The following is a 167,296-nucleotide window of genomic DNA, read 5'->3' on the forward strand; positions in this document are numbered from 1 at the left end:
CTTCACTATAATCATTTTTAAAACTATACATCAGCTTAATGCTCCTTTCATTATGTAACTATTTATTTCTCCATTTTTTTAATTATTTTAATCTATGTAGCTTACCATTTTATTATACAACTTTTAATTATTAAACAGCATAAAAAATACTATTCTATCAACAGAATAGTATTTTTCACTTCAGGATTTTATTTAATAGTTCCTATTTTATTAAAGGGAAAAACTCTAAATACTGCTTTACCTTCAATTTGATTATAATTGATTACCCCAAATTCTCTGCTATCTTTACTAACAGGTCTGTTATCACCCAATACAAATAATTTATTTACAGGCACCTTAATTGGGAAATTAAGTTCAGCACTAAAAGTTTCACCTTTTACATATGGTTCATTAAGTTTTTCACCATTTACAAAAACATATCCATCTTTTATGTTGACTTCATCCCCAGGAATGCCAATTACTCTTTTTACCAATCTTTTATCATTGTCAGTATTTGTAAATATCGACTTTATATTATTTACAAATATTACAGTATCATCAATAATAGTTCCTCTCTGCCCATTTTCAAGAAATATAATGATATCTCCTCTATTAGGCCTCACAAAGTTATAACTGAGCTTATCTACTATTAATTGCTGACTGCTATATAATGTATTTTCCATAGAGTTTTGTTGTACTTGAACCTTTGCAAAAACTTTACTATTAATAAGTGAGGCTATAAGAAATGCTCCTAAAATAGGGAAAATCCAGTTTCTAATTTCTTTTATTATTTTTTTCTTTTTAATCATATTTATCCCTCCAACTTTCAAAATTTAATTAAAGACTATTTGTTATTCATTAATTGCGCAAATCTATTAATGTTATCTTCATGTATATTTAAAACATCTTTATTAATATTTACTTTAACAGCATTCTTCTCTTTTTTAGATACCATCTTAATTATAAATTTTTCAAAAAAATTCATTTTACTAAATGTGAAGCCTCCTCCAAAATGTTCTTTAGCTATAGCCCTAGACATTAATTCATTTGGCATACTATCATTCAACTGCGATATTGCTTTTTCCCCTTCACTCATACAACATACAAAAACGCCTATTTTTTTATTTTCTAAAGTATTAGCATTTTTGAAACAAAATTCTCTTATTTCCTTTTGAATTCTTCCTGCATAGATTGAGCCACCAATAACAATGTTATCAAATGAATTCAAATCAGGAATTATGTCCTTTTTTATATTTGCAATAACAACTTCCCCATGGAGCTTATTTTTTAAAGCTTTACTACAACTCTCAGTAGCACCATGTTTAGAAGCATAAACAATAAGTGTTTTCATAAATTTTCACTCCTTTTATATAATAATACACAGATCATGTACAATAACATTTTTTAATATGCTTATATTTCCAAATACTATTGTCTATTATATTCTTTATTATTAGCAAAAAGTCCTGCTAAGTTATACAATGAATTTTCAATTTTGTTGATTCTAATATGATATTAATATTAAGCAAAAGAAAACTACCTTGCTTTTTTAGCAGGATAGTCTTCTTTTTTTAATGTATGCAATTATATATAACCTTTAAGCAACAACATTCTCTTCTTTTACATTTCCATTTTTTTGTTCAAAAAGCTTATGCCCTGTTATTTTATTTATTAATATTGCAATGGCTCCATCACCAGTTATGTTACAAGCAGTACCAAAACTATCTTGAGCTAAGTATAGAGCAATCATAAGGGATGTTAATTGCTCATTAAACCCAAGCATACTTTGAAGTAGTCCAAGTGCTGCCATAACAGCTCCACCAGGAACCCCAGGCGCAGCTACCATTGTAACGCCTAAGGCTAGGATAAATCCAAAGAAAGTTCCGAAACTATAATTCATGCCATTTAACATCATTATTGCAAGGGAGCAACTAACTAGTGTTATTGTACTACCGGAAAGATGTATAGTTGCACAAAGTGGTACTACAAAGTCTGCTACTCCATCATTTACTCCATTTTTTTTAGCTTGAGCGAGAGTAACTGGAATAGTTGCTGCAGATGATTGAGTTCCTATAGCTGTTAAATATGCAGGAATCATTGTCTTAATTAATTTAAATGGATTAGCACCAGCTATCATTCCAGCAATTAAATATTGAAGTACAATTACTGTAAAGTGAATTATAAGCACTAAAATAAATACTTTTGAGAATACTTTTAATATAGAAGCAACTTGACCAGCATAAGTCATGTTTGCAAAAGTACCCATAATGTATATAGGAAGTAATGGAATTACTATGCCAGTAATTAGTTTAGTTATAATATCTTGGAATTCCTTCATAACACTCTTTATGGCAGTAGATTTTATTACAGCAATTCCTATACCTAGTGTAAAGGCCATAACTAACGCCGTCATTACATCCATTAGAGGTGGTATTTTAATATTAATAAATGCTTTAGCTAACTCGCCTTTACCAAAACCTGCTCCTAGTGATCCAGGTTTTAAAAATATTGGAAGAATAGTAACGTTTGCAAAATATGCCAATGATCCAGCAATTACAGTAGAACCATAAGCTAATCCTGCTGTTATAGCTAGAATTTTACCAGCTCCAGTGCCAAGATCACCTATACCCGGTGCTACGAACCCTATAATTATAAGGGGTATAGCGAACCCTAAAAATTGACCAAATAATCCATTGAATGTTGCGAAAAGCCTTATCCCTGTTTCTGGAAGTATATTTCCTAAAAAGATACCTAAGATTATAGCTATAATAAGTCTAGGAAGTAATCCTATTTTTTTCATTTGTACTCCTCCTTATATAATTTAGTTATAAATATAAAAAAAGCAATGTCTTTTAGATGGTATGAATACGTTTTCTTTCAGGCATTTAACGTACAATATAATGTAATTATAAATGTCTATATAAAAATAACGTTACCAAAGGTTATGCAACCTGTAATAACATTATATAACCCCGAGAAGGTTTTATCAATGTTTGTAAACACAATATTCGCTTATTATGGTGGGATATCTTTAGTATTCTCCATATATTTCATGGTTGCGTACCCTTTTACAATATACTATAATAGTTGAAGAGGTGATTCAAAATGCAGGAATTTAATGTACGTATACGCCTAACTGAGGATGAGTTAAAATTGTTAGAACATATAAAAAAAACAAAGGGCTATATGGGCATAGGCCAATACTTAACTGATATTATTAGAAATGAAATTAAAAATATTAGTGATGATGAAAAAAACATAATATTAAAAGATAATCTTACTGAAGATGATATATTGAATTTAATTAGGGTGAACATAAATACCATTAGTGGTAAGTTCCAATTTGCAGACCTCTTAACGGACTTTTGGAGTAATGTCTCCTTATCTCAAAGGAAGAAGATTGGTAAGCTTTTTAGACGTATGGTAGATGATAATGAATTCCTAGGCGTCACCTTTTTAGGTCCAAATTCTTCAGGCATTGCCATATACAAGAAGTAAGTACCACCCAGATGACAATTGGCACGATGTTGTGCCTTGTCCACCTGTCGCTGCAGTATTAAAAAGCAAGTAGATATACTCCACTTGCTTTTTAACTTTACTCTAATTTTATGTTTATGCATGTACACTTTCCCCTAAATAAGCCTTCTTTACATCTTCATTACACAATAACTCTTTTCCAGTTCCTTTAATGATAATTCTCCCAGTTTCTATAACATATCCGGTGTCTGCTATATGCAAAGCGGCATTGGCATTTTGTTCGATTAAAAGTATTGTCACACCTTGCTTATTAATCTCTTTAATAATATTAAAAACATCTTTAATAATTAAAGGTGCCAGCCCTAATGAAGGTTCATCCATCATGAGTAACTTTGGCCTGGACATTAACGCTCTTCCAATTGCTAGCATTTGCTGCTCTCCACCAGATAATGTTCCTGCTTGTTGCCAGGTTCTTTCTTTAAGGCGTGGAAAAAGAGTATATACTCGGTCCATGTCTTCCTTAATTCCCTTTTCATCTTTTCTTGAAAATGCACCTAATTTTAGGTTTTCAAGCACCGTAAGGTCTGCAAAAACCCTTCTGCCCTCTGGAACCAAAGTGATTCCATGCCGAACTATATTTTGAGGTTTAATCAGCATTAAATCTTTATATTCATATTGAATTGTCCCACTTTTAGGTTTCACAAGTCCTACAATAGACCGAAGCATGGTACTTTTTCCAGCGCCATTGGCACCAACTAAGGTAACAATTTTACCTTCATCAACCTGTATACTTGCTCCTCTTAAAGCTTCAATTCCACCATAAGAAACTACTAAATTATCAATTTTAAGCATTTTCTTCACTCACCCCCAAATATGCTTGTATTACTCTTTCATTATTTTGAATATCATAAGGGGTTCCTTCTGCTATAGTAACTCCATAGTCAAGAACGTAGATTCTATCCGATATTCCCATTACAACCTGCATATGGTGTTCTATCATAAATATGGTTAAATCAAACTCCTCCCTAATTTGTTTAATAAATAGTGTTAAATCTTCTGACTCCTTTGTATTCATTCCTGCTGCTGGCTCATCTAAAAGCAAAACTTTGGGGCTCGTAGCCAGGGCTCTAGCTATTTCCAAGCGTCGCTGCTTTCCGTAAGGCAGTGAATGTGCCTTTTCGTCTTTTAAGTCTAATAATCCTACTTTTTTAAGCAAGCTCAGAGACTTTTCCATCATTCCATTTTCTTCTTTTCTATACCACGGAAGTCTAAAAATAGCATCCATGAAATTCGATCTAATATTCAAATGATTTCCAATTAGAACATTATCCAGCACCGATAGATCCTTAAACAATCTTATATTTTGAAAGGTTCTTGCAATCCCCGTTTTAGTAATTAAATCTGGTCTTACTCCTGTAATATCCTTATTATTAAAATAAATTTTTCCTGAGGTTGGTTTGTACACACCAGTAACCATATTAAAGGCTGTAGTTTTTCCAGCACCATTGGGTCCGATTAATGCCACAATTTCACCACTATTTAAGCAAAGATTAAAGTCCTTTACTGCAGTAAGTCCTCCAAACTGCATCACTACATTTTCTATTCTTAATACTGTAGTTACTTTTGACATGTTTCATCGCCTCCTTTTGCAGGCGTTTTTTTGCTAAACTTATTAAATATTTTGTCAAAGCTAAACTCATTTGTGCCCATAAGACCATTCCTAAAAAAAATCACCACCATTATTAATAATGCTGAAAATACTACCATCCTAAGGCCATGTATCCCCTGAAAAGATATAAATCCGAAATCCATCTTTTCATCAAGAAACCGAAGAGCCTCTCCTGCAATTGTTACAAGGAAAGCAGAAATAATGCTTCCTGTAATACTGCCCATACCTCCAAGTACTATAATAAGAAGTATATTAAAAGTTAAGATAAACCTAAACATATTTGGATCTATTGTTCCGAGCAAATTCCCTAAAAGTCCTCCACCTATGCCAGCAAAAAATGCTCCAATTGTAAAGGCCAATACCTTATGTTTAAATAAATTGATTCCCATACTTTCTGCTGCTACCTCATCTTCTCGTATTGCTTTTAAAGCTCTTCCATAGGAGCTATTTATAAGAAGCGTAATTATTGCAACCGTAACCGCAGCCGTTCCAAAAGTCCACCATATATTTGTGGTATCTGGAATTCCTTTTAAGCCTAAGGCTCCATTTGTCAATGTTTGTGTATTTGTAAAGACAACTCTTATAATTTCTGCAAAACCTAAAGTAGCTATTGCCAAATAATCCCCTTTTAATCTAAGCACCGGGGTTGCAATTAAATATCCCACAAAAGCTGAAACAAGTCCTGCTATAATCAGTGCTGGGAAAAATGGCAAGGTTAAGTTTGCTAAAGGTTTAATGATAGGTGCCAAGAAAAAATTTTGAGCTTTCATATCTGCAGACATTGTTAAGATTGCTGTAACGTATGCCCCTACAGCCATAAACCCAGCATGTCCAAGGGAAAATAATCCTGTAAAACCATTCACCAAATTCATACTTAGTGCAAGGATTACATAAATAGCACATAAATTTAATATCCTTGTGTTATATGCATCTAAATTCCTATCTATAAAAAATAATACTATTATTAAAATTATTATAGAAATTATTGTTAAAATTAAATTTCTCTTTTTCACATCCTACACCTTCTCCGATATTTTTTCGCCCATTATACCTGTTGGTTTAAGTAAGAGTATAAGAATAAGCAATATGAACGCAAATGCATCTCTATATCCTGATAAATTCCCGAAAAATGCAACCAGCATAATTTCACCAATGCCTAAAATAAAACCTCCAATAACAGCACCTTTAATATTTCCTATTCCTCCTATAACCGCCGCTATAAAGCATTTTAAGCCTGGCATGACACCCATAAGTGGTAAAATCGACGGAAACTTTAAAGCCCATAGTAATGCCCCAATTGCTGCAAGCATAGATCCTATTCCAAAGGTAAAAGAAATTGTTTTATTTACATCTATACCCATAAGTCCCGCTGTTTCATAATCCTTGGAAACAGCTCTCATTGCCATTCCATTCTTTGTATGATTAATTAAATACAATAGTAAAAATAAAAGAATAAGTGTAACTACAGGAATGACAAAAGTCAATCTCTGTACAGATACATTACCAATTTGAACCATTTTATCGAAAATTTCTGGAGTTGGAAAGGGTTTTGGGATTCCTCCAAACAATACAACTGCTACATTTTCCAAAAGAAAAGAGGCACCAATAGCAGAAATCATGATTGAAATTTTGGGTGCACCACGAAGAGGTCTATATGCAGTTTTTTCAATTAACATTCCTAGTGTTCCCGTCAAAATTATTGCTATTAAAAAAGAAAAATACCAAGGTAACATGAAGCTAGTTACTCCATAAAAAGCAAAGTATGTTGCCATCATAAAAATATCACCATGCGCAAAGTTAATCAGTCTTAATATTCCATAAACCATTGTATATCCAATTGCAATAAGTGCATACAAACTCCCAAGAGAAATCCCGTTAGTAAGATGTTGCAAAAAAGTATCTAAGTTCATAGGTCATCCCCCTTATTACTCATTATTAAAAGCAATACGCTTCCCACCATGGTCTGGAAGCGTATAATTTTGCTACTATTTAGGTTCTATTACTTCTTTAAATGTAAATTTTCCATCTTTAACCTCTTTAATTACAGCACTCTTTACTGCATCTCTATTTTCATCAAAATTAATAACTCCAGCTGCACCTTGGAAGTCTTTACTCCTTGCAAGTTCATCTCTTAATTTAACTGAGTCAGCAGAACCTGCTCTCTTAATCCCATCTAAAAGTATGATATAGGCATCATAACCAAGTGCTGTTACTGCTGCCGGTTCTTTTCCACCATATTCTTTTCTATACTCTGTTAGGAATTTTTCTGACTCTTTTGTAATTGGTTTTTCGGTAGCAAAGAATGTTGAGAATGTTGCTCCTTCTACAGCTTCTTTTCCTATTGTTAAAAATGCAGGTGTTTCCCAAGTATCTCCTCCGATAAATGGTGCTGTTATTCCTAATTGCTTTGCTTGTTTTATTACTAATGCAGATTCAGTAAAGTTACCTGGTGCAAAAATAACATCAGGATTCTTAGCTTTTAAGTTTGTAAGTTGTGCTGTGAAATCTTGATCTCCAGTATTGTAGTTTGTTACCGCAACAATGGAATCTGGATCTCCTGTTAATTTCTTGAAGGAATCTGTAAAATATTTTGCAAGTCCAATTGCATAATCATTGGATACTTCTTGAACAATTGCAACCTTTTTCGCTTTTAATGTGCTATAAGCATAATTTGCCATAACAGTTCCTTGGAAAGGATCTATAAAACACACTCTAAAATAGTAATCGTTACCCTTTGTAACAAGTGGATTAGTACAAGAAGTTCCCATGGTTGGAATCTGTGCTTTTTTAATTATATCTCCAGCTGCCATGGAAAGTGAACTTCCCCAACTTCCAATTATTGCTGTAACCTTCTCTTTTGTAACCAATCTTGAAGCTGCATTGGCTGCTTCCACTTTATCTGACTTATTATCTACAATTACAAGTTCAACTTTCTTTCCTAGTACCTCTGGATATAGCTTATTTGCTAGCTTTATTCCTTCAATTTCTAGTGCTCCACCACCTGCATTGGCTCCAGTTAGTGGTTCAAAAACTCCAATTTTAATTACATCACTATCCGTTGCAACCTTATCTATTGTTTTTTTTCCACAACCACTTAACCCCATTGAGGCTATCATAAGAGTCATAAGCATAATTGATATTTTCTTCTTCACTTTTTACCCCCTTACTTTTTATTGATAGTGTTAACACTTCCTTTTCAAGAGTATCCCACTTTTATTTTCTTGGCTGTATAACTAGGTTACTTATTTTCTCAATTCTATTAATATAAATTTTATGCATTGATATGCAATTATATGCCTGTATTGTTAATTAATATAATAATATATCTTTATACTTTCTTCATATAATAGTGTTAAAGTAAATTTATATATAATGGTTATATATAAATTTACTTTAATGGAGGTTCTAATGAAGTCTTTAAAGCAATGGTTCGATAAATTTATTAAAGACATGGGAAAAGCCAACGAAGAAAGTTTTGGTGATAAAAAATTAGGTTGCTGTGGATTAAACTCTAACAATCAAAAAAAATCTAATAAACAAAAAAACTAAAACCCCATTGCAGGGTTTTAGTTTTTTGACATATTACTCAATATTATTTTTGATACACTCTATTTAGAATATTTCGGATAAAATATAACCCATAGTATGCAGCATACTAAAAATGTTTTAAACAAATACCCAAATGGAATGCTTGTAACTCTTATCATAATAGATGCCACCCACATGGCGAGTGGCATCTATGTTGTATATTATCCGCATTTTTGCAAAATAATATTGGTGATAATATTTCTAGGATATCTTGCTGATAATAATATTACTTATTTGTTACCTAGTTTTGATAACTACGTATTGCGTCTTTAATAATTATGTGGTATATTGTTAATATACATTAAATGAATTATACAAAAAAATTACTAGTCTTAATATTGAATTTTATGGAGGCAAATTATGAAAATAAAAGATAGTTATACTCTTATAGCATTTGGTGATTCTATTACCAAGGGAATTATTTACGACGAAGAAAGATCTAAATATGCAACTTTAAAAGAAAACTTTACAAACATCATTGGAAATAAAATAAAAGGGCAAGTATACAATGCAGGTAAATTTGGAAGCACCATTATGAGGGGTGTTAGTAAGATGTATAATGATGTCATAAAAAAATCACCTGATATAGTTTTAATAGAGTTTGGTGGTAATGATTGTGACTATAATTGGGCTGATATTGCTAAAAACCCTGAGGAGGAATACAAACCAAATACTGATATTTCAACTTATCGTGAAACACTATGTGCAATGATAGATACATTAAAAGTTAATCACATATTACCTGTACTTATGACACTACCACCACTAGATCCTCTAAAATACTTCAAATGGATTACAAAAGAAGATTCTCTTGCTGAGCAAAACATCTTACAATGGCTAGGTACAAAGGATAGACTATTCAACTGGCATAGTTCATATAATAAAATCATTACAGAGGTAGCTAATGAAACTAATACTATGCTTATAGATATAAGAACAGAGTTTTTAAAATACAGCAATTACAGTCAGTTTTTATGTAAAGATGGTATACATCCAAATATTGATGGTCAATCATTAATAGCAAATGTTATATTAAAATTTATAAGTGATAACTATAATTTTTTATTACAAACATAATTAAATAAGGCTATGTTACCATTAAAATAATGATAACATAGCCTTATTTAAAATTATATTTTACTTATACTACTTCATTATCTAAGTTTGCACCAGCAAACTGGCTATTGTAAAGATCTTCATAAAAACCCTTTTGAGCAAGAAGTTCATTATGACTGCCCATCTCAATAATGCTTCCTTTATTCATAACTAGTATTAACTCTGCATCTCTAATTGTAGAAAGTCTATGAGCAATTACAAAACTTGTTCTGTTTTCCATAAGCGCTGTCATTGCTCTTTGTATATAAACTTCTGTTCTTGAGTCAACGCTACTTGTAGCTTCATCAAGTATCATAATAGTTGGATTTGCAAGTATTGCTCTAGCTATAGTAAGAAGTTGTTTTTGACCCTGTGATATATTTGAAGCTTCTTCATTTAATATTGTATTATATCCATCAGGAAGAGTCTTAATAAAGTGATGTGCATGGGCTGCTCTTGCTGCCTGCATAACTTCGTCTTTTGTTGCTCCCTCTCTACCATAAGCAATGTTTTCCATTATAGTACCATTGAATAGCCAAGTATCTTGAAGTACCATACCAAACATATTACGTAGTTCTCCACGTTTTATGTCTCTAATATCCACTCCATCAACTTTAATTGAACCCCCATCTATCTCGTAGAATCGCATAAGCAGATTAACAAGTGTAGTTTTACCAGCACCTGTTGGCCCAACAATTGCAATTGTATGACCTTGTTTTACATCAATATTCATGTTCCTAATAAGAGATTCTCCTTCTTTATAGCTGAAGTCAACATTTTCAAACACAACTTCTCCCTTAGGTAATTCTATGAGTTTAGCAGATGCAGCATCAGGTAACTCTTCAATTTCATCTAAAAGCTCAAAAACACGTTCAGCAGATGCAACTGTTGATTGAATTATATTAGCAATGTTTGCAGTTTGAACTATTGGCTGAGTAAATTGGCTAGAATATTGAATAAAGGCTTGAATATCACCAATAGTGATTCTTCCTTGTGTTGCTAAATAACCACCAACAACACAAACTATTACATATCCTATATTACTAACAAATCTCATCATAGGCATTATTATTCCAGATATGAACTGTGCTTTCCAACCTGAATTGTATAGTCTATCATTAATATTCTTAAACTTTTCTATGGAATCCTTCTCATGTCCAAAGGCCTTAACAATTTTATGCCCAGTATACATTTCTTCAACATGACCATTAAGCGCTCCAATTTCTTTCTGTTGAGCTGCAAAATATTTTTGAGACCGTTTTGCAACAAAAGCCGTTACCACAACATAAAGTGGCAATGTTAAAATAACCACAAGTGTAAGTAGTGGGCTTATTGTGAGCATCATAATTATAACACCAATGATGGTAACAATAGATGTAATAAGTTGAGTAAGACTTTGTTGAAGCGTAGTTGAGATATTATCAATATCATTTGTTACACGACTTAATATCTCACCATGAGTTCTTGCATCAAAGAACTTAAGAGGTAACCGTGAAAGCTTCTCATCAACATCCTTCCGCAAATTATAAACAGTTTTCTGAGCAACTCCAGCCATAATATATTGTTGAAGAAATCCAAAAAGTGTGCTTATTAAATATAGTGCAAGTAATAATAAAATAATACGTTCTATATAATGAAAATCTATCTTGCCACCATTTAAATCCATTATCTTAGCTATTCCAGTTTTAATTTGAGTAAGGCCCTCAACTATTTTGGGACTCTTTGAAGCTTCAGGATTAGCCTTTATTACAGCTACTATTTTATCTTGCTGCATATTCAACTGAAGTAACCCAATTTTACTCATTATTCCTTCGAATAGTTTAGTTATAGCTTTTCCAGAAATTTTAGGTCCTACTATTGAAAAAATAGTACTAATGATTGCAAATATAAATACTAGTATAAACTTAACTCTTTGTGGCTTTAAATAACTTAAAAGCCTTTTTAATGTTCCTTTAAAGTCTTTAGCTTTTACTATAGGGCCGGCAAAGGATCCCATTGGACCACCACCCATGCCTCCACCTGATCTACTTCCTTTTTTGTTTTCACTCATGATAATTCCTCCTCTGAAAGCTGTGAAGATACAATTTCATGGTATACCTTACAACTAGTTAAAAGTTCATTGTGATTTCCCATGCCTACAATTTTACCTTCATCTAAAACTATGATTCTATCTGCGTCCATAACGGTTGCAACTCTTTGAGCAATAATAAGTACCGTAGCTTTTGCTGTTTCCTTTTTAAGTGCTGCCCGAAGTCTTGCATCAGTTTTAAAATCAAGAGCTGAAAAACTATCGTCAAAAATATATATTTCAGGCTTTCTAACTAGAGCACGTGCTATAGATAGACGTTGCTTTTGTCCACCAGAAACATTTGTTCCTCCTTGGGCAATAAAATGCTCATAACCTTCTTCCATTCCATTAACAAAGTCTGTAGCTTGTGCAACAGTGGCTGCATGCTGAATTTCTTCAAATGTGGCATCATTCTTACCATATTTAATATTCTCAGCAATAGTTCCAGAAAAGAGTACAGTGTTTTGAGGAACAAAGCCTATTTTAACGCGAAGGGCTTCCTGACTCATTTCACGTACATCCACACCATCAACTAATACTGTGCCACTATCTGCGTTATAAAAACGTGGTATTAAGTTTACTAAGGTAGATTTACCGGAACCTGTACCACCAATAATAGCTGTTGTTTCTCCGGGGCTTGCACTAAAGGTTATATTACTGATAGCTGATTGCTCTGCGCCTGGGTAGCTAAAGCTAACATCCGCAAATTCAACATATCCACTTTGTTTATCAGCAAGTACTTCCTTCTTTGGATCTACTATTCCCGGTTCCATGTCTAATACTTCATTTATTCTTATTGCAGAAGCTTGAGCTCTTGGTATCATTATAAATACCATAGCAAGCATTAAGAAGCCAAATAAAATTTGCATTCCATATTGAATAAATGCAAGCAATGAACCGACTTGCATACTTCCAGCGTCTATTCTTTTGCCACCAAACCAAATAATAGCAACTGTTGTAACATTCATAATTAACATCATTATTGGCATTAAAAACGCCATAATTTTATTTACTTTTACAGCATTGTCCATAAGGTCTGCATTAGCATCATCAAATCTAATCTTTTCTGTATCTATACGGTTAAATGCGCGTACAACCCTAATACCAGTAAGTGATTCACGTAATACAAGATTCAATTTATCTATCTTTACTTGCATTGCTTTAAATAATGGCATAGCGTATGCAAGCGTTGCTCCAATAATAATTCCAAGTAATGGAACTACAACAGCAAAAATCCAGGTTAGTGATGCATCCTCTTTTAACGCCATAACAATACCCCCTAGGGCAGTTAAAGGTGCAAAAAGCATAATAGAAAAAATCATTACAGTTACTGTTTGAACTTGAGTAACGTCATTTGTAGTTCTTGTTATAAGAGTGGCAGTACCCACCTTATCAAACTCATGCAGCGAAAATCCTTCAACCTTAGCAAACAATTTATTTCGAATAATTCTACCAAAACCTACAGCAGTTTTTGAAGATAGAAATGAAGCCATAACTGAGCATATTACACCACCCAGTGATATTAAAAGCATAATTCCACCTAGTCTAAGAATATAATCTACACCTCTATAGGAGCCTCTAAATCCTAAAAATGAAATAGTTTGAAGTACATCCTTTTGCACTATTCCCTTGTCAACTATATCTGCCGTTAGTGTTGGCAAATATAGGTTTGCAAGTACTTGAATAAAAATCAATACAACTATTGCCACTATTTGCAATGTGTATTGTTTTAAAAATCTGAATAATTTAATCATTTAATATCATCTCCATTCATTGTTATTGTCTATTTTCTTGGTCGCTTAAAAGTTTCTTAAGTGTACTTAGCCCTTCAAAAATTTTATGAAGTTCCTCTTCGCTTCCTCTACTCATTGTATTTTGAATGTTTTTTTCAAACTGCTTTTTAAAAGTTTCATGCATGTCATTAAATTTTGGTGATATGCTTACATAAACTACCCTCTTATCACTTTCACTTCTTTCTCGTGCTACCATTTCCTGCTTCTCCAGCCTATCCACAATTCCTGATACAGTACTATTGGATAAACAAAGCTCATGGCTAAGTTCTGTTATCTTCATCTTCTTTTTTTTACTTAAAAGTCCGAGTACCATGCCTTGAGGTGCAGAAATACCTGTCTCACAAAGGATTTTACTGGTGTTATGTCTAAATAGCTGCATAACCTCTTGAAACAGTTTTGCAACTTCTATACTCTCATTTAATGTTTTCACTCCAACATCTCCTTAAAATATATTTCGCATACGTATATTTCGCTTACGAAGTATATTATATTCCCATAAAATTCTTATGTCAATACATATTCAAAAAACATAAAGAGACAGACTAAAATGTCTGTCCCTTTGAAACTGTAACAAATTCTATTTAAATTCATAGTTACATTTTTATCACTATCTTCCCTAAAATATGGTGTATAATAATTATTATGTCATTTTAATTAATCCTCATTCTCACTTTTTTTCTCATTGTAATCATCTTCTAGTGCATGCTCTATTGCGACACCAACATCACCTATGGATTTCTCACCCACCTTTTTCAAAGTCTCTTTAATTTCAGCTCTATTAATATTTATATCTTCAACTATATTTACACTTTCATCAATATCCTTATCTATATCTCCAGCATTATCTTCTAGATTGTCAGTAATAACATTTTTTATTTCTCTACAATGATTTTTAGTAAATAAAACTACAACAGCACCTCCAATTACAACACCTAATCCTGCTAAAGCCCAAAAACTTTTATGACTGCTAAACTTTTGTTTTTTTCCATTAAACTCAATGGTTTTTGCTAATTTGTCTAAATAGTTCATAATCTATCTCCTTATATAATTTTTTTGCTTACTATACTATATTATTACCTTATTATTATAAAAAATTCTATTTCAGTAGATACAGTATATGATAATCAATATATATTTCTATCAATGTTGTAATTTTGTTTGGACTAAAAACAGAAAAAAAATTTATAATATAGTATAATAATGTTTATATACTATATTATAATTTTTATTTTTTGGAGGTATTACCATGAAAATCGCTATAATAGACGCACAAGGTGCAGGGCTTGGGCAAACAATCATCAAAAAAATTCGTAAAGAAATTGACCTTGATGTTTACATTATTGCCCTTGGTACAAATACATTTGCTGCTTCAAATATGGTAAAAGCTGGTGCAAATGTTAGCATAAGTGGAGAGAGTTCAATTTGCTCATTTTGTAGGACAAATAAAGTTGATAGTATCATCGGTCCAATTGGGATAATATGTAGTGGTGGTATAAACGGAGAAATTACTCCCATGATTTCTAGCTCCATATTTAATATGGATTGTACTAAATATATACTTCCACTACAAAAACATGGCATTTATATACCAGGCACAAGAAATCTGCAAATCAAAGATATAATTGAAGAAATTGTACTTGATATAAAAAATAACATTAAGGATATAACTTTTTAGATCCACATCTTGGATAGTTTTGAATTTTTAAGCTCCACAAGAAAATTTAACTAGAGTATTGCTTAAACATTTGGTAACATGTTTATATAAATATTTTTAAACGGGTTACTTCAAAAATAATAAACATTCTTAGTTTCCCGTGCTAACAACGAAAGGAGAAATTATAAATGGCTGATCAAAGACTTAACAAACTTGCAAAACTACTTGTAAATTATTCTACCCAGGTAAAACCAGGTGATTTTGTATTCATATCCTGTGATGAAGTTGCGACGCCTTGGATGGTAGAAGTAGTAAAGGAAGCTGTGAAGGCAGGTGCTCGTGTAGAAACCCTACTTTCTTCACAGGAAGTATCAGAAGTAAAGCTTAAATACAGTAGTGAAGAGCAGCTTCTTGCGGAAAATATACTTTTTAAAACTATGCTTGAAAAAGCTGATGTGTGGCTTTCTGCCTGGGGTAATAGAAACACAAAGACAAATTCAAGAATCGATGCAGATAAACTTAAACTCTCCTCCAAAGGAGCAGCTAGTTGGAGAAAAATATATTCCGAAAAAATGGGCAATGGCTCCTTGAGGTGGTGTGGTACACAATTCCCTACCTATGCAGATGCACAAGAAGCCAACATGAGCCTTAGCGATTACGAAGATTTTGTTTACGGCGCAGGACTACTCCATGCGCAGGATCCTGTAGCCGAATGGAAAAGAGTAAGTGCAGAGCAAGAAAGATGGGTTAAATACCTGGATACTAAAAAAGGCCTACAGTTTATTTCTGAGGGAACCGATATCAAAGTAAATGTCTCAGGAAGGAAATGGATAAACTGTGATGGCAGAGTAAACTTCCCAGACGGAGAGATATTTACCTCCCCTGTTGAAGATGGAGTTGATGGTGTAATCACCTTTAGCTTCCCAGGAATATATATGGGCAAAGAAATTGAAGGAATAGTTCTCGAGGTTAAAAGTGGAAAAGTGGTTAAGGCAACAGCCGCAAAAGGCGAAGACTTGCTTAAATCACTTCTTGAAACTGATGAAGGAGCCTGCAGATTTGGAGAGGTAGCTATAGGGACTAACTATGGTATTAAAAATTTCACAAAAAACATGCTCTTTGATGAAAAAATAGGCGGAACTGTGCATTTGGCAATTGGAGACTCAATGCCTGCAGCAGGTGGATTAAACAGATCCATTCTACATTGGGATATGCTTTGTGATATGAGAAATGGTGGAAAGATTTATGCTGACGGTGAATTATTCTATGAGAATGGAAGCTTTATTGAAGGTATATTAGAAAAATACAACCTATAATTTACTGTTAAATTATATTTTTACATTTTTTATAATGATTTAAAGGAGGCATTTTTACGGATAAAAAAATTTATACTAAAAAAAGTAAAGAAGAACTAAAAAAGACGCTATCTCCTACTCAATTTGAAGTAAGCCAGGAAAATAGCACAGAAAAATCTTTTGATAATGAATATTGGAATAAAAGTGAAGAAGGAATTTATGTAGATATCAATAGTGGAGAGCCATTATTTACCTCTCTAGATAAATTTGATTCAGGTTGCGGTTGGCCTAGTTTTACAAAGCCAGTAGTGGAAGAACATGTGAAAGAAAATAAGGATGTAACCCATGGAATGATAAGAACAGAAGTAAGAAGCAAATATGGTGATAGCCATTTAGGACATTTATTCACCGATGGTCCAAGTGAAAAAGGTGGATTAAGATATTGCATAAATAGTGCTGCATTGAAGTTTATACCTACTAATAAACTTGAAGAAGAAGGGTATGGAGAGTATTTAAAACTATTTTAAAAATAAGTTGTATAACATTCTAAGTAATATTAAAAACCCATCTGGTGCAGATGGGTTTTTCTTTTGGTCCAAATTTAAAACTATTCACCGTAAAAAACTTTACATATACCTACCTAATCATCGCCATTTATATCCAAATTAAAATCAGGATTAATTAAATTGTTATAATAAGATTCTACTGGCGTATAATCACTGATTTGATTATTGTCTAAGTAAAGTGTATCTAACTTAGTTAGGCCTTTAAGTGCATCTATATTTTTAATTTGGTTATCCCTTAAATAAAGAGCCTGTAAATTTGTTAGACCTTCTAATGTACTTATATCACTAATTTTATTAAACTCTAGTGAAAGTATTGTTAGATTAGTCAAATCTTTTAATGCACTTATATCATTAGTTTGAATATTATCCAAATCAAGCGAATCTAAATTAATCATACTTTTTAAAGTACTTATATCCGTAATTGGATTATCTGATAAATAAACCTGCTTTAAATTGATTAAGCTCTTTAATGTGTTTATATCAGTAATTTGATTACCCTGTAAAAAAAGTTCGCTCAATTTTGTCATGTTTTTTAATGGACTTATATCCTTCACATTATTATCAATTAGATAAAGTGATTGTAAATTAATCAAATCTCTCAATGGAGTTATATCACTAGTTTCATTGAATTCTAAATTTAGACTCTCTAGCTTAGTTAAATTTCCTAATGGAGTTATATCTTTTACATTATTCTGATATAAAAAAATATCTTTCAATTTAATTAAATTTTTCAATGGGGATATATCAGTGATAAAATTGCAGGCTAAATCAAGAGATTGTAAATTAGTTAAATATTGAAGTCCACTAATATCTTTTATCTCTTTAGATTCTCCACTTATTTCAGTTATTTTCTCAACATCACTTTTGTAAATGTTTCCTGTAGGTTTATTTATTATTTCTCTTATTACTTGTTCTAAATTAGTATCTGGAAATGTAATAACTGTATCGTAAACAATGTCTTCTTTATTTGAATAATTAAAATAATCATCCCTACTCATAAATCTGCTACTTAAATAAGTAAATACGCCACTACCTAAATCAAATTTTTGAGATGCCATATAGTAACCAAATTCCTCGCCACCTAAAATTGAATTGTTATAAATAGATGTTTCGAAGACATTGTTTTCTAGTTGATTAAAGAAAGTGGGTAGAGAATTAGTAATAACAGAGGTATGATTTTCACCACTAAAGTTTGCCAATTTAAGTATTCCATCCTTTATATAATAGATCTTTATATCTGAATAATTATTATAAACTGTGCTTGGTGTACCAATTAATAGAAAATCTGGTTGACCCTCTTGTATATTTTTATGAACTCTAATTAGTTTACTATTTTTATTTAAATTTAATACTAGTTTTTCATTGTTACTAACATCATATATTTTCGGATCAGTTTCACCATCTTTTGATACCGCTATTTTATAATGACCTATGCTTAATTGGTCTCCTTCATTTGCACCGGGCCAAAAACCGATTTCATCTATAATAGGGTCAATTGATGCTTTTACTATCTGGTTATCATCACTAAATATATTTACTGAATAATTTAATCCAGTATTATCTTTCATATTAAAATTGTAAATACTTTTATCTTTTATTATATCCAACTCCGTTGTTGTTTCATTTAAGTCTTCGCCAGGAATAACACTTGCTTGTACAATTTTACCTGTATTATTATCTATCCAATTTCCTGAAAAATCTTTAACATAAATTGCTCCACCTTGAACTATTGCATTGGTGATTTCTGTGCGATTTGCGATGTCATTAGCATAAGCTAAGTCGAAGAATTTGTTTCCAATTACAACAGTACCATTAGACATTGTAGCAAAAACTGAAAATGATGATGTTCCTGCTATCACTAAAGCAACAACAACTGAACATATAATTTTGTTTTTCAAATTAAATCCCCCCCTATTGTTTAAAATAATTCATATATAAATTCCATGTTTAATATTTACACTCATCATCCATATTATCGAGGTTATTAAAAAAAACTTAACATAAAATAACTTTAAGGAAATATTATTTTATGGAAAATATTTAAATTTAATCAATATTAATTAATTTAATCATATATTTTACATGTACAATAGTGTAAAATGTATATATACCAAAAACTAAAATAATATCTTGATTTTCTAACGAAATTCAAGATATTAAATGAACCATAGGGGGATTTTATATGAATATTTTACTAAAAGAAGTAAATTCTGATAACTGGATGGATTGTGTGGATTTAAAGGTATCAGAAGCTCAGAAACATTTTGTAGCATCTAATTCATTTTCTTTAGCACAATCAAAATATGAAGCTGACTGCATACCTATGTGTATTTATGATGATGAAACTATGATTGGATTTGTTATGTTTGGAATAGATGAGGATGAGGACAAAAAGCTGGAGGATGAATTTTGGATTTGCAGGTTTATGATTGATGAAAAGTTCCAAGGAAAAGGGTATGGCAAGAAGTCAATGTCCAAAATCATTGAACATATTAGGGATAATTACAATTATAATGAGGTGTATCTTAGCGAAGTACCTGAAAATGCACGAGCTAAAGGTTTATATAAGAGTCTTGGCTTTGAATTTACAGGTGAAGTTGAGGATGAAGAAGAGGTTATGGTTTTAAAACTTAAATAAATATAATTTAAGTGAATTGTTGATATTACCAATTAAATAAACTTGTAAAATAGGACTGTTTTAAAAGTATATTCCATCACAAAACACTTTCAAAACAATCCTATGTTTATGACTTTTAGTCATTAGAGATTTAAATAAAGTTTAAAATTTCAATTGCATCCTTTATTGTCTTCTCCATAGCCTCTTTGCCATAGTCATCAACTAATTTCCTATCTTTAGGATTGTGGGTTAAGCAGGCAGCACCTCCTATGCAACCATCGTTGCAGGCCATGCCTTCAATAAAGTTTTCCTTCAAAACCCCTTTACTAGCTTTTAAAAGGGCCATTTTGCATTCTTCAATACCACTACAAGAAATAGGCAAGGCTTTAAAATCTGTTACTCCTTGTTCTTTTAAGGCTTCTGCTACCGCATCTGACAGACCACCACTTCTTGCAAAAATTCTTCCAAAGTATGATGCATTATCTAGCACATCATTTGCTAAACTTGAAAGATTAATATCTCTACTATCGAATAGTGCTTGAAGTTCTTCAAAGGTTAAGACCACATCTACATATTGTTTAACGCTTTCCTTTTTAACTTCAGCTTTCTTTGCAGTGCAAGGTCCAATAAATATCACCTTACTACCCGGTTGAACTCTTTTAATATATTTTGCTATTTCAGCCATTGGCGATAGATTGTGAGAGATATGCTCCTTTAAATCAGGAAAATTTTTCTCAATGTAGGATACAAAGGCAGGACAACAAGAACTAGTTAAGAATCCTTTTTCTACAAGTTCTTTAGCTTCTTTGTGGGCTACCATGTCCGCACCAAGGGCTGCCTCTACAACATTGTAAAAGCCTAACTGTTTAAGTCCAGAAACTACTTGACCTATCTTAGCATTTTTAAATTGTCCTGTAATAGAGGGGGCAATAACAGCATAAACTTTATTCTCACCATTGTTTTCACGGAGAAGCTTTATGGCATCTAGTATATAGGATTTATCAGTAACAGCACCAAAGGGGCATTGATATACACAAGCACCACAGGCAATACATTTGGACTCATCAATATGAGCTTTTTTATGTTCATCCATAGAAATAGCATGGGATGTGCAGGCATTTTCACAGGGGCGAACATTCTTTATAATTGCACTATATTGGCAAGCATTTAAACATTTTCCACAACTAACACATTTTTTTTGATCTATAACTGCCTTATGAAGGGCGAAGGAAATAGCACCTCTTGGGCAAGCATTTTCGCATCTATGAGCAATACAGCCTCTGCAAGCAGGTCCAACAGAAAATTGAGTAACTGGACACTCATCACAAGCAATATCTAAAACCTCTATTACATTGGGGTTATTTTTATTTCCACCCATAGCAATCTTTACACGTTCATTTAAAATAGCACGTTCTTTATAAATACAGCAACGCATAGTAGCCTCTGGGCCAGGCACAATTTTCTCAGGTATATCTAGTATTCCATATTGTAAATTATCCTCAAAAGCAAGTTTTGCAACCTCCTTTAATACCTCATATTTAAGTTCTTGAACATTAGTATCAAATAATCTCATGGTTTTACCTCCTAACATAAACTCAATTTAACTTTTTTATCCATTTCAATTAAAATGCTCTCAATTTCTCTTATAAAACTCATTTTAATTGATGCGTTAATCTTCATTCCATCTATTTCATGACCAGGATTAATTGCTTTACCAATAAAGAAATTTACATCTGTAGCTTCCTCAAAAAGTAACTTTGCAAGTTGGGAAGCACCATCAGTCTTATTCTCTAAATCTAAGGATATTTTACTATTTTCTAAGTACTTTCTACCTAGCTCTACTACTCGGCCAAGGGTAATAACTCCTTCAGTAACTAAATCCACACCCTCTATACTTGAAGTGGCAGGTATTTCTTCATCCAGAGAACTGTTAGCTACCTTTATAGGTTTGTTTAAATAGTTACTAACCATTTTTGAGGTACTTCCACCGCAAACTATCTTTTTACCAGCTTTAGAAAAGAAGAGCTTTAATATTATGTTATCCTCCTCTTTTTTCTCAGGAGGACCTATGATAAGGTTTACTACCTGTCTTTTTCTTATCTTAAATACTGCAACCGTTGAATCATCCTGAGGAGTGCCAAGAGATAAATCCAGGCAGGCATCAGCGATAGTAGAGGCCATTCTCTGAGGTGACATATTCGGGGTATACCATAGCTCTATAAATTTAATAATTTCATCTCGCGGCCAACCATTTGTAGTAACTCGTCCAAGTCCAGCACTGGTAATGCCATCTGTAAGTAAAATAACCATATCGGAAGATTGAAGTTTTATGTTGCTTTCATAGATTTCTTTTTCACCTATGATCTTACAGGTGGAGCAGTAGGGATAATTTTTACCTTCCCTTATTAAAATTACACTGGGATTATCAAATTGAGCTAAATAAGCATTATTACCATAATGAATTAATTGAAATATTGTAAAAGTTGAATAAGCAAGATTTCTGACCTTACATACAGGTAGCGACTTTGCTACAGTATACACACTATCTTCAATGGACATATTTCCAGCCATCATAGTGCTTAGAATTTTCGAAGTTAGTGTAGCTAAAATGTTTGCTTTAATCCCGCTGCCAAGACCATCAGAAAGCACCACAGTAGTGGTATCCTCTTTTTTTACCATGGTATAATAATCTCCACAAATCTTTTCACCATGTTTATTGTGGCTTACAAATCCACACTCCATAAATATGTTTTTCACTAATATCCATCCTCCTCAAACATGGTGTTTTTAAGTTCATTTAGGGCTACTTGTGTTTCTGCTGTAGTTTCACCAAGTAAGGAAGCGATTTCGTGAACAATGCTTATTTGCTTTTCTAATATTTTGTCAGCAATATTTTTTGCATTATTTCTTGAAGCTAGGAGTTTCTCTCGCTTTAACTGATTGTTAGTTATATCTTTCATTATGCAAATTACTACATGGCTATTTTTATCATAGACTAGCAACTCTTCTATGTATTTTTCATACTCTGCTAGATAAACCTTTTTACTTATTTTACCTTCCTCATTAGAAATTACATTAACAAAGTCAAACTCGTCCATAACTCTTGACACAGGTACACCTATAACATCTTCACTATTAGAAATCCCAAAAATATTACAGGCAGCTCTATTAATATGTTGAATTCGGAGATCCATATCTACAGCTAAAATTGCATTGGGAGTTGCACTTATGATTTTATCTGAGAAGGACTCTGCTTTGCTCCTCATATAAGGAAGACACATGGTTATTTCGGCTTTACCAAAGTACACAGCAATAGCTTTTTCTCTACAGGTATTATAGCCACAGGTACCACAATTAAGTTCATCACTGAGATTATTTCTACCCATTTTTTTTAGTATATCTGCAATCTCACTTTTGCTAGGTGGAAAACAAACAATCTCTTCACTTTTAATTTCCTTATAAAGATTCATATCTGTGTTTAAATCATAATCACAGGGAGTTTCCTTATTAAGAGCAAGCTCCTCCACTTTTATTTGTGCATTTATAAAATTTAATTTATTTTTACCCCTTGTAGGACCATTAACACAGCTGCCCGTGCAGGCACTCATTTCGATGAAGCAATTTTCAAAGTTACCTTCTTCTATTTCAGTCAGTGCATCAATGCAGTTATCAATGCCGTCTATAGCAATGTATTTATAATCTGTATTTATGTTCATAGTTTTAATTATTCCACCAGCTACAGGGAAGAATCTAGATAAGTATTTTAAGGAAGAGGTATCCTCCATATTAGTTATGTTAATCTGCTCATCTTCAAGCCACTGATTGAGCTCGTCAAAGGTTAAAACCACATCTACTACTCCTGGATAGTTTTCAATCTCATCTTTTTTAGAAATACAAGGCCCGATAAATACCACCTGTACACTGGGATTTTTAGCTTTAATCAGCTTCCCATGAGCTTGCATAGGGGATAAAACAGGAGCTAAATTTTCAAGACAACTCGGATGATGCTTTTGAATTAATTTAACTACTGTGGGACAACAGGATGAGATTATTGTTTTTCCAGTGTTTTCAGCTATGAGTTTCTCATATTCACTCTTTACTAAAAATGCACCTTGTGCTGTCTCATAGGCATCTGAAAAACCTAATTTTTTAAGTATATCTTTAAATGTTTCAAAGGTTGAAACATCATAATTTGCAATAAAAGAAGGGGCAACACTAGCAATGATATCGGTGCCTCCTCTAACTAAATTTTTAACAATTTCTAAATCGTTTCTAACTTCTTTAGCGTCTTGTGGACAGATTAAAATACAATTTCCACAAAGTATACAGTCTCTTTCAAGAATTTGTGCCTGATGATCCTTAACTTCAATAGATTTTACAGGACAATTTCTTATACACTTATAGCAATTTTTACAATTTGCTTTCTTTAATTTTAAAATACTCATATTTTAACCAACCTTCTTTAAAACATATTTATCAAAAACCTCTGTTAAATTCTCTTTTGTTACTCCAGTTATAAGCTGCTCATCCACTTTTATGGTTACGCCTTCCCTGCAATAACCAAGACAAAAGGCAGGATTAACATGAACCCCACTATCTAAATGTTTTTCAGTTATCATTGCCTTTAACTCATTCATTATTGAATAAGATCCTCTAACGTGGCAACTACTTCCTATGCATACTAAAATATCCATTTTATGCTCTCCTTTAAAAATGTTTATTTATGACTTCGATTAAGAATTATTTGTAAAAATTGATAAAATATTAACAATATTTCCATTGTAACATTGAACTTTGGGAAGAGGTAATGTATAATTTATATATTACATATGTTTAATAATGAATGGGTGAGGGCTATGAATCTATTACACTTAAAATACATTGTTGAAGTTGAAAAAACTAATTCTATTACAAAAGCTGCACAAAATCTATTTATGGGACAACCTAATTTAAGTAGAGCTATTAAGGATTTAGAAAAGAAGATTGGAATTATTATTTTCAAGCGTACTGCTAAAGGGGTTGAACCAACTAGAAAAGGTGCTGAATTTTTATCCTATACAAAGGCGATTCTATCTCAAGTTAATGAGTTAGAGTCTTTGTACAAGCCTTGCGAATCGGATGTCATAAAGTTTAATATATCTGTTCCTAGAGCAACTTATGTTTCTGTGGCATTTTCTGAGTTTGTTAACTCTCTAAATAAGGAAAGAGAAATAAATATTTTTTTTAAAGAAACAAATTCTATGGGGGCAATAAATGATGTGCATAACGGAGATTCTAATTTAGGAATTATTCGTTATCAAAAACTATATGAAGACTATTTTCTATCCTTTTTAAAGGATTCGGATTTGGAATATGAACCACTTTGGGAATTTGACTTGTGTCTGCTTATGTCAAAGCACCATCCTCTTGCTCATATGGATGATATTCCATATTATGACCTATGCGATTATACAGAAATTGTCCATGGTGATTTTCAGGTGCCTTCTCGGTCGCCTAGTGAAATTAAAAAGAATGCTAACGCCCCGCTAAATTCAAAGCGAATTTATGTATATGACAGGGGAAGTCAATTTGACTTACTACAAAGGGTTAATGGTTCCTTTATGTGGGTATCGAAAGTTCCACAGGATGTTTTAGACCATCAGAATATGATACTCAGAAAATCTTCTGCTAGTTCATTGGTTAATAAAGATATCATAATTTATAAGCAGAATCATGTCTTTACAGCCTGTGAAAAGATGTTTATTGATATGGTTAAGAATTTTACAAAAAAATGAAAGGACACACACTTATATAAGTGTGTGTCCCATACTATAATTAAATTGATTATGTACATTTAAAGTTGGCGTAAGCCCCGAAGAATTTTGGACCTTATTAACTTTTCACTTCTCTATCTCCTGAGCATATATCATCATTTCTTTTCGAAGGTCCTCTTCCCCTATTTCCCTAAGCCTTTTAATATAATATTCCATATCTAAGGATAGCATTATATCTTTTCTTTTAAAACTTGAATCTATATTTAAAAGAAGCTCTTTTCTAAAATCGCCTAATATATTTACAAATATACTATAGCTATCATCAAATTGAAGATCTAACTTCTTTCTAAGTAATTTGCTATAAAAGGGACATTTACCATTAGTAGATACTGTTATTGTTAGATCTCCCCTTTTAACTTTTGCAGGAACTATAAACCTACTACTTTCTAAATCATCTACTACATTTACAAGAATATCTTTTTTCTCGCAATCCTTAGCTATTTTAGAATTAATACCCCTATCATTAGTAGCTGCAATAACTATAAAAACCTCTTTAATATATTCGCTTTTATAACTATCTTCAATATATATAATGCTTTTATTATCAACTAATGAATTTATGTTTTCATTAATTCCCATGGAAACTAGCGTTACTTTAGCTCCATATTCAATAAGCTCATTAACTTTCCTATAGGCAACATTTCCACCTCCAACAACTAAACATTTTTTATTTTTAATATCAATCATCATTGGATAGTATTTAGTCATAGTAGCATTCCCCCAGAAGATTTATGTGTTTAATGCTCACTAGTCAGTATTTTTATATTGACCAGTGAGCATTATAACTATATTTCCATCTTAAAAATTAATCTTCCTTAAGCCATCTGCAAGCATCTATTGCATAATAAGTAATTATAATATGCGCACCCGCTCTTTTTATTGATGTTAACATTTCCATTGCAATATTTTTCTCATTAATAAGTCCCTTTTCAGCTGCAGCCTTAACCATTGCAAATTCACCACTTACACTATAAGCTGCTATTGGCACATCAAATCTATCTCTTGCCCATCTTATTACATCAAGATATGAAAGAGCTGGCTTTATCATAACAATATCAGCACCCTCTTTTATATCATCCTCAATCTCGCACATTGCCTCACGTATATTTGCTGGGTCCATTTGATAGGTTTTTCTATCTCCAGATTGTGGCGCTGAGTGAGCAGCTTCTCTAAATGGGCCATAAAATGCAGATGAATACTTTGCACTATAAGACATTATTGATACATTTTTAAAATTATTTTCATCCAAGATATTTCTAATAGCCAGAACCCTTCCGTCCATCATATCAGATGGTGCTACCATATCCGCTCCAGCTTTTGCATGGGAAAGCGCTATTTTTTCTAAATAATGAAGTGTTGCATCATTATCAATTACGCATCCGTCCATTATGCCACAATGTCCATGGCTTGTAAACTGACACATGCATATATCTGTAATTACTAAAAGTTCACTATTAAGCTCCTTTATTTTTCTTACACCCCTTTGAACTATTCCATCATCTGTCCAAGCGGAAGTTCCAACCTCATCCTTTGTGCCAGGAAGTCCAAACAAAATAATCCCCCTAATTCCAGCCTTTTGTACCTCATTTATTATTTCATAAAGTCTATCCACTGAATAATGATAATTTCCTGGCATTGATGAAATTTCTTCTTTTATATTTTCACCCTCTACAACGAATATTGGTAATATAAAGTCCTTAGGTGTTAATATTGTCTCTCTTACTAAATCCCTTATTGCTGTACTTGCTCTTAGTCTTCTTCTTCTATTAATCATTTTTTTCTCCTTTTAATTGCAATAAATTTTTGATTATTCCATCACTAGAATATTCATCGCATACACTATATTTAATATCATTTTTACTGAGTTCACTGCCCGTTATAGGACCAATTGCTATACATTCTTTTTCCCTTATTCTATTTATTCCTAGCATTGATATCATATTTTTAACCGTTGAAGGACTTGTGAAAATAACAATATCCACATTATCAAATGCAGGCTCATTTTGAAGTGTGCCCTCCACAGTTTCATAAATAGGAACCTCATCCACAGCGCAATTAAGTTTTCTAAGTTCATCTCCTAGATATGCTCTAGAATTTTTGGACCCAGGAATTAATATTTTATCACCAGGTTTTGCATGTTTTTTAATCTCTAATAGAAGAGATTCAGAAACAAATTGCTCTGCAATAATTAAGGGGTTTATTCCCATGCTTCTTATTGCCTGAGCTGTAGCAGGACCTATTGCACAAAATTCCCCAGCTATCTTTCTAATATCAAATGCACTAGCCTTTAAATATTTGAAAAATAAATTAACAGCATTTACACTTGTAAAAACTAGATAATCATACAAATTTAGTTTTTCAATATAATTCACTAAATTTTCTGTGGTATCCACTATTTTAATTGAATTTATGGCAGTTACTTGTGCTCCTAAATCAAGCAGTTTTTCACTAATCTCTTCACTTTGCTGCTTTGAACGTGTTATACATATATTTTTCCCAAATAGAGGTTTTCTTTCATACCAATTAAGTTTCTCACTTAAATCAACAACTCCTCCAACCACAATTATGCAGGGAGATGCAAGTCCCGATACTGCTACCTTACTGCATATATTGCTAAGGGTTCCTACAACTTTTTTCTGCTTTGAAGTAGTTCCCCTCATAATAACAGCGCAAGGGCACTCTGCATCCTTGTTATTATCTAGTAGAGAATTTGTTATAATCTCTATATTTTTAAGTCCCATTAAAAATATCAATGTTCCACTTAACCCAGCTACACTTTTCCAGTTTATATCTAATTTCTCTGCACTTTGTCCAGTAAATACGTGGAAACTCTGCGATACTCCCCTTTGAGTTACAGGAATTCCTGCATAATTTAAAACAGCTATAGCTGAGGTAATTCCTGGAATTACTTCAAATTCAATTTTCTCATCTTGGAGTCTTAGGGCCTCCTCACCGCCCCTACCGAATATATATGGGTCACCTCCCTTTATTCTTCCAACGGTTTTTCCATCTCGTGCTAGGTTTACAAGCATATCATTTATTTCTTCTTGGGTTTTGTAATGGCATCCAGGTTCCTTACCGCAGTAATATATTACGCATTCTTCATTTAAATATTTTAAAAGACTATCATTTGCAAGCCTATCATATAAAACTGCATCACACTTCCCAAGAACTCTCTTACCCTTAAGTGTTAAAAGTTCTTCATCTCCAGGGCCTGCTCCAATCAAATATACTTTTGACATAAAAAGCACCACCTTCCCTTAATCATTTATTATCTTTTCACCAAGCAATTCTCCAAGCCTTATATAATCATATTTGCTTCCCAATATATCTTTTTTAATAAATTTTCCATTTATTTCAAATACGCCCATTATATACATGTCCTCATTTTGTATTCTAGCATATGCTCCAATTGGAGAATGACAGCCTCCATTTAATCGTCTCATAAAACTTCTCTCCGCATCCACGCATATCCTAGTTTCCAGGTGTTCTATGCTTTTTAATATATCAATATAGGAGCTTGTCTTTAATGCTTCAATTCCAAGTGCCCCTTGACCAATTGCAGGCACAAACTCATCTACATCAAGATACTGAGTTATAATGCACTCCATGCCACACCTTTTTAGTCCAGCTGCTGCCAGTATAATGCCATCCAAGTTTTCCTTTTCTATTTTTTCTACCCTAGTTTGAATATTTCCCCTTATGGGTACCATTAAAGCATCCGGTCTTAGTTTCATAATCTGAGCAGAACGCCTTTGACTACTTGTTCCAATTCTTGCACCCTTTGGTAAATCCTCAAGAGGAATACCATTCATAGATACATAAACATCCCGAGCATCCTCACGAATAGGCATTGAAACTATTTGAAAACCTTCTGGCATGGCGTATGGCACATCCTTCATGCTATGAACAGCGGCTTCTGCACGTCCCTCTAGCATTGCAATTTCAATTTCCTTTACAAAGACGCCCTTGCCACCTATCTTATCCAAGCTTACATCAAGTATTCTATCTCCCTTTGTATCCATTAAAAGCTTTTTGCAAATTAGTTTATGTTTGTTGTATATCATACCCATAACAATATCAGTTTGAATCTGTGCTAGTTTACTTTTTCTTGAAGCTATTATTATTCCCAAATCATGACCCAACCTCTCGAAATATATATTTTATATTAATCCAATCATAAAATCAAGGCTAGCAATTTATCCATATCATCTATTCCATCCTCAAATCCACGTCCAATTACTATAGGGGTAATCCCACATTTAAAACAAGCCTCTATTTTCTCTGGTGTTCCCCCAACGCTTCCACTGTCCTTCATAACAACATAATCCGCATTATATTCCTTAAATAAACTCATATTAAGATCTTCAGAAAAGGGTCCTAGCATCCCAATTATGTCCTTCATTTTAATATTGTTATTAACACACTCCTGAATGCTAAATATAGTTGGAAGTATCCTATATATAAATCTTTGCTTATCTTTTACCTTCTCAAAATCTTTTATATTCTTAATCCCAGTTGTAAATAGAACATGTCCCTGAACTCCTTTTAAAAATTCAATACATTCTGATATGGTGTTAACATAAACAACATTTTCAAATTCAGTTTTTTTACGTACAAATCTTAAGTACTTAATTTTAGCCTTCTCACAGGCAAGTCGTGCATTTTCACTGACTTCAATTGCGTAAGGATGTGACATATCTATTACAGTTTCAATGTGTTTTGTTTTTACAAATTCTAGCATTTCTTCATAATTCATTCTCGAAACCACAACATTCTCATGTTCATCCTCTATTACCTCACTGCCACTATAGGTTGCAACAGATATAATATACTTAAGTAACCCCTTTATTTTAGATATTAAAATAGTGCTTTCTGTGGTTCCTCCAATAATCCATATCAAAGGTTGTACCCCCTTGGAGTTATCATTTTACCGTCTTTTATATAGGTTTTGCTATTGCCAATAAGTACAACTGTCATCATATCTATAAATTCAAAATCTACAGTGTCAAGAGTTACTATTTTCCTATCATTGCCCTCTCTACCTGCATTTTTAACAAGCCCTACTGGAATATCTCCCTTCTGATGGCTTCTTATTATTTCAATTGCTCTTTCTATTTGGGTTTTCCGGCCTCTGCTCTTTGGGTTATATATTGCTATTACGAAATCAGCATTTGCCGCCGCCTCAAGCCTTTTTTCTATAACTTCCCAAGGCGTAAGTAAATCACTAAGGCTTATTGTGCAAAAATCATGCATAATAGGTGCTCCCAGCTCTGATGCAGCGCAAAAAGCAGCGCTAACTCCCGGAATCACCTCAACTTCTACATCATAAGCTAGCTCAAGTATTAACCCAGCCATACCATAAAGCCCTGGATCTCCAGTGCTTATAATACAGGTGTCAATTCCATTTCTAACCTCCTGCAAAGCCAATTTGCATCTTTCTATTTCGCCCTTCATACCAGTTGAAATAATTTTTTTACCTACTATTATCTCTTTTACAAGTTCTATGTAAAATTTATATCCAACCACCACTTCACATTTTTTTATTACATTTGCCGCCTTATATGTAAGATTATCAAGACCACCAGGGCCAATACCAACTACGTAAAGTTTAGCCATTATTTTCCTCCTTTAGAAATAGCAATAGTAATCCCATTTATTGCAGTTCTAGGGACTATTATTTCTCCACCAGCAATAAATGCGCAGGGCTCACATACGGAAGATACACCAATTGTCTGCTCCACAAATGCGCTTTTATTAAATTTACCCTGAACTACTTTAATAGCTTCTCTTGAAATTACCACCATTTCACATTTTAAATACTGACAAGCGTCTATTATGCCTTTTTCATCCTGCTTTACATCAACGGTTGCAATTTGTTTTATACTATTTATACTTAAATTATTATCAATAAATACTGTCCTTAGTGCATTAATTATCTCGTCCATAGTTTTTCCACGTCTGCAACCTAGTCCTACTGTTATATTTTTAGGTCTTAAAATACAACTAGGTTTATCATAATTAATATGGAGTTTTGAACAAACAAATATTGCTCCTGCTTCATGATACTCTACAATACTTCCATATCCTATTTTAGCTTCAATTTCAGATTGAAGCTTTATATCTTCTCCAGAAAGCATCATAGAGGTTATTTTTTTTGCATCGCCAAAACTCTCAATAAAAAGATTATTTCTTTTTGCAAACATGTCAACGGCCTCTATTCCTCTGCCATCTGAGGCGGTTGTAATTATGGCTTGGCATTTAAGACAATCTGCTATGCGCTCTGCAAGCTCATTTGCTCCACCAATATGCCCTGACAAAAGGCTTATTGAGTACCTTCCCAGGTCATCCACCACAACTATGGCAGGATCAACACTCTTATTTTTTATAAAGGGTGCTGATATTCTAATTGCAATTCCCGTGGAAGAAATAAAAACAATTCCATCATAATCTTCAAAAATACTGTTTAGATTAATTTTGTAATTTTCCTTAGAATATATATGTACTTCATAATCTGAGGAGTTTTTTATTCTCTCTGCAATAGCTTCTCCACTCCTTGTAAAGTAAAGACAGGCAATTTTCATTTTACTCCCTTTCGGAAGGCATGAGTAAATCCAGGATGGTATAATAATGAACGTTCATATTCTCCATCTATAAAATATCCCACTAAAATTTGAGAAAAATTCCCTATCCCCTCAGCTTTTACTTTTTCAGCTATATTACAAAGTTTCCCCATTACAATTTTTTGCTCTGGCCAGGTGGCTTTATAAACAACAGCTACTGGAACATCTGAGCTTCCATAACCCTTAATAAGTTTGGATACTACATTTTCAATATCTTGAACTGATAGGAATATAGCCATAGAACATTTATGCGAAGCAAGCTTTTCTAAATCCTCCTCAGGTGGCACTGGTGTTCTTCCTTCCATTCTAGTAATTATTACAGTTTGACTTACATTTGGAAGAGTAAATTCTTTTTTAATTGCCGCAGCACTGGCAGTAAATGAACTCACTCCAGGAATTACACTATACTGCATATGGTGTTTATCAAGTTCATCCATTTGCTCCCTGATTGCTCCATAAATTGATGGATCTCCAGTATGTAGTCTTACAACTATTTTATCACTGTTTTGCTGGCTTACCATTACTGAAATAACCTCTTCAAGAGTCATTGAAGCACTATTGTATTTTTCAAACCCACTTTTGCAAAATTTCAAATGTTCTTCCCATACAAGAGAGCCTGCATATATAACTACGTCTGCAGCTTCTAAAATTCTTCTTCCCTTAACTGTTATTAAATCAACATCCCCTGGTCCTGCACCTACAAAATAGATCAATATTATTTCCTCCTTGCATATATCAAAGACATATAATCGTTATCTTCAAGTATTTCTGATTTTCCATATATTAATGTTTCGTTTTCTTGTGTACATCTTTTCACACAAACATATTCAAACCCATGTTTTGTTAGTTTGTCCATTATATCTAATTTATTTTTTATTATCTTAAGCACACAAACTGTATCAACCCTCTTAAGTATTTCCTCGTCTAGAGTCCCATCTGCAAGGTAAAAGCTTTCATCTCTTAGCGTTAGAGGCAATGAAAGTCTTGATGCTGCTGCATTAAATGAAGTTATCCCTGGAATGGTTTCCACAATGAGATCCATTTTTTTAAGCTGAAACATCAAATATAAATAAGTACTGTAGGTCATTGGATCACCAAGGGTTAGGAATACTCCAACTTGGTTCTCACCCAGTATTTTATTTATTTTAATAGCTGCATTTATATATCTTTCTTCATTGTCTTCACCCATAGGGAACTCAATTTCAATAACCTTCTTGTCCACAATATAATCACTAACTATTTTTCCTGCAAGACTATTTCCCTTGCTGCATGGCAAAAACACATAATCACAACTACGAATTAGATTATAACCCTTAAGTGTAATTAGCTCTTTGTCCCCTGGCCCTACTCCTATTCCATAAATCTTCCTCATATTTTTCTCCCCTTAACTATATATACAGGGTTTTGACCCTTCATAAGTCCCAGTCTATCCATAACTGCACATTGAATAAGTCTAACCTCAATATCTTCATAGCTTAACTGCTTTAACAAATTTTTAAATTGAATCATGTTATCAGGGATAATAAAATTCCCGCAAATAAGTCCACCCCTTTGTTGCTTTCCACTTACAGCGCAAACAATATCATGAAGTTTCCCACCACTTCCACCAATAAAACATTTATTAAAATCTTCAATATTACAAAGTACCTCTGGCGCATTTCCACCTATGACATCTACGCTTGCATTAAACTTTTTAGCATTTTTAAAAATAAGTTCTAACCCTTCAGTCTCTCTCTCAACTGCAAATACCTTTGCACCTTGAAGCGCTGCTTGAATAGATATTGAACCACTTCCTGCACCAATATCTAAAAATACATCATCAGCTGATATATCAAGCATTGCAAGGGTAAGAACTCTAACCTCAAATTTAGTCATAGGAATCTTTCCACGTATAAACTCCTCATCCCTAAGCCATTTCATTTTCTATCACCACCACTGATATATTCCCTGCTATTTCTATTTCGCCACCTATATCATTAATTAATATAACTTCCTCATCATAAGAGAGATTATACCCAGTATATATTTTTCCAACTACCCCCAGTTCATATAATCTTTTCGATATGAAATCAGGGTTATTTTTGCTATCCGTAAGTATTACTGATAGCCTACTTTTAATAACTTTTGAGAGGTTTTCTTCTCTTCCATGAAGACTTATAAGTAAGGCATCCTGCCAGCTCTTTTTTAATTTTGACATCATATATTGGAAGGAAGAAATTCCTGGTATTACCTCTCCAACTACAATACCCTTCTTTATTAGGTAATCTATAATACCGAAAAAACAAGGATCCCCTGAGGCAAGTATTGCTGTATTTACATTATCATCTAAGTTTTCTATTATCCCATCAACCCTATTTACTTCAATAACATCATTTACTAGAATTTTTGCGGTGCTAGCTATTCTGCCAAATGCAATAACCCTATCTGCGGATTTTACTGCATTTATTGCTTCCATTGTAATATATTTTATATTTCCTGGACCCATTCCAACAACTTTAATCATAGCTTCCTCCCAAGTATTCCATAATCCATTGAATACATAATTACATGGATGCTAAATTCATCATCCTTAAGATATCTTTTTATTCTATCAATAGAGCCAGCTATCATATTATTTATCACAACAGTATAATTGCTATCTATTATAAGCTTAAGTGCCTCTTCTGAAGTTTTACATTCATTAACAGAATTTATTAGTGTAAGGGGTGCACTATTTAATGCAAGATAATAAACAAAAGCTTCGATCCTAACATCACAAATCTTACTATGTGTATTAAAGGCTCCAATAGATAGCTTGCATAACTTTCCAATATGACCCACAAGGGTTATTTTATTAAAGCCCTTATTTTTAGAGTAAAGTAGCATATCGCCTATAAAGTTTGATATTTTTATTTTAGCTCCCTGAAGATTTAAATCAGAAACAACCTTTTCACCATAATTTCCGAGGAACAACACTATTTCCCTTGTTCCCTTGTCATAGGCATCATCAATTTCTATATAAATACTTTTTTTAAGCGCATCTTCAGACATGGGCTCAACTATTCCCTTTGTTCCAATTATGGATATACCATCAATTATTCCAAGATTTGAATTAAAGGTTTTCTTAGCTATTTCCCTTCCCTTCGGTGCGTAAATCAATACGTTAAACCCACAATTTGACACCTTTAATAATTCATCTGCAATCATTTTCCTTGGAACAGGATTTATTGCCGCTGTGCCACTCTTTCCCCAAAAACCACTTCTTGTAATTCGGCCTATGCCCTCTCCTCCATCAATGAGGATCTGAGAATCCTCTCGTTTAGACACTCTTGCGTATATCTCTATTTTGTCCGTAGAATCAGGATCATCTCCTGCATCTTTAACAATGCAACAATAAGCATAACCTTCTTCTATATGAATATCTCCAGGCTTCAAAGTAAGCAGGATTCCAGCAGGTGTATCTATGCATATATTTTCTAACTTTTCGCCACTTAGTAACATTTTAGCCGCAGCCTTTGCCGCCGCTGCCGCGCAGCTTCCAGTTGTATATCCACATCTAAGGCTTTTCCCATATTTTATTACATAGTGGTCATTCATCTCGATTGCCATCTAGCGCCATATATATTAATGCATTTACTATGGATGCCGCCACATTACTTCCGCCCTTTGTACCTATTGTTGTTATTGAAGTCACATCAAATCCCCTAATATATTCCTTAGATTCTGCGGCCCCAACAAATCCAACAGGAACCCCAATAATAAGCTTTGGTGTCACCTTATTTTCATTTATAAGCTCACCAATTCTATATAAGGCAGTGGGAGCATTACCTATTACAAAAATATCAACTTGGCTTCTTGCTGCATAATCCATAGATGCCATGGATCTTGTTATGCCCTTTAACTTTGCATTCTTAAATATTTCCTCATGTCCAATAAAACATTCCACAGTGCAGTTTAGCTTTTCAAGTGCTCTTTTATTTATTCCAGAAAGCCCCATAGTTGTATCAGTTACAATTCTGCATCCACCCTTTATTGCCTTAATGCCTTCCTCTATTGCTCCTAATTTTATGTTAACTATGTTTTTGTAATCAAAATCTCCAGTGGTATGTATTGTCCTTTCTACAACCTTAAGCGCCATGGGGCTAAGTCCATGTTCCCCAAGCTGTGCCTCAATTATATCCATGCTTTTATACTCTATTTCCATAGGTTTTTTTAAATACATGTTAATTCGCCCTCTGCATTTTCTTTGAGGATATCTGCAATTATATTATTGTATCCAATTGGTTTTGCCACTGATATTTTAAGGTCTTCATACTTGGCTTTAACTTCTTTTAAAATTCCAGGAATATCTTCCTTAATATGAATTCCTGAGAAAAGAAAATATGGAACTACTACTAGGTCGCGAGTACCATTTTTATACATAATGTCAATTGTATCCGGTATGTTTGGCGCACATAACTCCATAAAACATCCCTCCACATTCCCCTCTACTTTCAACTTAAAATTATCTAGCATCCTATTAAAAACCTCTAATGCCTCTTTTGATCTACTTCCATGTCCAACAACTAATATACTCTTCATCTATTTACTCCTCTCAACTTTATTTTAACTTTAAAATCACTATGACCAAAAAAATAAAAATACTCGACCTACAAAAGGTCGAGTAAAAGATTTTACAAAAAATAAAATGCCTTCACATCCCATGTGAAAGCAATATAATGCAAAAAGCATATATAATTGCCATCCCGTCCCTCCGTAGGATAAAGCTGTATATCATCTAGGCAGGTCTCCTGGCTTACGGGTCACTCTCCTCCAACCTTCCCAGCGCTTGCCAGTGGTATAGATTTGTCTCCGTGTACAGTAGCGGGGGCTGCAGTGGATTTAGACCACTTTCCCTATTAAACCTTTAAAAGGTACCTTAGATAACTATTTATTAAGTTATTATTGTTATTATAGACTATATTTACATTTACTGCAACACCTGTGTAAGAATATAGCATATATAAGTCTCTATGCATTATATATGCTAAAGTTTCATAGTTAATTTCAAACTCACTTATCAATACATCTATTACGGCCTTAACTCGTTCATCTTCATACACTCAATTAGGAATTACAAATAAAATACACCTATTTAATGGATGGGACTATTACTCCTAATATAAATAGGTTGAATACTGATATTGCCAGTAGAATAAATAATCCCGTTGAACCTTTACTCAATTCAGTATTATTAATATTAATTGAAATCATTAGGAATAGCATTCCACATATTATACCCTGTATTCCCAGTATTTTAGATGTCTTGTCATGATTCTTAGCTATTGCTCCTCTTATACTGGAATTACAAAATGTCCTTAATTTCATTGAGGATTTAACTAATATTTTAGATGTATTTGTTAATAAATTTATACTGTCCAATAGTATCACTACCGAAACTACTATAAGTACTACTTGTCCTATATTCACCACAAACCTCCTATTATATGTTTTATTTTCTTTTATTTATACAGATAACCATTATTACTATTCAATTGCTGCGCACTTTTTTTTACAATTGTGACAAAATTTAAGAAAAATATTACTCACATCCTAATAGGAATAATACTCATATTCCGAAATGAATTAAAAATTTATTGTTCTCCATTGCTTCATATAACATGTCAATCAATAATCCAAGTTGTTGCGATTTATAGTGCCTATTCGCTCTTATAACTATGTCACTAAATTGTTGAAGAGACTCTGGTGGGATAAGAGTTATTCCATCATAATTAAGACCCCATACTGGGTAACTTGTGGTGTGTGCATAAACTTTCATTTTTTTAAAATCTTCGAAATAATTGTGAAGCATTTCCTCAATAAAATCATCATTAACGGAAATACAATTATATTCTTCAGGGTCATAAAAGTCATACCGTACGTTATACATAATTTCATCCATTATTCCAAATTCATGTTTAGTCAAATTATCCCCCCAATAATACAAAGTTATGTCAGACTGAAATACAATTACGAAGTATATATATTTATTAATTAAAGATTTATAATTAATTACTGAACTTAATTTTACCTAATCATCTTCCTTATCTGTTCACAAATATCTTGCTGTGTATATTCATAATAATGTCCATCCTCATCTGGTTCAAGTTCTTCACCAAACTTCTCAAGTATAATCTTCTCTTAATTCTTGTATATATTTTAACCTTTTTAAAATATTTGAAAGTTACACAATGTACTTGTGTAACTTCACTAACCTTATTTACTAACAATTTTTTGTATTTTGATATAGAATATCAATTTGAATGTTACTTAATACTAATATTTGATATTGTTATGTAATATATTACTTTTAAGTACACAGGGATGTAGGGACAAACCATGAGTAGGTACCGTACCCCTTATTAGTATAACTAACTATTTTTTAAAATCTTTATAGGATTTATAAGTAAGATAAAACCCTAATACTATACAGCCTAAATATGTAATTATTGTACTATAAGCTTTTTTATATAAAATAAAAAAAACGAATAAAGTTATACAAAGAATTAGATACAATATTGCAATTATAAGCTTAATTAATAATAGGTTTTTTTTCATAAATTTCACACCTCTTCTTTACTGTTATAAACAATGACTTAATTACTGAATCTAACATAAAATCACACCCCCCTCCATTAATATTTATTATAGAAATATTTATTATAGAAATATTTATTATAGAAATAATTGTTTTTTCATAACGTTTTGCTTTACACCGCAATATCTTACTGATACGTTACAATATTTGAAAAACATGCATTAACTCAACTGCACATTATGCTCATTTTGTTCAGTAAGACAAATTAAAATTTAACAACTATCAACCATGATTATATTGGATACGTTCCGCACCTAAAAACATAGGCATTTCATTTTTAATCATTTTTCCAATATTGTAATTTAAGGCATTAGGCAATAGACGAATTTCATCTAAATGTTCTATGTCAACCCATTCACTGCTAACTTGCATTTCATCAATTTCTGTTGGATTTTTTGCAACATCCCCAACTAATTCACATAGAAAAATGTGATACATCTTATGAATATATTCTGGGGATAACTCTCTCGTTTTAGGATTTTCACATATTTCTTCACATAATGCTATAAATGTCTTTGGAATAACACAATATCCAGTTTCTTCAAGACATTCCCTAATCACCGCTTCATGCAATGTTTCGTATGTATGTTGCCCACCACCAGGCAATGAGTAATAATCACCGTTATACTCATCAAAACATTTGTTCAATAACACCTTATTTTTATTAACAATAATTGCTTTTGCTGTACTTCTAATACTCATTTTAAACTCCTCTACATTAGTCTATGTCACTGTTCTAATAAATTATTATTTGCGTTTGAATTAGTCACGGTAGACACACTAGTTACTTAGTTCGCCTACTTTCATTATACTACAATTTTTAACACTATATCTTTATTTTACCTATAATGTTTTTTTATTTTTAACCATTATTTAACTTAAAGCCTTCCCTCTCAATCACTAACTTAACAAAAAAAGATATCAAAACTTAATTACAAAGTTTTAATATCTTTTTAAATTATCACACCTCTACATTTTTCTTTTTAGTAGCAAGAAGCATTTCACATATTCTGTATATTCAAACATATTCCCTTTAAGGAATACCTCCACCTCAACCTACTATTTATACAACCTCCTATATACACCCCTAATATCCTCCAAGCTCATTTCTACATAATTATTTTGAAGCAGTCTCCCCTGAGTTTCTATAACCCCTTGGCTAAATATTTCTATTTCCTCTTCCTTCATGCCATACTCATTTAGATTCTTCCTTACTATTAGATTATTTAGTAGCTCTTCTAATGCCTCATATGCTTTTTCTTCTGGCACATTAAGAATATCAGCTATAAATTGATTAACCCTCTTGATTTTTCCATTTGGATTACTTCTATTATAGAATTTGAATATTTCTATAAAGAATGCATAATTTGCTTCGCCATGAGGCACATGATATTTTCCTCCTAAGGGATAGGATAGTGCATGTACAGCTCCAACTCCTGCATTTCCAAAGGCTATGCCAGCATAGTTACTCCCTATAAGAAAGTCTTCTATTATCTCTTTTCTATAATCCACACCTTTTTCTTTTATAGCCTTATAACCATTTATTATTATCTTAATAGCCTCAAAGCTAAACATTTCGGTGTAAGCATTTGCTTTTGGGGATACTAATGACTCTATAGCATGTATAAGCGCATCTATTGAACTATATACAAAGAATTCATAAGGAAGTTCGCGCACAAGTTCTGGTATTAAAACTGCATAATTAGCATATAGCTCGTCTGCAGCAAGACCCATTTTTGTACCTTTTGATTTTATTTCTGTAATTGATATATTTGTAACTTCACTTCCTGTTCCACAGGTTGTAGGAACTATTATAAGCGTCTTTTCCTTTACTATAGGTATCTTTTTTTCAAAAAGCTCTTTAGTTGTTGTTACATCCTTTAATATTAATATTTTAGCAATATCTATTATAGAACCGCCACCTATTGCAACAACTCTATCTATTTTCTTATACTTTATTTCTCCTATTATTTTATCTATTATATCATCTGAAGGCTCTTTTAAATTGTAGTCTTCTTGAAATATATAGTTACAATTTGTATTTAAAGTTTTAAGGAATCTTTCATATAAAAATTTGTTAGTGAATATTAAATCCTTTTCCCCTAGTTTAAATTCATTAGCGAACTCTAAACAATTATCAAATTTACATATCTGTGGTCTTAATTCTAAAAGTTTCATTATTACCCTCCCATATTCCTAATATCCGAAAACAGCTGACAATTGTCAACTGTTTTATCGTTTAGCCTAATTCCAAATTTCTTCATCTGTTAATACTTTTGCATTTTCATTATATAAACCTATTCTTGAAATATTTATAAGATGCTTGTAATCTAAGTTTTCTGAAATACTGTTATTTCCCCAGGAACCACATCCAAGTGTAGTTGTTGGAGCAAATCCATTTTTCGCTCCACCACCTGCACAAGTTGCTGATGGTTGATTAACTACTACTCTACTTACTGTTAATTTATCACCAGCTAATTTTATATTTTCCATACTATTTGAATGTATAGCGCAAGAGTGACCCTTTCCTTCTACTTCTAAATTACTTTGAGCTATGTGAATTGCATCTTCAAATTTATCATATTCAAAGGCAACCATAACAGGGCACATTTTCTCTTTACATAATAGATCCTTGTCCCCATATCCCCTAGCCTTTAAAACTATAACCTTAGTTCCCTTAGGAATATTAACTCCAGCCATATTAGCTATAAATTCAACACTTTGACCAACTATTTTTCCATTTATAGTCCCTTCAGGAAATATTACCTTTGCAAATTTTTCGATTATTTCTTCATCTTCTACGTAATAAGCTCCATTTTTCTTAAACAGGCTCATTATATCACTAAACTTCTCTTTTGGTGCTATTATAGATTGCTCCCCTGAGCATATTATTCCATTGTCAAAAGTTCTTCCTTCTATAATCTTAAGCACAGTCTCCTCTATATCTACATCTCTATCAATTATACATTGAACGTTTCCAGCACCAACGCCATAAGCTGGCTTTCCACTACTATATGCAGCCTTAACCATTCCCATTCCACCAGTTGCAACAACTGCATCTACCTTCTTCATAAGATCATTTGTAAGCTCTATAGATGGTTCTTCTATAACCTGAATTAAGTGTTCTGGAGCCCCTAATTTCTTAAGTTCCTCATTGAATAAACCTACTACATATTTGGCACATTTTTTAGCTCTTGGATGAGGAGCTATTACTATTGCATTTCTCCCTTTTAATGCAAACATCGAATTACACATAGGTGTTACTATTGGATTAGTACATGGAGTTACAGCTCCAATTATGCCCATAGGCTTAGCCACTTTTATAATTGCATTTTCAATATCTTCTTCTATTATTCCAACTGACTTCTTATCCTTTAAACTTTTCCATATCATTTTTGACTTTCCTTTATTTTTTGCTACCTTATCATTGTAAACGCCCATTCTAGTTTCATCTACAGCCATTTTTGCTAATTCTTCTGCTCTATCATATACTACTTTTCCAATAGCCTTTACTACTTCATCTACTTGACCTTGAGAAAATTTTTCAAATTCCTTTTGAGCCCTTCTTCCCTTTTCCATTAATAAATCTACATAACTTTTTGTTTCCATGTTTAGTTCCCCCTATCAATCTTTGTAATTTTAAATTTATTGTTACGCTAAAGCTTCAACCATAGATATCCCTTTATTAAAAGCTACCATATTTTTATCCAAAGTGGCCCTTGGCACATTTTCACTTATAGCTTTCTTTAAACTTTCATAATTAACTAATTTTGTTACTGCTGCCAAGGCTCCTAAACATAACATATTTATGCTTTGAGGATTCTTAAGCTGCACTTCTGATGCCTCTATTAAAGGTAGTTTAATGCAATTACTATCTCCTTCGATATCTACAGTTTCATCTACAATTACAACAGCACCTTCTGCTGAATTGTTTTTAAACTTGTCATACCCACTTTGACTTAAGGCTAAAATTATATCTGCATTGTCTACCCTTGGATAAGATATATCCTTATCCCAAATTATTACATCTGCCCTGCAGCATCCACCTCTAGATTCCGGTCCATAGTTTTGAGTTTGAACAACATGCATTCCTTCCAGTACCGCAGCTTCTGCCAGTATTATTCCTGCTTTAACTATTCCTTGTCCTCCAAGTCCCGTGAAAATTATTTCTCTTTTATCCATGATTAAGCTTCCTCCTTAAATTATCACCTGGGTGCTAATATATTTTAAGTACTGCTCTACATATTCATCTTCATTTTCATCCTTGAAAACTCCTATTTTAAGTTTTTCATTTTCTGCTCCACCATTTTTAAGAACATTTATCATATCTGAAGGCTTCTTTAATTTATTTCTTCTTCCATATTGAACGGGGCAAGTAGTTAGTGCTTCCACCACTGAAAATCCTTTTCTTAAAATGGCAGCTTCTATAGATTTTACTAAGTGATTGTAATGCGCTACTGTACTTCTAGCTATATAAGTTGCTCCTGCTGCATCACATAACTTGCATATGTCAAAATCTCTACAAAGATTTCCACCTTCAGATGTAGTTGTTCTTGCATCCTTTGGCGTTGTAGGTGAACATTGCCCTCCTGTCATTCCATATATATTGTTATTGAAAACAATTACAGTCAAATCTATATTTCTTCTACAAGCATGTATTAAATGATTTCCACCTATAGCGGTTGCATCACCATCACCAGATATTACTATAACTTTCATTTTAGGATTTGCTAGTTTTATTCCTGTAGCATAAGGTATAGCTCTCCCATGTAATGTGTGTATTGTATCAAAATTCATATATTGAGCTGCTCTCGATGAGCAGCCTATACCCCCTACAATACATATATCCTCTTTATTTATATTTGAAGCATCTATAGCCTCAACTAATGCTTTTAATATTATTCCATTACCACATCCACTACACCATATATGTGGCAATTTATCTTTCCTTAAATACTTATCTATTAGCCCTTGATTCATCTGTGCTCTCCCCTTATGGCATTTACAATTTCACTTGGCTCAAATATTTCACCACAATACTTATTTATTCCAACTACTTTGCACCTGCCTTTTGATATTCTATCTATTTCATTTATAAGCTGTCCTGCATTTAGTTCCGGTACAAATATATTCTCTATATTATTTTCCTCTATGATTTTTTCTAATTCCTTGTCTGGAAATGGGCATATAGTATAAGGTATAAATAATCCTGTGTCTTCAAGGTTTTCACCTTCTACTAATTCCTTGCATACTCTTGCTACAGAACCAAATGAAACTATTAGATTTTTGCAACCCTTTGTTTTAATATCTTCATATCTAACTATGCTACCCCTATTATTTTTGATTTTACATAAAAGTCTAGTTATAAGATCTCCAGCTACCTCATTTGAATTTGATGGATATCCATATTCATCATGGCTAAGTCCTGTAACGTGAAAATTAAAACCCTCACCTATATTTGCCATGGCCGGTACCATATCTTTTGTAATCTCATAGGCTTTGAATCCATTTTTATTACAATAATCCGGTTTTTTCCTATGGACTATTTCAGCCTCATAATCCTCTAAAGATATACTTTCTCTCATATGAGCAATAACTTCATCTAATAGCAGTATTACTGGGACTCTATACTGTTCTGCATAGTTAAATGCTTCTATAGTTAATTTATAAATACTTGATACACTTATAGGTGTTATTACAATAACTGGGTGATCTCCATGAGTTCCCCACATGCTTTGCATTACATCACCTTGTGATACTGATGTTGGAAGTCCTGTACTTGGACCTCCTCTCATAACATCTACTATTACGCAGGGTATCTCCGCCATTGAAGCGTATCCTATAACCTCTTGCTTTAATGAAAATCCCGGTCCACTTGTAGCTGTCATTGATTTTAAGCCTGCTAGTGAAGCTCCAACTACTGCTGCCATACCTGCTATCTCATCCTCCATCTGGATAAACTTGCCACCTACCTTAGGCAATTCTACCGATGCTATTTCAGCAATTTCACTAGCAGGACTTATTGGATAACCTGCATAGAACTTCATTCCAGCTTTTATTGCACCCGCAACGCAGGCTTCATTTCCTTGCATTAATACCATATTACTCATTTTTGTCCCCTCCTATTGTTATAGCAAAATCAGGACAAATTCTCTCACATATACCACAGCTTATGCATAAGTCTCCCTTTTCAACTGTTGCTTTTCCAAGGCTCATAACTAAAACCTTTTTAGGACAAAAATCTATGCAAAGCTGACATCCTTTACAATACTCTTCTTTTATATAAACCATCTTTTTATCATCCTTTACTTATGAATCTTATAATATATAAAATAATCAAATTTACTATCAAATCTTCTTTCCCACTCTTTAATTAGCTCTCCCCTAAATTTAGGATGAGCTATATTTATTAAAGCTCTGCCTCTTTCTTTTAATGTCTTTCCTCTTAGTTCTGCTATACCATACTCCGTAACTACATAATGAACATCTGCTCTTGATGTTGTTACTGTAGCTCCATTATCTAAAAATGGGACTATTCTAGAAACTGTGCCTTTAGAAGCTGTTGATGGAACTGCTATTATTGCTTTACCACCTTTAGATCTATTTGCACCTCTAATAAAATCTACCTGTCCTCCCACTCCACTAAATTGCTTAAGTCCTATAGACTCTGATGCTATTTGTCCCATCAAATCTATTTGTATACATGAATTTATTGATACCATGTTATCATTTTGACTTATAACATATGGATCATTTACATAATCAACAGAGAACATATCTATCATTGGGTTATTATCTGCAAAATTATATAGTTTTTTTGTTCCCATTAAAAATGTAGCTACTATCTTATTTTTATGAATTGTCTTTTTCCTATTATTTATAACTCCAGCTTCTACAAGGTCTACTACTCCATCTGATATCATCTCTGAATGTATACCCAAATCCTTTTTATCTTTCAAATTTAAAAGTACAGCGTCTGGCACGGCACCTATTCCCAGTTGTAATGTAGATCCATCCTCTATAATAAAGGAGCAGTTTCTTCCTATTTCATTTTCTACTTCTCCTATTTCGCCTTTTTTAAGTTCCATAATTTCATAGTCGGCCTCTACTATGTAATCTATATCTTTAAGATGTATAAAATTATCGCCAAGTATTCTTGGCATCTTCTTATTAACTTCGGCTATAACTATGTCTGCACACTCTGCAGCTACTTTAGTGTAATCATTTGAAACTCCAAAGCTACAAAAACTATGTTCATCAGGCTCTGAAACTTGAATTATAGCCACATTTACCTTTAAATACTCTTCTCTAAATAATCTTGGGATTTCTGAAAAAAAGCAAGGTGTGAATTCTCCTCTAGCACTATTTATAGCTTCTCTTGTAGATGCTCCAGCAAATAAGGAATTATGCTTAAAGTGATGAGCCATTTCTTCTCTTGCATATTTTCCTTTTCCCATTCCCACCATGTGAACTATTTCTACATCTCCATAACTTTCCTTATTTTCAATCATTGCATCTATAACTAGTTTAGGTTCTCCAACTGCATGACCAATAACTACCCGATCTCCAGAGTTTATTTTTTGCGAAGCTTCACTAGCCGTAACTATTTTTTCTTTATATACCTCTTTCCACTCCATAAGAATTTCACTCCTTAATTTTTGCTATAACTTTAGCTAATTTTTTCTTTTTGTCTAAATTACCTTGTCTCCATATCATTATTCTTTGAGCTTGTGGTGAACCAGCACCATGCATTGACTCAGTTCTATAACCTACGGCAGCACTTCCTAGCGTTAAATTTTCTATAAGTCTTAGTATTCTTAATCTATTTTCAGTTGGTACACTAGCTACGCCCTTTAAATATTTTTCTATATATGGTCCTATTTTAGGGTCCTTTAGGTCTTTCTCTGATGGCATTGTCACCATTAACCCTCCTGCTATATCCTCTGCAAGTCTTGCTATCTCATAAGGGAATCTTGTTATATTTTGTTTACAAACATTTGCTAGTAACAAATCTATTTGATAGTTTCCAGACTTTGTAGCAGAGCCTTCACAGGAACAGGCAATACCACAGCTGTATAGGGTTTCATTTAAGTGAATCATCTCTATAAGCTTATCTTTTATGTGAGATGCCTTATTTGCTCCATTATAATCAGCAGCCACAGCAGATGCTCCTATAAGTACATCTCCAACTCCAACTTTACATCCACCATAGCTTTGTCTATGATATCCTGCAAATCTTTCTACCAGCATTCCTGAAAACTCTACTTCTCCGTTTAAAAATATTCTTTCATTTGGAACAAATACATCTTCAAATATAGTTAGGGTTTCATGTCCTCCAAAAGTACTGTTTCCTAAATCTATCTCTGCACCCTCTTCTAACTTTCTTGTATCACAAGATTGTCTTCCATATATACTAAAGATACCTTCTGCATCAACTGGCACAGCAAATGCGATAGCAAAGTCCTTATCATCTGGCCCCATTGCTATTGTTGGCATAACTAATATTTCATGAGAATTAACCATTCCTGTTTGGTGAGCCTTTGCTCCTCTAACAACAATTCCATCTTCTCTTCTCTCTACAACTCTTAAAAATAAATCTAAATCCTTTTGTTTACTTGGAGCCAGTGATCTGTCTCCCTTAGGGTCTGTCATTGCTCCATCCACAACTAAATCCTTTTCTTGAACGTACTCCATGTATTTCTTGAATTTTTTATGATAATCAGTTCCATGAGCTTCATCAATCTCAAAAGTAGTACTATATACAGCATTAAAAGCATCCATACCAACACATCTTTGAAAACATGCTCCTGTATTTTGACCGCATAATCTCTGCATTTTAACTTTGTTTATTAAATCATCATTGCTTTTATGAATATGACAAAATCTATTTACCACTTTCCCTGTTAAACTTGATGTAGTTGTCATTAAACCTTCATATTCATTTTTCTGCGCAAGTTCATAAGTCATAGCTACTGAATTTAATGATGGTCTTATCATTGGATGATCCACAGGATTTTCTATAAGCTCTCCAAATAAATAAACTTTTTGTTTTAATTTTCTTAAACTATCAATATATTCTTCCCTTGTCATTAATGGCATAATATATCCCCCCAATTTCTCTTGATGTATATATACTAAGCAATAGCCGTGCCAACTATATAATTTATTATTCTTTAATAGCTTGCCCCTTAAAACGCCTATGTTAAAATCTTATTTATAAAATTTTCATAGTTTTACTTACCTTATAATCATTTTACTGAATTGCAACTCTTTTTTTAATTATTGAATCAAATCCTTCAAATTAGCCATATCCAAAAATGCATACAGTGCAACTTTGCATACTTTAAGGACATTTCAGAAGGAAAGTCTCCTTCTGAAGTCGTTAATTACAGCTCCGAAAGAGATGATTTTAGTCATAAAAAGAAAACTCTCTAAACTTTTATTGAAGTTTAGAGAGTTTTCTTTTAGTTTTCTTTATTGTATTTTTGCCTTTTTCTAACTAATGTAGAGGGGTTAACCCCTAAAGCTTTTGCTGTCATTCTTATATTTCCATAACGTCTCATAGCATCCTCGATTATTTCTTCTTCTATAGTCTGAATTATATCCTTCAAATTACATCCTTTTATACTTAAATTGCTTATACTAAATTCTAGTTCATTTCCTTTGTAGCTATCACTTATATATTCTGGCAAATCTTTTCCATATATAATTTTGTTATCACTCATAACCACAGACCTTTCTACTATATTTTTAAGTTCTCTTATATTTCCTGGCCAAGAGTAATACTTTAAGCAATCTAATGCCTCATCACTAAAATAACTTTTGAGTCCATACATCTCATTAATTTCTTCCATAAAGAACTTGATAAGTGGTACAATATCTCCTTTTCTTTCTCTTAGAGGTGGTATTTTTATAGGAAAAACACTAAGTCTATAGTATAAATCCTCTCTAAATAAATTTTCCACTATCATTTCCTTTAAATCTCTATTTGTTGCTGCTATTATCCTAACATCCACCTTTACTGGCTTTAATCCACCTACTCTTCCTATCTCATGTTCTTGTAGTACCCTTAAAAGTTCAACTTGAACCTCTTGTGATAACTCCCCAACTTCATCTAAAAATATAGTTCCTTTATCTGCAAGCTCAAATAGCCCTATTTTACCCTGCTTATTTGCTCCTGTAAAAGCTCCTGCTTCATAGCCAAAGAGCACGGATTCTATTAAGTTTTTAGGTATAGCTCCACAATTTATGGCAACGAAAGCTTCCTCTTTTCTTAAACTATTATAATGTATATACTTCGCAATCCCTTCTTTTCCAACTCCTGTTTCTCCTTGCACAAGTACTGTGGTATTTACCCTAGAAACCCTGCTTGCCATCTTTAGTACTTGTATCATATTATCATCTTCTATTATCATTTTACTTATATTAAAAATATCACTTTTTATTTTTTCTTCATTACTCTCTTCTATATTCTCTAAAATCTCACTCATAATATATAATCCCCTTTAAGGAAACTCCCTCTATTACTTACCTAAAATTCCTATTTAGCCTGATTTTTTAATGTGTTAACGACTTAAATCCATCTCCAAAGGCTTCATATATATTATTTACTGTTATAAAGGCATCCTTATCAACAGAGTTTATAAATTTTTTAAGTGTTATAAACTCCCTTCTTCCTAAGATAACAACAACAACTTCTTTGTTTTCATTTGAAAAATCCCCTACCCCATTATATACAGTAGATGTTTTATCTAGTTCTTCTCTTATATATTTCCTTATCTTATCGCTGTTTTTACTTATAATTGTAACTTCTTTGCACAAGTTTATTCCATCTATAATATTATCTATAACATAACCATTAATTATAACTCCAAGCATTGCATATAATGATAGCTTAATTCCAAAAGCAAAAGCTGCCATTATAGTTATAATTAAATCGCACATTAAAACGCCTTTTCCTAAATTTATATGAAAATATTTATTTAATATTTTAGCTAAGATATCTGTGCCTCCAGTTGAAGCATTTTGATTAAATACTATAGCCATACCTATCCCTGATATTAATATTCCAAATATAAGTTCTAGGAAAATATCTCCTGTAAGTGAATTATTAATAGGTATAAACTTTTGAAATACGATTATAATACCCGATACACCAAAGCTTGCATATACACTTTTCCCACCAAAACTCTTTCCTATAATAATAAATGCTATTGCAAACAAAAAAAGATTTATTATTATCATAATCCAACCTACGGATAATCCCCCTGTGAATTTATTTATAACTATTACTAGTCCATTAGCTCCACCTGTTGCCAAATTATTTGGCATTAAAAAGAAATACATACCTGCTGATACCATAATCATTCCTATATTTATAAGCACAAATTCTTTTATCTTTGTTTTCATAATATTCCTCCTTCAAATTCTAAACATTATTTAACCCTAATTTTAGAATTTGAGGTGGCTCTGGAAAACATCCATATGCATTTGCTCTTTTTAAATTTAAATACGTAGCATTAAATAAATCATTCAATGAGAATTTTATTAACTTATTTATTTTACCCATATTTATGGCACCTCCCAGATTGAAATATTTACAATTACTTCAATATACAATATATTATAAAGTAAAACTTTATATGTCATACATATTTTACTACCCCAAGTTCAGGTTATACTTTTTTATTTTATATTGCAGATTTTGTCTTGAAATACTAAGTTCTCTTGAAGTTTTGCTAACATTATTATGGTTTTTTTTCAGTGTTTTTTCAATGATCTCCTTTTCAATATTAGCCATATAAGTGCCCAGCTCGAATTTTCCATCTGAAGTTATCACCATATATTATAAACACCTCCCTATTTAACATAGAGTTTACTTATATAGTTGTATAGAATTATTCTGACTCCTTGTTTTTAAATGGTAATTTACGGTGTAAAAAAGCGGCAAAAAAAACCACACCCCAAAGATATAGAATAATGTAATTAACTTTCCCTTTTAACCCTTAGTTCAGGGCACCTAAAGCTGATATTTAATTTTGTGAGATATAAATCATATTGGCAGTATCTAATACTGCCAATATGATTTATATATTGAGTCCCATTATTTAATTTTCTTCTCCTGATTTTCTTTTTTAGTTCTCTCTACAAATCTTCCGAGGAAAAAGAAAAGAACACCGACTCCAATACCTGTCTGTAGACAAAAGAGTAAGCTCTCTATTTCGCCTGGTAATTCTCCACCAATCCAAGTTTCCATAACAGGTGTAGCCCAAGGCTTATAATCGGTACCTGTAATCTCTGAAACAACTTTGCTTCCTGCATCATCGGAGCCACCGAATTCAGCACCCTTTAACGCAAATAATGGTATAATGGCAATCAATGCAGCAATAATTAATAAAATGACAACTTTTTTTTTCGTCTTTACCATTAATTTTCACCCCCATTTAAAAATCCAAGATCTGTAAGTTCAGATTTTGCATATGTTTCAAGACCCATAATGATGACAACAGTCAGAATACCTTCGATAATTGCCAGTGGAAGTTGTGTCGGTGCAAATACTGCAAGGAATTTACCAGCAGATGCTAGGATACCACCGCTTGCAGAAGGATAGGCAAATGCAAGTTCAAAACTCGTTACACAATAAGTAAATAAGTCGCCTAATGATGCTGCCAGAAAAATGCCTAGATATTTATTTACTTTCAGCTTCTGGCATAATTTGTAGATTACATAAGTAATAAGCGGTCCTGCAATAGCCATAGAAAACGTATTAGCACCAAGAGTTGTCAGTCCGCCATGAGCAAGCAAAATTGACTGGAAAAGTAGTACAATGACCCCCAAGATGCTGACCGCCATTGGTCCGAATAAGATTGCACCAAGACCAGTACCAGTCATATGTGAGCAACTTCCGGTTACTGACGGAATCTTTAAAGATGAAAGCACGAAAATAAATGCGCCTGCCATAGCAAGAATAGTGATGGATTTACGATTATTTGACAATGTTTTATTAATTGATAAATAACCTGCTACTAAGAATGGGACGCAGATAACACCCCATATTACACAAAATTTTAGTGGAAGATATCCTTCCATAATGTGCATTGCGTTTGCTACGGTATTTACTCCGAAAGTTAATGCAAAAGCTATTGCAATAGAGACAATTCTTCTTTCTTTTTGATTCATTTTTTTCCTCCTTTATTGTTTTTAATTTATATTAATCTAAGCTAAAACACCTAGAAAAACTAACTATTTTTCAAACATTCCCTTGAACTCTTGGGTACTTTTCGGATAGGCTTTAGTATCTTCCAGTAGATGTTTTTCTACAAGCAATTCATAGACCGCAAGCATGGTTGGCTGTTTTAAATTTGCCTGTTTTAAAATTTCAGCCTTTCGGAAAATTTCTAGCGGCGTTCCATCTGCGATAATTTTCCCCTGGCAGAATACAAGAACTCGCTTAGCCCATCTATATGCAAAATCTACATCATGGGTGGAAATCAGCATTGTCTTACCCTCCAAAGCAAGCTTGTCCAAAACTTCTTCTAACATCAGTGTATTTAAAGGGTCAAGTGATGCAGTGGGTTCATCAAAGATAATTATTTCCGATTTCATAGCAATGATACCCGCAATGGTGACACGCTTCTTTTCACCACCACTCAAATAGTGTGGCGGACGATCTTTAAAATCTGAAATGTTCATATATGCCAGTGATTCCTCAACCCGCTTTAGTACTTCCTCTTTAGGAAGCTTTAGATTCATCGGTCCAAATCCAACTTCTGCCCTAACTGTAGATGCAATTATTTGATTGTCCGCATCCTGAAATACGATTCCGATTTTTTTTCGAAGCTCCTTTAAATTCTTTTTATTGACCACTGTACCCCTGTAAATGATTTTTCCCTGTTCTGGTGTAAATACACCGTTTATGTTCAAGAAAAACGTGGATTTTCCGGATCCATTGGACCCAATGACCGCGATTTTCTCACCTTCATAGATATCCACGCTTACGCCGCCCAATGCAGACTTTCCATTTCCGTAGACGTAGTATAGATCTTCTACACTTAATATTGGTTTTTCCATAGTATCCCCTTTCTATCTTGTAAAGCCCCAAATTAGAATCAAAAAAATTATGAATACTACTGCAGAGACAATCTGTATTGTCTCTACCTTTTTATCTTCCTCCAAAAATATAAGATCTCCATCATAGCATCTGGCCTCCATGGCATCATAATAAGCATTTGCCTTTTTAAGTGAAATAACCAGCATATTGCTTACAATGCTTCCAAATGTATAACAGGAAGTTTTAAAATCACAGTAGCCTAGGCGTGATTCTGCAGAGTTTTTCATTTTAGCATAGACATCCATTAAAATGAAAATGTAACGGTAAATCAGGTTCATCAGTTCTACAATAAGCTTTGGCACATGTGCGGCTCGAAGCACATAAATAATCTCAGAAGATGGAGTCGACAGTGTCATCATCTGTAGGGCACTTATAGCTGCAAACACCTTCAGAATCAAAAATACTACTTGCTTAAGCTTTGCCTGAGATGTAAACACATAGCAGAAACCAAGATACAGGTTATACTGCCCCATGGGCTGCTTTGAAAAATCAATGGCAATGGTAAAAGTGCCAAGGAGAATAAAGACGATTGGAATCGTCAGTATTGACAAATATTCATTTACTGGAAGCTCTCCTTTTACAATGGTCAAATAGGCCATTGCAATAATGACCACAACAGATACATAAGGATTTTCCAATGCAATACAAAGAATCAGTATAGCAGCAGAAAGAGATACTTTAAAAGTAGCATTCCAGTGTCTGATTTTAGAAGTGTGAGCATAAAAATCAATTGAAAACCCTTCGCCCTGTTTATGCCCGCTTTTATGGTAATGATGATGTTTCCCATCTCCATGTTTCCATTTGAAGAAAAAGGCAGCCATCACAAACATGACACATAAAATAATGATAATTTTTTCCATGTCACAACTCCTTTGAATTTTTACCTCATGTCAGCATTCTTGAAAATTTTAGAACCACAAAAATGAAGGAAACATTGTGAACAACGGAACCGATAATTGGGTTAAAAAAAACAAAAATCCTTTTAACTAAAGTGTTAAAAGGAAACGCTTGAAAAATATGCTTATTCATATAAAATAAACAAATTCTCATTATAATGCCCTCTCTATCACTCGTAGAGTTTGTGGTGCAAAAATATAGGCAGGTGTTCTGACTCAAGAATCATTATTTAAGTACGCCTTCCCCGTTTCCAAGTGACATAATATACCTAAATTCATCTATTACAGCTACGAGATAGTTCAGGATTTTAACCTGATTCCCTTTTAATTAATTTTAATTAAACCTATATTTTATTATTTAGTTTTTAGTTCTTTGCAAATGCTCTTACTATAAAATAAGTCAATCAGTTTAGCTTTTAAAGCACTATGATCAAAAAAAAATACTCAACCTACAAAAGGTCGAGTAAAAGATTTTATAAAAAATAAAATGCCTTCACATCCCATGTGAAAGCAATATAATGCAAAAAAAAGCATATATAATTGCAATCCCTTCCCTCCGTAGGATAAAGCTGTATATCATCTAGGCAGGTCTCCTGGCTTGCGGGTCACTCTCCTCCAACCTTCCCAGCGTTTGCCAGTGGTATAGATTTGTCTCCGTGTACAGTAGCGGGGGCTGCAGTGGATTTAGACCACTTTCCCTATTAAACCTTTAAAAGGTACCTTAGATAACTATTTATTAAGTTATTATTGCTATTATATACTATATTTCCCTTTATTGCAACGCCTAAAATTCTATGCCCTCTCTAGATGGCACTCCATCATTAAAATAATGCTTTATGTCCTTCATCTCAGTTACAAGGTTTGCTTTATCTATTATAGCTTTAGGTACATCTCTTCCTGTTAAAATTAATTCTATATTGTAAGGTTTACTATCTATTAATTCTAGTATTTGTTCTTCACTTATTAGTCCATTGTTCAGCGCTCCCATTACCTCGTCCATAATAAGTATATCGCATTTTTCTTCTTTTAATGCTTCTTTGCAAAATTCATATCCTTTTTGCACTTCTTCTTTTAATTCAATTTTTTCCTCAGCATTTAATGTCCAAAAAAATCCTCTTTTTTTCTCAAACCTAAATATATTAAAAAAGGGAGCCAATTTTTTGGCACTTTCAATTTCCCCGGTTTTACTTCCTTTTAAAAACTGTACCATAAATACATTGTATCCGTTTCCCGCTGCTCTCACGGCTAGTCCTACAGCTGCAGTTGTTTTGCCCTTTCCATTTCCTGTATAAATTTGCACATATCCATTTTTTAATTTCCCCATTATAATCATCTCTCCTTGTTTAAAATATGTAATTTCCTCTTATTAAACCTTATTTTATCACATATATTTCAAATAAACATGCTAGCTTCTATAACTTAAATATATATTTCTACCAATCTCCCCCTCCTTTTTGTAGGCACATAAGATACCGAAACAACAATAAGTTCATTCTTTATCATTTGATTATTTCACCATAAATTTTAGTTTGAAGTTCCTTTAATCCCAATAAATATCTCATGGTTGCATTTGAAATTAACTTTTCATCCATAATAATGATATTATTATCTTTTATTGCTTTAATTTGAGAATAGCCTGGTCTTTTTTTGATTTCATCAAGGGATACAGATTTATTCATAGCACCCTTTTGCGCAACATAAAATTCAATCAAATTTGCCTTTGAAAGTAATAATTCTTCGCCATACTCAACTACAGTTGAAGATCCTTTAGCTTTAACATCCTTAGCGATATTTTCCAGTCCAATAATTGTTAATGCCCTTCCAGCAAAGGAATTCGGTGTTACAGTTCTAATTTTATTACCCGTGCTTTCAAAATATGCAACTTTTTTATTTTTTATCTTTTTAGCATTCTGTTGAACTTGCGCGATTTCTGTATTAAATTGCGTTATTAAAGCTTTTGCTTCTGAGTCTTTTCCTACTAGCATACCCAGTCTTGTTAAATAATCTCCAAACTTATCAAATTCACTACAGTAAAGATTCACAACTATAATCCCTGCATCTTTAATTGCTTTAAAGTAATCAGGATTGGATTTTAAGTTTGTGGTACGAACCAAAACAACATCCGGTTTTGCTGCAATCACAAGCTCTGGATCATCCTTTAAGCTATATTGAGTCTTTGTAAGCACTGCCTTTGGATATGTATCACTGGTTCCAACACCCATAATTTCACTATCTAATCCCAGTGAGTATAAATTCTCAGTATGAACAGAATAAAGAGAAATTATTTTTTTAGCGGGTTTATTTAACACAATTTTATTACCACTATCGTCCACAAAATCAATTTTTGAATTTGTCACACCCTCTTGTTTTATTTTAGTATTATCCTTTTGCTCATTAGTTCCATTATTTACTGCACACCCTGTTAAAAATAAAAATACTATCATCATTAAAGCCAAAATTCTTTTCATAATTACCCCCACTTATTTATTCTGAAATTAATATATGATTGATAAAGTCCCCTTGAACTTTAAAAACCTCTTTAAGAGTAGTTCTATTTAGAACTTCTTCACTCTTTCCAAAAGCATAAACTCCTTGTTTATCTAAAACAACCAATTCATCACAAAATTTTCTAGCGAAAAAAAGATCATGAATCACAATTATAACAAGCTTCCCTTTATTAACTTCCTTTCTCAGCTGTTCAAAAAACTTCACTTTATAGAAAATATCAGCGTTTGAAAGGCCTTCGTCCACTAAAATCACATCACTCTCCTGAGCGAGAATTTTTGCAAAGACTGCACGTTGAACCTCTCCACCACTCAATGTTGTAAGCGGTTGATCTGCAAAGTCTTCCAAATCATTTTCTCGTATCTTTTCATAAATAATCTGATGTTTTTTCATATGAGTTTCCGTATCATGACAATAACGTCCCATGGCTACCAACTCCTTAACTGTATATGGAAATTTAATAGATGTATTCTGCCGCATATACGAAAGTTTCCTCGCCATTTCCTTATTGGAATACTTATAAACAGGCTGTCCACTTAGATATATACCCCCTGAATCCATTTTTAAATCTCTTGAAACCATATTTAAGAGAGTAGATTTTCCAGCACCATTTGGTCCAACAATTCCATATAACACTCCAGAAGCAAATTCCAGATTAATATCTTTTAAAATTACGCGTTTACCATAACTCACATTTATGTGTTTAAGCTTTAACAAAAAAATCACCTCTTTTTTGCAATGAAAATATAAATAAAAAATGGTCCACCTACCATTGTGGTAAGTACCCCTACGGGAATTTCATGTTTAAGAATCGTTCGTGTTAAAGTATCTGCAAGCAATAAAAACAGTGCACCTAGTAATGCACTCATAGGCAATACTTTTCGATTGTCTGCTCCGATGAAAATACGGCACAAATGTGGCACTACTAAACCAACGAATCCTATAATACCACATAGTGAAACTGAAAACGCAGTTAAAGTCACTGCGATTAGCATCAATAAGCGATATAAAAAATTATATGAAATGCCAACTGAATTTGCTTCACGACGGCCTAATGTGATGATGTTAAGCTCTCCCATAAAAGCATATGCGATTACAAAACCTATTAACATCACAACTCCTATAACCATGACTTTATGGAGTGGCTTAGATGACAAATTTCCCATGAGCCAATACACCATAGTTGCTACATCCTCATCCGCCAAGCTTTTTAGAAGACTTAGTCCTGCTGAAAAAATACTACCTACAATTATCCCTGCTATAATTACATTTGTGGATTCCAAGTCTCCTTTGACCTTCGATAGCCACAATACAATCCCAATAACAATAAAACTGAATAGTATTGCAAAAATTTGTATGGGCATATTTATTCCAAACCTAATATTTACATAAATTGCAAGACAAGCTCCAAAAGCACCCCCAGAAGCAATACCCAAAGTGTAAGCATCCGCAAGAGGATTTTGCAATAACCCCTGCAGAATAACCCCGCTTGTTGCCAGCGCACTACCAACAAATATTGCCACTAAAACACGTGGTAATCGAATCTTATAAAAAATTGTATGGGCAATCTCTCCATCTAAATTTATCAAATTAACCTTACCCGCTTGGATAGCAAATACAGCAAGTCCAACAATACAAATCAAAAGCATTATGTTTATTATTTTATATTTCATAGATCACTTTTCTCACCTAACTTTCTAATTCAAATGATAAATACCCCTGTAATGCTTGCGTAAAGCCTTACAGCAATAACCTTCAACATCGATTTTGTTTCTCTAATCTATCCCCGAAAACAAAAATACTCCACCTACAAAAGGTGGAGTAAAAGATTTCATAAAAAATAAAATGCCTTCACATCCCATGTGAAAGCAATACAATGCAAAAAAGCATATATAATTGCCATCCCGTCCCTCCGTAGGATAAAGCTGTATATCATTTAGGCAGGTCTCCTGGCTTGCGGGTCACTCTCCTCCAACCTTCCCAGCGGTTAGCCAGTGGTATGGATTTGTCTCCGTGTACAGTAGCGGGGGCTGCAGTGGATTTAGACCACTTTCCCTATTAAACCTTTAAAAGGTACCTTAAATAATTTTTTATTAAGTTATAACAATAGTATAGAATATTTTTTCTTTTTTTGCAATGCCAAAAGAGAGATTTTTGGAAAGCTATCTCTTTGCTAATTATTTTGTTTTTAATGAATTCGGGATATTTTTCATTAACTAATTTTCCTATTCTATCTAATATTTTATATTCTGTTTCTTTTTATAACACATGGTTTTTGCTAAAGATTCCGATAAATAATAGCTTAATATAACAAATAAGATGTAAGAAAAGGCAATAAACATCCATAACAGAACTGCTCCCGGAGCTCCAATAGTTTCAGCAAGAAAACTTAAGTTACTAAATTCTGGACCTGGGCTAATCATTGATGTGATTCCATGTAGGCTAAAATCGAGAATAACACAAAAAGTAACTATAGCAATATATTTTATTTTCTTAATATTTTTCATGAAAAACTCTCCTTTACTAATTTTTATTTTCTCATTACTTAATTAGTAATTTATATAAGTGTTTAAGGTTTGATAAGATCTTTATTTTTGTTTCATCCTTACTGTTTGTAGCTCTTCGATTATTAATCCATTTACACAATTCACCATGTAAATAACCGTGTAATATATCTCCAATAAAATTTGCCTTTTCTTTTGAAATTTTATTGTTACTTATAACTTTATTTGTAAATGGAATATCTGTCCCTTTGATACATATTTGCATTACTAAAAATTGGCATAAAAATACCGTAACTAGCAATCTTTTATATTTGACTGCTAGCTACGGGTATAAAAAAACTACCTTCTTTATTTCACACTTTACTTTTATTGCAACTTTAATTATGCCCTTAACCCCTAATAATTTAATTGCCCTAATAGTATTTTGAGCTAAATCCAGGACTGTATCTTTTAATATCTTTGTACAAGTATTATCACCTTTTTCATACATTTTTAATATTACAGGAACTAATGCCGCAATCTCTCCCTTATTTGAATTTTAAATGACCCCATCCGCAAACTCCATGCTCATGCGAAAATAAGGCTACTAAATTATATTTTTTATGCAAAATATCAATTGTTGATACTAACTTTTTATTAACACCAGTGGGACCTGTAATTAGTCCTAATCTCTTTCCCTCAAAAATACTTGTATATTCTTCCAAGTTATCTGTTCCGCCAGCTGTAAGCTCCATAATCATTAAATCATCTTCTGAAATGTGGTTAAAGCATACCCTCATAAATACCAGGTATAGAACCCTCTATTACTTCTGCCCCAATAGCTTTTTCATAAAATTCTATAGGTCCTGCACCACCTATTATTGCATAGCCATATCCCATTTCTTTCATAGCTTCCAAGCATTTGATAAGGAGAGATTTTCCTATTCCTTGTGCTCTAAACTCATTATCCACACCAGTAGGTCCAAAGAAATCCCTGCAAGTTGCTTCATAGCAGGCAAACCCAATTATTTCTTTATCTTTTATAGCTATATAACAGGTCACAGGTTTATTTGAATAGGCTACTTCACATTCACTAGCCCAATGTTCAGAAAACTTATCTTTAACCCATGAAATAACACAATGTTTCTCAGGAGGTAAAGCCCTTCTTATAGTGACTCCTTTACTACAAAGTTCTTTTAAATTATTATCAGGTTTTAAATTATATAATTTAACTAGCATATCTGCCATAATTTCTCTCCTTTATATATTATTATTTTTAAATATTATTAGTTAGAATAATATTAACCTTTTACTGCACCTACTGTTACACCCTCTAAGAAATACTTCTGAAGTCTAAAGGCATGGGGTTCTTAGGTACTAAATAACTTTCTTCAATATCACTAATAATATTAACACTAATTATTTTCCCTAACAATTTCACTACCAAGCAATCCATTGACCACATTTGCGGTAGTATAACGCCCGTTTCAAGACGTTTTTTTAAATCTAAATCCCTATACTACTCAAATTATCTAATCCTTGCAATCTTTCAATTTCTTTATTATGAAGTTCTAAAAACTTATTAAAACCCTTATTACAATTATCAAGATGTATACTACACAAGTCATCATTTACATTTTTAATTAAGTATGCCGAATATATATCCCTATGGACCTTAAGTTGTTGTCCATTATACTCAAAATAATTCCACCTTTGAGATAACTTCTTTTTATTATATTGTTGATTTAGGTGGTTGTACTGCGAAGCTTTCACTTTTTTTGTATTAATTTCAGTGTATTTCCCACCTTTAGCTCTTAACTTATTCTCTAATATTTCCAAAAACTTACTAGGTGCTTTATTTGCTAATGATTTACCAAATCTTTTTTTCTTATTGGTTTTCCCAGTTTTCTCATTGATAGTTGTGTTTTTAGCACGTTTTTGAAGACCTTTAAAATTCATTTCTTCAACATAGACTACACTACAATTTAACACCTTTTTTAATCATTCCATTTCCATCAAAATTATTAGGACTAGTGGTTCGTTTACTTCTATCCATAAATCTTAGAATTCTACGTTTTTCATTTTCAATGTTTTGTACATGTGGAGCCAATTCGTATAGCTTAACATCATAATAAGAAAAAAAAGCAACTGTTTGCGTACCTATGTCAATTCCACAAGTTCCACTTCCTATATCATTTTTAATTTCTCCTATCTCCTTGTTAAACTTAACAGTAGCTACTCCATCTAAAACTATTTGAAGCATATATTTATATCGCCCGCGTACAAATTTCCTTTTAATTCTACAGAAACTTATTTTATTCCTCAACGCATCTATCTCATATTGATTATTTATATTAAGCATTGTTTCAAGATTTAAACCTATCCATTTAAAAGTATTCATTTCAATATCATATCTTATTCCAGTTTTATTAGACTTACCTTCTAATGAATTTAGCGGGTTATTTCTGCCTTTAAAACGAACCTCCGCGCCTTTACCAAATATATTAGTTTCTAAAGCTTCCCATACTCTTGATGCAATCTTCTGAGAAGTGGAACTGTCTATATTTTCTTTGAATGTATGTTGAACTAATTTTACATCTTTATGGAGTGAATATTCAGTTAACCTATATTCTTTAAGCATTTCATTTTTAATATGAAAATATGGAGCGCAAAGCTTATTCAATTCTTTCTTATTGCATTTGCTTTTATAAATATTTAACAATTCAGATTGATTGTTTCTCCATTTTCTACTCTTAATCATTTCATTGTTCCGCTTTTTTAGCCAGTTCACTCTTATTGTAGCAGGTTATCGCTATAACGGATGCACCAGAATCCTCCTAATTAATCATTTAAATTTGTTGGTTATTTATAATTCATAATTTAGAGTGTTCTTTTAATTAAAAATCTTTACATCCTCTTTTTCTTATTATAACTCTCATAAAACAATATTTTAATGTTTTTTTTTAAAAAATTATATTTTGGAATAAAATTTTAATTACTATTCGTCTTTCCTATATATAGAATGTATAAGATATATTGACAATTCATGAAAATATAAATATGATTAATTTATACTATACCTATGTTTCATTATAAACAGGGTGTTTTTAAGCACTCATGGCAATATACGGTATGAAATAATTGAGAAAGGAGTGCGTCAATGGGTAAAAATATATTAAAAACAACAGATGAAAAATTCAATGGTGATATCAAGAAGATTTTCATGCTTTCATGGCCTATTATGATTGGCATGATACTTCAAAGTCTTTTAGGAACAGTTGATACATATTTCATATCAAACCTTGGTACAAATGAATCCGCAGCTGCTGCACTATCTAATTCAGCTTCGAGTGTAATATTTGTAATATCAACTCTTGTTTCAGCCGGAACTATAGCTCTTGTTTCAAGAAGCTATGGCGAGGGGGATATGGAAGCAGTTAGAGCTTTTAGTGGACAATCATTTACTCTATCACTTATTTTCGGACTAATATTGAGTATAATATGTTTCTTAAATGCAGAAAGCATAATCAAATTAATTTTTAATCCGAAACCCAATGTAGCCATTCTAACAGAAAAATATTTATCTGTTATCTTTATTGGAACAATATTTGTATTTTTAAATTCAGTATTAAGGACAATACTACAATCATTAGGTGATACATTAACTCCACTTATAATTTTTGGAATATCTAATATAATAAATGCAATACTTGATCCCCTTTTTATGTTCACATTTCATTTTGGAATAAAAGGTGCTGCTATTGCAACAGTTATATCTATGGTTTTTTCCTGCATTGCAATTACCATTGTTCTTATTAGGAAAATATACGAATCTAGTATAAATAAATTTATATGGAGTATGAAGCTGCAACTAAATAACAGTATGAGAATATTAAAGATAGGAGGCTGGGCATGTTTGCAGCAGGTTGCAAGACCTATTACCGGAATGTTTATGTTCAGCCTTGTGTATACAGTTGGGGGTGGTGAGGCTACCGCAGCTTTTGGAATAGGTGGACAGCTTTTTAACTATACCTTTATATTCCTTGTTGGTCTTTCAACTGCCATTTCAATAATGGTGGGACAAAGCCTTGGGCGAGGTGATATAAATGGATGTGATAAAATTATAAAAGAAGGATTAAAACTGGCAGCCTTTAATATGGTTTTATTTTCAATACCCTATTTGATTTTTCCTGCAGAGATAATGAGTTTTTTTATTAATGATCTCTTAGTAATAAAAACTGGAGCACAGTACCTAAGAATAGTATATGTAGGTCTTGTTTTTGTAATATACACAACCATTTATGGAGGAGTTTTCCAAGGGTCTGGAGATACATTTCCACCTATGATTTCCTCAATAGTTGCAAATGTAGTTTTAAAGCTTCCTATTGCGTACCTACTTGCAAGAACATTTAATATGGGAACAAATGGCGTATGGGCTGCCGTAGCTTTATCCGTTGTAATTGAGGCAGTTATTATAATAATATATTTTAAAACCAATAGATGGAAGGAGAAAATTATATGATAGTAAAAACTAAAGCATCAGACGCAATTATGGAATACTTAAAGCAAAATAAGATTGTGAATTTAAATATAATAGGCATAATAGAAAATGAGCCAGAGGCAGAAATATATGTAGATAATAAAGATTTATCAAGGGGGATTCTTGTAAGATATGAATATTTTAACTACATATATACAGAGGATGATGAGTTTTTAGATGAAGTACTTGATACACTGTTTAAAGACAATTATTATGGATTTTCAGGTTTAAACAGGCCACTTGCTGAGAAAATAAGAAAAAGATATATACTCACATGGGAAAGTAGATGTGCATTGTATTACCTTCCAAAAGACAATTTAGATTTAAGTCTTATAAAAAACCCTGTAAGATCTATTGATATAAAAGATGCAGAATTAGTTGATAAATTTTACACCTATAGAAATCCAGAAAGCCTTAAAACCATTGAAAAAGATATATCTCATAGACCATCTTCCGCCATATATGTTAATGGAGATATTGCCTCATGGGTACTTGTACACAATGATAATTCCATGGGTATAATGTTTACAAAGGAGGAGTACAGAAAAAATAATTATGCAGTTGATACTTCAATAGACCTTTCATCAAAGATTATGAAGCTAGGAAAAGTACCTTTTCTTCAAATAAATGAAATAAATAATATGTCACCAGGTCTTGCAGCAAAGTGTGGCTTTGTAAAATACGGTTATTCAGATTGGTTCGGAATAATTAAAGGAACACCAACGGAGCTCATAGACGCAAACAATCAAAGCAGAAACAATCATATTAAAGCCATTGAAAATTTTAGGTATATAGAAGATAAAGAGCTTAATTGTATGTACCTTCCACCCTACATTTTAAATAGTGAATATGAAAAAATAGAAGGATTTACTATTGAAAAAGCTACAAATAGTGAAATGATAGATACATGGTGTGGAACTTTTATAGCTGCTCTTGAAATTAAAGAAATTAAAAAGAACACTTTTAAAAATATAGTTTATAATGCTGTTACAAACATTGAAAATGGCTATACTCTTTATAACGGGATTTTAAATGGGGAAGTAGTTTCTACAACTGCATTTAGTAAATTAGATACCGATGTCTTAGGATTATATTTTTGGGCCGTTAACCCTTCATTAAGAGGAAGAGGAATTGGACGAGCTACAGTGATTAAAACAATAAAAGATGTAACAACAAATGATGATATAGAGTTTATATTACTTCAAAGTCCTGATAAATATGTTGATATGTTAGAAAAAATAGGATTTGTTCACAGTCATTATATAAATAATGATATGGATATATAGCAATAATTTATAAATTCAAACGGTTGTACTTTGCATAAGTTTAGCAAGGCCTAATGAGAAGGCTATCACTGTTGATATAAAAAAGCAGCACTAATCAAATTATTTTTGTTAGTACTGCTCTATTTTGCGTTTTTCTTATGATATCTCATTAATTAATGATGGAAACTAACTTTGTTACAAATACAAGTATTTAATACTGATTTATCCTTTAAAATCTCCAATTCTTTTTTTAAATCACGAAGAAGTAAAAATATCATATCACGACTAACTCCGTGACGAATTAAAATACGTTGTACAATTAGATTCTCGCGATTGCTTGGGAGTGGATAGGAGGCGATTTGCCAACCATGCATTCTTAAACGGTCGGAAAGATCATAAAGTGTGAATCCAGTTGCAATTTCATCCTTTAGTTTATAGCAAACTGCAGGTATTGCACCATGACCATCATATAGTATTTCAAATAAATCTATTTTTCCAAGTTCTTCTCCTAAAAATTGGGCAGTATCGGCACATGCACTCTGAATTGCAGTGTAGCCCTCATGACCCAATTGCAACAGCTTGTAATACTGAGCAATAATTTGACCAGCTGGCCGTGAAAAATTCAATGCAAAGGTTGGCATTTGGCCTCCTAAATAATCCACATTAAAAATTAAATCCTCAGGCAAATCATCTAAAGTCCTCCAAACTATCCAACCAACACCAAGTGGTGCCATACCAAATTTATGACCTGAGGCGTTAATAGATTTAACCCTAGGAATGCAAAAATCCCACTTAATATTTTTCTGTATAAATGGTGCAATAAATGCTCCGCTAGCTCCATCCACGTGAATGGGAATATCATAGCCTGTTTCTTCCTCAATCACATCTAAGGCTTTAGCCAGTTCCTGCACCGGTTCATATATGCAGGTAAATGTGCTACCCAAAGTTGCCACTACTCCAATTGTGTTCTCATCACAATAATCCACTAGTTGTTCTGGCTTCATACCTAGCTCATCTGGTAGTAGAGGAATTTCTCTTATTTCCACATCAAAATAACGTGCAAATTTATGCCAACATATTTGTACAGGTCCGCATACTATGTTAGGATTATTCGTAGATTTGCCCTGAGCGGCGCGACGTTTGCGCCACTTCCATTTAAGTGCCAAACCACCAAGCATTGCAGCTTCGCTAGATCCAATTGTTGAACACCCGATGGTGTCTAATTTTCCAGGTGAATGCCAAAGATTTGCCAATATGTTCACACATCGATGTTCAATTTCAGCAGTTTGGGGGTACTCATCCTTATCTATCATATTTTTATTAATTGATAAATCCATTAAATCACGAACTTCATCTTCAATGTATGTAGTACAAAAAGTTACTAAGTTTTGACGAGCGTTTCCATCCATAAATAGCTCATCGTATATCAATTGCCTAATCACTCCAGGATCGGAAATTTTATCAGGTAACTCGTCTTTCGGAAGCTGATTCTGGGCTATTGAATTTGTATAAAGGTTTTTAACCCCTTCATCATCCCTGTTTATATTATTAAACAATGTCATATTTTATTCACCTCTCTTATCCATAATAATTAAAATCAATATCTCTTTAGCTTTTTTCATTTGATCTCAATTTATGTCACTGGCTCCCCATAAATTGGGACTACTCTTGTCCAACCTTTCATTTTTCCATACTTCAAATATTTATCGTAATACTCTAACTCTTCATTAAGGAGCCCGCTCCATAACTTACGCAATGAATCGTTCCTAATTGTCTCTATGATTGCTCTAACATGAGTATCTAAGGATGCTAATTCCAAGTTTAAAATAATTCGATACATAAATTTATCCGTAATTGTTTCAGGATCGATGGGAGACGTTACTGGTAGTGGCGGTCTATTAGGCAGCGGTACATTAAGCTTTAGTGCTAACCGTTCAAGCTTTTTAACCTGCTTATCATAAATATATAACCCATGTTGAAGTATTACTTTAAACTCAGTATCATGTGCAAAACTCGCGAATATACCTATGAGTTCAATTTGTTCATATCTCATAGTAATATGATCCCAAATATGAAACGCTTCAGAAGTAGACAGCTGTTCTTCTAACTGATTAATAGAAGTCTTGTAAACAGGATACGTCTCTTCCCAGCCTTTCACTTTACCAAACTTATAAAGGGTATCAAAATCCTCAAAATGAATTGTTAAATCTTGTATGATAGTATTTCTTAAATTATCATTCGTACTGGTTGAACGAACTGCATGTATAAGAGACATCAGCTGCGCTATTAGATCATGGTATATCTTTTTATATATGTAATCATCTGTTATATCATTAACACGAGTTGCAAACTTGACGTCCACCGGAGGTCTGTTTGGCATGATGATACGAAATTTTTCGCCTAATTCCTCTAAATTTTTTATTTGCTTTTCAAAATGCACCTGAAATTCATCTAGAATTATTTCCCAATCTACATCATGAACAAAGTTTTTAAATAATTGAACAGTTTGAGTGCTAACATATCTTGCTCTTAGAAGACTATATATATTAAATGCCTCCTGGATATCTAGACTGTCTTCTCTCTTCGCAACTTTTTTTATTAATGAAATTAGATCCAATATCTTCACCCCTCAATTATAAACATTGTTATTAGTATGTGTAGAATAACTTTTACATATACCTTAAGGGATGAAATACTTATATCTTACTATGCTTAGGCTCTAAGGTTGCAGCGACTTCCTTATGCCCTTGTTGTACTTCAACACGTAGCCTATCATTTACCAGTAAAAGCTCGCCCTCTTGCTCTTTAATGCGTTGTTCCAAAATCAAGTTTGATTTGCTAAGCTCCGCCTCCAACTCTTTAGATTTAGTGATATTTACAAAAGTGATGACCACACCATCCTTTTTGCCCTCTAACGTATGGTAAGGCAGAATGCACGCGTTAAACCAATTCCCATTGCGAGACATAACCTGTTTTTCAACAGTAATCATCCTGCGTTGTACATCCATAACATCCTCTGTCAGTTCAGGATAAATAAGATCTGACGCAATATCAGTTATAGGCCTTCCCACGTCACTGGAAATCAACCTAGAGACTACAGTCATTTGATTGGTGAAGTGCTTGACCAGCATCCTACTATCTAAAAATAAGGTAGCAATCTTCGTGCTATTCATTAGATTATTCATATCGCTTGTGACTAGTGACAGGTCGTCTAACTTGGCCTGTAGCTGGAAATTGATTGTCTTTAGCTCTTCATTTGAGGACTGTACTTCTTCTTTGGTTGTGGTCAGTTCTTCATTTGTCGATTGGAGTTCTTCGTTGCATGACTGCAATTCCTCATTACTGGATTTGAATTCTTCTTGTGATATCTGCATTTCCGCACCGGCTACTTGCCACATTTGGCGAGTTTGTAGTAGTTCTCGCTCCAGTTCCTCCTCACGCTTATTACTGGCAGGAATTTGTCCGATTGTGTTTATTGTTTCACATGCAATAGGTATAGTCACATCAGTAAAAATAATCATTAGCATTCCTCGCAGCGCTTCCGGCTCTTTGAGCGGATTGACTGAGATATCAACCAGCAGCTGTCCCCCTTCGTTTATCACAATGGCATTCTTGGTAGTAACCGCCTTTTTTCGCCGAACAGCCTTGTAAAAGGTGTCACTCAGTTTATAGTTTAACCCTTCACGGGCCATGGCAAAAATATTCCAATTAACCTTACCGGAAGCCGGTTCCAGGTACTTACCCGTTCGCCCGGTAATGTAGAGGATATCACCTTTACCGTTGACCAGCACTGTGGCCGGTGAATAATATTGCAAAATCAATTTATCCGCCAGCGACTGCATATTTTGAACCTCATCCGACGGCTGATTCACTTCTGGTTGATATGGTGCAAAGGAGTTGGGGAATTCTATAGGTTCCCTCTGAATTAAGGGCCTAAGCCTCTGATAGATTCGCGATTTGAGATCAAGTGGTTTAAAAAGATCAGTAAAGTTCCCCACTAACTCCGCACTTCCTAAAAACAAAAATCCGCCACTATTGAGACTGTAGTGAAAAAGAGGAATGAGCTTTTTCTGAATTTCTGGTGTCAGGTAGATAAGTAGGTTCCGGCAAATCATTATATCCACCTTTGTAAATGGCGGATCCTTAATCATATTTTGCTGAGCAAAGATGACCATATCCCGAATGCTCGAGGCAACCTGATAGCCCCTATGCCCCTTGATGAAATACTTATTCAGGCGCTCAGAGGACATATCTTTTTCTATATTAAGATCGAAAACTCCCTCTCGTGCTTTATCAATAGCTTCACAGTCCAGATCAGTAGCAAAAATCTGAACAGAAAAATCTTTGAAAGGCTTTAACTTATCCATCACGTCTTTAAAGACAATGGCTAAGGAATAAGCCTCTTCGCCAGTGGAACAGCCAGATATCCACACTCGAACCGTATCGGTGGGCGACCTCTGAGCTAAGAGTGCCGGTATAACTTTATCACTTAGCAAATCCCACTCCACGGATTCGCGAAAGAAACTGGTAACCCCAATTAAGAATTCCTTAAATAACAAATTCAATTCCTGAGGATTATCCTTCAAAAAACGGACGTAGGTGGCTATATCGTCAATTTGATGCATACCCATACACCGCTCAATTCTACGTTGTATAGTGTTTTTTTTATATGAAGAAAAATCATGCCCTGTATGTGATCGTAACATACCTATAATATTATCGAAGTAACTCGTGAGTTTATCTGAATGGTCTTTGTCAGCCATAACCATACACGACTTGTGCTCAAGATAAGATATAATCTTTGAAGGCATTTTCTCTACGATGGATATATCGTCTGCTAAACTGGCATCAATGGCGCTGCGAGGCATGCTATCAAATTTGGCAGAGGACGGTTCCTGAACAAAGACACCTCCTCCTTTTTCCTTGATTTCTCTAAGTCCCACTGTACCATCCATACCCATTCCTGAAAGTATGACACCAATACTCCTCGCCTGCTTATCATTCGCCAGGGAGCAAAAAAAGAAATCTATTGGTAGCATCAGATTGTGGGGATCAGTATAATCAAAAATGTGTATCACATTATGCTTAATAGACATATTCTTATTTGGCGGAATTACATAGACGCAGTCTGGATGAACAAATATATTCTCATAAGCCTGTACAACTTTCATACTAGTATGACTCTGAAGTAACTCCACCAAAATACCCTTACTATTCTTCTCCATGTGCTGAACTATAACAAAGCCCAATCCGCTATTTTCAGGCACATTACAAAGGAAAGCTGACAAAGCCTCTAGTCCTCCTGCGGAGGCACCTATACCAACTATTGAAAAGTCTGTTTTTGCAGTATCCATTTTGAGAGAACCGCCCCCAGAATTTTTAATTTTTACGTTTGTGTCGATGTTCTTATTCCCTTTCATCCTATCCCTCCATTCACAAATTGATGCACACATCATTTTATCTTCTTATTATAACAAATTATTTATAAGGGAGTATAATAGTTTTTAAATTTCTATATTATTTTTCAGCAATCTACTTTAAGGAGTAAATATCAGAAAACTCAACATGTATTCTCTCAATTCTTTCTTGTGATTCAGCTTCAAATACTTCATATATGCCGTTTTCTTTAGGCAGTACTATTACTGGAAACACAATGATGAACTCTGTCCCTTTGCCGTATTCACTAAATACAGAAATTGTGCCTTTATGTAACTCCACAATGGATTTCACTATGGAAAGTCCAATACCACTGCCTTCCTGATTTCGTGTAAGTGACCTATCTACCTGTCTAAATCTATCAAAAATAATACCTAACTTATCATTTGGAATGCCTATGCCTGTATCTTTTACTGATATTATAATATTTTCTCCTTTATCATACATATTTACTGTTATATTTCCACCTGGTTTTGTGAACTTTATTGAATTAGCAAGTAAATTTAGTATCACTCTTTCAATCTTTTCTGGATCGCAAGATATTATACACTCCTCTATATCAGTATCAAAAATTAATTCAATGGATTTAGATTTGATATACTCGGCTACAGACAGAGTAACACTCTCAACAACATTCACCATATTACAATTCTGGAGCGTTAACTCAAAAAAACCTGCATCAAGTTTTGTAATATCAAGCATATTATTAACCAGGCGTAATTGTCTGTAACAATTCTGTTTCATTATATAACTATACTTTTTGAATTTTTTTTCTTTATCATTAACATCACTGCTACTTGCATAGGTATCCAAAAGCTGTAATGCAGATAAAATTACATTTAGGGGTGTTCTCAGTTCATGAGAAAGGTTACTGAAAAACTCCGTCTTTAAAGTTTCTGATAAAATTGTTTCATCTAATAATTTCTTGTTTCTATACATCTCTATTTCAGCATTCTTACTTCTGGTTATATCCACAAGAGATAAGACTACTCCTTTAATCGGATTCTCAAATGTACAATATGGTGCGCATTTCAATAAATACCAGCTTCCATTTTTACTTTGAATTTCCTTCTCATACAACCTACGACTGCATAATACTTGGCTTGCACCCATATATAAATCATCATTGATAAAATTGTTGGATATGTGATGAATGGGACGCCCAATATCCTGTGCCTTAAGGTTTATCTCTCTAGTAATACTCGGTGTAAACTTTCTTATACAAAGATTTTCATCAAGAAAAACAGTTCCAATATCTGTACTGTTTAAATAGTTTGTCATATCATTATATAGATCATCCAATTCTTGATTCTTATATTTATACTGGGTGTTGATTTTTAGTAATTCATCATTGGCTGCTTGAAATTCTTCGTTTGTACTCAGTAGTTCTTCATTGTAAACAAGATGTTCCTCATTTGATATTTGCAGGCATTCCTTGGTATACTGCAATTCCTCTTCAAGTTGTCTAATTCTTTCATTCAACTTTTTTTCTAAATCATGTTTCACTGTATATTCATTTTTATCAACATTATCATTTTTATAATGCAATCTTATACTTGGCATTGCATTTTTCATAATGCATATCTCCTTCTGTTTAATTATTTAAATAGTGACTTTAATCATATTATTAATTATTGCATTACTCTATCTAATATTCAACACAGTTATATTTCTACAAATATCCATAACTCACCTTTAATTGCAATGTGTTTAACAATATAATTCATTCGCAAAATTCGTCAAACACTGCATATAGAAAAACAGGAGATTTCAACTAGGAACTCTTTCCTCTCAATTACTTCCCTAACAAAAAAAGACAGAAAAACTTATTACAATTTTTTTGCTGTCTTTTTAATTATTGCACCTCTATTTTTTTCTTGTTAGTAGCGAACACTACTCCACATGAATTGATACATTGAGCTAAAGTTATAGATGTTTTCTCATTCATAAATATCTGAGAACTCTACATTCATCTTTTCAATAAATTTGTCTTTATCCTCAATTTCATTGGCTTTATATAATATGCATTCCTCATTTGTATTGCGTTTAACTGGAAGTTCAATAATAAATTCGCAGCCTTTTCCATATTCACTTTTTACGCTAATATTTCCACCATGCATTTCAACAAGAGATTTTGTTAAAGATAACCCAATACCACTGCCTTCATTCTCTCGTGTAAATAGTTTTGAAACTTGCTTATATCTCTCAAATATTATATCCTGATTTTCTTTTTCAATTCCAATCCCATTATCTTTAACTGAAATAACAACAGTGTCCACTCCCTTGTAAATATTTATAAGGGCAGAATCCGCAGTAAATTTTATAGCATTTGAGATAATGTTTAGCATTATCCTCTCAATCATACCCACATCACATATTATTGACATTTCTTCAATATCTGTATGGAATAGCAGGTTGATATCCTTTTGTTTTGCATAATCTGATACTGACAATGCAATTCTGTTAATAAGACTTACAATATCTTGATTACTAAAATGTGGTTCGTAAAATCCAGCATCAATTTTAGTTGTATCAATTAGGTTGTTAACCAACCTTAATAGACGCATACAATTTCGTTTCATAGCTTTTAAGTGTTTTGAGCTTTTTTCTTTATCTAAATAAGAGTCATTTTTAAGATATAGCTCAAAGAGCTGAACACCTGCAAGGGTTACGTTAATAGGAGTTCTAAGTTCATGTGACATATTAGCAATAAATTCACTTTTGTTAATACTAGCTTTTTCAGCAGTTTCTTTTGCTTTTTTCAGCTCTTCTTTAGCATTTTTTTGGAAAGTAATATCTTGAAAAACTCCGTACCGAAATGATGGTTGTAACAATTTCCCCTTTATTGATGTGAATCTGTCAAGAAACCAGCGGTACTTACCATTTTTGCATAAAAAACGGTATTCTATTGCATCTGTTCCAGAGTCCTTTTCGGATATTTCCTTTATACGTTGAACCACATCCTGAAAATCATCCGGATGAATCTTTCCAAAAACAGTATCCTCGTTCATTACTAGCATTTCTTCAAGAGTATAACCTGTTAATCTTTCAATAACTGGACTCATATAATCATATTTATCAGTTACAGCATTTCTTCTATAAGATGCATCCTGAGAATACTCAAGAACATTAGAAAACCGTTCCTTGGATTCTCTTAACTCCTGTTCCATTAGCTTACGAGAATTAATATCAGAATGTGTACCTGTTACTCTTAAAGGCTTACCATCTGTAGTCCAGCTTATAATTTTACCCTTACTAAGTATCCATTTATAAGATTCATCCCTTGCACGAAGTCTATACTCACTCTCGTACGCCGGAATTAATCCTTCTAAATACATATTTAACTTTAGATAAGCAGATTCCTTATCATCAGGGTGAAGCAACTTGTCCCATTCGCTAAATAAATTTTGAATCTCATCCTCTTCATAACCAAGCATGCTCTTCCATCCTTTTGAATAAATCATTTCATTGGTTCTTGCATTCCAATCCCAAACACCATCTCCGCTACCCTCAAGCGCAAAGGTTAGCCGTTCCTCATTTGCTTTTAGCTTCTCCATAGTTCTCTTTCCTTCAGCTATCTCTTTCTCAAGAATAGCGTTAACTTGCTCTAATTTCTTCATATTAACTTTAAGCTCTTCTTCCAGTTCATTACTTGTTTTATATTGAACTTGATCCTTAATTCTAAAATTTTCTTTTTCTATAGACTTGTATCTATTCATAGCTTTGCCCCCATAATCTAATAACAATATTTTGAAATATCTGTATTTGTTATTACCCCAATTGCACATTAGCAAGTTCTACTTTAATTCTAGTTTTATACATATATTTTAATTATATTAATATCCTATATTTATTCAACATAAATTTTAAAATTTATAATATATTTTAGCATAAATTCAACATATTCCAAGAACATCATATAAATTTGTCATAGTATTTGTATAAAATCCTATAGAACTGACAATTATTCTTTTTCATAATTCACAAAAAATTAATAAAACCGCCTTTTATATGCCACAGATAAAACTTAAAATAAAAATATCGAATTATAAAAGGAGGAGAAAACTTTTGGATTTATTTTTAAATTTTGGACTTGCATGGATTTCGGTATTATTAACAGTTGCTTTATGTATTATTTATATATTAAGAAAAGTGATTGTAAAATCAAAAGGTAAAAATATTTCTTTAGTATTAATAAATAGAAAACTAGAAAAACATCATAAGATGCTAGGAATACTATTAGTCATTACAGGCCTACTCCATGGTTACTTTTCTTCTGAACCCCTTCTTAGCTTAAACCTCGGAACAATTGCATGGGTTGTATCTATCTTACTAGGCTTAAACTGGATGGCAAGAAAAATATTATCAAAATATAAAGGCTTCCTTTATTACCATAGAATTTTAACAGTGGTATTTATATTAACAATTATTTTTCATGTAATTCAAGTTGGTGGTATACAAATTCATAAGCTCTTACTTGATAACGGAATCTCTTCGGTTCAAAAGGTTCCTGTTAATGAACTTAATAAATCTATACAAGGAGCAACTTTTAAAGATGGTATTTATACAGGAGAAGCAGATGGATACAGGCCGGGGATTAAAGTATCCCTTAAAATCGCGAATAATATAATTACTTCCATTGAAATTATTGAACATAATGAAGTTAACTCAAGGTTCTATCAAAAAGCTTTTGACAGCATTCCACAAGCTATACTCCAGAATCAAAGCACTGATGTAGACACTACCTCTGGAGCAACCTTTAGCTCTATAGGTATAATGAATGCAACAAATAACGCTCTATCACAAGCTTTGATAGATGGAACATTGCCAGGCTCTCAACCCTTGCCAGAAAATCGTGGACATGATAAGGGTGGTAGAAGTAGCGAGCATTAAATTAAATCAACTAAAACATTACAAAACCCTGGATATTTGGTACAATGTTTGTACAGCTTAAATATTATAGTATATAAATGCAAACTTGTTTTTTAAAATGTAGGGGGTATGTATTATTAATAAAATAATCAAAATTATTTATGTATTAGTTGGTTTTATATCACTGGGATTAGGTATTATAGGAATAATTTTACCAGTACTACCTACCACCCCTTTCTTACTTTTAGCCTCCGTATGCTTTATGAGAGGATCTGAAAAATTAAATAACTGGTTTAAAAGCACTAAAATTTATAAGAAACATCTAGAAAGCTTTATTAAAGATAGAGCCTTAACTTTAAAACAAAAGATATTAATATTATTTTTGGCCGATTTCATGATAGCTTTCCCCCTAATAATTGCAAATAACATATTAATGAAAACTGTATTAATATTCATTATATTATGTAAATATTATTATTTTATTTTCAAAATTAAAACTAGAAAAATATTAAAAGTAGATTATGAAACAGAAGAAAATTGATATGATGTAAAAAAGCCAGCTAAGGTTATTAATATTCACCTTAGCTGGCTTTTCTCTATATTTTTTATTGATTTTTCGCTTCCTTAGTAAGTGCCTTGTAATTAGGTGAATCCTCACCAACTATTTTATTCAATTTCCAGTTATATCCTTTAGCTTCATCATAAACAAGGAAATATAATGCTACAAAGGAACCGGAACCGCTTTTATTCTTTTTATCCTCCTTATAAGTAATACTTCCATAAACATATTTTATATTTTCAAAACCCTTCTTGAATAATATTTCACTAGTTTTAAAGGTCTTCGCTTCCTCAGGTGTTATTTTATGATTATTAGACCACCAGAAAAACAAATTACTTCCTTCAATTTCAGCATTAGTAATAGTTGATATTATTAAAGGACTAGCCATATTATTTATTGTCCCACTATTAACAGTAGTTTTTGCTTTATCTGTTAACGCTATTTTACTTAAAGATATTGAGAAAGTATAACCAGTTGTTAATACTGATTTTATTTCCCCCGCTGTATTTTCCCTCTTAGCATTAACATATAGTACTCCCTTTTCTGAATCATATCTTTTGCCGGCTACATTAATACTCTTAGTAAAACTATCCTTTACAGTAAATCCTTTACCTCCAAAAAAGTTGGAATAAGTTACTGTTTCTTCTAATCCCTTTTCCCTTATAGCTTCAATAACTTTTTCATCAGAAAAAGTTGGCGATATTACTAATGTAAAGTCCTCAGTGCTATTTTTAGCAATAGTAGCAATGCTCCATGCCTCATTTTCAAAAACAAGCTTGCACTTTATTTTCCCTGTAGTAGCCAGAAGTCCGCTATCTATAGAGGTTTTCACTACAATTTCTTCTTTCCCATTTTCCAAATCTGGTGTTCTTAAAGTTATACCAAGACTTTTAACATCTTGTCCACCTAATGCTACTTTTGTTTCTGCAATGGTTATACTTAATTTATTCACGGCCTCAAAAAGCTTCTTTTCATCCATACCCACCACCGGTTTTATTGCAGTAACTTTATCCAGTATAACTGAGTCACTTATTTTCCATTGATTTTTACCTTGGTATGTATATGCTACTGATACCAAAGCCTTTGCCTCAATAGCACCGTTGTTCAAAGTTAACGCTATTTTCATCTCATCTTTGCTCTTGTCTGTATTTCTAGTATTTATACTGAAGCTTTTCATGTTATCCTTGCTCATTTTTATGATTGTTCCTTTAGGAAGAGTTATTGCTTTTCCTATCAAGTCTCCCTTTATTCTCACTTCATCTACGGGTTTAACAATAAGATGCGTGTATGCAAACACCCCTCCTCCAATTACAACTAATAAAGCTATTATAGGTATAATTACTTTCATACTCACAAATGTTTTCTTTAAAGAAGCAAAAAGCTTTTCTCTTTTATACTTCTTTATATCTTCTTCTGTTATTACAGGCATAGGCAGTGTGTCCTCATGTTTTTTCTCATTTTTATCCCCTGCAGGTGTATTCTCTTTTTTTATATTACTATTTTTTTTAGCATTCTTCTTTACTTTCGAATTAGTGCATTCTCCTATTTTTCCTCCACAATATGGGCAAAATTTCAATCCATTAATATTAGTAAATTCATTCTTACAATTGTTACAAATCATTTATTCCCTCCAAACATTCATGTAAATATATTAAATAAACAATATTTTGTATTCAGTATATTATATCCTGTTTACACACTATATTCAAACATATTCACCAGTTTTAGCACCCTTAGTTAAAATTGCAAATAAATTTAACGTACATTTTGATTTCTTAAACGAACCTTATTTCTGCCTTCATTTTTAACTTTATAAAGTTCTTCATCAGCAATTATATACATATCCTGTGAACTATTAAAATCTGCTCTAGAGCCATATACCCCGCCTATACTTATGGTTACTGGATAGCACAGATTATTCCAAAGGTAATTAATATCGAGCTTTTCAATGGAACTACGAAGTAGCTCTGCAAATTCTAATACGCCCTTGTACTCAATGTCCTTAATAAAACATAGGAATTCTTCTCCACCAACTCTTCCAAGTATTCCATATTTATTTCCAAAAACACTCTTTAGGCAATCTGCAATTTTTTTAAGACAAATATCACCTTTAATATGTCCATAATAATCATTATAACGTTTAAAATAATCAATATCTATCATTAAAAGTGCTAAATTAATGGACTTTATTTCACTTTCATTCCACACCTCCGAGATATAACTCTTTACCCCTCTCCTATTAGATATATTGGTAAGTTCATCAAATACTGCCTCTATGCTTAAATTTCTATTTGCTTTTTCCATTATATCAAGTCGAAGGTTTTGATTCCCAATATCCATCTCCAATTGTTTGTTTAATTTTGTAATCTTTTCAACTTCCTCTCCATTAAATAATTTATTAAGCTCAATTTTTATTATTTCAAGCTTATGTGAGATTACTGTAGTTTCCATTTCTTGCTCCATTATATGATATTTTTTATAAAATTCCAGCGATAATTCAAAATCCCCTTTTCTCTCATAAAATTCAGTTATAATCTTATATATTTGGCTTAATTTTTTTCTAGCATTTATTTCTTCTCCGTATTTAATGGCTTTATTGAGATAGAATAAAAAAAGCCCTTCGTTTTCAATGATTTCAAGTTCTGCAAGATTTATAAGTACATCAATTGAAAAAAACTTATTTTCTATCCCCTTTAATTGATCAAGAGCATTATTATAACATTCTCTTGCCTTATCATATTCCTTCTGGATAAAATGTATTTTCCCTATTTTATTTTCAACTTCTGAAAGAGCAGTAATATTATTATTTTCAATTAAAATATCATAACTCTTTTTATAACATTCAAAGCTGTAAGCGTAATCTTTCTTTATAAAATATATTTCGCCCAAATTTTCTAATATAACTGCTATGTAGGTCTTATAATTATATTTTTCACATAAAATCATTGCACTGTTATAAGATACTAGTGCCTGGCTAACATTTCCCACTTCTTTATACACTTCACCTATATTGTTTAATATTCTGCTCATTGTAAGCGAATCTTCTGTCTCTTCTAACATATGTAATGCTCTTAAAAAATTTTCAAGTGCTGTCTCGTACATAGCATTATAAAAATATACAACCCCTATAAGGTTTAATGCCCCTGCTAATTCCACAGGTTTATTATAAATCTCAAATAGCTTAGAAGCATCAAAAGCATAATTAAAACAGTCATTAAGTTTTGTCATTGACCTACAAGCCAGTGCCATAGCAAACAATGCGTAAGCCTCTTCCAGCTTTAACTTATTCGCCTTTGCAATATCATAAGCCTCCTTACTCATGTCAAAAGCAAGGCTTGGTTGCTTAAACGAAATCACTTTTGCCTCTTTAATTTTATTCATAACTACTGTTGAAACGTTCATTATAAAAATTTCCCCCTAAAATATAAAATTAGTTGTACTTGTTTATTTATACATTAACTATTCTACACATTCCACTTTTTTCCTTTATCTTTCAAGCAATTCATCAAGCAAAGAAATATTTTATTATATTGTGGGTGAATTTGTTATATATTATCATGAATTTGCTACTTAAAAAAGAAACCCCTTACTTAATACATTATTATTAAGTAAGGGGTTTCTTTATTTATAATACACATCTAAACTCTGCCATATGAGTAATTACATACTCCATACATCCCATACCCATTGCAAAGAATGAAACAATTATTATTAGGATTATTGCTTTGAAATCGTATTTCATTATCTCTTCCTTGTTTATTACATAGGCCACAATAATTTCAATTCCTAGTAGAACTAAAACTAGGGGCCACAGCGATGCTACTCGTAAATAATTAATGCTTGGATTTATTAAACGTAGTAAAAACATTATTCCAAACATAACTAAAACTATTCCGGTGGTAAATGTGCCCACTCTACGTCCCTTAATCATTCATATCACACTCTCTTTTCTTACCAATAATAAGTTTTGCACCCACAACAATTATTGCAACCCCTATTATTATTTGAGGAGCCACACGTGTTATATTATTGATAACTCTATATACTCCGTCTGGCATATAACTAGCTAAGCTATTTATAATATTATTCCATATTAAGTAGGCACCAAACAGTAATAGTAGTATTCCTGACCACAAGCTGTGTTTTTTTAATATACCTTTATCTATTTTTGCAAATTCATCAAGAGAAAACAAATAATTATCCTCTAAAAGTAAGAATTCTTCCTCTGTTGAATAACGTTTGTTCATACAATCGAAAAATGAATAAAACCAGATTAATGGTAAAAAAAAGAGCAGTGTGCCTATAGAAAGTGAACTAGAAAGAAATATTAAAAAGAAAAATGCTGCCATAAGTGATAGTCCCATCTTCATAAAGCCCAAATACATGTGACCTGCTCCAGGTAAAAGCGAAAAACAAAAGGTTAAAAATTTACTTCTTTCCTTTTTCATTATTAAAAACCTCCAAATTAATTATTTTTTGCGAGAAATTATTAAGACTTTTATTAATTGTGTTAATAGTACTTAAACTCATTGGGTTTACATCCAATGTTTTGGTTTTAGTATTGGCCAGAAAATTTAATCCATTTGAAAAAACAAACATCAATGCTATACTTGCTGCCATTGCCACCCTAAGAGAATAAAACACAAACTGAGTATTTTTTTCTTTTCTCTTTTTTATTTTGCACATTATTTCCTGCTGGAATCCCAAAGGAGCCTCTACAAGTTCATTATCATTAAAACTACTGGCTAGAACATCCGCACAACCTTCACAATTGGAAATATGTTCCGATAATAAAACTAGTTCATTATCACTTAGAGAACCCTCTTTAAATGCTTTTAGTGATGTTTTAGTTAAATGGACCTTTTCCTCGAATAGTGTACCACTCACATTAACTCCTCCTTCCATAAAACCTTCAACAGTTTTTTTGATCTATAAAGATGGGTTTGCAATGTTTTCAAACTTTGACCTGTATCTTTTGCCATATCGGAAAGTTTAATATCTTCACAAAAATAGTTTACGGCCACTGCCCTATAAGGCTCTTTTAATTTTCCACATAAATTATATACCTTTTCCCTACTATGTTTTTTTAAAAGCGTATCCTCCGGTAAATCTCCAGTATCCATTAAGCCATCAAAATCTTCATTAGATAAACTATGAATTGCTCTTGCAGGGCTTTTAAGAAAATCTTTACACTTATTTGTAGCAATTGTTGTAAGCCAAGCCTTAAAATTCACCCCATCAAATTTATGGAAGTTAGTATAGGCAGACAAAAAAGTTTGTTGTGCCAAATCTTCTGCATCAAAGTAATTTTTTGTAAAGGAAAGGCATATAGTAATGATTAAGCGTTCATATTGTTTTATATAGTTTGCAAACTGTTCTTTTTGAATAACCATCACCCCTTTTTTGTCCTTACACTTAATATAACGATTATGAATATAAAAACACTTCAATTTTATAAAATATTAATTTATTATTAGAAAATAATATTAACGAGAACTCCATCTAAATGTTAATAAATATCTAATAATAATTATTATTGTTTACAATTGTATTAAAGTATAGTAATATGAAAACAATAGAAAAACATAATAAGATATATTTTGAAAGGAAGAGATTAAATTGAAAATTGAAAAACTACTCCAACCTAGAATTTTAGGTTCATCAATAAATGTAAAAAACCCTATAGTTATGGCACCTATGACAACTTTTTCAGGAAACCCTGATGGAACTGTATCTGAGGCAGAACTCAGTTATTATAAGGCCAGGTCAAAAGGTGTAGGAATTGTAATTACTGCTGCAACCTATGTAAGCCTAACCGGCAAAGGTTTTCCAGGCCAATTTGCTGCCTATGATAACAGCTTTTTACCAGGACTAAAACAATTAGCAGAAACTATAAAGGGAGAAGGCGCATTGGCAATTCTACAAATATTTCACGGAGGTAGAATGGCAATCCCTGCTGATATACCAGATGGACAGACTATTAGTGCCAGCGCAGTAGCACCAGAAAGACCAGGCGCAATGACCCCTAGAGAAATGACAGAAGCAGAGATCCAAGATACCATTAAAGCCTTTGGTGAAACAGCAAAATTAGCTATAGAAGCCGGTTTTGATGGTGTTGAAATTCACGGGGCTAACACATATTTATTACAACAATTTTTTTCACCTCATTCCAACCGCAGACAAGATAATTGGGGCGGAAATGTAGAAAAACGAATGAATTTTCCATTGGCTATTATAGCAGAAGTTAAAAAAGTAGTAAAACAAAACGCTAGTGATAGTTTTATAGTAGGCTACCGTTTTTCACCAGAAGAAATGGAGAACCCAGGTATAACTTTAGAAGATACTCTTTTATTTCTAGATGTATTAGCAAATCAAGGACTAAGTTACTTGCATAGTTCAATAATGGATTTTTGGCAAAGCTCAATGAGAAATACAAAAACTACAAGTCCTATTATTTGCAAAATACTGGACAAGATACATGGTAGAGTACCATTCATTGGCGTGGGTTCCATCCACACACCAGAGGATGCCATTAAGGCATTGGATAGTGGTGTAGATTTTATATCCCTTGGCAGAGAGATAATTATGGAACCAGAGTGGATTCTCAAAGTTCAAAGTGGAAAAATATCAGAAATACGTACTACCTTGAGTAAAACTCAAGAAAACGCACTAGATATACCAGCGCCACTTTGGAATGCAATTATAAACACACCTGGTTGGTTCCCAATTACAGAATAATTCTTTTATAAGTATAAATCTTTCTATAACAAAAGTGCCATATATGAAATTAATTCACACCTGGCACTTTTGTTATATACTTAACCTTTAGTGAAATACTCTACTATTTAATCAATTTACGTTCTCTCAAAAAGTCTTCTGCAACTTTTTCTGGCTTTTGACTAAGCTTATCCACCTTATAATTTAAATCTATCATGGCCTTATCATCAATCTTTCCAGCTAATTCATTAATTAAAGGTTTAAGCTCTGGATGTTTTTTAAGAGTTTTATTATTAATTGTTGGCACGGCATCATAAGGCGGAAAAAAATGTTTGTCATCTTTTAAAACCTTAAGCTTAAATGCCTTTAGCAATCCCTCTGTACTAAACGCATCTAGAACATCTGTTTTAGTACTATTTAAAGATGTATATCTTAAGCCACCATCAATTGCTCTAACAGCTTCAAAATTCAAGTTATATAATTTATTTAATCCCAAATAACCATCTTCTCTATTACTAAATTCTATTGTACAACCTAGTACAAGTTTGTTACCTACCTTTGCTAGGTCCGAGACAGTCTCTAAATTGTATTTTTGAGCAGTGTCTTGACTTACAGCTAATGCATAAGTATCGTTAAACCCAAGAGGCTTTAGCCATGTTATTGCGTAGTGTTTACTAGAATAATCACTTACAACTTCATAAGTCTTATGCGGGTCACTAATAGGTTTTTTCTTCATAATATCAACTAAAGCAGTCCCAGTATACTGTGGGCACACATCTAGTTTACCAGCTTTTAAGGCAGTAAAGGCTATGGCTGAACCTCCTAAATTAAATTTTCTTTGTACTTTTAAGTCTGTATTTTTTTCTATTAATATTGATAACATATTTCCTAATATGGTTTGCTCATTGCTATTAGAAGAACCTACAACAATTACATCATTCTTTCTATTAAACATAAATACACCGCTAACTACCATAATAACTATTAAGCTACTAGCTACAATTTTTTGCATATTGTTAAACTTATATTTTTTCTTCTTAGACAATTTAATTGTGCCATCCGCTTTTCTGATTCCTGGTGGGGTTACCCCTTTTTCGATTTTCCCTACAATAAAATCCATTAATAGTGCAAGTAAACATGCAGGAATTGCTCCGGCTAAAACCATATAGTTATCTACAGTCTGTACTCCTGAAAATACCATATATCCAAGTCCACCCGCTCCTATAATGGCAGCAATTGTCATAAGTCCAACCGCAGTAACTGCTGCTACTCTTATGCCTGTCATAATTATTGGAAGCGCAAGTGGTATTTGAACAAGTTTAAGTATTTGTTTATTTGTCATACCCATCCCTTTAGAAGACTCAATTACATCTGGATTTATATTCATAAGTCCAGTATAGGTATTTTTTATAATAGGAAGTAAGGAGTATAAAAACACCATAAGTATTGCTGGCCTGCTACCTATTCCAAGAACTGGTATTAAAAAACCTAATAATGCCAAACTAGGGACTGCTTGTATTACATTTGCAAAACCTATAACTGGCCCGGATAATTTTTTAACTCTAGATATTAATATACCTAGTGGAACCCCAACAATTATAGCTATAATTACAGCAAGTACCGTTAATTGAATATGTTCAACTGTTAAATTTATTATCTCACCTTGTCTTAAAACTACAAAGTCATTAAATTTAGAGATTGAATTTAATATATTCATTACGCCTCTACCTCCTGGTTAATATACTGGTTGCTTAAAACTATTAATAAGCTATTCTCAGTAATTAATCCAACTAATTTTGAACTATCATCTACAACTGGCACATATCCAATTTGAAGTTCATTCATTAAATTTAGTATATCTATTAGAGAATCATTTAAATTAACAGTTTTAATTTCGCGTCCCATAATAGTATCTACCTTTATAGACCCTAGGGTATTTCTTCTAATATTTTTTAGCGTAACAATTCCCTCTATAATATTTTCTTTATTAACAATTAATAAACTGTCTACTTTATGTGACTTCATGATTTCTACAGCTTGAACTACTGTTCTGCTACCGATAATTTTAATTGGATCAGTAATCATAATATCCTTAGCTTTTATAAACTCCGGCTGTTGCCATATTCTATTTTTCCCTATAAACTCTTTAACAAAATCATTAGCAGGGTTGTTTAAAATTTCTTCTGGACTATCAAACTGAAGGATATTCCCGTCCTTCATAATACAAATTCTATCACCAAGCTTAAGTGCTTCATCCATATCATGAGTTACGAAAACTATTGTTTTTTTAAACTCTTGCTGAAGACTAAACAATTCATCTTGAAGCTGATTTCTTGTAATTGGGTCTAGTGCACTAAAGGGCTCGTCCATAAGAATTATATCCGGATTTGTTGCCCAGGCTCTTGCTACTCCAATTCTTTGCTGCTGACCTCCACTGAGTTCACAGGGATATCTGTCTGCATACTGCGCAGGTTCCATCCCTACCATTTTAAAAAGCTCATTTGTTCTTTCAATTATCTTATCTTCTGACCAATTTTCCAGTCTTGGTATTAATCCAATATTTTCTCCTACAGTCATATGTGGTAAAAGTCCTGTTTGCTGTATGACATATCCCATATTCCGCCTAAGCTTAATGGTATCCTCCTTTAATATATCTTTACCATCTAGGTATATATTTCCCGAAGTTGGTGTAATTAACTTATTAATCATTTTTAAAGTCGTGGTTTTACCACAACCACTTTGTCCTACTATAACTATAAACTCTCCCTTATTTACAGTAAAACTAATATCCTTAATTACGGTTTGATTTTTAAAAACTTTTGTTATATTCTTAAACTCTAACATATTACCTCTCCTCAATAAACTAATAAAAATCAGCTAATGTTTGTTAATTATAACTGACAACTTATATAATATCATAGGATTGTATGTTTACATAACTCCATAAACTAAGAACAAATGTTATAGTTCTATGAATATTAGGATATAGTTTACATAGTGGTAAAAATGAAACATATGCTAGATAATGCTCCCATTATCTAGCATATGATATAATTAAAAGATATCCCAGCATGACAGATTCTATATACGCGAAAAACAAGTGGGAATATATTATTCCCACTTGTTAATTCTCTGCATATGAAACTGGCACATTAGTTATTCCAAGTTCTATTGCTGCTGCATATTCATCATATCCTGATACTATTATAAGGCTTTCTTTTTTAACAACAATAGGTTTGTTAAACTTTTTATTATTTTTCATATAATTTATTGCTTTGTTTTTCGAACGTTTTATTGACAGATCTTCATTTTCATTTACTAGCTTTGAAATATCCATTATTTCATCAGTTCCCGCTGGCATTTCATTATTTAAATCTATTTGTCCGTTGACATCTTTTAACAAATTAAATATTTTAATTGATGTTGCTTCTACTGATATAAAAGGCGTACCTTTGCTATTTACACAGGCTTTAAGTTCTCCTTTAATCACAAAGTAATTTACATCCTTCATTCCTACTACTGCGTCTCTCCAATAATCTTTTTTTACAATTACTCTATAAATTGATTGCATATTATCATAAGTATCTATTTTGAAAAGTAGATTAACGTCTCCATTCTCTAGCCTAGTTGTTTTTACAGGTAACCCCTTAATAATAATCTCACTTTTATTCATAATTATATTCTCCTTTTAATTCCATTTTTTTAATTCTCAAATTCCAAAAATAAAACACCTAGAAAGCACATATCACTTTCTAGGTGTTTTAAACTGAATTAGAATTCAACTCTAAATTAACTTTCACTGGAGTAAATTTACCTAGTCCTGTGTTAGATATTCTTAAATGTTTCTCTAACGTAGAACTACTATTATTATAAGTTAACACAGACTTCACCCCATTTCAGAATTTATATTGTTTATTTATAACCCACAACTATTATTTTACTATCTTTACTCTATATTCATTGTATCATTTTACTCATAAAATTACAATTTTTATATTATTACCATTCTATTCTAATTGTTATTTATTTAGCAGCCATTTGAATACCATTACCGCCTTATCCTTTTGTTTAGATGAACTAATAATACTAATAACCATATTTTCTGTGTCAAATCCAATATCTTTAAATATTTTAACATCCACTGCATTTATAGCATATACAGCCTTAATATTATCACTTCCAACGGCTTCAATCTTTTCATTTTTTATAGCTGACAAATCTAACTCTCTTATATTATCCAATCTTGAAAACATATCTTGTTTAGCATAAACCTGTGCCATGCCCTTATCTAAAATTACAACATCAATTTCGCCAACAGATATCTTAGCGATAAACTTTTGTGTGCTTACGTTTGACATTGTAGCGTCTTCCTTGCTTGAACCTTCAATTGGAATAATATCTATAATAGCCTGTTTTTTTTGCTCTCCATCTTTTATAACAATATTTGTGAGTTGTTTTTCTACATCACTTTTCTTAGTCTCATCTACATTATTCCCAATCAAAGTAAGATCAAACACATAATCTACTCTTGTAATTTGCCCATGGATAATTGAAGCTAATATAAGTATAATAGCTAAAACTCCTATAATATGAAGTTTATAGTACTCCCAGATATATTCAGCTTTCTTCTTCTTACTCATGCTTTTTAAATCAACCATAATGCCTACTCCTTTAAAAGTATATTTCACTTATGCGTTCTACTTCGTGTCTCTCCATATTACTTTTTTACTGCCCTTGGATTAGTTTTATAACACAAGTCTAAAAACCTCTCATCTGGCACAAATCTCAATTGCATTTTATTGTTTCCTTCTGTAACCATTGCAACATATACTTTTCCCTTTGCTGTAGGAGGATAACACTTTACTATGGTATTAGGCTTGTTAGGATAATCTTTAACAGCAGCACTACCTTCTGGTGCTAGTAGTCCCACCTCTCTTATATTAAGAGAAAACAATCTTCTTCTTTTTTTCATTTCTATTATCTTCTCTATATGGATTTCTCCTTTTATAAATTGATACTCATACTCTACAAATAATTTTTGCTTGTAAAAAAAACAGGTTGCGGCCATACCTAGTAATATTACCATCAAAATTAAATTTGTTGTAAAGGATACTAATCCCACAATTGCAAATACAAACATTGCACCATTTATTATTTTGTAAAAACCTGTTTTATATGTAGTTATTAATTGTTCATAAACATAATCCATATTACATCCCCCTTTGCCTTTTTACATTATACCATATTTTGAAAGTTTCTTAAAACATCAGCCTAGGTAAACATTACAATTTTGCTTAAACCTTACATATGATAGGGCTTATAATTTTCATAAACCACCACTCTATTTTATTATTTAATATATTTTTCTTTTTCCCCCTTAAATCTCAATATATTAACGTATTTATAAATGGAGATTAGTTTCCTATTTTCATGTAAACTTTATGGATCTAGTGGTTGCATAAAAATCAATATATTATACTATAACAGATTTTATTGTGCTTATAGTATAATTTGTAATTATGGAAATTATAACAATTCAGAAAGGAATAATATTATTGGGTAATGTTATACTTGCTACAGAAAAACTTAGATCAGAATTAGAAACGCTTATCTCACTAAAAGGGTTAAATCATAAGGATGTATTAAAATTAAGTCAAAGATTAGATAAATATATATTAATGCATTATTCAGAAAAATATTAGTTACTTTTTGTTGTGATATTGAACATTTAATTTATAAATGACATTTCTAATTGGACAAAACAATAAATATAATTATAAATAGAAAAGGTGGTAACTTAAATTGAAACAATTAAAATTTAAAGCTTGGGATAATTATAGACAGAAAATGCATAAACTACAAGGCATGACTTTTGATGCAAAAAGCTTCCTTCCTTCTGCTCTTAAACTCCCTGGTGTGACTTGGAGGCCCATCGAAGAATACGAATTGCTTCAATGGGTATTCTTATCTGATAAAACTGGAATCGATGTATATGAAGGAGATTATATTAAAATTTCATCTACTGTTTACAATGTGGTTTGGAATGATACTATAACGAATTTTCAGCTTGAAGAGCTAGAAGGCTCTTCAAGTCGCAGTATTATTGACGTCTCTTTGGGATATATCCTTGGAAATAAATTTGAAAATCCAGATTTATATAATAAATAATTTATTACTTTCACTGTCCATTAGATAAAACAATTGAATAGCCCCTTAACAACAGTCAAGGAGGCAATCTGCCTCCTTGTTTTTTATAGCTTTAAGCTATTTACCATGCTTTTTGCAGCTTCTCTTATAGTTGTTAACTTGTAATCTCTGTTTCTTCTGGTTACTCCTATAAAATCATATTTTACACCCTTAATATGATCTACAAACCTCTCAAAGGAAGCAAGACAAGAAATACAGCCATTTCCAGATCCTCCTGGAGCAGCGACACATATAAAAGGTTTACCAGCTAAATTACTTTTCTCATTATTTAATCCTTCACATCTTCGAAGTCTATCAATAAATACCTTTAGTGATTCGCTCATATCATGCCAATAAACAGGTGTAATTACTATGTACCCGTCTGCTTTCGCTATTTCCTCGTGTAACTTTTGAAAATCATCCTCCACCTGACAGATATGCTCATCATGACATGTACCCCATCCATTTCCGCAAGCATGACAGGCGGACATATTTAATGTGTTGAGATTTATTGTTGATGCATTAGCAGAAGCCATTTCTACTCCTATTTTTGCCTCTTCACCACAGGCAGCTGTTAAACCATCATTGTTAGGACTTGAAGTAATTACCATTATTTTCATTTTTACCCCTCCATTTAAATTATTTTTTGCTTTTATTTTCTATTTCATTTTATTACATTAAATGCTTAGTAGCAAATCAAGCATTAAGAGTTTTCATTTATAAGGTACTTAATATCTTGTTATTTATCTGTTTGTCATGCAATTTTTACAATTATGGTTATTAGCATAAATATATATTTACTTTCGACAATATGTGTTAATAAAACCCTTTTCATCAATCAAATTATAGAATATAATAGAACAGTTACAAGCTATAAATATTTTAATAGGGGAGCGCTGCATATGTTTATTTACATCCTCATTTTTTTAGCTAAAATAATTGAGGTTTCCTTAGCCACGGTTAGAACAGTACTTATAACTAGAGGTGAAAAGTTTTTCGGTTCTATTATAGGCTTTTTCGAAGTAATTATATGGTTATATTTAATTACCACAGTACTTATTGGAATAAATCAGGAACCATTTAAAATGGTAGCATATGCGTTAGGATTTGCTTTCGGAAATTATATTGGTTGCATTTTAGAAGAAAAACTAGCACTAGGACTAATAACCATAAATGCAATAGTATCTGAAAAAGATGGCCTAACATTAGCCAAAATTTTGAGATCAGAGAATATAGGTGTTACTATTATGGACGCAGAAGGGCTAAAAGAAGCTAAGAAAATACTTGTATTACATGTTAAAAGAAAAAGAAAATCTAAAGTAATAAAATTAATAACAAATTCCAATATTAATGCTGTAATTTCCCTAATTGATACTAAAACTATATATGGGGGTTACGGTATTAGAAAATAGGTGCCACCCACATGGCAAGTGTCACGTGGGTGGCATTAAGTAGCATAAGAGAACAGAACTTATTAGATGGCAGACAAGCTCTATTCTCTTATTTTTTATATTTAAGATTAGTAATACTTCTGTATAAGAAAAATGCTGTTAATGCCGTAGCAATCAAATCTGCACAAGGTTGTGAAAGCCATAGTCCATCCAATTCGAAAAATAATGGAAGTATAAGAATAAGAGGAATTAGAACTATGACTTGTCTTAAAATACTTAAAATCATTGAGGTTTTCGCCTCATTTATTGCTTGAAAATAGCTTGCTCCTAAAATTTGAAAACCTAAAATAGGTAAAAATATCAAGTCAATTCTAAGTCCACGTGCCCCCATATTTATTAGTTCAGGATTATTACCTACAAACACACCAATAAGAGGCCTTGCAAATAGTTGTACACTTACAAATCCAATTGTAGCAATACAAGTCCCTGCCATTATTGCATACTTTAAAACCTTTAAAACTCTTGAATAGGATTTAGCCCCATAATTATATCCTATTATAGGTTGAATCCCTTGACTTATACCAAATATAGGCATAAAAATTAGCATCGATATACTATTTAATATTCCCATTGCAGCTATTGCAGGATCCCCTCCATAAGCATAAAGACCTTTATTATATAAAATAATTACAAGACTTGATGCAATTTGCATAGAAAAAGGTGCCATGCCAATAGCAAAAATATCCTTTACAATATGTCTATGAAGCTTTAAATTAACTTTCTTTATTTTAAGTACACTTCCACTATTTTTAGAAGTAAAATATTTAAGTACCCATAGAGTATTAAAAGCTTGAGATATTATAGTTGCTATTGCAGCACCCTCAATTCCCATATTAAAACCGAATATTAATATTGGATCTAATATAATATTAATAATTGCACCAAATACCATTGTTAGCATTGCCATTTTTGGATTGCCTTCGGCTCTAATTATATTATTTATACCAAATCCTATATTTTGAAAAACCGCTCCCATAAGTATGATTTGTATATATGCCTTTGCATAGGGAATGTTATTTCCACTTGCTCCGAATAAGATTAAAAGTTTGTTTAAAAACAAAACTCCAATTAAACTAATTACTAATGATATTATTGTTATTAGTATCACTGCATTTCCCAAAATATCGTCTGCAGCTTTTTTGTTTTTTTCTCCTAGTCTTATTGATATAACTGCACTAGCACCTATTCCAACAAGCATGCCAAAGGCCATTATAATAACTGATATTGGAAAAGTTATAGCAAGTCCTGATAGGGCATTTGATCCTACACCCTTAATATGACCTATATAAATTCTATCTACAATGTTATATAGTGCATTGACAATCATTCCGGTTACTGCAGGTATAGAAAACTTAAAAAGTAGTTTTCCTATACTTTCTGTTCCTAGTGCTTTTGTTTGATTCATAAAAAATGTCCTCCATATCAAAATATAAATATAAATATAAAATGCATGAGTATGAAATTTTCACCATTACTATATCTACTTTCTAGTATAACATATGTTTTTATTATTATTAAATTATTGAATTTTTAAGATTTCATTAAATATTTTCACCAAAAATATGATATAATAATTCTTTATTGTCTTCTCTACATTTAACTTAATTTAATATAGCTAATATATTTAAATATAGAGAATAAATTATATAGGATAAAATTGTTAGGAGTGACAAATTATGAAAAATACAATATTAACACCTAGCGGAGTCGCAAAATTAGAAGAAGAATTAGAACTTCGCACCGGGGAAAAAAGAAAAGAAATAACCGCAGCAATTAAAGAAGCAAAGGGTCACGGAGATTTAAGTGAGAATGCAGAATATGATGCAGCTAAAGATGATGAAGCTACCAATAATGATAGAGTAATTAAGATTCAAGAATTGCTTAGGAGCTGTACCGTAGTAGAAGACTACAGTAATGATGACCATTTAGGTCTTGGTGGCGAGGCTGATATTAAATTTCTTGATACAGATGACATCGAGAAAGTATGCCTGGTATCTACAGTAGAGACCAACCCAGAGTTAATGAATATAAGTATCGAATCTCCACTAGGCATGGCAATATATAAAAAATCCCTTGGAGATACCTGTATTGTTTTAGCTCCAGAGGGTAATTACGAAGTAATTATAGAAAAAATTTACTAGTAGGATAAACCTTAATAAAAATATAAGCAGAGGGTTGTCTCTGCTTATATTTTCAAATTTTATTATGTTTTTTACTTGTTACTATCCACCATATTTTTTTCTGCTGCTTCTACCATTCTTCTTACCATCTCTCCACCAACATTACCTGAATTCTTTATCTTACTTACAATTTCACTGGGAACATCGCCCATATATTCACTTTTGCTTTCAATGTTACCTAGTCCCATATCTTCTGCTACTTCCATCTTAAATTTTTCAAGTTTTCCCACTGCTCCTGGTACTAATATTCTTTTGGTCATTTTACTGCCTCCCAATAATTATTCTTAAGATATTCAAAGCATATTATAATAATTCGTATTTCTACTTTGCATATCTACAATTAGTATTTTTAAAAAGGCATTTTTTATTCATTGGGTTTATTTAACTTGTTTAGATTCATTCCATTCTTTTGCATAGTCTTCCAAAACTTTATGTAGAATTTTGCCAATTTTAGAATAAGATTCATCATTAAGATTTGCAAGTGATATTCTAATAGCCCACTCTGGACCATGGAATCCACTACTGCCTAATAAAACTATAGAAGATTGCTCTGCTAGACGTATAAGAATGTCTACTGGTTTATAATTTGCTTGTAAATATTGCATAAATTCTGCATTATATTTTCGCCCTGCCCACTCTAGTAAATCAAATTGAGTATAATAAGACGCATCGAAGGGATCTTCCTGTAAATCTAATCCTAATCCATCCAGTAAAAGTTTTTTGCGATTACGACAAATATCTTTTGTTAATTGTTTATATCTATTTTCTTTATCAATTATAGCAAACAGTGAAAAAAATGCCATTTGTACTTGTTGTGGTGTTGATAATCCTGCAGTATGATTAAGTGCTACCTGACGGCTATCCGCTACTATTCTATCGATAAAAGCAATATTATCAGGCTCCGTAGATATTCCGCTGTAGCGTATTCTTGCCCTTACCTTTTTATCTTCATCTTGATGCCTTAATAATTTATCAAATACATTGTCTTCATAAAGTGAAATAGTACCAAGACGCCAGCCCGTTACTCCAAAATATTTTGAATAAGAATACACTCCAATTGTATTGTATGGCAAATCTGCCATTAATGAACGAAACTCATCTACAAAAGTACCATATACATCATCTGAAATAATCATTAAATCTGGATTAACATTCTCTACAATGTTTTTTAACTGATTAACAGTTTTGGGTTTCATTGCAACAGAACCTGGATTACTTGGATTAACTATAAATAATGCCTTTATGCTTGAATCATTTATTTTTTCAATTTCTTTAGAAGAATATTGCCATGTATGTCTACCATCTTCAGTTATTTCGTCAGCCAAGACTTCAACGACTTCAAAATTATAGCGTGGTAAATGAGGTATTTCAAGATAAGGTGTAAAAATTGGTGCCATAAGTGCTATTTTATCTCCCTTTGACAATATATTGTTTGCAATCAATGTATCAAAAATATAGCACATCGCGGCCGTAGCACCTTCTACTGCAAATGTTTTAAACTTCCCTGGAAGTAACTCATTGTAACATAACTCCTGAACAAGATAGTCGTTTACTACACTTTCAACATGTACTAACATTCTATCTGGGTTCGGATAATTATCGCCAATAATTCCATCTACCAATTCGTAAATCCAATCATCTGAATTGAATTTTTTGACTATTATACCGTAATCAATGATTTTACAAAGAAGTTCAATCCCTGGAGCATCTTGATGTTTTTTTGTAAAATCTATAAAATGCTCTGTAATTCCTTCTTTCCTCGGCATTCCCGCTAAATCGTATTTACTCCATACCCTGCGACTTTCTTCAATAGCAAATTGACCAAAAGTGAAAAATGCTTCTCTTGGCGACGCTGCAATCCAATTAGGATTTCCTCTACCTGCATCCAGAAGTGTGTGTGTACCACTTTTCTTTGATTCTTCCGCAAGATTGATTAATTTGTCTTTAAGTTCAAACGGGCTTATTTTACCATAAACTTCTTCTATTTCTTTACGCTGAAAACTTAACTTATCCAATAAATTTATACCTCCTAGTTTATAATTAATCTACCATTTCACCTATATTATTATTATTATTATTCCTCAATAATGTCTTTTTAAGCTAATAGCCTGATTCTTTCTTCCATATAAAAACTCTCGCTAAAAAAAGAGTTACCCATTTATGTATAGATATAGTATATGAAGAAAGAAGCTACCAGAGCGTAGAAAGACCACCTTATAAAAGGTGGTCTTTCTTACTATAAACATTGTTTATATTGCTGAAACCTCTATTGCTTGAAGTCCCTTAGGTCCTTCTTCTGTTTCGAATTGAACTTTTTGGCCTTCTTCAAGGCTTTTTCTTGAATCTTGAATTGCAGATGTATGAACGAATATATCTTTCTCACCTTCAATTTCAATAAATCCAAATCCTTTTTCTGTGTTAAACCATTTCACTGTTCCGATTTTCATTAATTATCCTCCAAATACAAAACATCATTATGTACGATACACTAATTTTGCATCAACAATGTTCCATTAACAATATACCATAACATTCAAAAAATATCAATTTGCCCTAAAGCTTATATAACCTTTAAATCCTTCAAAAACTCTGTTTGTAAGATAATGGCCCCAACACTGCTAGAAATGTTGTATTATTCAACTAATAAAGCATCACCATCAAAATGGAAATACACCTTGCTTTAAATTTTTTAACAGGTTGTTATGCCATAATTATCACAAAGAGCCTGTAATCCTCCATTAAAGCCACTTCCCTCTGGGCTTATTTTCCACTCACTTTTATATCTATAGATTTCAGCTATTACCAGTGCATTTTCTGTACTTAGACCTTCGGAGAATTTGTACGTAAAAACTTCGGACATTGTTTGTGCATCAATGACTCTTAGTTGTCCGTTTTGGAGCAATCTTAAATCTTGACTTCTTTCTTCGGCTTCATCTATTGTGATAGTGAAAGCTAAAGTTTGTATATGATTAGGTACACTATTTAAATCAACCTGTACTACATTTTTAAATGCATTAATAAGACTTGTTCCATGGTCAGCTTTAAGTGCAATACCTCCATCGGAACTTTTGGGATTGTTATAAAATATAAAATTGCTTTCCTCAGTTTTTTTATTATTGTCCATCATAAATATTGATGTATCAATATCCACAGGTTGGTTCGCAGTACTATTTATATCCCAATCTATAGCTATAAGCAGTTTTGATAGATTAGATATACTCTGATTCAAACTCATTTTTTGGCCCTTTTTTATAGTCTTTGAATTTGCTGTATTTAAGTTGCTAATATTACTACTTGTTACATTTACAGTAGCAGTATTATTGAGTTTAGGTGTTGGTGTTACTGGCGGGGTGAAACTAGAAATAAGCCCCTTGGCTCTAACTTTCATTAACCATTCTGGATATTCATTCATTAGTTGCTTATATAACTCTTCATCGCTGATTTTGTCAATGTCATCCACACTGAAAAAGTTGGCGTTATCAATGAATCTTCCGGAAAGTGTGTCTAACTTTTTAAGGAACTTAAACTTCTCATTTCCTATACCTATAAACTGAATAAATATGTTTTCATGGGATAGCTTCTTTATAATATTTTCTGTTTGTTTATGATCAAAATTATCCCCATCCGTTAGAAATATAACATAAGTGGGATAATCTTTTGAAGGGTCACTAACAACATATTTGTCATATACAGCCTTAAGTGGTGGTTCATAATATGTAGCTTTGCCAAAGAAATAGGGCATTACTTGGGTATCAACATACTTATATATACCGTTTAAGGTTACAGGCATTAACTTTCCTACTTTATTAGAAAATTGAAACATATCAAGTTCCCCGTTATCATCAAACTCTAATGCTAGCGGAAGTATTCTTTCTATAATGCTTTGAGCTCGCCCTGTTCTAAAATAATTAGTCATACTTCCAGATGTATCTATGATAAATGCGACCCTTGCCTTTTCACCTGTTAATTTTTTCTTTTCTAAACACACCTTTAGCGTGTTTTTACTTAAATTCACCTTTGATATTGTCTGTTCTTTTGATAGATTTACTGAAGTGCTCATTTACTTTGCCACCTTTCATTATAAGCCTAAACGTCCTTTTAAGTTTTCAAAGTCACGTCCTTGCTTAATAAATTCAAGCCAATAACTCAATCACAAGAGGATTTATCTTCTTGCTATCATACTTTCCCTTTAACTTTGGCATAACAGCCTTCATAACCTTACCCATATCACCTTTTCCTTTAAATCCATTTTCTGCAATAACTTCAATGACAATTGCCTTTGCTTGCTCGTCAGTAAATTGCTTTGGCATATAAATTGTGAACATTTCAATAGCAATCTCTGTTTCAGCTATAATTTCTTCCTTATTAGCTTGCTTCGCATAGCTAAGAGTTTCATTTAATTGTTTAATTGTTTTCTCAATAATTCCGATTAGCTCATTGTCTTCAAGTTCTTTCTTTAAATCCATTTCCTTATATTTAACCTCAGCCATTAAAGTTCTTAAAGCAGTTAGTCTTACCTTATCCTTACTCTTCATATACTTAATAATATCGTCTTTTAATGTTTGTTTTAGCATATGTATGTACCTCCAATTAATTTATATTTTTCAGTAAATTTTCTTATATTATATCTAAATTATACTGATATGTATACATTATACTCTTAATTTGCTCTAAAATACAAACTCACATTATTAATTCAGCCACATTTATCTCATTCTGATATAAAGTTAGATTTTATAGACACAATGTGATACTGTGCTCTATTTATGTTCTTACATTTAGCCTATCATTTCTAAAAATGCCCATAAATATCTGAATTTTTAAAATTATAATGTTATAATATATAGATTAAGCTAGTTAAAAGTCTATGTACATGAAATGGATATGGAAAGACATAAAGGGAGTGATTTTATTGATTACTTATATTAATAATGAAGTTCATGAATTTAACGCCATAGAAAAAGCTTTTGCTAATAAACCATCAAATACAAAAGAAGTGTTTTGGCTTAATATTAATAATCCAACTGATAGTGATTTTAAATTTTTAAAACATAAATTTAATTTTCATCATCTTACTATAGACGACTGCGTCCGTAAGACTAAGCGTAGTAAAATAAATGACTATAAGGATTATCATTTTTTAATTATTACCACATCAGATAGTCATCCAAATAATACGTTTTCTTATAATAACATTTACGTATACCTTAGCTCCAATTATATTATAACAATACATTATGGAGAAAATAAATCAGTAAAGAAAATTATTAATGAAATAGACAAAGGTTTAGACATTGTTTCTAGTGGAAGTGATTTTGTTTTATATCATATTCTTGATGAAGCAATAGACCAATTATTTATTATAACAGATAACCTTGAAGAAAGAATTAACATTTTAGAAGAAGAAACCATGAACAATCCTGTTCAAAATACGCTTAATAATATTATGAGAGTAAAAAAAAGTGTTATAAAGCTGCGACGAGTTATTTCTCCTTTGCGGGAAGTATTAAACACTCTTTTAAGACACGATGATATTATAACTGAGAAATATAGATTATATTTTTCAGATATATATGACCATATACTTCGTATATATGATTTAATTGAATCTGACCATGAAATGGTTACATCTTGTTTAGAGCTTTATTCCTCGCAATTATCTAATTCCATGAACAAAATAATGAAGGTTTTAACTATAATCACTACAATTATGATGCCACTCACAATTATAACAGGAATTTATGGTATGAATTTTGAAAATATGCCGGAACTACGCGCTAAATACAGTTATTTTGTTATTATATTTGTAATGATTTTTAGTTCTTTATGCCAAATTTTATATTTTAAAAAGAAAAAATGGTTGTAACCCTTACGAAAATATACTCATATTTTTTTATTAAAACCAATGCTTACATTACGGGAGGATATTTGTTAAAACGGCATAATAATCCTTCCATCATTATTCTAAATTAATTTCTAAAATTTCTGGCATAGCAAAAAATCTTATGGGTAGCATTCCATTACCTATTCCACGGGTTAATACTATATCTCTATTTTCCTCATGAACTATCTTCTTTAAATACTTTTGACCATATTTTGAAGATGTATATGGTGCATATAATCCAAAAAAATTCATTTGACCTCCATGAGTATGTCCTGATAGCCCTAAATCATAATTAATCAGGTTTTTATAATCACTGAAAAAATCTGGATTGTGGCATATAGCAATAGTGAAATTATTACTATTTTCTTTAAGAATGCTAACTTTTGGCTTTCCTTCAAATAAATCATCTACTCCTACTAGTTCTATATTATCTTCCCCCATATTAATGAATTTCTTTGTATTTTTAAGTAGCTCAAAGGAACTTGAGTTAATTTCATCTAATAGAGCATCCTTCCTATTATAATAATCGTGATTCCCTAGAACAGTATAAATACCTAACTCAGCTTTCAGTTTTCTTAATATTTCAAATTCTTCTTCTAAATACACACTTACGTCCCTCTTGCTTTTTACCGAAATATCTAAATAATCTCCACCTATTATTATAATATCTGCCTGTAGTTTATTAATTCTATTGACTACACTTATTAACCGTTTTGCCCTAAAAAATTTTCCATAGTGAATATCTGATATAAAAATTATTTTAAGTTTTTTAAAAGCTTTTGGTATCTTACTATTCACAACTCTAATCCGCCTAACTCTATAAACTTGAGCCTCAATTAGAATCCAAAATATAAAAAAAAGAAATAAATATATTAAAACATGAAATATATTAGTCATAATTTTGTCCCCTTTTCGCAAGTTTCTCCTTATTGTAACACATGGCCTCCGCTTCCAACATCTTTAGTATTTCCCGAATTTTTAATTATCAGCTGTTTATGCGGCAGCTACAATCTCCAAAAGCTGGATCTCAATTCCATATTCAGTAATTATTACGTTTTTTATACAGACCCACAGTCTGCACTATTTATAACTTGAATTTATTACCTATATCAAGTATTTCTTTAGTCATAGAATTTAATATATGTGCAGTAGCAGAAACCTCTTCTGCTGAAGCATTTAACTGTTCTGATGCTGCTGCAATTTGCTGTGAAGAAGCAGATATTTCTTCTGCAATGGAAGAGCTTGATTCTATTTTATCAATTATAATATTTTTGTCTTTATTTATAATTAAAATAGAGTCGTTGACCTCCACAATTTTAGGAATCACTTCACTCACTGCCCCTAGTATTCCTCTGAAAGAATCAGTTGCGCAGTTAATAACTGTAACTTGATTACTTATTTCTGATTTCATTAAATCAGTAGAGCTAATAATAACCTTATTTTCAATAGAAATAGCATTAATAAGTCCATTTATACGCTGAGATGATTCCTTTGATTTTTCTGCTAATTTTCTAATTTCATCAGCTACAATAGAAAACCCTCTTCCAGCTTCACCAGCTCTAGACGCTTCTATAGCTGCATTCAAAGCTAATAAATTTGTTTGGTCTGAGATATCATTTATTAAAGCAGTTATCTCATTAACCTTGTTTAAATTAATACCTAAGGCATTAAATCTAGTGTTAAAATCTTCAAAAGCCTCACTAACCTTTTTAATTGAATTAATTAAAGTTTCCATCCCTTCATTGCTTTCACTCGCCATAGTATTTATACAACTAGAAGACTCATTTACATTGCTAATTTTCTGCGCAATTAAATTTATTTCGCTTCCAAAACTATTTAACAAGGAAGTAATGTTCATCATATCACTAGCTTGCGTACCCGTTCCACTTGCAACCTCTTGAATTGAATTTGCTATATTTTCTGATACAGAGCTCATTTCATTAGAAATACCCAATAAATTATTAGACGAAGAGTCTACCATTTTAGAACTACCCTGAATCTTTTGTACAATTTCTTTTAGATTTAAAATCATAGAGTTAACATACTCAGCAATTTCACCAAATTCATCCTTAGATTTTACTATACACTCCCCATCTAAGTTACCCTTTGCTACTGAATTTAAGGACGTAGAAATTATACTTATATTTTTCTTTAATGAATTTACAAACACAACTACAAGAATAATTGATAATATCAAAACTGCAATATTTATGACTATAATTTTCAACATTAAATTAATAATAGTATTATTAATACTTGCCTTAGCAACACCTACAAACCAAATTCCAATTACTTTATCCTTGGCGTCTTTTATTGGAACATATTTCGCTTGATATAAACCATTAAGTATTGTAGCTTCACCAATATACTCTTGTCCACTATTTAAAACTATAGTTGCTACTTGATCAGAGACCTTAGTTCCTAGGGCTCTTGTACCATCTGTTTGTAGAACATTAGTTGATATTCTTGTATCCCCTAAAAATATTGTGGCAAGATTACCCGTATTTTTTTTAACTGTATCTACAAAATCCGTGTCCTCATTTATCACTTTATCTCCTTTATACAGAATGCCTCCTTGTACCTTCCACTCTCCTGGATATTTTTGTGACAATAAAGAGTAGCCTACATTACTGGTGGAATTTAATTGACTTTCAATATCTTTAAAGGCCAGGGATCTCATTTCTGTATAAACAGTTATTAATACAAGTGTACTCAATAATACTAAAATAGAAATAAATATACCTAGAATTTTACCTCTTAACTTAATGTTAGAATTTATCTTCATAATTTACTCTCCCCCTTGTTGGATATCCTGCTTATGCAATCTCTCACTATATTCTACAGACATTGCAAATATCCTTCAAATTTATACATATTATGATAAAATATAAGATAATTCAAGAGGAAATACCAAAAAATATAATTTCCTTTTTCGCTACCACCCACCACTTTATAGGCATAAAAAAACCGTACGTTAAGTACGGCGTTTCATAAACATAATTTCATAAGTTACTACTTTATCCTAGTGCCAGGTACCCTCTTTTTATCGCAAGGCAAGTCAATTCCAATAGTTCCACCAGGATTCATTATATTGTTAGGGTCAAAATGATTCTTAAGTGCTCTATACACTTCCATTTGATTTTTTCCAATTTGATCCTCCAGCCAAGGTGCTGTCATCTTGCCAATACCATGATGATGACTCATGGCTGCTCCATATTTTTGTATGTTGTCTAATATCCCATATTGATAATCTAGATATTCATTTATATTATTAATTTTTGCTATGAATATAAAATACAAGTTTGCTCCTTGTGGATAAACATGCGACATATGGGTCATGCATATGGTACTTGGTCTACTCTTACAATACTTCCTTACTCCTTCGTGAACTTCTTTCATAGTATCCCAGGTCACACTGCATTCTAGCGTATCTGTCATTATTCCATAGTCTTGAAGGTCCTCTCTCATGTATGGGTCTCTAAATCTTCCTTTTTCCCATCCTTCCGTTACATATTTAGTAGTATACATGGCACCATATTTTTTACATATTTTGTGAACACTTTTTTTAACAACTTTTGTAAAGGCTTTTTCTCCATCAGTAAATCCAAGGAACATACACTTTTCTCCTCTTTTAAAGCCTTTCATTTCCATAATCTTTTCAATAGGTGTGCCTTCTACTCCGTAAAGTTTCATAGCCACATCTGTTTCCTCTGGGTCTGAGAGTCTAAATACAGATGGAAAACCAAACTGACCTTGCATTATTTCTCTGGCAGCATCCATGCCATCTTGCCAATTTTTAAACATATAAGAAAACTTTCTTTGATTTTCAGGCATATATCTAAATATTTTAAGTGTTGCAGACACTAAAATTCCAAATGCTCCTTCACTACCCATCATTATTTGATCAATGGATGGACCTGTTGCATTTGCTGGATATTCTTCAGTTTTAATTATTCCTGCTGGGGTAACATATTCCTGGCAAATAACCATATCTTCTATCTTCCCAAAGTATGTGGAATTTTGACCAGCTCCCCTTGTAACCACCCATCCACCTACCACCGAAAATTCAAAGGATTGAGGAAAATGTCCACAAGTATATGCCCTTTTTGCATTAAATAGTTGCTTTGCATTATTTAATGTCTCTTCTAATTTAGGACCAGACATACCAGCCTCTACAGTTATTGTTTGATTTACTTCGTTAAATTTTATCACTTTATTCATATGTACTCTCATATCAAGAGTAATTCCAGACTTTGTACACTCTACTCCTCTAGTTACTGAGGATCCACCACCATACACATAGATATTTATCTTTTCATTATTACAATATTTAACTATTTTTTTTATATCTTCACTATCCCTTGGATGAATTACTATGTCCGGCACATTTTCAGCAATTCCTTCCCTTAACCTCATAAGGTCAATCATTGTCTTTCCATATGCAACTTGAAGTCTTGAATACTCATCTTCCAGCACATTTTCCTTCCCTACCATTTCCTTAAATGAATCTATTTGAGCACTTGTAAGTGTAATAGGCAAATTATATGAAACTTCTTCTAGTCCCATTTTCTCTTTTAGTCTAAAATCATCATCTGTCATATTGAATGTACTTTTCATTAGTTCGTAAAGTCTCCAATTGGGATGTTTAAATTCTTTCGGATCCCCCCACCTTAAAATAGACCTGTAGGATTTCTTTGGGGCCGTTCCCTCGTACCAATCTGGTGTAAATCCTGTGTATTTTTTGCTCATAATTTATTCCCCCTCAAACCTATTTTATATACTAGGATAGTTAGTAATTTTTTTTATTTCCTTAAACAAACTTTCTAACTTTGGATATATTTTACAATACACTTTTTTATATAGTTTTCTGTATATTTCTGTGTTCTTACTATCCGGTTCAAATGTACTAGTATAATGAACCATATTGCTTACCGCTTCTTCATAACTTTCGAATATTTTCAGCCCCACAAATCCATTAATTGCTGCGCCTAGCCCAGATGTTTCATAGGTTTGTCCGCGAAGCACAGGTCTATTAAACATATCAGCGGTTATCTGACATATAGCATCACTTTGAGAACCTCCACCAGAAACTATTACTGTTTTTACTTTTACTTTAGATTTCTTCTCTATCTTTTCCAGTCCATCAATTAAAGCATAATTTATTCCTTCTATTATTGCTCTATAAATATGAGCTCTAGTATGTACATCCCCAAACCCAATAAGTGAACCTTTAGCCTCTAGCATCTTCAGCCCCGGTCCCCAGAAAGGTTGAAGTATAAGTCCTTGAGATCCTGGAGGAATATCATTTAATTTTTCATTAAGTATACTCTCAGGAGATATTCCCCTTTCTTTAGCCTCTACCACTTCTCTTGCACAAAACTCTTTTTTAAACCAACTTATCATCCAATATCCTCTAAATATTTCCACCTCAGGATTGTAATATCCCGGTATAGACGCAGGGTAAGGTGGCATAAACTGAAGCGGTTCCATATATGACTTTGAAGTAATCTGAACTGTGGCAGTAGTTCCAAAACTCATGCTGGCAGTAGAAGGATCTAGGCACCCTACTCCCAGTGTTTCGCAACCTTTATCTGAACCTGCTGCTATAACTGGGATACCTTCTTTTATTCCCGTAGCCTCAGCTGTACACGCTGTAACCCCCGAAATTATTTCTCCAGGCTGGACTAAATCATATAGTTTTTCCCTTTCTATTCCAAACATTTTCCACCTGTAACTTATTTTAGACTTTGGCCAACATTGGTTTTTATAGTCAAAGGGTACATGACCAATCTGGCTAGCTACAGAATCTACAAATTTACCAGTAAGTTTAAAAATAAAATAACCTGATAATAAAAGGTATTTATGTGCTGCTTCCCATTTTTCTGGTTCATTTTCTATTATCCAATTGGATTTTGATTTTCTTCTTGTCATCTCAATAGTCTTATCCATTCTAATGGTTTTAAAAATTGCATTATCATAAAATGCCAGAGGCTCTTCACATTTTGCCATTCTTTGATCCAGCCATATTATTGCTGGTCTTAGTGGCGTGCCTTGTTTGTCAACTATAACCCCGGTATCTCTTTGAGTTGTAACTGTAACTCCAATAATTTTTTCCCAGTCTTTAGGTTGTTTGATTTTTAGTGTTTTACAAGCAGTGCAACAATTATTCCAAAAAACATCTGGATCTTGTTCTGCCCATCCCGGCTCTTTAGAAAAATATGGTTCAAATTCCACCTTTTCTTTCCCAATTATGCTTCCACTATCATCAAATAGTATTGCGCGTACACTTTGAGTTCCGCAATCAAGAGTTAGAATATATCCCCCATTACCATTCATTCCTTTTCCTCCCCCAGTAAATAGTACAAATCCGAAGTAGCAATTACATTTACACCTGTATTACTCACATTTTCTATTAGCACATCTCCCACATGCACTGGTTTATCAAGAGATTTTGAGTTTATCTCCTCCATTACATTGAAAATATCTTCTAATGGCACTTCTCCATTTGTTCTCACCGGTAATCTTGGTACTTTTTCAAATATAGTCTTCATTGTTGAGCACACACTCCTTCTAGGGTCAGTAATTTCGTTTATTGCAAATTCCTTTCCCTTAGGGCATTTATTTCCTTTTACCTCATATTCCTGCCCCACTTTGAAAGCGGTGATGCTACACCCGTTCGGACATAATATACATGTGAAATTTTCCATTTAGCTGCCCCCTCTCTCTTTAGTACCCTTCCATAAATATTTCTACCTTTCCACTTGCAAAATCGCCTTCTAAATCCAAATGAGCTCTTTCCATTTCCGGTGGTTTAAGCTTCATATATTTTTTTGAAAATAAAATATTGTCTCCTAATTTAATTGTAACCAGCATGTTATCTTTAACATCCCTAACTCTAAAATATAATACCACACTTTTATTCTTAGAGCTTATATCAATTAATTGAGGCACTACATATAAAAAATCACTTTGCATTTTTACATCTATAAATTTACGAGAAGGAGTAGCTTTAGCATATTCGCCAGCATTTTCTCCAGCTAATTTGCCGCTTTCAGAAACGTAATCCGCTAAATCGTTTACATGCAGTGCATTTCCACAAGAAAACACACCTTCCACGGTAGTCATGAAATTCTGGTCTACCACAGGACCTTTTGTTGCATTATCAAATTTAATTCCTAGCATTTCTGCTATTTCATTTTCTGGTATTAAGCCAACTGAAAGTATTACTCCATCACATTCTATAATTTTCTCTGTACCTTTTATAGGTTGCATGTTATCATCTACCCTAGCTATTTCTACAGCCTCAACCCTTTCATCTCCAAGTATCCTAGTTATAGTAGTTGAAAGATGGAGTGGTATACTAAAGTCTTTTAAACATTGAGCAATATTTCTTGAAAGTCCAGACGGAGTACTCTTTGCCTCATAAACTCCCAATACCTTTGCACCTTCTAAGGTAAGCCTTCTTGCCATTATAAGACCAATATCCCCACTGCCTAAAATCACACAATTCTTGCAAGGTAAATATCCTTCAATATTAACTAAATGTTGAGCAGTTCCAGCTGTTAATATTCCTGCAGGTCTTGTACCATTTATAAAGACCTGTTTAGCAGTTCTTTCCCTACATCCACTAGCAAGGATTAATGATTTAGTCCATATTTTTTCTATGCCGTTTTTTGAATTTACCATAGTAAGTTCAAAACCAGAATCTGTTTTTTCTACTTTAATCACAAAGGTATTCATTAAAATCGGAATATTCATTTCCGTAACTAATTTTATAAATCTTTCTGCATATTCTGGGCCAGTTAATTTTTCTTTAAATGTAACTAGTCCAAAGCCATCGTGTATGCACTGTTTTAATATTCCTCCTAGTCTTTTTTCTCTTTCAATTATTAGAGTGTTCATGCCCTTATTAGCAGATGCTATGGCAGCCGAAAGGCCAGCAGGACCACCACCCAAAACTATAACATCATATTTCTTCATTTTTATTCACCTCATATTCAGCACTGTTTTTTGTTTCTTCTACTAATATATTTGAGTTATTTCCTTTTTTTGTTATAGCCGTCATAGGTAAACCTGTTTGTTCGCACAATATATTCATAACAGTTGGAAGGCAAAAACCCCCTTGGCATCTTCCCATACCTGCCCTTACTCTTCTCTTAATTCCATCTACAGTATATACTGGTACTAAAGAATTAATTGCATCAATTATTTCACCCTTACTTGTCCCCTCACATCTACAAACAATTTCACCATAGGAAGGATTTTCTTTGATTATTTTACTTCTGGTTTCATAGTCCATATTACTTAAATCAGGGATACCTTTTCTCCTAGGATTCCATTTTTCTTTTGCCTTAACTTCCATAACCTCGGATAGTACTTTGCAAGTTATCTTTTCCACTTCCTCAGCTATGGCTGGTGCGGAGGCAAAACCTGGGGATTGAATACCTGCTGCATAAACTAGATTTTCTACATAATCAGACCTTTCTATAACAAAATCCTCTTCATAAGTAGCAGCCCTTATGCCTGCACAATAGGTAATTACATCTGCTGGACTAAAACCTTTTATTATAGGAAAATGCTTTTTCATTAGTGCATTTATATTATTCATGTTAGTTGTAAAATCTTCAGTAAATGGTTGCTCGTAGGCATCCGGTCCAATTAACACATTTCCATCCACCGTTTTTACTATTCCTCCACCCTTGGTATTTCCCTTTGACAATGCTAGGCTTGGCTTTGCTATAACTCCGTTAATAAGTCTTCCCTTTTTTTTATCAAGAAAAATTATTTCTCCTTTTCTTGGGTGAATAGAAAAAAATTGATCATCTACCATATCTGCAATTTTATCTGCAAACACACCCGTAGCATTAATAACTACTTTAGGATATACAGTTCCCCTATTTGTCTCTACACTTATAATCTTTTCATTACTCTTTTTTATTGAAAGTATCACAGTATTAAGTGAAATTTCAGCACCATTCTCCACTGCGTTTTCAGCATAGGCCACTGTCATCTTATAGGGAGATGTTACTCCTGTTGTATCAAAATGTATAGCTCCAACTATTGGCACTGCAATGTTGGGTTCTCTTTTAAGTACTTCTTCCGCTGACAAAAAAGTTACACCTTTAACGCCCATTTTTTTGGCTCGTATATTTAACACCGGTCTCGCCATATTTAACCACTTATTATCATAAAGAATATTAGAGCCACATCTGATAACGGATACATTCAATTCCTCAGAAATTCTAGTATACATTTCATTTCCTTTAACATTAAATATAGCTCTTTTAGACCCTATTTTGCTCTCAATACCTGGATGTATCATTCCATCATTTCTAGAAGAAGCATGCATTGCCACATCCTCTTCCTTGTCTACAAGTAAAATTGACAGTTTCCATTTAGAAAGTTCTCTTGCTATGGCACAGCCTGTAATCCCCCCCCCAATTATAAGTACATCAAATTTTTTATCTTGAAGAAATTTATCACAACGCTTAGGTTTTTTCATTCCTGGAATTTCTAAATCTTTAACCATAAGTCTGTTTACTACACCTTTATATCCTTGCTTTGTACACATTTTCCCTGCAGTAATTAATTCATCCCAAGTTGAAACTATACCTTCTAGCACAATAGAAGAATGCCATTCACGAAGAGACACATCTATAGATACTTTCTTTCTTATCTCATTTTCAAGTCGATGTAAACTATTACTCAAAATAATCACTCCTTAACATTAGGACGTCCGAACCTCTTGTTCTAATTATTATTATATGAATATTTTGAATATTTTGCAACCTATTTCTATAAATTTTCTATAGGAAAAGAATAAACATTTTCTGGAACAATAAAATTCAAATAGAAAAACGGTTCTTCTAAACCATCAATATAAATCCATCTTTGCATATTCAAAAGATTTATATTTTTTTCTAGCTTAAGCTCTTCAATTTCCTGTTTTGTTGGTGCTTTAAGTTCAATAATCTGATTTACCTTTACAATATTAAGCTTTAAATCCTCAATTATAATTTTTGCTACAGATCCACTAAGATCATATTTATTAAGCGCCTCTTTATATTCATCTTTAAAATAAGAATGCTCCACAGCAATAGGTATACCTTCTGCATACCTTATCCTTTTCATATAATAACAGTCTTTCCCTTCTTTCCACTTCATAGTACTCAAAAGTTTTTTATCTGGAATTATGGTTCTACTATCCATAATAATATTTTTTTGATTTATACCTCGGGCCTTTAATGAAAATGCTAAACTTATAAGCGGTTCAAATCCCAGTGATGGCTGCACTCTACCTACAAAAGTCCCTATTCCCTGTTTCTTATATAAATATCCCTGATTTTCAAGTAGTGATACAGCCTGCCTTACAGTGGCCCTACCAACCTTGTAATCCTCCATAAGTTTTATTTCTGTAGGTATCTGCGAGTCTATCTCCCAGGTACCTTCTTTAATCTTGCTAGTTAGTTCTTCCTTAAGTTGTATGTATAATGGAACGTGCATTTCTCTATCAAACATTATATTCACTTCCTTGTTATATCTAGTGCCACCAAAGTGGCAAGTGGCATCCTATAAACGATCCTTGCCTTTATATAATTATAGCATAAATCCCTTTAATAAATTAATGGGATTTATTAGTTTTTCCTACTAAAATTAAATGGAGAAATAGGTGTAAAATATTGTTGTCATAGCTCTGTGTGTGTGCAATTAGAAAACTCTTTACCTCTCTATATCCTTCCAGTTTTGCTTAAAACTAATTCTCCAAAGAATTACGTTAACTATTAAAAGCACCATCGCATAAACAGCAGCAAATATAATATTATTTCTAATAATTATATGTATTCCAGCAAATCCGCAAAGCAGCAACATCGTCACTATGGATGGGATTATAAGCTTACCACTATCTGCTGTTGCAAATTTAACACTAAAGGGCATTGCCTTATCTGATACTTTAAAATAAACTAATGATGATATTAAAAAAACTAAAAATATTACTATTAAGTCAATAACTATTGAGGGTCCTTTAAGAATCATGAACACTATAGCCTCTAAAATATATATCGGTATTGTTAATTTAAACATGGCCCCTTTTAATGCCCCTTTTAGTATTACCCCAGGATTTCCTATTGGTAATACCTTGTATATAAAGGCCCCTTTATAATTATCACTATTACTTATAAACGCTGTAGAAAAGCATAGTATGAATATAGTGATATACATTAACAAATGAATTTTACCATCATATGATGTTTGAATATTAGCCATAAAGGATTCACCATTACCCATACCCATAAACAAAAACAACACGGGCATAAATAATGCCATTGCAAGCGTTGGATACACTTTAAGCTTTAAATTTCTTTCTGTGGATATCATGTTTTGAGTAAATTTAAATATACTCTTTTCAATTTTACCCTTACAAAAGAGTCCTGCTATAAATTCTTGCCTAGTTGTGCTTCGCTTATTTATAGATCCTCCATTTTCATTTAATTTCTGAAGATTATTTTCAAAATAAGGTACTACTCGTTTTATATAAAGTGTCATTAATATAACAGGCCCTATTATTGCAAGGGTACATAAAAATATTAAAAAAGGTTGTTTATTTCCATCGATGTATATTCCAAATGGTGATGCGAACCACATTGACGGAAGTAGTGCATGATAAAATTTAGGTGCATATTCAATATTCATATTTGTAGCATTAAAAACTCTAGCACCTAGCTGATACCCGATGGCAACTATAAAGGCTAATAATATTTGAAAATAGTTTATTATATCTTTTAGTTTTTCTCCATCAAAAAACTTTAAAACTAAAGTATATAATAATGCCGTTAAAGCTATAACTATTAGTACTATAAGTATGTTTTCTAGGGCAAATAACAAAAAAAATAACACTCCATATTTAAATGTACCAATAGCTAGCGGAATCAAATTTAGTGACAGTGATAACCCCATTAAATATATACATATATGAGTAGTCTTTGCTGCATTAAATGTCTTACTATCGATAGGCCTTGGTAATAATATATTTTTCTCTTTTACATCTAGAAGTACTGCTGAAAAATCAGATATCATAAGTGAAATCATCATAAATAGATTTATACCTATTACAATATTTGTAGATATTATAGCTGGCATATCTTTTGTCATTATTAATCCAATAAAAAGACTTAAAAATACATTGAAGAGCAATAAGTATATATAATTATTCTTATCATTACTCTCATCTGCCTTTTTATTATTTCCCATAACAGTACTTACTCTACGACCATCCATGGTTAGTTTTATCTGCAATATCATTCTCATAGTCTTATAGTTGACACCTGATTTTTTATATAATGATTGAAATTTATCTAATATCTTAAGCACTGTGAAGTCTTTCATATTTACACCTCGCAAACCAAAGAAACAAATTCAATAGCAATCTCTGCATGCTCATTAAAGCCTGTTAGCTGATTGAATATTTCTTCAAGTGAACCTTCCTTCTGATTATTCTTAAGCTCTTCAAAACTTCCATCTGCAACTACTTGTCCATCATTTAAAAGTAAGATTCTATCACTTACCTTCTCGACAACATCCATTATATGTGAAGAATAAAATATGGTTTTCCCTCCCTTTGCAAGTGTTCGCATAACCTCTTTAAACACCATTACACTATTAGCATCTAGCCCACTTAAAGGCTCATCAAAAAACAATATTTCTGGATTATGAATCAAACTACATATTATAAGTAGCTTTTGCTTCATACCTTTTGAATATGAGGATATTCTAGAATTTATAGCGCCCTCAATTCCAAATAAGCCCATCATTTTTTCCGCCCTCTCAATAAGTTTTTTCTCTTCTAATTCATATATTTCACCTAAAAAGCTTAGATACTCATAAGCAGTTAAGTTTTCATATATATCCGCAATCTCCGGTACATACCCTATTTTCTTTTTATATTCTATGCTTCCATCACTTATATCTTGTCCTAATATTTCAACTGTTCCCGTGTACCCTTCTAATATCCCCAGCATTATTTTTATAGTTGTACTTTTACCAGCGCCATTAGTCCCTATATATCCGATTATCTGCCCTCTAGGAATTTCTAGATTTATTCCATTAAGCACCTTTTTACTGCCATAGCTCATTTGTAAATCTTTAATCGATATTATACTTCTTGAATTTTCCATAATAATACTCCTTCAATTAATTATTCATATTTATTTAAACTATTCTATAAAACGCACTGGAGAATTTCTCTTATTTTTAATAAGACTCTAAAAAACTCTACTTATATAATTCAATAACCATATATCATTATCCTTCAATATTTGTAGATTAAAGTAAATTTCCATCTTAGAAAAATAGAGTTAGCGGATAAATGCTTATCCACTAACTCTATTTTTTTTAGATGCATCAACTGTAGCATATTAGTATGAAGACAGGTTTATATAATTAATTAGCCCATGTTCCAAATTCTAATCCGAATTTTTTCAAATTAGAAGTGGGCTTTTTATTAAATAAATCTGATAGCCTTTGGGCTTTTATACTATTGAAATCTTGTTTCTTTACTTTATCTGCAATATCATAAATATGTTCTGCAGAAATTGCAAAATTCAATTCTCCTTCACCTTCTAAACCTGAACTATTTATTCCTACAACTTGACCAGTTTTATTAAATAAGGGCCCCCCAGAATTACCATGGGTTATTGGAATTGAAATTTGAATTTGTTTAACCTTTCCATCATTCCAAAAATTTGATATTATACCTGTTGATACAGTGTTAAATAATCCTTTAGGGCTACCTATAGCTACTGCATTTTCTCCTTTTTTAAGTTTTGACACATCTCCTATTTCTACAGATTGTCCAATCTTCTGTTTTAATTTCACAATAGCAATATCCACCTTTTTATCTCCTGATACTATACCTTCTACTTCATATAGCTTTCCAGTATTTGTCCTAACTATAGCATCAGAACCACCATCAATAACATGGTAATTGGTAACTATTATTCCCGGTGCTATAAAAAAACCACTGCCGATAGCATACTTCTTTTCACCAATTGGTACCAATAACGCAACAGTTTTGGGATCATTAGCCTCTATTATCTGCTCTACTGGCTTCTCTGTTCCCTTCGGTGTAATATTATACTTTTTATCTGCATCTTTGGGAGTAAAATCAGTTAATGTATCCTTAGTCTTAGTTTTTGCATTATATCCATTTTCTTTTTTTGCAATTGTTTCTTGCTGTTGTTTTACATTACTTTTTGTGTCCAGATAGAAATTTTTCACTTGATATGTATCATTATATGGTTCAAGTTCTAATGCATATAAAAAATCAATATTCTTTCTATCTCCACCAGCTTTTGGTACTATACTCATATTTAGATATAGCTTTGCAAGTAACGAAGTTACTTTACCATCTTTTGTATTAATTTTGGTGATATTAAAATCATACTTATTCACTTTACCTTCATATTTTCCAACTAAATATTCATATGATATTGCAGCCGCTACTATATCCGCGTCCTTAGCATACAAATCACTTAAAGTGCTTGTATCAGCTTTTTTAAATCCCCAATCATCATATTTTTTAAAATAAGTATCCAAAAATATTTTTACTTTTGGTTTCTTATCATCATAATTATAGCTATTTTGGTTAATAAGGGTATTTTGAGCAGTAGCTGCAGAACTATTTTTAAAATTGTTAGAATTCGTCTTTACGTCCGCTTTATTAGAACACCCCCCTAATGATAATATTATGCAGACACTGGTTACAATGGCTACTACTTTTTTATTTAACATATATAATTACTCCTTTGTTTGACTAAAATTACTTTGTAATACTTAGATTACAAAGTACAAAAGACTTGAAAACTCAAGTCTTTTGTAATATCTTTACGATTTTTTTTATTAGCTCCTTGGATAATCTTCAAATTGTTGTATTTGAATTGTTACCTCTACTGGATTTTCCTTATATTTAAACCAAGATAAATGTATTTTGCAATATTTGTCAGATGTTTCTAATTGTACATTTGGATTTTTGTTGCTTTTTTGACTTACTAATGTTTCATTTATTTTATTTTGTGCGTCCACTAAGTTCACTTTAGGATAAACAGTTTTTAATATATCCTTAGATTTATCATTTAACTCTATTTTACCATCCTTATTGTCATCACAGAGAGTTAAATTTAGCTCTTCAAATGTTACTTTGTCTTTACTATCATCGTTAAAAAATAAGCCATACTTAACTTTCTTAATGTATTGATATCGCTTTTCATAATCTTTAATTTCTTGTGTGAATTTTAATTGACTTTGTGTTCTTGCTTTTACAAACCCCACTGGAGCTGAATTATCTATATATCTAGAATCTAAAAAAGTACATATTTTATCATAATTGCCTAGGAATTTCTTAGTTGTTTTTAATTTAAAATCAAACTGAGCGTCAGTTTTGGTAAAGTTAGTAGTAACAATTTTTTCTGCATCTAATTTGTTTTTTTGAACCACTCCATCTTCACTTTTAACTGCTTTTTCATCTTTTACCGCTACATCTGTTGTTTTTGTTTCTTTTTTAACCGGTTGTGTTTGCTTGGTGTCTTTTGTTTCTACTTTACTTGTAGTTTTTTTACATCCCGCAAAAGCTACTAAAGATATAATAATCATTAGCATATAAATAATTTTTTTCAATATAGACTCCCCTTTGGATATTGTTTTATTTATACATATTCATCTTTGCAAATAGTTAAATTTTTAACTTTGCTTTGTTTTTTTAATTTACTTAAGAATTCCATAATGTTTTATGCATATATTTACAATATACCACATTTTTTTCTTTTTTTCAAGCTTTTTTTGCATATTTTGTATAATTTTGGCGAAATAATCAACTAACTCCTATAATAACTCACATTCTTTATAAATTATATTAGCATTGCTCACTATTAATAATATTTTATATTAAATCGTTTTTAAATCCTTTTCCCCTTACTTCAGATGCATCAACTGTTATCATAAAAGCATCATTGTCTATTTCTTTAACAATTAATTTCAATTCTGGAATCTGATGGAGTGGCACTGTGCAAAATAATATTTTTTCACTCTTACCAGTATAAGCACCTTCCCCATATAAAAAAGTGACTCCTCTATGCATTTTATACAAGATTCCACTACAAATTTCTTTTTCTTTTACAGTAATAATAAGGACTAACTTTTGTTTACCTATTCCAATTATTATTCTATCAGTAACTTCAGCCGTTATAAACATAGCCGCTATAGTATATAATGCACTGGTTACTCCAAAAAAGAATGTAGCTATAGCAACAATTATAATATTAATACAAAATGATATTTGTCCTATTTTAAAGTTATCATGTTTCACTTTTATAAGAGCTGAAATAATATTGAGTCCTCCTGCAGAACCGTGATTGCTGAATACTATTCCTATGCCAATTCCATTTAGTGCTCCACCGTATAAACATAATAACAATGTATCCGTTGTATCAATGGCCCCTTTTAATGGAGCTGTTAAAATTAAAAACATTGAAAACGATATTGTACCTATAAATGTAAGTATAGTAAATCGTTTGTTAAGAAATTTATAGCTTAATAATAATAATGGAATATTTAATAGCAAAACTGAATATCCAGCAGGAAATTTGAACAAATATTGAATAATTAAAGATATCCCCGAAGCACCTCCACTTAAAAGTTTTGCTTTGGATATAAACAAATTAATTGCAAGTGAAGATATCAAACTTCCTACTAATATAAAAAAAATATTCTTAACTATACTTTTATTTATATATTTAATCATTTCGTTTCCACCCCTCGAATAAAATCTACTTTTCAGACTTTTATAATATTATTTTGATAGTTATTTGTGAAAACACAATGAATATTAACCTACTTCTTATATTGTGCCATAACATTAACATATTGTGAAGTGGTTATTGTTATGAAATATCTACGCCCTTTTATAAATATATAAAAGGGCATATTGACAATAGGATAAAAATGTATTATTATAAAATTTAGTTAGTAGTACATAATGTACTACTAACTAAAACACCAAATAAAGTAAGTATCTATTAAGTGTAAATAATCAATAAAAATTAGATTTAAAATACTATCCATAAAATTTATTTAAAGTGAGAGGTGTAGCATGAACAAGAATTATTCTAATGAAAAGTCATATTACAAGACAATGCTGGCAATAGCCATACCGGTTTCTATTCAAAGTTTATTTCAAGCTTCTTTAAGCGTTATTGATCAATTGATGGTAGGGCAATTGGGAGAAGAAGCAATTGCAACTGTTGGCCTTGGATCAAGATTCCCCTTTCTTTTTCTAATAACCTTATCAGCTGTAGGTTGCACAACATCTATTATGATATCTCAATACTGGGGTAAAAAAGATAATGAGAATATATCAAAAGTAGTTTGTGGAAATTTTATATTAGGAATGATTATAACCCTAATATTTTCTTTTATTTCCTTAATATTTTCAAAACAAGTATTAGGTCTATATACTAATGATATGAAAATAGTTACACTAGGAAGTAAGTATCTTATAATCAATGCTCTCGGATATATACCAATGCTTTTAATTACAATTTACGCTGCAGTTCTAAGAAGTACAGGTCATGTTAAATCTCCAATGTATGCAGGTGTATTTGCAGTAGTTTTAAACACACTATTAAATTACTTGCTTATATTCGGAAAATTTGGTTTTCCCGAAATAGGCTTTTTAGGCACAGCCTATGCGACAACTATTACTAGATTACTAGAAGCAGTGTTACTTATAATCTTTACTTATGTCAATAAGTATCCTGGTGCATATAAAATAGTGGATCTGTGCAATATTTCATCTGCATTTATGACAAAAATTCTTATTATAGCACGCCCTTTGTTAATAAATGAATTTTTATGGGCTCTAGGCGAAACTATATATTCAATTATATATGGAAGAATGGGTACCTCTGAGATTGCCTCAATGACCTTGACTTATCCTATTCAAAGCTTAAGTATAGGTTTATTTGCAGGTGTAAGTAGTGCAGCAGGGATTATGATAGGAAATAAGTTAGGACTAGGAGAAAATGAACTTGCTTTTAAATATTCTAAGAAATTCATCAAAATGGGGATTATAGGTTCAGCTGTTTTTGGCATTTTATTGGTAGCTTGTTCAAACTTATATATTTCTGTATTTAATATATCTAGTGACCTAAAAGACTGTACATTTAAATTATTAATTATGTTTAGTATAGTTCTATGGATTAAAGTATCAAATATGATTATAGGTGGTGGAATCTTAAGAAGTGGTGGAAAAACTAAATATACACTTTATTTAGATATGATTGGAACCTGGGGAATTGGAGTCCCTCTAGGTTTTGTTTCAGCCTTTGTTTTAAAACTACCAGTGCACTTCGTTTATTTAATAATTTCAGGTGAAGAATTTGTAAGATTTATTATTGGCCTTAAAATAATGCATTCAAGGAAATGGATGGACAATATAACTGGAGTAAATCCAGAAGTTGTGATAGAAGAAATACTTTAAAAAAGGAGAAAACAAGTATGGATGAAATATTAAGTTTATTAGAAAAGCTGAATTTCTCAAAAACAGAGGCGGCAGTTTATGTTGATTTGTTGAAAAACTCAAGCTTAAATGGATATCAAATTGCTAAAAATCTAAATATGTCTCGTTCCTGCGTTTATTCTGCTTTAGATAATTTATATAAAAAAGGCATTGTGTTTTCACTGCCAGGGAATTCTAAGCTATATAAAGCAGAAAATCCTTCAACGTTAACAAATAAAATGAAAAATGAATTTGTTAAAAGCGCAGATTTATTAGAAGTAAAATTACAACAATTAGAAACCTCCCATTCTGAACAAGGATTTTTAAATATCTCAGGTTATGATAATATTATTTCAAAAGCAAAGGAATTGCTATTAACAGCAGAAAAAGAAGTCTATATAAATACAGACTTTAATTTACAAACATTCTCAGAAGAATTTATTGAACTTGAAAAAAGAGGAGTTAGAATAATTATATTTTCCTTTTCTAATGTTAATGGAGAAAAACTACCAGTAGAAATATATACTCATAATGATGCCAGTTGTTTAGATAAACAAACAAGAATAATGTTAGTTGTAGATTGTAAAAAAACATTAATTGCAGATAAAGGTCCACATAGAGAAGAGTTTTTAGGTACTTTTACAGATAATGTTCTTTTAGTTTCAGTTGTTTCAGAACATATTCATAATGATATATATCTTTTAAAATTAAGAAATAAATATGAAGAGAATTTAATTAACCAGGATATTAAGTTAAATACTATACTTGAAAATAGATAAAAGTTAACATTTATCCAGTAATAGTAGCAAACAGTAGCACGCGATAATTTCTAATTATTGCGTGCTACTGTTTAAATTCTACAACTATATTATGTTTGTTTTTTTAACAAAGCTTTTATATAATACACAATTAATGCAAACAACGGAGCTATTACCATTAAAGGTATATGAATGTATTTAACCACTATTATTAGGCCTGTATGTATATGCTGGGGATAATTTGAAGCCATTAACAGTGAAGTAATAAAAACCACGATACCCAAAGGTAGCGCTAAATATTTAGTGTCGTCTAATTTTATTAGTTGAGAGATACCTAACATAGATACATACATAAAAAAACTCACCTTAACAAAACCACCTATTATCATAATGAAAACAAAAACTACACCAAATCTACTAAAGGCCTCTCCTATTTTCATGATACGAAAGGTCTCAAGAAGAGGAAAGAGAGAAGTAGCTGCAAAATTCACCCCTAGTGTTGTTAAAAACATTATAGTGATAAGCGTGAGCATTATTCCTAAAGCTATAATAGCTAACACTGCTGATTTTCTTACTCTGGATGATTCAGTGACTAATGGATATAGCATAGCTAATGCTATACTCTCACCATATGGAAAAGTAATAAGGGGCCATCCTTCTTTTATAACAGAAAATATACCTTTTTCAAGAACAGGCTTTAAATTATAAAATTTTATTGCATCTGGCATGGAAAATAAGATTGCCCATACCATCACAATTAAAAATATATATACAATCAGAAAAATATAGCACACTCGTGATAAATTTTCAATTCCAGTGTATGTTCCATATATAACTGCAGACATAAATGTTATTCCAATTACATAAATTGACATCCTAGGCATTACAGCAGTTAGTATAATTTCAGTAATATCTCTTGTTGCCCTTGCAGCAGCATAAGCCCAATAAATAATATATATCACACTCAATGTGTATCCTATTACTTTCCCAAAAATTTTGGGCATATATGTAACTATAGTATCCTTAGGATATTTTCGCCATAATTCAACATAAATAAGTTGCAGAATAATAGCTGGAATCATATAAATAAGCATTGATATCCATGCATCCTGTTTTGCTTTAGGGGTTATAAAAAAAAGTGCTGCAGTACTATAGGGCACCATTATAATTGCACCAAATAGTTGATAAGCTGATATTTTTGCTTTCACTTAAATTCCACCTTCTTTAAAACATTTTTCTATCAACCCATAGGTTTAGATATATATCCAGGTCTCTTTAAACTAGAAATTACCCTTATCTCAATATTTAAATTAGGAAATATATCATTCCATTGTCCTTCAATATGTGTCCATTCTTTAGGATAATCTCTATGTATCATTTCTCCAAATCCAAAAATATCTGCATCAAACTTTTTTTGTGCTACATTTATAGCTAACTTAATTTCATTAGCTATAGCCTCATCCTGTCTAATTTTTAATCTATCCATTATTTCAGGGGTCTTCATTGGATCTAGCTTACCTATCATCTCACTTATATAGCTTTCTTCTTTTACGGTTATCAGCATTGTATATGAATCAGTTTTTATTGAAGGTTTTATCTTACTACTTGATCTAATAACCGAAAAAGTTATTTTACCTTCATCCGGTGATAAAATTGTTATGTAACCATTATCAACCTTACCCTTTATCCATTGCATACCTCGTGTTTCGTTCATGTCCATAAATCCTATGAGCTTATCCTTCTTAAAAACTGCAGTACCAACCACTTCAAATGTTTCATCTGAATCATTGTTTTTACTTAAATTAACAACACCTGTTACAGGTGATTCAGTCTTACTAGATAAAGAATTAGCAAAATCTAAGATTGAAACTGTATCTGTGAACCCAAAACTTAATTGTAACCTTAATATATTATCTACTTCACTAGCAGGAACTTTCTCATGAACTGAAGTCGCCCTTATAATATCGAAAGCATTACCTTTTGTTACAAGCAAGGGAGTATCCGGCCTCAATTTATAACCTCTTAATACAGCATCTATAACCATGGCTATGCCTGACTCTGCTAGGTGATTACCTATCACTACAAATTTTACATGGCCATAATTTAGTTCCTTACCAAGCTTTGTGGTTAGTTGACCTTTACAAGCAGAAATACTATCACCTATAGTGTCAAAAACCACTACATCTGTAGCAGTCTTCTGATTTCCAGCTTTTTTTCCCATCATACCTCCACTTGAGTCTTTTTGTGGATTTAATATCTGCGTCGTTAACATGTATTTACCCTCAGATGTTATATCATATCCTACCGCCACAGCTACAGCCAGTTTATCAAGTTCCTCTTTTGTTCCCTTACAACTAGTTGTAAAAATTGAAATCATGATCAATATGAAAATAGAAATAATTCTTTTCATAAGCTACTCCTCGTTTTCTTTTTACTTATAGCTTCTTTTTGTTTTATATTTATAGAATCTGTTCGCACAGTAAATTATCTGCGTATATTATTCTTCCCTTTAATAACCCAAGATTTCTTAAACTTTGTCAATAGAGGCCCTCTTATAAATATATGCGTCAATTTTTTCCCCTGAACTGGAGCCATAGGGCTTAAATATGGAATACCATAGGACCTTAATGATGTTAATCTCAAAAGCAGTATTATCATTCCACAGGTAAGGCCCACAAGCCCCAGGGTTCCACCAAGAAGAAGAAATATTATTCTTGGATATGTAAGTGCCAAACTCATATCTGTAGATGGCAGCGCAAATGAAGATAATGCTGTAAGAGATATTACTATAACCATAGCTGTACTAGCAAGGCCTGCTTCAACTGCTGCCTGACCTAGCACCAATGCACCAACAACGCTTATAGTCTGCCCAAGCGCCCTTGGCATCCTAATCCCAGCTTCTCTAAGTAACTCATAGACACTTAACATTAATAAACACTCAAGTAAAGCTGGATAAGGTACACCAACACGGCTTTTTATTAAAGTTACTATTAAAGGAGTTGGAATAAGCTCCGGATGAAATGTTGTTATAGCTACGTAAAATCCTGGTAAGGTAGTGGATATAACAAATGCTATATATCTAATCCATCTATTAAATGTGGCTGCAATAAATTTCAAATAATAATCCTCATTGCTCAAAAAAAATTCTATAAAAAGTGAAGGGACAGTTAAGACCAAGGGAGTTCCATCAGTTAAAATGGCAACACGGCCTCCTAGTAGCTTACCTGCTATCACATCTGGCTTTTCTGTACTATATACAGTAGGAAAATTACTTGTAGGCTCATCCCCTATGTACTCTTTTATATAATTGGATTCCAATACTGAGCCTATATCAATTTTATTAATCCTTTCTTTTACCTCATTTACTATCTTAGGATCAACTATATTGGAAAGATAGACAATGATAACTTTTGTTTTAGTCTCTGTTCCAATTCTAAATTCTTCCATTTTAAGATTTGTGCTCTTAATTTTCTTTCTTAAAAGCGCTACGTTAGAAGTTATAGATTCTGTAAATCCTTCCCTAGGACCTCTCAAAACAGTTTCAGATTGAGGTTCCTCTACATCCCTACCTGGAGGGTTGTTTATATCAATTACCATGGCTTCATTTATTTCATCTACAAATAAAACAACTTTACCGTCTAATATTGATACCACAACTTTGCTTATGTCTCCATATATATTGTTATCCATTATCCCAAGTAAGTACTGTGAATACTCCTTACTATTAGGAGGATAGGAATTTTCAACCTTTATATTAGTCAATCTTACTATGATAGATTCTTCAAATGTTCTTGTTTCTATCATATTATCTATATACACAAGAATAGCACTGAATTTTGTATTACTTGTAATCTTGAATTCTCTTATAACTAAATCATTACATTTATCAAAAATATTACTTATATTTTTTTTATTTTCTTCTAAGCTATTTGAAACTTTCAAATTCTGGTATTCTTCTTGTATGCTTTTATGACTTATAGCTTGATTTTTACTATTATCTTCACTAAGTGAAAATTTTTTTTTAATTGAGTCTAACATTAAATCATCCTCCACCCTAATACTTTGTGATTAATCAAGTTATTTATACCTATGATGGATTATTTTTAATTTATTTCTCTAAGGCTTTTTATCATTTCAAAGGGTATACATAATGAAATTTGGGTCATTATAATGTTTAAAGAGATTTAATAAGTAAGATATATTTGTATAAATATTGTTATTAATTTAGCATGGTTGTTCCTGTGGTGCTGCTATGGTTATAGCAAGAGGTCATTATGGATTTAAAATATAGAAACCTATTTAAACCAATACCAACTATTCAAAAGTAAAAGCTAATTTATTTTAATGAAAGGAAAAGGTATCTAAATCGAGAATATTCTGACTTATTCAGATTTGTTTAGGTTTAGCAAACCAGTAAATTTTTATGCTTACTAAGAAAACTAAATTTATTATTTCTATATTATTGTTAATATTTTTAACAAACTCTTTAATTTTAGGTGATTTTTTCAAATCAAATAATGCTTTAGCTATAGATGAAACAAAAACTTGTGCTAAGTCTTATAATAAAGATAACCAAATATTATACCCATTAGGTACATCAGATAAATTTACTAAAAAGCAGCTTGCAAGTAATGTAAAATGGAAAAATGATATAGTTAAATTTGCAAAGGATAATCCTGATATAGTATTTTTAAATGGACCAACAAAAGAAAAAGCTGTATCCTTATCCTTTGATGATGGTCCTGATTCAAAAATAACACCCAAAGTACTTGATATATTAAAAAAGTACAATATAAAAGCTAACTTTTTCTTCATAGGTGAAAGTGCCAAAACTAACCCTGAAATAGTAAAAAGAGCCTTCAATGAAGGCCACTTAATTTTAAATCATTCTTATACACATACTGATTTAAGTAAGCTTAGTTTACAAGTAGTTACTAAAGAACTTACATCTACTGATAATATATTATATAAGCTTATAGGGAAACACCCATCCATAGTTAGACCACCTTATGGTGCTATAGATAATAATGTTATTTCTGTTTTCAGAAAAAACAATTATCTAATGGCTATATGGTCATTAGATACCTTTGATTGGTCTCAAAAAGAAAAAAAACATATTGTAGATACTGTAATTAATAATGTTCGTCCTGGTGAAATAATACTTATGCATAGTAATAATGATAAAATTGTAACTACTGAAGCATTGCCACAAATTATTGAAAAACTTCAAGCTAAAGGTTATCATTTTAAAACTATTTCTGATATGTTAAATATTAAAGCTTACAAAAATTAAACCACAATTATAAAAGTTTTCATAAAAAACATCTATCCACGTTTATCTTATTTGGTTTTGGATTAAGCTTTTCAAAGTTATGTTCTCTTCAAAAATCGGATCTAATGCCAATGATTTTTCTGTATACTCTAGGGCTTTTTCAATTTGGCTTAGATTATAAAAGCAAACTCCAATCTTATAATAGATTTCAGCAGTAGCACCATATAATTCATGTGAATATTTGAAAAATCTTAGAGCGTCATTATCATTGCCAATATAACTAAACAACAAGCCTATATAGTATGCTAAATCCCCTTCTTCACCAATAGGAAAATAATGATCCCAAACTTTATTCATTACCATAATCAGTTCTTCTACTGGAAAATCCTCTTCAGTATCTATTCTTTCAAGCAATATGTTATAAACTTCTTGAAATGTTCTTGCATCCCAAACGGTAAACCGAAGAAAGGTTAGTATCTGTTTTGTCTCTAAAGATTCGCTTAGAGGCACAATTGCTTTTTTTAAAATATAAAAATCATCTGGTCCTATATTTTCAATAATTTCATTATAGGCCATTGTGGTTTCTACGAAATTATGAGAACTGTTTGTTAATACAAACAAAGACATGTTTATATTTTCATGTTCATATATGCTATGAATGGCTTTTCCACCAAGATTTTTGAAATACTGTTCCAATGAATGAAAGTTAACAGTCATAGAAATGCAGCCGTGTTTTGATAGAAATGGATGAGAATTTTTCAACATGGCTTTTTCATCTTTATAACCTTTATCCGCAGAAATTAAAATTATGTCATCACTAAATAATTTTTTTAATCTAGAAATACATCGCATGGCCATTATTGGAAGTGAAAAAGATGTATCCTCCAAGTGATTTTTATAATATATAAGGATATCATTAAAATCATCATCTTCGTAATAATTTTCACCTTTGATTCGGTTGTCCGTATAGTAATAATCTAAGCCGGCCAGTATGGATTTATCCTCAGGATTAGCCTTTACTTCTGGAGAAGTTATTGTAATCAAACCTTCAAATATTTCTCCCTTATTTACATAAAAGGTATCTTGAGGAAGGCTGTCAAAGGTATAATTAGCGATTAAAATCAAAGGATTTTTTAGATTTCCAGGGCATAAAACTTCACCACTATTTCTTAATTTAAGCTGGTCATCTTTAGATATATCGAAGGTTGCGCAATCAAGTATTCCAGAATCAAAATAGGGTTTTAAAAAACTATGGTTTTGCCAATATTCAATGTTCTTTTCAGAAAAATCAGTTACTATATATTTAAATTTCAACCCTTTTAGAGACGAATTTTCAATTATGTGTAAAAATCTTTTAAGAAAAGTATATGTAAATCGGCCTACCCCTGACGCAAGCTCCATTATGTATATGGTAGAATTTTTATCTATATCAGTCCTTGTAGCATAATCTCTGCAATATCCGAATATAGTTTTAGCATATAGGTTTGCTATATAAGGATTAGTTGTTATATATTGAGGTACAATTCCGCGAGTCCATGCCTCTGGCCCTTGGTTCGCAAAGAAATCTTTCTGTAGGCTCCATAACATGGATTGTGATAATTGTTTTTCAGCTTCGAGTATAACATCAGCATACTGACCTGTTGTAGCATTAGTATTTCTATGACTATTGTATTGTTTAAATTTGTTTGACAAAACAATCCCCCCTAATAAAATAATTTTCAGAAAAAAATACTTATCTGAATTATTATACTATTAGCACTAATTTATGTACACTTCATGTTTTCTCTCTACTTTAGATTTCCATATAAAATTTCTATTTGGTAATTTATTAAATTCATTGTATAATTAGTATATATCATACTTGAAAATATAATAAGAAAGGTAGGTGAAAATCCTGCACTGTGGTTTATCATTATCCCGTTATCCCACCATTCTATTTAACGAATAGAGTGCTAAGGTTGTTTTATTACAATTTTAGGTAGCAGGCGTTATTTTGAGAATGATTTTATTAGGTGCCCCTGGAGCTGGAAAAGGTACTCAAGCAAAGTTAATCTGTGAGAAATACAACATAACCCATCTATCAACTGGAGATATTTTTAGAATGAACATTTCAATCTGTACTCCACTTGGTATTCAAGCAAAAAAATATATTGATAAAGGGCAGCTGGTGCCTGATGATCTAACTATACAATTAGTAGAAGATAGACTAGTAAAAGATGACTGCAAACACGGCTTTCTATTAGATGGATTTCCAAGGACTGTTTTCCAAGCAGAAGAACTAGGTAAATTTCTACAAACTATTAATAATACCTTAGATGTTGTACTTCTAATCGATGTTCCTAAAGAATTTATACTTGAAAGAAATATAGGACGAAGGATATGTTCTTCCTGTGGATCAAGTTATCATATAAAATTTAATCCACCAAAAGAACTAGGTTTCTGTGACTTTTGTGGTGGAAAATTGATTCAAAGAAATGACGATAATGAAAAGACAGTTAAGGAAAGACTCAACGTTTATACTAATCAAACACATCCTCTAATAAATTATTATAAGACTAATCATTCACTATCTACAGTTGATGGTAGAGATGATATACTTACAGTTTCAAAAAATATTTTTTCAAAACTAGATAATTAATGTATATTTAAAAATTTTCAATGTTTTATAATATTTAGTCTTAGATTAAATTTTTCAAAGTTCTACTCTCTTCAAAAATTTGATCTAAGGCTAGCCAATACTATTTTTTTCAAGTGACAGTTACCTTAATAATATTTGAATTTGTCCTAAAGATCTTTCCTCCCCATCATTCCCAACTCTAGTCATTATATATATTTCATAAAAATCTCCACTTACTTCAATATTATTTTTATCTATATACTCCATAAGACTCTTATAATACTTACTAGTATTATTATAATCATCATCAAAATTTAATGTTATATATTCTCCTTTCGGCAAAGTTATTAAATTATCATCATCATTTGTAATATTCTCTGAGACACTAATTAACATATTATATATTAATTCATCAGATTTTTTCACATCTTCGTATGATACAGCAAAAGCAAGTTCTTTATGTGAACTATTATATTTTTGTTCCATAGCAACTAATATTTCGCTTAAATTCACCTCAAACTCTTCTGTATACCTCTTTGTATTATTATATTTAATAAATTTTCTTTCCTGATTATATTTAATAAAAACGTCACCAATGCCTTCTTCTAAAGATTCTTTTATACGCTGCTCAAGAAAGCTAATATTATTTTTTACTATACTTAATTCTTTTATTCTAGCATCTATCATTTTCTTTTGCTTACTTATTATATTAAGTATAGAATCAAATGAAGTATAATTTTCTATTAATTCCTTTATTTCCTCCAAGGATAAACCCATAGCCTTACACTGTTTTATTAAATCAAGTATTACTAAGTGTTTTGCAGAGTAATATCTATATCTGCTCTTTTCGTTTATATATGAAGGTTTTATTAGTCCGACTTTTTCATAATATCGTAATGTTTGAACTGATAGATTTTGTAACTTTGATATTTCTCCTATGGAAAAGTTAGTTCCCATATTCTCACCTCATCTATGTTTAACAATCTTCATAAAAATAAGTAGTCCACCTACTAATCTATTTTTTGAGATGCCTTATTCATATTTAATTTTTCCAAATAATAAAACTATGCCTAAATTACTTTAGGCATAGTTTTATTATACTACTTTTTTTCTTTTTATAAGAAGTTTTCAAACTATTATTTTCATTTAAGCACCAAAAGTCTATTCAGCAAAAACTGCTTGTGTGGAAGTTTTCACATTCGCTATTAATTTTATTGTTATAAATGTTAAACTTTCAGATACCGTTGCGCTTATCCATATTCCATTTATTCCAAACATACTTCCAAATATAAATAAACATATTGGCAAGAAAATAACCGATCTACATATGCAGCTTATATTTGAATACATTGGTTTTTCTATAGCTTGATAATACACAAGAGTATTTAGATTCAATCCTACTACAAAATAACTAAAACTTGCTACTCTAAGTGCCTTATAAGCTAGCTGTGCTATGTATGGATCTGATGTAAATATTCCTATAAGGTTCTGTCCAAAGACAAAACTTGTTATAACAAAAGCTCCACTTATTAAAAGTGATGAAATACAGGTGATTTTAAAGAATCCTATAAGTTTTTCAGCATCTTTTCTTCCATAATTATAACTTAAAAGCGGTTGTACTCCTAGTGTTATTCCATAGAGAACCATATATATATTTGTAGTTAAATAATTTATTATACTATATGCAGAAATGCCTATGTCCCCAACATATTTTGCTAAAGCTATATTATGCAATAACACAATTATTGAATAACTTCCTTGCGCAAAAAATGATGGAAAACCTATAAGTGAAAACTCTTTAATAATTTCCTTATTAAGTTTTACCTTTCCAAAAGTTAAGTGACCTTTTCCTTTTAAGAAATGAGGTAATAAAATACATACTGTAACTATTTGACCAAGGCCAGTAGCAATAGCTGCCCCTTTTATTCCAAAACCAAATTGAAATATAAATATGTAATCTAATATTATATTAGTTATTGCACCGCATATTGTAGATACCATTGCAAGTTTTGGTCTTCCATCATTTCTAACAAAACTACTAAGAACTATTCCTGCTAAATTAGGAATACAAAATAATGCATAAAACCTTAAATACTCTACGGACATAGTTTGCAATTTCTGTGTTGCTCCTAGAAAATTCACTATTCCTTCTGTAAAGAAGGCGCCTATTATACTTATTCCAATACTAAGTATTAGTAAAAACTTAAACACTTGTCTAAATATATTTACTGCCTTTTCAGTATTGTTTGCTCCGAAATTTTTAGAGACTAGCGCTCCCCCACCTATTGCAAACATAGAAGCAAGACCAAATAACAAAACTGTAAATGGTAGCACTATGTTAACTGCTGCTAATGCTGAATCCCCCACACCTTGACCTACGAATATTCCATCGATAACTGTATACATTGAAGAAATAAACATAGCGATTGCTGATGGAACAGCGTATTTGAAAAATTTTTTCGTCATAAATATCCACCTTTTCTTATTATTTTCACACTTTTTCTAGTATAAACTATATTGTTACTATAGAGTCAACTTATTTTTTTCAATAAGCAAAAGTGTTATTAAAAATAGAAGTAGCAGATAAAATTATAGTACTATAATAAAAACATCCAATTTGCATTGCAAAATTGGATGTTTTTATTTGACTTATATTAGCACTCTATTTACCAATTCAACCAAACACTCCTTCACTAACTCCTTCTTCATGAAACAAATAGCTCCAAATGACTCACACAAACCTAACTCATCACTAAAATTATATTTTCCACCATCTGAAAGTACAATTATTTTTGTATCCTTGTAATCCTTTCCTAACTCAATTACCACGTCTATTCCTGTTTTTTTAGGCATATATACATCAGTAATTACTAAATCAACATTTCCCATGCTTTTAAATAATTCTATGCCTTCTTCTCCATCACATGCCTCATATACTATATAACCTGCTTGTTCCAAAATACTCCTTATAAAATTTCTAATACTTATAGAATCGTCAATAATTAATATATTCGTTGATTCTTTGTTCATTTTTTAATTCCCCCTTGTTATATTAAATCACCTTTGATTTGTAATATCAACGACTTCAAAAGGTAATTTAGACTTTCGATGAAGCTTTTCTTTACTAAAGTAGGAAACCCCTACTTATAATATATTTATCGTATATTATAACAAAATATTAATATAGAATTTTAAAAACAATAAAAAAAATTATAATTATTATATCATACACAATATTCTTTAAAATGTAAAACCCTTATTTGATTTTGCATACTGATTTATTTCAGACACTATAGGACCTCAGCTGTTCTATTAACACACTTATCATCAAACTCGCCAAGCACTCAGACCCCGGAAGAGTTATATAAATCTAACCACTACGTCTATTTAGTTATCTAAGGTTGCTACAGTTTTTATTGCATAAAAATATGTAAAGTATTATATTTTAAATAAGGGGATGAATGGAAATGTTAGATATAATAATAAAAAATGGATGCATAGTAGACGGTACAGGCAATTCTTCTTATCAAGGAAGTTTAGGAATAAAAGATGGAAAAGTGGTAAAAATCCAAAGTAATATTGATGAACAGGCCTTAGAAATTATTGATGCTCATGGACTTATAGTTTGTCCAGGGTTTATTGATGTGCACAGTCATAATGATTTAGTACCTTTTATGGATGAAAATATTCAAAATTTAAAACTAATGCAAGGTGTAACCACCGAGCTTGTAGGACAATGTGGCTTAGGCGTTGTTCCTTGTATTGAAAAAGAAAATAACATATGGAAAAACTATATAAGAGGAGTAGTTGGAGACCCCTCACTTAATTGGAGTTTTTCTAATCTTTACGACTATATACATCAAATATCTTCAATAGAGCTAAAAAATAATTTTACAATTCTAATTTCTCACGGTGCAATTAAGACAAGCGTTATGAACTTTGATAATAGGATAGCAACTAAAGAGGAGATTAACAGCATGTGTAAAATAGCAGAGGATGCTATGAAAGCTGGTTCTTTTGGCATGTCTATAGGACTTCAATACCTGCCTGGAATTTTCAGCACAAAAGATGAGTTAATAGCTATATGTAGCGTTATAGCAAAGTATGATGGAATTGTTATGGTTCATCTTAGAAATCATGATGATACTATAACAAATGCACTAGAGGAAATGATTTATATAGCAAAGCAGTCTAAGGTACGTCTTCACATTTCACACTTGAGGTCTTATAACTCGAAGGATTTGGGTTGTGATGCTAAAAAGCTTATAAGTTATATAGATAGTGCCATAGATAATGGAATTAAAATAACTTTTGACGAACATTTATATTTATCAGGAAGCACTCTTATGACCCAGCTTTTACCACCCTGGGTTACCGCTGGTGGCAGTGAAGAAATGGGTAAAAGGCTAAAAGACAAAAAAATCCTCTTAAAACTTAAAGAAGAACTTAAAAACCATAAAACTCACTATAGTGGCTGGGACAATTATAGCTTAATTACAGGTTGGAATGGCATACTCATAACTTCAGTAAAAGAAAAGAAAAATTTAAAATACATTGGAAAGACTGTAGGTAGTATTGCTAAAAACTTAGGTATTGAGTCTGTAGATTTTGCGCTGCAGCTACTTATGGAAGAAAAATTTGGGGTAGCAATAGTGACCCTAAATGTATTTTCGGAAGAGGATACCATTGAACTAATAAATCATCCACTGCAAATGGTAGGCTCAGACAGTATACCAGGAGGAAATCCACATCCAAGACTTTATGGAAACTACCCCCTTTTTATAGGCAAATTTGTGCGAGATAAAAAGGCTCTTTCTCTTGAGACCGCTATATATAAGATATCATATCTGCCTGCAAAAACCTTAGGACTTAAAAATATAGGAGAAATAGCTATAGGTAAAACTGCTGATATAGTTTTATTTGATTTAAAGGAAATTAAAGGCTTTGAGAATTACTTTAAACCAACTACAGCTCCTGTTGGGATTAAATTTGTTGTATTAAATGGTAAGGTTGCAGTAAGAGATAGTCTGGTATGTAAGAATGGCTATGGAAAAGTTTATAAAAGTTCTTAAGAAAAATAATTAGTGCGGATATCATTAATGATACTCGCACTAATTATTTTCCTTTTTTTAACTACTGTTGCAACCCCCTTACAGTGAACAATTTCCTCAAAGCTTAATTTAATTTAAAGTGTATCAATGTGCGCCTTCCATAATTTGTTTGCGCACCTCACGCGCCGACCCTAATAGCATAATGGCTGTATATATTACAATTACCACCACTAACCATTTAACAATATTTAGTGGGAGTGATTTAACAATATAGGCAGCAATTAATACTCCAACACTTCCAAACAACGTAATAGCTATAGATGCTTTTTTATCATATGCTTCTTTTTTTACAAATTCAGCAGATCCCGCCGGCATAAGAAAAGCACAAGAGCCCATCATTATTGGAAAAGCAACAAGAGGGTTCATTCCAAGTGCATAAATTAATGCCATGCAAGGCGCATAAAGACCAATACCAAGCTGCATTAAAGCTCCAAGTATAAAATTACCAGCAATAGCTATTATAAGTTTAACTCCTGTCAGTCCTTCAGCTGTTCCGCCAACCGGCATAAAATGTAACATACCTGAAAGCATAATAATAGCAACTGCCAGTAGCGCTAAACCCATTCCTATTCTAACTTTTCTTACATCAAATTTTGCAACAACATCCGCTCCTATTATTGCACCTATAACTGCAGCCAAAATCATTAAAATCAATGTTGCTTTATCAACTTTTATAACAGTCAAAAAAATAACTGCCTCCAAAACTGTAGGAATGGTACAAGATACATTTAAAGTACCAGGAAGGGTTCTATCATCAGTCAATTTGAAGAACCTAACTATGGATGTTATAATAGCGAAGCTTCCTACTCCTAAGGTATCAAAAAAATTAGCTATAAACCCTATTCCACCAAAAGCAATAAAGTTTTTCTTTCCAATTCCTCCTGCCTTTGCTGCTTTAAAAAGGTCAGAAAAATAATAAAAAACAAAGTATAATACTAACAAAATTAATAACAATAATAGTATTCTAACCATAAAACACCTCCATTCTCGCATTTATAGCAATGTTTTTTGCTTGTATTTCGGACTCTTTTTCTATAAAAATAGTATCTTCTATACCAATATTTTTTATTCAAGGTAAAGATAAATTGATTTTATTTGTCTTTCCACCATAAAACAGACAACAGATTCTGGTGTACTTGCAATGCAAATTTGCAGATTTACTGTTATAATAAAATAGGGTGAAAAAAACAATGAAGAAAAAATATATATTAGGATTTTTAATTATAATAACTGCATTTATATTTGCAAATAGTTATTTCAAGATAGAACACAACATGAACATGGTGGAATTTTTTACACAAGACCAACGCCTAAATGCTTCTGATAAAGAGTATCTGAAGGAATATGGAGACTTGATATATGGAGCAGATCAAAATACTCCACCGCTAAGATCTTTGAATCCAGATAGCGGACAGTATGAAGGGCTCGTAATAGACTATCTAAATGCACTTTCTATAGAACTAGGAGTCAACATAAAGATGCGGCCTATGATTTGGAATGAAGCCCTTAAGGCCCTTGAAAGTGGAGATATAGATTTTTGTGATATGCATGCTTCCAAAGATCGCTCTCGCAATTTTATATTTACTGACCCTATATACTATCAAAGAGGAGCTATACTAATAAAAAAAAATAATAAAAGTATCAAAACACCTAGAGATATAAAAGGGAAAACTATAGCGGCAATAAAAGGAGACTATATATTTGAGCATTTAGCTGAAAATTTTACTGATGTGCATGGAGTTGAAACTGAGAGTTTAAGAGATGCTATTAGCCGCCTGGAAAAGAGTAAAGTAGATGCGGTCCTTGGAGATGAATCAGTAATAAACTATTATTTAACTCAGGAAAGCCTTAGCCGCGAATATTCAATATTAAATGAGTACTTGTACGAAAGAGAAGCCGTAATAGGCGTAAAAAAAGGAAATGAAAGATTAGTAAAAATACTTAACAAAGCTATATATCAGTTGCAAAAAGAAAACACCATGGAAAGAATACATGGAAAATGGTTTGGCAAATTACCATTAATTATGAAAAATAACAACGTTGAAAAATATATGCTTTTAGTTAAATATGCTATACTCCTAGCAATGTTAGTAGCTTTATTTTTTTACTATTGGAACAGAGAACTAAAAAAAGAAGTCAAAAGACAAACAAATGCACTGGATATATCTAAAAACGAATTAGAAACTACTTTTAATGGACTTACCACTCATTTAATGGTGGTGGTAAACGAGGACTGTTGCGTGTCAGAATGCAATACCGCATTTTGTGAGCATATAGGATACTCTGCAGATGTAGTGAAAAATATGCACTGTAAAAATGTCAACGGAATACTAGGAAGTAACTGTGACGTTTGTTTGATTAAAGATATATTTGAATATAAAACTTCAATAGAAACAGAAGTGGAATATCAAAACAGAAAATTTAAAGTGAGAACTTATCTGTTAGATAAAATATCAAACACTAAAGAGCGAGTACTTGTCATGATGGAAGATATCACTGATATAAAGCTTTCAGAACAAAAAATGTTGCAATCAAGCAAAATGGCTGCTGTAGGACAGCTTGCTGCAGGGATTGCGCATGAGATAAGGACGCCTCTCGGAATTATTAGAAACTATACATATTTACTAAAACGTATGGAAAAAGAAGAAGATAAAAAAGAAGCAATAGATATAATAGAGGCATCAGTGACTAGAGCCAACAAAATCATAGACAATCTTTTAAACTTTTCAAGGCTTTCTGATAACAAAGTACACAACATACAAGTTAAAGATTTCATATCAAATCTTTATGAACTTAATCAAAAAGCATTGAAGGAAAAACATATAGAATTCAAGTTAGAGGTGGAAAGAGATTTAGAAGTAGAGCTATATAGTGAATCACTTAAACATATCTTGCTAAATCTTTTTTCAAATGCTACGGATGCTATGAAGCAAGGAGGCATACTTCAGGTACGGGCGTTCAAAAGCCATAAAAATATAATCCTAGAAGTATCCGACACAGGCACAGGCATGGATACAAATACGCAAATGTACTTATTTGATCCATTCTACACTACTAAGCAAGTCAACGAAGGCACAGGACTTGGACTATTTATTGTTTATAACGAAGTCCAAAAAATGGAGGGAACTATTAGAGTGGAAAGTAAAATTGGAGAAGGCTCAAAGTTTATAGTCACACTTCCAACAAAGATACATGAGCCCATACTAATATTGAAATAGGAGATATGAGATGAAGAATAAAAATTATGGAATATTAATAGTAGATGATGAAGCTGCATACTCAAAGGGACTAGCTAAAATACTTGAAATTGAAGGGTATCTCATAGAAACAGCACTCTCAGCAGAAGATGCTATAGAAAAACTCAAACACAAAAAATATCAGATGGTTGTGACGGATTTAATGATGGATGGAATGAACGGCATAGAACTTTTAGAAAAAACAGTAGAATTAAAGCAAGATATCAAAGTCATACTCATGACTGCATATGCTACTGTACCTAACGCAGTAGAAGCCATGAAAAAAGGAGCAGTATCTTATTTTGTAAAAGGAAATGATCCAGTTGAACTAATAGAAGAAATAGATAAAGCATATAAAGAGTACAAAAAATCAGAACTAAACTCTAAAACCTATGATAAAAAAGAGAGCTCACTTCTTGAATCAGAAAATAAAGAATTCAAAAAAATTATTGATATGGCTCGAAAAGTAGCCAAAACCACCGTCAACGTGATTTTGCTTGGGGAGTCAGGCGTAGGAAAGGAAATATTTGCAAATTATATCCATACTCAGAGCCAGCGCAAAAATAAACCCTTTGTAGCAGTGAACTGTCATGCTCTCTCTGAGAGTGTATTAGAATCTGAGCTATTTGGACATAGCAAGGGAGCTTTTACTGGTGCCACTGAGGATCGAATTGGTAGATTTGAATCAGCTAGCATGGGAACTTTATTTCTAGATGAAATAGCTGACATGCCCTTATCCACACAAGTCAAACTACTAAGGGTTATTGAAGACAGGGCAATAGAAAAAATAGGTAGCAACATAAGTACTCCCGTTGACTTTAGACTTATAACAGCCACCAATAAATCTATAGTAAAACTAATAGACCAGGGACTATTTAGAGAAGATTTTTACTATAGAATCAACACCATCATCATTGAAATACCACCTCTAAGGGAACATAAAGAAGACATATTTAGTTTGGCTAGTAACTTCATAGCTAAGGCATCGAAACAAATGAACAAAGAAATACACAAGGTAGAGCCTGAAGTTTGGGAATATCTAAACCAGTATGACTATCCAGGCAATGTACGTGAATTTAAAAACATAATCGAAAGGCTGGTAGTATTTAGTGAAAATGGTATTATATCAAAAGATGATTTATTAATACATGAAGCGCCAACTACAGACTATGAAGGAGATCAAACCTTAAAAGCATTTAGATCTGCAATAGAAAAAAAATATATAGAAACGGTCCTTTCCAAAAATAACTTTAGTATGACAAAAACAGCAAAAGTACTAGGTATCACTCGAAGACAACTACAAAATAAAGTTAATGAATATGAGATACAAAAGTAAAAGTGGGCAATTTTTTTCCATACTAGGTGGAAAAAAATTGCCCACTTTTATTATTAAAATAGAAATTAACTAAACCGTTTACAACTGCATTATAAATAGTAATCCTCATATAATGTGGCTAAACATCAATTGCGAGCAAATTTTCAGACTTTTTTGAGAAAACTATGAAACTCAAAATATTTTGGCATAATAGTTGCTATATATAATAACAAAGGAACTAATCATATAAATGTCTAGAACCGCAGATTATGTTTTCAGAAAATTCAACTTTTAAAGACAATGAGGAGGCAAACTATGAAAAATTCAACAAAACATTCAATTGTTATAGGTTTTGCACTATTTGCAATGTTTTTCGGTGCAGGAAACCTAATTTTTCCACCATTACTCGGAAAAGCTGCAGGAAGTGCATTTTTTGCATCCATAATAGGTTTTCTCATTACAGGAGTTGGTCTTCCACTAGCTGGAGTAATTGCCTGTGCCAAAATTAATGGTACTTACGACAAAATGGCCAATAGAGTAGGTAAGAAATTTGCTATAATAACCGGCATAGCTTTAATTCTTGTTATAGGACCCTTATTTGCAATTCCAAGAACCGCTGCAACAACTTTCGAACTTGGAGTACATCCTCTATTTCCATCTGTGTCACAAAACATGGTAGTTATATTTTATTTTGCAATAGTGCTTGCATTTGTGCTTAAACCTTCTTCAATAATTGATAATATAGGTAAAATACTTACACCCGCACTTTTGTTAATGCTAGCTATAATTATATTTAAAGGAATAATAGATCCTATTGGACCAATTGTAAATACCTCTTACAAAGGTGGATTATCAAAAGCTTTAATAGAAGGTTATCAAACAATGGATGCTATGGCTTCTGTTATATTTGCAGGGATAATTATTTCATCTGTTAAATCAAAAGGTTATGAAAATGCAACTGATATAATGAAGATGACTATTAAATCAGCACTAGTTGCTGTAGCAGGACTCACCTTTGTATACGGTGGACTTATGTATCTTGGAACACAAACAAGTACTTTGTTTCCAGCAGATATAGCTAGAACTAAGCTAGTTACAGAACTTGTTAAATTAGACCTAGGCAGTATTGGAGCAGTTGTTCTTGGTTTATGCGTTGCTCTTGCATGCTTAACAACTGCTATAGGATTACTTGCAAGTGGAGCAGAATTCTTTGCTAAGGTTTCAAAGAATAAAATATCTTACAAAACTTCTGCTGTTATTATGGCTGTAGTAAGTGGATTAATAGCTACAAAAAACGTTGATGCTATAATTACATTGGCAGGTCCTGTGCTACAAATTTTATACCCAATTGTAATTGTTCTTATAGCTATTACATTACTTGGAGATAAAGTGAAAAGTAATAAGGTTGTTGCTATAACTACATACACAGCGCTAATTGTAAGTATTTTAGATACTATAAATGGTATATACCCAAATATCATTGGATTTATTAAATTTATTCCTCTATCAAGTGTTGGATTCACATGGCTTATACCTACTTTACTAACCTTTGTAATTTCCAACATTTCAATAAAAGCAAAAGAAGATGCTGTAGATGAAGATGCTATAAATGAAGCAGACGTAGCATAAACATATCAATTCATAAAAAACAACATTCTTACCATTAGAATGTTGTTTTTTTCATGAAATTTTCTAAACTATACATTCTAAGTACAGCTTAACAAATCATAACTATTTTACAACCTCAATTCCACAGCTTGCACCAATTCTTGAAGCTCCATTTTTTATCATATCTTGCATTTCCCCTTTAGTATGAATTCCTCCGGAAGCTTTAACTCCCATATCAGCTCCAACAGTTTCTCTCATTAACTTAACATCATGTGCTGTTGCTCCGCCTTTTGAAAATCCAGTAGAAGTTTTTACATAATCTGCACCAGCTTCTTTGGCTAAAATACATGCCCTAACTTTTTCCTCATCTGTTAATAAGCATGTCTCTATAATTACTTTAACTAATTTATCTCCAGAAGCTTCCACAACTTTCTTAATTTCTTCTCTTACATAATCCTCATTACCTGATTTAAGTTGTCCAATAGCGATAACCATATCCACTTCATCAGCGCCATCTTCAATAGCAACTTTTGTTTCATATACTTTAGAAGCTACAGATGCTGCTCCTAGCGGAAACCCTACAACAACACAAACCTTAACGTTTGAATCTTTCAATTGTTCATGAGCAAGCTTAGCCCAACTTGTATTAATACAAACTGAAGCAAAATCATAAGTTTTAGCCTCTTCAATAATTTTTAAAATATCTTTCTCTGTTGCGTCTGGTTTTAGTATTGTATGATCGATATACTTAGATATTTTCATTTCTTACAACTCCTTGTATTTTGTCTATGCATTTATAATAGCACTTAACGGAACAAATGTAAAATAGTAATTTTACATTTGTTCCGTTAAGTGCTATTTTTTTATAAATAGAAACCTTTAAGATGCACTCCCTGTCTAAATTAATAGATTCTTGATTTTTCACAAACTAGGTATATAGCTAACAAAGCATAAGAATATACAAATAGGGCTACTGAAGAATATCCAGTAGCCCTATTTGTATTATTCTATAAGCAATAATTCAGCAGTAAATTGGTCTGTTACTAGTGTATTAGCTATTCTTGAACTTAATGCACCATGCAAAGCTTCGATTTTCCTTTCTCCACCCGCCACCAAAATAGTTCGTTCTTTTTTTTTCAATTCTTCCAGCTCTATTCCAACTATTCTACTATTTATTTTCTCATCACATATTTCACCCTTCTTGTTGAAGAATCTTGAACATACATCACCAACTGCATTCTCCTGAATGCGCGTTATCTCCTCTTTATTAAAATAACCTAATTTAAAAAGTAATGCATCATCTTTAACTGTACCTATAGAAAAAATTGCAATATTTGCTTTTTTACCCATTTGTATTATTTTATTTATATGACTATCCTTTTCTATAATTTTTTTTAATTCTGGTGTATCAAATATAAGCGGTAATGGTAAAGATCTTCCATTTGCATAAAATGCATTTGTAAACAATTTATTTACTTGTGGAGCATATGTATTAATATCAGTGTGACTCAATCCCCCTTTAAGTTGTACAACTTGAACACCATTTAATTTTTTTTGGACTAAATGTGTAGCTATAGAATACATAGTCGTACCCCAGCTTATTCCAATAATATCGTCATCTTTAACAATATTATGCAAATACTCAGCTGCAGCGCGACCTATATGTTTTTTTATTTCATCATCACTATTTAATGGCGAATAGGCAATAATAGCATTATCCAAATTATACTTATTTTTTAGGGCTATTGATAATTCATCCGATATATCCGATGGATCATTAATTTGAATAGTTACATACCCTCGTTCCTTGGCATAACTCAATAACTTTGATACTGTAGGCCTAGAAATATTGAGTAGCTTTGCAATTTGATCTTGATTGTATTCTGATTGATAATACAATCTTGCAACATTTATACTTTGTCTATCTTTATCTTTATCTTTTTCCATTTTTTAATCTCCCATTATAATTAATAATATTTCTTCTCTGATTTCACAAAATGCATTTAACAAAATGATATACGTGTCCACTTCTTTAAACCTTATATTAATATCATACCATATCTTTCCTAAAATAATACTCACTTGATAATATAGCTATTATAAGTAAAAGTTTATTAAGTAAAGTTAAGTATTTTTATTTTGCGTATAATAAATATTTTTGTAGATATAATAATAATGGATAAATTATTAAATTAAACAAAGGAGATATGAAATTATGATGAAAAACAAACCCGATGATAGACGCGATAACGTAGATAGAATACAACATAATATTAGTAATACCATTGAAAATTTCCATCTTACGCAGGAAGCTATTGAAAAAACAGATGATGGAAAAATAAAGAAAACACTAGAAGAAAAGAATAATAGAAGAGAAGATGCTATTAATGGTATGAAATCAGAAATGAGAGATGAGTCAATAGATAAAGGAAAGGGATATAGATAACACATAATTGATATGCTCCCCTTAAAGTAGACAGGTTAAATAATAAAAATCTGTCTACTTTAAGGGAAGCGTTTTTATGTATAATAAAGAAAAACATGATGATTAAGTGATTTAAATTAGATCAAACGGGGTTTATCGCGTGTTTCCCCATAAATTTTATTAAAAGTCTCTCCATCAAATACCCTACAACTGGAAAGCCACTTTTCTGATAGCGCGTAAGGTATCCTTACTCCAGGCATACTCTCCCCCAATATAACTTTAGGTTTAATTTTACCATGATAGTCACTTCCACCTGACGCATAAATATTGTGATTTTTACAATATTCAAGAAGGAATCTTGTTTTATCCATTGTGTGGAGGGAATGATAACATTCGATACCATCAATAACATTTAATGATACTATTGAGTTTAGAAATCCCTCATAATCCTTTGCATAGTAGACATAAAGATGGGCAAGAAATGACTTTCCTCCTGCTTTTTTTATTACCTTGGTTATTTCGTGAATAGATGGATAATTTTTTAATTGATTTAGGTAAAATGGACTGCTTTCATTGTTAACACAAGTTCTGTAAAAGCCATTAACCCCTTTCCATACTTCTGTAGAAAAGTGTTTTTCATTTTCAGGATATTTTTTTAAATTAAAATATAATACTTGTGTTGCAAAGTATTTCCCGCCTACTATAGATAGAGTGTTGTCATATTTAATGCCCAGATTTTTGCAAATACCCATCATTGTTTTTAAGTACTGGTTTTCTCTTTCAAGAAATTTTTCTTCGGAAACTATTCCTGTTTCCTCAATAGTTTTAAGATCTATATCGTATGCTAGTATTTCAATAGGAGTGCCCTTATATGCAACGGAAAATTCGCATCCTGGAATGATTTTGCCACTAAAGTAATTATCTATTTTTACTTTCTCAAGCTTTTTATATGCACCTATGGAATCATGATCTGTAATTGATATATATCTTAGTCCTGCTTCTTCTGCTTTAGTAAGTATTACTTCTGGTTCATCCGAACCATCTGAAGATGTCGTATGAATATGTAAATCTATCATTTTATAAATTCTTCTCCTTTAAAATCCTATTCTTGATTTATATCTGCCTACTTCCATTTTAGCACATTTCAAACCTAATAATCCAGCAAGATCAGAAGCTAATTATAATATTAATACTTTTCTCGCAATTTAGTTATTTATCGTGTTATACTTTTATTAACAGATTAGAAAATAATAATTTATGGAGGGATACTATTATGCTAGATAAATTTCAAACCACAGAAGAGAATGTTAAATGTGAAGGTAATAACATAATAAGGCTTTTTGTTTATGGTACGCTTATGAAAGGAAATAGCAATCATGAAAAATTCTTATCCGGGGCCAGATTTGCAGGGTATTTTATAGCTGACGGTTTTCAATTGTATGATTTTGGTAGTTACCCACTAATAATTCAAAATGAAATTGATAAAATTCGCGGTGAGATGTATATTGTGGATAGTACCATATTAGACAAACTAGATATATCTGAGGAAAAAGCAAATTTATTTACAAGAAAATTAATTAGAGTGGTTAATGATAATGATGAGCTTCAAGAAGCTTATGTCTATGTGTATAATAAGGATGTTTCAAAAAATGTTAAAGTTAGTCCCGGCAACCTACCTAGCACAGCAGTAAGAAGAAACGATTATGTTTGGTATGCAAGCTATGGTTCTAACCTGATTTATGAAAGATTGCTAATTTATATTAAAGGTGGAAAGTGTAAATTTAATGGAGTGAATTATAGCGGTTGTAGGAATAAATCACTACCAAAGGATACTAGACCAGTAACTATTCCTTATAAAATGTATTATGGTAATGAAAGTTCTCCTTGGGGAAGTGGTGGGATTTCATTTTTAGATACTCAGGGTAGGGGGCAATCACTAGGTAGAATGTACCTTATTACTGAGGAACAGTTTGAAGATATTTCAAGTCAAGAGGGAATTGAAGAAAATTGGTACAATCAAAGTCTTTCCTTAGGAGAGTATAATGGTGTTGAGATTGTTACCATTACTAATAAAAATACAAGACCATATCACAACCCTTCTGATAATTATCTTGGAGTAATAAGAATGGGGATAAAGGAAACATATCCTGATATGAGTGACTTTGATGTAATGAAGTATTTGGTTGAATGTGGACTAGAAAAGAGATAGCCTCAGGCTATCTCTTTTCTCTTTGAATATACATTTACTAACATATATTTATTCAATCTTTTTATTTAGAGCATCTGTTTTAATATTATTCACATTTTCATTACTATTAGATATCATAAAATCCGAGTTAAGAATGACACTTGAAACTGTGGAATTATTTTCAAGTGTTATTTTGTCCCAAACAATAGAGTCGGTGATTGTATTGTTTGGACCCACTCTGCAATCATTACCAATGATTGTATTTGGACCAATGGTAGAATTAGCCGCAATTTTAGTGTTTTCACCAATATACGTAGGACCAATAATTTTAGTAGAACTATGGATTGTTGTATTTTCACCTACAAATATGTCCTGGTGTTCATCTTTAATTTCTGGTAAAGGATAGTCTCCACTTAAAATGTCCTCATGGGCCTGAATGTATTCTTCAAGGGTACCTATGTCCATCCAATATGCATCACTTTTATAAACTGCAATAGGATAACCTTTTTTTAATAGTAAGGGATATGTTTCTTTTTCTATTGATACTGCCTGTGAATCCGGTATTTCCTTTAAAACATTTGGTTCAAATATATATATTCCAGCATTAACATAGTTTGATTTTATTTCCGAAAGCTTTGGTTTTTCAGTAAAGCTTTCAGCATAGAGATTCTCATTATATTCAATAACATTATAATCAGAAGGATTTTCAACTTGTGTTACTGCAACTGTAACTACCGCACATTTTTCTTTGTGAAATTTCAGCATATCCACAATATTAATATCACTTAATATATCCTCAGTAACTATGATAAAAGTATCATTGAAAAATTCCTCAGCATTTTTAATTGCACCTCCTGTACCTAAAGTAATATCTCCACCTATATAATGGATTTTTAATCCTAATTTTGTGCCATCACCAAAATATTTTTCGATTTTTTGTGGTTTATCACCTGTACTAAGTATAATTTCATCAACACCATAATCCTTAAGTTTTAATATATTTCTTTCTAAAAGTGGTTTCGCCATCATGGGTATCATAGATTTAGGTAAATCATCAGTTAATGGTTTTAATCTATTCCCTACTCCACCTACAATAAATAATGCTTTCATAAGTTTTCCTCCTTAATAGTTAGTCCCTTAAAGCACACTTTTTTTCACTAATTGTTATTTTATTTTTCACGTATTAAAAGACTAATTTGTTATCTCTCATAATAAAAAAGCCACCTTAACTGATAATTTAATGTAACATTAAAATCAGTTGGCGCTCCGTTATTTAACAATATTCAATTAAAATTATTATCATCACAGCTAAGCAGTACCTATGCTTATTATACCACAGCAAGTGTTTATTAGCGAATCTTGGATAAACTGTTAATTATTTGGGTATATAAGTAATTTTATTTATTATCTATATATTTAATATTTTCATTTTTAGGCATAGATATATTCAATGCTTTTAATGTATTTTTATTTATAAACACCTCTGTTTCTGCTGAGATTTTAATTGGCATATTAGATATATCCTTACCCTTTAGTACCTCCACTGCCATTTTACCTGCTTCATATCCTAACTTGTAATAATCAATTCCTACAGTAGCCAATGCACCAGACTGCACTGAGCCTTTTTCAGATGCTATAACAGGTATTTTCGCCCCCAATGTGTTTTTCACTATTATAGGCATGGATGACACTATTAACTGATCAGTTGGTGCATATAAAACATCTATTTTTGTAAGCAAGCTACTTATGGCACTATTAACCTCATTAGTATTTGTTACTCCAGAGGTAATAACTTCATATCCTTTAGCTGCCTTTTTTAGTTCGTTTACTTGTACTTCCGAATTCACTTCACTTGTATTATATAAAACTCCTATTCTTTTGACACTCGGCATCAATTGCTTTATTAACGCCAATTGTTTTTCCACTGGCAAATAATCTGAAGTACCTGAAACATTGGTTCCTGGCTTATTTAAAGATTTTACTATTCCAGCTTGCACAGGATCCGTAACAGCCGTAATTATTATTGGAATTTTTTTTGTAGCATTATATGCCCCCTGTGCTGAAGGAGTAGCAATAGCATAAATTAAATCCTTCTTTTCAGCTGCAAACTTTTTGCCAATAATTTGAGCTGTAGTTATATCTCCTTGGGCATTTTGATAATCAATCTTTATATTGTCCCCCTCCTTATAACCCTTCTCCTCTAATGCTTTTATAAATCCCTCGCGGCTTTGATCTAGTGCAGTATATTCTACTATTTGACTTATACCTATATTTATAACTTTCTTCTTATCCACCTTTGCACATCCTGTTAACATACATGTAATTATTACTGCGATAGCTACTATTTTTTTCATAATATTCTCTCCTTTATACTGCATATTCAAATTTTTTTAATATATTTTCTATTGTTAATTCTTTCTTCTCAGATTGGTTTAAATCTAAAATAACTTCACCCTTGTGTAGCATTATTAATCTATTGCCATAGGCAAGTGCATCCTTTAGATTATGAGTTATCATTATTGTAGTAATATTTTTTTCCTTTACAATCTTTTGAGTTAACTCCATTATCTCCTTAGATGTCTTCGGATCTAATGCTGCAGTATGTTCATCTAGCAGCAATAACTTAGGAGTAGATAGCCCTGCCATTATTAATGATAATGCTTGCCGTTGCCCCCCGGATAAATACTTTACCTCCACATCTAAAAGTTTTTTTAGATCTAGTGATACTCCATTTAAAAGCTCTTCCAATTCCTTAGTTTTATATCTAAGGCAATTTTTCAAATTAATTAATTTCCCCTTATTCAAAGCCAGAGATAAGTTTTCTCTAACGGTCATGGTTGGACATGTTCCTAAAGATGGATTTTGAAAAACTCTACTTATATTTTCTGTTCTTTTATGTTCAGGCATTTTAGTTAAATCATTTCCTTCAAGAAAAATATTACCTGAGGTTTCTTTAACTAATCCAGAAATTATATTTAATAATGTGGACTTACCTGTTCCATTGCTACCAATTATAATTATAAATTCCCCTTGTTTAACTTCTAAATTAATGTGCTTAAATATAACATTTTCACCTAAATAGGAATTATAAAAACTTTTTGATAAATCTTGTATTTTTAACATTTAGTAGCCCCCTTACAGTTTTACTTGCTCCACTTTTGTTTCTACCACCAATTGTTATAAATAAAATTATTACAAAAGATGTGACCATTTTTAGATCCATAGGTTTAAGTCCAATATTCATAGCTAAATATATGGTAATTTGATAAATTAGAGTTCCCATAATCACACTACTTGTCTGTTTTATAAACTTTCCACTTCTAATAATGGCTGATCCAATGATTATAGAAGCTATACCTAAAACTAATGTACCTATACCCATAGATATATCTGAAAAGCCTTGATATTGAGCCATCATACTTCCAGAAAAAGCTACAAGTCCATTAGATATCATAAGCCCAAATATCTTTATTTTACCTATTTCTACTCCCAGTGATTTAATCATTTGTGGGTTATCACCCACTCCTTTTAATGCATATCCCAATCCCGTTTTTAAAAACATATCAATGGTAATTTTAAATATTACAACAAAAATTAAAGCTACAATTAAAGGGTTAAAATCGAAAAATATATTTGTATCACTAAAAATAGGAATATTTGCTTTCCCCATAATCCGTAAATTTACAGAATATAAAATTCCCATTACTAAGATACCTGAAAGTAAATTTGATATTTTAAACTTAACATGCAGTACTCCCGTGAGTAACCCAGCTATACATCCTGCAACTAGAGCAAGCACTGAACCTAAAATAGGAGAAATTCCACTTTTTAAGGTTACAGCTATTATTGCTGCTCCCAAGGAAAAACTTCCATCAACTGATAAATCAGGGAAGTCTAAAATTTTATAACTTATATACACCCCCAATACCATAATTGATAAAATTAAACCTTGTACTAGTACTCCTGCTACAACTTCCATAAAAAAAACCTCCTTTTTAAAATTTAGGTAAGATATTTAAAATACAAAAAAAGTCACATGGGAATCCACGTGACTTAGGATAATAATCAAAAAAAGCCACATAGATAATCTATGTGGCTTTTTTCATATTACTAATGAAAAACTTACAATCATAGCCAACATAGATACAAATCATTTGATGCAAGCATCAATGGACCTGTACCTATGCTTAATTTGCAGGTACAAATCCTATCTAAATTGGCTAGTAAAGACAAATTGTATTTTTTGATTTAATAAGTTTTTCATAATTAATCTCTCCTTAAAAAAATATTATATTTATAATATCATTATTTTTCTAAATAATCAAGCTCATTTTTCCTTAAAGAAGAAATGATACAAGATTTTAAAATATTTATATTATACTACTGAACGATTTTCATAATCATTATCCGATAAGTCTTCGTTTTTTTCTGTAATATATTCCTTGCATAGCAAGGCCCTAATATATCCCCTGTCATTAGTGGTAGATTCTATATAGAAACCTCTTCCATAATAAAATCTAATAAGTGAAAACATTCTGGATGCAGTATGAAGATATAAAGATGTAATCCCCAGTTCTTTCATTGAGTTGTCAATTGCATTCATTAATATTTTCCCGATGCCGTTATTTTGATGTGAGGCTGAAACACCAAATCTACTTAAATAAGCAGTTCCATCAGATTTGATTTCAATTCTCACACTACCAATAACTTCTTCGTTATATAAAGCTACAAAAACTTCAGTAGTTTCTATAGCCTTTTTCACTTCCTCATAAGTTTCATTAAGAGGTGCAATAAGTTCTGTAATTGATGCATTTGCAGTATACATCTTAAAAGATTCTCCTGCCAGTATTCGTATTTCTTCAATGTCGCTAGTAAAAGCTTTTCTAACTTCAAAAGACATTTTTTCCATGGATCTACCTCCCCATATCACATTATTTCTGTGAGTAATTATACATACTATTAAATCAAAAAACAACATGTTTTCTGTTAAGTATATGTTAAAAAAACGAGTGTGAATTTTAAAAATTTTCAGAAAAACTCATTGTATATTTAAGGCGCCATGGCAATAATTTCTAAGCCAGTAGTTTCGCCCAGGCTAAACATAATATTCATATTCTGCACTGCCTGACCAGCGGCACCTTTTATTAAATTATCTATAGCAGATATTATAATTACCCGCTTTGTACGTTTATCTACCCTTATTCCAATATGACACAAATTAGAGCCTCTTACCCATCTAGTTTCAGGTAATCCATCAAGAACCTTTATAAAATAATCATCCTTGTAGAAATCTCTATATAAATCTATAAGCTCTTCTGTAGTTAAGTCTTTTGTAAGGGTTCCATAACAGGTTGATAATATCCCACGATTCATTGGTACTAAATGAGGAGTAAAAGTTATCATTACATTTTCAAAAGAGACCCCGCTTAGTTCTTGTTCAATCTCCGGAGTATGTCTATGACTAGCAACTGCATAAGCTTTAATTGATTCATTGCATTCTGTAAAAAGTGAGCCAATGCTTGCAGCTCTACCTGCTCCAGATACTCCAGATTTAGCATCAACTATGATGGAGTTTACGTCTACTAGGTTATTTTTCAGAAGTGGAGTTAAAGCCAAGATAGTAGCTGTAGGAAAACACCCTGGGTTAGCTAATAAATTACATTGCACTATAGCTTCTCTATTTAATTCAGTAAGCCCATAGACAGCTTTCCCGAGAAGTTCGCAACTTTCATGTTTAATCCCATACCACTGCTCATATACTTCCTTAGATTTCAATCTAAAATCAGCACCTAAATCTATTACTTTTACACCTAAAGCTAATGCTTTTTCAGTTATTTCAAAGGCCTTTCCGCTTGGCAATGCAATGAAAAGAACATTTATATTTGATAATTTACTTATAGCTGTTTCCATACTAATGCAGATATCTTCTATATAACCATAGTAATTCTTATAAATTTCATTATAAGGAACATCTGCATAATTATGAGAAGAATAAAATTTCACATCAACCCTTGGATGCTTGTATAAAAGCCACGTTAATTGTTCACCTGCATATCCCGTTGCCCCTATTATGCCAGCTTTAATCATACCAATCACCTCTTTATTTAGATTTATTAATAAAAATGATTATACAACTAATTTATAAATAAATCAATATTTTATTGAATAATTATTCATATCAGTGTATAATTATTCAAATAATCAAAAGTAATAAAAATCAAATAATATGCTTGGGGGCTACAATGGATATAAATAATAACAGTTCAAATATAAAAGACTTTTTGCAAATTAATAAGTATGAGGGTAAGACCTTTGTTATAAAATATGGTGGAAGTATAATGAGCAATGATGCAGCTAAGGAAGCCTTTGTGGAAGATATAGCACTTATGACAAGTGTGGGTATTAAAGTAGTTATAGTACATGGCGGCGGCCCTTTGATTTCTAAGTGGGTTGAAAAAACTGGTGGTGAAAATAAATTCATAAAAGGATTAAGAGTTACAAACCATAATACTATGGAAATTGTAGAAATGGTATTATCAGGAAATGTTAATAAAAGACTATCCTCCATCTTAAGTATAAGAGGATTAAATGCCATAGGTATAAGTGGTAAAGACAGCAATTTAATTGGAGCTAAAAAAAAATTTATCTATGAAAACAACAAAAAAATTGATATAGGCTTTGTTGGAGATGTTGTTAATATCAATACAGAAGTATTATTGAATTTGCTTGAAAATAGTTATATTCCAGTTATTTCTCCTATAGGCGCGGATAAGGGAGGCAATAGTTACAATATAAATGCAGATTATGCTGCAGCTGCTATAAGTGGTGTGTTAAAAGCTGAAAAGTTATTAATTATGACAGATATAGCTGGAGTATATACAGATATAACTGACCCATCAACGCTTCTGTCATCAATCACTGTAGATGAGACCAAGGAATTTATAGAAAGTGGTATTGTTTATGGTGGCATGATTCCTAAGCTAGAGTGTTGTGTTGCTGCAATCAATAGAGGTACTAAAAATGTTCATCTGGTAGATGGAAGAAAAAAACACAGCTTATTATTAAATATAATTAAGAATTGTGGAACTAAAATTATAACAGCGAAAGGGGTAAATAAATGTCAAGAAATTGTATAATGAACACTTACGGGAGATATGATGTTACTTTTGAAAAAGGACTTGGATGCAAGCTTTATGATATAGATGGACGTGAATATATGGATTTTGTCTCAGGAGTTGCGGTAAATTGCCTTGGACATAGCCATCCCGCTATAATAAATGCCCTAACTGTGCAAAGCAGCCAGCTCATTCATGTATCAAATTACTATTGGAATCCTCAAAATATTCTTCTTGCAGAAAAATTAATAGATAATTGTGATCACAGCAAGGTATTCTTTTGTAATAGTGGTACTGAGGCTGTGGAGGCTGCATTAAAGATAGCACGAAAATACGGAACATTAAAAGATACTGAAGATAAAAATGTATTCATATATATGGACAATTCATTTCATGGTAGAACCATGGGTGCACTTTCTGTTACTGGACAGGAGAAATATCAACAAGATTTTCGTCCTTTAGTTGAAGGAGTACGCAAAGTAAATTTCAATGATATCTACGATTTAAAAAAGAATTTTGACGATAGGGTATGCGGCATAATAATAGAACCAATTCAAGGAGAAGGTGGAATAAATATAGCAAACGCAGAGTTTTTAGAGGCGGCGAAAAATCTGTGTGATAAATATGATGCCCTACTAATCTTTGATGAAGTGCAATGCGGCATGGGACGCCTAGGTAGTCTTTTTGCTTACAAGAAATTTTCAGTTATTCCCGATGTAATTTGTATAGCTAAGGCTTTAGGTGGTGGATTCCCAATAGGTGCTACTATTACCAATGAAAAAGCTTCAACGGCTTTTGTACCTGGTGATCACGGATGCACCTTTGGCGGGAACCCCCTTGGATCAGCAGTTGGTGTTGCTGTTTTAACGGAACTAGTAGATGGTGGGGTTATAGATAAAATAGAAGAAAAAAGTATTTATTTAAAGGAAAAATTACTTAAGCTTAAAGAAAAATATGGTGTAATAGATGAGGTAAGAGGTATGGGGCTATTGATTGGCATAAGCCTAAAAACAAGAGCAAAGGACTTCAGTAAATTGTGTTTTGACAAGGGACTGCTTGTGGTTACAGCTGGAGATAATGTGATAAGACTGCTTCCACCACTTAACGTTTCAAAGGCAGAGCTTGATGAGGCTTTAAATATCCTTGAGGTAGTAATATCTGAAATTACCGTTTAATATATTTATTATACAAGGAGGTGTTAGTTTGAATATTAGAGAAGTAATAAATCAAAATATAGATTCTATAAACGAATTAAGAAAAAAGTTGAATGTTAACGCTGAATTATCTTTTGTGGAATTTAATACTCAAAGCATTATTCTTGATTTTCTAAAAGACTTAGATGTAAATACAAAAGTACTAGCTAATACTGGAGTGGCTGCCACCATGAATGCTGGTACCCAGTGTATTGCAGTAAGGGCTGATATGGATGCTTTACCTGTAAATGGTATTACTCATGCCTGTGGACATGATTACCATATGGCTATTGTTTTAGGTACTGCACTGATACTTAAAAAAATAGGTTTTCATAAAGCTGTAAAATTTATTTTTCAGCCTGGTGAGGAGTCAGGAGGTGGAGCTCTTCCAATGATAAACGAAGGTGTACTTGAAAATCCGCAGGTTGTGTATATGATTGGATTTCATGTATGGCCTAATGTGCCCGTAGGAAGCATAGAAGTTGCAAGTGGTGCTTCTATGGCCTCCGTAGATGATTTCCATATAAGTTTCATTGGTAGTGGAGGACACGCAGCCACCCCTCACCTTTGCAAGAATCCAATGTATCCTGCTATGGAGTTTATTCAGAGTATGAATATACAATCTAGAATAGAAAATAATCCCTTAGATTCACATATAATTACTTTTGCGTCTATTCAATGTGGCAACGCACCTAATATAATAGCAGATAAATGTGTGGTTTTAGGCACTGTTAGAACCTTTAATAGTGAGCTTAGAAAGAAGTTATATGAAGATATATTAAAAAATTCAGCTTTATCTTCAGAAAAATATGGATGTACCATAGATGTAAAATATGATTTTCAATATCCCCCTCTAGTAAGCAATGAAGCACTGACTAATAAATTCATTGATTTCACAAAAAAACTAATTGGAGAAGATAAGGTTTTACCACTAGAAAAAACCTTTGCAGCAGAAGATTTTGCATACTTCGCGCAGAAGGTTCCATCAGTTCATTTTAGGCTTGGCATCGCAGATATGGATAAAGGAATTCATCCTCTTCATTCACCTAACTTTGATGCTTCAGAGGAAGCAATTTTAAATGGTATTTATATAATAACAAATTTTATACTTTCTATGGATTACTAAAATTATATATTAATATGAGCTAGTTACAATTTTAATATAGGCTTTTAAGGTTATTAAATAATATATACTATAAAGCACTGCATAAACCAAAATTATAATAATAAGTTCTTTAGTAAAATCAAATGCCATCATTTTCCCAAGTGGAATGGAAGCGACAAGAGTGTTTATTGTTGCCACAATGAAGGGCGCTCCAAATAAAATCATTAGTTCCTTTGAAACAGCCTTTTTTATTTCAGCTTTACTAACCCCTATTTTCCTAAGAATTATAAATTTATTTTTATCCTCCATAGCTTCCATGGACATTTTAAAATATATAATGCTTCCTGTAGCTGTAAGAAATACTAATCCAATAAATAAACCAACAAAAGCCATCATACCCGATAACTTTATACCATCCGTAAAATGTTCATAAAAGGTTAAAAGCTTATTTTCAGAGAGGATCTTACTTTTAAAATCCACAATAAATTTTTGTGAAAGAAAATCATTATTAAGTATATATCCCGTTTTTTTATAGATATTCTCTTTAGAAATTGTACTCTTCATTTTAGAGTATACACTGTCCTTTACAATAAACGTTGGTTTAGAATCATCAAGTGCTATAAAGTATTTCATACCAGTATCGGTTATTTTTAGATTATAGTCACTACCTCCCCCCACTAAATTAACATCTTTACCAATCACTCTTTTATTAGGCTCTAAGGCGGCCATTTGAAAAAAATAGCAACCCCTATCATTTTTTAAATTTATTTTTATATCTGATTTTTCATGACTATTAATCTCATTAAACTTACTTTCGTTTAAAATTAAAAATGTATTACTTCCAAGCAGGTAATCTTTAGATTTTACCCGAAGAAACTCCATAGTGTCCTTATATGCAACGGAAATTTCTTTGTGATTTTTAATAGTATCATCAAAGGTTTTATCTATATTATTATTACCATTTACATATTCTATAGAAAATGGTCTCATATTTCTTGAGTTTTCTTCCACTTTATTAAAAAGTCCAAAGCAGAAAATCATGGCACAAAGTGCTACTGTAGTTGTAACCGCTATAACACTTAGGGTACCTACATTACCTTTATATCTATAGTAAAGTTGTGAAACATGTATGAGTTTTGTTCCTTTAAAGAGACTTTTTTCATTCTTTTTACTAATATATATAATTAAAGAAGTAAAGCTTGTAAAAAATAATATAGTGCCTATAACAACTAACACTACTATTAATGGCGCTATAAGAATATTAGAATCAATCTTTCTAATCGCCATATAATATCCAGAGCCTAAGAAAACTATAGAAAGTATGCCAATTATAAGGGTTAGAAAGGATACTTTTAAACCCTTTTCAGCTTTTTTTGATGAATTAAAAAGATCTATAAGGTTATCCCTGTATATAAGTATAGACCCATGAATATTAATTATTATAAACATAGCCCCAAATACTATAGAGCAAAATTTTAAAGCTTCTAAACTAATCTGAAAAGGCACATCACCTGTAGCCTGTATCATTACATATAATAGCATTACAAAAAATTTATTAAAAATTAGTCCTAGAGCAATTCCGCTACAAAAGGCACCAAATATAGTTATCAGATTTTCAATAGTGTTTAATGTTACGGTCTGTTTTTTAGACATACCTAGCAACATATAGGTTGCAAATTCTTTTTTCCTTGACTTTATAATGAAAGAATTAGAATACCATATAAAAAATGCTGAGAAAGCTGCAATCATGTAGACAGCTATTATAAATATAATCATAAGGCTTTTCATTTCTCCTAATTGTGCTTTTACATCACTATTATTTACAATAGACATAAAAAGATATAATGCAAAAACACTAAAAGTGGAACTTAGAAAAAATGCCCAGTAATTTTTGAAGTTTTTCTTTATATTGCGTGCAGCCATACTAATTAAGGTCATCTGTATCCCCTCCTATGACTGAAAGAATTTTTAATATATTTTGATAGAAATCCTTCCTTGATTTATCCCCTTTATAAATTTCATTGAAAAGTTTACCATCTTTAATAAAAACAATTCGCGTGCAATAAGATGCTGCAAAGGCGTCATGAGTAACCATAAGAATTGTAGCTTTATTTTTATGGTTTAAATTCTCAAGGCAGCCCAGTAGTTCTTTGGAAGCTTTGGAATCTAAAGCGCCTGTAGGTTCATCTGCCAGCACCATAGACGGATTAGTAATCATTGCTCTTGCAGCAGCTGCTCTTTGCTTTTGTCCTCCCGATACCTCATAAGGATATTTACCTAATATATCACTAATACCAAGCTTAATACTTATTTCTTGGACCCTTGTTTTTATAGTATTATAAGGAGTTTTTGAGAGAGCCAAGGGCAGTACAATATTTTCCTTTAGGGTCATAGTATCAAGCAAATTAAAGTCTTGGAAAATAAATCCTAGTTTTTCTCTTCTAAATTTAGATAAATTAGGCTCTTTTAGCTTGGTTATATCATCACCATGAATTATTACACTTCCTGAGGTTGGTTTATCAATAGTTGATATCACATTTAAAAAGGTTGTTTTTCCTGAACCAGATGGTCCCATTATTGCTACAAATTCACCATTTTCTACTTTCAAATTTATATCATCAAGTGCTGTATATTTTACGCCACCAAATTTTGATCCATAAACTTTTCTTAGATTTTCTATCTTTAATACCTCGTTCATTATAAATACCCCCGTTAATATTAATTATTTTGAATATGTTTTACACTCTTAGTATACAAAAAAGCAAAATATACCGCCATTGCCTCGGCTTACATTTTGCTCTTTCACCTTACATTTTTGTAACCTCATAATAATTATTCCATTTTAAAAAATGAATAATTACTTTAGTGCCCTTACCATATTCTGACTCTAGGGTAATATAGTGACCAAGTTTTTTAGCAATCTTTTGCGAAAGGTACATCCCCATTCCACTGGATTTTGTGTTTTCGTTTCTTCCATTAAACCCTGTAAAGGACTTTTTAAACAATCTATTTATATCTTCACTTTTAATTCCTACTCCAGTATCTTCTACTATTAATAAAAATTCTTTTGTAACTTCAATATGTTTAAATATTATACTTCCACCATCACTGGTATATTTTAATGAGTTTGATAGGAGCTGATCAATTATGAAAAGCAACCACTTTTTATCCGTATCTATAATAAGGCTTTCAGGGACTTTGTTTATCAATTTAATATGTTTTTTTATAAATATAATTGAATGTTTTTTAATACTTTCTTTAATTAATTTGTTGATGCTGACTTCTGAAAGAATATAATCCTCAGAAAAATTATTACTTCTTGAATAATAAAGTACCTTTTCAACATAATCCTCAATCTTTTCAAGTTCTTCTTTTAAGGAGGTCGAGGCCACGCCGCCGCTCTCAAGCAATAGCTTTGATGTAGTAATTGGAGTTTTGATTTCATGAACCCAGGCAGTCATAAACTCTGCATTTTCTTTGAAATCTGTTTCCATAACTCTTGTAACTTTCAAGAAATCTTCATAAAGCATCTGAATTATTTCAGCATATACTTCATCTTTATAATCTATTGGTCTAGGCAAAATAGGAGTTTTATCTTCTGAAGCTTTAACAAGTAAAAGCTTTTTAATCTGCTGGGATTTTGCATAATAATCTATACTAATATAAATTATTAACATGAAAAGTGAAACAAATATAATATAAAGAACATTAGAAGTAAGTACCCGGTTTTTTCTGTCAAAACATATAGTTAATAAAATAAAAGCCATGAGCAGAATATAAAATACTAAGAGCTTAAGGTTTTCCTTTAAATATTTAATAAAACTCATTTAATAACATATCCTTGATTTATAATAGTTTTAATAAAATCTATAAGACCAATTTCCTTTAGCTTTTTTCTCAGCCTGTTTATATTAACTGTTAGTGTATTGTCGTCGATGAAGTTTTCATCCTGCCAAAGCTCTTGCATTATATCCTCGCGGCTTACTATGGTTTCATGTTTTTTCATTAATACATATAATATTTTAAATTCATTTTTAGTTAATTCAATTGATTTTTCCTGGAAGTAAAGGTTGTTATCCTTTAGTGATAGCACAACTCCCTTATAATCTATGGTATCCAAACTTGTATCCCCATAGGAATAGGTCCTACGTAAAATTGCATTTATTTTTGCCATAAGTATATCCAAGGAAAAAGGTTTTGTAATGTAATCATCTGCTCCCATATTCACTGCCATAATAACATCCATATTTGTACTTCTAGAAGATAAGAAGATGAGGGGCACCTTAGAAACACTTCTAATCTTATTGCACCAATAAAAACCATCAAAAGCAGGCAAATTTACATCCATTAGAACAAGCTGCGGCTTTATCTGCACAAATTCTTCAAATACATTATTAAAGTTATTAACGACGTAGGCTTCAAAACCCCATTTACAGAGAGACTGCTTTATTATATCTCTAATTTTCTCTTCATCTTCAATTACCAATATTTTATACATAATATCCCCCTAAGTGGTTTTCCAAATTATACTTCCTAGTATTATAGGCTACTTATAATATAACATATTATATAGGAGAAATTAAATCTAAAATCCAATTTTTTCTTATTATAAAGAAAACGCCTCTTAACATTTTGGTACAAATGTTAAGAGGCTACTACTATTTTAAAATATGTTAAAAGAGTTCTATGCTTTGTATACCTGTTGACATAGCCATTTTTCTTAAAGTCTTATTGTACATTATAGAAGATTTCATGTTTTTGAGAATAATATTTCTTCTAAGTCCTCCACATGCTCTAGCATATCTTAATTGAAAGCCGCCTATCCCCTGATTTAAAGCATATGCTGCATCACTAGCACTTTGAAATGCATAACTGAATCCCTCTGCTGAACTTGGACTTATCCAGCCTGCTGCTTCACCTATAAATGCAACTCTATCCTCTCCAGTACAAATATCTTTTATACTTTGTGGACGGAGTATAAATGCACCTTCTCTTTTAGTCCTTTGACCAAAATTAAATCCATATTTTTTTAACTTGCTCTTGAGCAATTCAAATTTCTGCACTGGATCATCTTCTATGGAAAGTGCTGCACCTATAATAAGATTATCGCCCTTGGGAATTGTCCAGGAATAAAAATCTGTTATTTCGGGGTCAAAAATTGCTGAAAAATATGGCAGTGTTTCTTCAACTTCAAACCACTCTTGAATAGATATATATTTCTTTAAATTTCCTTGCACGGGAAATTCCTGTCTACGAACATTTGAGTTTGCTCCATCTGCACCTATAATAAGTTTCACATTTTCACTATATTCCTTACCATTATGCATAAAATTTATTTTATAAAAGTCTTTTTCTTTAATATAATTTTTAAAATAGCAGCCACATCTTAAATCAACCTGATGTGGGATAATGGAAACAAGCCACCTATCAAACTTCTCTCTATCTATGTTTAAATAAAATCTCTGGTAATACTTTTCAATCTTATTGTATAGGTCAATAGTTCTTACTGCAAAAATCTGTGGATCTACCAGTACATCCTTAGGCAATCCCAATCCTAGTTTTGCAAGAATTTTCTGTGCATCAGGAGCCAAAAGTCCCCCACAACATTTCACAGTAGATGTTAAATCTGCTGGCTTGTTCAACTGTCTTTTATCTAAAAGTAGTACTTTATAATTTTTAGCCACAAGTCTTGCAAGAGTTGCTCCTGCTGGACCTGCCCCTATAATTGCAATATCATACATAATCATTTACCTCTCATTATCTATATTTAATCAACGATTATAGCATATCATATTTTTTATTGTTTATCAATATATTTATTGCGTTTATCAATAATTCGCATTGCTATCTCCCTACTCTAACATAATATTAGATAACTCATAAAAAGGTAATTGTAACCTTTCTGTAACCAAAACTTAATCTTATTTTAACTTCCTATCTTAAATATAATGTTAGAATATATTTATAGTACAAACATAATGGGAAGTGAGGATTATACAAATGAAAAAAATAAAGATTACTATTATTTCATTGATTTCAATTATTATATTAGGAGCGGCTGTTTTCTTTGGGTATATATATGTCAACACTAAAGAATGGGCAACCATAGTATATCCTAATACTAAAATTGAGGATATAGATGTTTCAGGAAAAACCTTTGATGAATCAAAGAGGTTAATTACACAAAAATATGGAGATGCAATACTAAAAAAGAATATAACTATAAAAACATCGAATAAGGACTACAATTTGAACTATTCAAAATTAAATGCAAGATATAATATTGAAGATGTAATAAAACAAGCCTTTGATTATGGAAAAAATTTAAACTTATTTGATAAATATAAAATGATAAAAAACCCTGCAGAGCATAAATATAATTTAAAATTCATTTATGATCCAACGCCAATAAAGAAATTTATTTCTACCATAAAGAAGGACGTAGAAATCGGATCAAAAGATGCAAGTATTTCACTAATAAATGATAATTTTCAAATTACTCCCGATAAAAAAGGAATAAAACTTTTAGATAAGGAACTCGAAAAAATTATACTAAGCAAGATAAATGGAGATGTTAATTCTAAGGATATAGTTGAATCTGCACCAACGAAAAAAGTTTTAGCTAATATTACTAGTGGTAAACTTAATACTATTGATACGAAGATTTCTTCTTTTAGTACAAACTATACTTCTTCAGATTCTGCTAGGTCAACCAATATTGAGCTTTCTACAAAAAGTATAAATAGTAAACTTTTAATGCCTGGAGAAACCTTTAGTTTTAACACCACTGTTGGAAATAGTACAACTGACAGAGGATATAAATTAGCTCCAGTAATAGTAGGTAAAAAGGTGGAATTAGCTTCTGGTGGAGGAGTGTGCCAAGTTTCAACTACGCTTTACAATGCTATATTAAGGGCTAACCTATCTTCTGTGGAAAGGTACAAGCATTCCTTACATTCTAGCTATGTTGGTGTAGGTTTGGATGCTACAATTGCTTTTGGGATTCTGGATTACAGATTTAAGAATACGCATTCTTATCCTATATATATAGAAGCTATAACACAAAACAAAAATGTAACATTTAATGTTTACTCGAATTCAAGTCTTAACAATAAAAAATATGAAATTGTTAATGAAGTTGCAGGAAAAAATGTAAAAGTATATAGAGCTACATATGAAAATAGTAAGTTACTGTCAAAAGATTTACTTTATACAGATAGCCTTACATAAGAAAGGTTGATATTATTTAAAACTCAGGGGAATGTAGTTAGATTTATTTACACAAATCTAGCTACATTCCCCTTATGCAAAAAAGAACCATCATTAAAAAATAACGCTATGTTAAACTCATAGTGTTATTTTGTGTGAAGATGAATGATAATTTTTCAAAAGCACCTTAAAATGGAACTTGTTATTAATATAATAACTCCGTTTTTGTTAATTAAATTCCATCTTCAGTCTTAATATACTTTACCCCAGTTGTTTTAACCTTTTTAAATATGCACGTTGAGTTTATACTTGAATTTACTATCACCTCAGCTAATTCTTTTATAGATGTAGTATCATCTTGGAATTTAGCTTCAATTAATGAAACTAAATTGCACCCTGCTATAACTTCCATATTTTCTTTTTCATTAGCAATTAAAGCAGCCGTTTTAAAAGGAGTTCCACCCATTATATCGCAAAAGAATAATATAGATGTATTCATGTTTTTGTTTATTATGTTGTTAAATTTCCCTCTTAATGTTTCATCTGTATCCTCCACTGTGAAATCTATAAAATAAAAATTCTCATTTGCTCCGGCTAAAAGTTCAAAAGCACTTTTCATACCAGTTGCATACTCTCCATGTCCGCTTATTATAATGATTGGTTGTCCCATTAATATACCCTCCTCATTTTTGAAGATGTGACACACTTTAAAGGACTGTCACAAATTTATATGGGCACCATAAGGTGTTTCCTCCAATTATTAATGAATTAAAACACCTTCTACAACCCTATTAACTTCTCCACTCGGGAATGGATTATCAGGTGTACATCCTGTTTTTATCGATGCAAACAATGCAAATATTTGTGCTACTAAAAGTGCACTATATGGTGTAAATGAATCGTCCATTACCTTTTCCATTGAGTTATATATATAAACATCAGCATAGTCCTCCACCTCTAAATAGTATTTATCTGAAACTACTAACAACTTGTGCTTTTTAGATTTTGATAGCTCATTAAGCATATCCACGTCATACTTTCTTGTGTATTCATTATTTGATACAAAGAATAATATAATTGCATTATCAGTAAGTACAGATTTAGGTCCATGTCTGAAACCCATTGGTGTGTCATACCAAGACATTACTTCTCCTCTTGTGAGTTCTATACTTTTAAGTGCTGATTCTCTTGCTACTCCAAATAGATTAGCTGACCCTAAAACAATTAGCCTATTTACAGTTTTCTCGAAGACCTCAGAAATAATGGAATATTTGTTCATTATTATCTCTTTAGCATAACTGGCTATTATGCTTACTTCTTCTTTTAAATCCTTTTCAATGGCAAATATGCTATAAGCAGCTAGCATCATACCAGTTACACTGCTGGTCATTGCAAATCCCTGGTCATTAATCTCATCAAAAACTAAATTTAAAGTTCTCTCATTTTTATATTTCGCTAATTTTCCCAAAGGATTACAGGTTATAATTATATGATATAAATTGTTTATATGCTTCTCTGCTGTTTCGATTGCTGCAATACTTTCTGGACTGTCTCCGGATCTTCCAAATGAAACTAAAACTGTTTTAACATTCCTAACAAAATATTGTGATGGACTGGCAACAATATCTGTTGTATGAATAGACTCTACATCACTAAATTTAAATTCTTTTCTAACTAATGGTGCCAAAGAATCACCAATGAAAGCAGAACTTCCTGCTCCCATAAATATAATTCTCGTTTCACTGTTAAAGGATTTCATAAAGTTTTTAATTTTTTCTCTATTATATAAAACTTTGTCATAAATAGATGCCCACACTTTTGGTTGCCTACTTATTTCATTTGCTGTATAAGTCATGTGCTTTTCTTTAATATCTTCTTGTGTAAACCCAAATATTTTTTCCATTTTACTCCTCCTTTTTTGTTAATTTATATAATCATATTTTTTCAATCACAATCTCTTTCATAATCTTATTTACACTCTGAATCTTTACAAATCCTGTAGCTTGTTCCATTGCATTTGCGCTGCCGCAAGCAGATGCAAATGTAAGAAGCTTTTCAATTGAGTAATTTCTCATAAATCCAACTGCAAATCCGGCTACCATTGAATCCCCAGAGCCTACAGGGTTTATGGCATTTACTTTTGGCAACCTAACTTTGTATATTTTATTGTAAGCTCCTGCAATTAAACCCTCACTTCCTAGAGATACTACTACAAATTTTACACCTTTTTTATTAAGCTTTTTTACTTGCCTTATTATGTCTATTTCATATTCCAAAGCTTCACCAGTAAGTATTCTAAGTTCATCTTTATTTGGCTTTATGAAATATGGCAATGCTTCTATTCCCAGGCTTAAATAACACCCGCTTGAATCCAAAATAAATCTCTTATTTTCTTTCTTTGCTATAGTAATGAGAGTATTATAAATATCATTAGGTACACCTATAGGAACACTTCCCGATGCACATACAATATCACTATTCTTTATAATCTCACTATAGGTTTTTAAAAAGAATTCTAATTCTTCTTTTTTAACCACTGGACCAGGTTCTAATATTTCAGTCTGAATAAAATCTTTATCTATAATGGCAAGGCAGCATCTACTTTCCTCACTTATTTTTGTCATTTTACTTATAATTCTAAGTTTTTCAATAGAGTACTCAATATATCTTCCGTTGTCACCACCAATAAATCCTGCTGCTGTAACTTCTTCTCCTAAAAGCCTTGCAACCTTACTAACATTAATTCCTTTTCCTCCTGGAGTGTTGTTTACTTTTAATGCCCTCATAACAGTACCAGTTTCTAAATTATCTATTAGATATTGTTTATCAATTGCTGCATTTAGTGTTACTGTGGTTATCATGCCTTATTTTCACTTCCACACATTTTAATTTTTTCAATTATTATTTGTTTCATTGCTTTCTTTCCAGGTGTCATATATTTTCTAGGATCATTAGCATCTGGATTTTCAATGAAGTATTTCTTTACTGCATTGGAAAAAGGAATCTTTAAATCTGTAGCTATGTTTACTTTGCATATACCAAGCCCTATAGTCTTAATTATCTTGTCTCCTTGAATATCAGATGCTCCGTGTAACACTAGTGGTACTTTTACTCTTTTACTTATTTCTACTAATCTATCAAAATCAAGTTTTGGGTCTCCATGGTAAAGTCCATGTGCTGTACCTATGGCAACAGCTAAGGAATCTATGCCTGTTCTTTCAGCAAATGACCTGGCGGCTTCTGGGTCTGTATACTGAGCATTTTTACCATCTACAATTAAATAATCTTCCTGACCAGAAAGCAGACCCAGTTCTGCTTCCACGGAAACTCCATTTAGGTGTGAATACTCAACTATTTCTCTCACCTTTGCTATATTTTCTTCAAAATCATCTTTTGAAGCATCTATCATGGCAGAGGTAAATCCCATATCTATATAGTGTTTAATTTCATCTAAATTTTCAAAATGATCCAAATGTAATGCTATTGGAATATCGTACATTTGAGCAGCTGCAGTTACTATAGCAACTAAATATTCTCCACCTGCATAACTAATAGTACTTGGTGTTCCAGCTAAAATTACTGGAGACTTAAGCTCTGATGCAGCTTCTAACACTACTTGTATGGTTTCTAAGTTATGTATGTTAAATGCAGGAACTGCATAATGTTCTCTCTGAGCTTTGACTAACATTCCCTTTGTTGATATAATTTTTTTCATATTTACCCTCCAATAATTGTATGAAAATATTACTGGGCCAAATTAAATACTTTTGTTTTGGCCCAGTAGTTAATTAAATTATAATATTTTTAAAACTCTACCCAGAATTCCTACAATTACTGTTATCACTACAAGCATAACAGGTGAAACCTTTTTCTTTAATAAATAGTACATTAAAAATGTATATGCCAGTGGGAGCATCTTTGGCATAATTTTGTCAAATACATCTGCTTGAATACCTACTTTTGCCTGCCCTGCATGTATTACTGCTTTGATGCTTAATGCAATGTAAGAAGCTATTAAACCTCCAACAACTGTTAACCCAACTATTGAAGCAGCATGGGATACATACTTGGTGCTTTCCTTCAAGGATTTTATAGCTTTTACACCAGTCTTATATCCGTAGTTCATAAGACCAAATCTTAATCCGAAATGTATTGCATTGAACATTATAAGGAACACAAATGGTCCAGCAATATTACCTTCCATTGCCATGGATACTCCAATACCAGCTGTTATTGGTAATAGTGTAAGCCATATAAGAGCATCTCCTATTCCACCAAGAGGTCCCATTGTAGCAACTTTTATACCTCTTATTGTTTCTGGGTCTTCTTTATTCTCTTCCATAGCTAATACTATACCCATTATAAAAGTAACTAGGAATGGATGTGTATTAAAGAATTCCATATGCATTGACATTGATGCAGCTAAATCTTCTTTTTGTTTGTGTATCTTTTTTAGTCCTGGTAGCAGTCCGAATAACCAACCACAAGACTGCATTCTTTCATAGTTGAAGGAAGCTTGAAGAAGTAATGAACGCCAAACTATTTTAACTAAATCTCTTTTAGTAATAACATGTTCAACCCTTTGGTTTTTATATTTTACTACATTAGATTCCATTTGTTCGTGCCTCCTTCTTTGGCTGATTATCTCCCTTTCTTTTTGTTGAATAAAAATCATATAATGCTATTGATGTTCCAAGTATTGCTACTCCTAGTATTTCAAGCTTAAAGTATGCAACTAATACAAACCCAATAAGCAAGAATGGAACATATTCTTTTTTAAGCATTATCTTAAGAAGCATTGCAAAACCTATTGCTGGCATCATTCCGCCTGCAACCTGTAGCCCTCCAATAAGCCATGTTGGAAGTACTTCAACTGCATTCTTTGCAGCCTCCGCTCCAAAGAATATTGGTAGGAATGCAATTATTGCATAGAAGAAAAATAAGAATAATAGCCCAAGATAATTGATTCTTTCGATTCCTTTTGTATTTGCATTAGCTGCATATTCATCAGCTTTATGCATCACAGGAGAAAATGCTGTAAATATCAATGTAATTGCACCTTGTACTGCAACTGCAAATGGAACTGCTATACCTACTGCTACCTTTGGATCCTGCTTTGTAAGTATTGCAAAAGATGTTCCGATAATAGCACCGATAACAACATTTGGAGGTTGTGCTCCTGCCAGTGGTACCATTCCCATCCAAACAAGTTCTAAGGTTGCTCCTGTAATAAGTCCTGTTTTAACGTCACCTAAAATAAGTCCTATAACCATACCGGTTACCAACGGTCTGTGAATATGGAAAAGACCGTCAAACAAGTCAATCCCGGCAATACCTGCCCAGATTGCTACTAATAATGCTTGTACAAACATTCGTTCCCCCCCTAATTAATAATTTTATAATCATTACCATCATTTTTATAATGGTAAGGTTATCAGATTATTTTACAAAGTCCATTATCTTTTTTGCTCTCTCGTCGGGTACTCTTCTAATCTCCATTTTTATGCCATGCTTGTTTAATTCTCTAAATGCTTCCTTATCCGAATCGTCAATGGATACAGTGCTTGTAATCTGCTCCTTCCCTTCACTATAATGCATATTTCCAATGTTTATTTCTTTAATTGGAACTCCGCCTTTTACAAGCCTCAAAGCGTCCTGTGGATTTCGAACTACCAGGAAAATATATTGATTGTCCCCTGCAAAGCCTATTTTGTCTATAGTTTCTTGTATTGTAAAGTAACGAGTACCAACCACATCTGAAACTGCCATGTCCATAAGACTTTGTTGAACTTCATTACCTGCAACTTCATCATTTGCAACAAGTATTAGGTTTGCACCTAAATGACTTGACCAGGTTACAGCTACCTGTCCATGAATTAAACGATTATCAATTCTTGTTAGTAAAATATTCGGCATAATATGACCTCCTAAACATTATTCTTTCTCCTCATAACCTGCATAACACAAAAGCCTGGATAATTATGTTCGTACCACATATTATTTTTATATGTCACCCCTGTTATTTAACTTAAAAAAAATCCTGTTTTATTCCTATACTTAACTTATATGCTAGATTATGATAATAAATACTATCACATTCTTTATTACGTAATTTTTTAACGCCATTTCAGAAGGAAGTTTCCCACTTCTATAAGTGAGGGTAATATGCTATAACAAAAATAAACCTTCAGTGGGAATCTTAACGACGAAAAAAACCACCAAATATATTTCAGCAGTTTTTCTTTAAAAAGCATTAAAAATTCGCCATATCCGGTAGTTAAGTGGTGTTTATTTTAAAAAGATTAGAAATTTATAAGTTCATTATCAATATTCTTTAGTATATCGGCAACTGTTTCACCTAGTTCAAGGTCTTTTGGTATAAGTAATAATGTATCCTTTATTAACTCAAAACAATTCTTTAAATTCTCTTTAGTATCTTTTATACATATAATTGAATCTATCCTCTCTTCTATATTTTGTGGTTTTATCTCTAGATTACTGATTATATATTTTGTCCATTTCCAATCTGGTTCCCACTGTCTATTTATTGCATATAAAATTCTTAAAATCCTTTGAATATCTGGTATCATTCTTTGAAGGAATGGAATTTTATCCCCTCTTTTAGATAGCATTTTTCTAACTTCTATTGCCAAACTCATAGTCCAAGGTTCAATTGTATTTGCTATAATATCTTTCTGAAGTTCATCTGGATAAAGATTTAATTGTCCTTGTAAATCACTTAATATGCCATTACCTCTGATAAAAATTGCATCTTTTAATACTGAAGCAAGAATAAGTTTATCATGGGTAATTACTTTACCTTCCATAATTGAATTTATGTTATCTTTCATGCTACTAATAGTCTGCCATCCTGCTTCAATCCAATAATCTTTATACTTGAATATTATCCAAACTGAGCCATCCCATAATGGTACACCATAGGGATGTATATCTGTTCCTCCAATCTGTTTAATCCAATTAATCATGTTTTCTTCTGATATTAAATTATCTACTAAAAATTCAATTTCAATATCAGAATCTTCATCTGCAAGATTTCTTGAAACAGAACCAACAATAATAATTTCCCTTCCATATTCTATTGAACATTTATTCGCAATTTCTCTCGCTAACTTAATTCTAGTTTCACACTCTTTATTAAATATATCTTTTGACATAATAAGTCCCCCTCTCTCATAGGTTTTTTTATTAAAACAGCATAATTATTATATACTACAAACACACTCAGTTTTTATAATTAGCAAAGTCAACTCCATCTTTCATTTCAACCAACTTCCATTCTAAGTTCGTATACCTTCATTATAGTACAAATTTTATCATAATATCTTTATTTTACCTTTAATATTTCTTTTACTTTTATCTACGATTTAAACTAAACTAGCTCCATCTAAATCACTACTCGAACAAAAAAAGATAGCATATGTTGTCCTGGTTTTTTATTGTGCTGACTGCAGAATTGGTTGCATTTACGTTAACACTGCTGCCTGTTCTGGTGACTGAGTATCGTGGATTGATTACACTAGGGACTTTTTTTGCTTCACTTGTTCTTCTTTTGATGACTTGCTGCATTTATACGCATGAAGACTGGTTCTTTGTGGCATTTATACCGTTACTGTTTGGTATGACGGTTATTTTTTTACCAATTGTGGTAAATCATATATGGCTTCCTGAATTCTTGGCAAATAGAAAAGCACTTCTGTGTTTTATGTTAGATACCTTATATAGTCCATTAATAGGGTGGTACTTGTAACCCTATTATTTTCAAGGGCTAAAGTAAAAAATATTTACTTTAATTACATTATCTCGTTGTGAATCAAACTAAAAAACAATAAAATACTAATTAATATAGTGGGTATTACCTATATTAAGGGGTTGAAACCATGATTAAAAAAGAATTAGATTTTGATGAAGTGTTGCTATACCTTGAAAAACTACCATTTAATAAATTTAAGGAAGTAATGTATCATTATTCAACTCATACAAAGGCAAACTTTGAAAACGAGTTGGAAGATATGATTTCTTTGAATTTTCAACAAAGGATTCAAAAATTAAAAATAAATAATTCTTGCCCCAAATGTAATTCAGTTAGCATTATTAAATATGGTAAAAGAAAAAGAATACAAAGGTATCTATGCAATGATTGTAACACTCGTTTTACACTGTTTACTGGGACTATTTTAGAAAAGACTAAATGGCACTGGGACATCTGGATTGCAGTTTTAAACATGACAATTAATTCGTTCTCCTTAAAAAAGATGGAAGATATATTAATAAAAGATTATGGTTGTTTAGGCATAAACCAAGTTTGCCGAAGAAGATGGAGTTAAAAGTTTTAACAGAAGAGAATATCTTCTTGACCAACCGAAATCAAAATTATATGCAATCTGTAAAAATCACGATATGAAAAAATACAAAAAACTCGCCATATATAGCCTTATAAGTTCCATATTAAAATTACCTGATATTGAAAACATTGTATATGAATTAATTGTTTCAGACAGGCACTATAAGATAGCTAATGAGGATTTGGAGGCTATTAAAAGCAATGCTTTTAATATTCAAACTTGAATATATTTACCATTGTAGGAATATAATAATGTAAATATATACAAAATGTGTTATAATTTCTATATATTTAAGTCGAGATTGTATGAAAAGATGCAACAACAAAAGTTAATATCAAAAGGAGTTGATGAAATATGCCCGACAATAATAACACAAACAAAAATAATAAAAATTATTATCTTAGTTTTGGAATAGGATTTGGATTACTATTTGGGGCTGGATTGGGATTAATATTTAAGAACATAGCTATGGGAGTAGGATTTGGTATGCTCATTGGGATAGGCATAGGTGGAATAATGGATAAACATACAAAAAGTATAAAAAAAGACTTAATTAAAATTATATTAATAACAATTATAGGTGTAATTCTTATATTATTAACACCTAAAACTATTAATTATTTATGGTAAATTAAATATTATTAATATAAATCTACTGCTGAACTTCATTTACTATTGTTCACCTATCTCGTAATTTTATTAATTACTTCGGAATATTCATATAAAGCGTTACAACTACTAAACCTGAATAATCCATAAAATACCGTAATATTCATTAAAGTGTACCCTATAAGATAGACAGTTAATAAAATATCTATCTTATAGGGTTTCTTTATGTATAATAAAACAAAGAGGATAGGGGTGGATAAAATGAGTACTAAGTTATTTACAAAAGAAGAAATGGAAATGTTAGCCGCTAACAAATATGTAAAGCACGTCAGTGCAAAAGGGATTACTTATACAGATGAATTCAGACGTATTTTTATATCAGAGTATGAAAAAGGTAGATTCCCTAGAGCAATATTTGAAGAATGTGGCTTTGTGATAAGCATATTAGGAATAGGACGAGTTGAGTCCTTGAGCAAAGACTGGCGTGCTAAATATAAAAAAAATGGAGTGCTTGGATTGGAGGATACAAGAAGAGGTAGCTCAGGCACATATAGCGATAAAGAACTTTCCATAGAAGAAAAATATGAACATCTTAAAACACGGAACAAATTACTGAAAGCTGAGAATGAACTGTTAAAAAAACTCGATATGCTGGAAAGGGGGATGAGAAGAAAGAAATAGAGTTATC

General features: G+C 31.9%; 164 protein-coding genes and 4 riboswitches (1 of these 168 running past the window's edge). Of the genes, 36 read left to right on the forward strand and 128 right to left on the reverse strand.

What is annotated here, in order from left to right:
- From ACREV6_RS03565 to ACREV6_RS03580, 4 genes are all read right to left on the reverse strand, one after another.
- On the reverse strand, positions 1 to 31 hold the beginning of the coding sequence (locus ACREV6_RS03565) for a threonine aldolase family protein (protein ID WP_431576643.1). Its footprint begins 1,013 nt before the window's first position; the window shows 31 of its 1,044 coding nt (coding positions 1–31); it begins with the start codon at positions 29 to 31; its stop codon lies off the left edge, out of view.
- Between the two features lie 157 nt (positions 32 to 188).
- Entirely contained in the window at positions 189 to 785 is a 597-nt protein-coding gene (gene lepB, locus ACREV6_RS03570) for a signal peptidase I (protein WP_431576802.1), read from the reverse strand.
- A gap of 38 nt (positions 786 to 823) precedes the next feature.
- Entirely contained in the window at positions 824 to 1,330 is a 507-nt protein-coding gene (locus tag ACREV6_RS03575; RefSeq protein ID WP_431576644.1) for a flavodoxin domain-containing protein, read from the reverse strand.
- Positions 1,331 to 1,576: 246 nt separating this feature from the next.
- Positions 1,577 to 2,779, reverse strand: coding sequence for a dicarboxylate/amino acid:cation symporter (locus ACREV6_RS03580; RefSeq protein WP_431576645.1), 1,203 nt, complete (start codon positions 2,777 to 2,779; stop codon positions 1,577 to 1,579).
- A 305-nt stretch (positions 2,780 to 3,084) separates the two neighbouring features.
- Here ACREV6_RS03580 and ACREV6_RS03585 point away from each other — a divergent pair, with 305 nt between their 5' ends.
- Complete coding sequence (locus ACREV6_RS03585; RefSeq protein ID WP_431576646.1) at positions 3,085 to 3,477, forward strand: DUF1413 domain-containing protein; 393 nt, start codon at positions 3,085 to 3,087, stop codon at positions 3,475 to 3,477.
- Between the two features lie 114 nt (positions 3,478 to 3,591).
- On the opposite strand, the gene ACREV6_RS03590 is transcribed toward ACREV6_RS03585, so the two are convergent.
- From ACREV6_RS03590 to ACREV6_RS03610, 5 genes are all read right to left on the reverse strand, one after another.
- The gene (locus ACREV6_RS03590; protein ID WP_431576647.1) at positions 3,592 to 4,308 is read right to left on the reverse strand and encodes an ABC transporter ATP-binding protein; all 717 of its coding nucleotides are present in this window, start codon (positions 4,306 to 4,308) and stop codon (positions 3,592 to 3,594) included.
- Positions 4,301 to 5,086 (reverse strand): ABC transporter ATP-binding protein, encoded by a 786-nt coding sequence (locus ACREV6_RS03595; protein WP_431576648.1) that lies wholly within the window; start codon positions 5,084 to 5,086, stop codon positions 4,301 to 4,303. The genes ACREV6_RS03590 and ACREV6_RS03595 overlap by 8 nt, the downstream gene beginning before the upstream one ends.
- A complete protein-coding gene (locus tag ACREV6_RS03600; RefSeq protein ID WP_431576649.1) occupies positions 5,074 to 6,138 on the reverse strand; it encodes a branched-chain amino acid ABC transporter permease in 1,065 nt (354 codons plus the stop codon). Before ACREV6_RS03600 ends, ACREV6_RS03595 begins: the two co-directional genes overlap by 13 nt.
- A gap of 3 nt (positions 6,139 to 6,141) precedes the next feature.
- Entirely contained in the window at positions 6,142 to 7,035 is an 894-nt protein-coding gene (locus ACREV6_RS03605; protein ID WP_431576650.1) for a branched-chain amino acid ABC transporter permease, read from the reverse strand.
- Positions 7,036 to 7,110: 75 nt separating this feature from the next.
- Positions 7,111 to 8,277: an ABC transporter substrate-binding protein gene (locus ACREV6_RS03610; RefSeq protein WP_431576651.1), complete on the reverse strand. Its 1,167-nt coding sequence runs from the start codon at positions 8,275 to 8,277 to the stop codon at positions 7,111 to 7,113.
- Positions 8,278 to 8,533: 256 nt separating this feature from the next.
- Here ACREV6_RS03610 and ACREV6_RS03615 point away from each other — a divergent pair, with 256 nt between their 5' ends.
- Positions 8,534 to 8,674: an LDCC motif putative metal-binding protein gene (locus tag ACREV6_RS03615; RefSeq protein WP_431576652.1), complete on the forward strand. Its 141-nt coding sequence runs from the start codon at positions 8,534 to 8,536 to the stop codon at positions 8,672 to 8,674.
- 399 nt (positions 8,675 to 9,073) lie between these two features.
- Complete coding sequence (locus ACREV6_RS03620; RefSeq protein WP_431576653.1) at positions 9,074 to 9,790, forward strand: SGNH/GDSL hydrolase family protein; 717 nt, start codon at positions 9,074 to 9,076, stop codon at positions 9,788 to 9,790.
- Positions 9,791 to 9,854: 64 nt separating this feature from the next.
- On the opposite strand, the gene ACREV6_RS03625 is transcribed toward ACREV6_RS03620, so the two are convergent.
- The 4 genes from ACREV6_RS03625 to ACREV6_RS03640 all read right to left on the reverse strand — a co-directional run bounded on the left by ACREV6_RS03625 (position 9,855) and on the right by ACREV6_RS03640 (position 14,698).
- Positions 9,855 to 11,858 (reverse strand): ABC transporter ATP-binding protein, encoded by a 2,004-nt coding sequence (locus tag ACREV6_RS03625; RefSeq protein ID WP_431576654.1) that lies wholly within the window; start codon positions 11,856 to 11,858, stop codon positions 9,855 to 9,857.
- Positions 11,855 to 13,630, reverse strand: coding sequence for an ABC transporter ATP-binding protein (locus ACREV6_RS03630; RefSeq protein ID WP_431576655.1), 1,776 nt, complete (start codon positions 13,628 to 13,630; stop codon positions 11,855 to 11,857). The genes ACREV6_RS03625 and ACREV6_RS03630 overlap by 4 nt, the downstream gene beginning before the upstream one ends.
- A gap of 22 nt (positions 13,631 to 13,652) precedes the next feature.
- Positions 13,653 to 14,099, reverse strand: a complete 447-nt coding sequence (locus ACREV6_RS03635) for a MarR family winged helix-turn-helix transcriptional regulator (RefSeq protein ID WP_431576656.1) — start codon at positions 14,097 to 14,099, stop codon at positions 13,653 to 13,655.
- A gap of 224 nt (positions 14,100 to 14,323) precedes the next feature.
- Positions 14,324 to 14,698, reverse strand: coding sequence for a hypothetical protein (locus ACREV6_RS03640; protein WP_431576657.1), 375 nt, complete (start codon positions 14,696 to 14,698; stop codon positions 14,324 to 14,326).
- Positions 14,699 to 14,915: 217 nt separating this feature from the next.
- Between ACREV6_RS03640 and ACREV6_RS03645 the strand changes: the two genes are divergently transcribed.
- The 3 genes from ACREV6_RS03645 (at position 14,916) to msrB (ending at position 17,145) form a co-directional block, all read left to right on the forward strand.
- Positions 14,916 to 15,344: a DUF3842 family protein gene (locus tag ACREV6_RS03645; RefSeq protein WP_431576658.1), complete on the forward strand. Its 429-nt coding sequence runs from the start codon at positions 14,916 to 14,918 to the stop codon at positions 15,342 to 15,344.
- 167 nt (positions 15,345 to 15,511) lie between these two features.
- The gene (locus tag ACREV6_RS03650; protein WP_431576659.1) at positions 15,512 to 16,639 is read left to right on the forward strand and encodes an aminopeptidase; all 1,128 of its coding nucleotides are present in this window, start codon (positions 15,512 to 15,514) and stop codon (positions 16,637 to 16,639) included.
- A 68-nt stretch (positions 16,640 to 16,707) separates the two neighbouring features.
- Positions 16,708 to 17,145 (forward strand): peptide-methionine (R)-S-oxide reductase MsrB, encoded by a 438-nt coding sequence (msrB, locus tag ACREV6_RS03655; protein ID WP_431576803.1) that lies wholly within the window; start codon positions 16,708 to 16,710, stop codon positions 17,143 to 17,145.
- 113 nt (positions 17,146 to 17,258) lie between these two features.
- Here the strand turns inward: msrB and ACREV6_RS03660 are convergent, their stop codons facing one another.
- Complete coding sequence (locus ACREV6_RS03660) at positions 17,259 to 19,082, reverse strand: leucine-rich repeat domain-containing protein (RefSeq protein ID WP_431576660.1); 1,824 nt, start codon at positions 19,080 to 19,082, stop codon at positions 17,259 to 17,261.
- A 284-nt stretch (positions 19,083 to 19,366) separates the two neighbouring features.
- Here ACREV6_RS03660 and ACREV6_RS03665 point away from each other — a divergent pair, with 284 nt between their 5' ends.
- On the forward strand, positions 19,367 to 19,822 hold the full coding sequence (locus ACREV6_RS03665) for a GNAT family N-acetyltransferase (RefSeq protein WP_431576661.1): 456 nt from the start codon (positions 19,367 to 19,369) through the stop codon (positions 19,820 to 19,822).
- Between the two features lie 130 nt (positions 19,823 to 19,952).
- Here the strand turns inward: ACREV6_RS03665 and ACREV6_RS03670 are convergent, their stop codons facing one another.
- The 4 genes from ACREV6_RS03670 to ACREV6_RS03685 are packed head-to-tail and all read right to left on the reverse strand — an operon-like array spanning position 19,953 to position 24,495.
- Entirely contained in the window at positions 19,953 to 21,374 is a 1,422-nt protein-coding gene (locus ACREV6_RS03670; protein ID WP_431576662.1) for a 4Fe-4S dicluster domain-containing protein, read from the reverse strand.
- 11 nt (positions 21,375 to 21,385) lie between these two features.
- The gene (locus ACREV6_RS03675) at positions 21,386 to 22,558 is read right to left on the reverse strand and encodes a SpoIIE family protein phosphatase (RefSeq protein WP_431576663.1); all 1,173 of its coding nucleotides are present in this window, start codon (positions 22,556 to 22,558) and stop codon (positions 21,386 to 21,388) included.
- Entirely contained in the window at positions 22,558 to 24,246 is a 1,689-nt protein-coding gene (locus ACREV6_RS03680) for a [Fe-Fe] hydrogenase large subunit C-terminal domain-containing protein (protein ID WP_431576664.1), read from the reverse strand. Before ACREV6_RS03680 ends, ACREV6_RS03675 begins: the two co-directional genes overlap by 1 nt.
- 3 nt (positions 24,247 to 24,249) lie before the next feature.
- Positions 24,250 to 24,495 (reverse strand): (2Fe-2S) ferredoxin domain-containing protein, encoded by a 246-nt coding sequence (locus ACREV6_RS03685; protein ID WP_431576665.1) that lies wholly within the window; start codon positions 24,493 to 24,495, stop codon positions 24,250 to 24,252.
- A 135-nt stretch (positions 24,496 to 24,630) separates the two neighbouring features.
- Here ACREV6_RS03685 and ACREV6_RS03690 point away from each other — a divergent pair, with 135 nt between their 5' ends.
- Positions 24,631 to 25,575: a LysR family transcriptional regulator gene (locus ACREV6_RS03690; protein ID WP_431576666.1), complete on the forward strand. Its 945-nt coding sequence runs from the start codon at positions 24,631 to 24,633 to the stop codon at positions 25,573 to 25,575.
- Between the two features lie 105 nt (positions 25,576 to 25,680).
- Here ACREV6_RS03690 and ACREV6_RS03695 read toward each other — a convergent pair whose 3' ends face one another.
- The 44 genes from ACREV6_RS03695 to ACREV6_RS03910 all read right to left on the reverse strand — a co-directional run bounded on the left by ACREV6_RS03695 (position 25,681) and on the right by ACREV6_RS03910 (position 61,608).
- Positions 25,681 to 26,322 carry a precorrin-2 dehydrogenase/sirohydrochlorin ferrochelatase family protein gene (locus ACREV6_RS03695; protein ID WP_431576667.1) on the reverse strand — a complete coding sequence of 214 codons (642 nt, stop codon included), beginning with the start codon at positions 26,320 to 26,322 and terminating at the stop codon, positions 25,681 to 25,683.
- A 97-nt stretch (positions 26,323 to 26,419) separates the two neighbouring features.
- A complete protein-coding gene (gene hemB / locus ACREV6_RS03700) occupies positions 26,420 to 27,388 on the reverse strand; it encodes a porphobilinogen synthase (RefSeq protein ID WP_431576668.1) in 969 nt (322 codons plus the stop codon).
- On the reverse strand, positions 27,381 to 28,856 hold the full coding sequence (gene cobA, locus ACREV6_RS03705) for a uroporphyrinogen-III C-methyltransferase (RefSeq protein WP_431576669.1): 1,476 nt from the start codon (positions 28,854 to 28,856) through the stop codon (positions 27,381 to 27,383). The genes hemB and cobA overlap by 8 nt, the downstream gene beginning before the upstream one ends.
- Positions 28,857 to 28,874: 18 nt before the next feature.
- A complete protein-coding gene (gene hemC, locus ACREV6_RS03710; RefSeq protein ID WP_431576670.1) occupies positions 28,875 to 29,747 on the reverse strand; it encodes a hydroxymethylbilane synthase in 873 nt (290 codons plus the stop codon).
- Positions 29,748 to 29,791: 44 nt separating this feature from the next.
- Positions 29,792 to 30,517 carry a precorrin-6A reductase gene (gene cobK, locus ACREV6_RS03715; protein WP_431576671.1) on the reverse strand — a complete coding sequence of 242 codons (726 nt, stop codon included), beginning with the start codon at positions 30,515 to 30,517 and terminating at the stop codon, positions 29,792 to 29,794.
- Positions 30,514 to 31,233, reverse strand: a complete 720-nt coding sequence (gene cobJ / locus ACREV6_RS03720) for a precorrin-3B C(17)-methyltransferase (protein ID WP_431576672.1) — start codon at positions 31,231 to 31,233, stop codon at positions 30,514 to 30,516. Before cobJ ends, cobK begins: the two co-directional genes overlap by 4 nt.
- Entirely contained in the window at positions 31,233 to 32,198 is a 966-nt protein-coding gene (gene cbiG, locus ACREV6_RS03725) for a cobalt-precorrin 5A hydrolase (RefSeq protein ID WP_431576673.1), read from the reverse strand. The genes cobJ and cbiG overlap by 1 nt, the downstream gene beginning before the upstream one ends.
- Positions 32,195 to 32,950 (reverse strand): precorrin-4 C(11)-methyltransferase, encoded by a 756-nt coding sequence (cobM, locus tag ACREV6_RS03730; RefSeq protein ID WP_431576674.1) that lies wholly within the window; start codon positions 32,948 to 32,950, stop codon positions 32,195 to 32,197. Before cobM ends, cbiG begins: the two co-directional genes overlap by 4 nt.
- 2 nt (positions 32,951 to 32,952) lie before the next feature.
- The gene (gene cobI / locus ACREV6_RS03735; protein WP_431576675.1) at positions 32,953 to 33,609 is read right to left on the reverse strand and encodes a precorrin-2 C(20)-methyltransferase; all 657 of its coding nucleotides are present in this window, start codon (positions 33,607 to 33,609) and stop codon (positions 32,953 to 32,955) included.
- The gene (gene cbiT, locus ACREV6_RS03740; protein WP_431576676.1) at positions 33,606 to 34,157 is read right to left on the reverse strand and encodes a precorrin-6Y C5,15-methyltransferase (decarboxylating) subunit CbiT; all 552 of its coding nucleotides are present in this window, start codon (positions 34,155 to 34,157) and stop codon (positions 33,606 to 33,608) included. The genes cobI and cbiT overlap by 4 nt, the downstream gene beginning before the upstream one ends.
- A complete protein-coding gene (gene cbiE, locus ACREV6_RS03745; RefSeq protein WP_431576677.1) occupies positions 34,144 to 34,740 on the reverse strand; it encodes a precorrin-6y C5,15-methyltransferase (decarboxylating) subunit CbiE in 597 nt (198 codons plus the stop codon). The genes cbiT and cbiE overlap by 14 nt, the downstream gene beginning before the upstream one ends.
- A complete protein-coding gene (cbiD, locus tag ACREV6_RS03750) occupies positions 34,737 to 35,813 on the reverse strand; it encodes a cobalt-precorrin-5B (C(1))-methyltransferase CbiD (RefSeq protein WP_431576678.1) in 1,077 nt (358 codons plus the stop codon). Before cbiD ends, cbiE begins: the two co-directional genes overlap by 4 nt.
- Positions 35,806 to 36,438, reverse strand: a complete 633-nt coding sequence (locus tag ACREV6_RS03755; RefSeq protein ID WP_431576679.1) for a precorrin-8X methylmutase — start codon at positions 36,436 to 36,438, stop codon at positions 35,806 to 35,808. Before ACREV6_RS03755 ends, cbiD begins: the two co-directional genes overlap by 8 nt.
- Positions 36,429 to 36,797: a sirohydrochlorin chelatase gene (locus ACREV6_RS03760; RefSeq protein ID WP_431576680.1), complete on the reverse strand. Its 369-nt coding sequence runs from the start codon at positions 36,795 to 36,797 to the stop codon at positions 36,429 to 36,431. The genes ACREV6_RS03755 and ACREV6_RS03760 overlap by 10 nt, the downstream gene beginning before the upstream one ends.
- Positions 36,798 to 36,979: 182 nt before the next feature.
- A riboswitch (cobalamin riboswitch) is annotated at positions 36,980 to 37,153 on the reverse strand.
- Complete coding sequence (locus ACREV6_RS03765; RefSeq protein ID WP_431576681.1) at positions 37,115 to 37,318, reverse strand: HTH domain-containing protein; 204 nt, start codon at positions 37,316 to 37,318, stop codon at positions 37,115 to 37,117. (Overlaps the previous riboswitch by 39 nt.)
- Positions 37,319 to 37,346: 28 nt before the next feature.
- Entirely contained in the window at positions 37,347 to 37,685 is a 339-nt protein-coding gene (locus tag ACREV6_RS03770; protein WP_431576682.1) for a hypothetical protein, read from the reverse strand.
- Between the two features lie 139 nt (positions 37,686 to 37,824).
- Complete coding sequence (locus ACREV6_RS03775; RefSeq protein WP_431576683.1) at positions 37,825 to 38,181, reverse strand: hypothetical protein; 357 nt, start codon at positions 38,179 to 38,181, stop codon at positions 37,825 to 37,827.
- Positions 38,182 to 39,075: 894 nt separating this feature from the next.
- Positions 39,076 to 39,555: an NUDIX domain-containing protein gene (locus ACREV6_RS03780; protein ID WP_431576684.1), complete on the reverse strand. Its 480-nt coding sequence runs from the start codon at positions 39,553 to 39,555 to the stop codon at positions 39,076 to 39,078.
- 357 nt (positions 39,556 to 39,912) lie between these two features.
- Positions 39,913 to 41,031 (reverse strand): 4-hydroxybutyrate dehydrogenase, encoded by a 1,119-nt coding sequence (locus tag ACREV6_RS03785; protein WP_431576685.1) that lies wholly within the window; start codon positions 41,029 to 41,031, stop codon positions 39,913 to 39,915.
- Between the two features lie 66 nt (positions 41,032 to 41,097).
- On the reverse strand, positions 41,098 to 42,462 hold the full coding sequence (locus tag ACREV6_RS03790; RefSeq protein ID WP_431576686.1) for an aldehyde dehydrogenase family protein: 1,365 nt from the start codon (positions 42,460 to 42,462) through the stop codon (positions 41,098 to 41,100).
- Positions 42,463 to 42,504: 42 nt separating this feature from the next.
- Entirely contained in the window at positions 42,505 to 43,035 is a 531-nt protein-coding gene (locus ACREV6_RS03795; RefSeq protein ID WP_431576687.1) for a 2-oxoacid:acceptor oxidoreductase family protein, read from the reverse strand.
- Positions 43,036 to 43,050: 15 nt separating this feature from the next.
- Positions 43,051 to 43,833, reverse strand: coding sequence for a 2-oxoacid:ferredoxin oxidoreductase subunit beta (locus tag ACREV6_RS03800; RefSeq protein ID WP_431576688.1), 783 nt, complete (start codon positions 43,831 to 43,833; stop codon positions 43,051 to 43,053).
- On the reverse strand, positions 43,830 to 44,963 hold the full coding sequence (locus ACREV6_RS03805) for a 2-oxoacid:acceptor oxidoreductase subunit alpha (RefSeq protein WP_431576689.1): 1,134 nt from the start codon (positions 44,961 to 44,963) through the stop codon (positions 43,830 to 43,832). Before ACREV6_RS03805 ends, ACREV6_RS03800 begins: the two co-directional genes overlap by 4 nt.
- Positions 44,956 to 45,144 (reverse strand): 4Fe-4S dicluster domain-containing protein, encoded by a 189-nt coding sequence (locus ACREV6_RS03810; protein ID WP_125005648.1) that lies wholly within the window; start codon positions 45,142 to 45,144, stop codon positions 44,956 to 44,958. Before ACREV6_RS03810 ends, ACREV6_RS03805 begins: the two co-directional genes overlap by 8 nt.
- Before the next feature lie 14 nt (positions 45,145 to 45,158).
- Positions 45,159 to 46,490 (reverse strand): acetyl-CoA hydrolase/transferase family protein, encoded by a 1,332-nt coding sequence (locus ACREV6_RS03815; RefSeq protein ID WP_431576690.1) that lies wholly within the window; start codon positions 46,488 to 46,490, stop codon positions 45,159 to 45,161.
- Between the two features lie 7 nt (positions 46,491 to 46,497).
- Positions 46,498 to 47,952: a 4-hydroxyphenylacetate 3-hydroxylase family protein gene (locus ACREV6_RS03820; RefSeq protein WP_431576691.1), complete on the reverse strand. Its 1,455-nt coding sequence runs from the start codon at positions 47,950 to 47,952 to the stop codon at positions 46,498 to 46,500.
- 365 nt (positions 47,953 to 48,317) lie between these two features.
- Positions 48,318 to 49,343 (reverse strand): sigma-54 interaction domain-containing protein, encoded by a 1,026-nt coding sequence (locus ACREV6_RS03825; RefSeq protein ID WP_431576692.1) that lies wholly within the window; start codon positions 49,341 to 49,343, stop codon positions 48,318 to 48,320.
- A gap of 67 nt (positions 49,344 to 49,410) precedes the next feature.
- Complete coding sequence (locus tag ACREV6_RS03830; protein WP_431576693.1) at positions 49,411 to 50,262, reverse strand: YitT family protein; 852 nt, start codon at positions 50,260 to 50,262, stop codon at positions 49,411 to 49,413.
- A gap of 19 nt (positions 50,263 to 50,281) precedes the next feature.
- Entirely contained in the window at positions 50,282 to 50,422 is a 141-nt protein-coding gene (locus ACREV6_RS03835) for a hypothetical protein (protein ID WP_431576694.1), read from the reverse strand.
- Between the two features lie 90 nt (positions 50,423 to 50,512).
- A complete protein-coding gene (locus ACREV6_RS03840) occupies positions 50,513 to 50,695 on the reverse strand; it encodes a helix-turn-helix domain-containing protein (RefSeq protein ID WP_431576695.1) in 183 nt (60 codons plus the stop codon).
- Positions 50,696 to 50,956: 261 nt separating this feature from the next.
- Positions 50,957 to 51,280 carry an energy-coupling factor ABC transporter substrate-binding protein gene (locus ACREV6_RS03845; RefSeq protein ID WP_431576696.1) on the reverse strand — a complete coding sequence of 108 codons (324 nt, stop codon included), beginning with the start codon at positions 51,278 to 51,280 and terminating at the stop codon, positions 50,957 to 50,959.
- Complete coding sequence (locus ACREV6_RS03850; RefSeq protein WP_431576697.1) at positions 51,280 to 52,032, reverse strand: energy-coupling factor ABC transporter permease; 753 nt, start codon at positions 52,030 to 52,032, stop codon at positions 51,280 to 51,282. Before ACREV6_RS03850 ends, ACREV6_RS03845 begins: the two co-directional genes overlap by 1 nt.
- A 63-nt stretch (positions 52,033 to 52,095) precedes the next feature.
- Positions 52,096 to 52,923: an energy-coupling factor ABC transporter ATP-binding protein gene (locus ACREV6_RS03855; protein WP_431576698.1), complete on the reverse strand. Its 828-nt coding sequence runs from the start codon at positions 52,921 to 52,923 to the stop codon at positions 52,096 to 52,098.
- 12 nt (positions 52,924 to 52,935) lie between these two features.
- A complete protein-coding gene (gene cbiQ, locus ACREV6_RS03860) occupies positions 52,936 to 53,784 on the reverse strand; it encodes a cobalt ECF transporter T component CbiQ (RefSeq protein WP_431576804.1) in 849 nt (282 codons plus the stop codon).
- A 259-nt stretch (positions 53,785 to 54,043) separates the two neighbouring features.
- Positions 54,044 to 54,222, reverse strand: a riboswitch (cobalamin riboswitch).
- 203 nt (positions 54,223 to 54,425) lie between these two features.
- Positions 54,426 to 54,599, reverse strand: a riboswitch (cobalamin riboswitch).
- A gap of 44 nt (positions 54,600 to 54,643) precedes the next feature.
- Positions 54,644 to 55,183, reverse strand: a complete 540-nt coding sequence (locus ACREV6_RS03865) for a cob(I)yrinic acid a,c-diamide adenosyltransferase (protein WP_431576699.1) — start codon at positions 55,181 to 55,183, stop codon at positions 54,644 to 54,646.
- Positions 55,184 to 55,358: 175 nt separating this feature from the next.
- Positions 55,359 to 56,327, reverse strand: coding sequence for an ABC transporter substrate-binding protein (locus ACREV6_RS03870; RefSeq protein WP_431576700.1), 969 nt, complete (start codon positions 56,325 to 56,327; stop codon positions 55,359 to 55,361).
- Between the two features lie 16 nt (positions 56,328 to 56,343).
- Entirely contained in the window at positions 56,344 to 57,081 is a 738-nt protein-coding gene (locus ACREV6_RS03875; protein ID WP_431576701.1) for an ABC transporter ATP-binding protein, read from the reverse strand.
- 5 nt (positions 57,082 to 57,086) lie between these two features.
- The gene (locus ACREV6_RS03880; protein ID WP_431576702.1) at positions 57,087 to 58,013 is read right to left on the reverse strand and encodes a FecCD family ABC transporter permease; all 927 of its coding nucleotides are present in this window, start codon (positions 58,011 to 58,013) and stop codon (positions 57,087 to 57,089) included.
- Positions 58,014 to 58,286: 273 nt separating this feature from the next.
- Positions 58,287 to 58,461, reverse strand: a riboswitch (cobalamin riboswitch).
- A 137-nt stretch (positions 58,462 to 58,598) separates the two neighbouring features.
- Positions 58,599 to 58,871, reverse strand: a complete 273-nt coding sequence (locus ACREV6_RS03885; protein ID WP_431576703.1) for a hypothetical protein — start codon at positions 58,869 to 58,871, stop codon at positions 58,599 to 58,601.
- A 319-nt stretch (positions 58,872 to 59,190) separates the two neighbouring features.
- A complete protein-coding gene (locus tag ACREV6_RS03890; RefSeq protein ID WP_431576704.1) occupies positions 59,191 to 59,358 on the reverse strand; it encodes a hypothetical protein in 168 nt (55 codons plus the stop codon).
- A gap of 37 nt (positions 59,359 to 59,395) precedes the next feature.
- Positions 59,396 to 59,647 (reverse strand): exo-beta-N-acetylmuramidase NamZ domain-containing protein, encoded by a 252-nt coding sequence (locus tag ACREV6_RS03895; RefSeq protein WP_431576705.1) that lies wholly within the window; start codon positions 59,645 to 59,647, stop codon positions 59,396 to 59,398.
- The gene (locus ACREV6_RS03900) at positions 59,631 to 60,095 is read right to left on the reverse strand and encodes a GNAT family N-acetyltransferase (protein WP_431576706.1); all 465 of its coding nucleotides are present in this window, start codon (positions 60,093 to 60,095) and stop codon (positions 59,631 to 59,633) included. Before ACREV6_RS03900 ends, ACREV6_RS03895 begins: the two co-directional genes overlap by 17 nt.
- Positions 60,096 to 60,353: 258 nt before the next feature.
- Positions 60,354 to 60,839: a hypothetical protein gene (locus tag ACREV6_RS03905; protein ID WP_431576707.1), complete on the reverse strand. Its 486-nt coding sequence runs from the start codon at positions 60,837 to 60,839 to the stop codon at positions 60,354 to 60,356.
- A complete protein-coding gene (locus ACREV6_RS03910; RefSeq protein WP_431576708.1) occupies positions 60,826 to 61,608 on the reverse strand; it encodes a hypothetical protein in 783 nt (260 codons plus the stop codon). The genes ACREV6_RS03905 and ACREV6_RS03910 overlap by 14 nt, the downstream gene beginning before the upstream one ends.
- A 399-nt stretch (positions 61,609 to 62,007) precedes the next feature.
- Here ACREV6_RS03910 and ACREV6_RS03915 point away from each other — a divergent pair, with 399 nt between their 5' ends.
- Together ACREV6_RS03915 and ACREV6_RS03920 are read left to right on the forward strand one after the other, a co-directional pair.
- Positions 62,008 to 63,369 (forward strand): MATE family efflux transporter, encoded by a 1,362-nt coding sequence (locus ACREV6_RS03915; RefSeq protein ID WP_431576709.1) that lies wholly within the window; start codon positions 62,008 to 62,010, stop codon positions 63,367 to 63,369.
- Complete coding sequence (locus tag ACREV6_RS03920; RefSeq protein WP_431576710.1) at positions 63,366 to 64,673, forward strand: GNAT family N-acetyltransferase; 1,308 nt, start codon at positions 63,366 to 63,368, stop codon at positions 64,671 to 64,673. The genes ACREV6_RS03915 and ACREV6_RS03920 overlap by 4 nt, the downstream gene beginning before the upstream one ends.
- 152 nt (positions 64,674 to 64,825) lie before the next feature.
- Here the strand turns inward: ACREV6_RS03920 and gad are convergent, their stop codons facing one another.
- The 5 genes from gad to ACREV6_RS03945 all read right to left on the reverse strand — a co-directional run bounded on the left by gad (position 64,826) and on the right by ACREV6_RS03945 (position 73,807).
- Positions 64,826 to 66,214, reverse strand: a complete 1,389-nt coding sequence (gene gad / locus ACREV6_RS03925; RefSeq protein WP_431576711.1) for a glutamate decarboxylase — start codon at positions 66,212 to 66,214, stop codon at positions 64,826 to 64,828.
- Between the two features lie 71 nt (positions 66,215 to 66,285).
- Positions 66,286 to 67,269 (reverse strand): DUF3231 family protein, encoded by a 984-nt coding sequence (locus ACREV6_RS03930; RefSeq protein WP_431576712.1) that lies wholly within the window; start codon positions 67,267 to 67,269, stop codon positions 66,286 to 66,288.
- 79 nt (positions 67,270 to 67,348) lie between these two features.
- Complete coding sequence (locus ACREV6_RS03935; protein ID WP_431576713.1) at positions 67,349 to 70,072, reverse strand: chemotaxis protein CheB; 2,724 nt, start codon at positions 70,070 to 70,072, stop codon at positions 67,349 to 67,351.
- Positions 70,073 to 70,184: 112 nt separating this feature from the next.
- Positions 70,185 to 71,663 (reverse strand): ATP-binding protein, encoded by a 1,479-nt coding sequence (locus tag ACREV6_RS03940; RefSeq protein WP_431576714.1) that lies wholly within the window; start codon positions 71,661 to 71,663, stop codon positions 70,185 to 70,187.
- 365 nt (positions 71,664 to 72,028) lie between these two features.
- Positions 72,029 to 73,807, reverse strand: a complete 1,779-nt coding sequence (locus ACREV6_RS03945; RefSeq protein ID WP_431576715.1) for a sensor histidine kinase — start codon at positions 73,805 to 73,807, stop codon at positions 72,029 to 72,031.
- Between the two features lie 349 nt (positions 73,808 to 74,156).
- Between ACREV6_RS03945 and ACREV6_RS03950 the strand changes: the two genes are divergently transcribed.
- Positions 74,157 to 74,981: an FMN-binding protein gene (locus tag ACREV6_RS03950; RefSeq protein ID WP_431576716.1), complete on the forward strand. Its 825-nt coding sequence runs from the start codon at positions 74,157 to 74,159 to the stop codon at positions 74,979 to 74,981.
- Positions 74,982 to 75,096: 115 nt separating this feature from the next.
- Complete coding sequence (locus ACREV6_RS03955; RefSeq protein WP_431576805.1) at positions 75,097 to 75,501, forward strand: YbaN family protein; 405 nt, start codon at positions 75,097 to 75,099, stop codon at positions 75,499 to 75,501.
- Between the two features lie 64 nt (positions 75,502 to 75,565).
- On the opposite strand, the gene ACREV6_RS03960 is transcribed toward ACREV6_RS03955, so the two are convergent.
- The 6 genes from ACREV6_RS03960 to ACREV6_RS03985 all read right to left on the reverse strand — a co-directional run bounded on the left by ACREV6_RS03960 (position 75,566) and on the right by ACREV6_RS03985 (position 80,915).
- Positions 75,566 to 77,140 (reverse strand): hypothetical protein, encoded by a 1,575-nt coding sequence (locus tag ACREV6_RS03960; protein WP_431576717.1) that lies wholly within the window; start codon positions 77,138 to 77,140, stop codon positions 75,566 to 75,568.
- A 134-nt stretch (positions 77,141 to 77,274) separates the two neighbouring features.
- Positions 77,275 to 78,921 carry a tetratricopeptide repeat-containing diguanylate cyclase gene (locus ACREV6_RS03965; RefSeq protein WP_431576718.1) on the reverse strand — a complete coding sequence of 549 codons (1,647 nt, stop codon included), beginning with the start codon at positions 78,919 to 78,921 and terminating at the stop codon, positions 77,275 to 77,277.
- Between the two features lie 223 nt (positions 78,922 to 79,144).
- On the reverse strand, positions 79,145 to 79,450 hold the full coding sequence (locus ACREV6_RS03970) for a LiaI-LiaF-like domain-containing protein (protein WP_431576719.1): 306 nt from the start codon (positions 79,448 to 79,450) through the stop codon (positions 79,145 to 79,147).
- Positions 79,443 to 79,967: a hypothetical protein gene (locus ACREV6_RS03975; protein ID WP_431576720.1), complete on the reverse strand. Its 525-nt coding sequence runs from the start codon at positions 79,965 to 79,967 to the stop codon at positions 79,443 to 79,445. The genes ACREV6_RS03970 and ACREV6_RS03975 overlap by 8 nt, the downstream gene beginning before the upstream one ends.
- Positions 79,948 to 80,406, reverse strand: coding sequence for a hypothetical protein (locus ACREV6_RS03980; protein ID WP_431576721.1), 459 nt, complete (start codon positions 80,404 to 80,406; stop codon positions 79,948 to 79,950). The genes ACREV6_RS03975 and ACREV6_RS03980 overlap by 20 nt, the downstream gene beginning before the upstream one ends.
- Entirely contained in the window at positions 80,403 to 80,915 is a 513-nt protein-coding gene (locus tag ACREV6_RS03985) for an RNA polymerase sigma factor (RefSeq protein ID WP_431576722.1), read from the reverse strand. Before ACREV6_RS03985 ends, ACREV6_RS03980 begins: the two co-directional genes overlap by 4 nt.
- A gap of 223 nt (positions 80,916 to 81,138) precedes the next feature.
- On the opposite strand from ACREV6_RS03985, the gene ACREV6_RS03990 reads away from it, so the two are divergent.
- A complete protein-coding gene (locus ACREV6_RS03990; RefSeq protein WP_431576723.1) occupies positions 81,139 to 82,257 on the forward strand; it encodes an NADH-dependent flavin oxidoreductase in 1,119 nt (372 codons plus the stop codon).
- A gap of 103 nt (positions 82,258 to 82,360) precedes the next feature.
- Here the strand turns inward: ACREV6_RS03990 and ACREV6_RS03995 are convergent, their stop codons facing one another.
- From ACREV6_RS03995 to ACREV6_RS04015, 5 genes are all read right to left on the reverse strand, one after another.
- Positions 82,361 to 83,953 carry an ABC transporter permease/substrate-binding protein gene (locus tag ACREV6_RS03995; RefSeq protein WP_431576724.1) on the reverse strand — a complete coding sequence of 531 codons (1,593 nt, stop codon included), beginning with the start codon at positions 83,951 to 83,953 and terminating at the stop codon, positions 82,361 to 82,363.
- Complete coding sequence (locus tag ACREV6_RS04000) at positions 83,953 to 85,080, reverse strand: ABC transporter ATP-binding protein (protein ID WP_431576725.1); 1,128 nt, start codon at positions 85,078 to 85,080, stop codon at positions 83,953 to 83,955. The genes ACREV6_RS03995 and ACREV6_RS04000 overlap by 1 nt, the downstream gene beginning before the upstream one ends.
- Positions 85,081 to 85,360: 280 nt before the next feature.
- Positions 85,361 to 85,909 carry a ParB N-terminal domain-containing protein gene (locus ACREV6_RS04005; protein WP_431576726.1) on the reverse strand — a complete coding sequence of 183 codons (549 nt, stop codon included), beginning with the start codon at positions 85,907 to 85,909 and terminating at the stop codon, positions 85,361 to 85,363.
- A gap of 346 nt (positions 85,910 to 86,255) precedes the next feature.
- Positions 86,256 to 86,894 carry a hypothetical protein gene (locus ACREV6_RS04010; protein WP_431576727.1) on the reverse strand — a complete coding sequence of 213 codons (639 nt, stop codon included), beginning with the start codon at positions 86,892 to 86,894 and terminating at the stop codon, positions 86,256 to 86,258.
- A gap of 59 nt (positions 86,895 to 86,953) precedes the next feature.
- Positions 86,954 to 87,445 (reverse strand): DUF6106 family protein, encoded by a 492-nt coding sequence (locus ACREV6_RS04015; protein WP_431576728.1) that lies wholly within the window; start codon positions 87,443 to 87,445, stop codon positions 86,954 to 86,956.
- Between the two features lie 310 nt (positions 87,446 to 87,755).
- On the opposite strand from ACREV6_RS04015, the gene ACREV6_RS04020 reads away from it, so the two are divergent.
- Both ACREV6_RS04020 and ACREV6_RS04025 read left to right on the forward strand, forming a co-directional pair.
- The gene (locus ACREV6_RS04020; protein ID WP_431576729.1) at positions 87,756 to 87,938 is read left to right on the forward strand and encodes an aspartyl-phosphate phosphatase Spo0E family protein; all 183 of its coding nucleotides are present in this window, start codon (positions 87,756 to 87,758) and stop codon (positions 87,936 to 87,938) included.
- Between the two features lie 100 nt (positions 87,939 to 88,038).
- Entirely contained in the window at positions 88,039 to 88,404 is a 366-nt protein-coding gene (locus tag ACREV6_RS04025) for a YopX family protein (RefSeq protein WP_431576730.1), read from the forward strand.
- Between the two features lie 83 nt (positions 88,405 to 88,487).
- Here the strand turns inward: ACREV6_RS04025 and ACREV6_RS04030 are convergent, their stop codons facing one another.
- Positions 88,488 to 89,042 carry a flavodoxin family protein gene (locus tag ACREV6_RS04030; protein ID WP_431576731.1) on the reverse strand — a complete coding sequence of 185 codons (555 nt, stop codon included), beginning with the start codon at positions 89,040 to 89,042 and terminating at the stop codon, positions 88,488 to 88,490.
- A 282-nt stretch (positions 89,043 to 89,324) separates the two neighbouring features.
- Between ACREV6_RS04030 and ACREV6_RS04035 the strand changes: the two genes are divergently transcribed.
- On the forward strand, positions 89,325 to 89,834 hold the full coding sequence (locus ACREV6_RS04035; protein WP_431576732.1) for a DUF2179 domain-containing protein: 510 nt from the start codon (positions 89,325 to 89,327) through the stop codon (positions 89,832 to 89,834).
- 88 nt (positions 89,835 to 89,922) lie between these two features.
- Here the strand turns inward: ACREV6_RS04035 and ACREV6_RS04040 are convergent, their stop codons facing one another.
- The gene (locus ACREV6_RS04040; RefSeq protein ID WP_431576733.1) at positions 89,923 to 91,278 is read right to left on the reverse strand and encodes an MATE family efflux transporter; all 1,356 of its coding nucleotides are present in this window, start codon (positions 91,276 to 91,278) and stop codon (positions 89,923 to 89,925) included.
- Between the two features lie 271 nt (positions 91,279 to 91,549).
- Between ACREV6_RS04040 and greA the strand changes: the two genes are divergently transcribed.
- Positions 91,550 to 92,014, forward strand: a complete 465-nt coding sequence (gene greA, locus ACREV6_RS04045; protein WP_431576734.1) for a transcription elongation factor GreA — start codon at positions 91,550 to 91,552, stop codon at positions 92,012 to 92,014.
- A 71-nt stretch (positions 92,015 to 92,085) separates the two neighbouring features.
- Here the strand turns inward: greA and ACREV6_RS04050 are convergent, their stop codons facing one another.
- The 5 genes from ACREV6_RS04050 to ACREV6_RS04070 all read right to left on the reverse strand — a co-directional run bounded on the left by ACREV6_RS04050 (position 92,086) and on the right by ACREV6_RS04070 (position 96,627).
- The gene (locus tag ACREV6_RS04050; protein ID WP_431576735.1) at positions 92,086 to 92,313 is read right to left on the reverse strand and encodes an alpha/beta-type small acid-soluble spore protein; all 228 of its coding nucleotides are present in this window, start codon (positions 92,311 to 92,313) and stop codon (positions 92,086 to 92,088) included.
- 117 nt (positions 92,314 to 92,430) lie between these two features.
- Positions 92,431 to 94,068, reverse strand: a complete 1,638-nt coding sequence (gene aspD, locus ACREV6_RS04055) for an aspartate 4-decarboxylase (RefSeq protein WP_431576736.1) — start codon at positions 94,066 to 94,068, stop codon at positions 92,431 to 92,433.
- Positions 94,069 to 94,302: 234 nt separating this feature from the next.
- On the reverse strand, positions 94,303 to 94,500 hold the full coding sequence (locus ACREV6_RS04060; protein WP_216299793.1) for a cold-shock protein: 198 nt from the start codon (positions 94,498 to 94,500) through the stop codon (positions 94,303 to 94,305).
- A 242-nt stretch (positions 94,501 to 94,742) separates the two neighbouring features.
- A complete protein-coding gene (locus ACREV6_RS04065) occupies positions 94,743 to 96,113 on the reverse strand; it encodes a VWA domain-containing protein (RefSeq protein ID WP_431576737.1) in 1,371 nt (456 codons plus the stop codon).
- A 73-nt stretch (positions 96,114 to 96,186) separates the two neighbouring features.
- A complete protein-coding gene (locus ACREV6_RS04070; RefSeq protein ID WP_431576738.1) occupies positions 96,187 to 96,627 on the reverse strand; it encodes a GatB/YqeY domain-containing protein in 441 nt (146 codons plus the stop codon).
- A gap of 338 nt (positions 96,628 to 96,965) precedes the next feature.
- Here ACREV6_RS04070 and corA point away from each other — a divergent pair, with 338 nt between their 5' ends.
- Entirely contained in the window at positions 96,966 to 97,919 is a 954-nt protein-coding gene (gene corA / locus ACREV6_RS04075; RefSeq protein WP_431576739.1) for a magnesium/cobalt transporter CorA, read from the forward strand.
- A gap of 93 nt (positions 97,920 to 98,012) precedes the next feature.
- Here the strand turns inward: corA and ACREV6_RS04080 are convergent, their stop codons facing one another.
- From ACREV6_RS04080 to ACREV6_RS04140, 13 genes are all read right to left on the reverse strand, one after another.
- Positions 98,013 to 98,735, reverse strand: coding sequence for a metallophosphoesterase (locus tag ACREV6_RS04080; RefSeq protein ID WP_431576740.1), 723 nt, complete (start codon positions 98,733 to 98,735; stop codon positions 98,013 to 98,015).
- Between the two features lie 286 nt (positions 98,736 to 99,021).
- Positions 99,022 to 100,722 (reverse strand): methyl-accepting chemotaxis protein, encoded by a 1,701-nt coding sequence (locus ACREV6_RS04085; RefSeq protein ID WP_431576741.1) that lies wholly within the window; start codon positions 100,720 to 100,722, stop codon positions 99,022 to 99,024.
- Between the two features lie 227 nt (positions 100,723 to 100,949).
- Positions 100,950 to 102,686, reverse strand: coding sequence for an FAD-binding oxidoreductase (locus ACREV6_RS04090; RefSeq protein WP_431576742.1), 1,737 nt, complete (start codon positions 102,684 to 102,686; stop codon positions 100,950 to 100,952).
- Positions 102,687 to 102,710: 24 nt separating this feature from the next.
- Positions 102,711 to 104,273: an FGGY-family carbohydrate kinase gene (locus ACREV6_RS04095; RefSeq protein ID WP_431576743.1), complete on the reverse strand. Its 1,563-nt coding sequence runs from the start codon at positions 104,271 to 104,273 to the stop codon at positions 102,711 to 102,713.
- On the reverse strand, positions 104,270 to 104,644 hold the full coding sequence (locus ACREV6_RS04100; RefSeq protein WP_431576744.1) for a DUF1667 domain-containing protein: 375 nt from the start codon (positions 104,642 to 104,644) through the stop codon (positions 104,270 to 104,272). The genes ACREV6_RS04095 and ACREV6_RS04100 overlap by 4 nt, the downstream gene beginning before the upstream one ends.
- 19 nt (positions 104,645 to 104,663) lie before the next feature.
- Positions 104,664 to 105,917: an NAD(P)/FAD-dependent oxidoreductase gene (locus ACREV6_RS04105; protein WP_431576745.1), complete on the reverse strand. Its 1,254-nt coding sequence runs from the start codon at positions 105,915 to 105,917 to the stop codon at positions 104,664 to 104,666.
- Positions 105,904 to 107,646: an NAD(P)/FAD-dependent oxidoreductase gene (locus tag ACREV6_RS04110; RefSeq protein WP_431576746.1), complete on the reverse strand. Its 1,743-nt coding sequence runs from the start codon at positions 107,644 to 107,646 to the stop codon at positions 105,904 to 105,906. The genes ACREV6_RS04105 and ACREV6_RS04110 overlap by 14 nt, the downstream gene beginning before the upstream one ends.
- A gap of 86 nt (positions 107,647 to 107,732) precedes the next feature.
- Positions 107,733 to 108,455 (reverse strand): GntR family transcriptional regulator, encoded by a 723-nt coding sequence (locus ACREV6_RS04115; RefSeq protein WP_431576747.1) that lies wholly within the window; start codon positions 108,453 to 108,455, stop codon positions 107,733 to 107,735.
- Positions 108,456 to 108,656: 201 nt separating this feature from the next.
- Positions 108,657 to 110,321: a hypothetical protein gene (locus ACREV6_RS04120; RefSeq protein WP_431576748.1), complete on the reverse strand. Its 1,665-nt coding sequence runs from the start codon at positions 110,319 to 110,321 to the stop codon at positions 108,657 to 108,659.
- Between the two features lie 2 nt (positions 110,322 to 110,323).
- A complete protein-coding gene (locus ACREV6_RS04125; RefSeq protein WP_431576749.1) occupies positions 110,324 to 111,109 on the reverse strand; it encodes an ABC transporter ATP-binding protein in 786 nt (261 codons plus the stop codon).
- Between the two features lie 265 nt (positions 111,110 to 111,374).
- Positions 111,375 to 112,724, reverse strand: coding sequence for a S1C family serine protease (locus ACREV6_RS04130; RefSeq protein WP_431576750.1), 1,350 nt, complete (start codon positions 112,722 to 112,724; stop codon positions 111,375 to 111,377).
- 108 nt (positions 112,725 to 112,832) lie between these two features.
- A complete protein-coding gene (locus tag ACREV6_RS04135) occupies positions 112,833 to 113,606 on the reverse strand; it encodes a hypothetical protein (RefSeq protein WP_431576751.1) in 774 nt (257 codons plus the stop codon).
- Positions 113,607 to 113,868: 262 nt separating this feature from the next.
- Positions 113,869 to 114,729, reverse strand: coding sequence for a YitT family protein (locus ACREV6_RS04140; RefSeq protein WP_431576752.1), 861 nt, complete (start codon positions 114,727 to 114,729; stop codon positions 113,869 to 113,871).
- Between the two features lie 348 nt (positions 114,730 to 115,077).
- On the opposite strand from ACREV6_RS04140, the gene ACREV6_RS04145 reads away from it, so the two are divergent.
- Together ACREV6_RS04145 and ACREV6_RS04150 are read left to right on the forward strand one after the other, a co-directional pair.
- Positions 115,078 to 116,466, forward strand: coding sequence for an MATE family efflux transporter (locus ACREV6_RS04145; RefSeq protein WP_431576753.1), 1,389 nt, complete (start codon positions 115,078 to 115,080; stop codon positions 116,464 to 116,466).
- A 17-nt stretch (positions 116,467 to 116,483) separates the two neighbouring features.
- Positions 116,484 to 117,263 (forward strand): TrmB family transcriptional regulator, encoded by a 780-nt coding sequence (locus tag ACREV6_RS04150; protein WP_431576754.1) that lies wholly within the window; start codon positions 116,484 to 116,486, stop codon positions 117,261 to 117,263.
- An 89-nt stretch (positions 117,264 to 117,352) separates the two neighbouring features.
- Here the strand turns inward: ACREV6_RS04150 and ACREV6_RS04155 are convergent, their stop codons facing one another.
- From ACREV6_RS04155 to ACREV6_RS04165, 3 genes are all read right to left on the reverse strand, one after another.
- A complete protein-coding gene (locus tag ACREV6_RS04155) occupies positions 117,353 to 118,450 on the reverse strand; it encodes a GerAB/ArcD/ProY family transporter (RefSeq protein ID WP_431576755.1) in 1,098 nt (365 codons plus the stop codon).
- Between the two features lie 32 nt (positions 118,451 to 118,482).
- Complete coding sequence (locus ACREV6_RS04160) at positions 118,483 to 119,652, reverse strand: Ger(x)C family spore germination protein (RefSeq protein ID WP_431576756.1); 1,170 nt, start codon at positions 119,650 to 119,652, stop codon at positions 118,483 to 118,485.
- A gap of 74 nt (positions 119,653 to 119,726) precedes the next feature.
- Positions 119,727 to 121,280, reverse strand: a complete 1,554-nt coding sequence (locus ACREV6_RS04165) for a spore germination protein (protein ID WP_431576757.1) — start codon at positions 121,278 to 121,280, stop codon at positions 119,727 to 119,729.
- A 385-nt stretch (positions 121,281 to 121,665) separates the two neighbouring features.
- Here ACREV6_RS04165 and ACREV6_RS04170 point away from each other — a divergent pair, with 385 nt between their 5' ends.
- Positions 121,666 to 122,535, forward strand: coding sequence for a polysaccharide deacetylase family protein (locus ACREV6_RS04170; RefSeq protein WP_431576758.1), 870 nt, complete (start codon positions 121,666 to 121,668; stop codon positions 122,533 to 122,535).
- Between the two features lie 42 nt (positions 122,536 to 122,577).
- Here ACREV6_RS04170 and ACREV6_RS04175 read toward each other — a convergent pair whose 3' ends face one another.
- On the reverse strand, positions 122,578 to 124,206 hold the full coding sequence (locus tag ACREV6_RS04175; RefSeq protein WP_431576759.1) for a tetratricopeptide repeat protein: 1,629 nt from the start codon (positions 124,204 to 124,206) through the stop codon (positions 122,578 to 122,580).
- Positions 124,207 to 124,507: 301 nt separating this feature from the next.
- Here ACREV6_RS04175 and ACREV6_RS04180 point away from each other — a divergent pair, with 301 nt between their 5' ends.
- A complete protein-coding gene (locus ACREV6_RS04180) occupies positions 124,508 to 125,152 on the forward strand; it encodes an adenylate kinase (RefSeq protein WP_431576760.1) in 645 nt (214 codons plus the stop codon).
- A gap of 120 nt (positions 125,153 to 125,272) precedes the next feature.
- Here the strand turns inward: ACREV6_RS04180 and ACREV6_RS04185 are convergent, their stop codons facing one another.
- From ACREV6_RS04185 to ACREV6_RS04195, 3 genes are all read right to left on the reverse strand, one after another.
- The gene (locus tag ACREV6_RS04185) at positions 125,273 to 126,088 is read right to left on the reverse strand and encodes a MerR family transcriptional regulator (protein ID WP_431576761.1); all 816 of its coding nucleotides are present in this window, start codon (positions 126,086 to 126,088) and stop codon (positions 125,273 to 125,275) included.
- Between the two features lie 204 nt (positions 126,089 to 126,292).
- Positions 126,293 to 127,597, reverse strand: a complete 1,305-nt coding sequence (locus ACREV6_RS04190) for an MATE family efflux transporter (protein WP_431576762.1) — start codon at positions 127,595 to 127,597, stop codon at positions 126,293 to 126,295.
- 183 nt (positions 127,598 to 127,780) lie between these two features.
- Positions 127,781 to 128,161: a response regulator gene (locus ACREV6_RS04195; RefSeq protein ID WP_431576763.1), complete on the reverse strand. Its 381-nt coding sequence runs from the start codon at positions 128,159 to 128,161 to the stop codon at positions 127,781 to 127,783.
- 437 nt (positions 128,162 to 128,598) lie between these two features.
- Here ACREV6_RS04195 and ACREV6_RS04200 point away from each other — a divergent pair, with 437 nt between their 5' ends.
- Positions 128,599 to 130,203, forward strand: a complete 1,605-nt coding sequence (locus ACREV6_RS04200; protein WP_431576764.1) for an N-acyl-D-amino-acid deacylase family protein — start codon at positions 128,599 to 128,601, stop codon at positions 130,201 to 130,203.
- Between the two features lie 123 nt (positions 130,204 to 130,326).
- Here ACREV6_RS04200 and ACREV6_RS04205 read toward each other — a convergent pair whose 3' ends face one another.
- On the reverse strand, positions 130,327 to 131,214 hold the full coding sequence (locus tag ACREV6_RS04205) for a TSUP family transporter (protein ID WP_431576765.1): 888 nt from the start codon (positions 131,212 to 131,214) through the stop codon (positions 130,327 to 130,329).
- A 218-nt stretch (positions 131,215 to 131,432) separates the two neighbouring features.
- Here ACREV6_RS04205 and ACREV6_RS04210 point away from each other — a divergent pair, with 218 nt between their 5' ends.
- From ACREV6_RS04210 to brnQ, 3 genes are all read left to right on the forward strand, one after another.
- Complete coding sequence (locus ACREV6_RS04210; protein ID WP_431576766.1) at positions 131,433 to 133,460, forward strand: transporter substrate-binding domain-containing protein; 2,028 nt, start codon at positions 131,433 to 131,435, stop codon at positions 133,458 to 133,460.
- 10 nt (positions 133,461 to 133,470) lie between these two features.
- The gene (locus ACREV6_RS04215; RefSeq protein ID WP_431576767.1) at positions 133,471 to 134,814 is read left to right on the forward strand and encodes a sigma-54-dependent transcriptional regulator; all 1,344 of its coding nucleotides are present in this window, start codon (positions 133,471 to 133,473) and stop codon (positions 134,812 to 134,814) included.
- Positions 134,815 to 135,108: 294 nt separating this feature from the next.
- A complete protein-coding gene (brnQ, locus tag ACREV6_RS04220; RefSeq protein WP_431576768.1) occupies positions 135,109 to 136,422 on the forward strand; it encodes a branched-chain amino acid transport system II carrier protein in 1,314 nt (437 codons plus the stop codon).
- 102 nt (positions 136,423 to 136,524) lie between these two features.
- On the opposite strand, the gene deoC is transcribed toward brnQ, so the two are convergent.
- Positions 136,525 to 137,163: a deoxyribose-phosphate aldolase gene (gene deoC, locus ACREV6_RS04225; RefSeq protein WP_431576769.1), complete on the reverse strand. Its 639-nt coding sequence runs from the start codon at positions 137,161 to 137,163 to the stop codon at positions 136,525 to 136,527.
- A gap of 240 nt (positions 137,164 to 137,403) precedes the next feature.
- Entirely contained in the window at positions 137,404 to 138,348 is a 945-nt protein-coding gene (gene deoR, locus ACREV6_RS04230) for a DNA-binding transcriptional repressor DeoR (protein WP_431576770.1), read from the reverse strand.
- A 271-nt stretch (positions 138,349 to 138,619) separates the two neighbouring features.
- Here deoR and tlp point away from each other — a divergent pair, with 271 nt between their 5' ends.
- The gene (gene tlp / locus ACREV6_RS04235) at positions 138,620 to 138,847 is read left to right on the forward strand and encodes a small acid-soluble spore protein Tlp (RefSeq protein WP_431576806.1); all 228 of its coding nucleotides are present in this window, start codon (positions 138,620 to 138,622) and stop codon (positions 138,845 to 138,847) included.
- A gap of 116 nt (positions 138,848 to 138,963) precedes the next feature.
- Here tlp and ACREV6_RS04240 read toward each other — a convergent pair whose 3' ends face one another.
- Positions 138,964 to 139,902, reverse strand: coding sequence for a PHP domain-containing protein (locus tag ACREV6_RS04240; RefSeq protein ID WP_431576771.1), 939 nt, complete (start codon positions 139,900 to 139,902; stop codon positions 138,964 to 138,966).
- A gap of 197 nt (positions 139,903 to 140,099) precedes the next feature.
- Here ACREV6_RS04240 and ACREV6_RS04245 point away from each other — a divergent pair, with 197 nt between their 5' ends.
- Complete coding sequence (locus ACREV6_RS04245; RefSeq protein ID WP_431576772.1) at positions 140,100 to 141,035, forward strand: gamma-glutamylcyclotransferase; 936 nt, start codon at positions 140,100 to 140,102, stop codon at positions 141,033 to 141,035.
- Between the two features lie 48 nt (positions 141,036 to 141,083).
- Here the strand turns inward: ACREV6_RS04245 and ACREV6_RS04250 are convergent, their stop codons facing one another.
- From ACREV6_RS04250 to argC, 6 genes are all read right to left on the reverse strand, one after another.
- On the reverse strand, positions 141,084 to 142,124 hold the full coding sequence (locus ACREV6_RS04250; RefSeq protein WP_431576773.1) for a nucleotidyltransferase family protein: 1,041 nt from the start codon (positions 142,122 to 142,124) through the stop codon (positions 141,084 to 141,086).
- Between the two features lie 287 nt (positions 142,125 to 142,411).
- Entirely contained in the window at positions 142,412 to 143,368 is a 957-nt protein-coding gene (locus tag ACREV6_RS04255) for an ABC transporter substrate-binding protein (RefSeq protein WP_431576774.1), read from the reverse strand.
- A gap of 13 nt (positions 143,369 to 143,381) precedes the next feature.
- Complete coding sequence (locus tag ACREV6_RS04260) at positions 143,382 to 144,137, reverse strand: ABC transporter ATP-binding protein (protein WP_431576775.1); 756 nt, start codon at positions 144,135 to 144,137, stop codon at positions 143,382 to 143,384.
- Positions 144,100 to 144,993: an ABC transporter permease gene (locus tag ACREV6_RS04265; protein ID WP_431576776.1), complete on the reverse strand. Its 894-nt coding sequence runs from the start codon at positions 144,991 to 144,993 to the stop codon at positions 144,100 to 144,102. Before ACREV6_RS04265 ends, ACREV6_RS04260 begins: the two co-directional genes overlap by 38 nt.
- 396 nt (positions 144,994 to 145,389) lie before the next feature.
- On the reverse strand, positions 145,390 to 145,923 hold the full coding sequence (locus ACREV6_RS04270) for a GNAT family N-acetyltransferase (RefSeq protein WP_431576777.1): 534 nt from the start codon (positions 145,921 to 145,923) through the stop codon (positions 145,390 to 145,392).
- Between the two features lie 140 nt (positions 145,924 to 146,063).
- On the reverse strand, positions 146,064 to 147,101 hold the full coding sequence (argC, locus tag ACREV6_RS04275; protein WP_431576778.1) for an N-acetyl-gamma-glutamyl-phosphate reductase: 1,038 nt from the start codon (positions 147,099 to 147,101) through the stop codon (positions 146,064 to 146,066).
- A 161-nt stretch (positions 147,102 to 147,262) separates the two neighbouring features.
- Between argC and argB the strand changes: the two genes are divergently transcribed.
- The 3 genes from argB to ACREV6_RS04290 are packed head-to-tail and all read left to right on the forward strand — an operon-like array spanning position 147,263 to position 150,448.
- On the forward strand, positions 147,263 to 148,150 hold the full coding sequence (argB, locus tag ACREV6_RS04280) for an acetylglutamate kinase (RefSeq protein ID WP_431576807.1): 888 nt from the start codon (positions 147,263 to 147,265) through the stop codon (positions 148,148 to 148,150).
- Positions 148,132 to 149,304, forward strand: coding sequence for an aspartate aminotransferase family protein (locus ACREV6_RS04285; RefSeq protein WP_431576779.1), 1,173 nt, complete (start codon positions 148,132 to 148,134; stop codon positions 149,302 to 149,304). The genes argB and ACREV6_RS04285 overlap by 19 nt, the downstream gene beginning before the upstream one ends.
- A gap of 28 nt (positions 149,305 to 149,332) precedes the next feature.
- On the forward strand, positions 149,333 to 150,448 hold the full coding sequence (locus ACREV6_RS04290) for a M20 metallopeptidase family protein (protein ID WP_431576780.1): 1,116 nt from the start codon (positions 149,333 to 149,335) through the stop codon (positions 150,446 to 150,448).
- Between the two features lie 9 nt (positions 150,449 to 150,457).
- Here ACREV6_RS04290 and ACREV6_RS04295 read toward each other — a convergent pair whose 3' ends face one another.
- The 5 genes from ACREV6_RS04295 to ACREV6_RS04315 all read right to left on the reverse strand — a co-directional run bounded on the left by ACREV6_RS04295 (position 150,458) and on the right by ACREV6_RS04315 (position 156,168).
- Positions 150,458 to 152,365 carry an FtsX-like permease family protein gene (locus ACREV6_RS04295; RefSeq protein WP_431576781.1) on the reverse strand — a complete coding sequence of 636 codons (1,908 nt, stop codon included), beginning with the start codon at positions 152,363 to 152,365 and terminating at the stop codon, positions 150,458 to 150,460.
- Positions 152,352 to 153,125: an ABC transporter ATP-binding protein gene (locus ACREV6_RS04300; RefSeq protein ID WP_431576782.1), complete on the reverse strand. Its 774-nt coding sequence runs from the start codon at positions 153,123 to 153,125 to the stop codon at positions 152,352 to 152,354. Before ACREV6_RS04300 ends, ACREV6_RS04295 begins: the two co-directional genes overlap by 14 nt.
- 109 nt (positions 153,126 to 153,234) lie before the next feature.
- The gene (locus ACREV6_RS04305; protein ID WP_431576783.1) at positions 153,235 to 154,254 is read right to left on the reverse strand and encodes a sensor histidine kinase; all 1,020 of its coding nucleotides are present in this window, start codon (positions 154,252 to 154,254) and stop codon (positions 153,235 to 153,237) included.
- Positions 154,251 to 154,925, reverse strand: a complete 675-nt coding sequence (locus tag ACREV6_RS04310) for a response regulator transcription factor (protein ID WP_431576784.1) — start codon at positions 154,923 to 154,925, stop codon at positions 154,251 to 154,253. The genes ACREV6_RS04305 and ACREV6_RS04310 overlap by 4 nt, the downstream gene beginning before the upstream one ends.
- Positions 154,926 to 155,100: 175 nt before the next feature.
- Positions 155,101 to 156,168: an FAD-binding protein gene (locus ACREV6_RS04315; RefSeq protein WP_431576785.1), complete on the reverse strand. Its 1,068-nt coding sequence runs from the start codon at positions 156,166 to 156,168 to the stop codon at positions 155,101 to 155,103.
- A gap of 259 nt (positions 156,169 to 156,427) precedes the next feature.
- On the opposite strand from ACREV6_RS04315, the gene ACREV6_RS04320 reads away from it, so the two are divergent.
- Positions 156,428 to 157,657 (forward strand): VanW family protein, encoded by a 1,230-nt coding sequence (locus ACREV6_RS04320; protein WP_431576786.1) that lies wholly within the window; start codon positions 156,428 to 156,430, stop codon positions 157,655 to 157,657.
- Positions 157,658 to 157,868: 211 nt separating this feature from the next.
- Here ACREV6_RS04320 and ACREV6_RS04325 read toward each other — a convergent pair whose 3' ends face one another.
- From ACREV6_RS04325 to ACREV6_RS04360, 8 genes are all read right to left on the reverse strand, one after another.
- A complete protein-coding gene (locus ACREV6_RS04325) occupies positions 157,869 to 158,306 on the reverse strand; it encodes a PTS sugar transporter subunit IIA domain-containing protein (protein ID WP_431576787.1) in 438 nt (145 codons plus the stop codon).
- A gap of 90 nt (positions 158,307 to 158,396) precedes the next feature.
- Positions 158,397 to 159,539 carry an SIS domain-containing protein gene (locus ACREV6_RS04330; RefSeq protein WP_431576788.1) on the reverse strand — a complete coding sequence of 381 codons (1,143 nt, stop codon included), beginning with the start codon at positions 159,537 to 159,539 and terminating at the stop codon, positions 158,397 to 158,399.
- Between the two features lie 31 nt (positions 159,540 to 159,570).
- Positions 159,571 to 160,497: a 1-phosphofructokinase gene (gene pfkB / locus ACREV6_RS04335; protein WP_431576789.1), complete on the reverse strand. Its 927-nt coding sequence runs from the start codon at positions 160,495 to 160,497 to the stop codon at positions 159,571 to 159,573.
- Positions 160,494 to 161,351 (reverse strand): tagatose bisphosphate family class II aldolase, encoded by an 858-nt coding sequence (locus ACREV6_RS04340; protein WP_431576790.1) that lies wholly within the window; start codon positions 161,349 to 161,351, stop codon positions 160,494 to 160,496. Before ACREV6_RS04340 ends, pfkB begins: the two co-directional genes overlap by 4 nt.
- A gap of 78 nt (positions 161,352 to 161,429) precedes the next feature.
- The gene (locus tag ACREV6_RS04345; protein WP_431576791.1) at positions 161,430 to 162,251 is read right to left on the reverse strand and encodes a PTS system mannose/fructose/sorbose family transporter subunit IID; all 822 of its coding nucleotides are present in this window, start codon (positions 162,249 to 162,251) and stop codon (positions 161,430 to 161,432) included.
- Positions 162,241 to 163,008 carry a PTS N-acetylgalactosamine transporter subunit IIC gene (gene agaW, locus ACREV6_RS04350; protein WP_431576792.1) on the reverse strand — a complete coding sequence of 256 codons (768 nt, stop codon included), beginning with the start codon at positions 163,006 to 163,008 and terminating at the stop codon, positions 162,241 to 162,243. The genes ACREV6_RS04345 and agaW overlap by 11 nt, the downstream gene beginning before the upstream one ends.
- A gap of 67 nt (positions 163,009 to 163,075) precedes the next feature.
- A complete protein-coding gene (gene agaV, locus ACREV6_RS04355; RefSeq protein WP_431576793.1) occupies positions 163,076 to 163,552 on the reverse strand; it encodes a PTS N-acetylgalactosamine transporter subunit IIB in 477 nt (158 codons plus the stop codon).
- A gap of 386 nt (positions 163,553 to 163,938) precedes the next feature.
- Entirely contained in the window at positions 163,939 to 164,811 is an 873-nt protein-coding gene (locus ACREV6_RS04360; protein ID WP_431576794.1) for a DUF4037 domain-containing protein, read from the reverse strand.
- A gap of 723 nt (positions 164,812 to 165,534) precedes the next feature.
- Between ACREV6_RS04360 and ACREV6_RS04365 the strand changes: the two genes are divergently transcribed.
- The 4 genes from ACREV6_RS04365 to ACREV6_RS04380 all read left to right on the forward strand — a co-directional run bounded on the left by ACREV6_RS04365 (position 165,535) and on the right by ACREV6_RS04380 (position 167,289).
- Positions 165,535 to 165,981 (forward strand): IS1/IS1595 family N-terminal zinc-binding domain-containing protein, encoded by a 447-nt coding sequence (locus tag ACREV6_RS04365; protein ID WP_431576795.1) that lies wholly within the window; start codon positions 165,535 to 165,537, stop codon positions 165,979 to 165,981.
- 73 nt (positions 165,982 to 166,054) lie between these two features.
- Positions 166,055 to 166,222, forward strand: a complete 168-nt coding sequence (locus ACREV6_RS04370) for a hypothetical protein (RefSeq protein WP_431576796.1) — start codon at positions 166,055 to 166,057, stop codon at positions 166,220 to 166,222.
- A gap of 131 nt (positions 166,223 to 166,353) precedes the next feature.
- Entirely contained in the window at positions 166,354 to 166,629 is a 276-nt protein-coding gene (locus ACREV6_RS04375) for a glycine zipper domain-containing protein (protein ID WP_431576797.1), read from the forward strand.
- Between the two features lie 240 nt (positions 166,630 to 166,869).
- Positions 166,870 to 167,289 carry an HTH domain-containing protein gene (locus ACREV6_RS04380; protein WP_431576798.1) on the forward strand — a complete coding sequence of 140 codons (420 nt, stop codon included), beginning with the start codon at positions 166,870 to 166,872 and terminating at the stop codon, positions 167,287 to 167,289.
- Positions 167,290 to 167,296 lie beyond the last annotated feature (7 nt).

This window comes from Clostridium sp. (assembly GCF_050717515.1).
GTDB lineage: Bacteria > Bacillota > Clostridia > Clostridiales > Clostridiaceae > Clostridium_AD.

Coding starts and splice junctions, on each gene's coding strand:
- ACREV6_RS03850 (WP_431576697.1), bottom strand. CDS start 52,032: ATGAATCAAAAAGAAAGAAGAATTGTCTCTATTGCAATAGCTTTTGCA.
- ACREV6_RS03815 (WP_431576690.1), bottom strand. CDS start 46,490: ATGGAGTGGAAAGAGGTATATAAAGAAAAAATAGTTACGGCTAGTGAA.
- cbiE (WP_431576677.1), bottom strand. CDS start 34,740: ATGATTAAAGTTGTTGGAATGGGTCCAGGAAATATAAAATATATTACA.
- cobA (WP_431576669.1), bottom strand. CDS start 28,856: ATGTCAAAAGTATATTTGATTGGAGCAGGCCCTGGAGATGAAGAACTT.
- ACREV6_RS04015 (WP_431576728.1), bottom strand. CDS start 87,445: ATGGATTATGTTTATGAACAATTAATAACTACATATAAAACAGGTTTT.
- ACREV6_RS03900 (WP_431576706.1), bottom strand. CDS start 60,095: ATGGCAGATATGCTAGTTAAATTATATAATTTAAAACCTGATAATAAT.
- ACREV6_RS04150 (WP_431576754.1), top strand. CDS start 116,484: ATGGATGAAATATTAAGTTTATTAGAAAAGCTGAATTTCTCAAAAACA.
- ACREV6_RS03865 (WP_431576699.1), bottom strand. CDS start 55,183: ATGGGGAAATTAAAAAATGGATATGTGCAAATTTATACAGGAAATGGA.
- ACREV6_RS03790 (WP_431576686.1), bottom strand. CDS start 42,462: ATGGAAACAAAAAGTTATGTAGATTTATTAATGGAAAAGGGAAGAAGG.
- ACREV6_RS03940 (WP_431576714.1), bottom strand. CDS start 71,663: ATGAAAAATGCAATGCCAAGTATAAGATTGCATTATAAAAATGATAAT.
- ACREV6_RS04300 (WP_431576782.1), bottom strand. CDS start 153,125: ATGAACGAGGTATTAAAGATAGAAAATCTAAGAAAAGTTTATGGATCA.
- ACREV6_RS03690 (WP_431576666.1), top strand. CDS start 24,631: ATGTTTAATAATGAATGGGTGAGGGCTATGAATCTATTACACTTAAAA.
- ACREV6_RS04100 (WP_431576744.1), bottom strand. CDS start 104,644: ATGGAAAATTTCACATGTATATTATGTCCGAACGGGTGTAGCATCACC.
- ACREV6_RS03590 (WP_431576647.1), bottom strand. CDS start 4,308: ATGCTTAAAATTGATAATTTAGTAGTTTCTTATGGTGGAATTGAAGCT.
- ACREV6_RS03605 (WP_431576650.1), bottom strand. CDS start 7,035: ATGAACTTAGATACTTTTTTGCAACATCTTACTAACGGGATTTCTCTT.
- ACREV6_RS03585 (WP_431576646.1), top strand. CDS start 3,085: ATGCAGGAATTTAATGTACGTATACGCCTAACTGAGGATGAGTTAAAA.
- gad (WP_431576711.1), bottom strand. CDS start 66,214: ATGACATTGTTTAATAATATAAACAGGGATGATGAAGGGGTTAAAAAC.
- ACREV6_RS04095 (WP_431576743.1), bottom strand. CDS start 104,273: ATGAATGGTAATGGGGGATATATTCTAACTCTTGATTGCGGAACTCAA.
- ACREV6_RS03840 (WP_431576695.1), bottom strand. CDS start 50,695: ATGGTGATAACTTCAGATGGAAAATTCGAGCTGGGCACTTATATGGCT.
- ACREV6_RS04185 (WP_431576761.1), bottom strand. CDS start 126,088: ATGGGAACTAACTTTTCCATAGGAGAAATATCAAAGTTACAAAATCTA.
- deoR (WP_431576770.1), bottom strand. CDS start 138,348: ATGGAAAAAGATAAAGATAAAGATAGACAAAGTATAAATGTTGCAAGA.
- ACREV6_RS04340 (WP_431576790.1), bottom strand. CDS start 161,351: ATGAAAAAAATTATATCAACAAAGGGAATGTTAGTCAAAGCTCAGAGA.
- cbiT (WP_431576676.1), bottom strand. CDS start 34,157: ATGAAATGGCTTAGGGATGAGGAGTTTATACGTGGAAAGATTCCTATG.
- ACREV6_RS03645 (WP_431576658.1), top strand. CDS start 14,916: ATGAAAATCGCTATAATAGACGCACAAGGTGCAGGGCTTGGGCAAACA.
- ACREV6_RS03785 (WP_431576685.1), bottom strand. CDS start 41,031: ATGAAACTTTTAGAATTAAGACCACAGATATGTAAATTTGATAATTGT.
- ACREV6_RS04270 (WP_431576777.1), bottom strand. CDS start 145,923: ATGGAAAAAATGTCTTTTGAAGTTAGAAAAGCTTTTACTAGCGACATT.
- ACREV6_RS04170 (WP_431576758.1), top strand. CDS start 121,666: ATGCTTACTAAGAAAACTAAATTTATTATTTCTATATTATTGTTAATA.
- ACREV6_RS03595 (WP_431576648.1), bottom strand. CDS start 5,086: ATGTCAAAAGTAACTACAGTATTAAGAATAGAAAATGTAGTGATGCAG.
- ACREV6_RS04345 (WP_431576791.1), bottom strand. CDS start 162,251: ATGGAATCTAATGTAGTAAAATATAAAAACCAAAGGGTTGAACATGTT.
- ACREV6_RS04145 (WP_431576753.1), top strand. CDS start 115,078: ATGAACAAGAATTATTCTAATGAAAAGTCATATTACAAGACAATGCTG.
- ACREV6_RS04050 (WP_431576735.1), bottom strand. CDS start 92,313: ATGACCAAAAGAATATTAGTACCAGGAGCAGTGGGAAAACTTGAAAAA.
- ACREV6_RS03920 (WP_431576710.1), top strand. CDS start 63,366: ATGATAGTAAAAACTAAAGCATCAGACGCAATTATGGAATACTTAAAG.
- ACREV6_RS03845 (WP_431576696.1), bottom strand. CDS start 51,280: ATGGTAAAGACGAAAAAAAAAGTTGTCATTTTATTAATTATTGCTGCA.
- ACREV6_RS03800 (WP_431576688.1), bottom strand. CDS start 43,833: ATGAATCAAGGGCTAATAGATAAGTATTTAAGGAAAGATAAATTGCCA.
- ACREV6_RS04285 (WP_431576779.1), top strand. CDS start 148,132: ATGTCAAGAAATTGTATAATGAACACTTACGGGAGATATGATGTTACT.
- ACREV6_RS03810 (WP_125005648.1), bottom strand. CDS start 45,144: ATGGTTTATATAAAAGAAGAGTATTGTAAAGGATGTCAGCTTTGCATA.
- ACREV6_RS03915 (WP_431576709.1), top strand. CDS start 62,008: ATGGGTAAAAATATATTAAAAACAACAGATGAAAAATTCAATGGTGAT.
- greA (WP_431576734.1), top strand. CDS start 91,550: ATGAAAAATACAATATTAACACCTAGCGGAGTCGCAAAATTAGAAGAA.
- ACREV6_RS03780 (WP_431576684.1), bottom strand. CDS start 39,555: ATGAGTATTAGAAGTACAGCAAAAGCAATTATTGTTAATAAAAATAAG.
- ACREV6_RS04125 (WP_431576749.1), bottom strand. CDS start 111,109: ATGGAAAATTCAAGAAGTATAATATCGATTAAAGATTTACAAATGAGC.
- ACREV6_RS03960 (WP_431576717.1), bottom strand. CDS start 77,140: ATGATTTGTAACAATTGTAAGAATGAATTTACTAATATTAATGGATTG.
- ACREV6_RS03970 (WP_431576719.1), bottom strand. CDS start 79,450: ATGATTAAGGGACGTAGAGTGGGCACATTTACCACCGGAATAGTTTTA.
- ACREV6_RS04240 (WP_431576771.1), bottom strand. CDS start 139,902: ATGATAGATTTACATATTCATACGACATCTTCAGATGGTTCGGATGAA.
- ACREV6_RS04160 (WP_431576756.1), bottom strand. CDS start 119,652: ATGAAAAGAATTATTTCTATTTTCATATTGATCATGATTTCAATTTTT.
- brnQ (WP_431576768.1), top strand. CDS start 135,109: ATGAAAAATTCAACAAAACATTCAATTGTTATAGGTTTTGCACTATTT.
- ACREV6_RS03805 (WP_431576689.1), bottom strand. CDS start 44,963: ATGAGTAATATGGTATTAATGCAAGGAAATGAAGCCTGCGTTGCGGGT.
- ACREV6_RS04020 (WP_431576729.1), top strand. CDS start 87,756: ATGGAAATTATAACAATTCAGAAAGGAATAATATTATTGGGTAATGTT.
- ACREV6_RS03755 (WP_431576679.1), bottom strand. CDS start 36,438: ATGTATTTAAAAAAACCTATGGAAATAGAGTATAAAAGCATGGATATA.
- ACREV6_RS03830 (WP_431576693.1), bottom strand. CDS start 50,262: ATGAAAACAAAGATAAAAGAATTTGTGCTTATAAATATAGGAATGATT.
- ACREV6_RS04130 (WP_431576750.1), bottom strand. CDS start 112,724: ATGTTAAATAAAAAAGTAGTAGCCATTGTAACCAGTGTCTGCATAATA.
- ACREV6_RS04065 (WP_431576737.1), bottom strand. CDS start 96,113: ATGAGCACTTCAGTAAATCTATCAAAAGAACAGACAATATCAAAGGTG.
- ACREV6_RS04000 (WP_431576725.1), bottom strand. CDS start 85,080: ATGTTAGAGTTTAAGAATATAACAAAAGTTTTTAAAAATCAAACCGTA.
- ACREV6_RS03615 (WP_431576652.1), top strand. CDS start 8,534: ATGAAGTCTTTAAAGCAATGGTTCGATAAATTTATTAAAGACATGGGA.
- ACREV6_RS03650 (WP_431576659.1), top strand. CDS start 15,512: ATGGCTGATCAAAGACTTAACAAACTTGCAAAACTACTTGTAAATTAT.
- ACREV6_RS04250 (WP_431576773.1), bottom strand. CDS start 142,124: ATGAAAGCATTATTTATTGTAGGTGGAGTAGGGAATAGATTAAAACCA.
- ACREV6_RS04365 (WP_431576795.1), top strand. CDS start 165,535: ATGATTAAAAAAGAATTAGATTTTGATGAAGTGTTGCTATACCTTGAA.
- ACREV6_RS03795 (WP_431576687.1), bottom strand. CDS start 43,035: ATGGATAAAAGAGAAATAATTTTCACGGGACTTGGAGGACAAGGAATA.
- ACREV6_RS03885 (WP_431576703.1), bottom strand. CDS start 58,871: ATGAAAAATATTAAGAAAATAAAATATATTGCTATAGTTACTTTTTGT.
- ACREV6_RS03910 (WP_431576708.1), bottom strand. CDS start 61,608: ATGATTAAGAGTAGAAAATGGAGAAACAATCAATCTGAATTGTTAAAT.
- ACREV6_RS03895 (WP_431576705.1), bottom strand. CDS start 59,647: ATGAGGGTATGCTTTAACCACATTTCAGAAGATGATTTAATGATTATG.
- ACREV6_RS03880 (WP_431576702.1), bottom strand. CDS start 58,013: ATGCTTTTGATTTGTATTGTTGGACTTGCTGTATTTGCTATCCAAGCG.
- ACREV6_RS04325 (WP_431576787.1), bottom strand. CDS start 158,306: ATGGGACAACCAATCATTATAATAAGCGGACATGGAGAGTATGCAACT.
- ACREV6_RS04165 (WP_431576757.1), bottom strand. CDS start 121,280: ATGTTAGACTCAATTAAAAAAAAATTTTCACTTAGTGAAGATAATAGT.
- ACREV6_RS04070 (WP_431576738.1), bottom strand. CDS start 96,627: ATGCTAAAACAAACATTAAAAGACGATATTATTAAGTATATGAAGAGT.
- ACREV6_RS04030 (WP_431576731.1), bottom strand. CDS start 89,042: ATGAAAATAATGGTAATTACTTCAAGTCCTAACAATGATGGTTTAACA.
- ACREV6_RS04120 (WP_431576748.1), bottom strand. CDS start 110,321: ATGAAAGACTTCACAGTGCTTAAGATATTAGATAAATTTCAATCATTA.
- ACREV6_RS03665 (WP_431576661.1), top strand. CDS start 19,367: ATGAATATTTTACTAAAAGAAGTAAATTCTGATAACTGGATGGATTGT.
- ACREV6_RS04040 (WP_431576733.1), bottom strand. CDS start 91,278: ATGAATCAAACAAAAGCACTAGGAACAGAAAGTATAGGAAAACTACTT.
- ACREV6_RS04115 (WP_431576747.1), bottom strand. CDS start 108,455: ATGTTTGATAGAGAAATGCACGTTCCATTATACATACAACTTAAGGAA.
- deoC (WP_431576769.1), bottom strand. CDS start 137,163: ATGAAAATATCTAAGTATATCGATCATACAATACTAAAACCAGACGCA.
- ACREV6_RS04255 (WP_431576774.1), bottom strand. CDS start 143,368: ATGAAAAAAATAGTAGCTATCGCAGTAATAATTACATGTATGTTAACA.
- ACREV6_RS04380 (WP_431576798.1), top strand. CDS start 166,870: ATGAGTACTAAGTTATTTACAAAAGAAGAAATGGAAATGTTAGCCGCT.
- ACREV6_RS03935 (WP_431576713.1), bottom strand. CDS start 70,072: ATGAAAGGGAATAAGAACATCGACACAAACGTAAAAATTAAAAATTCT.
- ACREV6_RS03580 (WP_431576645.1), bottom strand. CDS start 2,779: ATGAAAAAAATAGGATTACTTCCTAGACTTATTATAGCTATAATCTTA.
- ACREV6_RS03965 (WP_431576718.1), bottom strand. CDS start 78,921: ATGAACGTTTCAACAGTAGTTATGAATAAAATTAAAGAGGCAAAAGTG.
- cbiG (WP_431576673.1), bottom strand. CDS start 32,198: ATGAAAATTGCCTGTCTTTACTTTACAAGGAGTGGAGAAGCTATTGCA.
- ACREV6_RS03760 (WP_431576680.1), bottom strand. CDS start 36,797: ATGAAGAGTATATTAGTTGTTGGACATGGAAGTAGATCAAAAGAGGCA.
- argC (WP_431576778.1), bottom strand. CDS start 147,101: ATGATTAAAGCTGGCATAATAGGGGCAACGGGATATGCAGGTGAACAA.
- ACREV6_RS04320 (WP_431576786.1), top strand. CDS start 156,428: ATGAAAAAAATAAAGATTACTATTATTTCATTGATTTCAATTATTATA.
- ACREV6_RS04010 (WP_431576727.1), bottom strand. CDS start 86,894: ATGGTTGATTTAAAAAGCATGAGTAAGAAGAAGAAAGCTGAATATATC.
- ACREV6_RS04090 (WP_431576742.1), bottom strand. CDS start 102,686: ATGAGCAAAAAATACACAGGATTTACACCAGATTGGTACGAGGGAACG.
- ACREV6_RS03680 (WP_431576664.1), bottom strand. CDS start 24,246: ATGAGTATTTTAAAATTAAAGAAAGCAAATTGTAAAAATTGCTATAAG.
- ACREV6_RS04370 (WP_431576796.1), top strand. CDS start 166,055: ATGAAAAAATACAAAAAACTCGCCATATATAGCCTTATAAGTTCCATA.
- ACREV6_RS04200 (WP_431576764.1), top strand. CDS start 128,599: ATGTTAGATATAATAATAAAAAATGGATGCATAGTAGACGGTACAGGC.
- ACREV6_RS04330 (WP_431576788.1), bottom strand. CDS start 159,539: ATGGAAAAAATATTTGGGTTTACACAAGAAGATATTAAAGAAAAGCAC.
- ACREV6_RS04215 (WP_431576767.1), top strand. CDS start 133,471: ATGAAGAATAAAAATTATGGAATATTAATAGTAGATGATGAAGCTGCA.
- hemB (WP_431576668.1), bottom strand. CDS start 27,388: ATGATTAATAGAAGAAGAAGACTAAGAGCAAGTACAGCAATAAGGGAT.
- ACREV6_RS03855 (WP_431576698.1), bottom strand. CDS start 52,923: ATGGAAAAACCAATATTAAGTGTAGAAGATCTATACTACGTCTACGGA.
- ACREV6_RS04005 (WP_431576726.1), bottom strand. CDS start 85,909: ATGAATAAAAGTGAGATTATTATTAAGGGGTTACCTGTAAAAACAACT.
- ACREV6_RS03685 (WP_431576665.1), bottom strand. CDS start 24,495: ATGGATATTTTAGTATGCATAGGAAGTAGTTGCCACGTTAGAGGATCT.
- ACREV6_RS03835 (WP_431576694.1), bottom strand. CDS start 50,422: ATGGGTAAAATAAATAAGTTAATAAAATTCTCATTGAATGATTTATTT.
- ACREV6_RS04295 (WP_431576781.1), bottom strand. CDS start 152,365: ATGACCTTAATTAGTATGGCTGCACGCAATATAAAGAAAAACTTCAAA.
- agaV (WP_431576793.1), bottom strand. CDS start 163,552: ATGCCGAATATTTTACTAACAAGAATTGATAATCGTTTAATTCATGGA.
- ACREV6_RS04210 (WP_431576766.1), top strand. CDS start 131,433: ATGAAGAAAAAATATATATTAGGATTTTTAATTATAATAACTGCATTT.
- ACREV6_RS04190 (WP_431576762.1), bottom strand. CDS start 127,597: ATGACGAAAAAATTTTTCAAATACGCTGTTCCATCAGCAATCGCTATG.
- ACREV6_RS04375 (WP_431576797.1), top strand. CDS start 166,354: ATGCCCGACAATAATAACACAAACAAAAATAATAAAAATTATTATCTT.
- ACREV6_RS04060 (WP_216299793.1), bottom strand. CDS start 94,500: ATGAAAATCGGAACAGTGAAATGGTTTAACACAGAAAAAGGATTTGGA.
- ACREV6_RS03670 (WP_431576662.1), bottom strand. CDS start 21,374: ATGAGATTATTTGATACTAATGTTCAAGAACTTAAATATGAGGTATTA.
- ACREV6_RS03625 (WP_431576654.1), bottom strand. CDS start 11,858: ATGAGTGAAAACAAAAAAGGAAGTAGATCAGGTGGAGGCATGGGTGGT.
- ACREV6_RS04085 (WP_431576741.1), bottom strand. CDS start 100,722: ATGAAGATAAATTCTAACATTAAGTTAAGAGGTAAAATTCTAGGTATA.
- cbiD (WP_431576678.1), bottom strand. CDS start 35,813: ATGAATGACCACTATGTAATAAAATATGGGAAAAGCCTTAGATGTGGA.
- ACREV6_RS03575 (WP_431576644.1), bottom strand. CDS start 1,330: ATGAAAACACTTATTGTTTATGCTTCTAAACATGGTGCTACTGAGAGT.
- ACREV6_RS04205 (WP_431576765.1), bottom strand. CDS start 131,214: ATGGTTAGAATACTATTATTGTTATTAATTTTGTTAGTATTATACTTT.
- ACREV6_RS03995 (WP_431576724.1), bottom strand. CDS start 83,953: ATGAATATATTAAATTCAATCTCTAAATTTAATGACTTTGTAGTTTTA.
- agaW (WP_431576792.1), bottom strand. CDS start 163,008: ATGTTTGTACAAGCATTATTAGTAGCAATCTGGGCAGGTATTGCCGGG.
- ACREV6_RS04310 (WP_431576784.1), bottom strand. CDS start 154,925: ATGTATAAAATATTGGTAATTGAAGATGAAGAGAAAATTAGAGATATA.
- ACREV6_RS04315 (WP_431576785.1), bottom strand. CDS start 156,168: ATGTATGATATTGCAATTATAGGGGCAGGTCCAGCAGGAGCAACTCTT.
- ACREV6_RS04195 (WP_431576763.1), bottom strand. CDS start 128,161: ATGAACAAAGAATCAACGAATATATTAATTATTGACGATTCTATAAGT.
- ACREV6_RS04260 (WP_431576775.1), bottom strand. CDS start 144,137: ATGTTAAAAATACAAGATTTATCAAAAAGTTTTTATAATTCCTATTTA.
- ACREV6_RS03820 (WP_431576691.1), bottom strand. CDS start 47,952: ATGCCATTAATGACAAGGGAAGAATATATTGATAGTTTAAGAAAATTA.
- ACREV6_RS03945 (WP_431576715.1), bottom strand. CDS start 73,807: ATGAATAGATACAAGTCTATAGAAAAAGAAAATTTTAGAATTAAGGAT.
- ACREV6_RS04360 (WP_431576794.1), bottom strand. CDS start 164,811: ATGTCAAAAGATATATTTAATAAAGAGTGTGAAACTAGAATTAAGTTA.
- ACREV6_RS04140 (WP_431576752.1), bottom strand. CDS start 114,729: ATGATTAAATATATAAATAAAAGTATAGTTAAGAATATTTTTTTTATA.
- cbiQ (WP_431576804.1), bottom strand. CDS start 53,784: ATGGCTGCCTTTTTCTTCAAATGGAAACATGGAGATGGGAAACATCAT.
- cobJ (WP_431576672.1), bottom strand. CDS start 31,233: ATGGCTAAACTTTACGTAGTTGGTATTGGCCCTGGTGGTCTTGATAAT.
- ACREV6_RS03825 (WP_431576692.1), bottom strand. CDS start 49,343: ATGAGTGAGATTTTAGAGAATATAGAAGAGAGTAATGAAGAAAAAATA.
- ACREV6_RS03870 (WP_431576700.1), bottom strand. CDS start 56,327: ATGAAAAGAATTTTGGCTTTAATGATGATAGTATTTTTATTTTTAACA.
- pfkB (WP_431576789.1), bottom strand. CDS start 160,497: ATGATAACCACAGTAACACTAAATGCAGCAATTGATAAACAATATCTA.
- ACREV6_RS03620 (WP_431576653.1), top strand. CDS start 9,074: ATGAAAATAAAAGATAGTTATACTCTTATAGCATTTGGTGATTCTATT.
- ACREV6_RS04265 (WP_431576776.1), bottom strand. CDS start 144,993: ATGGAAGTTGTAGCAGGAGTACTAGTACAAGGTTTAATTTTATCAATT.
- ACREV6_RS04245 (WP_431576772.1), top strand. CDS start 140,100: ATGCTAGATAAATTTCAAACCACAGAAGAGAATGTTAAATGTGAAGGT.
- ACREV6_RS03890 (WP_431576704.1), bottom strand. CDS start 59,358: ATGTATGAAAAAGGTGATAATACTTGTACAAAGATATTAAAAGATACA.
- ACREV6_RS03975 (WP_431576720.1), bottom strand. CDS start 79,967: ATGAAAAAGGAAAGAAGTAAATTTTTAACCTTTTGTTTTTCGCTTTTA.
- ACREV6_RS03630 (WP_431576655.1), bottom strand. CDS start 13,630: ATGATTAAATTATTCAGATTTTTAAAACAATACACATTGCAAATAGTG.
- ACREV6_RS03695 (WP_431576667.1), bottom strand. CDS start 26,322: ATGACTAAATACTATCCAATGATGATTGATATTAAAAATAAAAAATGT.
- tlp (WP_431576806.1), top strand. CDS start 138,620: ATGAAAAACAAACCCGATGATAGACGCGATAACGTAGATAGAATACAA.
- cobI (WP_431576675.1), bottom strand. CDS start 33,609: ATGAGGAAGATTTATGGAATAGGAGTAGGGCCAGGGGACAAAGAGCTA.
- ACREV6_RS04035 (WP_431576732.1), top strand. CDS start 89,325: ATGTTTATTTACATCCTCATTTTTTTAGCTAAAATAATTGAGGTTTCC.
- ACREV6_RS03640 (WP_431576657.1), bottom strand. CDS start 14,698: ATGAACTATTTAGACAAATTAGCAAAAACCATTGAGTTTAATGGAAAA.
- ACREV6_RS04305 (WP_431576783.1), bottom strand. CDS start 154,254: ATGAGTTTTATTAAATATTTAAAGGAAAACCTTAAGCTCTTAGTATTT.
- ACREV6_RS04105 (WP_431576745.1), bottom strand. CDS start 105,917: ATGAAGAAATATGATGTTATAGTTTTGGGTGGTGGTCCTGCTGGCCTT.